This window comes from Streptomyces amakusaensis (assembly GCF_039532665.1).
GTDB lineage: Bacteria > Actinomycetota > Actinomycetes > Streptomycetales > Streptomycetaceae > Streptomyces > Streptomyces amakusaensis.
Genome location: NZ_BAAASB010000002.1, coordinates 397,742 through 581,532, shown reverse-complemented (window position 1 = coordinate 581,532; position 183,791 = coordinate 397,742). Strand labels below are relative to the sequence as shown.

At 71.7% G+C, this 183,791-nt stretch carries 159 protein-coding genes, 5 tRNA genes and 2 pseudogenes (1 of these 166 cut by a window edge); 51 read left to right on the top strand and 115 right to left on the bottom strand.

Features of this window, described 5'->3' with window-relative positions; all coding sequences use genetic code 11:
- The coding region (locus tag ABD371_RS05130) for a hypothetical protein (protein ID WP_344473164.1) at window positions 1–183 on the top strand (183 nt) is incomplete at its 5' end.
- Between the two features lie 119 nt (window positions 184–302).
- Here the strand turns inward: ABD371_RS05130 and ABD371_RS05125 are convergent.
- From ABD371_RS05125 to thyX, 3 genes are all read right to left on the bottom strand, one after another.
- Window positions 303–1,988 (bottom strand): ribonuclease J, encoded by a 1,686-nt coding sequence (locus tag ABD371_RS05125; RefSeq protein WP_344473162.1) that lies wholly within the window; start codon window positions 1,986–1,988, stop codon window positions 303–305.
- Between the two features lie 150 nt (window positions 1,989–2,138).
- Window positions 2,139–3,038, bottom strand: a complete 900-nt coding sequence (gene dapA, locus ABD371_RS05120; protein WP_344473160.1) for a 4-hydroxy-tetrahydrodipicolinate synthase — start codon at window positions 3,036–3,038, stop codon at window positions 2,139–2,141.
- Between the two features lie 244 nt (window positions 3,039–3,282).
- A complete protein-coding gene (gene thyX / locus ABD371_RS05115) occupies window positions 3,283–4,023 on the bottom strand; it encodes an FAD-dependent thymidylate synthase (protein WP_344473158.1) in 741 nt (246 codons plus the stop codon).
- A gap of 206 nt (window positions 4,024–4,229) precedes the next feature.
- On the opposite strand from thyX, the gene ABD371_RS05110 reads away from it, so the two are divergent.
- Window positions 4,230–4,475, top strand: coding sequence for a hypothetical protein (locus tag ABD371_RS05110; RefSeq protein WP_344473156.1), 246 nt, complete (start codon window positions 4,230–4,232; stop codon window positions 4,473–4,475).
- Window positions 4,476–4,572: 97 nt separating this feature from the next.
- Window positions 4,573–5,121: a hypothetical protein gene (locus ABD371_RS05105; protein WP_344473154.1), complete on the top strand. Its 549-nt coding sequence runs from the start codon at window positions 4,573–4,575 to the stop codon at window positions 5,119–5,121.
- 56 nt (window positions 5,122–5,177) lie between these two features.
- Here the strand turns inward: ABD371_RS05105 and ABD371_RS05100 are convergent, their stop codons facing one another.
- The 6 genes from ABD371_RS05100 to eccD all read right to left on the bottom strand — a co-directional run bounded on the left by ABD371_RS05100 (window position 5,178) and on the right by eccD (window position 12,417).
- Window positions 5,178–5,627: a tetratricopeptide repeat protein gene (locus ABD371_RS05100; protein WP_344473152.1), complete on the bottom strand. Its 450-nt coding sequence runs from the start codon at window positions 5,625–5,627 to the stop codon at window positions 5,178–5,180.
- Window positions 5,628–5,631: 4 nt separating this feature from the next.
- Complete coding sequence (gene dapB / locus ABD371_RS05095; protein WP_344473149.1) at window positions 5,632–6,384, bottom strand: 4-hydroxy-tetrahydrodipicolinate reductase; 753 nt, start codon at window positions 6,382–6,384, stop codon at window positions 5,632–5,634.
- A 32-nt stretch (window positions 6,385–6,416) separates the two neighbouring features.
- Window positions 6,417–7,796, bottom strand: a complete 1,380-nt coding sequence (locus ABD371_RS05090; protein ID WP_344473146.1) for a M16 family metallopeptidase — start codon at window positions 7,794–7,796, stop codon at window positions 6,417–6,419.
- Window positions 7,793–10,012 (bottom strand): polyribonucleotide nucleotidyltransferase, encoded by a 2,220-nt coding sequence (locus tag ABD371_RS05085; RefSeq protein ID WP_344473143.1) that lies wholly within the window; start codon window positions 10,010–10,012, stop codon window positions 7,793–7,795. Before ABD371_RS05085 ends, ABD371_RS05090 begins: the two co-directional genes overlap by 4 nt.
- Before the next feature lie 397 nt (window positions 10,013–10,409).
- Window positions 10,410–10,700 carry a 30S ribosomal protein S15 gene (gene rpsO / locus ABD371_RS05080; protein WP_093600212.1) on the bottom strand — a complete coding sequence of 97 codons (291 nt, stop codon included), beginning with the start codon at window positions 10,698–10,700 and terminating at the stop codon, window positions 10,410–10,412.
- Window positions 10,701–10,917: 217 nt separating this feature from the next.
- Window positions 10,918–12,417 (bottom strand): type VII secretion integral membrane protein EccD, encoded by a 1,500-nt coding sequence (gene eccD, locus ABD371_RS05075; RefSeq protein ID WP_344473215.1) that lies wholly within the window; start codon window positions 12,415–12,417, stop codon window positions 10,918–10,920.
- Window positions 12,418–12,789: 372 nt separating this feature from the next.
- Here eccD and eccCa point away from each other — a divergent pair, with 372 nt between their 5' ends.
- The 4 genes from eccCa (at window position 12,790) to ABD371_RS05055 (ending at window position 20,337) form a co-directional block, all read left to right on the top strand.
- Window positions 12,790–16,758 carry a type VII secretion protein EccCa gene (eccCa, locus tag ABD371_RS05070; protein ID WP_344473134.1) on the top strand — a complete coding sequence of 1,323 codons (3,969 nt, stop codon included), beginning with the start codon at window positions 12,790–12,792 and terminating at the stop codon, window positions 16,756–16,758.
- Window positions 16,759–16,935: 177 nt separating this feature from the next.
- Window positions 16,936–17,439 (top strand): hypothetical protein, encoded by a 504-nt coding sequence (locus ABD371_RS05065; RefSeq protein ID WP_344473131.1) that lies wholly within the window; start codon window positions 16,936–16,938, stop codon window positions 17,437–17,439.
- Entirely contained in the window at window positions 17,439–19,730 is a 2,292-nt protein-coding gene (locus tag ABD371_RS05060) for a hypothetical protein (RefSeq protein ID WP_344473129.1), read from the top strand. The genes ABD371_RS05065 and ABD371_RS05060 overlap by 1 nt, the downstream gene beginning before the upstream one ends.
- Window positions 19,731–19,752: 22 nt before the next feature.
- A complete protein-coding gene (locus ABD371_RS05055) occupies window positions 19,753–20,337 on the top strand; it encodes a hypothetical protein (RefSeq protein ID WP_344473126.1) in 585 nt (194 codons plus the stop codon).
- Window positions 20,338–20,443: 106 nt separating this feature from the next.
- On the opposite strand, the gene ABD371_RS05050 is transcribed toward ABD371_RS05055, so the two are convergent.
- The 7 genes from ABD371_RS05050 to eccB all read right to left on the bottom strand — a co-directional run bounded on the left by ABD371_RS05050 (window position 20,444) and on the right by eccB (window position 27,878).
- Entirely contained in the window at window positions 20,444–20,743 is a 300-nt protein-coding gene (locus ABD371_RS05050; RefSeq protein WP_190125260.1) for a WXG100 family type VII secretion target, read from the bottom strand.
- A 75-nt stretch (window positions 20,744–20,818) separates the two neighbouring features.
- Window positions 20,819–21,181: a WXG100 family type VII secretion target gene (locus ABD371_RS05045; protein ID WP_190125259.1), complete on the bottom strand. Its 363-nt coding sequence runs from the start codon at window positions 21,179–21,181 to the stop codon at window positions 20,819–20,821.
- 77 nt (window positions 21,182–21,258) lie between these two features.
- Window positions 21,259–22,512 (bottom strand): S8 family serine peptidase, encoded by a 1,254-nt coding sequence (locus ABD371_RS05040; RefSeq protein ID WP_344473120.1) that lies wholly within the window; start codon window positions 22,510–22,512, stop codon window positions 21,259–21,261.
- Window positions 22,513–22,550: 38 nt separating this feature from the next.
- The gene (locus ABD371_RS05035; protein WP_344473117.1) at window positions 22,551–24,383 is read right to left on the bottom strand and encodes a hypothetical protein; all 1,833 of its coding nucleotides are present in this window, start codon (window positions 24,381–24,383) and stop codon (window positions 22,551–22,553) included.
- Window positions 24,384–24,388: 5 nt separating this feature from the next.
- Window positions 24,389–24,880, bottom strand: a complete 492-nt coding sequence (locus ABD371_RS05030; protein ID WP_344473114.1) for a hypothetical protein — start codon at window positions 24,878–24,880, stop codon at window positions 24,389–24,391.
- 209 nt (window positions 24,881–25,089) lie between these two features.
- A complete protein-coding gene (gene mycP, locus ABD371_RS05025) occupies window positions 25,090–26,352 on the bottom strand; it encodes a type VII secretion-associated serine protease mycosin (RefSeq protein ID WP_344473111.1) in 1,263 nt (420 codons plus the stop codon).
- A complete protein-coding gene (eccB, locus tag ABD371_RS05020; protein WP_344473108.1) occupies window positions 26,349–27,878 on the bottom strand; it encodes a type VII secretion protein EccB in 1,530 nt (509 codons plus the stop codon). The genes mycP and eccB overlap by 4 nt, the downstream gene beginning before the upstream one ends.
- 180 nt (window positions 27,879–28,058) lie before the next feature.
- Between eccB and eccE the strand changes: the two genes are divergently transcribed.
- The 9 genes from eccE to ABD371_RS04975 all read left to right on the top strand — a co-directional run bounded on the left by eccE (window position 28,059) and on the right by ABD371_RS04975 (window position 39,802).
- Window positions 28,059–29,414 carry a type VII secretion protein EccE gene (gene eccE / locus ABD371_RS05015; RefSeq protein WP_344473105.1) on the top strand — a complete coding sequence of 452 codons (1,356 nt, stop codon included), beginning with the start codon at window positions 28,059–28,061 and terminating at the stop codon, window positions 29,412–29,414.
- Window positions 29,411–30,118 carry a hypothetical protein gene (locus tag ABD371_RS05010; RefSeq protein WP_344473102.1) on the top strand — a complete coding sequence of 236 codons (708 nt, stop codon included), beginning with the start codon at window positions 29,411–29,413 and terminating at the stop codon, window positions 30,116–30,118. Before eccE ends, ABD371_RS05010 begins: the two co-directional genes overlap by 4 nt.
- Window positions 30,119–30,342: 224 nt before the next feature.
- Window positions 30,343–30,576, top strand: coding sequence for a DUF397 domain-containing protein (locus ABD371_RS05005; protein ID WP_190125251.1), 234 nt, complete (start codon window positions 30,343–30,345; stop codon window positions 30,574–30,576).
- Window positions 30,577–30,900: 324 nt separating this feature from the next.
- The gene (locus tag ABD371_RS05000) at window positions 30,901–33,969 is read left to right on the top strand and encodes an SCO5717 family growth-regulating ATPase (protein WP_344473099.1); all 3,069 of its coding nucleotides are present in this window, start codon (window positions 30,901–30,903) and stop codon (window positions 33,967–33,969) included.
- Window positions 33,970–34,135: 166 nt separating this feature from the next.
- Window positions 34,136–35,962: an ABC transporter substrate-binding protein gene (locus tag ABD371_RS04995; RefSeq protein WP_344473096.1), complete on the top strand. Its 1,827-nt coding sequence runs from the start codon at window positions 34,136–34,138 to the stop codon at window positions 35,960–35,962.
- 3 nt (window positions 35,963–35,965) lie between these two features.
- On the top strand, window positions 35,966–36,952 hold the full coding sequence (locus ABD371_RS04990) for an ABC transporter permease (RefSeq protein WP_344473093.1): 987 nt from the start codon (window positions 35,966–35,968) through the stop codon (window positions 36,950–36,952).
- Window positions 36,949–37,851, top strand: a complete 903-nt coding sequence (locus ABD371_RS04985) for an ABC transporter permease (protein ID WP_344473090.1) — start codon at window positions 36,949–36,951, stop codon at window positions 37,849–37,851. Before ABD371_RS04990 ends, ABD371_RS04985 begins: the two co-directional genes overlap by 4 nt.
- Window positions 37,848–38,840: an ABC transporter ATP-binding protein gene (locus tag ABD371_RS04980; protein ID WP_344473088.1), complete on the top strand. Its 993-nt coding sequence runs from the start codon at window positions 37,848–37,850 to the stop codon at window positions 38,838–38,840. Before ABD371_RS04985 ends, ABD371_RS04980 begins: the two co-directional genes overlap by 4 nt.
- Window positions 38,837–39,802: an oligopeptide/dipeptide ABC transporter ATP-binding protein gene (locus ABD371_RS04975; protein WP_344473086.1), complete on the top strand. Its 966-nt coding sequence runs from the start codon at window positions 38,837–38,839 to the stop codon at window positions 39,800–39,802. Before ABD371_RS04980 ends, ABD371_RS04975 begins: the two co-directional genes overlap by 4 nt.
- Before the next feature lie 51 nt (window positions 39,803–39,853).
- Here the strand turns inward: ABD371_RS04975 and ABD371_RS04970 are convergent, their stop codons facing one another.
- From ABD371_RS04970 to rimP, 9 genes are all read right to left on the bottom strand, one after another.
- The gene (locus ABD371_RS04970) at window positions 39,854–40,798 is read right to left on the bottom strand and encodes a bifunctional riboflavin kinase/FAD synthetase (protein ID WP_344473084.1); all 945 of its coding nucleotides are present in this window, start codon (window positions 40,796–40,798) and stop codon (window positions 39,854–39,856) included.
- 56 nt (window positions 40,799–40,854) lie between these two features.
- Entirely contained in the window at window positions 40,855–44,643 is a 3,789-nt protein-coding gene (locus tag ABD371_RS04965; RefSeq protein WP_344473082.1) for a serine protease, read from the bottom strand.
- 199 nt (window positions 44,644–44,842) lie between these two features.
- A complete protein-coding gene (gene truB, locus ABD371_RS04960) occupies window positions 44,843–45,742 on the bottom strand; it encodes a tRNA pseudouridine(55) synthase TruB (RefSeq protein WP_344473080.1) in 900 nt (299 codons plus the stop codon).
- Window positions 45,739–46,182: a 30S ribosome-binding factor RbfA gene (gene rbfA, locus ABD371_RS04955; protein ID WP_190125241.1), complete on the bottom strand. Its 444-nt coding sequence runs from the start codon at window positions 46,180–46,182 to the stop codon at window positions 45,739–45,741. Before rbfA ends, truB begins: the two co-directional genes overlap by 4 nt.
- A 34-nt stretch (window positions 46,183–46,216) precedes the next feature.
- The gene (locus ABD371_RS04950) at window positions 46,217–46,510 is read right to left on the bottom strand and encodes a DUF503 domain-containing protein (protein WP_190125240.1); all 294 of its coding nucleotides are present in this window, start codon (window positions 46,508–46,510) and stop codon (window positions 46,217–46,219) included.
- A 151-nt stretch (window positions 46,511–46,661) separates the two neighbouring features.
- Complete coding sequence (infB, locus tag ABD371_RS04945; RefSeq protein WP_344473076.1) at window positions 46,662–49,796, bottom strand: translation initiation factor IF-2; 3,135 nt, start codon at window positions 49,794–49,796, stop codon at window positions 46,662–46,664.
- Between the two features lie 148 nt (window positions 49,797–49,944).
- A complete protein-coding gene (locus ABD371_RS04940; RefSeq protein WP_344473074.1) occupies window positions 49,945–50,247 on the bottom strand; it encodes a YlxR family protein in 303 nt (100 codons plus the stop codon).
- Window positions 50,248–50,425: 178 nt separating this feature from the next.
- A complete protein-coding gene (gene nusA, locus ABD371_RS04935) occupies window positions 50,426–51,427 on the bottom strand; it encodes a transcription termination factor NusA (protein ID WP_344473072.1) in 1,002 nt (333 codons plus the stop codon).
- A gap of 2 nt (window positions 51,428–51,429) precedes the next feature.
- On the bottom strand, window positions 51,430–51,927 hold the full coding sequence (gene rimP / locus ABD371_RS04930) for a ribosome maturation factor RimP (protein WP_344473070.1): 498 nt from the start codon (window positions 51,925–51,927) through the stop codon (window positions 51,430–51,432).
- 175 nt (window positions 51,928–52,102) lie between these two features.
- Between rimP and ABD371_RS04925 the strand changes: the two genes are divergently transcribed.
- From ABD371_RS04925 to ABD371_RS04915, 3 genes are read left to right on the top strand one after another with little or no spacing between them, the layout of a single operon-like run.
- Window positions 52,103–52,591, top strand: a complete 489-nt coding sequence (locus tag ABD371_RS04925) for a hypothetical protein (RefSeq protein ID WP_344473068.1) — start codon at window positions 52,103–52,105, stop codon at window positions 52,589–52,591.
- A complete protein-coding gene (locus ABD371_RS04920) occupies window positions 52,588–53,028 on the top strand; it encodes a ferritin-like domain-containing protein (protein ID WP_344473067.1) in 441 nt (146 codons plus the stop codon). Before ABD371_RS04925 ends, ABD371_RS04920 begins: the two co-directional genes overlap by 4 nt.
- Before the next feature lie 48 nt (window positions 53,029–53,076).
- On the top strand, window positions 53,077–53,946 hold the full coding sequence (locus ABD371_RS04915; RefSeq protein ID WP_344473065.1) for an aminoglycoside phosphotransferase family protein: 870 nt from the start codon (window positions 53,077–53,079) through the stop codon (window positions 53,944–53,946).
- 102 nt (window positions 53,947–54,048) lie between these two features.
- Here the strand turns inward: ABD371_RS04915 and ABD371_RS04910 are convergent, their stop codons facing one another.
- From ABD371_RS04910 to ABD371_RS04865, 10 genes are all read right to left on the bottom strand, one after another.
- A complete protein-coding gene (locus tag ABD371_RS04910; RefSeq protein WP_344473063.1) occupies window positions 54,049–55,746 on the bottom strand; it encodes a proline--tRNA ligase in 1,698 nt (565 codons plus the stop codon).
- Window positions 55,747–55,815: 69 nt separating this feature from the next.
- A complete protein-coding gene (locus tag ABD371_RS04905; protein ID WP_344473061.1) occupies window positions 55,816–56,364 on the bottom strand; it encodes a GNAT family N-acetyltransferase in 549 nt (182 codons plus the stop codon).
- 54 nt (window positions 56,365–56,418) lie between these two features.
- Window positions 56,419–57,261 carry a GNAT family N-acetyltransferase gene (locus tag ABD371_RS04900; protein ID WP_344473212.1) on the bottom strand — a complete coding sequence of 281 codons (843 nt, stop codon included), beginning with the start codon at window positions 57,259–57,261 and terminating at the stop codon, window positions 56,419–56,421.
- Between the two features lie 124 nt (window positions 57,262–57,385).
- On the bottom strand, window positions 57,386–58,540 hold the full coding sequence (ispG, locus tag ABD371_RS04895) for a flavodoxin-dependent (E)-4-hydroxy-3-methylbut-2-enyl-diphosphate synthase (protein WP_344473058.1): 1,155 nt from the start codon (window positions 58,538–58,540) through the stop codon (window positions 57,386–57,388).
- Window positions 58,541–58,714: 174 nt separating this feature from the next.
- The gene (locus tag ABD371_RS04890) at window positions 58,715–60,016 is read right to left on the bottom strand and encodes a M50 family metallopeptidase (RefSeq protein ID WP_344473056.1); all 1,302 of its coding nucleotides are present in this window, start codon (window positions 60,014–60,016) and stop codon (window positions 58,715–58,717) included.
- The gene (gene dxr / locus ABD371_RS04885) at window positions 60,013–61,263 is read right to left on the bottom strand and encodes a 1-deoxy-D-xylulose-5-phosphate reductoisomerase (RefSeq protein ID WP_344473054.1); all 1,251 of its coding nucleotides are present in this window, start codon (window positions 61,261–61,263) and stop codon (window positions 60,013–60,015) included. Before dxr ends, ABD371_RS04890 begins: the two co-directional genes overlap by 4 nt.
- 119 nt (window positions 61,264–61,382) lie before the next feature.
- Window positions 61,383–63,329 (bottom strand): acyl-CoA dehydrogenase family protein, encoded by a 1,947-nt coding sequence (locus ABD371_RS04880; RefSeq protein WP_344473052.1) that lies wholly within the window; start codon window positions 63,327–63,329, stop codon window positions 61,383–61,385.
- Window positions 63,330–63,567: 238 nt separating this feature from the next.
- The gene (locus tag ABD371_RS04875) at window positions 63,568–65,013 is read right to left on the bottom strand and encodes an aldehyde dehydrogenase family protein (RefSeq protein WP_344473050.1); all 1,446 of its coding nucleotides are present in this window, start codon (window positions 65,011–65,013) and stop codon (window positions 63,568–63,570) included.
- A gap of 166 nt (window positions 65,014–65,179) precedes the next feature.
- A complete protein-coding gene (locus ABD371_RS04870; RefSeq protein ID WP_344473048.1) occupies window positions 65,180–66,748 on the bottom strand; it encodes a PucR family transcriptional regulator in 1,569 nt (522 codons plus the stop codon).
- Window positions 66,749–66,853: 105 nt separating this feature from the next.
- A complete protein-coding gene (locus ABD371_RS04865; RefSeq protein WP_344473046.1) occupies window positions 66,854–69,154 on the bottom strand; it encodes an ATP/GTP-binding protein in 2,301 nt (766 codons plus the stop codon).
- 252 nt (window positions 69,155–69,406) lie between these two features.
- Here ABD371_RS04865 and gabT point away from each other — a divergent pair, with 252 nt between their 5' ends.
- Window positions 69,407–70,741 (top strand): 4-aminobutyrate--2-oxoglutarate transaminase, encoded by a 1,335-nt coding sequence (gene gabT / locus ABD371_RS04860; RefSeq protein ID WP_344473044.1) that lies wholly within the window; start codon window positions 69,407–69,409, stop codon window positions 70,739–70,741.
- Window positions 70,742–70,923: 182 nt separating this feature from the next.
- Window positions 70,924–71,766 carry a phosphatase PAP2 family protein gene (locus ABD371_RS04855; protein WP_344473042.1) on the top strand — a complete coding sequence of 281 codons (843 nt, stop codon included), beginning with the start codon at window positions 70,924–70,926 and terminating at the stop codon, window positions 71,764–71,766.
- Here the strand turns inward: ABD371_RS04855 and ABD371_RS04850 are convergent.
- From ABD371_RS04850 to ABD371_RS04820, 7 genes are all read right to left on the bottom strand, one after another.
- Window positions 71,702–73,462 (bottom strand): chitinase, encoded by a 1,761-nt coding sequence (locus ABD371_RS04850; protein WP_344473210.1) that lies wholly within the window; start codon window positions 73,460–73,462, stop codon window positions 71,702–71,704. The two genes, ABD371_RS04855 and ABD371_RS04850, sit on opposite strands and share 65 nt — an antisense overlap.
- Before the next feature lie 212 nt (window positions 73,463–73,674).
- The gene (locus ABD371_RS04845) at window positions 73,675–74,142 is read right to left on the bottom strand and encodes a bifunctional DNA primase/polymerase (protein WP_344473040.1); all 468 of its coding nucleotides are present in this window, start codon (window positions 74,140–74,142) and stop codon (window positions 73,675–73,677) included.
- 142 nt (window positions 74,143–74,284) lie between these two features.
- Window positions 74,285–75,697 carry an NAD(P)/FAD-dependent oxidoreductase gene (locus tag ABD371_RS04840; protein ID WP_344473038.1) on the bottom strand — a complete coding sequence of 471 codons (1,413 nt, stop codon included), beginning with the start codon at window positions 75,695–75,697 and terminating at the stop codon, window positions 74,285–74,287.
- Between the two features lie 44 nt (window positions 75,698–75,741).
- The gene (locus ABD371_RS04835; protein WP_344473036.1) at window positions 75,742–76,545 is read right to left on the bottom strand and encodes an ABC transporter permease; all 804 of its coding nucleotides are present in this window, start codon (window positions 76,543–76,545) and stop codon (window positions 75,742–75,744) included.
- Window positions 76,545–77,492, bottom strand: a complete 948-nt coding sequence (locus ABD371_RS04830; protein WP_344473034.1) for an ABC transporter permease — start codon at window positions 77,490–77,492, stop codon at window positions 76,545–76,547. Before ABD371_RS04830 ends, ABD371_RS04835 begins: the two co-directional genes overlap by 1 nt.
- Window positions 77,489–78,643: an ABC transporter ATP-binding protein gene (locus ABD371_RS04825; RefSeq protein WP_344473032.1), complete on the bottom strand. Its 1,155-nt coding sequence runs from the start codon at window positions 78,641–78,643 to the stop codon at window positions 77,489–77,491. The genes ABD371_RS04830 and ABD371_RS04825 overlap by 4 nt, the downstream gene beginning before the upstream one ends.
- Window positions 78,644–78,700: 57 nt before the next feature.
- Window positions 78,701–79,948 (bottom strand): polyamine ABC transporter substrate-binding protein, encoded by a 1,248-nt coding sequence (locus ABD371_RS04820; RefSeq protein ID WP_344473030.1) that lies wholly within the window; start codon window positions 79,946–79,948, stop codon window positions 78,701–78,703.
- 298 nt (window positions 79,949–80,246) lie between these two features.
- On the opposite strand from ABD371_RS04820, the gene ybiA reads away from it, so the two are divergent.
- The gene (ybiA, locus tag ABD371_RS04815) at window positions 80,247–80,822 is read left to right on the top strand and encodes a riboflavin biosynthesis intermediates N-glycosidase (protein ID WP_344473208.1); all 576 of its coding nucleotides are present in this window, start codon (window positions 80,247–80,249) and stop codon (window positions 80,820–80,822) included.
- 15 nt (window positions 80,823–80,837) lie between these two features.
- On the opposite strand, the gene ABD371_RS04810 is transcribed toward ybiA, so the two are convergent.
- Window positions 80,838–81,578 carry a DUF4190 domain-containing protein gene (locus tag ABD371_RS04810; protein ID WP_344473028.1) on the bottom strand — a complete coding sequence of 247 codons (741 nt, stop codon included), beginning with the start codon at window positions 81,576–81,578 and terminating at the stop codon, window positions 80,838–80,840.
- A 114-nt stretch (window positions 81,579–81,692) separates the two neighbouring features.
- Here ABD371_RS04810 and ABD371_RS04805 point away from each other — a divergent pair, with 114 nt between their 5' ends.
- The 3 genes from ABD371_RS04805 to ABD371_RS04795 are packed head-to-tail and all read left to right on the top strand — an operon-like array spanning window position 81,693 to window position 84,262.
- Window positions 81,693–82,721: an adenosine deaminase gene (locus ABD371_RS04805; RefSeq protein WP_344473026.1), complete on the top strand. Its 1,029-nt coding sequence runs from the start codon at window positions 81,693–81,695 to the stop codon at window positions 82,719–82,721.
- A gap of 48 nt (window positions 82,722–82,769) precedes the next feature.
- A complete protein-coding gene (locus ABD371_RS04800; protein ID WP_344473024.1) occupies window positions 82,770–83,480 on the top strand; it encodes a glycerophosphodiester phosphodiesterase in 711 nt (236 codons plus the stop codon).
- Window positions 83,477–84,262: an SAM-dependent methyltransferase gene (locus ABD371_RS04795; protein ID WP_344473022.1), complete on the top strand. Its 786-nt coding sequence runs from the start codon at window positions 83,477–83,479 to the stop codon at window positions 84,260–84,262. Before ABD371_RS04800 ends, ABD371_RS04795 begins: the two co-directional genes overlap by 4 nt.
- A 76-nt stretch (window positions 84,263–84,338) precedes the next feature.
- Here ABD371_RS04795 and ABD371_RS04790 read toward each other — a convergent pair whose 3' ends face one another.
- The gene (locus ABD371_RS04790) at window positions 84,339–85,778 is read right to left on the bottom strand and encodes a gamma-aminobutyraldehyde dehydrogenase (protein ID WP_344473020.1); all 1,440 of its coding nucleotides are present in this window, start codon (window positions 85,776–85,778) and stop codon (window positions 84,339–84,341) included.
- A gap of 208 nt (window positions 85,779–85,986) precedes the next feature.
- Between ABD371_RS04790 and ABD371_RS04785 the strand changes: the two genes are divergently transcribed.
- The 5 genes from ABD371_RS04785 (at window position 85,987) to ABD371_RS04765 (ending at window position 90,487) form a co-directional block, all read left to right on the top strand.
- Entirely contained in the window at window positions 85,987–86,478 is a 492-nt protein-coding gene (locus tag ABD371_RS04785) for an Lrp/AsnC family transcriptional regulator (RefSeq protein ID WP_190125208.1), read from the top strand.
- Window positions 86,463–87,842, top strand: a complete 1,380-nt coding sequence (locus ABD371_RS04780) for an aspartate aminotransferase family protein (protein WP_344473017.1) — start codon at window positions 86,463–86,465, stop codon at window positions 87,840–87,842. The genes ABD371_RS04785 and ABD371_RS04780 overlap by 16 nt, the downstream gene beginning before the upstream one ends.
- Window positions 87,843–88,047: 205 nt before the next feature.
- A complete protein-coding gene (locus tag ABD371_RS04775) occupies window positions 88,048–88,776 on the top strand; it encodes an ABC transporter ATP-binding protein (RefSeq protein WP_344473015.1) in 729 nt (242 codons plus the stop codon).
- A complete protein-coding gene (locus tag ABD371_RS04770; RefSeq protein WP_344473013.1) occupies window positions 88,758–89,915 on the top strand; it encodes a hypothetical protein in 1,158 nt (385 codons plus the stop codon). The genes ABD371_RS04775 and ABD371_RS04770 overlap by 19 nt, the downstream gene beginning before the upstream one ends.
- A 113-nt stretch (window positions 89,916–90,028) precedes the next feature.
- Entirely contained in the window at window positions 90,029–90,487 is a 459-nt protein-coding gene (locus ABD371_RS04765) for a nuclear transport factor 2 family protein (RefSeq protein ID WP_344473011.1), read from the top strand.
- Between the two features lie 24 nt (window positions 90,488–90,511).
- Here the strand turns inward: ABD371_RS04765 and ABD371_RS04760 are convergent, their stop codons facing one another.
- The 9 genes from ABD371_RS04760 to rpsB all read right to left on the bottom strand — a co-directional run bounded on the left by ABD371_RS04760 (window position 90,512) and on the right by rpsB (window position 100,681).
- Entirely contained in the window at window positions 90,512–91,537 is a 1,026-nt protein-coding gene (locus tag ABD371_RS04760) for an ABC transporter ATP-binding protein (protein WP_344473008.1), read from the bottom strand.
- Window positions 91,537–93,234: an ABC transporter permease gene (locus ABD371_RS04755; RefSeq protein ID WP_381734772.1), complete on the bottom strand. Its 1,698-nt coding sequence runs from the start codon at window positions 93,232–93,234 to the stop codon at window positions 91,537–91,539. The genes ABD371_RS04760 and ABD371_RS04755 overlap by 1 nt, the downstream gene beginning before the upstream one ends.
- Window positions 93,210–94,310: a thiamine ABC transporter substrate-binding protein gene (locus ABD371_RS04750; RefSeq protein ID WP_344473006.1), complete on the bottom strand. Its 1,101-nt coding sequence runs from the start codon at window positions 94,308–94,310 to the stop codon at window positions 93,210–93,212. The genes ABD371_RS04755 and ABD371_RS04750 overlap by 25 nt, the downstream gene beginning before the upstream one ends.
- 331 nt (window positions 94,311–94,641) lie before the next feature.
- Window positions 94,642–95,748, bottom strand: a complete 1,107-nt coding sequence (gene rlmN / locus ABD371_RS04745) for a dual-specificity RNA methyltransferase RlmN (protein WP_344473004.1) — start codon at window positions 95,746–95,748, stop codon at window positions 94,642–94,644.
- Window positions 95,749–95,839: 91 nt separating this feature from the next.
- Window positions 95,840–97,048 (bottom strand): phosphatidate cytidylyltransferase, encoded by a 1,209-nt coding sequence (locus tag ABD371_RS04740; RefSeq protein WP_344473001.1) that lies wholly within the window; start codon window positions 97,046–97,048, stop codon window positions 95,840–95,842.
- Window positions 97,048–97,605, bottom strand: a complete 558-nt coding sequence (gene frr / locus ABD371_RS04735) for a ribosome recycling factor (RefSeq protein WP_190125199.1) — start codon at window positions 97,603–97,605, stop codon at window positions 97,048–97,050. Before frr ends, ABD371_RS04740 begins: the two co-directional genes overlap by 1 nt.
- A gap of 172 nt (window positions 97,606–97,777) precedes the next feature.
- Window positions 97,778–98,578 carry a UMP kinase gene (pyrH, locus tag ABD371_RS04730; protein WP_190125198.1) on the bottom strand — a complete coding sequence of 267 codons (801 nt, stop codon included), beginning with the start codon at window positions 98,576–98,578 and terminating at the stop codon, window positions 97,778–97,780.
- Between the two features lie 197 nt (window positions 98,579–98,775).
- Entirely contained in the window at window positions 98,776–99,612 is an 837-nt protein-coding gene (gene tsf, locus ABD371_RS04725; RefSeq protein WP_190125197.1) for a translation elongation factor Ts, read from the bottom strand.
- Window positions 99,613–99,757: 145 nt separating this feature from the next.
- Complete coding sequence (rpsB, locus tag ABD371_RS04720) at window positions 99,758–100,681, bottom strand: 30S ribosomal protein S2 (RefSeq protein ID WP_344472996.1); 924 nt, start codon at window positions 100,679–100,681, stop codon at window positions 99,758–99,760.
- Between the two features lie 259 nt (window positions 100,682–100,940).
- On the opposite strand from rpsB, the pseudogene ABD371_RS04715 reads away from it, so the two are divergent.
- A pseudogene (locus ABD371_RS04715) lies at window positions 100,941–101,426 on the top strand (M23 family metallopeptidase); the annotation flags it as partial.
- A gap of 144 nt (window positions 101,427–101,570) precedes the next feature.
- On the opposite strand, the gene ABD371_RS04710 reads toward ABD371_RS04715, so the two are convergent.
- The 23 genes and pseudogenes from ABD371_RS04710 to nsdA all read right to left on the bottom strand — a co-directional run bounded on the left by ABD371_RS04710 (window position 101,571) and on the right by nsdA (window position 124,552).
- Window positions 101,571–102,128, bottom strand: coding sequence for a TetR/AcrR family transcriptional regulator (locus ABD371_RS04710; protein ID WP_190125277.1), 558 nt, complete (start codon window positions 102,126–102,128; stop codon window positions 101,571–101,573).
- A gap of 70 nt (window positions 102,129–102,198) precedes the next feature.
- On the bottom strand, window positions 102,199–103,035 hold the full coding sequence (gene whiG, locus ABD371_RS04705; protein WP_190125195.1) for an RNA polymerase sigma factor WhiG: 837 nt from the start codon (window positions 103,033–103,035) through the stop codon (window positions 102,199–102,201).
- Window positions 103,036–103,299: 264 nt separating this feature from the next.
- Entirely contained in the window at window positions 103,300–104,460 is a 1,161-nt protein-coding gene (gene dprA / locus ABD371_RS04700) for a DNA-processing protein DprA (RefSeq protein WP_344472993.1), read from the bottom strand.
- On the bottom strand, window positions 104,457–106,073 hold the full coding sequence (locus tag ABD371_RS04695) for a YifB family Mg chelatase-like AAA ATPase (protein WP_344472991.1): 1,617 nt from the start codon (window positions 106,071–106,073) through the stop codon (window positions 104,457–104,459). The genes dprA and ABD371_RS04695 overlap by 4 nt, the downstream gene beginning before the upstream one ends.
- The gene (locus tag ABD371_RS04690) at window positions 106,073–106,435 is read right to left on the bottom strand and encodes a YraN family protein (protein WP_190125192.1); all 363 of its coding nucleotides are present in this window, start codon (window positions 106,433–106,435) and stop codon (window positions 106,073–106,075) included. Before ABD371_RS04690 ends, ABD371_RS04695 begins: the two co-directional genes overlap by 1 nt.
- 84 nt (window positions 106,436–106,519) lie before the next feature.
- A complete protein-coding gene (locus tag ABD371_RS04685; protein ID WP_003965949.1) occupies window positions 106,520–106,828 on the bottom strand; it encodes a DUF2469 domain-containing protein in 309 nt (102 codons plus the stop codon).
- Between the two features lie 55 nt (window positions 106,829–106,883).
- A complete protein-coding gene (locus ABD371_RS04680; RefSeq protein WP_344472987.1) occupies window positions 106,884–107,390 on the bottom strand; it encodes an NUDIX hydrolase in 507 nt (168 codons plus the stop codon).
- Window positions 107,383–108,174, bottom strand: a complete 792-nt coding sequence (lepB, locus tag ABD371_RS04675; RefSeq protein WP_344472985.1) for a signal peptidase I — start codon at window positions 108,172–108,174, stop codon at window positions 107,383–107,385. Before lepB (ABD371_RS04675) ends, ABD371_RS04680 begins: the two co-directional genes overlap by 8 nt.
- Before the next feature lie 74 nt (window positions 108,175–108,248).
- On the bottom strand, window positions 108,249–109,178 hold the full coding sequence (gene lepB, locus ABD371_RS04670) for a signal peptidase I (protein WP_381734774.1): 930 nt from the start codon (window positions 109,176–109,178) through the stop codon (window positions 108,249–108,251).
- Window positions 109,096–110,198: pseudogene (gene lepB, locus ABD371_RS04665) on the bottom strand (signal peptidase I); the annotation flags it as partial. The gene lepB (ABD371_RS04670) and the pseudogene lepB (ABD371_RS04665), both read right to left, overlap by 83 nt.
- A complete protein-coding gene (gene lepB / locus ABD371_RS04660) occupies window positions 110,191–110,985 on the bottom strand; it encodes a signal peptidase I (RefSeq protein WP_344472981.1) in 795 nt (264 codons plus the stop codon). The gene lepB (ABD371_RS04660) and the pseudogene lepB (ABD371_RS04665), both read right to left, overlap by 8 nt.
- A gap of 88 nt (window positions 110,986–111,073) precedes the next feature.
- Window positions 111,074–111,424 carry a 50S ribosomal protein L19 gene (gene rplS / locus ABD371_RS04655; RefSeq protein ID WP_190125187.1) on the bottom strand — a complete coding sequence of 117 codons (351 nt, stop codon included), beginning with the start codon at window positions 111,422–111,424 and terminating at the stop codon, window positions 111,074–111,076.
- A gap of 129 nt (window positions 111,425–111,553) precedes the next feature.
- On the bottom strand, window positions 111,554–112,375 hold the full coding sequence (trmD, locus tag ABD371_RS04650; protein WP_344472977.1) for a tRNA (guanosine(37)-N1)-methyltransferase TrmD: 822 nt from the start codon (window positions 112,373–112,375) through the stop codon (window positions 111,554–111,556).
- Window positions 112,375–112,980: a ribosome maturation factor RimM gene (gene rimM, locus ABD371_RS04645; RefSeq protein WP_344472975.1), complete on the bottom strand. Its 606-nt coding sequence runs from the start codon at window positions 112,978–112,980 to the stop codon at window positions 112,375–112,377. The genes trmD and rimM overlap by 1 nt, the downstream gene beginning before the upstream one ends.
- Before the next feature lie 140 nt (window positions 112,981–113,120).
- Window positions 113,121–113,360, bottom strand: a complete 240-nt coding sequence (locus ABD371_RS04640) for an RNA-binding protein (protein WP_031130168.1) — start codon at window positions 113,358–113,360, stop codon at window positions 113,121–113,123.
- Between the two features lie 2 nt (window positions 113,361–113,362).
- Entirely contained in the window at window positions 113,363–113,809 is a 447-nt protein-coding gene (gene rpsP / locus ABD371_RS04635) for a 30S ribosomal protein S16 (protein ID WP_190125184.1), read from the bottom strand.
- Window positions 113,810–114,014: 205 nt separating this feature from the next.
- Window positions 114,015–114,608: a hypothetical protein gene (locus ABD371_RS04630; RefSeq protein ID WP_190125183.1), complete on the bottom strand. Its 594-nt coding sequence runs from the start codon at window positions 114,606–114,608 to the stop codon at window positions 114,015–114,017.
- A 366-nt stretch (window positions 114,609–114,974) separates the two neighbouring features.
- Window positions 114,975–116,897 (bottom strand): ATP-dependent zinc metalloprotease FtsH, encoded by a 1,923-nt coding sequence (gene ftsH / locus ABD371_RS04625; RefSeq protein ID WP_344472970.1) that lies wholly within the window; start codon window positions 116,895–116,897, stop codon window positions 114,975–114,977.
- Between the two features lie 123 nt (window positions 116,898–117,020).
- Window positions 117,021–118,568: a signal recognition particle protein gene (gene ffh / locus ABD371_RS04620; protein ID WP_344472968.1), complete on the bottom strand. Its 1,548-nt coding sequence runs from the start codon at window positions 118,566–118,568 to the stop codon at window positions 117,021–117,023.
- Window positions 118,569–118,656: 88 nt separating this feature from the next.
- Complete coding sequence (locus tag ABD371_RS04615; RefSeq protein ID WP_344472966.1) at window positions 118,657–121,146, bottom strand: [protein-PII] uridylyltransferase; 2,490 nt, start codon at window positions 121,144–121,146, stop codon at window positions 118,657–118,659.
- A gap of 45 nt (window positions 121,147–121,191) precedes the next feature.
- The gene (locus ABD371_RS04610) at window positions 121,192–121,530 is read right to left on the bottom strand and encodes a P-II family nitrogen regulator (RefSeq protein WP_006127894.1); all 339 of its coding nucleotides are present in this window, start codon (window positions 121,528–121,530) and stop codon (window positions 121,192–121,194) included.
- Complete coding sequence (locus tag ABD371_RS04605; RefSeq protein WP_344472963.1) at window positions 121,527–122,885, bottom strand: ammonium transporter; 1,359 nt, start codon at window positions 122,883–122,885, stop codon at window positions 121,527–121,529. The genes ABD371_RS04610 and ABD371_RS04605 overlap by 4 nt, the downstream gene beginning before the upstream one ends.
- A 185-nt stretch (window positions 122,886–123,070) precedes the next feature.
- Window positions 123,071–124,552, bottom strand: coding sequence for a transcriptional repressor NsdA (nsdA, locus tag ABD371_RS04600; protein ID WP_344472961.1), 1,482 nt, complete (start codon window positions 124,550–124,552; stop codon window positions 123,071–123,073).
- A gap of 469 nt (window positions 124,553–125,021) precedes the next feature.
- On the opposite strand from nsdA, the gene ABD371_RS04595 reads away from it, so the two are divergent.
- Complete coding sequence (locus ABD371_RS04595; protein WP_344472958.1) at window positions 125,022–125,684, top strand: bifunctional DNA primase/polymerase; 663 nt, start codon at window positions 125,022–125,024, stop codon at window positions 125,682–125,684.
- Between the two features lie 300 nt (window positions 125,685–125,984).
- Here ABD371_RS04595 and ftsY read toward each other — a convergent pair whose 3' ends face one another.
- On the bottom strand, window positions 125,985–127,211 hold the full coding sequence (gene ftsY / locus ABD371_RS04590) for a signal recognition particle-docking protein FtsY (protein ID WP_344472956.1): 1,227 nt from the start codon (window positions 127,209–127,211) through the stop codon (window positions 125,985–125,987).
- A gap of 119 nt (window positions 127,212–127,330) precedes the next feature.
- On the opposite strand from ftsY, the gene ABD371_RS04585 reads away from it, so the two are divergent.
- On the top strand, window positions 127,331–128,569 hold the full coding sequence (locus ABD371_RS04585) for a GNAT family N-acetyltransferase (protein WP_344472954.1): 1,239 nt from the start codon (window positions 127,331–127,333) through the stop codon (window positions 128,567–128,569).
- A gap of 55 nt (window positions 128,570–128,624) precedes the next feature.
- Here ABD371_RS04585 and ABD371_RS04580 read toward each other — a convergent pair whose 3' ends face one another.
- The 4 genes from ABD371_RS04580 to ABD371_RS04565 all read right to left on the bottom strand — a co-directional run bounded on the left by ABD371_RS04580 (window position 128,625) and on the right by ABD371_RS04565 (window position 134,807).
- The gene (locus ABD371_RS04580) at window positions 128,625–130,046 is read right to left on the bottom strand and encodes a sugar porter family MFS transporter (protein ID WP_344472952.1); all 1,422 of its coding nucleotides are present in this window, start codon (window positions 130,044–130,046) and stop codon (window positions 128,625–128,627) included.
- Between the two features lie 148 nt (window positions 130,047–130,194).
- A complete protein-coding gene (smc, locus tag ABD371_RS04575) occupies window positions 130,195–133,752 on the bottom strand; it encodes a chromosome segregation protein SMC (RefSeq protein ID WP_344472950.1) in 3,558 nt (1,185 codons plus the stop codon).
- Between the two features lie 160 nt (window positions 133,753–133,912).
- On the bottom strand, window positions 133,913–134,131 hold the full coding sequence (locus tag ABD371_RS04570) for a hypothetical protein (protein WP_153486296.1): 219 nt from the start codon (window positions 134,129–134,131) through the stop codon (window positions 133,913–133,915).
- Window positions 134,132–134,525: 394 nt separating this feature from the next.
- Window positions 134,526–134,807 carry an acylphosphatase gene (locus tag ABD371_RS04565; RefSeq protein ID WP_190125171.1) on the bottom strand — a complete coding sequence of 94 codons (282 nt, stop codon included), beginning with the start codon at window positions 134,805–134,807 and terminating at the stop codon, window positions 134,526–134,528.
- Window positions 134,808–135,007: 200 nt separating this feature from the next.
- Between ABD371_RS04565 and ABD371_RS04560 the strand changes: the two genes are divergently transcribed.
- Window positions 135,008–135,889: a CAP domain-containing protein gene (locus ABD371_RS04560; RefSeq protein WP_344472946.1), complete on the top strand. Its 882-nt coding sequence runs from the start codon at window positions 135,008–135,010 to the stop codon at window positions 135,887–135,889.
- 22 nt (window positions 135,890–135,911) lie between these two features.
- Here the strand turns inward: ABD371_RS04560 and mutM are convergent, their stop codons facing one another.
- The 9 genes from mutM to ABD371_RS04515 form a co-directional block, all read right to left on the bottom strand.
- Window positions 135,912–136,781: a bifunctional DNA-formamidopyrimidine glycosylase/DNA-(apurinic or apyrimidinic site) lyase gene (gene mutM / locus ABD371_RS04555; protein ID WP_344472944.1), complete on the bottom strand. Its 870-nt coding sequence runs from the start codon at window positions 136,779–136,781 to the stop codon at window positions 135,912–135,914.
- 178 nt (window positions 136,782–136,959) lie between these two features.
- Window positions 136,960–137,871, bottom strand: a complete 912-nt coding sequence (rnc, locus tag ABD371_RS04550) for a ribonuclease III (protein WP_344472942.1) — start codon at window positions 137,869–137,871, stop codon at window positions 136,960–136,962.
- Window positions 137,872–137,890: 19 nt separating this feature from the next.
- A complete protein-coding gene (gene rpmF / locus ABD371_RS04545; RefSeq protein WP_043229344.1) occupies window positions 137,891–138,064 on the bottom strand; it encodes a 50S ribosomal protein L32 in 174 nt (57 codons plus the stop codon).
- Window positions 138,065–138,066: 2 nt separating this feature from the next.
- A complete protein-coding gene (locus ABD371_RS04540) occupies window positions 138,067–138,738 on the bottom strand; it encodes a YceD family protein (protein WP_190125168.1) in 672 nt (223 codons plus the stop codon).
- A gap of 162 nt (window positions 138,739–138,900) precedes the next feature.
- Complete coding sequence (locus ABD371_RS04535) at window positions 138,901–140,139, bottom strand: F0F1 ATP synthase subunit B (protein WP_344472937.1); 1,239 nt, start codon at window positions 140,137–140,139, stop codon at window positions 138,901–138,903.
- Between the two features lie 142 nt (window positions 140,140–140,281).
- Window positions 140,282–140,761 (bottom strand): pantetheine-phosphate adenylyltransferase, encoded by a 480-nt coding sequence (gene coaD / locus ABD371_RS04530; RefSeq protein ID WP_344472933.1) that lies wholly within the window; start codon window positions 140,759–140,761, stop codon window positions 140,282–140,284.
- 26 nt (window positions 140,762–140,787) lie between these two features.
- Entirely contained in the window at window positions 140,788–141,390 is a 603-nt protein-coding gene (gene rsmD, locus ABD371_RS04525; protein WP_344472931.1) for a 16S rRNA (guanine(966)-N(2))-methyltransferase RsmD, read from the bottom strand.
- 86 nt (window positions 141,391–141,476) lie between these two features.
- Entirely contained in the window at window positions 141,477–143,675 is a 2,199-nt protein-coding gene (gene recG / locus ABD371_RS04520; protein WP_344472929.1) for an ATP-dependent DNA helicase RecG, read from the bottom strand.
- A 41-nt stretch (window positions 143,676–143,716) separates the two neighbouring features.
- On the bottom strand, window positions 143,717–145,312 hold the full coding sequence (locus ABD371_RS04515; RefSeq protein WP_344472926.1) for a DAK2 domain-containing protein: 1,596 nt from the start codon (window positions 145,310–145,312) through the stop codon (window positions 143,717–143,719).
- Window positions 145,313–145,590: 278 nt separating this feature from the next.
- On the opposite strand from ABD371_RS04515, the gene rpmB reads away from it, so the two are divergent.
- On the top strand, window positions 145,591–145,776 hold the full coding sequence (rpmB, locus tag ABD371_RS04510) for a 50S ribosomal protein L28 (RefSeq protein ID WP_003957616.1): 186 nt from the start codon (window positions 145,591–145,593) through the stop codon (window positions 145,774–145,776).
- Between the two features lie 185 nt (window positions 145,777–145,961).
- Here the strand turns inward: rpmB and thiD are convergent, their stop codons facing one another.
- Window positions 145,962–146,759: a bifunctional hydroxymethylpyrimidine kinase/phosphomethylpyrimidine kinase gene (thiD, locus tag ABD371_RS04505; protein ID WP_344472924.1), complete on the bottom strand. Its 798-nt coding sequence runs from the start codon at window positions 146,757–146,759 to the stop codon at window positions 145,962–145,964.
- Entirely contained in the window at window positions 146,756–147,724 is a 969-nt protein-coding gene (locus tag ABD371_RS04500) for a thiamine-phosphate kinase (protein WP_190125161.1), read from the bottom strand. Before ABD371_RS04500 ends, thiD begins: the two co-directional genes overlap by 4 nt.
- 276 nt (window positions 147,725–148,000) lie before the next feature.
- Here ABD371_RS04500 and ABD371_RS04495 point away from each other — a divergent pair, with 276 nt between their 5' ends.
- Window positions 148,001–148,234, top strand: coding sequence for an Lrp/AsnC family transcriptional regulator (locus ABD371_RS04495; protein ID WP_344472921.1), 234 nt, complete (start codon window positions 148,001–148,003; stop codon window positions 148,232–148,234).
- A gap of 216 nt (window positions 148,235–148,450) precedes the next feature.
- Here ABD371_RS04495 and ABD371_RS04490 read toward each other — a convergent pair whose 3' ends face one another.
- From ABD371_RS04490 to ABD371_RS04480, 3 genes are all read right to left on the bottom strand, one after another.
- Complete coding sequence (locus tag ABD371_RS04490; protein WP_344472919.1) at window positions 148,451–149,626, bottom strand: D-alanine--D-alanine ligase family protein; 1,176 nt, start codon at window positions 149,624–149,626, stop codon at window positions 148,451–148,453.
- 82 nt (window positions 149,627–149,708) lie between these two features.
- Window positions 149,709–150,719 (bottom strand): NAD(P)H-dependent glycerol-3-phosphate dehydrogenase, encoded by a 1,011-nt coding sequence (locus tag ABD371_RS04485; protein WP_190125158.1) that lies wholly within the window; start codon window positions 150,717–150,719, stop codon window positions 149,709–149,711.
- Complete coding sequence (locus tag ABD371_RS04480) at window positions 150,716–151,468, bottom strand: lysophospholipid acyltransferase family protein (protein WP_344472916.1); 753 nt, start codon at window positions 151,466–151,468, stop codon at window positions 150,716–150,718. Before ABD371_RS04480 ends, ABD371_RS04485 begins: the two co-directional genes overlap by 4 nt.
- Window positions 151,469–151,585: 117 nt before the next feature.
- Between ABD371_RS04480 and cofC the strand changes: the two genes are divergently transcribed.
- Both cofC and ABD371_RS04470 read left to right on the top strand, forming a co-directional pair.
- On the top strand, window positions 151,586–152,299 hold the full coding sequence (gene cofC, locus ABD371_RS04475; RefSeq protein WP_344472914.1) for a 2-phospho-L-lactate guanylyltransferase: 714 nt from the start codon (window positions 151,586–151,588) through the stop codon (window positions 152,297–152,299).
- Window positions 152,300–152,410: 111 nt separating this feature from the next.
- On the top strand, window positions 152,411–152,614 hold the full coding sequence (locus tag ABD371_RS04470; protein ID WP_344472912.1) for a hypothetical protein: 204 nt from the start codon (window positions 152,411–152,413) through the stop codon (window positions 152,612–152,614).
- 114 nt (window positions 152,615–152,728) lie between these two features.
- Here the strand turns inward: ABD371_RS04470 and ABD371_RS04465 are convergent, their stop codons facing one another.
- The 4 genes from ABD371_RS04465 to leuC all read right to left on the bottom strand — a co-directional run bounded on the left by ABD371_RS04465 (window position 152,729) and on the right by leuC (window position 155,920).
- The gene (locus ABD371_RS04465) at window positions 152,729–153,403 is read right to left on the bottom strand and encodes an HU family DNA-binding protein (RefSeq protein WP_344472909.1); all 675 of its coding nucleotides are present in this window, start codon (window positions 153,401–153,403) and stop codon (window positions 152,729–152,731) included.
- A gap of 154 nt (window positions 153,404–153,557) precedes the next feature.
- Window positions 153,558–153,785, bottom strand: a complete 228-nt coding sequence (locus ABD371_RS04460) for an SCO5555 family protein (RefSeq protein ID WP_190125154.1) — start codon at window positions 153,783–153,785, stop codon at window positions 153,558–153,560.
- 104 nt (window positions 153,786–153,889) lie between these two features.
- Entirely contained in the window at window positions 153,890–154,483 is a 594-nt protein-coding gene (gene leuD, locus ABD371_RS04455; RefSeq protein WP_190125153.1) for a 3-isopropylmalate dehydratase small subunit, read from the bottom strand.
- Between the two features lie 6 nt (window positions 154,484–154,489).
- Window positions 154,490–155,920: a 3-isopropylmalate dehydratase large subunit gene (gene leuC, locus ABD371_RS04450; protein ID WP_344472906.1), complete on the bottom strand. Its 1,431-nt coding sequence runs from the start codon at window positions 155,918–155,920 to the stop codon at window positions 154,490–154,492.
- 141 nt (window positions 155,921–156,061) lie between these two features.
- Here leuC and ndgR point away from each other — a divergent pair, with 141 nt between their 5' ends.
- On the top strand, window positions 156,062–156,778 hold the full coding sequence (ndgR, locus tag ABD371_RS04445; protein WP_190125151.1) for an IclR family transcriptional regulator NdgR: 717 nt from the start codon (window positions 156,062–156,064) through the stop codon (window positions 156,776–156,778).
- 145 nt (window positions 156,779–156,923) lie between these two features.
- On the opposite strand, the gene ABD371_RS04440 is transcribed toward ndgR, so the two are convergent.
- The 9 genes from ABD371_RS04440 to ABD371_RS04400 all read right to left on the bottom strand — a co-directional run bounded on the left by ABD371_RS04440 (window position 156,924) and on the right by ABD371_RS04400 (window position 160,809).
- Window positions 156,924–156,996 (bottom strand) — tRNA-Glu (locus ABD371_RS04440).
- Between the two features lie 23 nt (window positions 156,997–157,019).
- Window positions 157,020–157,091 (bottom strand) — tRNA-Gln (locus ABD371_RS04435).
- Between the two features lie 16 nt (window positions 157,092–157,107).
- A tRNA-Glu gene (locus ABD371_RS04430) sits at window positions 157,108–157,180 on the bottom strand.
- 84 nt (window positions 157,181–157,264) lie between these two features.
- Window positions 157,265–157,337: transfer RNA gene (locus ABD371_RS04425), tRNA-Glu, on the bottom strand.
- 22 nt (window positions 157,338–157,359) lie between these two features.
- Window positions 157,360–157,431: transfer RNA gene (locus tag ABD371_RS04420), tRNA-Gln, on the bottom strand.
- An 87-nt stretch (window positions 157,432–157,518) separates the two neighbouring features.
- A complete protein-coding gene (locus ABD371_RS04415; RefSeq protein WP_344472903.1) occupies window positions 157,519–158,238 on the bottom strand; it encodes an HAD family hydrolase in 720 nt (239 codons plus the stop codon).
- Window positions 158,239–158,285: 47 nt separating this feature from the next.
- Window positions 158,286–159,761 (bottom strand): glutamate--tRNA ligase, encoded by a 1,476-nt coding sequence (gene gltX, locus ABD371_RS04410; protein WP_344472901.1) that lies wholly within the window; start codon window positions 159,759–159,761, stop codon window positions 158,286–158,288.
- Window positions 159,754–160,530 carry a fumarylacetoacetate hydrolase family protein gene (locus ABD371_RS04405; protein ID WP_344472898.1) on the bottom strand — a complete coding sequence of 259 codons (777 nt, stop codon included), beginning with the start codon at window positions 160,528–160,530 and terminating at the stop codon, window positions 159,754–159,756. Before ABD371_RS04405 ends, gltX begins: the two co-directional genes overlap by 8 nt.
- Window positions 160,531–160,638: 108 nt before the next feature.
- Window positions 160,639–160,809, bottom strand: coding sequence for a hypothetical protein (locus ABD371_RS04400; RefSeq protein ID WP_190125147.1), 171 nt, complete (start codon window positions 160,807–160,809; stop codon window positions 160,639–160,641).
- A 572-nt stretch (window positions 160,810–161,381) separates the two neighbouring features.
- Between ABD371_RS04400 and ABD371_RS04395 the strand changes: the two genes are divergently transcribed.
- From ABD371_RS04395 to ABD371_RS04355, 9 genes are all read left to right on the top strand, one after another.
- Window positions 161,382–165,605 carry a sensor histidine kinase gene (locus ABD371_RS04395; protein WP_381734768.1) on the top strand — a complete coding sequence of 1,408 codons (4,224 nt, stop codon included), beginning with the start codon at window positions 161,382–161,384 and terminating at the stop codon, window positions 165,603–165,605.
- 9 nt (window positions 165,606–165,614) lie between these two features.
- Window positions 165,615–166,028, top strand: a complete 414-nt coding sequence (locus tag ABD371_RS04390; RefSeq protein ID WP_190125275.1) for a roadblock/LC7 domain-containing protein — start codon at window positions 165,615–165,617, stop codon at window positions 166,026–166,028.
- A gap of 136 nt (window positions 166,029–166,164) precedes the next feature.
- Window positions 166,165–166,569, top strand: a complete 405-nt coding sequence (locus ABD371_RS04385) for a DUF742 domain-containing protein (RefSeq protein WP_190125145.1) — start codon at window positions 166,165–166,167, stop codon at window positions 166,567–166,569.
- Window positions 166,550–167,134, top strand: coding sequence for a GTP-binding protein (locus ABD371_RS04380; RefSeq protein WP_344472893.1), 585 nt, complete (start codon window positions 166,550–166,552; stop codon window positions 167,132–167,134). Before ABD371_RS04385 ends, ABD371_RS04380 begins: the two co-directional genes overlap by 20 nt.
- A 337-nt stretch (window positions 167,135–167,471) precedes the next feature.
- On the top strand, window positions 167,472–170,672 hold the full coding sequence (locus tag ABD371_RS04375) for a sensor histidine kinase (protein WP_344472891.1): 3,201 nt from the start codon (window positions 167,472–167,474) through the stop codon (window positions 170,670–170,672).
- 10 nt (window positions 170,673–170,682) lie between these two features.
- On the top strand, window positions 170,683–171,096 hold the full coding sequence (locus ABD371_RS04370) for a roadblock/LC7 domain-containing protein (RefSeq protein WP_009997645.1): 414 nt from the start codon (window positions 170,683–170,685) through the stop codon (window positions 171,094–171,096).
- Window positions 171,097–171,193: 97 nt separating this feature from the next.
- Entirely contained in the window at window positions 171,194–171,760 is a 567-nt protein-coding gene (locus ABD371_RS04365) for a DUF742 domain-containing protein (protein WP_190127193.1), read from the top strand.
- On the top strand, window positions 171,741–172,322 hold the full coding sequence (locus ABD371_RS04360) for a GTP-binding protein (protein WP_050791473.1): 582 nt from the start codon (window positions 171,741–171,743) through the stop codon (window positions 172,320–172,322). Before ABD371_RS04365 ends, ABD371_RS04360 begins: the two co-directional genes overlap by 20 nt.
- 173 nt (window positions 172,323–172,495) lie before the next feature.
- The gene (locus ABD371_RS04355) at window positions 172,496–173,317 is read left to right on the top strand and encodes a nucleotidyltransferase domain-containing protein (RefSeq protein ID WP_344472884.1); all 822 of its coding nucleotides are present in this window, start codon (window positions 172,496–172,498) and stop codon (window positions 173,315–173,317) included.
- 162 nt (window positions 173,318–173,479) lie between these two features.
- Here ABD371_RS04355 and ABD371_RS04350 read toward each other — a convergent pair whose 3' ends face one another.
- The 3 genes from ABD371_RS04350 to ABD371_RS04340 all read right to left on the bottom strand — a co-directional run bounded on the left by ABD371_RS04350 (window position 173,480) and on the right by ABD371_RS04340 (window position 177,790).
- On the bottom strand, window positions 173,480–173,683 hold the full coding sequence (locus ABD371_RS04350) for an acyl-CoA carboxylase subunit epsilon (protein WP_344472882.1): 204 nt from the start codon (window positions 173,681–173,683) through the stop codon (window positions 173,480–173,482).
- 32 nt (window positions 173,684–173,715) lie between these two features.
- Entirely contained in the window at window positions 173,716–175,299 is a 1,584-nt protein-coding gene (locus ABD371_RS04345) for an acyl-CoA carboxylase subunit beta (RefSeq protein WP_344472880.1), read from the bottom strand.
- Between the two features lie 154 nt (window positions 175,300–175,453).
- Window positions 175,454–177,790, bottom strand: coding sequence for a polysaccharide lyase 8 family protein (locus ABD371_RS04340; RefSeq protein WP_344472878.1), 2,337 nt, complete (start codon window positions 177,788–177,790; stop codon window positions 175,454–175,456).
- Window positions 177,791–178,022: 232 nt separating this feature from the next.
- On the opposite strand from ABD371_RS04340, the gene ABD371_RS04335 reads away from it, so the two are divergent.
- Together ABD371_RS04335 and ABD371_RS04330 are read left to right on the top strand one after the other, a co-directional pair.
- The gene (locus ABD371_RS04335; RefSeq protein ID WP_344472876.1) at window positions 178,023–179,387 is read left to right on the top strand and encodes a cytochrome P450; all 1,365 of its coding nucleotides are present in this window, start codon (window positions 178,023–178,025) and stop codon (window positions 179,385–179,387) included.
- The gene (locus ABD371_RS04330; RefSeq protein ID WP_344472874.1) at window positions 179,384–180,373 is read left to right on the top strand and encodes a terpene synthase family protein; all 990 of its coding nucleotides are present in this window, start codon (window positions 179,384–179,386) and stop codon (window positions 180,371–180,373) included. The genes ABD371_RS04335 and ABD371_RS04330 overlap by 4 nt, the downstream gene beginning before the upstream one ends.
- Here the strand turns inward: ABD371_RS04330 and ABD371_RS04325 are convergent.
- From ABD371_RS04325 to ABD371_RS04315, 3 genes are all read right to left on the bottom strand, one after another.
- On the bottom strand, window positions 180,319–180,885 hold the full coding sequence (locus tag ABD371_RS04325; RefSeq protein WP_344472872.1) for an EF-hand domain-containing protein: 567 nt from the start codon (window positions 180,883–180,885) through the stop codon (window positions 180,319–180,321). The two genes, ABD371_RS04330 and ABD371_RS04325, sit on opposite strands and share 55 nt — an antisense overlap.
- 64 nt (window positions 180,886–180,949) lie before the next feature.
- A complete protein-coding gene (locus ABD371_RS04320) occupies window positions 180,950–181,633 on the bottom strand; it encodes a helix-turn-helix transcriptional regulator (protein ID WP_344472870.1) in 684 nt (227 codons plus the stop codon).
- Window positions 181,630–182,772, bottom strand: a complete 1,143-nt coding sequence (locus ABD371_RS04315; protein ID WP_344472868.1) for a threonine synthase — start codon at window positions 182,770–182,772, stop codon at window positions 181,630–181,632. Before ABD371_RS04315 ends, ABD371_RS04320 begins: the two co-directional genes overlap by 4 nt.
- Before the next feature lie 189 nt (window positions 182,773–182,961).
- Between ABD371_RS04315 and ABD371_RS04310 the strand changes: the two genes are divergently transcribed.
- Complete coding sequence (locus ABD371_RS04310; protein ID WP_344472866.1) at window positions 182,962–183,567, top strand: YceI family protein; 606 nt, start codon at window positions 182,962–182,964, stop codon at window positions 183,565–183,567.
- A 154-nt stretch (window positions 183,568–183,721) separates the two neighbouring features.
- Here ABD371_RS04310 and ABD371_RS04305 read toward each other — a convergent pair whose 3' ends face one another.
- Window positions 183,722–183,791: the final stretch of a hypothetical protein gene (locus tag ABD371_RS04305; RefSeq protein ID WP_344472864.1), read on the bottom strand. Its footprint extends 1,352 nt past the window's final position; the window shows 70 of its 1,422 coding nt (coding positions 1,353–1,422); the start codon falls outside the window, past its right edge; it ends in the stop codon at window positions 183,722–183,724.

Here is a 183,791-nt window from a genome sequence, read left to right as displayed (position 1 = left end):
TTCCCTTCGGTCTTGCGTTTCCAACTCTACCAGATCCTTTTCCCATTCCGTTTCCGGTTTGGATTTTCAGATCCAGCGGCCAGTTGGACCGGCCTTTTGCCTTTCGGCTGCTCCGACTTTATCAGAAGTTCTGAGTCGGAATTTCCCGCCCGTTTGATTCGGATGAACCGTTGGAGAACGTGATCCGATCGCACGAATGCTTCGGGTTCCCCGTGGGCGGAGCCGTAAACCTACTGGAGCGGAGCGCCTCGATGCAAATCGAGGCGCTCCGCTCCGGGAAGGGGAAGTGCGACGTCAGACCGTCAGACCTCGACGACGACCGGCAGGATCATGGGCCGGCGACGGTAGGTGTCGGAGACCCACTTGCCCACCGTGCGGCGGACGAGCTGCTGGAGCTGGTGGGGTTCGGCGACCCCGTCCGCGCCCGCCTTGGCGATGGCCTCCTCGACCCGGGGGAGCACCCCGTCGAAGGCCGAGTCGTCGATGCCGGAGCCGCGGGCCTGGATGTGCGGCCCGCCGACGACCTTGCCGGTGGTGGAGTCGACCACCACGAAGACGGAGATGATGCCCTCGTCTCCGAGGATGCGGCGGTCCTTGAGGGAGGACTCGGTGACATCGCCGACCGAGAGGCCGTCGACGTACACATATCCGGCCTGGACCTTGCCGACGATCCGGGCCTTGCCGTCGATCAGGTCCACCACCACGCCGTCCTCGGCAATGACGATGTGGTCCTTGGGGACGCCCGTCAGCGCTCCGAGCTCGGCGTTGGCGCGCAGATGACGCCATTCGCCGTGCACCGGCATGAGGTTCTTCGGCTTGCAGATGTTGTAGAAGTACAGCAGCTCGCCGGCCGAGGCGTGGCCCGAGACATGGACCTTGGCGTTGCCCTTGTGGACGACGTTGGCGCCCCAGCGGGTCAGGCCGTTGATCACGCGGTAGACCGCGTTCTCGTTCCCCGGGATCAGGGAGGAGGCCAGGATGACGGTGTCGCCCTGGACGATCCGGATCTGGTGGTCGCGGTTGGCCATCCGGGACAGGGCCGCCATGGGCTCGCCCTGGGAACCCGTGCAGACGAGGACGACCTCGTGGTCGGGCAGGTCGTCAAGGCTTCTGACGTCCACCACCAGACCGGCCGGAACCCTGAGGTAGCCCAGGTCGCGGGCGATGCCCATGTTCCGGACCATGGAGCGGCCGACGAAGGCCACGCGCCGCCCGTACTCATGGGCGGCGTCCAGGATCTGCTGGATGCGGTGCACATGGCTGGCGAAGCTCGCCACGATGATGCGCTTCTGGGCGCTGGCGAAGACCTGCCGCAGGACATTGGAGATGTCCCGCTCGGGCGGGACGAACCCGGGGACCTCGGCATTGGTCGAGTCGGACAGCAGGAGGTCGATGCCCTCCTCGCTGAGCCGGGCGAAGGCGTGCAGGTCGGTGAGCCTGCCGTCCAGCGGAAGCTGGTCCATCTTGAAGTCGCCGGTGTGCACCACCATGCCGGCGGGGGTGCGGATGGCGACGGCCAGCGCGTCCGGGATGGAGTGGTTGACCGCGATGAACTCGCAGTCGAAGGGACCGATGCGCTCCCGGTTCCCCTCCACGACCTCCAGGGTGTACGGACGGATCCGGTGCTCCTGGAGCTTCGCCTCGATCAGCGCGAGGGTCAGCTTGGAGCCGATCAGCGGGATGTCCTGCTTCAGCCGGAGCAGATAGGGGACACCGCCGATGTGGTCCTCGTGACCATGGGTGAGGACGATGCCCTCGATGTCGTCGAGACGGTCCCGAAGCGTGGTGAAGTCGGGCAGGATGAGATCGACTCCGGGCTGTTCGTCCTCGGGGAAGAGGACGCCGCAGTCGACGATGAGCAGGCGGCCCCCGTATTCGAAGACCGTCATGTTCCGGCCGATCTCACCGAGGCCGCCGAGCGGGGTGACCCGCAGGCCGCCCTTGGCGAGCTTCGGCGGGGCGCCGAGTTCTGGATGCGGATGACTCAAAAGACTCTCCTCACCACGTACGCCACGTACCTCGAAGGCACGTGGCGTACGTGACTGTCGTGCACTTGCTGTTGTCAGTGCGCCGACCGCGGAACGGCCGGTTGTCGTATTTCCTTCAGTTGTTCCTGTATTCAGTTGTGAAGTCTGTGGTCACAGCTGTACCCCGCCCGCGGCGAGGTCGATCTTCAGCTGGGCGGTTTCCTCCGGGGAGAGCTCCACGAGGGGGAGCCGGAGGGGGCCGGCGGGCAGGCCCTGGAGGGCCAGGGCGGCCTTGGTGGTGATGACGCCCTGGGTGCGGAACATGCCGGTGAAGACCGGCAGCAGCCGCTGGTGGATCTCGGTGGCCTTCTGGACGTCGCCGTTCAGATGGGCGTCGAGGAGGGCGCGCAGCTCGGGGGTGACGACATGGCCGACGACGGAGACGAAGCCGACCGCGCCGACCGAGAGCAGCGGGAGGTTGAGCATGTCGTCGCCCGAGTACCAGGCGAGGCCGCTGCGGGCGATGGCCCAGCTGGCGCGGCCGAGGTCGCCCTTGGCGTCCTTGTTGGCGACGATCCGGGGGTGCTCTGCGAGGCGGACGATCGTCTCGGTGTCGATCGGGACGCCGCTGCGGCCGGGGATGTCGTAGAGCATCACGGGCAGCTCGGTGGCGTCGGCGATGGCCGAGAAGTGACGGCGCAGGCCCTCTTGCGGGGGCTTGTTGTAGTACGGCGTGACCGCGAGCAGGCCGTGCGCTCCGGCGCGCTCGGCGGCGTGGGCGAGTTCGACGCTGTGGCGGGTGTCGTTGGTGCCGACGCCGGCCACGATGGTGGCCCGGTCTCCGACCGCCTCCAGAACAGCTCGTACGAGCCGGTCTTTCTCCGCGTCGCTGGTGGTCGGGGACTCACCGGTGGTGCCGTTGATGATCAGGCCGTCGTTGCCCGCGTCCACCAGGTGGGTCGCGAGGCGCTGCGCGCCGTCGATGTCGAGTGCGCCGTCCGCCGTGAAGGGCGTGACCATGGCGGTGAGGACCCGCCCGAAAGGGGTCTGCGGAGTGGAGATCGGAGCCATGGGTAACACGCTACTCGTTGCTCAGCACACTGTGTCCCCTGGAGGGCGTGACGTACGTCGGGGCTGAAGGAGCCCGGCACTGCCTGCTCGGGGGGTCAAGCAGTGCCGGGTCCGTTTGATCAGCCTAGATGAACTTCATGAAACACCGCAATGCGGACACTTCGCCGAGGGAATCCGTACATCTGTGCCGTCGTACCGTCTCCTGAAAGGAAGCTTCACAGGTCAGACGGGGTGAGGCACGGTCTCACGGAGCGATACGGCCGTTGGCGTTGAAGGCGGCGTGGGTGAGCGGCATGAGCCGCGCCCACTCCTCCTCCATCTGCTCGCCGACCATCTCGATCTCCCGCTGCGGGAAGGACGGCACCTTCGCCAGCTCGTGCTGGGTGCGCAGCCCGAGGAAGTGCATCAGCGAGCGGGCGTTGCAGGTGGCGTACATCGAGGAGAAGAGTCCGACGGGGAGGACCGAGCGGGCGATCTCGCGGGCGATGCCAGCCGCCAGCATCTCCTGGTAGGTCTCGTAGGAGCGCCGGTAGGAGTCCTCCATGGCGTCGCTGACGACCTTGTGCTGCGCCGGGCTGCCGTCGACGAAGACGTACTTGCCGGGGCGACCCTCCTGGACCAGCTTGCGGTCCTGGCCGGGGACGTAGAAGACGGGCTGAAGCTCCCGGTAGCGGCCCGACTCCTCGTTGTAGGACCAGCCCGCCCGGTGCCGCATGAACTCGCGGAAGACGAAGATCGGGGCGCTGATGAAGAAGGTCATCGAGTTGTGCTCGAAGGGGCTGCCGTGGCGGTCCCGCATCAGGAAGTTGATGAGCCCCCTGGAGCGCTCGGGGTCCTTCTGGAGCTCCTCCAGCGACTGCTCACCGGCCGTGGAGACACGGGCGGCCCACAGCACATCGGTGTCGGAAGCGCTGTGCTTCACCAGGTCCACGGTGACATCACCGCGGAAGCTGGGGGTCGCGGTCTCGGCGGGGGTGTCGGTCACCGGGTGGGTCCTTCCAGGGGCGTGAGCTGGGCGGCGACCACTCTAGTCCACCGGGTCGCCGTCGCCGCCGACCCTCCTTCCTCGGTCGATTCGGTGAAATCGGGCACCGAATCGGCGTTTCGTGCGTCTGTACGAGTAGTGGACCGCTTCTGTGGCGGTCGCACCGTTCGTGCCGTCATCGTTCCCTGATCGAGGAGAGTGCCCTGATGTTCCGCCGGCGGGAGACCGTTCCGTTCTCATTCGTCGCCGCACCCGAGGCCGAGAGCTTCAGCAGCAATGTCGCTCCCCCGCCGCGCGAGCGTCCCAGCGCCTCCCAGCTCGCGGGGCGTGCGCTGATCGGGCTGACCCTCGCCGCCGGGCTGGCCGGTGCGCTGCTCTTCGGGCTCCCGGCAATGGAGTCAGGGCAGACCCCGGGGAACACCCAGCAGTCCGAGGCGACCGAGCGCCGTTGACACATACGGCCCCCCTGGGGTGGTCGACCGGTGAACGCCTCGGTAGCCTCACCCGTCACAGCCCCCGATCGAGTGTGCTGGTGAGTGAGGATCAGTCGTGCCCCTGCCCTTTCTGACGGCCGACCGTGCGTTCGACGCTTCGGATGATGTCGCGCTGCCGTTCGACGACCATGATCAGTGGCGGCGTCCCTACCGTCCGGGGCCCTGGCGGGTCGGGACGGCGGCCGTGCTGCTGCTGCTCGCCTCGTTCGTCCTGCTCGCCGCGATGATCATCGTCTTCGCGGGGGCGTTCTCCGGCGCGCTGCTCTGTCTGAGCGTCGGCGCGGTTCTCGTCGCGGTGGCCCTGCGGATGCTCCGGATGGGCGTGTGGGTGAGCCGGAACGGTCTGCGGAAGGTCGGTCTGCTGACCACGGCCACCGTGCCGTGGGCCAAGGCGTCCGCCGTCCGCACGGTGCAGCAGCCGGTGCGCTGGCTGGGGCTCCCGAGGACGGTGCAGGGGCAGGCGCTGGTGCTGACGCGTACCGGCCCCGGCGACTCGATGGCGCTGCTCACCGACCACAACGCCGACTTCCTGTCGCGGGTGGAGGCGTTCGAGCGGGCCGCGGACACCGTGGAAGCCTGGTGGTCGGAGTACCGCCAGGGCTGACGGACTTCCCCCGCGCGCTCCGGCCCGTCCGCCGGCACCGTCCCCGAAGGGGCGGGTCAGTGGACGGGCCGGCCCGCGTGGAGGGCGATCGCCCGCTGCATGGCCTTGCGGGCCCGGGGGGTGTCCCGGGCGTCGTGGTACGCCACCGCCAGCCGGAACCAGCAGCGCCAGTCGTCCGGTGAGTCCTCGGTCTCGGCGCGGCGCAGCGCGAAGGCCGCGTCCGCCGCGTCGCGGTCGATGCGTCCGCCGGGGGTGCGGGCGAGATCGTCCACCGGCAGTCCGCCCTCGGCGTCCAGTTCGGCCGCGAGCCGGTTGGCCCTGGTGACGAACTGGGTGTTCTTCCAGAGGAACCAGACGCCGATCCCCGGCAGGATCAGCACCGTGAGACCGAAGGTGACGGTGATCGGGGTGCCCTGCTGGATGAGCATCAGACCACGGCTGCCGACCAGGACGAAGTAGACGACGAGGACGGCTGCCGTGATCAGGTAGGTGATTTTCGCGCGCATGGGATCAGCCCAGGTCGAGGAAGTGTTCGAGGCCGAAGGTGAGACCGGGCGCGGTCACGACACGGCGGACTCCGAGCAGGACGCCCGGCATGAAGCTGCTGTGGTGCAGGGAGTCGTGCCGGATGGTGAGGGTCTCGCCCTCGTCGCCGAGCAGGACTTCCTGGTGGGCGAGGAGACCCCGGAGCCGTACGGAGTGCACCGGGACGCCGTCCACGTCGGCCCCGCGCGCGCCGTCCAGGGCGGTGACCGTGGCATCGGGCTGGGAGCCCAGGCCCGCCTCGGCGCGGGCGGCGGCGATGAGCTGGGCGGTGCGGGTGGCGGTGCCGCTGGGGGCATCGGCCTTGTTCGGGTGGTGCAGCTCGATGACCTCGGCGGATTCGAAGTAGCGGGCCGCCTGCCGGGCGAAGGCCATGGTGAGGACCGCGCCGATGGAGAAGTTCGGGGCGATGAGCACCCCGGTCTCCGGGGAGGCGTCGAGCGAGGCTCCCAGCTGCGCGAGGCGGTCCTCGGTCCAGCCGGTGGTGCCGACGACCGCGTGGATGCCGTGGCGTACGCAGAAGTCGAGGTTGCCCATCACCGAGGCGGGGGTGGTCAGCTCGACGGCCACCTGCGCCCCGGCCTCGACCAGGGTCTCCAGCCGGTCGCCCCGGCCGAGGGCGGCGACCAGCTCCATGTCCTCGGCGGCTTCCACGGCTCGTACCGCTTCCGAGCCGATCCGGCCCTTGGCTCCGACGACCGCCACGCGCAACTTGCTCATCAGTGTCTTTCCTTCGGGAGTCTCGGGATTGTTCAGGAGACCGTCTCGTGGAGGCGGTCGGCCTGGCGGTCCTTGAGCGGGCCGATGACCGCGAGCGAGGGGCGGTGGCCGAGGATGCCGGCGGCGACCTCGCGTACCTCGTCGGGGGTGACGGCCGCGATCCTGGCGAGCATGGAGTCCACCGACATCTGGGTTCCCCAGCACAGTTCGCTCTTGCCGATACGGTTCATCAGCGCGCCGGTGTCCTCCAGGCCGAGCACGGTGGAGCCGGAGAGCTGGCCGATGGCCCGGCGGATCTCGTCGTCCGTGAGGCCGTCGGAGGCGACCTTGTCCAGTTCGTCCCGGCAGATCTTGAGGACGTCGTGGACCTGGCTGGGCCGGCAGCCCGCGTAGACGCCGAAGAGTCCGCAGTCGGCGAAGCCCGAGGTGTACGAGTACACGCTGTAGGCGAGGCCGCGCTTCTCCCGTACCTCCTGGAAGAGACGGGAGGACATGCCGCCGCCGAGGGCGGTGTTGAGCACGCCGAGCGCCCAGCGGCGCTCGTCGGTGCGGGCGAGGCCGGGCATGCCGAGGACGACATGGGCCTGCTCGGTCTTGCGGTTCTGGAGTTCGACCCGGCCGGCGGTGCGCACCGAGCGGCGGCCGTCGCGGGGTTCGAGCGGGACGGCGTCCGTGCGGGTCAGCGCGCCGGCCTTCTCGAAGGCGCGGCGGACCTGGCGTACGACGGTGGCGTGGTCGACATTGCCCGCGGCGGCGACGACCAGATGGGTCGGGTCGTAGTGCTTCTGGTAGAAGCGGCGGACGCGTTCGGCCGTCAGGGCGTTGACGGTGTCGACGGTGCCGAGGACCGGGCGGCCGAGGGGGGTGTCGCCGAACATGGTGTGCGCGAAGAGGTCGTGCACACAGTCGCCCGGGTCGTCCTCGGTCATGGCGATCTCTTCGAGGATCACCCCGCGCTCGGCGTCCACGTCCTCCTGGAGGATCAGCGAACCGGTGAGCATGTCGCAGACGACGTCGATGGCGAGCGGCAGATCGGTGTCGAGCACCCGGGCGTAGTAGCAGGTGTACTCCTTCGCCGTGAAGGCGTTCATCTCGCCGCCGACCGCGTCGATCGCGGAGGAGATGTCGAGGGCGGAGCGGCGCTCGGTGCCCTTGAAGAGGAGGTGCTCCAGATAGTGCGTGGCGCCGTTGAGGGACGGCGTCTCGTCACGGGAGCCGACGTGGGCCCAGATGCCGAAGGTGGCGGAGCGTACGGACGGCAGGGTCTCGGTGACGATGCGCAGGCCACCGGGGAGGGTGGTGCGACGGACCGTGCCGATGCCGTTCTCGCCCTGGAGAAGTGTTTGGGTACGGGCGACGGCCCGCGCCTTCGAAGAGGCGCGGGCCGTCGCTCGGGGACTGCGCGACGTCACTTGGCAGCGTCGTCCTTCGTGTCGTCGCCGGCGGCCTCGCCGTCGATCACGGGGATCAGGGAGAGCTTGCCGCGGGAGTCGATCTCCGCGATCTCCACCTGGACCTTGGAGCCGACCGCGAGCACGTCCTCGACGTTCTCCACGCGCTTGCCACCGGCGAGCTTGCGGATCTGCGAGATGTGCAGCAGGCCGTCCTTGCCCGGGAGCAGGGAGACGAAGGCGCCGAAGGTGGTGGTCTTGACGACCGTACCCAGGTAGCGCTCGCCGACCTCCGGCATCGTCGGGTTGGCGATGCTGTTGATCGTGGCGCGGGCGGCCTCGGCGGCCGGGCCGTCGGCGGCACCGATGTAGATGGTGCCGTCGTCCTCGATCGTGATCTCGGCGCCGGTGTCCTCCTGGATCTGGTTGATCATCTTGCCCTTGGGGCCGATGACCTCGCCGATCTTGTCCACGGGGATCTTGACGGTGATGATCCGCGGGGCGTTGGGGGACATCTCGTCCGGCGTGTCGATCGCTTCCATCATCACGTCGAGGATGTGGAGGCGGGCGTCACGGGCCTGCTTGAGGGCGGCGGCGAGGACGGAGGCCGGGATGCCGTCGAGCTTGGTGTCCAGCTGGAGGGCGGTGACGAACTCCTTGGTGCCGGCGACCTTGAAGTCCATGTCGCCGAAGGCGTCCTCCGCACCGAGGATGTCGGTGAGGGCGACGTAGTGCGTCTTGCCGTCGATCTCCTGGGAGATCAGACCCATGGCGATGCCGGCGACGGGGGCCTTCAGCGGCACACCGGCGTTCAGCAGCGACATCGTGGAGGCGCAGACCGAGCCCATGGAGGTGGAGCCGTTGGAGCCGAGGGCCTCGGAGACCTGACGGATCGCGTACGGGAACTCCTCGCGCGTCGGCAGCACCGGCACGATGGCGCGCTCGGCGAGCGCGCCGTGGCCGATCTCGCGGCGCTTCGGCGAACCGACGCGGCCGGTCTCGCCGACGGAGTAGGGCGGGAAGTTGTAGTTGTGCATGTAGCGCTTGCGGGTCACCGGGGAGAGGGTGTCCAGCTGCTGCTCCATGCGGAGCATGTTCAGGGTGGTGACGCCCAGGATCTGGGTCTCGCCACGCTCGAACAGCGCGGAGCCGTGCACCCGCGGGATCGCCTCGACCTCGGCGGCGAGCGTACGGATGTCCGTGACGCCGCGGCCGTCGATGCGGACCTTGTCCTTGATGACGCGCTCGCGCACCAGGTTCTTGGTCAGCGAGCGGTAGGCGGCGGAGATCTCCTTCTCGCGGCCCTCGAAGGCCGGGAGGAGCTTCTCGGCGGCGAGCTCCTTGACGCGGTCCAGCTCGGCCTCGCGGTCCTGCTTGCCCGCGATGGTGAGCGCCTGGGCCAGCTCGCCCTTGACGGCCGAGGACAGCGCGTCGTAGACGTCGTCCTGGTAGTCCAGGAAGACCGGGAACTCGCCCTCGGGCTTGGCGGCCTTGGCGGCGAGGTCGGACTGGGCCTTGCAGAGCGCCTTGATGAAGGGCTTCGCGGCCTCGAGACCGGCGGCGACGACCTCCTCGGTGGGGGCGTCGGCGCCGTCCTTGACGAGCTGGATGGTCTTCGTGGTGGCCTCGGCCTCGACCATCATGATCGCGACATCGCCGTCCTCGAGGACCCGGCCGGCGACGACCATGTCGAAGACGGCGTCCTCCAGCTCGGTGTGGGTCGGGAAGCCGACCCACTGGCCCTTGATCAGCGCGACACGGGTGCCGCCGATCGGGCCCGAGAAGGGCAGGCCGGCCAGCTGTGTGGAGCAGGAGGCGGCGTTGATCGCGACCACGTCGTACAGGTGGTCGGGGTTGAGCGCCATGATCGTCTCAACGATCTGGATCTCGTTGCGCAGGCCCTTCTTGAAGGAGGGGCGCAGCGGGCGGTCGATCAGGCGGCAGGTGAGGATCGCGTCCTCGGAGGGCCGGCCCTCGCGGCGGAAGAAGGAGCCGGGGATCTTGCCGGCCGCGTACTGCCGCTCCTCGACGTCCACCGTGAGGGGGAAGAAGTCGAGCTGGTCCTTGGGCTTCTTGGAGGCGGTGGTGGCCGACAGCACCATGGTGTCGTCGTCCAGGTACGCCACGGCGGAGCCGGCGGCCTGCTTGGCCAGGCGGCCCGTCTCGAAGCGGATGGTGCGGGTGCCGAAGGTGCCGTTGTCAATGACGGCCTCGGCGTAGTGGGTCTCGTTCTCCACTAGCGTTTTCTCCGTTACTTTGCGTCTTTCGTCCCCTCGCCCGTGTGGCGGGAGGACCTGCGGAGAAGCTCTCGTACTGGGCCGGTCTTCGATCGAAGCACCCGGGGTTGTCCGCTCCGGGAGCCACTACCGAGGACCGGCGGCGGCGAGTCGGCTTCTCACTCGTTCAGTGGTGCATTGTGTCGTTCGGTACTGCTCTGTGTGCGACCAGACTAATTGCCGTCCGGTGTGTCGCGCACGTACAGCGGGTCACGCGGTCGCACGGGGTGCGGCCGGGCCGTGACGCTCTGTACAGCGTGTACGCGGCTGTACATTCCGTACGCCATGTACAGCAAAGCTGTGTACAGCAAAAGGGAGCGGCCCCCTGTTCAGTGGGAACCGCTCCCTCCACGGCGTTTTACTTGGCGCCGCCGGCCGCACCGCGGCGGATGCCGAGGCGGTCGACGAGCGCACGGAAGCGCTGGATGTCCTTCTTGGCCAGGTACTGGAGAAGGCGGCGGCGCTGGCCGACGAGGATCAGCAGACCACGGCGGGAGTGGTGGTCGTGCTTGTGGGTCTTGAGGTGCTCGGTCAGGTCCGAGATGCGGCGCGAGAGCATGGCGACCTGGACCTCGGGGGAGCCGGTGTCGCCCTCCTTGGTGCCGAACTCGGTCATGATCTGCTTCTTGGTAGCGGCGTCGAGAGACACTCGGTACTCCTCTTGTGGTGTTCTATGCGCCCACGAGTGCCCCTGGTCTGGTACTCAGGGGAGCTTCCGTGACTCGGAGGCGAAGGTCCGATGGGCGCAGCTCCCAGGGCATCCCGGGAACGCGTACACAAACGGCCGTCACCCAGCGTACCAGTCCCTCCGGCGGGCTCCCCCGGCGGCCGTCGCGCGCTCAGGAGCACACGACGGGAGCGCGCGCTCAGGAGGTGGTGGCGCGGATCGCGTGGTAGACGCCGAAGACCGCGAGGGTCAGCGGGATGAGGGTGAGCAGTACGCAGGTCTCGGCGATCTCCAGGAAGCGGCCCCAGAAGGGGGTGACCCCGGTGCGCGGGACGATCAGTCCGACTGCGGTGACGAGGGCGGCGACGAGCGCGACGGCGGCGGCGAGCCAGACCGTGCGGATGTCGAGGCCGGAGCTGTCGCCGCGGAGGGCGGCGCGCATCAGGGCCTCCGGCGGGTTGAGGCAGAGGCCGAGGCCGAGCAGGAGCAGCGAGCCGAGGCCGGCGGCGAGCGAGCAGCCGACCTGGGCGGTGTAGCGGAAGAGGTGGGCCCGCATCAGCATGGACACGCCGGTGGCGAGGGCGAGGAGCTGTCCCCAGACGCTGTCGGAGAAGCCGAGCACCGCGGCGGATCCCACGGCGACCAGCGCGCAGCCGCCGACGAGTCCGACGAGCAGTTCGTGGCCGCGCCGGGCCTGGGCGGCGATGCGGCGGGCGTCGACGGGGCCCTGGGGCTCGGGCTCGGATCCGTAGTCGCCGATGGTGGTGCGGGGCGGGTCGAAGCCGATGGGCAGCCGGGCGAAGCGGGTGGAGAGGCCGGGCAGGAAGGCGAGGGCTCCGACGGCGAGCGGGGCGCAGAGCGCGGCGGTCTCGGCGGGGCTCAGCCGGTAGGCGATCGCGAGGAAGGCCGCGAGGACTCCGACGGCGGCGGCGAGGACGAAGGCGACGAAGGGGCCGTCGCCGCCGGGGGCGACGATGGTGAGGATCACGGCGACCACCAGCACGGCGGCGCAGGCGAGCAGGAAGTGGAGCCGGCCGACGCCCTGTCCGTCGGCGGGGGGCAGCAGTCCGGATCCGGCGACGGCCGCGCCGGCCATCGCGCCGATGCCCAGGGCGACGGCCGACGCGCGGTCGTCGTACACCCGGGCGCGGACGCAGGCGAGGGCGAGGAGCAGCACTCCGGCGACGGCGGCCAGGATGCCCTGGAGGCCGTGGGTGTCGTGGCCGGGGGCCGAGGACCACAGGACGAAGGCGAGCAGCAGGAGCAGTGTCGCGCCGCCGAAGAGGCCGGCCCCGCGCATCAGCGCGTCGCTCCACAGGGTGCGGTCGCGGGCGACGGCGGTGGCGACGGCGTCGGTGACGTCGTCGAAGACGGCGGGGGGCAGGGATTCGGCGAAGGGGCGCAGGGAGAGCAGCTCGCCGTCGAGGATGCGCTGCGCGCCGAGCGTGCGCGCGCCGTCGAGGACGGTGCCGTCGCGGCGGACCAGGTGGTAGCCGACAGGGGCGCCGGGGGCGGGGCTCTGGCCGGAGAGCCGGAGGATCTCCGGGTAGAGGTCGGCGACGGCGATGTCCTCGGGGAGGGCGACGTCGACGCGGCTGTCGGGGGCGACGACGGTCACCCGGCAGAAGCCGGTTCCGCCGCCGGACGGGGTCGCCTGTCCGGTGTGGCCGGCTCCGGTGGCCGCCGCTCGGGCCGTCATAGTCACCTGCTGCATCCCCTCGTGATCTCTTGTCATCTCCCGCGGATTCCTCCGCGGTTCGCGACGCGGATCCCGCCGCGGTTCGGGCCGTGTCCCAACACCGCCGGCTGTCCCGCACCGCCGGTTCACGATCCGGTCCGCACCGCAGTGCGTGCCGCGGTCGGCACGGTGCTCAACGCTGTGCCGCACATCGATTCGCGTTTCTCGCCGGCGGGACCGCGCGGCGGTTCAGCGGGTTCGCGAACGCGTCGCGCCACCCTACCGCCCGCCCCGGCGCGCCGCCGCAAGTAGGATCCCTCCCCGCGGACGGAGCCCGTCGCCACGGGGGCGCCGATAGGAACATTTCCGTCCGGCAAGGGAATTGGTGAGCTTGTGAGTCAGATCGTCGTCAAACGGCCACCACGGGCTCTGCCTTCCGAGGTGCCCGGCGAGCACGTGCAGCTGCAACCCCCTCCCGAGCTGCCGCGAGGGCAGCAGGAGGGCGCGCTGATGCAGCTGTTGCCGATGCTGGGCATGGGCGGTTCGGTCGTCTTCTTCTTCATCACGCCGAATCCGATCATGCGGATCATGGGAATGATCATGATCGCGTCGACGATAGCCATGGCCATCGCGATGCTGGTCCGTCATCGGCGGGGCACCCAGGGCGAACTGGCCGATCTGCGCCGGGACTATCTGAAGTACCTGACGCAGACCCGGCGGGGCGTGCTGCGCACCGCGCGTCTTCAGCGCGATGCCCAGTTCTATCTGCACCCGTCGCCCGAGCAGCTGTGGGCGCTGGTGGCGGAGGGCAGCCGGCTGTGGGAACGGCGCATCGGCGACGCCGACTTCGGCCAGGTGCGCATCGGGCTCGGCAGCCAGCAGCTCGCCACTCCGCTGATCGCCCCCGAGACCGCGCCGGTGGACGAGCTGGAGCCGCTGACGGCGGGGGCGATGCGCCAGTTCCTGACGGCGCACGGCACGCTCGACGGGCTGCCGATGGCGGTGTCGCTGCGCGCTTTCTACCATCTGACGCTCAGTGGTGAGACGGAGTCGGTACGGGCCACCGCCCGGTCGTTGACGGGCTCGCTCGTCTCGCTGCACTCCCCCGAGGATCTGGTCGTCGCGGTCGCCGCCGGGCCGGACGCCGCGCCGCACTGGGAGTGGGCGAAGTGGCTTCCGCATGTGCAGGCTCCGGGTCCGGGCGACGGCGCGGGCAGCCGCCGTCTGATCACGACGGACGCGCGCGAGCTGGACGAGATGCTGGCGGCGCTACTGGAGGAGCGGCCCCGGTTCGGCGGGAATCCGCTGCTGGACCAGCCGCATGTGGTGGTGGTCCTCGACGGTCAGTCCGTTCCCGCCGGTTCCGCGCTGGCGGCGGCCGAGGGGCTTCAGGGGGTGACGGTCATCGAGGTCGTCCCGGGTGAGGCGACGGGACCGCGCGGCGGTCTGTCCATCACCGTCCAGCCCGACGCGCTGCGGCTGGAGTCGGGGCACGGGCTGGTCTACGACGGGGTGCCCGACCTGCTCAGCCCGCAGGCGGCCGAGGCGCTGGCCCGCCAGCTCGCTCCGCTGCGGGTGGGCACCGGCGGCGACGACGACCAGCCGCTGCTGGCCAATCTCGACTTCACCGATCTGCTGAATCTGGGGGACGCGGCCTCGGTCGACGTCAGCCGCACCTGGCGGCCCCGGTCCCAGTCGGAGCGGCTGCGCGTACCCATCGGCGTCGGCGAGGACGGCGCGCCGGTGATGCTGGACCTCAAGGAGGCCGCGCAGGAGGGTATGGGCCCGCACGGCCTGTGCGTGGGCGCGACCGGTTCCGGCAAGTCGGAGCTGCTGCGGACGCTGGTGCTCGGCCTCGCCGTCACCCACTCCTCGGAGACGCTCAACTTCGTCCTCGCGGACTTCAAGGGCGGCGCGACCTTCGCCGGCATGTCGCAGATGCCGCACGTGGCCGCGGTGATCACCAACCTGGCCGACGATCTGACGCTGGTGGACCGGATGGGCGACTCCATCCGCGGCGAGCTGAACCGCCGGCAGGAGATGCTCCGCGACGCGGGCAACTACGCCAACATCCACGACTACGAGAAGGCCCGGGCGGCGGGCGCACCCCTCCAGCCCATTCCCTCGCTGGTGCTGGTCATCGACGAGTTCAGCGAGCTGCTGACCGCCATGCCCGACTTCATCGAGATGTTCGTGCAGATCGGCCGGATCGGCCGGTCCCTCGGGGTCCATCTGCTGCTGGCCTCCCAGCGGCTGGAGGAGGGCCGGCTGCGCGGCCTGGAGACCTACCTCTCGTACCGGATCGGTCTGCGCACCTTCTCCGCCGCCGAGTCACGGGCGGCGCTGGGCGTGCCGGACGCCTATACGCTGCCGAACGTCCCCGGTTCGGGGTATCTGAAGTACGGCACGGACGAGATGGTGCGGTTCAAGGCCGCGTACGTCTCCGGGGTGTACCGCGCGGGCGCTCACCGGGCCGCCTCGGGCGGGCCGCTCCCGGTGGACCGCAGGCCGGTCCCGTTCACCGCCGCGCCGGTGCCGGTGCGGTACGCCGCGCCCGCGCCCGGTCCCTCCGTGCCGGACGCGCGCGCCGCCGAGGACGACGCCCTGGCCGACTCCGTACTCGACGTGGTCGTACGCCGGCTGGAGGGCCGGGGGGCCGAGGCGCACCAGGTGTGGCTGCCGCCGCTGGACAATCCCCCGCCGCTGGACGAGCTGCTGCCGGGGCTGGCGAACGTGCCCGGCCGGGGGCTCACCCAGCCCGGGTACGAGGGGGCCGGCCGGCTGGTCGTGCCGCTGGGCGTGGTGGACAAGCCGTTCGAGCAGCGGCGCGACACCCTGTACCGGGACTTCTCCGGCGCGGCCGGTCATATGCAGATCGTCGGCGGCCCGCAGTCGGGCAAGTCGACCCTGCTGCGCACGCTCGTCTCCGGGTTCGCGCTGACCCACACCCCGCAGGAGGTCCAGTTCTACGGGCTCGACTTCGGTGGCGGCGGGCTCTCCGCGACCGCCGGGCTCCCGCATGTCGGCGGGGTGGCCTCCCGGCTCGACCCCGAGCGGGTGCGGCGGACGGTCGCCGAGGTGTACGGCATCCTCTCGCGCCGCGAGGAGTACTTCCGCGGCGCGGGCATCGACTCCATCGCCACCTTCCGCAGGATGCGGGCGCGCGGCGAGATCTCGACGGCGGAGCAGCCGTGGGGAGACGTCTTCCTGCTCATCGACGGCTGGGGCAACTTCCGCTCCGACTACGAGGGCCTGGAGCCCGCCGTCCTGGAGATCGCGGCACGCGGGCTGGGCTACGGCATCCATCTGGTCCTGACGGCCTCCCGCTCCATGGAGGTGCGTGCCAACCTCAAGGACCATCTGATGAACCGGCTGGAGCTGCGGCTCGGCGACACCATGGACTCCGAACTGGACCGGAAGGCGGCCGTCAATGTGCCGACGGGAGTCCCGGGGCGCGGGCTGACGCCGGAGAAGCTGCACTTCATGGCGGCGGTCCCCAGGATCGACGGAATGAGTTCCGCCGGCGATCTCTCCGAGGCCACCACCGCGATGAACCAGGAGGTCGGCCGCCACTGGACCACCCCCGGCGCGCCCCAGGTGCGGCTGCTGCCGCGCGAACTGCCCGCCGGGCATCTGCCCCCGGGCTCGGCCGACCCGGGGCGCGGGGTCGCCTTCGCCATCGACGAGAACAATCTGGAGCCGGTCTTCGCCAACTTCGAGCGCGATCCCTTCTTCCTCGTCTTCGGCGAGAGCGAGTCGGGGAAGTCGAACCTCCTGCGTCTCCTCATCACCCAGCTGAGCCGCCGGTACGAGGGCGACGCCTGCAAGTTCTTCGTGATCGACAACCGTCGCGGGCTGCTGGACGTCACCCCGCCGACGCATCTCGCCGAGTACGTCCCCATGTCCAACAACATGGACCACCATGTGGACGCCCTCTTCGACCTGATGCAGCGGCGCACCCCGGCGGCCGATGTCACGGCCCAGCAGCTGAGGGACCGCAGCTGGTGGCGCGGCCCGTCCGTGTTCGTCGTCGTCGACGACTACGACCTGGTGTCCACCTCCAGCGGCAACCCGCTGAGCAAACTCACCGAGCTGCTGCCCTTCGCCCGTGACGTCGGCGTCCGCTTCATCATCGCCCGCAGCTCCGCGGGCGCCAGCCGCGCCGCGTACGAGCCCTTCATGCAGCGGATGACGGAGCTCGGCGCGCAGGGCGTGCTGCTCTCAGGCGACCCGCAGGAGGGCGACATCCTCGGCGGTGTGCGCATGCGGCCGATGCCCGCCGGCCGGGGCGTCTTCGTCTCCCGGCAGCGGGGGAATCCGCTGGTGCAGACGGGGCTGATGCCGCCGGACGAGCAGATCTGACAGATCCGCGGATCCGCCGGATCTGCCGGTACGGGGGGAGTCTCGCGGGTCATGTGGATCCTGTGAACTCCCCCTCGGCCTTCGCTTCACGTCAATAGGCTTGTCCGACGAGTCGGGCGACGGGGTGCCGGTGGGGTGCCGCCCTGCCCGTGGGTACGGCGAGGGGGTCTTCCGGGCATGGCATGGGACGAGTGGGAACGGCTCAAGGCCTCGGCGGCCGAGCGGAACGCCACGGGCACCCAGCTCAACGGGGTGCCGGTGGACCATGTCGAGGAGGGCGACCTCCGCGTCTCCCAAACGGACCTGGCCGCCGTCGGCAACGAGGCCCACACCCTCTACGAACGGCTCCGGAAAGAGGGCCGCGTCGCCGTTCCCGCCAGCGACAGAGCGGCGGGAGACCTCTCGGGCCAGGGGTTCGCGCTGGGCGGCGCGCTCAAGCACGTCTCGAACCGCTGGGAGAAGCAGCTCGGTTCGCTGCTGGACGCCTGCGCCCACATCTCCAACCACATGGACGTCAGCGGCAGGATCCACCAGGACGACGACCACTGGATCCGGCGGAGCATGAGCAGCATCAACACCCTCGACCAGGGGTTCGACGAGTCGTACGCCCCGGCGGGCGCGAAGAATCCGGCGTACGCCGAGAAGGACGCGAAGGACACGAAGGGCAAGGACGGGAACTGATGGACCTGGAGGCGCTGCGCTTCGCGAACTTCGCGCTGCTCGACGAGGCGATCACCGACTGGACGACGACGGTCACCCATCTGGAGGCTCTGGAGAGGGAAGCCCGGGAGGGGTTACGCGGCCGGGCCGAGAAAGCGAACTGGTCAGGGGTGAACGCCACCGTCTCCCGCGAGTTCATCGGCAGAACGGCAGCCGAGTTCGCCGACGCCCGGACTCAGGCCACATCCTTACGGAACATCCTCAAGGACACCCGCGACGAGCTGAAGAACTGGCACCGCAGGCTCGACGAGGCGATCGAACGGGGGACGGCGAAGAACCTGACGGTGGTCCCCGGCGGCGGGGGCGGCTTCACCGTCACCATGAACATCCATCCCGACCGGGCCGCCAAGGGAACCTCCTTGCCCGACCACTCCCCGGACGACGTCACCGCGCTGCGCGACGAGATCCAGAGCATCCTCGACAAGGCCACCGAGATCGACACCTCGGCCGCACAGGTCCTCAAGGCCCTGGCCGACCAGACCGACCACGGCTTCTCCGGCGCCCAGTACGCCGACCGCGACGCCGGGGCGAACGCCCTCAAGGAGGCGGAGAAGCTCTCCGCCCTCGCGAGGAGGAAACCCGACGACCTCAGCGCCGAGGACTTCGCCGCACTCAACGCCGGCCTGAAGAAGTACTCGGGCGACGAACTCTTCGCGGAGCACTTCGCCTCACAGCTGGGAGCCAAGGGAACCCTGGACTTCTGGGCCAACCTCACCGATCCCCGCTACGCCTACGAAGTCCGCGCCCATCGGGATCAGCTCGGCGAGCTCCAGAAGAACCTCAGCCTCACCCTCGCGAACGCGACCCAGAGCGACACCCGGTCGATGTCCGAGTGGAAACACGACATGACCCAGCTCGGCGGCCAGACCGTCTCCAGGACCAACTCCGCCCTCGGCTTCCAGGTCATGAGCAACCTGATGCGCTGGGGAAACTACGACGATCAGTTCCTCAAGAGCTACGGCAGAGAACTGATCAAAACCGACAAGGAGCTGACCCACAACGGCAAGCACAGCCCGCCCCTCTGGAACGACATCCCCCTCAACCCCCAGCTGAACCGCGACGGCACCGACCTCGGCTCGGACCCGTTCACGGGCTTTCTGGCCGCCCTGTCGAACAGCCCCGACGCCGCGACCGCCTTCTTCGGCGACACCTACGTCTCCAAGGACGAGGACCACGACTTCACGGAGAAGGACGGCGACAAAACAGTCAAGGCCGACCTCACCAACTTCGAGTACCTCTTCGAAGAGCGCGACTGGCCCCACGCCGAGGACCCCAAGGGCAAGGACAGCCACTCCGGCCGCGACAACCTCGCCCGCGCCCTGGAAGCCGCCACCACCGGCCATCCTGCGGGCGAACTGCCCACACGGGACACTCCACCGCACAACGCGGAGCAGGCACGGCTCATGGAACAGCTGGTGCAGTCCATCGCCGAGGACGGCGAGCGGCTGACCAAGCACAGCTACATGTCCGACAGCATCGGGCAGATCACCGCCGAATATCTGCCGGACATCAGCCGGGCCGCCGCGAACGACACCCATGGGAAGACCAATCAGCTCTTCCCCATCGCGGGAGTACCGGCAGACCTGTCTCACAACGAGGTCACGCGTCTGCTGATCACCTTGGGACAGAGCCCTGAGGGATACGCCGCAGTGGAGCTGGGCCAGATGTCCTACATGGCGAACTTGATGGACTACCACCTGAACCCCAACCTCCCGGAGAACCAGCGGTACTCGGACTCACCCGAGAACATCGTGGAAGCCATCGCACGAAACTCCGGCGAGATTGGAGGGACTCTGGCCATCGGTCGGCAAGAAGAAATTACGAGCCCGGCCGGACAAGCGGCGAAAGATTTCCAGGATTCAGTGGCGCAACAGAAGAACGCCTGGTCAGGTGCGATCGGCACGGGCGTGGGCGTCGGCGTGAGCTTCATCGCCTCCCCGATCGGCGGGGCTGTGGCCGGCGGTGTCGCGGCGACGGTCAGCAGCGTTGTTCTTGAAGGTCTGTTCCAGCAGTCCGAGACAGATGTCCTCAAGGACGCGGGCAAGGACGCGGGCAGGCTGTGGGAAGCGAGCGTAGACAGCGGCACTCGCTCGGCGCAGGAAGCCGCGATCAATGCGGCCAAGGCTCATAACGCAGATTACGCCGATGCCGTGGCGGACTGGGCCCTCAGCGCCTCAGAGGATGGCTTCTCGCATGCTTCAACCAACGCCCGGCAAATGTCGGATGATCTGACCACAGAAATTCAGCCTTGATTACAACGCCTACGGAGTCAAGATGAAGAGCTTCAAGAGGGCAGTTCAGCAAAGGATAAAACCTGCCTTCATGATGCCCGTGGCAGCACTGCTCGTTCTGCCCACCTCCGCATGCACCGCCCCCGAGCCGGAAGCCGCCAAGTCCTACACGGTGCCAAACACTCTCTGCGACAACCCCATCGAGCCGAATCTTCTGGAACCCGCACTACCGCCCGGCCGGAAAATCTCCACAAAGGAGACGAAGCTAATCGGGGCTGAAGGCTGTCACATCCTCGTGGACGGCGTGTCCGCGCTGTCGGTGCGCAAGGTCTGGCGGGAGAGCTCCACCACAGTTCTGGACGTTTCCTCTCTGTGGCATGGCGGGGGCATCAGACTCGACTCGAAGTTGACGAAAGACCGGCGCTACGCCTGGTCCGCCAAAGGAGGCGTCGCCAGAGTTCACTGCCCCGAGCCCAAGGAGCCCAAGCGCAAGCACGACTACACGCTCTTCGCAACCATCGTCATCTTCGGGGATCTGAAGGCGAAGGAGTCGGAGACGAAGAAACTCATCACCGCCTACGCCGCATCGGTGGGCAAATCTGCGGGCTGCAACGCCGCGAAGTCCTGATGGGCGCGTCGGTATCCCGCAAGGGCGGGGCGGGATACCAGGACGGGCTACAGGGTGGGCGTCTCCCGCGCACGCCCACCCTGTAGCTGATCTTGACGATCCCCGCTTAGAAGTAGCCCGCGGCCTTCCGGTCGCCGGCCTGGTAGGCGGGGGCCGCCTCGCGCACGGCGCGGGCGATGCCCTTGAGCGCGGTGTGGATCATCCGCGTCTCCTTGTCCCACTGCTTGTGGTAGTTGTCCGCGGCCGTCGCGGCCTCACCCTCGAAGGTGCTGGAGATGCTGCGGATCTTGGCCTGGATGGCGTCAAGGCTCTTGTCCAGGCGATCGGCCTGCTTGTCGATGGTCGCGGCCGCCTGGTCGAGCGAGGCGTAAGTGACGACCAGGTTGCCGCCGGCGTTGTCCGCCATGAGTCCTCCGAATGCCGTGTGTCTGTTGCTGAGTCTGTATCCGGAACCGGCCGAGCGCTTCAGCCGGCAGAGCGGTCAGTAACCGCTGATGTTCGAGGTCGCCGAACGGGTCGCACCGGCGTCGCCGGTGAAGCCGGGGGTGACGTCGACACCCTGAAGGGCCGCGCGGACGTCGTCGTCGGTGTTGGTGGCGGTGGTACGGGTGACCTGGATCGCCTCCTGGAAGTGGATCAGCATCTTGGCGATGCGCACCATGCCCTGGTTGATCTCGGCCTGCTTCGCGTCGAAGGCTCCGTGACCAATGCCCTTCCAGCTGCCTTCCAGGCTGTCGATCACACCGTGGAGCTGCTGGAGCTGGCCCTTGACGTCCTCGAAGTTCGCCGTGATCTCGTCTTGGAGACTCTTGAGGCCCTCATCGCCGACCTTCTGAACTGACATGTATCGGTCTTCCCTTCCCTGCGTTCATTCGTACTCGGTGCGGTGGATCGTGATGGTTCCTGAGCGCGCCGTCGCACTCAGGCGTTGCGACGGCGGCGGGCCAGGAGGAAGCCGCCTCCGGCGAGGACGACGACGACCGCGACCCCGCCGAGAATGAGTCCCGTTCCGTTTCCGTCCTCGGACTTCCCGCTGGAGCTTGCCACCGCAGGAGCCTCGCTGGACCCGCTCTTCGGAGCTTGTGACGTACCCGGTGCGGAAGCCGCCGGCGACGCGGGGGATCCGCTCGTCCTCTTGTTCGTCAACGGGCTGACATCCGGATCACCCGGCTTTCCGAGCCCTCTGTTGATGTGAGCCCCCGGCCGGACGACACCATGCCCGTAGAAGTTGCTGAGCCCCTTCTTCTTGCCGTCCTTGCCCTTGCCGGCGCTCTCGAACATCACCCGAAGAACCTGGTTGGCGGTCCAGTCGGGGTTGGCGGACCAGATGAGGGCGGCGGAGGCGGAGGCGATGGCGGTGGCGGCGCTGGTGCCGCCAGCATCGCAGTAGCCCTTGAAGGAGGCGTCACACCAATGGGGGATCTCGCTGCCTGGAGCCGCGAGATCGACGAACTCTCCGTGCTGAGAAAATCCGGCGGTTCGCCCCTCCGGGGCGGATGCTGCGACACCCACAACCTCTGGATACTGAGCCGGGTACTCCGCCTTGTTGTCCTCGTCACCGCTATTACCCGCAGCGGCGAAGAGCAACTTCCCCTTGCTTTCCGCGTACTCGACCGCCTTCTTTTCCTTGGCGTCCATAAATTCATTGCCGAATGACATGCTGATGATTCGGGCATCACTGTCGGCTGCGGCCCGGATGGCTACAGAGTTGTCCCACGGATCCGTCTTGTGCTTCTTCGAGAACTTCTCGTCAGCGATCCTGAACGGAATGATCTTGGCCTTGGGTGCCAATCCCTGCAAACCACCCCCTTGGCCGGTGCCCGCAATCAGTTCGGCCATGGTGGTGCCGTGCCCATCGAAATCCTCAGTCGCCTCACCGCCTACACCTGTGGCGTCCAAGCCCTTAAGGACCTGGCCTTTGAGAGACGGAGTCGATGGGTTCACACCGGAGTCGATCACAGCGACCTTGATGCCCTCGCCAGCAGTGGTCTTCCAGATCTCCTCGGCGTTCATCGCGTCCAAGTACCACTGCTTGGACCGCACATCCTCGGCCGCAACCGCCGTCGGCACAGCCCCAACGACGCCCACTGTCCAAGCCCCGAGCGCAGCCACAGCGCAGACCAGGCTCCGCCGCAGGGCATAAGACTCCCTGCGCTTCCGGACCTGGCTGGTCATTCCTGCCGTCATCCTGGCTTCCGAACCTTCCGCCGTGCCTAGTCGATCACTGGTGGGACGGCACGCCGCCGAACCGCCCATGTCTCTTCGTCTTCCGTCAGATAGTCCGGCCGGGCCGAGGCTGACCGCTCCTGCTCGTCCTCGGACTCCTGCCTGCTCCGACGGCCGACGAGACCGGCACCACCGGTGGTGAACCCGCCACCGGCGGCCGACCGGGGTGCGGGACCACCGCTACGGGGGGTGCCGACGATTCCATTGGTGCTCGGTGTACCGCGACCGCCGGGCTGGGCAGTACCGTTCACAGGTCCCGCGCCGATGACTCCCGACTGGCTCGGCCTCGCCGCAGAGGGACGGCCGACTGCCGCCGCCTCCCCGCCGATAACAGTCCCTCGGGGAATACGCGGACCGGCTGAACCGCCGACGGCGCGCTGAGGGGTGCCTCCGACGATGCCGTTCGCGCGTCCGGCTCCCATTCCGGCAGAGGGCCCCGCACCGGCGCGTCCCGCCATGCCGGCCTGGCCCGCAGCGCCTGCTGCTCCGCCGGCCATCGGGGGCTGTGCTGCCCCTCCTGCGGCTCCGGCGCGTCCAGCAGTCGGTGAACCGCCGGTGACGGGGCCTGCGGCCCCCGCTCGACCGGCTGCGGTACCTCCGCCGGCCGGTGTTGCCGTGCCTGCTCCGATCACCCCGGGGCGTGCGCCCTCGGCGTACTTGGCCGCAGGAGCGCCTCCGACCGCTCCCGGCCGCCCGCCGGCAGTGGCGCTCGGAGCGACACCTGGCTTGGGTGCTGCCGGAGCCCCCTTCGCCTGGGCGACCTTGCTCTGGACCGGGCTCGGCACACCCGCGATCACTGGCGGCGTCTGCGTGGCCGCAGGACCTCCAGGGGTTCCTGGAGAGGTCGTAGGGGCAGGGCCGGTCGGTGCAGGGGGTGCAGTGACACTGTCGATGTTCATCGAAGTATCCGGGAAGGCGTTTCCGGATTGCGCCACCGGCGCCCCAGGCGCGATCTGTGAAGGGGGCACCGGGCTTGCCGCTGGGGCATCCGCTTGAAATGCCCTGCCCACTCCAGTGGACTGAGCCTGCCCGGAAACCGCCTGTTGGCCGATCCCACCGGAAGCATCACCACCGCCTCCGCTGCCTGCCGAAGGGCTGTCCTTTCGCCAGTTGCCTTCAGGCCGTGGTACCGCCGCATCAAGCATCTTGGGCAGCCTCGGCGGCTCCTGCCCCGCCAGCGTCTGCTCCGAGACCGCGTAGAACGACGCCAGACGGTTCATCTGGTTGATCGCTTCCTGGCGGTCCCTCTCGGCCTTCACCGCAGCCTTGTACTCAGGGTTGTCGTCCTTGCGTTCGGACGGCGGGAAGGCGTCGGGCTTCTTCGGGTCGGCGCGGGCGTCGCGGGGGGGCTTGGAGTTGCGGACGGAGGTGAGGCCTTCGCTGGCGACCTTCATTTGGGTGCCGACGGTGTTGGCGAAGGTGCCGAGGTCGCCGGCGTAGCGGGCGAGTTCGCTGCCGAAGCGGCGGAATTCGTCGCCGGATTCGCCCTTCCAGTCGGTGGCTTTGACGAAGGAGTCGAGTTCCTTGGCGGCGCGGTTGAGGGCCTTGGTGGCGCTTTGGAGGGCGTGGCCGGCGTTTTCGAGGTCGGTGGGGTTGGCGGAGTCGAGGAGGTCGAGCATGGCGTTGAGGCGGGCGGACTCGAAGTCGGTCTTGCCGAAGAAGCCGCCGGGGCCGGAACCGTTGCCGATGCCGAACTTCTCGAGGATGGCGGCGGCGCGCTCGGCGGCGTTGGTCGTGCCGTATCGGGTGTGGATCAGGGCGCTGTCGGCGGCCTGCTGCCGCTCGTGGGCAGGGGGCTGGTTCGTGTTGGCGTCGCTCATCGGCGTTACCCCAAGTCCGTCGGAAGGGCGGTGTCGTTGTCGCGTGCCTGCTCGCGCTCCGCGCTCTTCTCCGCAGGCGCGGTGGGCCGCTGTGCCTCGCGGACCGCGCGTTCCTGTTCCACGCTGGACTGGATCGTGTGGAAGCGACTGCGCATGTCTTCCTCCACGTTGTCGAAGCCGACGTCGGCGGCGTGGACGCCGATGGTCAGCATCTCGATCTGGTCGCCGAGTGTTTTCGAAAGGGAGACCAGCTCCCGGTGGACGCGGTTGTACTGGGTGAAGAAGCCGTCCGCTTCGGCGAATGCCAATTGGGCGCCGCTGAAGGACCCCCGTGAGACCCGCTGTTCGGCGACCTTGGTGCTGCCGCCCTCGCCGCCCTCGAAATCCCTGAGAAGCGCGGTGACTTGACTGTGGAACTTCTTCAGCGCGTCAACACCGCGCTCCAGATCACTCCCACCGCCGGAGCCTCCGACCCCGCCGCTCTCTGCATCGAGCACGATGCCCGTCCCTCCCCGTTTGCCACTGCTGTCCCTCGTTCGATCGCGGCGGAATTCGACCACCTGCGATCAACCGGGCCCCACTCTAGTCACTGCCTATGACAGCCCCAAGCGTCTTATCCGATGGGCGGCTTCCTTATGTGAAGAACCATGGAGCATACGGGTCGTTGGCCGACCCGGTCGTGTGCGTTCCGTGTACGTCGGCGATGTCAGCGCCCTGTGGCGCGGCCCGGACGCCTTCGGGCGTCCCGCAGGGCCACCGCGCTGCCTCCGATGGCGGCGACCAGTACGCCGCCGCCGACCACCACATAGGTGGCGAGGCGGGTGTCGCGCTCCTCGGGGGTCTCGCCGAGGTGGATTTCGGGCGGGGTGGGGGGTTCCGCCCTGGTGAGGCCCTCGCGGGCGACGGGGCGCTCGATGGGCTTGTCGTCCTCCGTGAGGGCGCGTACGGGGTCGACCACTCCCCAGCCGACCAGGCGGTCGTGGTCCGAGGTGGACCGTTCGGCGGTCTGCTGGATCTGGGCGGTGATCTGCCGGGGGGTCCAGTTCTTGTGCTTGCTCTTGATGAGGGCGGCGACGGCGGCGACGTAGGGGGCGGAGAAGCTGGTGCCGTTGTCGGCGCAGTGGCCCCCGCCGGGGACCGTGGTGATGACGTCCACGCCCGGGGCGGCGACGTCGACGAAATCACCGGACTGGGAGAACGCGGCCCGCTCGTTGTTGCGGTCGGAGGAGGCGACCGCCAGGACGCCCTCGTACGAGGCCGGATAGGTCTTCTTGACGTTTCCGCCCTGGCCGTCGTTGCCTGCGGAGGCGACGACGACGACGCCCTCGGCCAGCGCCCGGTCGACGGCCTGCTTCAGCAGGGGGGTGGGCTCGACGGCCTTCGCGGTGTCCTGGGAGATGTTGATGACTCCGGCGTCCCGCTCCACTGCCTCGTCGATGGCCTTGGCGAGGGAGACGGCGGTGCCGTTGCCCTCGGCGTCGTTCTGCTGGATGGGGATGATCGTGGCCTTGGGGGCGAGGCCGGAGAAGCCCGTGCCGTCCATGGGGCGGGCGGCGATGATGCCGGCGACCTTGGTGCCGTGGCCCACGGTGTCCGTGGTGCCGTTCTCCGCGCCGCGCTCGACCTTGTTCCCGTTGGCGTCCTTGAGGTTCTCGGGCATCAGATTCAGCCCGCTCTTGGCGTCCACCGCGCCTTTGAGCTGGGGGTTCTTGATGTCGACGCCCGTGTCGATGACCGCGACCCGGACGCCTTCGCCGGTGGACTGCTTCCACAGCTCGTCCAGCAGCACGCGTTGCAGCGCCCAGGGCCGCCCCTGGTACATCTCGCCGGGATAACTGCACTGACCCGGTGTGTCGGCGACGGCGGACGGCACGGGAAGCCCGAGGCAGCCGACGGCGGTGGCGGCGGCCACCGCGAACAGCCGGCGGGAGGGCGGGGCCGGGCGCAGGGGTCCGCGCGGGGTCCTCATGAGCCCTGCGGCTGGCTCGCGGAGCCGGTCGAGAGCCGGGGGCCGGTCGGCAGGAACGCGGACCAGGCGGCGGGCACCGGCAGCGGGACGACGTCCTTGTAGCCGAGCTGGATCTGCGCCAGCTGGGCCTCCTGACGGCGGGCCTCCCGCTCCTCCTTCGTACCGGAGGAGCCAATTCCCGAGGAGTCAGCGGCGCTGTCGCCGTTGGACTGCATCGCGTAGCGCAGCCCGGTGTCGGTGACCAGGAAGAGGAATCCGGTGTCCGTCCGGGAGCCCGTGAACTGGCGGAACAGCTGGCCGGAGCCGGGAGTGACGTACGCGCTGCTCGACCCGACCGGCAGGGTGGCGGGGAAGTCCGCGCCCGCCCAGGTGCTGAGGGTCGTCGAGCCGCTGTCCGGGTCGACGCCGCGCAGGACGTTGCACACCGTGTTACGGCTGCCCTTGCCCTCGCTCGCGGAGTTGACGGGCTCGGGGAGCAGCTGCGGCCAGCGCTTCTCCTGGTTGAACGGCTCGCCCGGCCGGAAGGCGCCGCCGCTGAGGCGCTCGGCCTTGCCGTCCTGGCCGAGGGTGACCAGCTTCTCGCTGTTGAGGAGGAGCTTCGCGGTGAAGTCCGAGACGGGGGCCACCCGGCCGGGAAGGACCACGTACTTCTGGTCCTTGGTCCCGGCGCTCGCCTCCAGGACCATGCCCACCTTGTTCAGGGCGGGCTCCAGGTCGCCGCTGGGGATGCCCGCGTCCGAGCCCGGCACGGCGCCGATCTCGGGGAAGTCGATCGTGTCGCCCTCGCGCAGGGTGGCCAGCCAGGCGGCGGAGACCCGCTGCGGCACCCGGCCCTGGTCGGCGACCTGGCGCAGCAGCCGCTCCCCGGGGGCCAGGGGATACGCCCTGCCCGCCGCGTCCACGACGTGACGGACCTTGTCGGGGCCCTCCACGAAGAGCAGTTCTCCGCCGCTCAGCCGGCCCGCGCCGTCGGTCTTGTCCCGCTCGCGCTCGGCGAGGACGAAGGCCGCCTTCTCGATGGACCGGCCGCCCGCTCCCGGGCGCTCGCACACGGCCCAGCGCTTGGCCGAGCCCGCCTCCTTGGCGGAGGGAAGGCGGTCGGGGGCGTAGGGAATTCCGAGGGTCGCGCCGTGCGGAATATCGCCCTTGTCGAGCACCGACTCATCTACATTGATGACTTTTCCCTTGTCGGCATTGAGGAGGAGTTTTGCCGACGACATATTCAGAACGGGATGCAGCTGCACCTTGCCGTCCGTCTTCAACACCACATATCGCGTGGTGGATTTACTGGCGATGATGACGTTCTCACCGGGGTCGTTCCAGCCCTTGGGAGCCACCGGCTTGAACATCCCCCAGGCCGCGAACCCCGCGAGAATGACCACGCCGACGATCGCGCCGGGGACCACGGCGCGCAGGGGACGCGGCGCGCCCTCCTCCGAGCCGGTGGTGCTGGGCTGCAAGAACTGCGCGATCAGCCTCCGTTTGGCGAAGGTGTACGCGTTGAGTTCGTCCCGACGTGATGCCATGTGTCCGCTGTCCCTCTCCCCGCTGGGCTGCCAGGCTCAACCTCACCGAGAGGGGCCGGCGCTCGTACCGCCCTCCTACTATGCCTGCTGGGGCCGGTGGCCCACTGCTCAGGTAGGGTGATCGCCCGGTCAACGCCCATAGGAATGCGGCAGTTACCGACACAAGGGGGCAACGCGGGGATGGGTACGGCGACGCGCGCGCGAAATGGGCGGACTTCCGATCGACGTCGCGGCGCTCCCCGGAGACAGCGCGCGAGAGGCGGTGCGCAGGCCCCGGCTGCCGAAGGGACCTCGTCGTCCGCGGGCGCGCCCGCGACCACCGCGCTGCGCCCCCTCTCACACGGCGGCCGCATCGGCCCGCTGAGGCTCCACCAACTGGCGCTGGCCCAGATCGCGCTGGCGCTCGCCCTGGTCGGGCTGGTGCTGGAAGGCCTCTGGCTCATCCCCACGATGACGGCGGGCGGCGCGCTGCTGCTGCTCGCCTTCGTACGGCGGCGCGGGCAGGCGGCCCAGGACTGGATGTCGACCGCGCTGGCTCTGCGCTCCCGCAGGCGCGGCGCGCGGCCGTCCCCGGCGGACACCGACCCCTCACTGGCCCCGGTGGTGGAGGGCGTTCCCGGGTTCCGCCCGTTCGCCTACGTCGACCGCGACCGGCGGACCGTCGGCATGCTCGGCGACGGCGGCTTTCTGACGGCGGTGATACGGGTCGAGGCGAGCGGCGACGCGCTGCGCCCGGCCTTCGGCGCGCGGGCGCTCCCGCTCTCCGCGCTGGGCGGCGCGCTGACAGTGGACGACATAGTGCTGGAGTCGGTGCAGCTGGTGCAGCAGGTGCGCTCCGCGCCCGCTCCGCATCTGCCGCAGCAGTCGATGGCCCGGCTGTCGTACGCGCCGCTCCAGGAGCGGACGGGCGCGCCGGCGCTCAGGATGACCTGGGTGGCGGTGAAGCTGGATCCGGAGCTGTGCCGGGAGGCCGTGGAGGCGCGCGGCGGCGGGCTCGAGGGCGCGCAGCGCTGTCTGGTGCGGGTGGCGGACCATGTGGCGAGCCGGGTCACGGGGGCCGGTTTCCAGGCCGTCGTGCTGGATCAGGAGGAGCTGAACTCCACGGTGGCGACGGCGGCGTGCGCGAGTCCGCGGCTGGCCGCGCGGGCGAGCAGGCCGGACGCCGCGCCGCAGCGCCGGACCTCCGAGACGGCGCGGGTGTGGCGCTGTGACGACCGCTGGCACACGACGTACGCGGTGGGCCGCTGGCCCGAGCTGGGGCGGGGGGCGGCTCCGCTGCCCAAGCTGGTGTCGCTGCTGACGGCGACGCCGGCGTACGCGACGACGTTCAGTCTGACCCTGCGGCGCGGGGCGCACCGGGGCGCGCTGGCGGTGTCGGGTCATGTGCGGGTCACCGGCGGCTCGGACACCGAGCTGATCGGGGTGCGCAGGACGCTGGAGCAGTCGGTGCGCGCGGCGCGGATAGGGCTCGTGCGGCTCGACCGGGAGCAGCTTCCCGGCGCGCTGGCGACGCTGCCGCTGGGCGGTGCCCGATGAGGGGGGCCGGGGTGGCGCGCGGGCTGCGTGGTCCGAGGCATCCGGGGCACACCATGCCGGTCGGCGATCTGGGCGCGCTGTCGCTGCCGGTCGGGGACGACGGTGTGGTGATCGGCGACGACGCGGAGGGGCGTCCGCTGATGGTGGGCTTCCACCGTTCCACGCCGTACGACGTGCTGTTGATCGGCGGTCTGTGGACGGCCCAGGTGGTCGCGCTCCGGGCGGCCGGGACGGGTGCGCGGGTGGCGGTGGAGACCGGGCGCGCCGGTGTGTGGTCCGGTCTGGCGCAGGCGGCGGGCGCGGGGCTCGACTGTGTGACGCTCCATGATGTGGGGCGGGTTCCGCCGATGGGCGCCACGGTGGGCAGCCCGGTCGTGGTGGTGCGCGACTGCGGCATGCGGCCGCCCCGGGGGCGGGTCGTGTCGTCGCCCTGGCAGTCGGTGCTGACGCTGCTGCCGTATCTGAGCCCGGTGGCCCCCCGGTTGCTGCGGGACTCCACGCTGGTGGGGGTGCAGCGGGTGTCGCCGCAGGAGGCGGAGCAGATCGGCCGGATCCTCGGGCTCTCGCGGGCGGAGAGCGACGCGCTGCCGACGCTGGCGGACGGGGTCACGCTGTGGTGCTCGGGGAGTGAGCGGAACTGGGTGATGACCAGTGGCACGGACGCGGAGACCGGGCTGCTGGGCCCTGCGCGGCGGATGGACTGACGGACGGCCGCGCCGCGCGACGGTGAGCGGCGGGTGACGGGTGACGGCGGGCGCGTTCGTACGCTCGTACGTTCATACGCCCGGGGCTGTGGATTGTCTCGGATCACAGGGCGTGGTCGGCCTAGACTCCTGAGTGATGTGGACCGGCCGTCGGCCGCCCGGTGACCGCCGGCGCGTGGGGCGGGGCCGGTAGCCGAACCGTTTACCGAAAAGGAGCTTGATCCATGGGGAGCGCGCAGGAGAAGGACGAGCTGTACGCACTCGACATCTCGGGTGTCGAGTGGCTCAGTGCCCCAGGCACGAGCGAGGAGGAGGAGCGGGTCGAGATCGCTCATCTGCCGGGCGGGGCGGTCGCGATGCGGTCCTCGCTGGACCCCGACACCGTGCTGCGGTACACGGAGGCCGAGTGGCGGGCGTTCGTGCTGGGGGCGCGGGACGGGGAGTTCGATCTGAACTGACCCGGTCCACGCCGGTGGGGCGGGTGAGGAGGCCGGTGCGTCTGTCGAACCGTACCGATTTGCCCGCTCGGCCCCTCACGCTCCGCCGTCCTCGGTTCACTTGGGGGCAGAGCGGGGGACGGGGCGTGACGCACGGGACAGCGGACGTCGGGCATCGGGCCTGCCGGGCCGCCCTTGTTGACGATTAGGCTGGGACGGACAGCGGCAGAAGAACCTGCGGGGACGCCCATCGTGTTCCCGGGCGGAGAGCCGGGTCGATCGGAAGACAGAGCGGTCGCCCCCACCCACGACGCACAAGGGTGCTCGACCACACCAGGAGGCACAGTGAACAGCGATCGGGACGAGATCCGCGGGGGATGGACCCCTCCCGCCGACGAGTCCGACGCGGATCCCGCCGAGATGACGGGTGAGTTCACCATCGACTACACCCCGCCGGCCTGGTACACGCAGAACGCGTCGGGCGACGCTTCGGGGGCGGGCCGGATTCCGCCTCCACCGCCGCCGCCCGTCGGGCCTCCGGTGGCGACGCCGGGGCTGCCGGCGGGAAGCGGATTCGAGCCTCAGTGGACGCCGCCGCCCGCCGCGCCGGGGCAGTTCCGGGGACAGGAGCGGGGACAGGGACACGGGTTCGGCGGCGGGGCCGCCGGTGCGACTCCTCCTCCGCCGGCTCCTTCGCTCCCGGCTCCTCATGCCCCGGTGCCGCAGGCTCAGGTGCCGCAGGCTCCGGTGCCGCAGGCTCAGGTGCCGCAGGCTCCGGCTCCGCGGCCGACTGCGTCCGCGGCCGCGGATTCCGGTGAGTCCGACTCCGCGCCCGCCGCGCAGGCCTACGGGGGCGGCAGTGTGGAGAGCGGGGCGACCATGCGTTTCTCTCCCGCCGCGCTGAAGCGGGAGTTCGCCGCGCTCGACGCCGCCAAGGCCGCGGAGGCGGAGGCGGAGGAACAGGCCAGGAAGGCGGCTTCGGGCGCACCGGCCGAGGGCGCCGGAGGGCCCGGCGCGAGCGAGGCCCCCGCCGAGGCCACCGGCTCCGACGGCCGGGCCGACGGCTTCGGGGGCCCGGTGCCGACCGGCCGCCGGGCGCGCTCGGCCACCGACGACTGGCCGGGCGCCGCCTCCGGCACCGAGGTTGAGGCCGCGCCCACGGGCGAACCGGCGGGCACCGCATCCGGCCCGGACGGGATTCCCGGCGCGGACGCGGACACGGGCGCGGCCCCCGGCGAGCGGTCCGGGGCGGACGACGCCGTGTCCGGCACGGACGGCCGGCAGGACGGCTCGGAGCCGGTCGCAGGCGCGGAGAACAACACCGGGACCGGTCCGGACGAGAGCGCTCCGGACGACAGCGGCACCACCGGGGCACCGGCCGGGACGGACAGCCGGCAGGCCCCGCCCGCTCCGGCGCCCGCCTGGTCGCCGGAGCAGTCCGCGCCGGAGGCGGGGCTGCCCCCGCTGCCGCCCGCCTTCCAGCCGGCCGCCCCCGCGTCCGCCCCGCAGTGGCCGGTCTCTCCGCAGGCCCCCGGGCCGGGACAGCCCACCGCTCCCCCGGCGCAGACCCCGCCGCAGGCCCCCGCGCACGGCGGGGCGCAGCCGATGCCCGCCGCCGCCCAGCCGGGGCCCTTCCCCCCGCACGGCGCGTATCCGCCCGCGCCCCCGGCCCCGCAGCCGGGTTATGGATTCCCGCACCCGAACGGGCCGCAGGCCCCGCCCCCGGGCTACGGCTACCCGCCGCCGCCACAGCAGCAGCAGCAGCCCGGCCCCCCGCCGGCAGCCGCGGCACCGCAGCCCGGTTATGGACACCCCCCGCAGGGGCAGCCCGGCGGGCCCGGGCCGGGGTCCGGGTCCGTGCCGCTGCCTCCGCAGCAGCAGCCTCCCGGGCAGCAGCCCGGCCCTCCCTCCGATCCTCGCGGTGGGGCCGCCTGGCCCACCCCGGTCACCCATGACCAGCGCGAGCGCTCGGTGCCGGGCGCGCCGCTGGGTTACACCGCGGCGGTGGAACTCTCCTCCGACCGGCTGTTGCGCAACAACAAGCAGAAGGCCAGGTCCAGCCGGGGGCCGAGCAGTGCCTCCCGGTTCAAGCTGGGCGGCCGCAAGGAGGAGGCCGAGCGGCAGCGGCGGCTGGAGCTGATCCGTACGCCGGTGCTCTCCTGCTACCGGATCGCCGTGATCAGCCTCAAGGGCGGTGTCGGCAAGACCACCACGACCACCGCGCTGGGCTCGACCCTGGCGACCGAGCGGCAGGACAAGATCCTGGCGATCGACGCCAACCCCGACGCGGGCACGCTCGGCCGTCGGGTGCGCCGGGAGACCGGGGCCACCATCCGGGACCTGGTGCAGGCGATCCCGTATCTCCACTCGTACATGGACATCCGCCGCTTCACCTCGCAGGCCCCGTCCGGTCTGGAGATCATCGCCAATGACGTGGACCCGGCCGTCTCCACGTCGTTCAACGACGAGGACTACCGGCGGGCGATCGATGTACTGGGCCGTCAGTACCCGATCATCCTCACCGACTCCGGCACGGGGCTGCTCTACAGCGCGATGCGCGGGGTGCTGGATCTGGCCGACCAGCTGATCATCGTCTCGACGCCGTCCGTGGACGGTGCGAGCAGTGCGTCGACAACGCTCGACTGGCTCTCCGCGCACGGGTACGCGGAGCTGGTGCAGCGTTCCGTCACGGTCATCTCCGGGGTGCGCGAGACCGGGAAGATGATCAAGGTGGATGACATCGTGGCGCACTTCCAGACGCGCTGCCGCGGTGTGATCGTGGTGCCGTTCGACGAGCATCTCGCGGCGGGCGCGGAGGTCGATCTCGACATGATGCGGCCCAAGACCCGGGAGGCGTACTTCAATCTGTCGGCGCTGATCGCCGAGGACTTCGTCCGGGCCCAGCAGCAGCAGGGGCTCTGGACCGCCGACGGCAATCCGCCGCCGACCATGCCGCCGCCGATGCCGGGGCATCAGCAGGCGCAGGCGCAGGCCCAGGCCCCGATGCCGGGCCAGGTCCCCGGGCCGGGTCAGCCGCCGGTGCCGGGGCCGCAGGGGTACCCGGGTCACCCGGGGCAGCAGGGACACCAGGGGCCGGCCTCGCCGTACGGCCGGCCGCAGGTGCCCGGTCAGCAGCAGCCGGGACAGCCTTCGCCGTACCCGCCGCAGCAGCAGTACCAGCAGCAGCCGGGGCAGGGCGGGCCGTTCCCGCCGCAGCAGCAGTACGGCGGCCCGTATCCGCCGCAGGGCCTTCCCCAGCAGCCGGGGCCGCCCGGGCCGCCGCCGCACCAGCAGCATCAGGGGCCTCCTCCGGCACAGGGCCGGCCGGGTGGTCCTGACCAGCCCGATCAGCAGGAGCAGCCGCCGCTCGCCGAGTGGCCGCCGAGGCAGCCGCCACAGCCGCCGAGGCAGTAGGAGGGCGGCGGGCGGGAGCCTCATGGGGTCCGTGTCGCGACAGCGGTGCGGACCCCGCCGTCGTCGTGACGGCCCACACGCCGGTCCCGCCGAGCGTTGACGCGGCCGGACCCCGCTGGTACACCTCGCATCACCGGCCCGTGAGTCACGAGGCGAGGTCGCCGTCATGGTCGCAGAACCCTCAGAGTCCCGTGCCCGGGCACGGCCCTGGATGTGCGCGGTCGCCGCGCTGCTGATCCTCGCGCCCGCCGCGCCGTCGGCGGCACCGTCCAGCGGCGAGCGCGGGGGCAGACAGGTGCTGACCGTCGCCGTCTCGCAGAGCGTGGACTCGCTCAGCCCCTTTCTGGCCAAGCGGCTGGTGTCGACCACCGTGCACCGGCTGGCCTACGAGTATCTGACGAACTACGACCCCCGGGACGGCCGGGTGATTCCGGGGCTGGCCACCGCGTGGAAGTCCTCGCCGTCCAAACTGATCTGGACCTACACCATCCGGGAGAACTCCCGGTGGTCCGACGGCCGGCGGGCGACGGCCGAGGACGCGGCCTGGACGTTCAACAGGATGATGTCCGACGAGAAGGCCGCCGCGGCGAACGGCAGCTTCACCGCGAACTTCCGTGAAGTCACCGCGCCCGACCCGCGAACGCTCGTCGTCGAACTGAAGAAGCCCCAGGCCAATATGGTCGCGCTCGACGTCCCGATCGTGCCCCGGCACAAGTGGGAGCGGATCCGCGACCTCTCCGCCTTCAACAATGACCGCCAGTTCCCCATCGTCGGCAACGGCCCCTTCGTCATCACTGGTTTCGAGGTCGACCAGTTCATCAGGCTGGAACCCAACAAGGATTTCTGGCGCGGCGCTCCCGCGTTCGACGAATTGCTGCTCAAGTTCTACAAGGACGGCGACGCCGCCGTCGCCGCGCTGCGCAAGGGCGAGGTCTCCTTCGTCCAGGGCCTGGTCCCCGCCCAGGCCGCCGCCCTGCGCCGGACCGCGGACATCAGGGTCAACGACGCGCCCGGCCGCCGGTTCCTCGCCCTCGCGGTCAACCCCGGCGCGCGGGCCCGGGACGGCAGGGCGTTCGGCACCGGCCACCGGGCGCTGCGCGACCCCGCCGTACGCCGGGCCCTCTTCCACGCCGTCGACCGCCGGGAGATCGTGGAAGGGCTCTTCCAGGGCCATGCGACCGAGGGCGCGGGATACATTCCGCCGCGCTTCGGCGCGTACTTCTGGCGGCCGGAGGCGCACCAGGAGATCGCCCACGACCCGGCGAGAGCGGCGGCGCTGCTGGACGGGGCGGGCTACCGGCGAAAGGGCGGCGGGGTCCGCACCGGGAAGAACGGCGAGCCCCTCGTGCTCCGGCTGCTGTGCCATGCCGCCGATCCGTACGACGCGCACATCGGCAGATATCTCTCCGAGGTGTGGCGCGAGCTGGGCGTCGAGACCCGGATGGAATGCCGTGACAATGTCTCCGACCCCTGGCTGAAGGGCGACTACGATCTCGCCTTCGACGGCTGGTCGGTCAATCCCGACCCCGACTTCGTCCTCTCGATCCACACCTGTGCCGCGCTTCCGGCCACGCCTTCGGGCAGTGGTTCCACCGACAATTTCATCTGCGACCGGCGATTCGACGAACTGTACGCACGGCAAATCGCCGAATACGACCCGGCCAAACGGGCTGAAGTGGTGAAACGCATGCAATCACGGCTGTACGACACGGGCTTGATGAATGTTCTCGCGTATCCGAACGCCGTGGAGGCGTACCGGACCGACCACATCGAGTCGATCACGACGATGCCCGAGGACGGCGGCAGCCTCTGGGGGCAGGACGGCTACTGGAGCTGGTGGTCGGCGAAGCCCGCGGACGGCCACGGCCGCTCCGGGGAGGCCGCCTCCGCGACCGAGGTGGTGGTCGGCATCGGCGCGCTGATCGCTGCGGCGGCGGTGCTCACCGGGCTGGTGGCCCTGCGCCGCCGGGCCACCGCCGACGACCGCGAGTAGCCGGTGGCCTCCCCGCGCGCCTATCTGCTCCACACGGCGGGCCGGCTGGGCGGCGCGGCGGTCTCCCTCCTCGCCGTGCTCGTCACCGGCTTCTTCCTCTTCCGGATCGTCCCCGGCGACCCGGTGCGGGCGCTGACCAGGGGCACCCCCACCACGGCGGGCCAGCTGGACGCGCTGCGCCGGCAGTTCGGCCTCGATCTGCCGCTGTGGCAGCAGTTCACCGACTACTGCGCGAAGGCGCTGACGGGCGACCTCGGCGTCTCATACCAGTTCCGGGCCCCGGTGGGCGAGCTGATCGCGCAGAAGGCCCCCGCGACCCTGCTGCTGACCGGGGTCGCCGTGGTGCTGTACTCGGCGATCGGGCTCTGGATCGGCGCGCGCGCCGCCTGGCGGCACGGCGGCCCGGGCGACCGGGTGCACACCGGGATCGCGCTGGCCCTCTGGTCGGTGCCGTCGTTCTGGCTCGGACTCCTGCTGATCACCGTCTTCGCGGTGGGCGCGGGGCCGGTGCCCGGGCTCTTCCCCACCGGGGGCATGTCCACGGGCACGGAGAGCGGCCTCGCGCACGCCGTCGATGTGACGCACCATCTGGTGCTCCCGGTCGTCACCCTGGTCGCGGTGGGATACGCGCAGACGCTGCTGGTGATGCGGTCCTCACTGCTGGACGAGATGGGCGGCGACTATCTGACGACCGCGCGGGCGAAGGGGCTGCGGGACTCGGCCGTACGACGCCGTCACGCCGTGCCCAACGCGCTGCTGCCGACGGTGACGATGGTCTTCATCAATCTCGGGCATGTGGCGGCCGGATCGATCCTGGTGGAGACGGTGTTCTCCTGGCCGGGCCTCGGCGGGCTGTTCTACCAGGCGCTCAGCGTGCCCGATCTGCCGCTGGTCCAGGGGCTGTTCCTGGTCTTCGCCGGAGCGATGATCGTGATGAATCTCCTCGCCGACCTGCTCCACCCCCTGCTCGACCCCCGGGTGGCCCGATGACGGAATCCGCGCTCCCCCGCCCCCCGGTCCCCGCCCGCCGCCCCGGCGCGGCCGTCCGGTTCTGGCACTCCTACCGCGCGCACCGGGCGGGCCTCCTCGGCCTCGGCGCGCTCACCCTGATCGCCGCCGTCGCGCTCCTCGCCCCGCTGCTGGCCGACGAGGACGTACGGAAAGTCACGAACGCGCCGGGGGATCCGCTGGAGCCGCCGAGCGCCGCGTTCTGGCTGGGCACGGACCAGTTCGGCCGGCCGCTGCTCGGGCTGCTGGTGTGGGGGGCGCGGATCTCGCTCACCGTGGGGCTGCTGGCGGCGGGGATCTCGGTGGCGATCGGCGCTCTCGTGGGCATCGCCGCCGGGCACTACGGCGGCTGGTTCGCCACCGTGCTGATGCGGGTCACCGACTGGTTCCTGGTGATGCCGACGCTGGTGCTCGCGATCGTGCTGGCGACCGTGATGTCCCGGAGCGTATGGACGGTGATCATCGCCATCGGGGTGACCAGCTGGCCGACGACCGCGCGGCTGGTGCGGGCGCAGACCGTCGCGGTCGAGTCCCGCCCGTACATCGAGCGCGCGAAGGCGCTCGGCGGCGGGCACCGGCACATCATGAGCCGTCATGTGCTGCCGAATGTGATGCCGCTGGTGCTGGCGCAGACCACGCTCGGGATCTCCGCCGCGATTCTGACCGAGGCGACGCTCGCCTTCCTCGGACTCGGCGATCCGATGGTCGTCTCCTGGGGCGGAATGCTCCAGGAGGCGCGCGAGGCGGGCGCCGTCTCCTCCGGCCACTGGTGGTGCCTCGCGCCGCCCGGGCTGGCGATCGCGGTGGTGGCGCTCGCGTTCACGCTCTGCGGGCGGACGATCGAGACGGTGCTCGACCCGAGGCTGGGGGTGGGCCGGTGAGCCTGCTGGAGATCCGGGATCTGCGCGTGACGTACGGTACGGGCGCGAACGCCGTGCCCGCCGTGCGGGGAGTCGATCTGAGCCTCGCCGCCGGGCGGACGCTGGGCATCGCCGGGGAATCGGGGTGCGGGAAGTCGACGCTCGCCCTCGCGCTGCTGCGGCTGCTGCCCGCCGGGACCCGGCTGAGCGGCGAGATCCTCCTCGACGGCGAGGACGTCCTCACCATGCGGTGGGGCAGGCTGCGGGCGGTGCGCTGGGCGGGCGCCTCGCTGGTCTTCCAGGGGGCCATGCACGCGCTGAACCCGGTGCGCCGGATCGGCGACCAGATCGCCGAGCCGATCCTGCTGCACCGGCGGGCGACGCCCCGGGCGGCCCGGCTGCGGGCGGCCGAGCTGCTCGCCCGGGTCGGTCTGCCCGAGCGGCACGCGGACGCCCGTCCGCACGAGCTGTCCGGCGGCCAGCGCCAGCGGGTGATGATCGCGATGGCGCTGGCCTGCGACCCCCGGCTGATCGTCGCCGACGAGCCGACGACCGCGCTGGATGTGATGATCCAGGCGCAGATCCTGGGGCTGATCGGACGGCTGGTGTCCGAGCAGGACATCGGACTGCTGATGATCAGCCACGATCTGGCGGTCCTGGCGGACGTCTGCGACCGGCTGGCCGTGATGTACGCGGGGCGGGTGGTGGAGGAGGGACCGGCGAACGCCGTCCGGACCGCCGCGCGCCACCCCTACGGCCAGGCCCTGGCGGCTGCCTTCCCCCGGGTGGGCGACCCCGCCTCGCGCCACGCCCCGCGCGGGCTGCCGGGCGATCCGCCGGATCCGTCCGCGCTGCCGCCCGGGTGCGCCTTCCATCCGCGCTGCGCGGTGGCGCTGGCGGTCTGCGCCGAGCAGGAGCAGTGGCTGACCGGGGACGGGGAACACCGGGCCGCCTGTGTGCGGGCGGCCACCGCCAAGGGGCCCCGCGGCCCGCTCGGGGAGCCGTCATGACCGCCGTACCGCTGCTGGCCGCCACCGGTCTCGAAGTCGTCTTCCCCGGGCGGCGCGGCGGGCCGGCCGCGCGGGCCGTGGACGGGGTGGACCTCGCGGTGGGCCGGGGCGAGATCGTGGCGCTGGTCGGCGAGTCCGGCTGCGGCAAGACCACGCTGGCGCGCGCCCTGCTGGGGCTGGTGCGGCCCACGGCCGGCCGGATCGACTTCGGCGGCCGGCCCCTCGTGCACACCGCGCGCGCCCTGCGGGCGCACCGGAGGCGGGTCCAGCTGGTGCTCCAGGATCCGAGCGGCGCGCTCAACCCGCGCCATTCGGTGTACGAGGCGGTCGCGGAGGGCCTGCGGATCCACGGGTGCGCGGGGGACGAGGGCGAGGCGGTCGCGGGGGCGCTGGCCAGGGCCGGTCTGCGGCCTCCCGGGCGGTTCGTCGCCCGGTATCCGCACGAGCTGTCGGGCGGTCAGCGGCAGCGGGTGGTGATCGCGGGCGCCCTGGTCCTGGAGCCGGAGCTGATCGTCGCGGACGAGCCGGTGGCCTCGCTGGACGCCTCCGTACGCGGGGAGATCCTCGCGCTGCTGCTGCGGCTGCGGGCCGAACTGGGGCTGTCCGCGCTGGTGGTGACGCACGATCTGGGACTGGCGTGGAACATCGCGGACCGGGTGGCGGTGATGTACCTGGGCCGGATCGTGGAGTGCGGTCCGGCCGAGGAGGTGCTGACGGCTCCCCGGCACCCCTACACCCGGGCGCTGCTGTCGGTACTGCCGGAGTCGGCGGTTCCGGCGGCCGTGCTGACCGGCGAGCCGCCCGACCCGTCGAAGATCCCCGGCGGCTGCCGCTTCCACGTCCGGTGCCCGGTGCTGGCCTCGGGCGAGGCGGAGCGGGCGGGGGTGGCGGGGCGGTGCCGCTCGGAGGAGGTGGGGGTGGTGCCGGGGGCGGGGGCGGGCGTGGCCTGCCACTGGGCCTGAGCGGGACCGGTCCGGTGGTCCGGGCCGGGGCGCGTACGGACAGCGGCGGGATCAGCCCCCGGCCGTCAGCTCACGGCACTTCTTGACGTCCTCGGCCATCGCCACCAGCAGGGCGTCGACGGACTCGAACTTCCGCTGGCCGCGTACGTACGCCAGGAAGTCGACGGCCGCGTGCAGCCCGTACAGATCGAGGCCGACGCGGTCGATCGCGTACGCCTCCACCGTCCGCTCGACGCCCTCGAACTGCGGGTTCGTGCCGACCGAGATCGCCGCCGGCATCCGTTCGCCGGACACCGTCAGCCAGCCCGCGTACACCCCGTCCGCCGGGATCGCGGTGTGCGGCAGGGTCTCCACGTTGGCGGTGGGGAAGCCGAGTTCACGGCCGCGCTGCGCGCCCCGGACGACGATCCCCTCGACGCGGTGCGGGCGGCCCAGGATCTCGCCCGCCCCCTCGACGTCGCCGTCGGCGACCAGCCGGCGGGTGAGGGTGGAGGAGAACGGCAGTCCGCCGCCCGCCTCGCCCGTCACGACGAGGTCGATGACCTCGACCTCGTAGTCGTAGGTCAGGCCCATCTCGGCGAGGAAGTCCACCTTGCCGGCCGCGCGGTGGCCGAAGCGGAAGTTCGGGCCCTCCACCACCAGCCGCGCGTGGAGCTTGTCCACCAGCACCTTGACGATGAAGTCCGCCGGGGAGAGCTGGGAGAACTCGGCGGTGAACGGCAGGATCAGCACCGCGTCGACGCCCAGTTCGGCCATCAGCTCGGCGCGCCGGTGGTGCGGCGCGAGCAGCGGCGGGTGGCTGCCGGGGCGCACCACCTCGCTGGGGTGCGGGTCGAAGGTCACGACGACCGACGGCACGGACAGCTCGCGGGCGCGCTCGACCGCGCGACCGATGATCAGCTGGTGTCCGCGGTGCACCCCGTCGTAGGAGCCGATGGTGACGACGCTGCGTCCCCAGTCCTGGGGAATGTCCTCCAAGCCACGCCAGCGCTGCACTGTGACCGCTCCTCGCCCGAACCTGTGTACTGGTATGCCGATATAACGACAGCTGACTACGCAGGTCTAAGACTGCCATGCCCGGGGCCGTCGCTTCGCATCGGTGTCGGGGAGCCCAGTGAGCCGATCGTCCGGCGGGCCTCCGGGCCCAGCGGCGCGGACCAGTCCTGAGGGGGTCCGGCCAGCCATCCGGCGAGGAGTTCCGCGAAGCCGGGGGCGGCGCGGGCCAGCCTCAGCAGCTGCCGTTCGAAGCGGGCAGCGCCCCCGGGGGCGGCGGTGAGCAGCAGCCCGGCGCGGCGCACCAGCTCGCGGGTGGCCGCCTCCGGCCGGGCCGCGCGGCCGAGCGCGGCGGCCTTCAGCAGGGCGGTCGCGGTCTCGTGCTCGTACGGCGGACAGGCTCCCAGCAGTACGTCGAGCAGCTCGGCCCGCAGCGGGCGCGACAGGGCGTTCCCGGGGGCGGCCAGTACGGGCGCGAGCGCCTGGCGCAGTCTGCCGGGGCCCTCCCGCAGCGCGGTGCTGACCAGCGGGAAGAGCAGGGAGCGGGCCGCCGGGCCGTGATCGAGCCGGCGGTCGACGAAGGCGGCGGCGTACGCCGCGCCGCCCGGGTGCAGTTCGAGGTACTCGGCCACCAGCGCGGCGGCGCGGCGGGCGAGCGCGGGCACGGTGACCCCGGCGAGGGCGCTCAGCACCTCGCCCGCCCGGTCGTCCGCCCGCAGCCGGGACCGGAAAGCGGCGAACACCGGTTCGGGGTGGGTGACGAGCGCGGTGGCGAGGGCGCTCGCCGAGAGCCCGGGGACCGCGGCGGCGTAGGACGCCAGCGCCCGCCGGAGCACCCGGGAGCGGGCGTGCGGATCCTGTACGAGCACGGCGAGGGCCGTTCCGTGCGACGCGGCGTCGTCGGGGCGGCCGAGGAGTTCGTGCGCGGCGTAGCGGAGCAGCCTCCGGTCCGCCTCGCTGGTGACGCGGGCGGCGACGGGCAGCGCGTACGCGGCGGCTGCGGCCCGCCGGCCGGGGCGCGGGTCGTGGGCCCAGCGGTCGACGGCCCGGCAGAGCGCGGAGGGCTCCTCCTCGGCGAGCGCGGCGAGCAGCTCGTCGGCGCGGGCGTGCCCGCTCTCGGCGAGCGCCTCCGCAAGGTCGTCGAGGGCGAGCGCCCGCCGCGCGTACAGCAGCGCCTGGGCGACGGCACCGGCGGTGGGGCGCATCCGGTCCCCGGGGCGGGTGGGGAGCGGGGTGTTGTCGGTGAACCAGCGGCAGAGCAGGGGCTGCACGGTCGCGGGGTCGGCCTCCAGCCGGGCGGCGACGGCGTCCAGATAGCGCGGGGAGGTCCCTGCCGGGAGCGGCTCGGGGTCAGAAGCGGAATCCTCAGGGGCGGTGGGCGCGCGGCCCTCGGGCCCGGGGACCGCCCCTGCGCCCGGCAGCCCGGCCCAAGGCCGTGCGGCCGTTGCGGCGCATCGGCCGAGAGCGTCGGGCGGGCCTCCTCGCGGGAGCGCGGACGGGCGCTGACCGGTGGCGGGCGGCGAACCGGCGGGGCAGGAAGCGGAGGGGTCCGAGGCGGTCGGGTCTGGGGGCACGGACACCGGCTCGGGCGTACGGGGCGGCACGGAGGCGGCCGGGGGCGGCGTCGGGGGGCCCAGGGGGCCGTCGGCGGGGAGGAGGCGGCGGAGGAGGTCGAGGCGGTCGGGTTCGGGGAGGCGGAGGCGGAGCCAGAAGTCCGGGCCGAACTCCGCGGGCGGGCGGACACCGCGCCGGGCGGAGCGGGCGAGGCGGTCGGCGAGGAGCCGCAGCATGGGCAGCTGGGACTCGGGGGCGGGGAGTCTCAGCAGGGTCCCCGCCAGCAGCCTCGCCGCCCACCAGTGCGCGTCGGCCCCGGCCTCGGGGCGGATCACCGCGTCGATGAGGTCCTTGAGCCTGCGGGTCAGCGCGGCCGGGCCGTGGACGCGGTCCAGCCGCAGCAGGGCGTGGACGACCGGGCCGATCCGATGGCGCGGCACGGGCAGCGGCGGCGGGGGCCGGTGCCGGGCCGAGCCCGGCGGCGGCGGCACATGCCCGGGGGTGAGCGTGCGGCCCGGCCGGGAGGGCAGCCGGGCCGGGGCGTGCGCCGGCGGCCGGTGGACGAGCGTGCGCAGGGCCGCGTCCGGGTCCAGACACGCGCCCTGGAGCCACTCCCCCACCTCCTCGTGGGCGAAGCGGTACCCCTCGCCCGCCGGTACGAGCAGCCCTTCCGTGAGGACCGCCGCCGCCCAGCCGGGCCGCCAGGGGAAGAGCTCCTCGAAGGACTCGCGGTCCAGCTCCCCGTGGCCCGGTCCCAGACAGCGCCGGGCGGCCTCGTGGACCCGCCCGGCGACCCGGGCGGCCAGCCGCCGCACGGCGGGCCCCGGGGGCTGCGGCCGGGTCGCGGCGGCGACACGCACCGCGATCCGCAGACAGACCAGGTCCAGATGCGCGCCGAAGACCTCCTCCCGCCCGGGCCGGCCGGTGACGTCGGACGGCAGTGCCCGCCGTACCTCCGCGAGGAGCCGCAGCGCCAGCGGATGGCCCTCGTCGGCGGGGGCGATCGCGCCGGCGGGCAGCCCGTGGCGCTCGCGGGCGGCCACTGCCTCGGCCGGCGACAGCCCGGCGAGGCGGACCGTACGGGGCGGGGGCGGCCCGGCCGGATGGAGCGGCAGGGCGTGCTCCCAGTGCTCGGGGCGGCAGCCGACGGCCAGCCGGGCCGAGCGGCCGGCCAGCCAGTGCGCGGTCCCCGCCGTCCAGGACGGCAGCCGGCGGGCGAGCCCGGGCGGCATCTCCTCGGGGCCGTCCAGCACCACCAGCAGGGGGCGGCCGGCCAGCCGGGCGAGGTGGGCGACGCGCTCGGGGGTGATCCCGGACAGCTCGCCGGGCCCGCCGGACGCGGCCAGGACCCGCCCGGCCCGCCGCAGGGCGCGGGCCACCGCGTCGGCGACGGAGGCGTCCTCGCTGTGCAGATCGGCCCCGCGCAGCCACACCGTGGGGGCGGGCTCGGGGCCGTGGGCGCGGTGGGCGGCGAGCGCGGCGAGGGCGGTCGTACGGCCCGTCCCCGGGTCGCCGACGAGCGCCAGCACCGGCGGTCCCGGGGCGGTGAGCCGCCGCAGGATCCCCGGTCCGGGGTGGGGGTGCCCGGGGCGGGCGGCGGGGCCGAGGGAGGTGGCGGTCAGCTCCAGCACGGTGGCGAGGTTGAGATCGTCGCCGTACCCGGGGACGGTGGCCGCGTTGTGCCGCAGCAGCGCGGCGAGCGGGCCTTCCGGCAGCCCGTGGACACGCAGCGGCAGGGCGAACACGGCGGCGCGGCCACGGCCTGCCTGGAGCGCGGTGCCGAGCACGGCGAGGACCGCGCCGGTGGCGGCGTCGATCACCGGTCCGCCGCTCGCCTCGCCGCCGAGCCGCAGGGCTGCGGCGGCCTGGGCCGGAACGGCGAGTTCCACGGCCTCGTCGATGAGGTGGAAGCGGTCGGTGGCGGTGTAGGTCACCTGGACCGCGCCGAGGGCCCGCGCGTGGTGCCAGCCGTCGGCCGGCAGCCGCAGATCGGTGCCGGGGACGATCCGGCCGCGCGCGGTCACGGGGACGGGCCGCAGACCGAGGCCCTCGGTGCGCACCAGGGCGAGTCCGGCCTCGGGCAGCGGGGTGACGGCCTCGGCCCCGGCGAGCCAGGTCCGCTCGCCGGGGGCGTGCAGGACCACCCGGGTGAGCCCGTCGACGCTCTCGTGGCTGGTGATGACCGTGCCCTGATGGTCGGCGGCGAATCCGACGCCGCGCGGGCGGCCCGCCAGATCGTGGATGCGCACCAGGTCGCAGCCGTGTGCGAGCGTCGCCGGGTCCGCGCGTCCCATGGTCTCGACGGTAGGCGGAGGCGGGGCGGCGGGTGAAGGACACCGGGCGAACGCGCCCCCGTACCGCCCCGGATTCGCTCCGAGCGCCGGGCCGTACGGGTGAACGGCACTGTCCGCGCCGCCCGGAAACGACAGCGCCGTGGAACCGGTGGCGGGGCCACCCGTTCCACGGCGTGCGCGTCGGCGCTCGAAGCGGATCTCAGCCGAAGACGGCGAGGCTCTTGGCCTTGCCGCGCTGCTCCTCGACCAGGGCCAGGAAGCGGTCCTCCGGTCCGAAGACCGCCACCGGCGACCGGTCGTGGGACGGTATGTCCAGCCGTACGCCGTTGAGCAGCAGCTTGGCGCGCCGGTCGTCCACGTCCCAGCGGGGGAACGCGGCCGCCGCGGCGTCCGCGATCGGCATGACGGTCAGCTCCTGCTGGAGCTGGTCGAGCGTCTTGGCCGCGTCCAGTCCGTAGGGGCCGACCCGGGTGCGGCGCAGGGCGGTGAGATGGCCGCCCACGCCGAGTCCGTCGCCGAGGTCACGGGCGAGGGCCCGGATGTAGGTGCCCGAGGAGCAGACGACCGAGACGACCAGGTCCATGACGGGTGTGCCGTCCTCCGCCCGGGCCTCGCGTACGTCGTAGACCACGAAGGAGGAGACGGTGACCGGGCGGGCCGGGATCTCGAACTCCTCGCCGCCCCGGACCCGGGCGTAGGAGCGCTTGCCGTCGATCTTGATGGCGCTGACCTTGGACGGCACCTGCATGATCGCGCCGCTCAGGGCGGCGACACCGGCGTCGATGCCCTCCCGGGTGACCCCGGAGGCGTCCGTGGACGAGGTGATCTCGCCCTCGGCGTCGTCGGTGACGGTGCTCTGACCGAGCCGGATCGTGCCCAGGTACTCCTTCTCGGTGAGCGCGAGGTGCCCGAGGAGTTTGGTCGCCCTCTCGACGCCCAGCACCAGCACTCCGGTGGCCATGGGGTCGAGCGTCCCCGCGTGTCCGACGCGCCGGGTCCTGGCGATCCCGCGCATCTTGGCGACGACGTCGTGCGAGGTGAAGCCCGACGGCTTGTCCACGATGACCAGGCCGTCGGGGGTGGTGGTCTGCTGTGTCATGCGGAGGCTTCGTCCTCGTCCTCCGGCTTGCGGTACGGGTCCGCCTCGCCGGCGTAGGTCGCGCCCGAGGACGCCTCCCGCACCCTGGCGTCCGAGCTCCGTGCCTTGTCCAGCAGGTTCTCGATCGACTTGGCGTTCTCGGGAAGCGCGTCCGCCACGAAGGTCAGCGTCGGCGTGAACTTGGTGCCCGCCGCCGAGCCGACCGCCGAGCGGAGCACGCCCTTGGCGCTCTGGAAGCCCGCCGCGGCGCTCGCCCGGTCCTCGTCGTCCCCGTAGACCGTGTAGAAGACCGTGGCCTCCCGCAGGTCGCCGGTGACACGGGTGTCCGTGATGGTCACATGAGTGCCGAGCCGCGGGTCCTTGATGCCACGCTGCAATTTCTCGGCGACCACTTCTCTGATGAGGTCCGCCAGTTTCTTCGCCCGCGCGTTGTCGGCCACTGGTCCTTCTCCTTCTTACCTGCTTGCCTTGCCATCAGTCTTCGTCGCTGTGGAGCCTGCGTCGAACCGAGAGCAGCTCCACCTCCGGCCGGCCGGCGACAAGGCGCTCACACCGGTCCAGCACTTCCGCGAGGTGCCCCGTGTCACCCGATACCACCGCCAGGCCGATCTCGGCCCTGCGGTGAAGATCCTGGTCTCCGGTCTCCGCCACGCTCACCGCGAATTTCCGCTGGAGCTCGGCGACGATCGGGCGGACCACGGAACGCTTCTCCTTCAGCGACCGTACGTCACCGAGAAGCAGATCAAAGGACAGTGTCCCCACATACATGGATGTATCCGGATGTCCCGCCGGTTCGGGGTCATGCCCCCGCCAACGCTTGGCAGGAACATTCAGAACCGTACACGGAGCGGCCGGGGCCGATCGACGGGATTTCTCCCGCCGACCGGCCCCGGCCGACTGTTCCGCGTCAGCCGTACGGTCAGCCGCGCGGCTTCTCGCGCATCTCGTACGTCGCGATGACGTCGTCGACCTTGATGTCGTTGAAGTTTCCGAGGTTGATACCGCCCTCGAAGCCCTCGCGAATCTCGGTGACATCGTCCTTGAACCGGCGCAGACCCTCGATGTTGAGGCTCTCCGCGATGACCTTGCCATCGCGCAGCAGTCGCGCCTTGGTGTTCCGCTTGACCTCGCCCGAGCGGATGAGGACACCGGCGATGTTGCCCAGCTTGGACGAGCGGAAGACCTCGCGGATCTCCGCCGTACCCAGCTCGACCTCTTCGTACTCCGGCTTGAGGAGACCCTTCAGGGCCGCCTCGATCTCCTCGATGGCCTGGTAGATCACCGAGTAGTACCGGACGTCGACGCCTTCGCGCTCCGCCATCTGGGCGGCACGGCCGGCCGCACGGACGTTGAAGCCGATGACGATGGCGTCGGAGCCCATCGCCAGGTCGATGTCGGACTCGGTGACCGCACCCACACCACGGTGGAGGACGCGGATGTCGACCTCTTCGCCGACGTCGAGCTGGAGCAGCGAGGACTCGAGAGCCTCCACCGAACCGGACGCGTCACCCTTGATGATGATGTTGAGGTCCTGCACGAGGCCGGCCTTGAGCACCTTGTCCAGGTCCTCCAGGGAGACCCTGCGGACGCGCTTGGCGAAGGCCGCGTTGCGCTCACGGGCGGCGCGCTTCTCGGCGATCTGACGGGCCGTACGGTCCTCGTCCACCACCAGGAAGTTGTCGCCCGCGCCCGGGACGTTGGTGAGACCCAGGACGAGGACCGGGGTCGACGGACCCGCCTCTTCCAGGTTCTCGCCCTTGTCGTCGAGCATGGCGCGCACTCGGCCGTAGGCGTCGCCCGCGACCATCGTGTCGCCGACGCGCAGCGTGCCTCGCTGGACCAGGACGGTCGCGACGGCGCCGCGGCCGCGGTCGAGGTGGGCCTCGATCGCGATGCCCTGTGCGTCCTGCTCCGGGTTGGCGCGCAGGTCGAGGGAGGCGTCCGCGGTGAGGACCACGGCCTCCAGCAGGGAGTCGATGTGCAGACCCTGCTTGGCGGAGATGTCGACGAACATCGTGTCGCCGCCGTACTCCTCGGCGACCAGACCGAACTCGGTGAGCTGACCGCGCACCTTGACCGGGTCGGCGCCCTCGACGTCGATCTTGTTGACCGCGACCACGATCGGCACACCGGCCGCCTTGGCGTGGTTCAGCGCCTCGATCGTCTGCGGCATCACACCGTCGTTCGCCGCGACCACGAGGATCGCGATGTCGGTGGACTTCGCACCACGGGCACGCATGGCGGTGAACGCCTCGTGACCGGGGGTGTCGATGAAGGTGATCTTGCGGTGCTCGCCGTTGACCTCGGTGCCGACCTGGTAGGCACCAATGTGCTGGGTGATGCCACCGGCCTCGCCCGCGACGACGTTCGTCTTGCGGATGGCGTCGAGCAGACGGGTCTTACCGTGGTCGACGTGACCCATGACGGTGACGACCGGGGGACGCGAGACGAGGAACTCCTCGCCGCCCTCGTCCTCGCCGAACTCGATGTCGAAGGACTCGAGAAGCTCGCGGTCCTCCTCCTCCGGGCTGACGATCTGAACCTGGTAGTTCATCTCCTGAGCCAGCATGACCAGCGTGTCGTCGGTCACGGACTGGGTCGCGGTGACCATCTCGCCGAGGTTCATCATCACCGCGACGAGCGACGCCGGGTTGGCGTTGATCTTCTCGGCGAAGTCGGTGAGGGACGCGCCGCGCGACAGGCGAATGGTCTCGCCGCCACCGCGGGGCAGCATCACGCCGCCGACCGACGGGGCCTGCATGGCCTCGTACTCCTGGCGCCTCTGACGCTTCGACTTGCGACCACGACGGGCGGGCCCGCCGGGACGGCCGAAGGCACCCTGTGTGCCGCCACGGCCACCGGGGCCGCCGGGACGACCGGCGAAGCCGGGACGACCGCCGCCGAAGCCGCCGCCGCCACCGGGGCCACCGCCACCGGGACGACCGGCGAAGCCACCGCCGCCGCCACCGGGACGACCGCCGCCGCCACCGCCGCCCGGACGGCCGGCGAAGCCGCCGCCGCCACCGGGACGACCGGCACCGGCACCGCCGCCGGGACGACCCGGACCGGCGCCGGGACCGCGACCGCCGCCACCGCCGGGACCCGGACGGGGACCGGCAGCGGGACGCTGCGGCATCATGCCCGGGTTCGGGCGGTTGCCGGCGGGGGCACCGCCGGGACGCGGGGCCTGCGGACGAGGCATGCCGCCGGGAGTCGGACGAGCGCCGCCCTGACCGCCCTGGGGGCGCGGAGCGCCGCCGGGGCCGCCCTGCGGACGCGGGGCGCCGGAGGCACCGCCGCCGCCGGGGCGCTGAGCGCCGCCGCCGGGACGGGGCGCCTGCGGGCGCGCCATTCCGGTGGAGCCACCGGAGGTGAAGGGGTTGTTGCCCGGACGGGGACCGGCCGGACGGTTGCCGCCGGGGCGGGGGCCGCCCTGGCCGGGCGCGGAACGCGCGGGGCGCTCGGGACGGTCGCCGCCGCGGCCGCCGTCACGCTGACCGCCGTCGCGCTGGCCGCCGTCGCGCTGACCGCCGGGAGCGGCCGGACGAGCCGGACGCGGGCCGGGGGTGGCGGCGGGACGGGAGGCCTGCGGGGCGGCGGGCTGGGCCGGGGCCGGGGCGGAGAACTCCGCCTGGGGCACCGGGGCCGCGGGGCGCGCGGGGGCGGGCTTGGGGCCCGGACGCGGGCCGGACGCCGCCGGAGTGCCGGCGGGCGCGCTGCTCACGGGAGCCTCGGCGACGGCCGGCTTGGGGGCCGGGGCGCCGGGCTTCGGGGCAGGCGGACGCGGCGCGGCCGGGGAGGGCGCGCCGGGGGTGGGACCGCCCGGACGGGGGGCGGGGGACGGCGCGGCCTTGCGGGGCGCGCCGGGCTTGGCAGCGGACTTGCCGGCGGAGCCGGGTCCCTGCAGTGCGTCAGTCAACTTGCGTACAACCGGCGCCTCGATCGTCGAGGACGCCGAACGGACGAATTCACCGAGTTCTTGGAGCTTGGCCATGACGACCTTGCTCTCTACGCCGAACTCCTTGGCGAGCTCGTATACCCGGACCTTAGCCACTTCGCTCCTTTTAGGTCCGGGTTACCGCCGGACCGTCGCTACTTCATGGGCGTACTCATCGCGTACTCATCGAGTGCTCATCGCAATCTCGACCTACTTCCAACTCGCGAGGTACCTGACCGCACGGGGCTCCGTGCCGCACTTCTTCTTACAAAACCTGCCGCTCTGCCTTCTCCATGTGCCCTCGCAGCGCGGCGGTGTCGAGCGGTCCTCCGCCCCGAAAGGCCCGGGGGAACGCGCGGCGCCGTACAGCAAGATCGAGACAGACCGTGGCGGGGTGGAGATACGCGCCCCGGCCGGGCAGCGTACCGCGATCGTCGGGGACGTATTCGTCTCCGACGGCCACGATGCGCAGCAGATCGGTCTTGGCCGCTCGCTCCCGGCACCCCACACATGTCCGTTCAGGACATGTACGTTCAGGGCGTGGGCGGGCATGCGTCCGGCCAGACACGATTAAGTCTACCTCCCCGTAGCGACCTCACCCGCGTCGGGCAAGAATCGAACGATCGTTGTCTCGATCTCGGCGGGGCGTCGCACTCAGTGTCACCGAATGCGACGAATCCCGCGCCGGATTTATTCCCCGGGCCCCGCCGGGGGTATTCCCCGGGCGGGCTCCGGGGCCGCCGCCGTCAGTCCCGGTCGTCCTGGTCGGCCTGCTCGGTGTCGGGGCGGATGTCGATGCGCCAGCCGGTGAGACGGGCGGCGAGACGGGCGTTCTGCCCCTCCTTGCCGATCGCCAGCGAGAGCTGGTAGTCGGGGACGGTCACCCGGGCGGAGCGGGCGGCGAGGTCCACGATCTCGACCTTGCTGACCCGGGCCGGGGAGAGCGCGTTGGCGACCATGTCGGCCGGGTCGTCGGACCAGTCGACGATGTCGATCTTCTCGCCGTGCAGCTCGGCCATGACATTGCGGACACGTCCGCCCATGGGGCCGATGCACGCGCCCTTGGCGTTGAGCCCGGAGCGCATGGCGCGGACCGCGATCTTGGAGCGGTGGCCGGCCTCGCGGGCGATCGCCGCGATCTCGACGCTGCCGTCCGCGATCTCGGGGACCTCCAGCGCGAAGAGCTTCTTCACCAGGTTGGGGTGGGTGCGCGAGAGCGTGACGGACGGACCGCGCACACCCCTGGCGACCCGGACCACGTAGGTGCGCAGCCGCAGACCGTGGGTGTACTCCTCGCCGGGGACCTGCTCCTGCACCGGCAGGATGGCCTCCAGCTTGTCGTCCAGCCGGACCAGGACGTTCTTCGGGTCCTTGCCCTGCTGCACCTGGCCGGAGACGACATCGCCCTCGCGGCGGGCGTACTCGCCGAAGGTGACGTCGTTCTCGGCGTCGCGCAGCCGCTGCTGGATGACCTGGCGGGCGGTGGTGGCGGCGATCCGGCCGAAGTCCGACGGGGTGTCGTCGAACTCCTTGGGCTCCTGGCCCTCCTCCAGATCGGCGGGGTCCTCCTTGGCCCACACGGTCACATGGCCGGTGTCGCGGCTGAGCACCACGCGGGCGTGGCGGCTGCTGCCGTCGGTGCGGTGGTACGCGATGAGGAGGGCCGACTCGATCGCCTCGACCAGCAGGTCGAAGGGGATCTCCTTCTCTTGTGCCAAGCCCTTCAGGAGCTTTACGTCGATGTCCACGGCTACGCCTCCTCTTCCTTCTTGTCCTTGCGGTTGAACTCGATCTCCACGCGCGCCCGGTCGATCTCCCCGAAGGCGATCCGGCGGGCGGTGGGCTTGCGCCCCTTCACTCCGGGCACCTCGGTGTCGAGTCCCTCCTCGTCCACGGTGAGGATGCGGGCGACGAGCTCCCCGCCCTCGTGGAGGTGGAACCTGGCCAGCCGCCCGACGGCACGCGCGTAGTGGCGGTGCTCGGTCAGGGGGCGCTCGGCGCCGGGGGAACTCACTTCGAGGACGTACTCGCCGTCGCCCATGACGTCGGTCTCGTCCAGCTTGTCGGAGATCGCGCGGCTCAGCTCGGCGCAGGCGTCCAGGGTGGCTCCGTCGTCGGAGTCCACGATGATCCTCAGCTGGCTGCGGCGCCCGGCGCGGGAGACCTCGATCTCTTCCAGATCCAGGTCGGCGGCGCTGACGAGCGGTTCCAGCAACCCGCGCAGCCTCTCGCTCTGGGTGGTGCTCATCCGGGTGACTCCTCGGCCGCGTGTGCTGTTGTGGGATCGTCGCGTTTCGTCGCGTGGTGAATCAAAGGGTATCCGGTCCCGGAGGGTGTTGCCGTCCACCCGAGGGGCCCCCGCGGGTACGCTCGCCTGCGGCGATGATCACCATGAGGTCGGCACGAGGTCGAGGGAGACACGCGTGGGGCGCACCGGGACGACACGCAGACGTCTGTTCGTGGTGACGGGCGCGGTCACCGCCGGGGCGCTGACCGGCTGTTCGACCGGCTCGTCCGGTGACGGGACCGCCGCCCTCACCGCCGAGGCGGCGGCCGAGGAGGCCGCCGAGCGGCGGCGGCTGGCCGGGGCGAGCGGGGCGCTGCGCGACCGTTACGACGCCACGATCGCCCGCCATCCCGGGCTCGGCGCCCGGCTGGGCGGGCTGCGGGCCTCCGTGTCCGAGCATGTCACCGCGCTGGGCGGGGCGACCCGGACGGCGGAGCCGGTCCGGGTGCCGTCCGACGAGCCGTCCGCGCTGGCCTCGCTGGCGGACGCGGAGCGCCGTACCTCCGACACCCACGGGGCGGCCCTCCAGAACACCGGCGACCCGGAGTTCGCCCGGCTGCTGGCCTCGGTGGCGGCGGCCGGCGCGGCCCACGCATTTCTTCTGACGAACGGGGATTCGCGATGAGCGGGGAGTCCGAGCGGGTTCTCACCGCGGTACGGGCGGCGCTCGCCGCCGAGCACGCCGCGGTGTACGGGTACGGGGTCGTCGGCGCGCGCGTCGGCGCGGCCCGCGGGGCCGAGGCGGACGCGGCGTACGGCGCGCACCGGGCCCGCCGGGACACGCTGGCGCGCACCGTGCGCGATCTGGGCGGCGAGCCGGAGCCCGCCGCCCCCGCCTACGCGCTGCCGTTCCCGGTGCCGGACGAGGAGGCCGCGGTGCGGCTCGCCGCCGTCCTGGAGGACCGGGTCGCGGGCGTCTACTCCGACCTCGTACGGGCCGGGGGCGGCGCGCTGCGGCAGGAGGCCGCGGTGGCGCTGCGGGAGGCGGCGGTGCGGTCGGCGCGGTGGCGGGGCAGCGGCGTAGCCTTTCCTGGGCTCGCGGAGCGGGCCCGGGAGCGGTGAGGACCGGCGGTGCGCCGGTCCGGATGAGGAAAAGGGAACTACGCGCGCATGGGTTTTGAAGCGCCCCAGCGTCTGGTGCGGGCGCTCGGAGAGAGCGACGCGTGGATCGGGCGGCTGCCCGGGATCGCCGAGGAGGCGGTGGAACGGCTCGGGCTCCGGGTCGAGCGGGTGCTCGCGCCCGGCGGCCGGAGCGGTCTGATCGTTCTCGTACGGCTCGCCGACTCCACGCCCGCGGCTCTGAAGCTCGCCCCGCCCTCGGCCTCCCCCGCGCTGGAGCGGGCGGCGCTGGAGCACTGGGACGGGTGGGGGGCGCTGCGGTCGCTCCCGGTCGCGGGGGCGGGTGACGCGCTGCTGCTGGAGCGGTTGCACCCGGAGGTCTCGCTGCGGTCGCTGCCGGAGGCGAAGGCGCTGCTGGAGGCGGCCGGGATCGTACGGCGGCTGTGGGTCGAGCCCCCGCCGGGGCACGGCTTCGAGACGGTGGCGGAGCGTACGGCCCGGCAGGCGTCGGCGCTGCGGGAGATGGACGACCCGCTGGCGGCGGCGGCCCTGGAGGCCCGGGACCGGCTGGTGTCGGACTCCGCCGAGAGCTTTCTGCTCCACGGCTCCTTCCGGCAGGGCAAGGTCCTCGCGGCGGACCGCACCCCCTGGCTCGCGGTGGGGCCCGAGCCGGTGGTGGGCGAGCGCGCCTACGACCTCGGGCGGCTGGTCAGGGACCGGGCCGAGGATCTGATCGCCTCGGCGGCGGGGGCCTCGGCGGCCCGCCGCCGGGTGACCCGGCTCGCGAACTCGCTGGAGGTGGATCCGGAGCGGCTGCGCGGGTGGGGGCTGTTCCGGGCGGTGGAGTCGGGGACGCGGGCGATGGCGGCGGGGAGGGTGCGGGAGGGGGAGGCGACGCTGGAGTTCGCCTCCTGGCTGTGAGCCGGGGATCGACGCCCGGTGCTGTGCGGGTCGCCGTACCTGAGGGTCCGGGTGGGAGGGAGACACTCGGTCTCCCTCCCACCCGGGGCGCTTTGGGGGATGTCAGGCGCTCAGGCGGGCGATGGCCTCGGCGGCGGGGAGTTCCTCGCGCTCGCCGGTGCGGCGGTCCTTGAGTTCGAGGACGCCTTCGGCGGAGCGGCGGCCGGCGACGAGGATCTTGGGGACGCCGATCAGTTCGGCGTCGGTGAACTTGACGCCGGGGGAGACGCCGGGGCGCTCGTCGACGAGGACGCGGAGTCCGGCGGCGGCGAGCCGCTCGGCGACGTCGAGGGCCAGTTCGATCTGGACGGCCTTGCCGGCGGCCACGACGTGGACGTCGGCGGGGGCGATCTCGGCGGGCCAGCAGAGGCCCTTCTCGTCGGCGGTCTGCTCGGCCAGGGCGGCCACGGCGCGCGAGACGCCGACGCCGTAGGAGCCCATGGTCACCCGGGTGGGCTTGCCGTTCTGGCCCAGGACGTCGAGCTGGAAGGCGTCCGCGTACTTGCGGCCCAGCTGGAAGATGTGGCCGATCTCGATCGCGCGGTCGAGCTTCAGGCCCGTGCCGCAGCGGGGGCACGGGTCGCCGTCCTCGACCACGACGACGTCGACGTACTCGTCGACGGTGAAGTCACGGCCGGCGACGACGTTCTTCGCGTGCACGCCGTCCTTGTTGGCTCCGGTGATCCATGCGGTGCCGGCGGCGACCCGGGGGTCGGCGAGGTAGCGGACCTTCTCCAGGCCCTGCGGGCCGACGTAGCCGCGCACCAGGTCGGGGCGGCCGGTGAAGTCCTCGGCGGTGACGAGTTCGACCTGGGCGGGCGCGAGGTGGTCGGAGAGCTTGCCGAGGTCGACCTCGCGGTGACCGGGGACGCCCACCGCGACGATCTCGCCGTCGACCTTGACCAGGAGGTTCTTCAGGGTGGCGGAGGCGGGCACGCCCAGGTGCCGGGCGAGGGTCTCGATGGTGGGCGTGTCGGGGGTGTCGATCTCCTCGGCCGCCGGGTGCTCGGCGGTCCCGGCCACGGCGGCGGTGAAGGTCACGGCCTCCGTGTTGGCCGCGTACTCGCAGGAGGGACAGTCGGCGAAGGTGTCCTCGCCGGCCGCCGCCGGGGCCAGGAACTCCTCCGAGGCGGAGCCGCCCATCGCGCCCGAGACGGCGGAGACGACACGGTGGTCGAGACCGAGCCGCTGGAAGATCTTGATGTACGCCCCGCGGTGGAGCGCGTACGACTCGGCCAGGCCCTCGTCCGTGGTGTCGAAGGAGTACGAGTCCTTCATCAGGAACTCGCGGCTGCGCAGGATGCCCGAACGCGGGCGGGCCTCGTCGCGGTACTTCGTCTGGATCTGGTACAGGGTGACCGGCAGGTCCTTGTAGGACGTGCACTGGTCCTTGACGAGGAGGGTGAAGATCTCTTCGTGGGTCGGGCCGAGCAGATACTCCGTGCCCTTGCGGTCCTTGAGCCGGAACAGCTCCGGGCCGTACTCCTCCCAGCGGCCGGACGCCTCGTAGGGCTCCTTCGGCAGCAGGGCGGGGAGCAGGACCTCCTGCCCGCCGATCGCGTCCATCTCCTCGCGCACCACGCGGGTGACGTTCTCCAGCACCTGCTTGCCGAGCGGCAGCCAGGACCAGATGCCGGCCGCGTTCCGCCGGACGTAGCCCGCGCGGACCAGCAGTTTGTGGCTGAGTGTCTCGGCGTCCGCGGGGTCGTCGCGCAGTGTCTTGACCATCAGACGGGACATGCGCTGGACCTGGGCTGCCATGGGGAACTCTCCTGCGTCAAGAAAGGGTGGTGTCCGAGAGGTTAGCCGGGCGGCGGGTGAGGGCGGAAATCAGTTGCCGCGCAGGAGGGGGAGCCGGGCCCCCATCACGGCGTACGGACTCGGCGCGCTGGGGAACAGGACACGGCGGGCGAGGTCCTCGTACCCCAGCCGGCGGTAGAGGCCGCGGGCCGGTGACTCGATGTCGATGGCGGAGAGGATCGAGCGGGGCTCGTCCGCCCCGTCGGTGATCGTGGTGATCAGCGTCCGGCCGATGCCGCGGGCCTGGAAGGCGGGGTGTACATGGAGTTCGGTGATCACGAAGGAGTCCGTGAGCCACTCCTCGTCGCCGGTGCGGCGCAGATAGGGCTCCACGATCGTGGACCACCAGTGGCGGCGGTCGTTCGGCATGCCGTAGACGAAGCCGACGAGCCGGCCGGTGCCGGTGAGCGCGCCGAGCGCGCGGGCCCCGGGCTGGAGGAGATGCCGGTGGACGATGTGGCGGCGCACCTCGATCTCGTCGGCGGTGAGCCCGAAGGCGAGGGCCTGCACCGCGAGGGCCTCGTCGATGCGGGCGCTGAGGTCGACCGGCTCGACCACGACATCGGGAAGGGCTGCCATGGGCGGAACCCTACTTGCCGCCGTCCCGGGCCGGGACGGCGCACTTCGGAACCGTCAGAACAGCACGCTCATGAAGGCGCCGGTCTCCTCGAAGCCGACGCGGCGGTACGCGGCCCGCGCGGCGGTGTTGTAGTCGTTCACGTACAGGCTGACAACGGGGGCGACATCGGCGAGGGCGTAGCGCAGTACGGCGGCCATACCGGTCTCGGAGAGTCCCCGGCCCCGGAACTCGGGGTCCACCCAGACGCCCTGGATCTGGCAGGCCTGGGTGGTCGCGGCCCCGATCTCGGCCTTGAAGACGACCCGGCCGTCCTCGATGCGGGCGAAGGAGCGGCCGGCGCCGACCAGCTCGGCGACCCGGGCCTGGTAGAGGAGTCCGCCGTCGCCGGCCATCGGCGAGACGCCGACCTCCTCGGTGAACATGGCCACGCAGGCGGGCATGATCACGTCCATCTCGTCCTTGCGGATCCGGCGGACGTAGGGGTCGGGCCGGACGTCGGCGGGGAGCCGGTCGGTGACCATCAGGGGCTGCCTCGGGCGTACGTCCCTGGCGGGGCCCCAGCTGGGTTCGAGGAGCCGCCACAGCAGGGCGGTGGGCTCGGCGGGGCCGACGATGGAGGAGCAGCGGCGGCCGGCCCTGCGGGCGCGGTCGGCGAAGGCGCGGACGGCCTCGGGGGTGGCGCAGATGGGGACGAGGTTCGCGCCGGAGTAGCACAGGGAGCGGAGCCGTCCGTCGGCGTACCAGCCCCACATCTCACCGCCGAGCCGCCAGGGGTCGAGTCCGGCGACCTGGACGCGCGAGGTCACAAAGGCGTTCGCGACGGGCTCGCTCTCCAGGACGGCGAGCGCTGCGCCGAGGTCGCTGGGTTCGAGGACCCGGGTGGTGGTCTGCGTCAACACGAGGGGGCCTCACCTGCTGTCTGCCGATCTCCGCACTGTACCCGCCAGGTGGGCCGGGTGCCGAGCGCACAGCGGGGCCCCGCTCGCGCGACGGCGCGGGCGGGGCCCCGGTGGAAGGGTGTCAGCTGATGGAGACGGTGGGCTCCCCGGAGGGGATGCCGTCCTTCTCCATCTGCTCGGCGAGCTTCATCGCCTCTTCGATCAGGGTTTCGACGATCTTGGCCTCGGGCACGGTCTTGATGACCTCGCCCTTGACGAAGATCTGGCCCTTGCCATTGCCGGAGGCGACTCCGAGGTCGGCCTCACGGGCCTCGCCGGGCCCATTGACGACACAGCCCATGACGGCGACGCGAAGCGGCACCTCCATGCCCTCCAGGCCTGCGGTGACCTCGTCGGCGAGCTTGTAGACGTCGACCTGGGCGCGGCCGCAGGACGGACAGGAGACGATCTCCAGCCGGCGCTGGCGGAGGTTGAGCGACTCCAGGATCTGGATGCCGACCTTGACCTCTTCGGCCGGGGGCGCGGAGAGGGAGACGCGGATGGTGTCGCCGATGCCCTCGCTGAGCAGCGCGCCGAAGGCGACGGCGGACTTGATGGTGCCCTGGAAGGCGGGGCCGGCCTCGGTGACGCCGAGGTGGAGCGGGTAGTCGCACTGGGCGGCGAGCTGGCGGTAGGCGTTGACCATCACGACCGGGTCGTTGTGCTTGACCGAGATCTTGATGTCCTGGAAGCCGTGCTCCTCGAAGAGGGAGGCCTCCCAGAGGGCGGACTCGACGAGCGCCTCGGGGGTGGCCTTGCCGTACTTGGCCAGCAGCCGCGCGTCGAGCGAGCCAGCGTTGACGCCGATGCGGATCGGGGTGCGGGAGGCGGAGGCCGCCGCGGCGATCTCCTTGACCTTGTCGTCGAACTGCTTGATGTTGCCGGGGTTCACCCGGACCGCGGCGCAGCCGGCGTCGATGGCGGCGAAGACGTACTTCGGCTGGAAATGGATGTCGGCGATGACCGGGATCTGCGACTTGCGGGCGATCACGGAGAGCGCGTCGGCGTCGTCCTGGGTGGGGCAGGCGACCCGGACGATCTGGCAGCCGGAGGCGGTCAGCTCGGCGATCTGCTGGAGGGTGGCGCCGATGTCGGAGGTCCGTGTGGTGGTCATCGACTGCACGGAGACGGGGGCGTCGCCGCCGACGGCGACCGAGCCGACCTGAATCTTCCGGGTGACCCGCCGGTCGGCGAGTTTGGTCGGAACGGAAGGCATACCGAGAGAAATCGCGGTCATGTGCTGTGCAACCCCAAGGTGTGGATCGAGGTCCCGAATCGGCGGGCTCCAGGGTCCGAGATTACGGCACCTCGGTTACGACAAGCACATCGCGCGCGGAGAAACCGCCGGATTGATGAGCGGCCGGGCACCGGGGGTCCCGTGTGCCCGGCCGGGTCGGGACCCGTCGGCGGATCAGCTGATCTTGACCGGATTGACGATGTCCGCGACCAGTACCAGCAGCGTGAAGCAGATGAAGATCCCCGCCACCACGTAGGCGACCGGCATCAGCTTGGCGACGTCGAAGGGGCCGGGGTCGGGCCGCTTGAAGAGCCGGGCGACCTTGCGGCGCGCGGACTCCCAGAGCGCTCCCGCGATGTGTCCGCCGTCCAGCGGCAGCAGCGGCAGCATGTTGAAGAGGAAGAGCGAGAGGTTGAAGCCCGCGAGCAGCAGCATGAAGCTGGCCACGATGTTCTGGGTGGGGACGTCGAGGTTCATCACCTCGCCGCTGATGCGGGCCGCGCCGACGACGCCGACCGGGGAGTCGTCCTTGCGTTCGCCGTCGCCGAAGGCCGCGTTCCACAGGTCGGGGACCTTGGCGGGGAGCGCGATGATCGACTCCACCCCGTTCTCCAGCATGCCGCCCATGCGGTCCACGGAGTCGGGGAAGGAGAGCGGCATGATCTCGGTCCTGGCCGCGAAGCCGAGGTAGCCGGCCTCCACGAACTTCCCGGGGACGACCTCGCCGTCGGAGTCCTTCGCGACCACCTTGTTGGTGATCAGATCGGCGCGCAGGGTCTGCCGCTCGCCGTCGCGCTCGATGGTGACCTCGGCGCTGCCGGTGGTGTCGCGGATCAGGCCGGAGAGGCCGGCCCAGTCGTTCACCGGCTTGCCGTCGAAGGCGACGATCTTGTCGCCGACCTTGAGTCCGGCCGCCTTGGCGGGGGACGCGGGGTCGCCGGGGACGCACTTCGTACGGTCCTCGCTCTGCGCGATGACGCACTGGGGGACGCCCGCGACCTCGGTGGTCTGGGTGGCGAAGCCGAAGCCCATGGCGACGCCGAGGAAGATCGCGACGGCGAGGACCAGATTCATGAACGGCCCGGCGAACATGACGATCACGCGCTTCCACGGCTTGCGCGTGTAGAAGAGCCGCTTCTCGTCGCCCGGCTGGAGTTCCTCGTACGCGGCGGTCCTGGCGTCCTCGATCATGCCGCGCCAGGGCGAGGTGGAGCGGGCCTCGACCCGGCCGTCGGCGCCGGGCGGGAACATCCCGATCATGCGGATGTAGCCGCCCATGGGGATGGCCTTGACGCCGTACTCCGTCTCGCCCTTGGTGCGGGACCACAGGGTCGGGCCGAAGCCGACCATGTACTGGGGGACCCGGATGCCGAAGAGCTTGGCCGTCGAGAGATGGCCCAGCTCGTGGAAGGCGATGGAGAACAGCAGTCCCACGGCGAACAGCGCTATGCCGAGGACCGTCAACAGCAACGTCATGCGCGCGCCTCCGCTGTGGCTTTGCCTGCCAGTTCCCGGGCCCTGGCCCGGGCCCAGCTCTCCGCTTCCAGGACGTCCGACACCGTCAGCGGAGTTCCCCGGTCGGGGGCTCCGTGTTCGGCGACGACTTCGGTGACCGTATCCATGATTCCGTTGAACGGCAGCCGTCCGGCGAGAAACGCGTCCACGCACTCCTCGTTCGCGGCATTGAACACCGCCGGGGCGGTGCCGCCCAGCTCCCCCACCCGGCGGGCGAGCCCCACGGAGGGGAAGGCCTCGGTGTCGAGGGGGAGGAATTCCCAGGAGGAGGCCTTGGTCCAGTCGAAGGACGGGGCCGCGTCGGGGACCCGCTCGGGCCAGCCGATGCCGACGGCGATCGAGCCGGTCATGTCGGGCGGGGTGGCCTGGGCGATGGTGGAGCCGTCGGTGAACTCCACCATCGAGTGGACGTACGACTGGGGGTGGACGACGACCTCGATGCGGTCGAAGGGCACGTCGTAGAGGAGGTGCGCCTCGATGACCTCCAGGCCCTTGTTGACCAGGGTCGCGCTGTTGACCGTGATCACTGGGCCCATGGCCCAGGTGGGGTGGGCGAGGGCGGCGGCGGGGGTGACGTCGGCCAGCTCGGCCCGGGTGCGGCCGCGGAAGGGGCCGCCGGAGGCGGTGACGATCAGCTTGCGGACGTCGGCGCGGGTGCCGGCGGCCAGCGACTGGAAGATGGCGGTGTGCTCGGAGTCCACCGGGATGATCTGGCCGGGTGCCGCGACGGCCTTCACCAGCGGCCCGCCGACGATGAGCGACTCCTTGTTGGCGAGGGCCAGGGTGCGGCCCGCCGTGAGCGCGGCGAGGGTGGGGGCGAGGCCGATGGAGCCGGTGATGCCGTTGAGCACGGTGTGGCACTCGGAGGCCGCGAGTTCCGCGGCAGCCGCCGGCCCGGCGAGGATCTCGGGCAGCGGCTCGGAGCCGTACTCGGCCGCCAGCGCCTCGCGCAGCGCGGGGACGGCCTCCTCCCGGGCGACCGCGACCGTCTCGACCCGCAGCCGCCTGGCCTGCTCCGCGAGCAGCCCGACCCGTCCGCCGGCGGCGGAGAGCGCGGTGACGCGGAAGCGGTCGGGGTTGCGCAGGACGAGGTCGATGGCCTGGGTTCCGATGGAGCCGGTGGAGCCGAGGACGACGATGTCCCGGCGTCCGTCGGTCGGATCGAAGGCGATGTGCGGGTCGGCGAGGGGAGATGGGCTGTCGCTCATCCCCCCATTGTGGCCGTAAAGACACCGCTTCAGGACAGCGGTGCCGGTACGGAGTTCCCTCGGAGGCCGGGAACGGTCCGGGGACGGCCCGGAGACGGCCCCGAACGGTCCTGGGACGGTCAGGGGATCGGGCGGTGGACGTTCTCCTCGACCGAGGGGCCCGGGGTCGCGTCCGCGATCCAGGGGCCCTCGCCGCTGGGGTCGACGATGCCCTCCTCCAGCCAGGTGTACCGGCCCGAGAGCACCCCTTCCACGACCCGGTGGTCGATGTCGTCGGTGTTCGACCACAGCCGGGTGAACAGCTCCTCCACCCTGATACGGGCCTGCCGGCAGAACACGTCGGCCAGCTGGTAGGCCTCCCGGCCCGGCCCCTCCCCGCTCCGCAGCAGCTCCGCCCGCACACAGGCGGCGCTCATCGCGAAGAGTTCCGCCCCGATGTCGACGATCCGGCCGAGGAAGCCCTGTTTGGTCTCCATCCGGCCCTGCCAGCGGGACATCCCGTAGAACGTGGAGCGCGCGAGCTTGCGGGCCGAGCGTTCGACGTACCGCAGATGGACGGCGAGGTCCGGGTGGCCCTTGGGGTGGAATTCGCGGTACGAGCCGGGCAGCCCGCCGGGGCCCGCGACCAGCTGGGGGAGCCAGCGGGCGTAGAAGGCGGTGGCCCGGCCGCCCGCTCTGGCCCTGTCGCCGAGCGAGACCTCGGGGTCGATGAGCTCGCCGGCCACCGAGAGATGGGCGTCGACCGCCTCACGGGCGATCAGCAGATGCATGATCTCGGTGGAGCCCTCGAAGATCCGGTTGATGCGCAGATCGCGGAGCAGCTGTTCGGCCGGGACCGGGCGCTCGCCGCGGGCCGCGAGCGAGTCGGCGGTCTCGAAGCCCCGGCCACCGCGGATCTGGACCAGTTCGTCGGCCATCAGCCAGGCCATCTCGGAGCCGTACAGCTTGGCGAGGGCCGCCTCGATCCGGATGTCGTTGCGGTCCTCGTCGGCCAGCTGGGAGGAGAGGTCGAGTACGGCTTCGAGCGCGAAGGTGGTGGCGGCGATGAAGGAGATCTTCGCGCCGACGGCCTCGTGCCGGGCGACCGGTCTCCCCCACTGCTCACGCTCCGCCGACCATTCACGGGCGATTTTCAGACACCACTTCCCCGCGCCCACACACATCGCGGGGAGGGAGAGACGCCCGGTGTTGAGGGTGGTGAGGGCGATCTTGAGACCCGCTCCCTCGGGGCCGATGCGGTTGACCGCCGGGACCCGGACCCGGTGGAAGCGGGTGACGCCGTTCTCCAGACCGCGCAGCCCCATGAAGGCGTTGCGGTGCTCGACGGTGATGCCCTCGGACGCGGCCTCGACGACGAAGGCGGTGATGCCGCCCCGGTGTCCCTCGGACTCCGGGACCCGGGCCATCACCACCAGGAGATCGGCGACGACCCCGTTGGTGGTCCACAGCTTCACGCCGTCCAGGACGTAGTCCTCGCCGTCGGGCACGGCCGTGGTGGCCAGCCGGGCGGGGTCGGAGCCCACGTCGGGCTCGGTGAGGAGGAAGGCCGAGATGTCGTGACGGGCGAGGCGGGGCAGGAAGGCGGCCTTCTGCTCCTCGGTGCCGAAGGTCTTCAGCGGCTGCGGCACGCCGATCGACTGATGGGCGGAGAGCAGCGCGCCGACGGCCGGGCTGGCCGAGCCGATCAGGGCGAGGGCCTTGTTGTAGTACACCTGGGTGAGGCCGAGACCGCCGTACTTGATGTCGATCTTCATGCCGAGCGCGCCCAGCTCCCTGAGGCCGTTGATCACCTCGTCGGGGACGCGGGCCTCGCGCTCGATGAGCGCGCCGTCGATCCGGGTCTCGCAGAACTCCCGCAGCCGGGCGAGGAACTCCTCGCCGCGCCGGACGTCCTCGGCGGCCGGCAGGGGGTGCGGATGGATCAGATCGAGCCGGAAGCGGCCGAGGAACAGCTCCTTGGCGAAGCTGGGTCTGCGCCAGTCCCGCTCCCGGGCGGCCTCGGCGACCTGCCGCGCCTCCTGTTCGGTGACCTTGGGGGGCCGGTTCTTCTCCAGTGGGGCGGTCATGAGGTTCACCTCGCCGCGAGTCGGGATTCCGGGCGTCGGCGGGCGGGGCCGGGGGGCCTCCATCGGCCGGGTGCTACCCGTCCGTACTATCCGATTCCGGGCGGGTCCACCAGCCCCCGGGCGCAGTCGGGCGAACGTGCGGGCCGTTCGGGGCCGGGAGCCCCGGGTGCGCGAGAAGGCCGGAGCCCCCGCACAGCGGGCTCCGGCCTTCTCCGTACCTCTCGTACCTCGCGTACCTCTACAGCGCGAGGCCGGTGAGGACGAGCACCCGCTCGTAGGTGTAGTCGGCCATCGCGGAGGCGACGCCCTCCCGGCCGGTGCCGGACTGCTTGACCCCGCCGTAGGGCATCTGGTCGGCGCGGTAGGAGGGAACGTCGCCGATGATCACGCCGCCGACCTCCAGCGCCCGGTGGGCGCGGAACGCGGTCTGGAGGTCATGGGTGAAGACGCCCGCCTGGAGGCCGTACGGGGAGTCGTTGACCGCGGCGAAGGCCTCGGCCTCGCCGTCCACCCGGGTGACCGTGAGGACCGGGCCGAAGACCTCCTCGTCGGCGATGGTGACCCCGGCCGGGACCTCGGCGAGGACGGTGGGCGCGTAGCTCGCCCGGTCGCGGACGCCGCCGGTGAGCAGCTTCGCGCCGGCCGAGACCGCCTCGTCCACCCAGGACTCGACGCGCTTGGCGGCGTCCTCGCCGACCAGCGGGCCGACATCGGTGGCCGGGTCGGACGGGTCGCCGGTGACCTGGGCCTCGACGGCCGCGACGATCTTCGGCAGCAGCCGGTCGTGGACGGAGGTGTCGACGATCACCCGCTGGACCGAGACACAGGACTGGCCGCCCTGGTAGTTGGAGAAGGTGGCGATGCGGCCGGCCGCCCAGTCGAGGTCCGCCTCGGAGGCCCAGTCGCCGAGGACGACGGCCGCGCCGTTGCCGCCCAGCTCCAGGGTGCAGTGCTTGCGGGGCACCGAGTCCATGATCGAGTAGCCGACCGGTCCCGAGCCGGTGAAGGAGATCACCGGCAGGCGCTCGTCCTGGACCAGCGCGGGCATCCGGTCGTTGGGGACCGGCAGCACGGACCAGGAGCCCGCCGGCAGCTCGGTCTCGGCCAGCAGCTCGCCCAGGAGCAGCCCGGAGAGCGGGGTGGCCGGGGCGGGCTTCAGGATGATCGGCGCGCCCGCCGCGATGGCCGGGGCGACCTTGTGGGCGCTCAGGTTCAGCGGGAAGTTGAAGGGCGAGATGCCGAGGACGACGCCCCGGGGGATACGGCGGGTGAGGGCGAGCCTGCCGACGCCGCCCGCGTCGGTGTCCAGGCGCTGGGCCTCGCCGCCGTTGAAGCGGCGGGCCTCCTCGGCGGCGAACCGGAACACGGAGACGGCGCGGCCGACCTCGCCCCGGGCCCACTTGACGGGCTTGCCGTTCTCGGCGGAGATCAGCAGGGCGATCTCCTCGGTGCGCTCCGCGAGCCGCCGGGAGACATGGTCGAGCGCGGCGGCGCGGACATGGGCCGGGGTGGCGGCGAACTCGTCGCGGACGGCGTACGCGGCGGCGACGGCCTCCTCGACCTGTGCCTCGGTCGGGATGGAGACCTTGCCGACGAGACGTCCGTCCCACGAGTTGGTGACGTCGAAGGAGGTCTCGCCGGTGGCCTGGCGGCCTGCGAGCCAGAAGGCGTGGGTGGAGGTCATGTCCCGGCCCTTCCGAAGTAGATGGGGTGAGCGGATGGGGGTGCGTCCGACCACGGTAGGACCGGAAGGGCGTTCCCGCGTTTGTCCGGGGTGGAGTGGTCGGCGGACGCTTCCCTACGCTTTGGCGCGGACCGGGTGCGGGTCCCGCCCCGGGACGCCCGGCCGGTCACTCGCCCGGTCGCTCCTCGGCCGGTCGCTCGGCGGCGGGGGCCGCCGCCGCGGTCTTCAGCGCCAGCCACAGTTCCATCCGTACGTCCGGGTCGTCCAGTGAGCGGCCGAGGATCTCCTCGACCCGGCGCATCCGGTGGCGCAGCGTGTGGCGGTGGACCCCCAGGTCGGCGGCGGCGGCGTCCCACTGCCCGTGGCGGGAGAGCCAGGCCCGCAGCGAGGCCGTCAGATCGCCCCGGCCCTTGGCGTCGTGGGCGCGCAGCGCGCTCAGCGTCCCGTCCGCGAAGGCGCGCACCGCGTCGTCGGCGAGGAGGGGCAGGAGCGAGCCCGCCGCCAGCTCCTCGTGGCCGACCAGCGCCCGGCCGCGCCGGCGGGCGACCGCGAGGGCCGCTTCGGCCTGCCGGTACGCGGCGGCCGCCCCCTCCGGTCCGGCGGGGGCCGAGAGCCCGAGGACGGCCGCCGGACCGCCCGGCTCCGCCGCCCCGTACGCGGCGAGGCAGGCGGCGAGCACCGCGCCGCCGTCGGCGGCGAGCACCACGAGGCGCTTCTCGCCCTCGGGGACGGTGAGGACGGTCTCGCCCGCTCGGGAGGCCGCCGAGTCGAGGAACTCGGCGAGCGCGGGCACGGGCGCGCCTTCGGCGATCAGCAGCCGGAAGGGGTGGTCCAGGAGGGTGCCGTACAGGTCCCCGGCGACGGCTCGGGCGTGCTCCGGGCCGTCCGAGAGCAGCATGCGCAGCACCGCCGCGCCGAGGCGCTGCTCGGCCCGCTGGAGGGAGCGGGAGCGTTCGGTGGCGAGGGTGAGCAGGGCGACGGCGGAGTGCACCGCGTACCGCTCGGCGGTGCCCAGCGGCGCTCCGGTGCCGACCGCGAGGGCCCCGCGCACCCGCCGGCCGGTGCCCAGGGACTGGAGTTCCACCCGGTCGTCTCCGGTGTCGGCGACGACGGCGCTGGCGGGCGCGGGGCGCTCGCGCAGCCGTGCCACGTCGTCGGTGAGCCGGGCGGCGCGGCGGCCGGCCCAGTCGGGGGAGGCGGCGAGGACGGCTCCGGAGGCGTCGTAGAGCGCGGCCCAGCCGTCGACATGGGCGGCGAGCCGGGCGACGACCGCGCCGGGGCCGTCGGCGAGGGCCGCCCGGGTCAGCTCGCGCTGGGCCTCGAATCCGGCGGTCACCGCGCGGTAGGTGTCGGCCGCGATCGCCGCGGAGACGGCTTTGCTGATGGCGAGGAAGGGGGTGCGGCGGGGGACGGCGAGGAGCGGGAAGTCCTCCTCCCGGGCGGCGGTCAGGAGCGCGTCCGGGATGTCCTCGTAGAAGACGCCGACGGCGAAGCCGAGCCCGACGACGCCCGCGCGGTCCAGTCTGCGGACGTAGCGGCGCATGGCGTCGGCGTCCTCGGCGTCCAGGGTCATCGCGGTGACGAGGAGGAGTTCGCCGCCCTCCAGATACGGGACGGGGTCGGCCAGCTCGCTGACGTGCGCCCAGCGCACCGGGGTCGCCAGCCGGCCCTCCCCGGCGCGCACGGTGAGCTTCAGCGCCGAGTGCTGGAGCAGGGAGGCGAGGGTGGGCGGCATGGGACCTTCAGTGACCTGGGGGTTTCCGGCGGGGGTTTCCGGCGGGGGCCGCCGTCCCGTATGAACGGCTTGCTTCGATTCTGCCAGCTCATGGGCGTCCGCCGGTTATGTCCTCAGGTCCACCAGCAGGGGCGGTGTGTGCTCTCCCCGTACGGTCGTCAGGGAGAGCACCGCGTGCCCCGCGGGCACCTGATGGGCGAGGTCCGAGGCGGACCAGCGGGCGCGCTCGACCTCGCGGACGGTGACCGCCTCGGCGGTGACCGCCCGGCCGGTGACCAGGCGGCGCATCAGGTGCATCGCCTTGGTGAGGGGCTCGTCGGAGACGATCTGCCGGTTGGTGACGTCGCGGGTCTGCACCCACTCGGTGCCCCAGGCCTCGGCGAAGCGATTGCCGTCCCAGGGGGCGAGTCCGGCGAACGCCATCCGGCAGCCGACCGCGCCGAGCAGCGGGCCGCGCAGCTGCTCGGGCACGTCCTCCAGGGTGCGCAGCGCGAGGAGGACCCCGGCGTTGGCGGAGCGGAGCCGCTGGATGGCGCGGACGGAGTCGGCGGTGACGGTGTGCGTGGCGTCGTCCAGGATCAGCGCGGCGAACAGCGAGCGGTCGGCGCGGCCCAGCACGGCCTCGGTGAACTGGGCCAGCACCAGCCGGGCGACGATCCGGGAGGCCTCGGCGTGGCCGCGCTCGGGGAGGTCGATCCGGACCCGCAGGGGGTGCTCGATGGCGCGCAGCGAGAACTGACGGCCGCTGCCGTCGGTGCGGAAGGAGTCCGCGAAGGCCGGGCGGTCGAGGAAGGCGATCCGCTCGGCGAGCAGCACCCCGACGTCGTCGGCGCGGGCCGACTGGCGCTCCCTGGCGTCCAGCTCCCTCAGCTGCGCGGCGGCCGACGGGCCGCCCTTCCCCTCCAGCGCGGCCCTGAGCCCCGCCGTCGCGGCGGGCGCGCCGCCGAGGAGTTCCCGCAGCTCGGGTACGGCGGGAAAGCGTCCGTGGACATGTCGGTACGGCCCGATCAGCTGCGCCAGCGCGGTGGCGGCCCGTCCGCTGTCCCCTCCGGGCAGCGTGGCCGCGAGATCGCCGACCAGCGCCTCCGCGATCATCCGGGCCGCCTCGTCCGGGTCGTCGGCCCCCCCGTAGAGATCGAGGTCGTGCGTCGCCCCCGGCCGCCCCACCGGGATCACCAAATCGAATGCCCCGTCCCCCGTCGGCCCTCCGCCCCCCTGCCCGGCCACCATCACCACCGCCGCCCGGTTCGCCAGCGCCAGCAGACACATCGACTCCACCACCGGCCTCACCAACCTCACACTCTTCCCCGCCCCCGACGGCCCGACGGCCACCAGCGAGGTACCGAGCAACGAGGGGTCGAGGGCGAGGCCGGTGGTGCGGCGGGGGTAGGGGTTGCGGGGGTCGTCGGCGGCGGTGCCGATGCGCACCTGTCCGGAGGCGAGGTCGTGGACGGCGGTGCGGACCGGCAGATCGCGCAGGCCCGAGGGGTGGGCGCAGGCGGCCGCCCCGTGCCGGCGCACCGTCTCGGCGAAGGAGGCGAGAAGGTCCGGCCGTGCCTGGACGCCCTGCCAGGCTCGCCGGATCCGCGCGTAGTCGACATCTCCGAGTGCTCCGCCGCGGGTGGCTTCGGTGAGCTGGTGCGCGGTGTCGGAGAGTCCGGCGGAGCGCAGCTCGGGCCACTCCCCGGGGTCCGTCTCCGGGGGCGGCGGAGCCTGCTCGGGCCCGCCGCGCCGACGCTGGAGGACGGGCCAGGTGCCGACACGCGCGACGACAGCGACAATGGCGAGGGCGAACAGGACGTAGTAGACGCCGGAGGCCCACTGGAGCAACTCGGTGGTTTTCGGCTTGTCCCGCCAGTCGCTCTGCACCAGAACGAAGAGGGGCCACAGCGGTACGCCGTAGCGTTTCCAGACCTCGGACCAGTTCCCGACCCGTCCCATGCCGACCGAGATGAGGCTTAGCAGAAGCCCGATGTAGAGATAGGCGAACGCGGCGAAGAGTTCGACCCCCTCGGGGTTGTCCCGGTTCCTCCAGGAGTCGGGAAGCACCCATTGGAGGGGCAGCATCCACCAGTTGTCGATGAAGATCCACCACCCCTCAAGGTAGTCGTGGGTGAGCAGCGACCAGAGCAGCCAGCCCGCGAGGAAGGCGATGAGCGCGCCGCTGAGCAGTTGGCGTCCGGGTACCTGGTCCGGCTCTTCCTCGGGGCGGTCCCGGTGGCCCAGTCGCCAGATGCCGGGGGCGGCGGCGGGCCGGGGCATGCGGAGCCAGTCGGCGACGGACGGCCGGGCGGTGGGCGCGTGGCCGGGGACGGGCGGCGCTCCCGGCAGGTTCGGCGGCCCGGCGGGCCGTGGCACCGAACCGGGATGTGTGCCGCGTACGTCGAATGCGCCTTCGGATTCCATCTACTGCTGCCCCCTGACCAGCCAGGCCCGCTCTGTGCACCGTCAATCTAGTGCCCTGACACGGGCGGTTCACCGATTCTCCCGGTGCGGGAGGGCCCGGGGTCCGGCACAGGGGCCCGCCGGAGCCCTGTCCGGTGCGGACAAGGGCCCGGGTGGAACACTCCCGAACGGCGCGTGCCGGGGGCCGGGTCGCGGACCTAGCCTGCGGGGGAAGAGTCACAGTCGCGTCCCGAAGACACTCAGGAGCCCGTTATGACCGCGATCCCGCAGGAGCGCCGTGTGGTCACCGCCATTCCCGGACCGAAGTCGGTCGAGCTGCAGGCTCGGCGGGCCTCGGTGGTCGCGGCGGGGGTGGGGTCGGTGCTGCCCGTGTTCACGGCGCGGGCGGGGGGCGGGATCATTGAGGACGTGGATGGGAACCGGCTGATCGACTTCGGTTCCGGTATCGCGGTGACGAGTGTCGGCGCAAGTGCGGAGGCGGTGGTGCGCCGGGCGTCGGCGCAGCTGGCGGAGTTCACCCACACCTGTTTCATGGTGACGCCGTACGAGGGGTATGTGGAGGTCGCGGAGGCGCTGGCCGAGCTGACCCCGGGTGATCACGCGAAGAAGTCGGCGCTGTTCAACTCGGGCGCCGAGGCGGTCGAGAACGCGGTGAAGATCGCTCGCGCGTACACGAAGCGGCAGGCGGTCGTGGTCTTCGACCACGGCTACCACGGGCGTACCAATCTGACGATGGCGCTGACCTCCAAGAACATGCCGTACAAGCAGGGCTTCGGGCCGTTCGCGCCGGAGGTCTACCGGGTGCCGGTGGCGTACGGCTACCGCTGGCCGACGGGTGCCGAGAACGCCGGGGCGGAGGCGTCGGCGCAGGCCATCGATCAGATCAGCAAGCAGATCGGGGCGGAGAACGTCGCCGCGATCATCATTGAGCCGCTGCTCGGCGAGGGCGGCTTCATCGAGCCGGCGAAGGGCTTCCTGCCGGCGATCGCGCGGTTCGCCAAGGACAACGGGATCGTGTTCGTGGCGGACGAGATCCAGTCGGGCTTCTGCCGCACGGGCCAGTGGTTCGCCTGTGAGGACGAGGGCGTCGTCCCGGATCTGATCACCACCGCGAAGGGCATCGCGGGCGGTCTGCCGCTCGCCGCCGTCACCGGCCGCGCCGAGATCATGGACGCCCCGCACGCGGGCGGTCTGGGCGGTACGTACGGCGGCAACCCGGTGGCCTGCGCGGGTGCGCTGGGCGCGATCGAGACGATGCGGGAGCTGGACCTCAACGCGCGGGCCAGGCGTATCGAGGAGGTCATGAAGGGCCGGCTGACCGCCATGGCGGAGAAGTTCGACCTCATCGGCGACATCCGCGGCCGGGGTGCGATGATCGCGATCGAGCTGGTGGAGGACCGGGAGACGAAGAAGCCGGCGGCGGCGGCGACCGCCGCGCTGGCCAAGGCGTGCCACGCGGAGGGGCTGCTGGTCCTGACCTGTGGCACCTACGGCAATGTGCTGCGTTTCCTGCCGCCGCTGGTGATCGGCGAGGATCTTCTCAATGAGGGCCTGGACATCATCGAGCGGGCGTTCGAAGGCCTCTGACCGGCGACGGAGCGGGTGACGGAACCAGCCCGGCCGGTTTCCGTACCCATATCCGAAAGGTCCGAACGTATGAACCGTGAACAGGCGGAACGGTCGCGACCTGTGAAGAAGGTGTGGGGGGCCGATGGCGGGATGGGAATCCGCCTGTCGGTCCTCCCACCCCTGCCGTACGGTTTCTGCAGATGAGAGAAACACCCCGCCCGCAGGGAGCTGCGGGCGATTCCGGGTCGGGGCTTCCCCAGCACCGCCCCGGTCGTGCCTTCGCGCACACCACCGGAGCCTCAGGTTCCGGAACTCCTCACCGATCGGACGGCCGCTCGTCCCAAACCCCCCGGGGCGTGCGGCAGCCCGATCAGGCCGGCCGTCTCGGAACCACCCCCCCTGTTCCGAGGCCGCCGGCCTTCTTCACGGCCCTGTTCGGCCTGCTGCCGATCGTGCTGTGCGCGGCGCTCTTCGCCCTGGTCAGCCAGCAGGTCGCGACCGGCGGACCGCTCCGCTCCCTCGACGAGCGAGCCGGCCGGACCCTCTTCGGCCGCGGCCCCGAGCCGCTCACCGAACTCCTCGCCGACCTCGGCTCCCTCCCGGTCGCGCTGCCGGTGCTCGCCGCGGCCGTCGCGTACACCCTGTGGCGGGACGGCGCGCGCAGACGGTACGAGGCACTGGCCGCCGTGCTGGCCATGGCCGCCGTCCCCGCGCTCGTCGTACCGCTGAAGGCGCTGATCGCCCGCCCGGGCCCGCTGACCGACGCGACCGGTTACTACCCCTCCGGCCACACCGCGACCGCGATGGTGGCCTACGGCGGTGCGGCCCTGCTGCTCCTCGCGTACCCCCGGCTGGGATGGACGGCGCCCGCCGCCGGGGTGCTGACCCTGGCGACGGGCGCCGGACTGGTGCTGCGCGGCTATCACTGGCCGCTGGACGTGCTCGGCAGCTGGCTGCTGGGCGCGGTGATCCTGCTGGTCAGCTCCAGGTGTACGCGTCGAAGTTCCGCGAGAACTGCCACTGGTTGTAACGGTCCCAGTTGATCGACCAGGTCATCAGCCCGCGCAGCGCGGGCCAGGTGCCATGGGTCTGGTAGGAGCCGCAGTTGGTCTTCTTCGTCAGACAGTCGAGCGCCTTGTTGACCTCGGCCGGCGAGGTGTGACCGCCCGCCGCCTGGGTGGAGGCCGGCAGACCGATGGCCACCTGGTCGGCGCGGAGCGGCGGGAAGATCCGTGACTGGTTGCCCGCGACGGGGAAGCCGGTGAGCATCATGTCGGCCATCGCGATGTGGAAGTCCGCGCTGCCCATGGTGTGGTACTGGTTGTCCAGGCCCATGATCGGGCCGGAGTTGTAGTGCTGGACGTGGAGCATGGTCAGGTCGTCCCGCAGGGCGTGGATGACCGGGAGATACGATCCGGCGCGCGGGTCCTGGCCGCCCCAGGGGCCGGAGCCGTAGAACTGGTAGCCCAGCTGGACGAAGAAGGTCTCCGGGGCCATGGTGAGGATGAAGTCCTTGCCGTACTTCGCCTTGAGGGACTTGACCGCCGAGATCAGATTGACGACGACCGGGGTGGTCGGCGAGCGGAAGTCCGTGTCACCGGTGTTCAGCGACAGGGAGTGGCCCTCGAAGTCGATGTCCAGCCCGTCGAGCCCGTACTCGTCGATGATCTTCGAGACGGAGGAGACGAAGAGGTCGCGCGCGCCCGTGGAGGCGAGCTGGACCTGGCCGTTCTGGCCGCCGATGGAGATCAGCACCTTCTTGCCCGCCGCCTGCTTGGCCTTGACGGCGGCCTTGAACTCGGCGGCGGACTCGACGTTCGGGCACTCGGCGACCGGGCAGAGGCCGAAGCGGATGTCCCCGGAGGTGACCGAGGTCGGTTCACCGAAGGCCAGATTGATGACGTCCCAGGACTCGGGGACGTCGGCGAGCCGGGTGTAGCCGGAGCCGTTGGCGAAGCTGGTGTGAAGATAGCCGACGAGGGCGTGGGCCGGGAGCCCGCCGCCCGGGGTGCCGCCGGAGGTGGTGGTGGCGCTCACCGCGGCCGATTTGGCCGACTCGCCGGCGCTGTTGGACGCGGTGACCTGGAAGCTGTACGAGGTCAGCGGGGTGAGCCCGGTGACCGTGGCCGAGGCCCCGGTGACCGAGGCGACCTTGGCCGTGCCCTGGTAGACGTGGTAGTCGGTGGCCCCCGCGACCGGGGTCCAGCTGAGCGGTACGGAGGTGGAGCCGGGCGATCCGGCGGTCAGGCCGGTGGGGGCGGCCGGGACCCGGACCGGTTCGCCGCCGGGTCCGAAGAGGGAGATGTCGTCGGCGTGGTAGGCGGCGGTGCCGTACCAGCCGTGGGTGTAGAGGGTCACGGAGGTGGTCGTCGCGCCCGTGCGGAAGGTGGTGGAGAGCTTCTGCCAGCTGGGCGCGGAGGGCGTCCAGGCGTAGACATCACCGGTGCCGGTGCCGGTGACGCCGAGGTAGGCGTAGCCGCCCTGGACCCAGCCGCTCAGGCTGTAGGACGAGTTGGGCTGGACATTGACCGTCTGGGAGCACTTGGCGTTGTCGCCGCCGGCGGGCGTGGCCTTCAGGGCCGAGACGCCGCCGTGGACGGGTGAGGTGACGGCCGCGCCGCTGCCCGCCGAGCAGCTCCAGCCGGTGAGCCCGGCCTCGAAGCCTCCGTTGACGGCGAGTTCGCTGTCGGCGGCCCGCGCGGTGCTCGCCGTGGCGACGATCCCGCCGAGTGTGAGCAGGACGGCCGAGAGAACGGCCGTCCACCGGCTGGGGCGGCCCGGGGAGCGGCGGCCCCGGGCGCTTCCTCTGAGCCGGTCTGTCCTGCGGTCTCTGGTGCGTTCCACAACTGCCTCCGTGCATGGGGGGTGGGAAGTGGGAGCGCGGACAATTTGGTCCAGACCAATGGGCTTGTCAAGGCTTTGGACAGACTCGGCGGACAAACATCGCGCGTTCACTCGCCTTCGCCCTCGCCCCGGGCCAGGTCCGCCGCGGCCTCGTGCATCGCCAGCTCCAGCAGCGCCGGATCGGTGAGGGCGCCGGAGCCGTCCGGCGCGATCAGCCAGTGGATCCCGCCGCCGGCCGGACGGCCCGGATACGGGACCACGATCCAGGTGCCCTCGCCCGCGCCGCGCACACCGGTCCCGATCCAGCGGTCGGCGGTGCCCGGCGGTACGAAGAAGCCCAGCCGGGCGTCCTTGACGTCGGCGAGCACCGGCCCCGGCCGGTGGACCAGCCTGTTCAGCACCTCCAGCGCGGGATGCCCGAGCCGGCCGGGCAGAATCAGCACGTCCCAGCGCCGGCCGGCGGGCAGCAGGGCGATCCCCAGCGGGTCGCGCTCCCACCGCCACCGGCAGGCACCGGGGTCCGGCGCCGCCGATACCAGCCACTCCACCGCTGCCTTGGCCCCCGAACCGGTCATCTCCCGGCCTCCGTCCCTGATTCCGTGTGGTGTCCGCCGGCGCTGTGCGCGCCGTCGCACTCAGAGAGCGGGCCGGGCCCGGGGTATGACGCGGGTTTCTCCTACTCGTTGGTAGAAAACTTGGCGGGGAGCGGGCAGCCGGTCAGCTGTCGAAGCCCAGCCCCAGCCGGTCCATGGTCCGCAGCCAGGCGTTGCGCCGCCCGCCGTTGGCGTCCGCCCTGGCCAGCGACCACTGGGTGATCCCGATCCCGGCCCAGGCGAGGGGCTCGGGCGGGAACGGCAGCGGCTTGGTGCGCACCATCTCCAGCCCGGTGCGCTCGGTGCGCTCCCCGGCCAGCAGATCGAGCATCACCTCCGCGCCGAAGCGGGAGGCCCCGACGCCCAGTCCCGTATACCCGGCGGCGTAGGAGACCCGGCCCCGGTGGGCGGTGCCGAAGAAGGCGGAGAACCGGGAGCAGGTGTCGATCGCGCCGCCCCAGGCATGGCTGAAGCGGACCCCCTCCAGCTGGGGGAAGCAGCGGAAGAAGTGGCGGGCGAGCCGGAGATGGGTCTCGGGCCGGTGGTCGAGGCCGGGGCGGAGCCGGCCGCCGTAGGGGTAGACCGCGTCGTAACCGCCCCACAGGACGCGCCGGTCGGCGGTGAGCCGGAAGTAGTGGAACCGGTTGGCCGCGTCGGCCAGCCCCTGGCGGCCGTGCCAGCCGATCTCCGCGAGCTGCCCGGCGGTCAGCGGCTCGGTCGCCAGGGCGTAGTCGTAGACCGGGACGGTGTAGGGGCGCACCCGTCTGACCAGCGAGGGGAAGATATTGGTGCCCAGCGCGACCCGGCGGGCGAAGACCCGGCCGGAAGGGGTGCGGACGGCCATCCCGGCACCGGACGCGGCGAGGTCCAGGGCCCGGGTGTTCTCGTGGATCCGTACGCCGAGACCGAGGCAGGCGGATGTGAGGCCCCAGACGAGCCGCGCCGGGTTCAGCATCGCGGTGCCGCGCCGGTCCCAGAGCCCGCCGAGGAAGGTCGGGGAGTTCACCTCGGCGCGGACGGCGTCCTGGTCGAGCGGCCGGAGCCCGTCGAGTCCGAGCGAGCGGGACGTCTCGTACAGCTCGGCCAGCTCCGCCAGCTGGTGCGGCTCGGTCGCGATGTCGATCGCGCCGGTGCGCTCGAAGTCGCAGTCGATGGAGTACGCGGCGACCGCCGCCTCGATGGCGTCGAGGTTCCGCTCGCCCAGCCGTTCCAGGGTGCCGATCTCCCGGGGCCAGCGGGCGAGACCGTTGCCGAGCCCATGGGTGAGGGAGGCGGAGCAGAAGCCTCCGTTGCGGCCGGAGGCCGCCCAGCCCGTCTCCCGGCCCTCGATCAGCACGACCTCCCGGGCCGGGTCGCGCTCCTTGGCGAGCAGCGCGGTCCACAGTCCGCTGTAGCCGCCGCCGACGACCAGGAGATCGCAGTGCGCGTCGCCGGTGAGCGCGGGCTCGGCCCCGGGTCTCGCGGGGTCGTCCAGCCAGAGGGCGAGGGGCCGGGCGTCGGAGAGGGACGAGGCGACGGGCATGGCGGCTGGGGCCATGGTTTCCACTCCTTGGCGTACGGGGTGCACGGGGTGCGCGGGTGTCAGGACGGGGTGTGGTTCCTCCGCCGGCCCGCGACGAACTGTCCGAGGACCACGGTCAGCACGGCGAGGACGAACATGGCCGTGCCGATGACATTGATCTGTACGGGGGTTCCGCGCTGGGCCGAGCCCCAGACGAACATGGGGAAGGTGACGGCGGTTCCCGAGGTGAAATTGGTGATGATGAAATCGTCGAAGGAGAGCGAGAAGGCGAGCAGCGCGCCCGCCGCGATGCCGGGTGCGGCGATCGGCAGTGTGACCCGCAGAAAGGTCTGTACGGGACCGGCGTAGAGATCCCGGGCGGCCTCCTCCAGACGGGGGTCCATCGACAGCACCCGGGCCTTGACCGCCACCACCACGAAACTGAGGCAGAACATGGTGTGGGCGATGAGAACGGTGGGGAATCCCAGTTCCGCGCCGAGGTTGAGGAAGAGGGTGAGCAGCGAGGCGGCCATCACGACCTCGGGCATCGCCATCGGCAGGAAGATGAGCGAGTTGACCGCGCCGCGCCCCCGGAAGCGGTATCTGACCAGCGCGAAGGCGATCATCACCCCGAGTGCGGTGGCCCCGGCCGTCGCCCAGAAGGCGATCTGGAGGGAGAGCGCGAGCGAGCCGCAGAGGTCGGGCACTCCGCAGGGGTCCCGCCAGGCGGCGGTGGAGAACTCGCGCCAGGAGTAGTTGAATTTCCCGGCCGGCGCGTTGAAGGAGAACACCAGCACGACGAGGTTGGGCAGCAGCAGATAGGCGAGGGTGAGCAGCCCGGCGACGATCACCATATTGCGGCGCAGCCACACGATCGGAGCCATCAGAGAAGATCCTCCGTTCCGGCCCGCCGGATGTAGACGGTGACCATGATGAGCACAATCGCCATGAGAAAGAACGACAGCGCGGCGGCGGTCGGATAATCAAGCACCCGCAGGAATTGCGACTGAATGACATTGCCGACCATTTTGGTGTCGGTGGAGCCGAGGAGTTCGGCGTTGACGTAGTCGCCGCTGGCCGGGATGAAGGTCAGCAGGGTGCCGGAGACGACCCCGGGCAGGGAGAGCGGGAGGGTCACCCGGCGAAAGGCGGTGAACGGTCTGGCGTAGAGGTCCCCGGCCGCCTCGTGGAGCCGGGGGTCGATGCGCTCCAGCGAGGTGTAGAGCGGCAGGATCATGAAGGGCAGGAAGTTGTACGTCAGTCCTGTCACCACCGCCAGCGGGGTCGCGAGCACCCGGTCGCCCTCGGTCATGCCGAGCAGGCCGGTGACCTCCAGGAACCCGACCGCCCCGAGGAACTCCACCAGCGGGCCGCTGTCCGCGAGGATCGTCTTCCAGGCGAGGGTGCGGATCAGGAAGCTGGTGAAGAACGGGGCGATCACCAGGACCAGCAGCAGCGCGCGCCACCGGCCGGCCCGGAAGGCGATCAGATACGCGAGCGGATAGCCCAGCAGCAGACAGAGCGCGGTCGCGGTGCCCGCGTAGAGCACCGAGCGGACGAAGTGCGGCCAGTACTCGGCGAGGGCGTCCCCGTAGGCGGCGAAGTGCCAGGTGACCGTGTAGCCCTCTTCCAGCGATCCGGTCTGCACCGAGGTCGAGGCCTGGTAGACCATCGGCAGCGCGAAGAAGACCAGCAGCCAGAGCACACCGGGCAGCAGCAGCCAGTACGGCGTGAGCCGGCGGCGGGCGGGCGCGGTGCGGACCGGGGGGACGGCCGGGGCGGAGGGGGCGGGCGGGGGAGCAGCGGCCGGCGGGGCCTTCGCGGCGGTCATGAGGGGTCTCCCGCCGTCTCCACCCCGGAGTTGATGTCCTGGGCCGCGTCGAGCCCGAAGCTGTGCTCCGGGTTCCAGTGGACGACGACCTCCGCGCCGGGCGTCAGCCGGGGGTCGCGCTCGATGTTCTGGACGTACACCTCCACCCCGGGGCCGAGGGGGCTGTCGATGAGGTACTGGGTGGAGACGCCGATGAACCCGGCGGCGGCGATCGTCCCGGTGAAACGATTCCGCCCGGCCGGGACGGAGTCCGCCTCGTCCCGGTGGACCAGCGACATCTTCTCCGGCCGTATCCCCACCAGCAGCCTTCCGCCGGCCGCCGGCGTGGTGGCGCACCGCCCGGCGGGCAGTCGCAGCCGGACGCCGGACGCCGTCACGACGACCTCGCCGCCGCCGGCGGAGACCACATCGGCCCCGATGAGGTTGGAGGTGCCGAGGAAGTTGGCGACGAACGTCGTCCGGGGGTTCTCGTACAGCTCGGCGGGCGCGCCCTGCTGCTCCACCCGTCCGCCGTTCATCACCGCGACGGTGTCGGCCAGGGACATGGCCTCCTCCTGGTCGTGGGTGACATGGACGAAGGTGATGCCGACCTCGGTCTGGATGCGCTTGAGCTCCAGCTGCATCTGACGGCGCAGCTTGAGATCGAGCGCGCCGAGCGGCTCGTCGAGCAGCAGCACCCGAGGGTGGTTGACGATCGCGCGGGCGACGGCGACGCGCTGTTGCTGGCCGCCGGAGAGCTGGTGCGGCCTGCGGGCCGCGAGGTCGCCGAGCTGGACGAGGTCGAGCATGTCGCCGACCCGCTCGCGCACCCGGGCGGCCCTTCGCCGGCGCAGGCCGAAGGCGACGTTCTCGTACACGCTGAGATGGGGGAAGAGCGCGTAGCTCTGGAAGACCGTGTTGACGGGGCGTTTGTACGGCGGCAGCCGGGTGACGTCGCGGTCGCCGAGGAGGACGGAGCCGGTGGTGGGGTCCTCCAGGCCGGCGATCATCCGCAGGGTGGTGGTCTTGCCGCAGCCCGACGCGCCGAGCAGGGCGAAGAACGTGCCGTCCGGCACGGTCAGATCCAGTGGGTGGACGGCGGTGAAGGAGCCGCCGTAGGTCTTGCTGATCCCGGTGAGGCGGAGATCGCCGCCCTCGGTGCTGTCGGTCATGGGTCGCGGTCCCGGTGGTAGCGGTGGTGAACGGGGATGGGCCGGGCGGGGGCGGGGTCAGGCGCCGATGAGTTTGGCGAACTTCTCCTCGTACGCCTTCTCCTCCTCGCCGCTCAGCGAGCGGAAGGCATGGGACTTGGCGGCCGTCGCCCGGTCCGGGATGATCAGGGTGTTGGCGGCCAGATCCGGATCGATCTTCGCGAGTTCCGCGCCGACTCCGCCGACCGGGCAGACGTAGTTGATGTACGCGGCGAGCCGGGCGGCGACGGGCGGCTCGTAGTAGTGGTCGATGAGCCGGGTGGCGTTCCGCTGCCGCCGGGCCCCGGCGGGGATCAGCAGATTGTCGCTGGAGGTGATGTATCCGGCGGCCGGGATCGCGAATCGGACGTCCGGGTTGTCGGACTGGAGCTGGACGACGTCACCGGCCCAGGCGATACAGGCCGCCAGATCCCCCTTGGCGAGGTCCGCGGTGTAGTCGTTGCCGGTGAAGCGCCGGATCTGCTTCTTGTCGACGCCCTCCTGGAGCCGGGCGAGCGCCTCGTCGTAGTCGGCGTCGGTGAAGGCCGCGGGGTCCTTGCCCAGGTCGAGCAGGGTCATTCCGACGGTGTCGCGCATCTCGGTGAGAAAGCCGACGCGGCCCTTGAGCGCCGGATCGTCGAGCAGCTGGGAGACGGAGTCGACCTTTCTGCCGCCGGTCGCCCTGATGTTGTAGGCGATGACGGCGGGTATCCCGGTCCAGGGGTAGGAGTGGGCGCGGCCCGGGTCCCAGTCGGGGTCGCGGAACTGTTCGGTGAGATTGGTGTACGCGTGGGGCAGCAGCGAGACGTCGAGCTTCTGGGCCCAGCCGAGGCGGATCATCCGGGCGGCGAGCCAGTCGGTGACGCAGATGAGATCGCGGCCGGTCTCCTGCCCGGCCGCGAGCTGCGGCTTGATCTTGCCGAAGAACTCGACGTTGTCGTTGATGTCCTCGGTGTACTTGACCCGGATACCGGTGCGCCGGGTGAAAGCGGTCAGGGTGGGGCGGCTCTTCTGGTCCTTTCCGACGTCCATGTACTCGGTCCAGTTGGAGAAGTTGACCGTCTTCTCCCGGTCCGAGTGGTCGTCGAAGGCCTCGGCCCCGCCCTCGCGCCGTGCGGGCGGGATGCCGCAGGCGCTCAGGGCGGCCGTGCCGGCCAGCGCGAGCGCGCCACCGCCGCCGGCGCGCAGCAGCGAGCGGCGGGTGAGCGCGCCCCGGCCGCCGGTCAGGCTTCGCCGTGCCGCCGCGAGAAGGGCGGCGCCGGGGGCGTCGGGCTCGTACGGATCCATGAGCTGTGCCCTTTCGGGGAAGCGCCCTCGCGGGACGGGCCGGGACGCAACCGCCGGGGATGCGACCGTCTGGTGGTACGGGTGGGGCCGGGCGGGCTGAAGGGCCGGACGGGCCGGTCTGTGGCACCTGTCCGAATTGAGTGCCGATCCTGGCAGAGCGGCTCTTCGCCAACAAGAGATCCCGCCATTGCCTTTTGGTCTCGCGACGGAATCGGCGGACCGCCGGCCGGGCGGTCGGGCGGTCGGGCCGGGCCGGGTGTCAGTGGCGGGTGCGAGACTTCGGGACATGGCGAACGACATGGCGAACGGCACCGGGACGACGCGGACGGACGAGCTGATCCGCCGGGCCGGCTCGGGTGAGCGGATCAAATACCTGCACTTCTGGGGACACAGACCCAGGAGGGACGGGCGAATCGGCACCGGCTGTCTGAGTCAGTGGTGGCCTTCGCCCTTCACGGTGGACGGCGTCCGGTACGCCACGGCCGAGCACTGGATGATGGCGGCCAAGGCACGGCTGTTCGGCGACCTCGACGCGGAGCGGCTGGCGCTCGGCGCCCGCACTCCCGCCGAGGCGAAGAAGGCCGGGCGGCTGGTGCGCGATTTCGACGAGACGGTCTGGAGGCGCGAGCGGTTCGGCGTCGTGCGCTCGGGCTCCGTCCACAAATTCGCGGCCCGTCCGGAGCTGGCGCACTTCCTGCTCGCCACCGGTGACCGGGTGCTCGTCGAGGCCAGCCCGATGGACCGGGTGTGGGGCATCGGACTGGCCGCGGACGACGAGCGGGCGCTGGACCCCGCGCGCTGGCGCGGGCTGAATCTGCTCGGGTTCGCGCTGATGGAGGCCAGGGCGGAGCTGAAGACGCTCTCCGGGGACTAGGCCGTTTCTTACGGCCTAGCGGGGCCCGGGGAGTGCCGGGGCGGCGGCCCGCTCGACCTCGAGCACCGTCGCGTTGGAGTAGTCGTACTCGTTGACCTGGTCGCTCTCGTCCCACTCCGAGGCCACGGCCCAGACCATCAGCGCGACGACGACGGCTCCGAGGACGATGCCGATCGTGCCGAGGATGATGCCGGTGAGCGCCATGCCGTCGTTGTTGGCCTCGCCCCGGCGGGCGCGCTTCCGGCCGAGGACGCCGAAGACCACGGCGGGGATGCCGAGGACGATCCCGGGGATCCCCCAGACGCAGAGCAGACAGATGGCGAGGATGCCGAGCACCATCGCCGCGATGCCCATGCCGTTCGACGGGGCGGCGGGCGGCTGCCAGCCGGTGGGCGGGTAGCCCTGGTAGCCGGGGTACGGGGGATGTCCGCCGCCGTACGGGTCGGGGCCCCCGGGGTAGGGGGCCGGGGAGTGGCCGAAGGGCTGCGCGGCGGCGGGGTGGGGGCCGCCGGGAGCGGGCGGCGGGGGCGGCACCTCGCCCGTGCCCGCGGCCGGGAAGGAGGTGACGGTGGGCTGTTCGTGCACCTGCGGGGAGGCGTCGGGGACGGACGGGTCTCCGGCGGGCGCGGGCGACGGCGTCCCCGGCAGGGTGGTGCCGCTCGGGCCCGGTCCGGTCGCGCTCCGCCGCGGCGGGGCCCAGGGGTCCTGGTCCTGCGGCTCGGGGGTGCCCGGGGTCTGGGGTGGGTGCTCTGACATGGTTCTCCCCCGTATTTCGTGGTCCAGCCATGCTAAAGCCTGTGGTTCCCCGGGAACCGTCGGCCTACGATGATCCCCGACTCCATCGACCCATCCGCACCCGGAGGCCCCGAGATGACCGACCTGCACCCCTTCATCGCGGGCCTGCCCAAGGCCGAGCTGCATGTGCACCATGTCGGGTCCGCCTCCCCGCGCATCGTCGCCGAGCTGGCCGCCCACCACCCCGACTCCAAGGTGCCCACCGACCCCGAGGCCCTCGCGGACTACTTCAGCTTCACCGACTTCGCCCACTTCATCGACGTGTATCTGTCGGTGGTGGATCTGATCCGCACCCCGGAGGACGTCCGGCTGCTCACCTTCGAGGTGGCGCGGGACATGGCCCGGCAGAACGTCCGCTACGCCGAGCTGACCATCACCCCCTTCAGCTCGACCCGCCGGGGCATCGACGAGAAGGCCTTCATGGCGGCGATCGAGGACGCCCGCAAGGCGGCCGAGGCGGAGTTCGGGACCGTGCTGCGCTGGTGCTTCGACATCCCCGGCGAGGCCGGGCTCGAAGCCGCCGAGGAGACCACCCGGCTCGCGCTGGACCTGCGGCCCGAGGGGCTGGTCTCCTTCGGTCTGGGCGGCCCGGAGATCGGGGTGCCCCGGCCGCAGTTCAAGCCGTACTTCGACCGGGCGATCGCGGCCGGGCTGCACTCCGTGCCGCACGCCGGCGAGACCACCGGACCGCAGACCGTCTGGGACGCGCTGAACGAGCTGGGGGCCGAGCGCATCGGCCACGGCACCAGCGCCGCGCAGGACCCCGCGCTGCTGGCCCATCTCGCCGAGCGGCGCATCCCGCTGGAGGTCTGCCCCACCTCCAATCTGGCCACCCGCGCCGTCGCCGACATCGATCAGCACCCGGTCCGGGAGATGGTGGCCGCCGGTGTGCTGGTGACCATCAACAGCGACGACCCGCCCATGTTCGGCACCGACCTCAACAACGAGTACGGGGTCGCGGCCCGGCTGCTCGGCCTCGACGAGCGCGGAGTGGCGGACCTCGCCAAGAACGCGGTGGAGGCCTCCTTCCTGGACCCGGCGGGCAAGGCGAGGATCGCCGGGGAGATCGACGCGTACACCGACGCCTGGGTGGCGAACCACTGACCGGCCGCCGCCCCCGCCCGCCTCGGCCTCACGGTGAACAATGGGCCCATGCGTACCGTCACCGCCGTAGGCCACCGAGGCGATCCGTACCTCGTCCGTGAGAACACCCTCCCCTCGCTGCGTTCCGCCGTCGCGAACGGCGCGGACGCGGTGGAGATCGACGTACGGATCACCAAGGACGAAGTGCCCGTCCTGCTGCACGACTCCACGCTGAAACGGCTCTGGGGACAGGACCGCCCGCTGGCGGGGCTGACCCGGGCCGAGACGGCGGAGCTGACCCGGGGCGGAGTGCCGACGCTGGGCGAGGCGCTGGAGACGCTGAAGGCACTCGGCGGCGAGCACCGGGTGATGATCGATCTGCCCGGTGCGAGCCGCGCGACCGTGCGGGCCGTGGTCGGCGCGGTCCATGAGCACGGCGCGAACGAGCGGGTGTACTACTGCGCGGGCCCGTCCACCATGCTCACCGTGCGCGCCGCCGACCCCGCCGCGGAGACCGCCCTGACCTGGACCTCGCTCGCCCCGCCCCGCCCGGTGCTGCTGGAGGCGCTCCGGCCGCGTACCCTCAACTACCGCTTCGGCCTGGTCAGTCGGCCCCTCGCGGACCGGATCCACCGGGACGGCATGCTGGTCTCCGCGTGGACCGCCGACACCCGGCGCACCATGCGCGCACTGATCGGGGCGGGCGTCGACTCGATCACCACCAACCGCGTCGGCACGCTGCGCACCGTGCTCGGCACCCCGCCCCAGGAGCAGCGATGACCGACAGAATCCGTACCGATGTGGCCCACAACGCGCGGGTCTGGAACCACTGGCTGCACGGCAAGGACAACTATCCGGTCGACCGCGCGGTCGGCGACCACATCACCGGTCTGTATCCGAGCATCGGCGAGGTCGCCCGCGCCGACCGGGCCTTTCTGGGCCGGGCGGTGACCCGTCTGACCGCCGGGCTCGGGATGCGGCAGTTCCTGGACATCGGCACCGGGCTGCCGACCGCCGAGAACACCCATGAGGTCGCGCAGCGGCTCGCGCCCGACTCGCGGATCGTCTACGTCGACAACGATCCGATCGTGCTGGCGCACGCGCGCGCCCTGCTCACCAGCGCCCCCGAGGGGCTGACGGAGTATCTGGACGCGGACGCCCACGATCCGGAGGGGATTCTGCGGGCCGTCACCCCGACGCTCGACCTGGACCGGCCGGTGGCCGTCATCATGCTCGGCATCCTCAACTTCATCATGGACACCGGCGAGGCCCGCTCGATCGTGCGCACCCTGATGGACGCGGTCCCCTCCGGCAGCGCTCTCGTACTGACCCACCCCACGCTGGAGCTGGGCGGCGAGGGCAACAAGGAGGCGATGAGGTTCTGGAACGAAAACGCGACTCCGCCGATCACCGCCCGTACCGGCGCGGAGATCACCTCGTTCCTGGACGGTCTGGAGATCCTCTCCCCCGGTGTCGTCTCCTGCTCCCAGTGGCGTCCCGACCCCTCGGACGACGCGCCCGCCCGGGTGGCGCAGTACGGCGCGGTGGGTGTGAAGCCCTGAGGCCATGAACCGACAGCGCCGCGTGCCCCGGCCGTGACGGCCGGGGCACGCGGCGCTTCGTGCCTCGTACCTCGGATCAGCCTTCGAGCGAGGTCATCACGTGCTTGATGCGCGTGTAGTCGTCGAAGCCGTAGGCCGACAGGTCCTTGCCGTAGCCGGACTTCTTGAAGCCGCCGTGGGGCATCTCGGCCACCAGCGGGATGTGGGTGTTGATCCAGACGCAGCCGAAGTCCAGCGCCTTCGACATCCGCATGGCCCGGGCGTGGTCCTTCGTCCAGACCGAGGAGGCGAGGGCGAACTCCACGCCGTTCGCCCACTTCAGCGCCTGCGCCTCGTCGGTGAAGGACTGGACGGTGATGACGGGGCCGAAGACCTCGTTCTGGATGATCTCGTCGTCCTGCTGGAGGCCGGAGACGACGGTCGGGGCGTAGAAGTACCCCTTGTCGCCGACCCGGTGGCCGCCCGCCTCCACCTTGGCGTGGGCCGGGAGCCGGTCGACGAAGCCGGCGACCTGGGCGAGCTGGTTCGCGTTGTTGAGCGGGCCGTAGAGGACGTCCTCGTCGTCGGGGGCGCCGGTGCGGGTCTCGGCGGCGGCCTTGGCCAGCGCCTCGACGAAGGCGTCGTGGATCGACTCGTGGACCAGCACCCGGGTCGCGGCCGTACAGTCCTGGCCCGCGTTGAAGTACCCGGCGGTGGCGATCTCGCCGGCGGCCTTCTCGATGTCGGTGTCCTCGAAGACGACGACCGGGGCCTTGCCGCCCAGCTCCAGGTGGACACGCTTGACGTCCTTGGCCGCTGAGGCGGCGACCTGCATGCCGGCGCGTACGGAACCGGTGATGGAGGCCATCGCCGGGGTCGGGTGCTCGACCATCGCGCGGCCCGTCTCGCGGTCGCCGCAGACGACGTTGAAGACGCCCTTGGGGACGATCGAGCCGATGATCTCGGCGATCAGCACGGTGGACGCCGGGGTGGTGTCGGACGGCTTCAGCACCACGGTGTTGCCCGCGGCGAGCGCCGGGGCGAACTTCCACACGGCCATCATCATCGGGTAGTTCCACGGCGCGACCTGGGCGCAGACGCCGACCGGCTCCCGGCGGATCATGGAGGTGAAGCCCTCCATGTACTCACCGGCGGAGCGGCCCTCCAGCATCCGGGCCGCACCCGCGAAGAAGCGGATCTGGTCCACCATCGGCGGGACCTCTTCGGTGCGGACCAGCTCCAGCGGCTTGCCGGTGTTCTCCGACTCGGTGGCGACCAGGTCCTCGGCGCGCTCCTCGAAGGCGTCCGCGATCTTCAGCAGCACCCGCTGGCGCTCGGCCGGGGTGGTGTCCCGCCAGGCGGGGAAGGCGGCCTCGGCGGCGTCCATGGCCGCGTCCACATCGGCCTGGCCGGAGAGCGGGGAAGCCGCGTACGCCTCGCCGGTGGCCGGGTTGACGATGTCGATCGTCCGTCCGTCGGCGGAGTCCCGGAACTCCCCGTTGATGTAGTTGCGCAGACGACGCAGCTCGGTGGTCACTGTGGCCACCCTCCTGTTCTGTTTCTCCGACGGTCGGTCCAATGGGTGAGACAACCCGCCCCAGAAAGCCCACCCTAGCCGCAGAAGCGACGCTTTCGACAGGCCCGCCCCACGCCATCTGCGGATTCAGCGGTATCAGTACCCCCAGACAACGAATTTCATCACTCTGGGCTTGCGAGACAGACGAGTCCCGGTGCATGGTGGCTCTGTGGCCAGTCGAAGCGCAGACACCAGGAGCGGAAGCGGATCGTCCCCGACGATCGACGCCGTCTCCCTCGCGATCATCGAGCAGCTCCAGGAGGACGGTCGCCGTCCCTACGCGGCGATCGGCAAGGCCGTGGGCCTGTCCGAGGCCGCCGTACGGCAGCGCGTCCAGAAACTGCTCGACCAGGGCGTGATGCAGATCGTCGCCGTCACGGACCCGCTCACCGTGGGCTTCCGCCGGCAGGCGATGGTCGGCGTCCGGGTCGAGGGCGACCTCGACCCGGTGGCGGACGCGCTGACGGCCATGGCCGAATGCGAGTACGTGGTGATGACCGCGGGCTCCTTCGACCTGATGGTGGAGGTCGTCTGCGAGGACGACGACCACCTGCTCGAAGTGATCAACAAACGGATTCGCGCGCTCCCCGGTGTGCGGTCCACCGAGAGCTTCGTCTACCTCAAGCTCAAGAAGCAGACCTACATGTGGGGAACCCGATAGCCGTGAGCAAGGACCTCTCCAAGACCGCCTACGACCACCTGTGGATGCACTTCACCCGCATGTCGTCGTACGAGAACTCGCCCGTGCCGACCATCGTCCGCGGCGAGGGCACCTACATCTTCGACGACAAGGGCAAGCGCTACATCGACGGCCTGGCCGGCCTCTTCGTGGTCAACGCGGGCCACGGCCGCACCGAGCTGGCCGAGACCGCCTTCAAGCAGGCCCAGGAGCTGGCCTTCTTCCCGGTGTGGTCCTACGCCCACCCCAAGGCCGTCGAGCTGGCCGAGCGGCTGGCGCACGAGGCCCCCGGCGACCTCAACAAGGTCTTCTTCACCACCGGCGGCGGCGAGGCGGTGGAGACCGCCTGGAAGCTCGCCAAGCAGTACTGGAAGCTGAAGGGCCACCACACCAAGTACAAGGTCATCTCGCGCGCGGTCGCCTACCACGGCACCCCGCAGGGCGCCCTGTCCATCACCGGCCTGCCCGCCCTCAAGGCCCCCTTCGAGCCGCTGGTCCCCGGCGCGCACAAGGTGCCCAACACCAACATCTACCGCGCCCCGATCCACGGCGACGACCCCGAGGCCTTCGGCCGCTGGGCCGCCGACCAGATCGAGCAGGAGATCCTCTTCGAGGGCGCGGACACCGTCGCGGCCGTCTTCCTGGAGCCCGTGCAGAACGCCGGCGGCTGCTTCCCGCCGCCGCCCGGCTACTTCCAGCGCGTCCGCGAGATCTGCGACCAGTACGACGTACTGCTCGTCTCCGACGAGGTCATCTGCGCCTTCGGCCGGCTGGGCACCACCTTCGCCTGTGACAAGTTCGGCTACATACCGGACATGATCACCTGCGCCAAGGGCATGACCTCGGGCTACTCCCCCATCGGCGCGTGCATCATCTCCGACAAGCTCGCCGAGCCGTTCTACCGGGGCGACAACACCTTCCTCCACGGCTACACCTTCGGCGGCCACCCGGTCTCCGCCGCCGTCGGCCTCGCCAACCTCGACATCTTCGACCGCGAGGGCCTCAACCAGCACGTCCTGGACAACGAGGGCGCGTTCAAGGCCACCCTGGAGAAGCTCCACGACCTGCCGATCGTCGGCGACGTCCGGGGCAACGGCTTCTTCTACGGCATCGAGCTGGTGAAGGACAAGACCACCAAGGAGAGCTTCACCGACGAGGAGACGGAGCGCGTGCTCTACGGCTTCCTCTCCAAGGCGCTCTACGACAACGGCCTGTACTGCCGGGCCGACGACCGCGGCGACCCGGTGATCCAGCTCGCGCCGCCGCTGATCGCCGACCAGACCACCTTCGACGAGATCGAGCAGGTGCTGCGGACCGTCCTCACGGAGGCCTGGACCAAGCTCTGATCCCGGCCCCGATCCGTGGCACACCCGGCCCGGGTACACCCATCCGAGTGGATGGCGCGTACCCGGGCCGTGTGTATGCCCGGAGCGGGCCTCCGGCGAGCCTTACGGTTCCTCGGACAGGTCCCAGCGTGCGAGTGACCGATCGGCCCTGACGTCGTTCCCCCGTACGGGGAAGCCGAATCCGATCAGAACCGAGGTGTACGCCATGGTGGCCCCGCCGGACGACGACGCGCTCCGGGCGCTCTCGCTCCATCACTCCCACACCGGATCACCCGCGCTCGCGGGCGTCTCGCTCGGGATCGGGGAGGGCGAGATCCTCGCCGTGTGCGGACCGCGCGGCAGCGGGAAGACCACCCTGCTGCGCTGCCTCTCCGGCCAGACCGTCCCGGACGAGGGCGAGGTGTGGTTCAACGGCTCCCCCGTGCACACCCTCACCGCGCTCCGGCGCGAGCGGCTGCGCCGGGAGCGCTTCGGCTGGATCGGCCCCGAGCCCTCGCTCGTGCCGGAGCTGACCGTGTGGGAGAACGCCGCCCTGCCGCTGCTGCTGCGCGGCACCCCGCACCGGCAGGCCAGAGCCGCCGCGCTGGAGTGGCTGGAGCATCTGGACATCAGCGCGCACGCCAACCGCCGGCCGCACACCCTCACCCAGCCGCAGCGCCAGCGGACCGCCACCGCGCGGGCGCTGATCGCGGTGCCCTCGGTGCTCTTCGCCGACGAACCGACGGCGACGCTGCACCGCGCCGACCGGGCCCTGGTGCTGCGCACCCTGCTCGCCGCCGCCCGCTCGCACCGGATCACCGTCGTACTCGCCAGCCACGACCCGGAGGTCGCGGCGCTCGCCGACCGCACCGTCACACTCCTCGACGGCAGACGGACCGACGCTCCGGAAGCCGCCGACGCGGAAGGCCAGGCCGAGTGCTCGCTCTCCGTCTGACCCGAGGCTCCCACCCCCTGGTGCTGCTGCGCCGGCTGCTGGTCGCGGCGGCATCGGCCGGGGTCGGATTTCTGCTGCTCAGCTCGCTGACCCATGCGCTCGCCCACCCCGGCGACTCCGCCGCGTCCCTGCAACGGCTGCTCTGGTGCGCGCTGCCGCTGGCCGCCACGGTGCATCTGGCGGTGGTGGTGGCGCGTACGGATCCGGCCACCCGCCCCCGTACCGGGCTCTCCGCGGTGGGGCTCGGGCCCGGCCGGCTGGCCGTGCTCGCGGCGGTCTCCACCGCGGTGGCGGGCACCCTCGGCAGTGCGCTCGCCCTGCTGTTCTTCCTCCATCTGCGCGGGGATCTGACCGGGCTGCCGTTCGACGGCGCGGCGGCGGAACCGCTCGCCTCGGGACGGCCGCTGCCCACCGGCGCGGCCCTGATCCTGCTGGCGCTGGTGCCGTTCAGCACCACTCTCGCGGCGGCGCTGGCACTGCGCCCGCGCGGCCCCTCGGCACCGGCCGAAGCACCGGAGGCAGCCGCTCCGGCACGGCCGCCGGGCGGGCTGCCCTGGGGGTGCGCGCTGACCACGGCGGGTCTGGCGGTCGGCACCTACGCGGCCCGCTCCGACCGGGGCGTCTCGCTGCCGCTGCCCGGCCAGTTCGACGGCCATCCGGCCGGCTCACTGCTGGGCTGGGCCCTCACCGCCGTCGGGCTCGCGCTCGCGGGACCCGCCCTCACCCACTTCTGCGGCCGTCTCCTCCAGGCGCGCCGGCCGGGCGCGGCCCGGCTGCTGGCCGGCCGGATCCTGATGGAGGAGTCGCGCAGGATCGGCCGCCCGCTGGGGGTGGTGTGCGCGGTCGCGTCGGCGGTGATCACGGTATGGACGCTGTACGACACCGGCCCGCACCCCTTCGGTCCGCTGACCGGCCTGGGCGCGACCCTGGTGATCTCCTGCACGGCGGCCACCCTGATCACCTCGGCGGTCCAGGCCCGCCAGTCCCGCTCGGCCGCCACGGAGAATCTGCGCCGGCTGGGGGCCTCGGCGGGAACCCTGCGGCTGGCCGCGCTGCTGCGGGTGGTGGCGCTCCTGCTCGTCCTCACCCCCGTGACCTGGGCGGTGGCGACGCTGGCGGCGGTGCCGCTGGCCCGCTGAGCGCGCCCCCCTTACCTCCGGGGTCATCGACCGCTCCGGCGGCGCGCGGCAGGATCGGTACGAAGCCGGGCGGCGGAGCCCCGGCGGCCGACGGCCCGAGGGAGACAGCGCGCATGAGCACAGCCGTACGCACCACGACCGGCGACACGAACCGGGCGAGCGAGGCCGGGGAGCCGACCAGGACGACCGTGCTGGCGTTTCTGGCCCGGGTCCAGGAGGGCGACCCCGGCAGGATCGCGGAGCTGTTCGCGGAGCGGGTGGACTGGGTGATCGCCGAGAATCCGGCGGTGCCCTGGATCAGGCCGCGCCGCACCAGGGCCGATGTCGCCGACCACTTCCGTGAGCTGGCCGCGGGCCAGCGGGCCGACCCGGCCGGCACCTCCGTCGACACGATCGCCGTGGACGGCGAGGAGGCCCTGCTCGGCGGGCGGCTCGCGGGGACGGTCCGGGCCACGGGCAAGTCGTTCAGCTCACCGTTCACCATGCGGCTGACGGTCCGGGACGGTCTGATCGTCCGCTACCGGGTGGTCGAGGACGCCGCGGCGATCGCGGCGGCGTGCACCCACGGCTGAGCCGGCCCGGCCCGGCGTCCGGGGTCAGCCGAGCACGACCACCTCGTCGGCGGCGAAGGCCACCGTGACCTCGGCACCCGCCTCGGGCGCGTCCCGCAGCGGAACCTCCGCTTCCAGAAGCGGTCCGCCGGGCGGCCTCAGCCGTACCGCCACATGGTTGCCCCGGAAGGTGCAGGACTCCGCGACATACGCCGGTCCCTCGCCCCCGGCCGCCGTGATCCGTACGCCCGCCGGGCGCACCAGGAGGTCGCGCGCCCCCTCGGGGGAGCCGGCGGGCACCGGGATCCGCCCCCACACGGTGTCGGCGAAACCGTCGGCGATCCTCGCGGCGACCACATTGTCGAAGCCGAGGAAGCGGGCCACGAACTCGTCGGCGGGCCGCCGCCACACCTCCAGCGGGGTGCCCGCCTGGGCGATGCGGCCGTCGCGCATCACCACCACCCGGTCGGCGAGCGCGAAGGCCTCGCCCTGGTCGTGGGTGACCGCGAGGACGGTGGTGCCGAGCCGCCCGAAGAGTTCCCGCAGCTCGATCACGAGCCGCTCGCGCAGCCCCCGGTCGAGCTGGCCGAGCGGCTCGTCCAGCATCAGCAGCCGGGGTTCGGGGGCCAGCGCGCGGGCCAGCGCGACCCGCTGCTGCTCGCCGCCGGAGAGGGAGGCGACGGCCCGGCCCTGCGCGCCGGGGAGGCCGACCAGCTCCAGCAGCTCGGCGACCCTGCGGCGCTGTTCGGCGCGGTCCGCGCCGCGCATCCGCAGTCCGAAGGAGACATTCCCGCCGACGTCGCGCTGGGGGAAGAGCTGATGGTCCTGGAACATCAGCCCGACGCCGCGCCGGTGCACCGGCGTCCCCGACAGGTCGTCGCCCGCGAGCAGCACCCGGCCGGTGTCGGCGGGCTGGAGTCCGGCGACCACTCTCAGCAGGGTGGACTTGCCGCTGCCGCTCGGCCCGAGCACGCAGACGATCTCGTGCTCGGCGACCGCCAGGTCCACCGAGTCGAGGGCCGCGCGGGCCCCGAAGCGTACGGTCACACCGTCGAGCGCGAGCAGCGCCATCAGAACTCTCCAGCAGAGGAACCGCGGACCCTGGTCCGCTCCAGCAACAGCAGCGCCGCCGCGCAGACGGCCATCAGGATCGTGCTCAGGGCCATCGCCTGTCCGTAGTTGAGTTCGCCGGGGCGGCCGAGGAGGCGGGCCACCGCCACCGGAAGGGTCGGATTGTCGGGTCTGGCGATGAAGACGGTGGCCCCGAATTCGCCGAGGGAGACGGCGAAGGCGAATCCGGCGGCGATCAGCAGCGCCCTGCGGACCATCGGGAAGTCGACCTCCCGCCAGACCCGCGCGGGGGAGGCTCCGAGTACCGCCGCCGCCTCGCGCAGCCGTCCGTCCACCGCGCGCAGCACGGGCAGCATGGTCCGTACGACGAAGGGGACGCCGACCAGCGCCTGTGCGAGGGGCACCAGGATCCAGGAGGCCCGCAGGTCCAGCGGCGGCTTGTCCAGGGTGATCAGGAAGCCGAAGCCGACGGTGACGGCGGAGACGCCGAGCGGCAGCATCAGCAGCGCGTCGAAGCCGCGCACCAGCCGGCCGGCCCGCCGGGTGAGCGCGGCCGCGGCGAGCCCGCCGACGGTGACCGCGATCAGGGTGGCGGCCAGCGCGTACCGCAGGGAGTTCCAGACCGCTTCGATCGGCGGTACGAGGAAGGCCGCGCCGCGCTCGTCGAGGGTGCCGAGGGCCCGGTAGTAGTCGAGGCCGTAGCCGCCGGGGGTGTCGAAGGACCGCTCGACCAGCACGGCGAGCGGGGTCAGCAGGAGCAGCGCGATGGTGGCGATCACCGCGCCGAGCAGGGCGCGCCGGCCGAGGCCGCGCGGGGGCCGGGAGGTCTGCGCGGGGGAGACCAGTCTCAGCGCGGTCTCCCGGCGGCGCACGGCCTTGGCGTGGACGGCGAGCACGGCCCCGACCGCCGCGAACTGCACCAGGGTGAGCACGGCGGCGGTGCGCAGATCCAGCAGCTGGGCGGTCTGCCGGTAGATCTCCACCTCCAGGGTGGCGTAGGTCGGTCCGCCGAGGATCTGGACGACGCCGAAGGAGGTGAAGGTGAAGAGGAAGACCATCAGGGCGGCGGCGGCCACGGCGGGGGTGAGCGCGGGGAGCGTCACCCGCCGCCAGGCGGTGAACCGTCCCGCGCCCAGGACCCGGGCGGCCTCCTCCTGGCGCGGGTCGAGCTGGGACCAGAGTCCGCCCACGGTCCTGACGACGACCGCGTAGTTGAAGAAGACATGGGCGAGCAGGATGGCCCAGACGCTGGTGTCGAGCCGGATTCCCCAGAGCTCGTCCAGCACTCCGCCGCGGCCCAGCAGTGCCAGGAAGGCGCTGCCGACGACGACGGTCGGCAGGACGAAGGGCACGGTGACGGCGGCCCTCAGCAGTCTTTTGCCGGGGAAGTCGTAGCGGGCGAAGACATACGCTCCGGGCAGCGCGATCAGCAGGGTGAGCGCGGTGGAGGCGAGCGCCTGCCAGGTGGTGAACCAGAGCACCCGCTGGAGATCGGCGCGGCCGAGCACCTCGGCGGCCCCGGCGAACTGCCACACTCCGCCGTCCCTGAGGCCGCGTCCGACGATGGCGGCGACGGGATGGGCGAAGAAGACGGCGAAGAACGCGACGGGCACGGCCATCAGGCCGAGCCGCGCCGCGTTTCCCCGCACCCTGGCCCTGCGGGCGGCGCGGGTTACTTCAGTACGAGCGAGGACCACGACTGAACCCACTGCTCACGGTTCTTGGCGATCTTGTCGGGGGCCACGGTGTACGGCTTGTCGATCACCACGCCGAACTCGGTGAACAGCTCGGGCAGCTTCGCCCCCTTCACGACCGGGTTGACGAACATGTTGAGCGGCATGTCCTCCTGGAAGGTCTTGGAGACCAGGAAGTCCAGCAGCGCCTTGCCGCCCGCCTCGTTCTTCGCGCCGGTCAGCAGTCCGGCGAACTCGATCTGCCGGAAGCAGGTCCCGGTGGCGACCCCGGTGGGGGCCTTCTCGGGCCGGGGCTCCGCGTAGAGGACCTCCACGGGCGGGCTGGAGGCGTAGGAGACGACCAGCGGCCGGTCGCCCTTGGCCTTCTTGCCGCCGGCCGAGCCGGAGAACTCCTCGTTGTAGGCCTGGTCCCAGCCGTCGACGACGGCGACGCCGTTGTCCTTGAGCTTCTTCCAGTAGTCCTGCCAGCCCGAGTCCCCGTAGCGGGCGACGGTGCCGAGGACGAAGCCGAGGCCGGGCGAGGAGGTGGCGGCGTTCTCGACGACCAGGAGGTCCTTGTACTCGGGCTTGATCAGGTCGTCGAAGGTGCGCGGGGGAGCCAGCTTCTTGTCGGCGAAGTACTTCTTGTCGTAGTTGACGCAGACGTCGCCGGTGTCCACGGGGGTGACCCGGTGCTTCCCCGCGTCCAGCTGGACGCCCGCCTCGACCTGGTCCAGGCCCTTGGCCTCATACGGGGTGAAGAGTCCGTTGTCGAGGGCGCGGGAGAGCAGGGTGTTGTCGACGCCGAAGAAGACATCGCCCTGCGGGGAGCCCTTGGTGAGGATCTCCTTGTTGAGGGCGGCGCCGGCGTCGTCGCTCTTGAGCACCTTGACCTGGTAGCCGGTCTCCTTGGTGAACTGCTTGAGGACCGCCTCGGAGGCGGCGAAGGAGGAGTGGCTGACGAGGGTCACGGTCTTGGACTTGGTGCCGGTGGAGCCGGACGCGCCGTCCCCGGCGGGCTCGCCGCCGCCGCAGGCCGCGAGCGCGGTGACACCCAGCGCCGCGGCGATCGCGGTGACGGTGATCTTCTTGGTTCTCACTGAGATTCCTCCTGGAGGGACCAGGAAGAGACGCGGCCCCGGCCGGTTCTCCGAGAAGAATCCGGGCAGGGCGCAACAGCTTGAGTAACGACCGAACTTCCTACCCAGAATGACCTGGGCGAGGTTCAGAGGGTCTGCGGTCTGTCGGGTACCGCACTCTCAGCGCTGTGGCGCTCCCCTGTCGGAAAAATATGAAGATGTCATCCATGGGGATGTTCGAGCCCAGAGTACAAGGTCAGGGGCGTACGGCGGCAGGGCCGGGGGGCGGCCGTCGGAGCGGACCGGGGTCGGTGGACCGGTCCGACGGCCTTCACACGGATACGGGGACGGCTCAGCGCTCGGCGGCGGCGAGCTGTCCGCACGCGCCGTCGATCTCCTGGCCCCGGGTGTCACGCACGGTCACCGGCACTCCGTGGGCGGCGATCGCCTCGACGAACGCCTTCTCGTCCTCCGGGCGGGAGGCGGTCCACTTGGACCCCGGCGTCGGGTTGAGCGGGATCAGGTTGACATGGACCCGCTTGCCCTTGAGCAGCCGGCCGAGGAGGTCGCCGCGCCAGGCCTGGTCGTTGATGTCGCGGATCAGGGCGTACTCGATGGAGACACGGCGGCCGGACTTCTCCGCGTACTCCCAGGCGGCGTCCAGGACCTCGCGGACCTTCCAGCGGGTGTTGACCGGGACGAGGGTGTCGCGCAGCTCGTCGTCCGGGGCGTGCAGCGAGACGGCGAGACGGCACTTGAAGCCCTCGTCGGCGAAGCGCAGCATGGCGGGGACCAGGCCGACGGTCGAGACGGTGATCCCGCGCTGGGAGAGGCCGAGCCCGTCGGGCTCGGGGTCGGTGAGCCGGCGGATCGCGCCGACGACCCGCTTGTAGTTGGCCAGCGGCTCGCCCATCCCCATGAAGACGATGTTGGAGAGCCGGGCGGGTCCGCCGGGGACCTCGCCGTCGCGCAGGGCGCGCATGCCGTCGACGATCTGGTGGACGATCTCGGCGGTGGACAGATTGCGGTCGAGACCCGCCTGCCCGGTGGCGCAGAAGGGGCAGTTCATCCCGCAGCCGGCCTGCGAGGAGATGCACATCGTCACCCGGTCCGGGTAGCGCATCAGCACGGACTCCACGAGGGTCCCGTCGTGGAGTTTCCACAGCGTCTTGCGGGTGGTGTCGTCGTCGCACGAGACATGCCGCAGAACGGACATCAGATCGGGAAGCAGCTCGGAGGCGAGCTTCTCCCGCGCGGCGGCCGGGATGTCGGTCCACTGGGCCGGGTCGTGGGCGTACCGCGCGAAGTAGTGCTGCGAGAGCTGCTTGGCGCGGAACGGCTTCTCGCCGATCGCGGCGACGGCGTCCTTGCGCTCGGCGGGCGTGAGGTCGGCGAGGTGCCGCGGGGGCTTCTTGGCTCCGCGGGGCGCGACAAAGGTCAATTCTCCGGGCTTGGGCATGGTCTCTCCAGTGTCGCAGAAGTACGACAAGGGGCTCGCCACCCTGTGGATGACGAGCCCCTTGATACGGACGTTGATGCGAACAGGCAGGTCAGCCGCTGCCTACGAAGATCACCAGCAGCAGCCAGACCACCGGAGCGGTCGGCAGGAGCGAGTCCAGGCGGTCCATGATGCCCCCGTGGCCGGGGAGCAGGGTGCCCATGTCCTTGATCCCGAGATCACGCTTGATCATGGATTCGCCGAGATCGCCGAGGGTGGCGCTGACCGCGACCGCGAGGCCCAGCAGCAGCCCCTGCCACCAGGTGCCGCCGTCGACCAGGAACTCCATGCAGAGCACACCGGCCGCCATCGCGAAGGCCATGGCTCCGAACAGGCCCTCGCGGGTCTTGCCGGGGCTGATGCGCGGGGCGAGCTTGTGCTTGCCGAAGCGCCAGCCCACCGCGTACGCACCGGTGTCGCTGACCACGGTGAGCAGCAGGAAGGTGAGCACCCGCTCCGCGCCGTCGTCCGCCGCCAGCATCAGCGCCACGAACGTGGCCAGGAACGGCACGTAGAACGCGGCGAAGACACCGGCGGTGACATCCCTGAGGTATCCCTCGGGGGGCTCGGTCATCCGCCAGACAAGCACCGCGAGAGCGGTGAGCGCCATGACGATCCAGGCGCCCTCCGCGCCCCGCAGATATCCGGCGACGACCATCGCCGCGCCGCCGAGCGCCAGCGGCACCAGGGGCGCCTTGATCTGCTTGCGCTCCTGGAGGCGGGAGGTCAGCTCCCACAGCCCGACGACGACGGCGACCACGATCACACCGACGAACACCGCTCTGACGACGAAGAGCGAGGCCACGATCACCGCGCCGAGCCCGACGCCGACCCCTATGGCGGCCTTCAGATCACGCCCGGCGCGCTTCTTCTCGCGCCCGGCGTCCGCCGAGCCGTCGGACCTGGCGGATCCGCCCGGCTGTCCTCTGCCCCGCCTGCGGTTCGGCGGACCGGACGCCGGCGGGGGCGGCTCGTCCATGGGCTCCTGCCGGGACGGGGACTGGTCGTGGAACGGGGGGCCGCCGCGCGGAGCAGCCCCCCGGTCGCGACGGCCGTGGCCGTGGCCGTGGCCGTTGCGGTCGTCGCTGTCTTCGGCGCCTCTACCTGCGTCGGGAAAGTCCGGGACGATGGGCATGGGCCGAGTCTGCTGTGCGACATGCTCATCGTATGCGGGACCCGCCGAGACAGGACCCTGGTCGGACGGTCGCGGGCCCCCGACGAAGCCGGCCCTCGGCGGGGCCCCCCAGGAAGAGTCGTTCATCAGACTTCGAGCAGCTCGGCTTCCTTGTGCTTCAGCAGCTCGTCGACCTGCGCCACATACTTCGACGTGGTGTCGTCGAGCTCCTTCTCGGCACGGCGGCCGTCGTCCTCGCCGACCTCGCCGTCCTTGACGAGCTTGTCGATGCTCTCCTTGGCCTTGCGGCGCACGGAGCGGATCGAGATCTTCGAGTCCTCGGCCTTGGTCTTGGCGACCTTGATGTACTCGCGGCGGCGCTCTCCGGTCAGCTCCGGGAACGTCACTCGGATGATGTTGCCGTCGTTGCTCGGGTTGACGCCGAGGTCCGAGTCGCGGATCGCCTGCTCGATGTTGCGCAGCGCGGTCTTGTCGAACGGGGTCACCACGGCCATCCGGGGCTCCGGCACCGAGAACGAGGCGAGCTGGTTGATCGGGGTCAGCGCGCCGTAGTAGTCGGCCACGATCTTGTTGAACATCGCCGGGTGCGCACGGCCGGTGCGGATCGCGGCGAAGTCCTCCTTGGCGACCACGACGGCCTTCTCCATCTTCTCCTCGGCCTCGAGGAGGGTCTCTTCGATCACCACTTGCTCCTGCGTGTCTTGAGTAGGCTGCCGTTCCCCCGTGCCAGTGGCCACGGGAAAATTGCCTGGGCCGGGCGGAACTCTGTCGCGTCTTCCCCTGCACGGTGTCCGACCGGCAGGAGTTTGTCTATCCCCGGACGGCCGTACCCGGCCGTCACTGGAGTACCGGGAGTCAGGTCCGGGTGCCCTGGTCGCTCACGAGCGTGCCGATCTTCTCACCCTTGACGGCCCGCGCGATATTGCCCTCGGTGAGAAGCTCGAAGACGAGGATCGGCAGGGCGTTGTCACGGCAGAGGGTGATGGCGGTGGCGTCCGCGACCCGAAGGTCCCGGGCGATCACCTCGCCGTACTCCAGCGCGTCGAACTTGACCGCGTCCGGGTTGGCCTTGGGGTCGGAGTCGTAGACCCCGTCGACGCCGTTCTTGCCCATGAGCAGGGCCTCGGCGTCGATCTCCAGCGCGCGCTGGGCGGCCGTGGTGTCGGTGGAGAAGTAGGGCATGCCCATGCCGGCGCCGAAGATGACGACCCGGCCCTTCTCCAGATGGCGCACGGCGCGCAGCGGGATGTACGGCTCCGCGACCTGGCCCATGGTGATGGCGGTCTGGACCCGGGAGTCGATGCCCTCCTTCTCCAGGAAGTCCTGGAGGGCGAGGCAGTTCATCACGGTGCCGAGCATGCCCATGTAGTCGGAGCGGGCCCGGTCCATGCCCCGCACCTGAAGCTCCGCGCCCCGGAAGAAGTTGCCGCCGCCGATGACGATCGCGATCTGAGCGCCGTCGCGGACCACCGCGGCGATCTCGCGAGCGATGGCGTGCACCACATCGGGGTCGACGCCGAGTCCTCCGCCGCCGGAGAACGCCTCGCCGGAGAGCTTCAGCATGAAGCGTCCGGCGGCCGCCTTCTTCACGTCATGGTTCCCGTCGTGGTCGCTGTTGTCGCCGGCTGCCTGGTTGGCGTCCGAGCCGTTGTTCATGGGGATCTCCTCGTACACATACGAAGAAGGCCATCGCCGCCTGGGTGCTGGTGTCCCTGTCGGCAATGGCCTCCTCGTCAGAACTGCGCTCGTCCGGCATCGCGACGCCGCGCGCCCGCGGGGAACCCGCGGCCGTCGGCGGCGTGAGAAACCCTAGCGGGCTCCCGGACCGATCGCGTACTCGCCGTAATACTCGCTCAGGAGCCGACGCGGATGCGCGCGAAGCGCTTCAGCTCGACACCGGCCTCGTCAAGAATCTTCTTGACGGACTTCTTGTTGTCCTTCGCGAACGGCTGGTCGAGGAGGGTGACCTCCTTGAAGAAGCCGTTGACGCGACCCTCGACGATCTTCGGGAGGGCGGCCTCGGGCTTGCCCTCCTCACGCGAGGTGGCCTCGGCGACGCGGCGCTCGTTCTCGACGACGTCGGCGGGCACCTCGTCACGGGTGAGGTACTTCGGGGAGAACGCGGTGATGTGCTGCGCCACGTCCTTGGCGATCTCCGCGTTCTCCTTGGAGAGCTCGACCAGGACGCCGACCTGCGGCGGGAGGTCGGGCATGGTGCGGTGCAGGTAGACACCCACGTAAGCACCGGAGAACTGCGCGAAGCGGTCCAGGACGATCTTCTCGCCGAGGTTGGCGTTCGCCTCGTCCACGTAGGCCTGGACGGTCTTGCCGGGCTCGATCTCGGAGGCCAGCAGGGCCTCGAGGTCGGCCGGGGAGGTGGCCGCGACGTGCTGGGCGAGCGTGTTGGCGACGGCCTGGAACTTGTCGCCCTTGGCGACGAAGTCGGTCTCGCACTTCAGCTCAAGCAGAACGCCGGAGGTCTTGTCCTCGGAGATGAGGGAGACGACGGCGCCGTTCTCGGCACTGCGGCTCTCGCGCTTGGCCACGCCCTTCTGGCCCTTGACGCGGAGCACCTCAACGGCCTTGTCGACGTCGCCGTCGGCCTCGACCAGCGCCTTCTTGCAGTCCATCATGCCGGCGCCGGTCAGCTCGCGGAGCTTCTTGACGTCAGCGGCGGTGTAGTTCGCCATGTCCTTGAGTCTCTTCTCGAAAAAGTCGAAATTCGAAGATCAGTCGCAGTTCGGAGAGTCTGCCGACGATCTACGGGTGAGCGGCGGGGGCCGGTGCATACATCACCGCCCCCCGCCGTTCACCTACCGAAGCTGTGCGAGGCGGTCAGGCCTGCTCGGCGTCCGCGGCCGGCTCGACCTCGGCAGCGGCCTCGGCGGCGGGCGCCTCGGCAGCGGCGGGGGTCTCCTCGACGGCGGCGTCGGCGGCGGCCTCGGCCGGCTTCTCGTCAGCGGTCTCGGAGTCGGCCTTCTTCTCGCCCTCGAGCAGGTCGCGCTCCCACTCGGCGAGGGGCTCGCCGGCGGCCTTCTCGCCCGGCTTCGAGTCACCGGTGGCCACGCCGGAACGGGCGATGAGGCCCTCGGCGACGGCGTCGGCGATCACGCGGGTGAGCAGGGTGACGGAGCGGATCGCGTCGTCGTTGCCCGGGATCTTGTAGTCGACCTCGTCGGGGTCGCAGTTGGTGTCGAGGATCGCGACGACCGGGATGTGGAGCTTGCGCGCCTCACCGACGGCGATGTGCTCCTTCTTGGTGTCCACGATCCAGACGGCGCTGGGCACCTTCTGCATCTCGCGGATACCACCGAGGGTCTTCTCCAGCTTGGCCTTCTCGCGGGAGAGGACCAGCAGCTCCTTCTTGGTGAGGCCGGACGCGGCCACATCCTCGAAGTCGATCTGCTCAAGCTCCTTGAGGCGCTGCAGACGCTTGTAGACGGTGGAGAAGTTGGTCAGCATGCCACCCAGCCAGCGCTGGTTGACGTACGGCATGCCCACGCGGGTCGCCTGCTCGGCGATCGCCTCCTGGGCCTGCTTCTTGGTGCCGACGAACATGATGGAGCCGCCGTGGGCGACGGTCTCCTTGACGAACTCGTAGGCGCGGTCGATGTACGACAGCGACTGGAGCAGGTCGATGATGTAGATGCCGTTGCGCTCGGTGAAGATGAAGCGCTTCATCTTCGGGTTCCAGCGACGGGTCTGGTGACCGAAGTGGACGCCGCTTTCCAGCAGCTCCCGCATCGTGACGACGGCCATGGCCGTATCTCCTTGGATTCTCGGTTATGTCCTGACGCCCCGACGCGCCGTGCCACAGAGGACCGAGGAGCGCGGCCACCAACCGCGAGAAGCTGAGTGGTGGCGGGGCGTGCGAAGTCGACCCGGTGACCCGGATCGCCATGAGAAGTGTACGGGACCGGCGCGGCGCCGGGTGACGGCACTGTCCACAACCTGCCGGTAACCCACAGATCGGGAGCATGATCCACCCGATTGCGGCCGGGCGCGGGAAGGTCTGCGCATGTGTCGCGGACGAATTCTTCCTCTGTCGCAGCCGGTGCCGCTGATGTCTCTGCCGGCCCTGCTGGCCCTGCTGGCCCTGGTCGCGCTGGTGCCGCCGCGCGCCGCGGGCCTTTCCGGGGCCGGTACGGACGGCGGCGCGGCCACCGCCCCTGCCGCCGTCGCCCGGGGGGTCTGGCCGGTGGGCCCGCCGCGCCCGGCGGTCGTACGGGGCTGGGTCCCGCCCTCGTCGCCCTACGGCCCCGGGCATCGAGGGGTGGATCTGGCCGCCCCGCCGGGCACCGAGGTGCGCGCGGCGGCGGCCGGGCGGATCGCCTTCGCGGGCCGGGTCGCGGGTCGCGATGTGCTCACGATCACTCTCACCGCGTCACCCGGCGCCCGGGGCCGACCGCTGCGGATCACCTACGAACCGGTTCTGGCGCTGCTCCCGGTGGGGGCGGAGGCGGCGGCGGGCGAGCCGGTGGGGCGGATCGCGCCGGGCCCCTCGCACTGCGGGGCCGGCTGTCTGCACTGGGGGCTGCTGAGCGGGCGGGAGTATCTGAACCCGCTCTCGCTGCTCCCTCCGGAGCTGCTGCGCCGGGCTCCGTCCAGGCTGCTGCCGACGGCGGGCGGGACGGGGACGCCCCGGGCGTCAGGCCAGTACGCCGCGGAGAGCCATGGAGACCGCCGCGTCGGCGATGACTCCCGGCTCCTCGGCCACGCCCAGCTCGATACGGCGGACCGCCGCGTCGACCACGCCCTGGAGGAGCATCGCGGCGAGCCGGGGCTGTTCGTGTCCCAGCTCCCCGAGGGCCTCGCCGATCATCGCGATCAGTCCGCCGTGGGCGGCGCGGATCTTCTCCCGCGCCCCGGCGTCCAGCTCGCTCGCGGAGATGGCGACCACCGCGCGGTGCCGCCGGTCCCCCACGAGGTCCAGCTGCCGGCGCACATACGCCTCGATCTTGCCGGCGGCGGTGTCCGCCCCCCGCATCGCGGTCTCGACCTCGGCCGCCCAGACGGGGAAGTCGACGGCGCACAACTCCTCGACCACCGCCGCCCGTGACCGGAAGTACTCGTACACCGACGACCTGGCCAGACCGGTGCGCTCGGCGAGGGCGGGGAAGGTCAGCGCCTCCGTACCTCCCTCGGACAGCAGGGATCGCGCGGCGTCGAGCAGGGCGTCGCGCTGCATGGTCCGGTGCTCGGCCACGGAGGCCGCTCGAATCCTGGGCACGTCTCCACTTTACGGATCCCACGCAAGACCCGGCCACGGTTGGGCGTCAACGCCCCACGTCGGCGAGTTTCGCGCGCAGCTGGAGCACCGATTTTGTGTGGATCTGACTGACCCTGCTCTCGGTGACTCCGAGTACATTCCCGATCTCGGCGAGGGTGAGGCCCTCGTAGTAGTACAGGGTGACCACGGTCTTCTCGCGGTCGGGCAGCGTGTTGATGGCGCGGGCGAGCAGCCGCCGCAGCTCCCGGTCCTCGGCCACCTCGACCGGGTTGTCCGCGGCGGTGTCCTCCAGGGTGTCCATCAGACTGAGCCGGTCGCCGCCCTCGCCGCCGACATGCAGCAGCTCCTCCAGCGCGACAACGTTGGCCAGTGACAACTGGCTGAAGACCGCGTGGAGTTCCTCCACGGCGATGCCCATCTCCGAGGCCACCTCGCCCTCCGAGGGCGTCCGTCTGAGCTGGGCCTCCAGGGTGGCGTAGGCGCGCTCCACGGCGCGGGCCTTCTGGCGGACGGAGCGCGGGATCCAGTCGAGCGCGCGGAGTTCGTCGATCATCGCGCCGCGGATCCGGGTGATCGCGTAGGTCTCGAACTTGATGGACCGCTCGATGTCGAACTTCTCGATGGCGTCGATGAGTCCGAAGACCCCGGAGGAGACGAAGTCCGCCTGCTCCACATTGGGCGGCAGTCCGACGCTGACCCGGCCCGCGACATATTTCACCAGCGGTGAGTAGTGCAGGATCAACTGCTCGCGCAGCCGCTCGTCCCCGGTGGTCTTGTACGACCGCCACAACTCCTCGACCGAGGTGGGAGCGGGGAGACGCACGGCGCCGCGGGCGGCGGGGGGCACTGCCGCGCGGTCAGACCCGGAGGTGTGCTGGGGCATGCGTTGCCTTGAGCCGTTCTGCCGTGAGGGGACTCGGAAGGGGGAGCGGGCGAGCTTCTGGCCGGGAATGGTGAGCGTAGCGTGACTGTGCGGTCGCTGTGGGCGAAGGTCAGGGGAACACCCCTCCTCGGGGGTATCTCTCCGTGGTCGCGGAGCGGGGGCGGCGGTGCGCACCCCGCTCCGCTCCCGCGAGGACGCCCGAGGCTCTCCGGTGGCTCCGCCGCCCCCGTCATTTCACCCGAATGCCGCAGGTCAGCACCTGGATCACGGCGTATTCGGGCGATGGATCGCCCGTCGCGTCAACTGCCAGCCCTCGCCATGGCGTTCGACGAACCCGAGCGCGTGCAGCTCGTACAGCGCGGCGAGGGTCTCGTCGGGGGCCGTCCCGGCGGCGCGGGCGAGTTGCGCGCCGCCGGCCGCGCCCCGGGCCGGGAGCGCCTCGAGGATCCGCGCGCTCACGGGGTCGAGCAGATCCCGGGGGAGCACCGGGCCCCGGCGGCTCGGGGCCAGCTCCCCCATGTCCCCCACCTGTTCGACGATTTCGTCGGCGTCGGTGACCAGCACCGCCTCTCCCCGCAGCAGTTCGTGCACTCCGGCGGAGAGACCGCTGGTGGCGGCGCCGGGGACGCCCATGGTCTGGCGGGACAGCCGCTGTGCGCAGCGGGCGGTGACGAGCGAGCCGCTGCGGTGCTCGGCCTCCACCACCACCGTGCCCCGGGTGAGCGCGGCGATCACCCGGTTGCGGAGGATGAATCTGCTGGGCGTGGGGTGGTCGCCGGGCGGCAGTTCCCCGACGACCAGGCCCTGTTCGGCGATGCGCCGGATCAGCTCGGTGTGCCCCCGGGGGTAGGGCACGTCCACTCCGCAGGCGAGGACCGCGACGGTGGCTCCGCCGGCGGCCAGCGCGCCCCGGTGCGCAGCGCCGTCGATGCCGAAGGCGGCTCCCGAGACCACGACCCAGCCGCGCTCGGCGAGGCCCGCGCCGAGCGCGGTGGCCATGTGCGCGCCGTACGGTGTGCAGGCCCGGGCTCCGACGACGGCGACGGAGCGCACGGCCCAGGTGCGCAGATCGGGCCGGCCCCTGGTCCAGAGGCCGATGGGCCGGGCGTCGCCGAGGTCGTCGAGCTGGGTCGGCCACCGGGTGTCGCCGGGGTGGACGAACCGGCCGCCGGCGGCGGCGACGGCGGCCAGGTCGCGGTGGGGGTCGGCGGTGGCGGCCCTGGCCCGCCAGCTCGCGAGGCGGCGGGCGGTGGCCCCGGGCAGTGCGGCCGCCTCGCCCGGGGGCGCGGTGAGACGGGCCATCAGCTCCTGCGCTCCCAGCTCGCGCAGCCACTTGCCGCCGCGTTCGTCGCCGGGCTCGATCACCCGGGTCAGCGCGGCTCTGGCGAGCCGCTCGGGATCCTCCTGGCCCGGGTGTTCGCTCATGCTCCGCCCCCTTGGGCCGGGACGGGCGCGCCTCGGGCCACTCCCGTGCGCAGTTCGAGGGCGAGTCCGATGTCGGCGGCGTCGGGGCGGTCGCGGGCGGAGAGGTCCGCGAGGGTCCAGGCGATTCTGAGGACGCGGTCGAGGCCGCGCGCGGTGAGCAGTCCGCGCTCCATGTCCCGCTCGGCCGCGGCGAGCGCTCCGGGGGCGACGGTCCAGCGGGTGCGCAGCTCATGGCCGGGGACCTCGCTGTTGACGGTCCAGGCGGTGTCGCGCAGCCGGGCGGCGGCGCGGTCGCGGGCGGCGCTCACCCGGGCGGCGACGACCGCCGTGGGCTCGCCCCCGCCGCCGGGTCCCAGCAGGTCGGCGCGGTCGACGGGCTCGACCCGCACCCGGAGGTCGACCCGGTCGAGCAACGGCCCGGAGAGCCGGGCCTGATAGCGGCGGATGACGGCGGGCGGGCACTCGCAGCCGCCGCCGTGCAGGCCGTACCGGCCGCAGGGGCAGGGGTTGGCGGCGAGGACGAGCAGAAAGCGGGCGGGCAGCCGGACCACTCCCCCGCTGCGGGCCACCACCACATGTCCCGACTCCAGCGGCTGCCGCAGAGCGTCCAGTGCCTTTCCGGCGAATTCTGGACTCTCATCAAGAAAGAGCACTCCCCGGTGGGCCAGGGAGACCGCGCCCGGTCTGGGCAGTCCGTTTCCGCCGCCGACCAGCGCGGGCATGGTGGCGGAGTGGTGGGGCGCGCAGTACGGCGGCGTACGGACCAGGGGCTGGCCGGGCGGCAGGATCCCGGCCACCGAGTGCACGGCGGTGACCTCCAGGGACTCCTGCCGGGTCAGCGGGGGCAGCACCCCGGGAAGCCGCTCGGCGAGCATGGTCTTGCCCGCGCCCGGCGGCCCGTGGAGCATCAGGTGGTGGCCGCCCGCCGCCGCGACCTCCAGCGCCTTGCGGGCCAGGTGCTGGCCCGCGACATCGGCGAGATCGGGGCCGTCGGCGGGGGCCGGGGCCAGTCCGGTGCCGACCCCGGCGCCGGGGACCATCAGCCCGGCCAGCATCGGGTCGGGGCTGCCCTCGGGCACCGGTGTCTCCTCCGGTACGGGTTCGTCGTTGAGCACGGCGATGAGCTGGCGCAGACTCCGCACGCCCAGCACGGAGACGCCGGGCACCAGCGCGGCCTCCGCCGCGGTCTGCTCCGGGACGACGACATGCCGGTATCCGGCCTCGGCGGCGGCGAGCACGGCGGGCAGCACCCCGCGCACCGGCCGCACCCGGCCGTCGAGCCCCAGCTCGCCAATCAGGACCAGATCGGCGATGGCGGCGGCGTCGAGGCGCTCGGAAGCGGCGAGGACCGCGGCGGCCACGGCGAGGTCGAAGCCGCTGCCGCTCTTGGGCACGGACGCCGGGCTGAGCCCCACGGTGAGCTTCATCTGGGGCCACTCGGCACCCGAGTTGACCAGGGCGGCCCGCACCCGGTCGCGGCTCTCCACCAGGCTCTTGTCCGGCAGCCCGACCAGCGCGAACGCGGCGACCCCGCGCTCCAGATCGGCCTGGACCTCCACCACCACGCCCTCGACGCCCACCAGCGCCACCGAGCAGGTGCGGGCGAACCCCATCACGCCACCCCCCGGGCGTGCTCCAGCCGGGGCGCTCCGTGCCGGGGCAGCACGACGCCGACGAGGTCGATCCGCGCGCCGCCGGGCGGTGCTCCGCCGTGCCGGTGGAGCCAGCACTCGGCGAGCCGTCTCAGCCGCTCGGCCTTGGCCGGGGTGATCGCCGCCATCGGCTGTCCGAACGGGCCGGGTCTGCGGGTCTTGACCTCGCAGACGACCACCGCGTCGCCGTCGCGAGCCACGATGTCGATCTCACCGGCCCGTCCACAGCGCCAGTTCCTCGCCAGAACCGTCATACCGGCCTCGGTCAGCAGCCGCGCCGCCAACTCCTCGCCGTACCGCCCCAGTGCCCCCGTCGCGTTCATGTCGGCACCACCTCCGGCACCGACTGTGACGCCCGGAACTCTCAGTTGTGGATCTCGGTGGACAACTCTCCGTCTGTGGACAACTCAGCCACCCGGAAGTTCAAGATCGCTCTTGTTGAGCTCCTCAATGTTCACATCCTTGAAGGTGAGCACGCGTACCTGCTTGACGAATCTGGCCGGGCGATACATGTCCCAGACCCAGGCGTCCGCCATCGAGACCTCGAAGAAGACCTCACCCTGCACGGAGTGGACCTGCATCTCGTAGTCATTGGTGAGATAGAAGCGGCGCTCGGTCTCGATCACGTATTTGAACAGCCCGACGACGTCTCGGTACTCCCGGTAGAGCTTCAGCTCCATCTCGGTCTCGTACTTTTCGAGGTCCTCGGCGCTCATGGCATGTTCCCCTTCAGCCGTGCGTCCCTCGTCGCACGGCCCGGCACACCCGCCCCTATGCGACTTCCGGGGCGAGGACGACGGGTGTACTCGGAGGGCCCTCGTCGAGCAGCGTTCGCAGCAGCTCGGCGAGCTTGGTCGGGTACACCGTCTCACGCGTCGAGGAGAGTTCGGCGGAAGTCCACCACCTCAGCCCCGTGACACTGCGCCGCTCCAGCTCGGTCAGCCCGCGCGGGGCTGTGGCGGTCTGTACGGTACGCGCCAGGAAGTACCACTCGTCCTGTTCCCAGCGGCGTCCGTCGAAGGGGAAGGAGCAGCGCCGCCGCCACAGGACCGGCCCGAGTTCGACCTCGGTGATCCCGGTCTCCTCCGCCAGCTCGCGCAGCGCGGCCGCGGCCCGGGTCTCGTCCCCCTCCAGGCCGCCGCCGGGGGTGAACCACCAGCTGTTGTCCGGGTCGGCGGGCTCGAAGCCGTGCATCAGCAGCACGCGGTCCCGCGGGTCCAGCAGCACGACCCGGGCGACCCGGCGCGGCCGGTCCTCGGTGCCTCTCTGATCAGACATGCGAGGCCGGCCTTCCGGCGCTCTCACCGGCGGATCCCCGGGCCGCTCGGCCGGCGGCCCTCCGAGCGGCCCCGCGGGCGATCGGGCCGTACACGGCCCCGCCGACGATCAGGATCGCGCCGGCCGCCGCCGCGGCGGCGAGCGGCACCACCGGGCCGGGGGAGGAGATCCCTCCCGGCAGCCCGGCGAAGCCCTCCGGGCGTTCGACCACACCGCCGTCCAGCGGCCAGACCACGGCGTCCAGCCGGCCCGTCACCGCCGATCTCGACACCGATCCCCGCTGGGGGTCGCTCAGGTGCGAGCGGGAGTCCAGGGAGCCCAGCCTGTTGTCCCCGAGCAGAAAGAGCCGGCCATCGGGCACGGTGACCGTGAAGGTCCGCGAGCCGGATCCGGGCTCCGCCGGGGCCCCGGCGAGATACGGCTCGTCGAGCGGCCGGTCGTTGACGGTCGGCCGGCCGTCTCCGCCGCAGCAGGCGATCCGGTCGCCGCCGACGCCGATCACGCGCTTGACCATCGGGCCGCCGCCCCAGGAGGGGTCCCGGAAGACCACCACATCGCCCCGCCGGACCTGATCGCCTTCCACCCGCTGGGCCAGCACCCGGTCGCCCGCGCTCAGGGTCGGGTGCATCGACTCGGTCGGAATGGTGTACGGCTGGTAGATCACCGCGCCCCAGCCGAAGCCGCCGAGGAAGAGCAACGAACCGACGGCCACGGCCAGCCCCGACAGCGCGCCGCCGAGGCGGCCGGGGCCGCCGTCCTCATGTTCCGATCGTTCCGATCCCATCCCGCGCTCCCCCGATCAGGGCGATTCGGCGCCGGAGGGACTGCCTCCGGCCATCCGCGATCTGGGACGGCACCCTACCGGGCGGTGTCCCCGGCGGTCAGCCGCTTCCGCCGCCACAGCACGATGGGCAGCGCGCCCAGGGCCCCCATCGCCAGCGGCGCTCCCGCGACCGCTGCGGAGGCCGCGGTGTTGAGGCCGGGCTGGTCGAAGGTGGCGGGGACGGAGAGGACCGACCAGCGGTTGATCGGCCAGGCGACCACGATGGCGCGCCCGACGACCTTGTCGACCGGCACAAAGCCGTCGTTCACGTCTTCCATGTGGTACCGGGAGTCCCGGGAGTTCTGACGGTGGTCGCCCATCACCCAGATCCGGTCCTCGGGCACCTTGAAGGGGCCGAAGGGCTGGTCGTCGCAGGCGCTGTCGCCGGGGAAGACATACGTCTCGTCGAGCGGCTTGCCGTTGACCTTGACCGGGCCGCCCTTGCGGCACTCGATCGTGTCGCCGGCGACCCCGATCGTCCGCTTGATCAGGTCCTTCTCCTCGGCCGACGGCATCAGACCGATGAAGCTCAGGAACTTCTGGAGCGCGTTGGGGTCGGGGGTGGGCTCGCCGTCCAGCCAGCCGCCCGGGTCGTGGAAGACCACGACCTCGCCGCGCTCGGGCTCGGAGCCGAACCAGGGGGTGAGCTTGTCCACCAGGACCCGGTCACCGCGCTGGAGGGTGTTCTGCATCGAGTCCGAGGGAATCGAGAACGCCTGCACCAGAAATGTCTTGATCAGCAGTGCCAGAACGAGCGCGATGCCGATCAGCAGCGGCAGCTCCTTCCAGAACGACCGCTGGTTCTTCCCCCGGGAGCGACCGTCGTCGGCCCCGTCGTCACCCGCGCCCTCGTCTGCCGGGGTACGCCCCGACGGATCGTCGCCCGCCACGGGCCCGGTGGACCGGTCGGGCTCTCCCGGCCTGTCCTCCGGCTGATCGTGTCCGGACCGTGCGCCGACCGCCACGTCCCCCACATCCACTCCTCACTCCGTGCGAACTGCGAACCGCCTGCTCCGCAGAAGAAGCAGGCCCACTACTCCCATAACGAGCGGGAGTTCCGCAGGGGTCGGGAGCAGGACCATTCCGTTTCTGTCCTGGGAGGACACACTATTCGACACACGATCCGGTGTGTGCGCCCCAGAGGCCTGGTTCGAACGGGGATTCGGGACCGATGCGTAGGTCTCCGGCTCCTCCAGCCTGCGCCAGTGGCCCACCGGCCAGGCGATCACCACCGCGCGGCCCACGACCTCGTCCTCGGAGACGGTGCCCCGGTGCTCCCCGTCGAGGTGGAAGCGGGAGTCGGCGGAGTTGGAGCGGTGGTCGCCCATCACGAAGAGCCGGCCGGGCGGTACCTCGACGTCGAAGGTCACCGTCGACGGGGCGTTCCCGGGGTTGAGATAGGGCTCGGTCAGCGCCTCGCCGTTGACGGTGACCCGGCCGTCGGCGTCGCAGCAGGCGACGGTGTCCCCGCCGACCGCGATCACCCGTTTGATCAGATCCTGCTGGTCGGCGGAGGGCAGCAGTCCGATGTGGGTGAGTCCGCGCTTGATCTGTTCGACGACGAACGGTCCCCCGTCCCCGGACGCGCCGTCCCCCGGCTGGAGCCAGCCGCCGGGGTCCTTGAAGACCACCACGTCGCCGCGGTCCGGCCGGCTGCCGAACCAGGGGGTGAGCTTGTCCACCAGCACCCGGTCCTGGATGCGGATCGTCTGTTCCATGGAACCGGAGGGGATGACGAACGCCTGCACGAGGAAGGTCTTGAGCACCAGCGCGATGACCAGCGCCGAGAGGATCAGCAGGGGGATCTCCCTGACCAGGGATCCCCGGCGTCTGCGCCGTACCCGCGCCGCGAGTCTGCGGCGCTCGGCGCGGCCGGGCAGGGCCCTCGTGCCGTCCGGACCGGTCCCGGCCCCGACCGCCGCCCCGGTCCCGGCGGACCGCCGTGGGCCGGCCCGGTGGCCGCCGGGGCGTCCCCGGCTACCCATGGCCCCCGCCGTGGCCCCCCGGGGGCGCGTCCGGCACCCGGGAGAACGCCTCGGCGCGCTCCAGGGAGGCCCAGCGGCCCAGCGGCCAGCCGATCCAGTCCACCCGCCCGACGACCTTCTCCACCGGCACCATGCCCCCGCCGGGCGATCCGAGCCGGTCGCGGGAGTCGCTGGAGTCGCTGCGGTGGTCCCCGAGCACCCAGAGCCTGCCCGGCGGCACGACGATGTCGAAGTCGACCTCGGAGGGGGCGTCGCCGGGGTGCAGATACTCCTCGTCCAGCGGTACGCCGTTCACCTGGAGCCTGCCCCTGTCGTCGCAGCAGACGACCCGGTCGCCGCCCACGCCCACGACCCGCTTCACGAAGTCGGTCTCGTCGGGCTCGGCGAGACCGAGCGTGGCCAGGACTCCCCTGGCCGCCTCGACGGCCGGACTCTCCTCCGTGCCCGCCGCGACGAAGGAGCCCTCGCCGTCGAAGACGATCAGATCGCCGCGGCGGGGCGGCTCGTCGGAGCCGTACGCCAGCTTGTTGACGAGCACCCGGTCCCCCACCTGAAGGGTGGGTTCCATGGAGCCGCTGGGGATCTGGAAGGGCTGCACCACGAAGCGGCTGAACAGCAGCACGCCCGCCGTCACGGCCACGGCCTGGAGCAGCACCGTGCGCCAGGACCCCGGGCCGCCCAGGACGGCTCGCGGCCGAAAACGCGAGAAGCGCGACCGCTCGCTCCCGTCCCCGGCGTCGGGGAGGGAGGAGTGGTCGCGCTCCGTGTTCTTCGCTGCGGTGTCCATACAGGGACGAAGCCTATCCGGCCGCGCCCTGGACTCCCGCGCGGTGCGGGCCGGGGCCCGGCACCGTGCGCCCGGTGTGAACCGAGGTTCAGCGGTCGCGCTTCTCCTTGATCTTCGCGGCCTTGCCGCGCAGCTCACGGAGGTAGTACAGCTTGGCGCGACGGACGTCACCGCGGCTGACCAGCTCGATCTTCTCGAAGATCGGGCTGTGCACCGGGAAGGTGCGCTCGACGCCGACGGAGAACGAGACCTTGCGGACCGTAAAGGTCTCGCTGACGCCCGAACCCTGGCGGCGGATGACGACACCCTTGAACTGCTGGATACGCGAGCGGTTGCCCTCGATGACGCGAACGTGGACGTTCACGGTGTCACCGGGACGGAACGCGGGGAGGTCGGACCGCAGCGAGGCGGTGTTGACAGCGTCGAGCACGTGCGACATGTTCGTCTGCTTTCTTCGCGATGCCACAGGTCATCGCGGGAGAGAGGGGTGAGATTCAGGGGCCGTCACGTCGGAGCGGGCGTCGTGTCCCCCTGCGGCAGGGGCGCACGCCGGACGTACGGCAGCGGCCTATTCTTCCACGGCGGGGGGCCTGCGCCAAAATCGGCCACCCGGTTCCGGGGCCCAGCCGAGGATGGAGAGGGTCTCCCGGTCCTTCTTGTCGAAGGCGGCGGGATCGCAGCGCTCGATCAGGTCCGGCCGGTTCTCGGCCGTGCGCCGGAACGCCTCGTCGCGCCGCCAGCGCGCGATCCTGCCGTGGTGCCCGCTGGTGAGCACGTCGGGGATGCCGCGCCCCCGCCAGGCGGGGGGCTTGGTGTAGACGGGCCCCTCCAGCAGATTGGCCATCGCGCCGGGGGCGAAGGAGTCGTCCCGGTGGGATTCGGCGTTGCCGAGCACCCCGGGGAGCAGCCGGGCCACGGCCTCGGTGATCACCAGGACCGCGGCCTCGCCGCCGGCCAGCACATAGTCCCCGATGGAGACCTCGTACACCGGCATCCGGGTGGCGTACTCGTCCATCACCCGGCGGTCGATGCCCTCGTAACGGGCGGGGGTGAAGATCAGCCAGGGCCGCTCGGCGAGTTCCACCGCGAGTTCCTGGGTGAAGGGACGGCCGCTGGGGGTGGGGACGACCAGGACCGGGCCGTGGGCCCCGGTCTCGTACCCGTCGGCCAGGGCTTCGTCGAGCGCCTCGCCCCAGGGCTCCGTCTTCATGACCATGCCGGGGCCGCCGCCGTACGGGGTGTCGTCCACGGTGTTGTGACGGTCGTGGGTCCAGTGGCGCAGATCGCTCACCCGTACGTCCAGCTGTCCGCGGGCGCGGGCCTTGCCGACGAGGGAGACGTTCAGCGGTTCCAGATACTCGGGGAAGATCGTGACGACGTCGATGCGCATCAGGAGTCGCCCTTGGTGCCGGCGTCCGTGTCCGTGTCCGCACCCGTCTCCGTGTCCGTGTCCGTCTCCGCGTCCCGGGCGGACGCGATCTCGGCACGGTCGTCGATCAGCCCCGGCGGCGGGTCGATCACGGCCCGCTGCTCCTCCAGGTCGATCCCGGTGACGATCTCCTCCACGAACGGGATCATCACCTCGCTCCCGTCCGGGCGCTCCACGATGAAGAGATCCTGCGAGGGCAGATGGCTGATCTCGGTGATCCGGCCCACCTCGGTCCCGTCCACGGTCACCACATCGAGGTCGATGAGCTGGTGGTCGTAGAACTCCTCGGGGTCCTCGGGCACCTCTTCCGGGTCCACGTCGGCGATCAGCAGGGTGTTGCGCAGGGCCTCGGCCCCATTGCGCTCCCGCACTCCCGCGAAGCGCAGCAGCAGCCTGCCGCTGTGCACCCGGCCGGTCTCGATCGTCAGCGGGCCCACCGAGGCCGGCTCGGTGGCCAGCACGGCCCCGGGCGCGAGCCTCAGCTCGGGCTCGTCCGTACGGACCTCGACGGTGACCTCGCCCTTGATGCCGTGGGCACGGCCGATCCGGGCCACTACCAACTGCACTTCGCACTCTCTTCTGTCATACGGCTCTACGACTGACGCGGCTGTGCCGTTCGGGTGACGGCGGCCCGCGATCCGCTCATACGACTACGGGCCGGGGACGGCCGACTGGCCCTCCCCGGCCCGAGCCGGTGTTCAACTGTTCAGCGGACCTGGTCCACGTCGACGAGGTCGACACGGATGCCACGGCCGCCGATGGCGCCCACAACGGTGCGCAGAGCGCGTGCGGTGCGGCCATTGCGGCCGATCACCTTACCGAGGTCGTCGGGGTGGACCCGAACCTCCAGCACACGCCCGCGACGCAGATCGCGCGAGGCGACCCGCACATCGTCGGGGTTGTCGACGATGCCCTTCACGAGGTGCTCGAGAGCCTCCTCGAGCATGCTCAGGCCTCGGTCGACTCGGTGGACTCGGCGGCGTCAGCCGCGTCGTCCGCCTTCTTGTCGGCCTTCTTCGCCTTGGGGGTGATGGCCTCACCCTTCGACTCGCCGCCCTCGAGGGCCTTGGCGAACTCGTCGAACGCGGCGCGCTTGTCGGCCTTGGGCTCGGCCACCAGCAGCGGCGCCGGGGCCGGGAGGCCCTTGTGCTTCTGCCAGTCGCCGGTGAGCTTCAGGATCGCGAGAACCGGCTCGGTCGGCTGGGCGCCGACGGACAGCCAGTACTGCGCCCGCTCCGAGTCGACCTCGATGCGGGACGGGTTCTGCACCGGGTGGTACAGGCCGATCTCCTCGATGGCCCGGCCGTCACGGCGGGTACGGGAGTCGGCGATGACGATGCGGTAGTGAGGCGAACGGATCTTGCCCAGACGCTTCAGCTTGATCTTGACTGCCACGGAAGTGGTGTCTCCTGGTCTTGACGTGGTTGGGCACAACAAGATGCCACGTGGGGTTGCGGTACTCGGGGTGCCCGATGGACGCGTCAGCCGGAGGAGAGAGGGGTCCTATGCGGCCGTCGAGTACAGCTGTCCATTGTGCCACACGCCGACGGCGCGCTTCCCCCCGGTCCGGAGCCGCCCCCGTCGGACGGCCGGCCGGGGGTCAGCTCGCCGCGGCGGCCGGCTCGGGGATGCGGAAGGGCTTGCCGCAGCCGCCGCACACGATCGGGGCCTGGGCGAGGACCGAGGGAACCACCCGGACGTTGCGACCGCAGTCGCAGACGGCCTTGACCCGCACACCGCCGCCCGAGGAGCCGTGCCGGGCGGCAGGTCCGCGGAAGGAGCGCTTGGTGTCGGAGGCGGTGGCGACCGTGTGCGCCTTGAGGGCGCGCTGGAGTCTCTCGATGGTGGGACGGTAGCGGCGCTTGGCCTCGGGGCTGAGGACGACCAGGGAGAAACCGCTGCTGGGATGCGGCTCCTCGGCGTGGTCGAGACCCATCTCCTCGGCGATCGCCAGGAATCTGCGGTTGTGGTAGCGGCCGGCGCGGGAGGTGTCGCGGACACCTCGCGCGGCGGCGATGCCGTGGACTGCTTCGTGGAGCAGTCGCTCGAAGGAGAGCTCGGCGCCGCAGGCGGACGACGATTCTCCGATCAGGGACTCGGGGGCGGCAAGGTCTGGCAGCTCGGCGTGGTGCCGCTGAATGTCGGCCCACGCCTGTGCCAGCTCTGCGGCGAGAACAGGTGGTGTCGTGCTCACGTCGTGATAACGAGCCGGACCTTCCCCGGGTTCCATTCCGGGGCATCCCAAATAATTTGCACGTACCCGTCAGTTGGCATTGATGCGTGCCGAGGTGGGCGGGGGGAAGGATCTGCGGAGAAGGCTCACAGCTCACACCAAGGTGGTACGTAACACCGCCCCGCGCTCCGGGCGCACGCCCCGCGCGTCCCGGGGGTCTCACCCGGCCCGCCGGACCGCCCGGCGCACCCGCCGCGGTCCTCGTTCCGCGACCCTACCCCCAGCGCGTGGTCCCGGGTCCGCCGTTCGGATCAGGAGGCCTGATCCTGATCCGAACGGCGGACCCGGGCGCGGACCCGGGCGCGGGTGCGGGCGCGAGTGCGGGCGCTACGGAGTGTCCTTCGAGAGCCGGGGGATCCCGGCCGCGCGGTAGGCCGCGTCCTCCTCCAGGGTCTCGCTCTCCAGCAGCGCGGCGGCGAGCGCGTCCAGGCGGGCGTGGTTCTCCCTCAGCAGCCGGCAGGCGGTGTCGTAGCACTCGTCGACGATCCGCCGCATCTCGTGGTCGACCACGTCCAGGGTCGCGGGCGCGGCGGAGAGCCCGTACGCCACCTGGGCGTCGGCGGGGATCGCGGTCAGCCGGCCGACGCGCACGCTCATCCCCCAGCGGGCGACCATGCCCCGGGCCAGGGCGGTCACCTGTTCGAGATCGCTCTCCGCGCCCGTGGTGATCACGCCGAAGACGACCTGCTCGGCCGCCATGCCGCCGAGCGCCCCGATGATCCGGCCGCGCAGATACTCCTCGGTGTACGCGTATTTGTCCGCGTCCGGGGTGGAGAGCGTGACGCCGAGGGCGCGCCCCCGGGGCACGATGGTGATCTTGCGTACCGGGTCGGCCCCGGGCTGGACCATGCCGAGCAGGGCGTGGCCGCTCTCGTGGTACGCGGTGCGCCGCCGGTCCTCCTCCGTCATGACCAGCGGGCGCTCCGCCCCGAGCTGGATCTTCTCCAGCGCGGTGGACAGATCGGCCCGGGTCACCGAGGACTGCTGCCGGCGCACGGCGACGAGCGCGGCCTCGTTGGCGAGGTTGGCGAGGTCCGCGCCGGTCATTCCCGGGGTCGTACGGGCGATCCGGGCCAGGTCCACGTCCCCGGCGAGCGGGATCTCCCGGGTGTGGATCCGCAGGATGGCCTCCCGGCCGCTCCGGTCGGGCGGGGAGACCTGGACGATCCGGTCGAAGCGGCCGGGGCGGGTCAGGGCGGGGTCGAGGACGTCGGCACGGTTGGTGGCGGCGAGCACGATGACGCCCTCGGATCCACTGAAACCATCCATTTCGGTCAGAATCTGGTTGAGGGTCTGTTCCCGCTCGTCATGGCCGCCGAGGCCGCCCCCGCCGCCCCTCGCCCGGCCGATGGTGTCGATCTCGTCGATGAAGACGATGGCCGGGGCGACCTTGCGGGCCTCGGCGAACAGCTCCCGGACCCGGCCCGCGCCGACGCCGACGATCATCTCGATGAACTCGGAGGCCGAGGCCGAGAAGAACGGCACCCCCGCCTCCCCGGCCACCGCGCGGGCCAGCAGGGTCTTCCCGGTGCCGGGCGGCCCCGCGAGCAGTACGCCGCCGGGCATCCTGGCGCCCATCCTCCGATAGGGCCGCGGGTTCTTCAGGAAGTCGACGACATCGTCGAGTTCGCCCTCGACCTCGTCGATCCCGGCGACATCGGCGAAGGTGGTCCGTCTGCCGTCGGCGACCTCGACGGGTTTGGGCGGGGGCTTGCGGCCGAACGCCCCGCCGCCGCCTCCCATCGCCGCGCCCATCCGGCGGGCGACGAGCACCCACAGCAGGACGAGCAGGAGCATCGGCGCGAGGGCGATCAGCAGATTGGCGAGGAAGCCGCGCTGCCGGACGACGGGCTCGGCCGTGACGGTGACCTTCTTGGCGGTCAGCTCGCGCCAGAGGTCGTCGTCGGCGAAGGCGGGCCGCTGGGTGGTGAACCTGGTGTAGTCGCCCTTGCCGCCGGGGAGCGGGGCCTTCTTGGTGAGCTGGCCCTGGATGGCGTCGCCCTTGGAGTAGATCTTCGAGACATTGCCGGCGTCGACCTGCGCGCTGAACTCGGTGTACGAGACCGTGGGCTCGTCGCCCCCGCCGAACAGCGAGAGCACCAGATTGGCGATCAGATAGACGGTGAGCGCGGTGAGGATCAGCCCGCCCCAGCCGCCGGGCATCTTTCTGCGGGACGGTGCCGGGGGCGGCGCGCCCTCGGAGCGCCAGGGCTGATCGGGGGTGCGGCGCGGGGGCGCGGCATTGCTCATATCCGGACGTTAAGCCAGAAAAACGGTGTCGGCACCCGCGTGTGCGGGTGCCGACACCGTCGTACGGCGGCCGTGCTCGGCCGGGCGGGCATGCCGTCGGGCCGGTATGCCGCCGGGGCGGTCTCAGCCCATGAACTTCTTGAACTCGTCCGGCAGCTCGAAGTCCTTGTCCTGCCCGCCGGCCGGCAGACCGAAGGCGCTGCCCGCCGACTGCTCGCGCTTGGCGGCGGCGGCCTGCTCCTCGGCCTTGCGCTTCATCGGGTTGCCGCTCTTGCGCTTGCCCTTGGCCTGCTTGATCTGCTTCTTCTGACGACCGGGGCCGCCACCCATGCCGGGCATCCCCGGCATCCCGGGCATGCCGCCGCCCTGGGCCATCCGCGACATCATCTTGCGGGCCTCGAAGAACCGCTCCACCAGGCTCTTGACCGCGCTGACCTCGACGCCCGAGCCCTTGGCGATCCGGGCCCGGCGCGAGCCGTTGATGATCGTCGGCTCATGGCGCTCGGCCGGGGTCATCGACTTGATGATCGCGGCGGTGCGGTCCACATCGCGCTCGTCGATGCTGTTGATCTGGTCCTTCATCTGGGCCATGCCGGGCAGCATGCCGAGGAGCTTGGAGATGGAGCCCATCTTCCGGACCTGCTCCATCTGGGCCAGGAAGTCGTCGAGAGTGAAGTCCTTGCCCTTGCTGCTCGCCAGCTTGGAGGCCATTTTGGCGGCCTCTTCCTGGCTGAAGGTCTGCTCGGCCTTCTCGATCAGCGAGAGCACATCGCCCATGCCGAGGATGCGGGACGCCATGCGGTCCGGGTGGAACGCGTCGAAGTCGTCCAGCTTCTCGCCGTTGGAGGCGAACATGATCTGACGGCCGGTGACATGCGCGATGGAGAGCGCGGCACCGCCCCGGGCGTCGCCGTCGAGCTTGGAGAGGACCACGCCGTCGAAGCCGACGCCGTCGCGGAAGGCCTCGGCGGTGTTGACCGCGTCCTGGCCGATCATGGCGTCCACGACGAAGAGGATCTCGTCGGGGCTCACCGCGTCGCGGATGTCCGCGGCCTGCCGCATCAGCTCCTGGTCGATGCCCAGGCGGCCGGCGGTGTCCACGATGACCACGTCGTGGACCTTGGTCTTCGCGTACTCGATGGAGTCCTTGGCCACCTGGACCGGGTCGCCGACGCCATTGCCGGGCTGCGGCGCGTACACCGCGACCTCGGCGCGCTCGGCGACGACGGAGAGCTGGTTGACGGCGTTGGGGCGCTGGAGGTCGCAGGCGACGAGCAGCGGGGAGTGGCCCTGGTTCTTGAGCCAGCGGCCCAGCTTTCCGGCCAGGGTGGTCTTACCGGCGCCCTGGAGACCGGCGAGCATGATCACGGTCGGGGGCTGCTTGGCGAGGCGCAGCCGGCGGGTCTCGCCGCCGAGGATGCCCACCAGCTCCTCGTTGACGATCTTGATGACCTGCTGGGAGGGGTTGAGGGCCTTGGAGACCTCGGCCCCCCGGGCGCGCTCCTTGACGTTCGCGATGAAGGAGCGGACGACGGGGAGGGCGACATCCGCTTCGAGCAGGGCGATACGGATCTCGCGAGCCGCGCCGTCGATGTCCGCCTCGCTGAGGCGACCCTTGCCCCGCAAGGTCTTGAAGGTATTCGCCAAGCGGTCGGAGAGAGTGTCGAACACGGCGCTCGTCGGTCCTCAGAGTCGGGGGCAGGGGGAATCGCCCTCCAGGGTATCCGGCCGCGCGCGGTACGTGTCCTCGCCGGGGGGATCAGCCGGGGGGAGCGCCCAGGGCGGCCTCCAGCGAGCGGGCCAGGCCGGCGGCGGCCGGGTCGGCCAGGGGGCGGCCGTCGGGGGCGGTCACGTAGAAGGCGTCGACCGCGTCGCCCCCGAGGGTGGAGACATGGGCGCTGCGCACGCGTACGCCCGCGCCCTCCAGCGCGTGGCCGATGCGGTGCAGCAGTCCGGGGGCGTCCTGGGCGCGGATCTCGATCACGGTGGCCTGGCGGGAGGCGGCGGGGGCGACGGTGACCCGGGGCGGCGGGGGCGGGGTGCCGCGCCGGGGCGGGCGGGCCGCGTCGCGCTCGGCGAGCCGGGCGGCGATGTCCAGGGAGCCGTCCAGGGCGCGCAGCAGATCGGTGCGGAGCGTGGCCGCCTGGGGCGGGGTGCCGTAGGCGGCCGTCACGCGCCAGTTCAGTACGAGGACGGCTCCGGGGGCGGCGGTCCCCGGCGGTTCCACGGTCCGCAGTTCGGCGGCGCGGACGGTGAGCCGGTGCAGGGCGAGGACCCCGGCGGCGGCGGGCAGTACACCGGGCCGGTCGGGCAGGGCGATGAGCAGCTCCGCGCCGGTCTGTTCGGGCCGGTCGCCCCCGGCCTCCCCGGGCTCCCCCGCCTCGGGCCGGGTGCGCAGGGAGAGCACCGGGCCGCCGGTGCGCAGCGCCTCGGCCGCGAGGCGTTCCTGTTCGGCGCTGGGCCCGGCGGGCCCGGGGTCCTCGGGGGCCCGGCCGCCCGCCAGTTCGGCGGCGGTCCTGCGGACGAGTTCCGCGACGAGCGAGCCGCGCCAGGCGGACCGGGCGGCGGGGCCGGTGGCGAGGGCGTCGGCCTCGGTGAGGGCGTGCAGGAGTTCCAGGGTCGCGGTGGAGCCGACGGCGGCGGCGACCGCGCGGACGGTGGCGGGGTCGTCGAGGTCGCGCCGGGTCGCGGTGTCGGCGAGCAGCAGATGGTGGCGTACGAGGGTGGCGACGACGGCCGTGTCGGCGGGGCCGAAGCCGATCCGGGCGGCGGTGTCCCGGGCGATGACCTCGCCGGTGACGGAGTGGTCGCCGGGCCACCCCTTGCCCAGGTCGTGCAGGAGGGCGGCGGTCAGCAGCAGGTCGGGGCGGCCGACCCGGCGGGTCAGGGCGGCGGCCCGGACGGCGGTCTCGACGAGGTGGCGGTCGACGGTCCAGGTGTGGACCGCGTTGCGCTGGGGCCGGCAGCGGACCCGTTCCCAGTCCGGGAGGAGGCGGGTGATCAGCCCTTCGGCCTCCAGCGCCTCCCAGACGGCGACGGCCGGCTCGCCCGCGCCGAGCAGGGTGACGAACTCCTCGCGCGCCTCGGCGGGCCAGGGGACCGGCAGCGGTGCCGCGGCCCGGGCCAGCCGCCGTACCGCGTGCGGGGAGAGCGGCAGCCCGGCCCTGGCGGCGGCCGCGGCGGCGCGCAGCGGGAGGACGGGGTCGCGTTCGGGCCTGGCGGTACGGGCGAGCACGGCCTCGCCGTCCTGTTCGACGACTCCTTCGGCGAGCGGGGTGCGCTCGGGTTCGCCGCGGCGGCCGGCACGGGCGCCGCCGCCGAGCGCGGTACGGAGCCGGTGGCGGGCGGAGCGGGCGCGCAGCACCCGGTTGACCTCGCGCCAGGTGAGGTCGGTGGCGTACGCGACGGTCCGGGCGGCCTCGTACACCTGGCGCAGCAGGGCGTCCGCGTCGGGCAGGCCGAGATCGGCGGCGATCTGGTCCTGTTCCTGGAGGGCGAGCCGGTCGGTGGCCCGGCCGGTGGCCAGATGGAGGGCGTCGCGGGTGTCGAGGAGGGTGCGGCGGGCGGCGTCGAGGCCGGCGCGGGGGGCGTCGGCGAGCCAGGAGGCGGCGACCGCGCGGAGGGCGGTGACGTCCCGGAGTCCGCCGCGCGCCTCCTTGAGGTCGGGTTCCAGGAGGAAGCGGAGTTCGCCGTGGCGTTCGGCGCGTTCGCGGCAGAGCGCGTCGAGTTCGGGGAGCCGTCCGGCCGCCTGGCCGCGCCAGTCGGCGAGTACGGCGGTGCGCAGCGCGGCGACGAGGCCGAGGTCGCCGGCGACGGGGCGGGCGTCGAGCAGTCCGAGCTGGACCCTGAGGTCCTCGGCGGCGGCGCGGCGGGCCTCGGCGGGGGTGCGCACGGAGTGGTCGAGGGCGAGGCCGAGGTCCCAGACGGGGTACCAGAGGCGGTCGGCGAGGGCGGCGATCTCGCGGGGGCCGGCGGTTCCGTCGTGGAGGAGGACCAGATCGAGATCGCTGCGCGGGGAGAGTTCGCCGCGCCCGTAGCCGCCGACGGCGACCAGGGCCGCGCCGCGGATCCCGGCCGCCGCGCGGGCGGTGTCGAAGAGCGCGGCGAGCCACTGGTCGGTGAGGCGGGCCAGGGCGGCCCGGCGGGGCGGCCCCGGCCGCTCCTTCTCGTTGAGGAGGAGCAGCCGGGCCGCCGCGTATCCGCCGGGGCCCGGGTCCTCGTCCCCGGTCTTCTGCTGGGTCCTGAGCACCGGGCGGCCTCTCTCACTGCTGTGCGGGTGGAGCGCTCGGAGCGCTCAGAGCGCGTCGGGACCGCGTTCGCCGGTGCGGACGCGCACGGCGGTGTCGACGGGGACGCTCCACACCTTTCCGTCGCCGATCTTCCCGGTGCGGGCGGCCTTGACGACCACTTCGATGAGCTGTTCGGCGTCCTCGTCCTCGACCAGCACCTCGATACGGATCTTGGGCACCAGGTCGACGGTGTACTCCGCGCCCCGGTAGACCTCGGTGTGGCCGCGCTGACGGCCGTATCCGCTGGCCTCGGTGACGGTCAGGCCCTGGACCCCGAAGGCCTGGAGGGCTTCCTTGATCTCGTCCAGCCGGTGGGGCTTGACGACGGCGGTGATGAGTTTCATGCGTCCACCTTCTTGTTCTTCGGCGCGGCGGAGCCGGCCAGGAGCTCGCTCGCCGCCGGCAGGGGCTTGCGGGAGCCGCCGCCCGCGCCGCTGAAGTCGTAGGCGGTCTCGGCGTGCTCGTGCTGGTCGATGCCGGAGACCTCGGCGTCCTCGTCCACCCGCATGCCCATCGTCCGGTCGAGGACGAGGGCGAGGAGGGCCGAGACCACCAGAGAGTAGGCCAGTACCGCGAAGACTCCGACGGCCTGCTTGCCGAGCTGTTCGAGGCCGCCGCCGTAGAGGAGGCCGCGGGCCTCGGACTGGACGCCGCCGGTGGCGAAGAGGCCGACCAGCAGGGAGCCGGCGATGCCGCCGACGAGGTGGACGCCGACGACGTCGAGGGAGTCGTCGAAGCCGAGGCGGAACTTGAGTCCGACGGCCATGGCGCAGAGCACTCCGGAGATCGCGCCGATGGCGATCGCGCCGAGCGGGGAGCAGGAGCCGCCGGCCGGGGTGATGGCGACGAGGCCCGCGACGGCGCCGGAGGCCGCGCCGAGGGTGGTGCAGGCTCCGTGGCGGATCTTCTCGTACGCCAGCCAGGCGAGCATCGCGGCGGCGGCGGCGACCTGGGTGTTGACGAACATCACCGCGCCGACGCCGTCGTCGTTGCCGAGCCAGGATCCGGCGTTGAAACCGAACCAGCCGAACCAGAGCAGGGCCGCGCCGAGCATGACGAGGGGGAGGCTGTGGGGGCGCATCGGGTCCTTGGCGAAGCCGACGCGCTTCCCGATGACGAGGATGACGCCCAGGGCCGCCGCACCGGCGTTGATGTGGACGGCGGTGCCGCCCGCGAAGTCGATGACGCCCATCTCGAAGAGCCAGCCGCCCTCGCCCCAGACCCAGTGGGCGACCGGGAAGTAGACGACGGTGGCCCACAGGGTGATGAACAGCGCCCAGGCCGAGAACTTGACCCGGTCCGCGAGCGCGCCGCTGATCAGGGCGGGGGTGATGACCGCGAACATCAGCTGGAAGACGGCGAAGACATGGACGGGGACGGTGTAGCCGTCCCACAGCTCGGCGAGTCCGATGCCGCTGAGTCCCAGATAGTCGGCGTTCCATCCGATGACGGAGCCGAAGTCGTCTCCGAAGGAGAGGCTGAAGCCGAACAGCACCCACAGGACGGTGACGATCCCGAGGCTGATGAAGCTCATCATGAGCATGTTGAGGGTGGACTTGACGCGGACCATGCCCCCGTAGAAGAAGGCGAGGCCGGGGGTCATCAGCATGACCAGTGCGGAGCAGATGAGCATGAAGCCGGTGTTGGCGGCGGAGAGTGCGGGGGTCTCTGCGGCCAGGGTCGAGATGCCTGGGGGCATCGGCGTCTCCTCGTCGTCGTGCGGCCTCGTGCGGGGGGAGCCTGAGCGGGATTCGGGCGGCGGGCCGACTGTGCGCCATGAGGTTGGCGGAGCGCGGTTTCGGACAGTGCCGCACGGTGTTTCACGACGATGACGAAGACGTGTCGGGTGTTACACGGCCATGAACGGCAGGTGAGGAGGGGGGCTCAGACGGCCTCGGCGGCTTCGGCGGCCCCGGGGAGCTGGGTGGTGAGGAGGTCGGTGAAGCGCACCACCTCGGCCACGTCCCGGTACTCCCGGGCGGCGGTGTCGACGGTCTTGCGGAGCCGGGTGTTGACCCGCTCGGAGCGGACCCGCTTGGCCACGGTGAGCGCCTGCGAGGCCAGCTCGGTGGCGTGCTCGGGCTCGCGCTTGAGGAGGTGGACCGTGGCCATGCCGATCAGATTGAGCGCGTAGGACCGCTGGTGCACCTCGTCCCGCTCGAACAGCTCTACGGCGCGCGCCATGACCGGCTCGGCGAGGGAGGCGTAGGTGGGGCTGCGCCCGGCGACATAGGCGAGATCGCGGTAGGAGTGGGCGTTCTCCCCGTTCAGCTCGGCCTCGGAGAAGAAACGGATCCAGTCGGGCTCCGACTCTCCGTCGGCCCCGGCGTCGGAGAAGGAGTCCTCGGCCATCCGGACGGCCCTCTTGCACTTGCTGGGGTGGCCCATATTGGCGTAGGCGCGGGCCTCCATCGCGTACAGCATCGCCTGGGTGCGGGCGGTGGCGCAGTCCCGGCTGCCGTACTGGGCGAGATGGATCAGCTCCAGGGCGTCCTCGGGGCGGCCCAGATGGATCATCTGGCGGCTCATCGCGGAGAGGATGTACGAGCCGAGGGGCTTGTCGCCGGCTTCCTTCGCCGCGTGGAGCGCGAGGACGAAGTACTTCTGCGCGGTCGGCTGGAGTCCGACGTCGTAGCTCATCCAGCCGGCGAGCTGGGCCAGCTCGGCGGCGCAGACGAAGAGACGGCGGCGGGTGGCTTCGGGGTGCGACTCCTGGAGCAGATCGGTCACCTCGTGGAGCTGGCCGACGACCGCCTTGCGCCGCAGACCGCCGCCGCACTGGGCGTCCCACTCCCGGAACATCACGGTGGTGGACTCCAGCAGTTGCAGCTCGATCCCGGAGAGCCGGGAGGTGAGGGGCACGACCGGGGCGGCCGGCGCGGCGGCCGGGACCCCGCCGGGGGTGGGCACCAGCCAGCGCTGCATGGGCTCGACCAGGGCCGGGCCCGCGGCGAGCGCCAGCGACGCGCCGAGGAAGCCGCGCCGGGCCAGCATCAGATCGCTGCGGGAGAATTCGCTGAGCAGGGCGACGGTCTGGGGGCCCGCCCAGGGGAGGTCGACCCCGGAGACCGAGGGCGACTGATGGGCGGTGCGCAGCCCCAGCTCCTCGATGGCGACGACGGTGCCGAAGCGCTCCGAGAACAGCTCGGAGAGGATCCTCGGGATCGGCTCGCGCGGCTGCTCCCCGTCCAGCCAGCGCCTGACCCGTGAGGTGTCGGTGCTGATGTGGTGCGCGCCCAGCTCGCGGGCCCGGCGGTTCACCTGGCGCGCCAGCTCGCCCTTGGACCAACCGCTGCGCACGAACCACGAGCCCAGCTGCTCGTTCGGGCGCTTGCCGGTATTCGCACCGGCGCCGCTGCCGTCCACTGAGAAGCCCCCATCCGTCAGACCCTGAATGCTCGAACCCTTGTCAGAATGCCGTGCGCTCGGGCTGTCTGTCCGCAGGCCGCACTCTCCCTGCCAGAAGCCTGCACATACCGTCTGCAAAGCCCGCGCGGGACCAGGAGTCGCCTCGGGGTCATACCCAGGTGCGCGCGCGTACTCACCGGGCTCGCACACCGAAAGTAATCCTACGATCACCCGGCTGCGAGAGGGTTCCGCCAAACGCCACCATTCGCCACCCCTTCGAATGAACTCCCCTGCCGCCAGGCACGATTCACTTGACACACGACGACCGGAAGCCGGCGGACCAGTGCGTCCACCGGAGCGCGGCACCTCCCGCACTCCCCCTCGCGCCACTGTGCGCCGCCCCAGCTACACCTGTCGCGACACTGTGTTACGGGGAGACTTCGGGTCGTAACCACCGGCGACACGACCCGTTGGAGGGGGCATGGGCATGGGCTTCACGATCGGCAGCAGCCGGGGCATCAGGGACATCCGGTCCGGCTCGCGACGCCGTGGCCGCACGGCGGAGTGCACCGTGGTGGCCGAGTACACAGGGCTCTGGGGGTGGTCGGTCGTCCCCGGAGCGCGCGCGGTGTCCGGCGGATGCTCCTGCGACAGCCCGGACTGTGCCTCCCCGGGGGCGCATCCGCTGCCGTACGCGGCCGAGATCCCGGCGGGCGCGACGCTGGACGAGGTCGCCGCCGCCTGGGCGGGGTTCCCCGGGGCGACCCTGCTCCTTCCCGTGGGCCGCTCCTTCGACATCCTGGACGTCGCCGCGCCGGCCGGCCGGCGGGCGCTGGTGCGGCTGGAGCGGATGGGGCTGCCGCCCGGCCCGGTGTCCCAGACGCCGGACGGCCGCTGCCAGTTCTTCGTCGCACCGGGCGCGGCGGCCGACCTCCCGGCGCTGCTGTACCGGATGGGCTGGGACGACGCGGATCTCGATCTGCACTGCCTGGGCCCCGGCGACCACATCACCGCCCCGCCCTCGGACCACGCGGGCCTGGGCCCGGTCGACTGGCTCAGGCCGCCGTCCCTGGACACGGCGGCGGCCCCGCCCGCGGCCAGGCTGCTGCTCGGGACCCTGGCGTACATCTGCCACCGCTCGGCGGCCTAGGTCGTTTCTTACGGATCTGGCTGGATCAGGGAGCGGGGCCTGGTGCGTGCGATCGCAAGGCGGAGGATGGGGGCACCTCCCGGGCGAAGCCCAGGGGGAGAGCCCACGCGGTGGGGGTACCTCCCGGGCGAAGCCCAGGGGGCCGTAGGCGACTGACGACAACGCGGCGAGAGTGCGTGCCAGGCCCCGCGAGCCCAGCAAGATCCGTAAGAGACGACCTAGGGCCGGGGTACGGGAAGCGCCCGCCGGGCCGGGGATCCGGTCCGACGGGCGCTTCGGGGCAGGGCGCTTCCCGCCCGGTCAGTCGCCGATCAGGGCGTCGACGAACGCCTCCGGCTCGAAGGGCGCGAGGTCGTCCGGGCCCTCGCCCAGGCCGACCAGCTTCACCGGCACGCCCAGCTCGCGCTGGACCGCGACGACGATGCCGCCCTTGGCGGTGCCGTCGAGCTTGGTCAGGACGATGCCGGTGATGTTCACGACCTCGGCGAAGACCCGCGCCTGCACCAGGCCGTTCTGGCCGGTGGTGGCGTCGAGGACGAGGAGGATCTCGTCCAGCGGGCCGTGCTTCTCCACGACGCGCTTGACCTTGCCCAGCTCGTCCATCAGACCGGTCTTGGTGTGCAGCCGGCCCGCCGTGTCGATCAGCACCACATCGGCGGCCTCGGCGATGCCCTCCTTGACCGCGTCGAAGGCGATCGACGCCGGGTCGCCGCCCTCCGGCCCGCGCACGGTGCGCGCGCCGACCCGGTCGCCCCAGGTCTGGAGCTGGTCGGCGGCGGCGGCGCGGAAGGTGTCGGCGGCCCCGAGGACGACCGAGCGGCCGTCCGCGACCAGGACCCGGGCGAGCTTGCCGGTGGTGGTGGTCTTGCCGGTGCCGTTGACGCCGACGACCATGACGACGGCCGGGGTCTCCAGGCCGCTCTCGGTCCTCACCGCGCGGTCGGCCTCGGTGCCGACGAGGGTCAGCAGCTCCTCGCGGAGCAGGGTGCGCAGCTCGTCGGGGGTACGGGTGCCGAGCACCCGGACCCGCTCGCGCAGCCGCTCGACCAGTTCCTGGGTGGGCGCGACGCCGACGTCCGCGATGAGGAGCGTCTCCTCGATCTCCTCCCAGGTGTCCTCGTCGAGGTGCTCGCGGGAGAGCAGGGTGAGGAGTCCCTTGCCGAGCGAGTTCTGCGAGCGGGCGAGCCGGGCGCGCAGCCGGACCAGCCGGCCGGCGGTCGGCTCGGGGACCTCGATCTCGGGGGCCGGGGGCGCGGCGACGACCGGGTCCTCGACCGCCGCGGGGGCTCCGGCGGCCTCGTCGGCCGGCGGGAGCTCGACCTCTTCGACGGTGCGGCGTGGCTCTTCCCGCGGTGTCTCCGCCTCGTCGCCGACATGCGGCTCGGCGGGTGGAGCGGTGATGGTCGGCGCGGACGAGGGGGCCGATGGCGGCAGCTGCTTCTTCTTGCGGCTGCTGATCACGAGCCCGCTGATCGTGACGCCGACGGCGACCAGGGCGATGACTACGGCAAGGATGACGAATTCCATAACCCACCCAGTATCGGTCACACCCCGCCGGGGCAAGTCGGCCACACCCCGGGCGGCGCGCCCGGCCTGGCGGAAAACCCGGATGACTCGCGCGAGCCGGTCGGGCTAGCGTCCTGTGCATGACCGCCCTGGAATACCGGACCATCCCGGAGGCGCACCTCGAACGCGCCCTGGACCTGCACTATCTCGTCTTCCTTCAGAAGGATGTGGAGGACGAGCCCCGCAAACTCCACCACGAGATCCTGGCGCACTGCGAGCGGATCGGGGCCTATGACGGGGACGAGCTGGTCGGGCTGCTCGCCGCCCATCCGCTGAAGCTCTCGGTGCCCGGCTCGGAGCTGCCCTGCGCGGGGGTGACCTTCGTCTCGGTGGCTCCCACCCACCGCCGCCGGGGTGTCCTGAGCGGAATGGTCGACGAGCTGTGGCGGCGCTGCGCGGCGGCCGGGCAGCCGCTGGCCGCGCTGTGGGTGTCGGAGACGGGGATCTACGGCCGGTTCGGCTTCGAGCCGGCGACCCGCTCGTACACGGTGGAGATCGACACGGACCGTCCGCTGGAGCTGCGGATCGAGCCCGACGCCCGTCCGCTGCGGCTGGTGGCGGCCGAGGACGCCCCCACCGTGATCGGCCCCCTGCACTCCGCCGCGCGCTCCGAGCGCGCGGGCCGGGTGGCGCGGGACGACTTCTGGTGGCGTACGCACGTCTTCCGGAAGGACGACGAGGAGAACGACGAGCTGAGCCCCCCTCGGGTGGTGACCGTCGGGGAGAAGGGCGCGGAGCCGGCGGGCTATGTCTACTACCGCACCATGAGCGACAGCGAGGGCCGGGGCACCGTCCATCTCCAGGAGCTGGAGGCCGACTCCCCCGCCGCGGCGGCCGCGCTGTGGCGGTACGTGACCTCGATCGACCTGGTCGACAAGGTGCGCGCGTGGGGCCGGCCGCTGGACGATCCGCTGCTGCGGCTCTCCGCCGACCGCGACCAGGTGCGGATCACCCAGGAGTTCCCGGCGCTGTGGCTGCGGGTGGTCGACGTGCCCGCCGCGCTGGCGGGGCGGGCCTGGTCGGCCCCGGCGGAGCTGGTGCTGGAGGTGACCGACGCGGGGCTGCCCGCCAACGCCGGGCGGTACCGGGTCTCCGTCGAGCGCGCCGGGGACGGTTTCGCCGCCCGGGTCTCCCGTACCGGGGACGCGGCGGATCTCACCCTCGACGTACGGGAACTCGCCGCCGTCTACCTCGGTGACATCGAACCGGCGGAGCTGGTCCGGGCCGGGCTGGTCGCCGAGCACACCCCGGGGGCGGCGGAGCTGCTGGGCCGGGCCTCGCGCACCGGGCTGCTGCCGCACACCACGGACGAGTTCTAGAAGAGCCGCCCTCCCCGCCGCCGGCACTCCCGGGGGCAGGGAGGGCTTTCTTCGCTCAGCCCATCTCCTCCAGCGCCTTGCCCTTGGTCTCCCTGACGAAGAGGAGGACGAAGGGGATGGAGAGCACCGCGAAGGAGGCGTAGATGATGTACGTCGCCGAGAGATTCCACTCGGACAGGCTCGGGAAGCTCACGGTGATGGCCCAGTTGGCGATCCACTGCGCGGACGCGGCGACGCCGAGCGCGGCGGCGCGGATGCGGTTGGGGAACATCTCGCCGAGGAGGACCCAGACCACCACGCCCCAGGAGAGCGCGAAGAACAGCACGAAGACATGGGCGGCGACCAGGGCCACGGTGCCCTGGAGGCTGGGCAGTTTGCCGTCCACCAGGTCGGCGGAGAAGGCCCAGGCCTCGAAGGCCAGGGCGATCGCCATGCCGGTCGAGCCGATGAGGGCGAGCGGTTTGCGGCCGATCCGGTCGACCAGGACCATCGCGATCACGGTGCCGATGATGTTCACGATCGATGTGGTGAACGAGTAGAAGAAGGAGCTCGTCGGGTCGATGCCCACGGACTGCCAGAGCGTGGACGAGTAGTAGAACGCCACATTGATGCCCACGAGCTGCTGGAAGACCGAGAGCCCGATGCCCACCCAGACGATGGGCAGGAAGCCGAGGCGCGAGCCGAGGAGATCCTTGAAGGTCGACTTGTGCTCGCTGCGCATCGCGTGGTCGATCTCCGCGACCCGGGCGTCCAGGTCGGCGTGTTCGCCCTCGACCTCCGCGAGGACCTTCTTGGCCCGGTGGACCTTGCCGACGGAGATCAGATAGCGGGGCGACTCGGGGATCGCGAAGGAGAGCAGCCCGTACAGCAGGGCCGGCACCACCATGACGCCGAGCATCCACTGCCAGGCCTCCAGGCCGAGGAGTTCGCCGCGCTGGTCCCCGTCGGCGAGCTGGAGGATGCCGAAGTTCACCAGTTGGGAGACGGCGATGCCGATGACGATCGCGGCCTGCTGGAAGGAGGCGAGCCGGCCCCGGTAGGCGGGCGGGGAGACCTCGGCGATGTAGGCGGGGCCGATGACCGAGGCCATGCCGATGGCGAAGCCGCCGACGACGCGCCACATCGCCAGGTCCCACAGGGCGAACGGCAGTGCCGAGCCGACCGCGCTGACGGTGAAGAGCAGGGCCGCGATCCGCATGCAGGCGATGCGCCCGATCCGGTCCGCGATCCGGCCGGCGGTGGCCGCGCCGATCGCGCAGCCGATCAGCGCGATGGCGATGACCTGCGCGAGTTCCCCGGAACCGATGGCGTAGCGGTCGCGGATGGCCTCCACCGCGCCGTTGATGACCGAGCTGTCGTATCCGAAGAGGAAGCCGCCCATCGCGGCGGACGCCGTGATGAAGATGACATGCCCGAGATGTTCGGGGTGGGCCTCGCGGGCCCCCGGGGCCGGGGGCGGCTGCGCACTGCTGGTCACATGTACTCCTGGGGCCGGTTGCTCGTGGACCGCCGACGGCGCGGCCGGGGAGGGGGCGCGGCCGGAGAGGGCGAGCCCTTCCAGTGGCGCACGGCCCGGGTCGCGTCACCACCGGGGTGGGCTGTCGGCGTGAGAGCGGCCGGGGAGATCAGCGCAGGCGCTGGCCGATGACCTTGGAGACGCCGTCGCCCTGCATGGAGACGCCGTACAGCGCGTCCGCGACCTCCATCGTCCGCTTCTGGTGGGTGATCACGATCAGCTGGGAGGACTCCTGGAGCTCCCGCATGATCCCGATGAGCCGCTGAAGGTTGGTGTCGTCGAGTGCCGCCTCGACCTCGTCCATGACATAGAACGGGCTCGGCCGGGCCTTGAAGATCGCCACCAGGATCGCGACGGCGGTCAGGGAGCGCTCGCCCCCGGAGAGCAGGGAGAGCCGCTTGACCTTCTTGCCGGGCGGCCGGGCCTCGACCTCCACGCCCGTGGTGAGCATGTCGGAGGGGTCGGTCAGCACGAGTCGGCCCTCGCCGCCGGGGAAGAGCCGCGCGAAGACTCCTTCGAACTCGCGGGCCGTGTCCCGGTACGCCTCGGTGAAGACCTGTTCGACGCGCTCGTCCACCTCCTTCACCACCTGAAGAAGATCGGTTCGGGTCTTCTTCAGATCCTCCAGCTGCTCGGAGAGGAACCGATGGCGCGCCTCCAGCGCCGCGAACTCCTCCAGGGCCAGCGGATTCACCTTTCCCAGCTGCTGATGGGCCCGTTCGGCCGACCTCAGCCGTCTTTCCTGATCGCCGCGTTCAAAACGCCCGGGCCGGTTGCGGGGGTGGTCCGGGTCCTTCGGAAGCTCCTCCCCCTCGGCCGGCGGGGCGGGCGGTACGGGCTGGTCGGGGCCGTACTCGGCGATCAGCGCGGCCGGTTCCACGCCCAGTTCCTCCAGGGCCCGGCTCTCCAGCTGTTCGATCCGCAGCCGCTTCTCCGCGCCGAGGACTTCGCCCCGGTGCACGGAGTCGGTGAGCTTGTCCAGCTCGCCCTTGAGTTCGCGGCCCCGGGCGCGGGCCGCCGTCAGCTCGCCCTCCCGCGCGGCCTTCGCCGTCTCGGCGGCGGTGCGCTCGGTCCCGGCGCGTACGAGGGAGACCTCGGCGTGCGCGAGCAGCAGCCGGGCTCCGGCGGCCACGGCGGTGGCGACGGCGGCCTCGTGGCGGAGCCGGGCGCGCCGCAGCCCGGCGCGGTGCCGGGCGTCGCGTTCGGCGCGGGCCGCGCGGTCGAGCGCGTCGGCCCGGCCCGTCAGGGCCTTCACCCGCTCCTCGTGGGTGCGGACCTGGAGCCGGGCCTCCATCTCGGTCTGGCGGGCGTTGGCTCCGTCGGCGGCGAGCCGGTCGCGCGCCTGGGTGTCGGGCTCCGCCTCGGCGGGGGCCTCCTCGGCGACGAGGAGGCGTTCGGCCAGTTCGTCCGCCTCCCGGCGGGCCTCCTCCAGCGCCCGTCCCGCCCTGGCGACGGCGGCCCGGGTGCGCTCGGACTCCTCCTCGGCCGCGCGCGCCTGCCCGGCGAGCCGGCCCAGCCGTCCGGAGACGGCGGACTTCTCCCGGTCGGCGGTACGCCGCAGCCCGTCCAGCTCCTCGACGAGCGCGGCGCACCCGGCGCGGCGTGTTCTCGCCCGCTCCTCGGCCAGGGCGGACTCCTCGCACCGCGCGGCCAGTTCCGCCAGTTCGGCGGCGGCCTCGTCGACGGCCGCCCGCACCTCGAGGAGGCTGGGCGCACCCGCCGAGCCGCCCCGTGCGAAGTGCGCGCCGAGCACATCGCCCTCGGCGGTCACGGCGGTGAGCCGGGGCCGCGCGTAGACAAGTTCCTCGGCGTCCTCCAGGGTGGGCACGACGACGAATCCGGCGAGCAGCCTTCGTACGGAGGCCATCAGCTCCTCGGGTCCGCGCACCAGCTCCGCGGCGTACGGCCGGCCGATCCCCGGGGCGGGCCCGTCCTCGGCGGCCCCGGGCGCGCCCGCGAGGAGTATCGAGGCGCGGCCCGCGTCGGACTTGCGGAGCAGGCGCAGCGCCTCGGCGGCCGTCGCCGGGTTGGCGACGGCGACCGCGTCGGCCGCCGCGCCCAGGGCGGCGGCGACCGGGATCTCCTGTCCGGGGGTGACCGTCAGCAGTTCGGAGGCCGGTCCGAGCAGTCCGCCGATACGATCCTTCGCGGCCAGCAGCGCGCCGGTGCCGTCCTTGCGGCGCAGGCCCAGGGCGAGGGCGTCGCGGCGGGCGGCGACGGCGGCGTGCTCGCGCTCGGCGGCGGTGCGGGCCTCGCGCGCCGCGTTCAGTCCGCTCTCCGCCGCGGCGGACTCCCGGCGGGCGGTGTCATGGCGTTCGCCCAGCTCGGTGTCCTCGGCGTCCAAGCCGTCCACCTCGGCGCGGAGCCGCTCGTGCTCCTCCCGGGCGGCGGACGCCCGCTCCCCGGCCTCCTGGTGGGCGGCGGAGAGCCGGTCGATCTCGGCCTGGGCGGAGGCGGTCCGGCCCCGGGCGGCGGCGACCCGGCCGCCGAGCCGGGCGAGGCCCTCGCGCCGGTCGGCGATGGCCCGGGCGGCGTCCCTCAGCCGGCGCTCCTCGTCGGCGAGGTTCCGCTCCAGGTCCGCGCGGTGGGCGACGGTGTCCTCCAGCGCGCCCCGGGCGGCCTCCAGCGCGGCGAGCAGTTCGGCCTCCCGCTCCCGGATCCGGGCGGCCTCCTGCTCCATGTCCTGCGGATCCCGGCCGGGGCGTTCCTCCGCCGGGGGCGCGGTGGCGCTGCGGACCCGGGCGTCGGCGAGGGAGATCGTGCCGCGCACCCGCTCGGTCAGCCGGGAGAGTTCGTGCCAGTCGCGCTCGGCGTCGCGCAGCCGGGGCGCGAGCCGCCGTACGGTCTCCTCCAGCTCGCTCTCGCGGGCGCCCGCCCGGCTCAGCTCGGCCTCCGCGCTCTCCTTCCGCGCCTTGAGGGCCGCCTCGTCGGCGATCTCGGCGGCGAGGGCGGTGCGCAGCCGCAGCAGGTCGTCGGCGAGCAGCCGGAGCCGGGCGTCGCGCAGCTCCGCCTGGACGACGGCGGCCCGGCGGGCGACGGCGGCCTGCCGTCCGAGCGGTTTGAGCTGCCGGCGCAGTTCGTCGGTGAGGTCCTGCACCCGTGCGAGGTTGGCCCGCATCGCGTCCATCTTCCGCAGCGCCTTCTCCTTGCGCTTGCGGTGCTTGAGCACTCCGGCGGCCTCCTCGATGAAGGCGCGCCGTCCCATGGGGTCGGCGTGGAGCACGGAGTCCAGGCGGCCCTGTCCGACGATGACATGCATTTCCCGGCCGATGCCGGAGTCGGAAAGGAGTTCCTGGATATCGAGGAGGCGGCAGGTGTCGCCGTTGATCTGGTATTCGCTGCCGCCATTGCGGAACATGATCCGCGTGATGGTGACCTCGGTGTAGTCGATGGGGAGCGCGCCGTCGGAGTTGTCGATCGTGAGGGATACCTCGGCCCTGCCGAGCGGCGGCCGGCCGGTCGTCCCGGCGAAGATGACGTCTTCCATCTTTCCGCCGCGCAAAGATTTCGCACCCTGCTCTCCCATGACCCAGGAGAGGGCGTCCACGACATTCGACTTGCCGGAGCCATTGGGGCCCACGACACAGGTGATGCCCGGTTCGAACCGAAGTGTCGTGGCGGACGCGAAGGATTTGAAACCGCGCAGGGTCATGGCCTTGAGGTGCACGCAGCCGGACTCTACCTTCAGCGGGCGGTTTCACCCGTGAAGGCGTGGGGCACATCAGACGTAGGCGTGGGGTGACGATGGCACAGGGGGAAAAGAAAGAAGGGACGCCGAGGCGTCCCTTGCATATCTCGCGCGATGGATCTCAAGCGGACCGCCGTGCTCAGGTGAGCGCGGGCTCCGCCTGCGGTACGTCGATGTCGATGCCGTCAAGCAGCGACTCTCCGGGGTGCTGAGCGACGGCAGCGCTCAGCGCGTCATTCTCGGACTGGATCCGTACGAGTTCGGATTCGAGGTCCTGGACGCGCTGCTGGAGCCGTCGCATCTCGGCGAGGAGTCGCGGGTCAGAACCGCCGACGTAACCGAGAAGCGCCTTTGCCATGATGGATGGTCCTCCACACTGAGTGACCGACCGATGCGGTGTGGGTCGTGAGGGATTCGCACCCGCGGTGCTCGACAGTGCTCTGGTACTGCTCTATCGCTGCGGTTCTTACTGCCAAACAGCTAAGGTGCGCGGGGATTCCAGAGTCTCACCAAAAAGTTTGACGGTCAACACGATCACGCCCCGTACGGGTGGGTCGACCGGGTGGCTCTCATCCGCCGTACCTATGGCGGAGGGCTCTGCTCCGGGGCCCTGGGGGCGTGCGGATCTTCCTTACCGCCGCATCCTGGCACGGTTGGCCTTTAACGGCAACCACCTGCTTGTTTCCGCGTTCGGCGGGGGCTCGCGGACCGTGCCCCGGCGGCCTCGGGGACGCCGGGGGCAGGGGGGTCCGTCAGCGGATCGCGAAGCCTTCGTAACCGCCGCGGGGCGTGTCCCATATCTCAGTCACACCGTCGACACGGCCGGGTGTGTCGTCGGAGCGCAACCACTCCAGCAGACGGTGGCAATTCTCACGTGGCCCCTCCGCGACAATCTGCACCCTGCCGTCGTCGAGATTGAGGGCGAATCCGGTGAGCCCCCCGATCTCCAGAGCGTTTGCCCTGGTAAACCATCGAAAGCCCACTCCCTGTACTCGACCGCGTACCCAAGCGGTGAGCCGTGCCGCATCGTTCATGAGTGCACGTTAGCCGCTCGGCCGCCCATTCGATTTCCTCATGCTCCCCTTCCGCCTCACGCGTCATGGCGTACAGTCCGGTCGCAATGAACCTCACCCGTTCGGGTGATCCGGTCTTCTCGTTCAACCGATGCGGGGCCGGAGTGCGACCGGCATACGACGGAGCGGTGCGCCCGTCGAGTACGAGGAAGGCACAGCAGATGGGACGCCATCGTCGTCGCTCCACCAAGCGTGCGGTCAGGCCCGTTCGCACAGGACTGCTCGGCGCGTCCGCCGCCATGGCGGTGGGGGCGGTGGCCGTGGCCTCCGGCCTGCTGCCGGGCGGCGACACCTATACGACGGGCGGCGACAGCGTCCCCGGCACCCAGGTCCGCAGCGGCGGTTCCGCGACGCTCCAGACCCAGGGCGACGCCTCCGGCGAACCTTCCCGCGCCGGCACCGGCGCCATCCCGGCCCCCGCGCACGCGCCCTCCAGGACCCCCTCCCCCAAGACCTCGGCACCGCCGTCGGCGAAGCCCTCGGAGCGGAGCGGCGCCCCCGAGCGGAAGACGGCCGTCCCGAAGCAGAGAACCGCGAGCCCGAAGGAGAAGGTGCCGGACCGCACCGAGGAGCGCGCCTCCGACCGCTCGGCCGAGCGCAGCGCTCCGCCCCGGCAGTCGTCCGCGCCCGCGAAGCCCTCCTCGCCCGCGCCCTCGGCGCCCTCCGGCACGGCGGCCGAGGCCGAGGTGCTCGCGCTGGTGAACGAGGAGCGCGCCAAGGTGGGGTGCTCCCCGGTCGGCTTCGACTCCTCGCTGGCACGGCTCGCGGGCGACTTCAGCTCCGACATGGCCGCCCGGGGCTTCTTCTCGCACACCGACCCCGACGGCGACACCCCCTGGGACCGGGCCGAGCGCGCGGGCGTGACCAATCTCGGCGGCGAGAACATAGCCCGGGGGCAGGCGGACGCCGGCGCGGTGATGAACTCGTGGATGAACAGCGAGGGACACCGCGCGAACATCCTCAACTGCGACTACAAGACGCTGGGCGTCGGTGTCCACCTGGGCGACGGCGGCCCGTGGTGGACCCAGAACTTCGGCTTCTGAGCCCTTCCGGGCCGAGCGCCGGCTACGCCGAGGAGCGCGCGGGCCTCGGCGGGCGCTGACAGCGCGGGCAGAAATAGCTGGACCGGTTCATCCAGGGCCGCCGCCGGATCGGAGTGCCGCAGCGGTGGCAGGGCTCCTCCTCGCGCCCGTAGGCGTCCAGCGAGCGGTCGAAGTATCCGGACTCGCCGTTCACATTCACGTACAGACTGTCGAAGCTGGTGCCGCCGGCCGCCAGAGCCGCGTTCATCACGTCCCGTACATGACAGAGCAGCTCGGTGGAGCGGGCCCGGCCGATGCCCGCCGTCGGGCGCTCGTAGTGGAGCCTGGCGCGCCAGAGCGCCTCGTCCGCGTAGATATTGCCCACACCGCTGATCAGCGACTGGTCGAGCAGGGCGCGTTTCACGGTGGTGCGCCGCAGCCGCAGCGCGGTGTGGAAGGCGTCGTCGTCGAAAGCGGGGTCGAGCGGGTCGCGGGCGATGTGCGCGATGACGTCGGGCAGCCCGTCGGGGGTGTTGTCGTGGAGCGAGAGCCCGCCGAAGGTGCGCTGGTCGACGAAGCGCAGCTCGGTGCCGAGCGAGTCGTCGAAGCTGACCCTGACCCGCAGATGCTTCTCGTCGGCGGCGTCCTCCGGCTGGACCAGGAGCTGACCGCTCATGCCCAGATGGCCGAGGATGGAGGAGTCGGTGTCGGCGAGCGGCAGCCAGAGGTACTTGCCCCGGCGGCGGGCGATGCCGACGCTGTGGCCCTTGAGCCGGGCGGCGAAGTCCTCGGCTCCGGCCGGATGACGGCGGACGGCTCGCGGGTGCAGCACACGCACCTCCGCGATGGTCCGGCCGCTGACCCAGCGCTGGAGTCCTCGGCGTACGACCTCGACCTCGGGCAGCTCGGGCACGGGGCTCCTTGGGGAAACGCTCACGGTGACGCCCGCAGCGTACCGCCCTGTGGGCGGACACCGGTCATCGGGGACCGGACAGCAGGGGCGGACACCGGGGGGAAACGGCCGGGGCCCCCGCGCTCCCGGAGAGATCTCCGGGGGCGCGGGGGCCCCGGTGCGACGGGACGGACGGAGCTCAGGCCGTGGCCCGGTCCGTCCGTTCCCGCTCTTCCTGCTCTTCCCGCTGTTCCTGGGAGCCGCTGTCCCCGGCGGCGTCCGGGGACACCTCGGGGACGGCCTCGGCATCGGTCGTCACCGCTGTCGCGGGTCCGGCCTCGGCCTCGGCCTTCGCCGTCTCGGCCCGCAGGTCCGCAGCGGCACGGATCTCCCGCCAGGCGGATTCGGCGGCCTGCTGCTCCGCTTCCTTCTTGCTGCGGCCGGTGCCGGTGCCGTACGAGACACCACCGACGCGGGCGGCAGCTGTGAAGGTCTTCTCGTGGTCCGGACCCGTCTCGGTGACGAGATACTCCGGGACCCCGAGTCCCTCGGCGGCGGTCAGCTCCTGGAGACTGGTCTTCCAGTCCAGGCCCGCACCGAGGTTCGACGACTTCTCGATCAGCGGATCGAAGAGCCTGTGCACCAGTTCGGACGCCGCTTCGAGCCCCTGGTCGAGGTAGACCGCGCCGATCACCGCTTCCAGGGTGTCGGCGAGGATGGACGCCTTGTCCCTGCCGCCCGTGCCCTCTTCACCCCGGCCGAGCCGGATGAAGAGTCCGAGTTCCAGCCCACGGCCGACCTGTGCCAGCGCACGCGAGTTGACCACCGCGGCCCGCAGTTTGGCCAGCTGGCCCTCCGGCAGATCGGGGTGGGTCCGGTAGAGGGTGTCGGTGACCACCAGTCCGAGCACGGAGTCCCCGAGGAACTCCAGCCGCTCATTGGTGGGCAGGCCGCCATTCTCGTACGCGTACGACCGATGGGTCAGCGCACGCACCAGAAGGGCGGACTCGAGTTGATACCCGAGCCGCCCTTCCAGAAGCGTGTGGGACGAGGCTGCGTTGACTGTTTTGCTGGCGTCTTCCTGCTTCTTGGCATTGGACAGCTCAGACATCGGGCCTCTCACCAGCCACTCAGACCGCGAGGACCTGGCGCTTGTTGTAGGTGCCACAGCTAGGGCACGCGATGTGCTGCAGCTTCGGCTCCTGGCAACGCTCGCACGAAACCAGGGTGGGGACCGCAGCCTTCCACTGCGACCGGCGGTGGCGCGTGTTGCTGCGCGACATCTTCCGCTTCGGAACAGCCACGGCTACTTCTCCTGCTTCTCGTCGACGCCCGGTTCGGCGCCGCTCATGTTGTCCTTCTCGCCGTCCTTGACGGTTTCGGCGAGTCCTTGCAGTGCCGCCCAACGGATGTCGAGGGCATCGTGGTGGTGGTCCGGGTCGTCGTCCAGCCTGATTCCGCACTGGGCGCAGAGACCGGCACAGTCCTCCCGGCACACCGGCTGCATCGGCAGTGCGAGCACCACCGCATCACGCAGCACGGGCTCGAGGTCGAACAAGCCGTCCTCAAGAGGGAAGATGTCTTCGTCCTCGGCGTCGTCGCCGGGCTCCGCAGCGCGGCTGCGGCCCCGGTCGTCGGCGTCGGGGTACGTGTACATCTCCTGGAAGTCCGCCGCGACATCGAGGCGCAGCGGCTCCAGACACCTTACGCACTCCCCCTCGGCCGACGCACGGGCGGTGCCTGTGACAAGCACCCCTTCCATGACCGACTCCAGGCGGAGGTCCAGCTCGACGCTCTCGCCCTCAGGCACGGCGACGACCCCTTCGATCCCGAAGACGGCCGGTGAGCCGGGTGCCGGGACCGTGCGGGACAGCCGCTGGAGCGCGCCGGGACGCCGGCCCAGCTCGTGCGTGTCGAACACGAGGGGGTTTCGGTGGTCGAGGCGGGCGTTCAGGGCTTTTCCTGCTTTCGGGATCATGCTGCTGGGGGGAGAGGCCACCACCCCCGAAAAGCGTCGGGGGAGAGGTGGGCAGCCGGAATCGCGTGACTACGCGCGACCGAAGAGCCAGGATACTGGACAGCTCGCCATAGACCCAATCCGGCCTCGGACGATGCCCCGCCGCCCACCCCGCTCCCGGTGTCAGTGCCCCTGTTCGTAGCGGCGCAGCTCATCGAGGTCGATCATGCTGGTGTCGAAGAAACTGGTCTCGTCGAGGGCCGCGCCCGGCTGCTGGGGCGGCTGCGGGGCGTGCTCGGGCGGCAGCGGTACGTGCCGCTGCTGCTGCGGCACCTCCTGGTACGCGTAGGGGTCCGGCTGTCCGTACCGCTGCTCGTACCCCTGCTGCTCATATCCCTGCGCCGGGTATCCCCGCTGCTCGTAGCCCTGGCCCTGGCCCTGCCGCTGGTCCTGGTAGGCCGCGTAGGGATCGGGCTGGTCCTGGCGGTACTCGCCGTAGGCGGGCTGCGACGGGAAGCCGGCGAAGGGGTCCGGCTGGGGCGCGGCCGAGGGCTCCGGCAGGTGCAGCGGCGGGGCCGGCGGGGGCTCCGGGGCGTGCGGCACGGCGGTCGCGGGCTCGGGGAGGTGGAGGGGCGGGGCGGGGCGGGGCGGGGCCGGCGGGCGGGAGTCCCGACTCCGCCGGGGTTCCGGATCGGCCAGTTCCGCGAGGCCGGCCAGATACTCCGCGTCACTGGAGTGGAGGTGGGAGGCGCCCGCCGCGTCCTGGGCCGCCATGTGCTCGCCCAGGGCGTCGCCGGTGGTGCGCCCGTGCAGCTTCTGCCGGCCGCGCCCGACCGCCTCCAGGGTCTTGGAGAGCACCGCCTCGAACGCGCCGAGCTTGGCGTCCACGTACTCGTCGGCGCGGTGGACCAGGGTCTGGGGGTCGGCGCTGTACTCGGGGGCCTCGGCGTCGGGGAAGCCGTCCTGGTCGAGGCCGGGGCCCCGGCCCAACAGCTTCTCGCGGCCCCGGTCGACGGAGCCGATGGTCTTGGTGAGGACGACCTCGAAGTTGGCGAGCTTGGAGTCGACGTAGTCGTCGGCCTCGGCCCTGATCTCCTCCGCCTCGCGGCGGGCGTCGGCGAGGATGCGGTCCGCCTCGTCCTGGGACTGCCGGGCGACCTGGGTGTCGGAGACCAGCGAGCCGCGCTCGGCGCGCGCGCCCTCCAGGATCCGCTCGGCCTCGTGACGGGCCTCGGCGACCAGCTGCTCCCGGCCGCCGATCAGCTCCCGCGCCTGCGCCAGCGAGCCGGGCAGCGCCTCCCGCACCTCTTCGAGCAGGGCGAGCAGCTCGGCGCGGTTGACCACACAGGACGCCGACATGGGCATGGAGCGGGCGCTCCCGACCGTCCGGACGATCTCATCGAGCTTCTTCTGCACGTCCACCGTGGTCCGCCACTCTCTGCCTGATACGTCTGAGCCGCGTCCGCCGCTCGGGGGCGGACGGGAAGACTGTACGGCGAGCGGGAGCCCCTGTGACACCGGTCGCCCCGCCGTCAGTTGGGGCGCTCCCGTCCCTGTCCGGGGGTCAGTTGCCGGCGAGGCGGTCGACGAGGGCCTCGTGGACGGCGCGCGGCAGCAGGTGGGAGACGTCGCCGCCCCAGGCGGCGACCTCCTTGACCAGGCTGGAGGAGAGGAAGCTGTAGGTGGGGTTGGTGGGGACGAAGAGGGTCTCCACCCCCGAGAGGCCGTTGTTCATCTGGGCCATCTGGAGTTCGTAGTCGAAGTCGCTGACCGCCCGCAGGCCCTTGACGATGGCCGGGATGTCGCGGTCCTTGCAGAAGTCGACCAGGAGTCCGTGGTGGGACTCGACGGAGACGTTCCCGTACTCCGAGGTCACCTGGCGGATCAGGTCCATCCGCTCGTCGACGGTGAACAGGCCCTTCTTGGACTGGTTGATCATCACCGCGACATGCACGACGTCGTACAGCTTGGAGGCGCGGGCGATGATGTCGAGGTGTCCGTTGGTGATGGGGTCGAACGACCCCGGACAGACTGCGCGGCGCACTGGGAATTCCTCGCTCTCCGGCCCGCTCATGGGGCGTCTTCGCACGTAGAAGCCTCGTCGCAGACAGAGGCGGCGCGACCGTACCAAAGCGTCGCCTCGCCGTAGCGACGGGCCCGCAGTGGTTCGAATCCCCGCGGCCAGCCGAAGGTTCCGCCCCTGGTGCTGCGTTCCACCGTGACGAGCGTGTCACCCGTGAGCCAGCCCTGAGTGCGGAGTGTGAGGAGGATCTCCCGAAGATCGTCGTCGGTGACGGCGTACGGCGGGTCGAGGAAGACCACGTCGTAGGGCTCCTCGGGGGCCGGTCCCGTCACGATCTGTTCCGCTTTGCCGGTGCGGACCTCCGCGCCGGGCAGGGCGACGGCGCGGGCGTTCTCCCGGACGACGCGGGCCGCCCGGGCGTCCGCCTCGACCAGCAGGGCGTGGGAGGCCCCCCGGGAGAGCGCCTCCAGGCCGACCGCGCCGGATCCCGCGTAGAGATCGGCGACCCGCAGTCCTTCGAGCGTGCCGAGGAACGCCTCCCAGCTGGAGAAGAGGCCCTCGCGAGCGCGGTCGGACGTGGGGCGGGTGCCGGTGCCGGGCGGTACGGCGAGGCGGCGTCCGCCGGCCGTACCGGCGATCACGCGGGTCATCTCGGTCCTTACGCAGTCGAGGTCTGATCGGGGGCCCGTCGGGCCCCTCGTTCGATCAGTCTCTCAGCTCGCCGCCGGGACGGCTCTCAGCCCTTGTCGAGATAGCTCTCGCGCTCCTTGTCCAGCAGTGCGTCCAGCGCCAGCCGCAGCGGCCCGGAGCGCTCCAGCTCCGGGTCCTCGCGCACCACCTTGACGGCCTCCTCGCGGGCGGCGGCGATGATCTCCTCGTCCTCGATGACGGCGAGCATCCGCAGCGAGGAGCGGGCCCCGGACTGGGCCTGGCCGAGGACATCGCCCTCGCGCCGCTGCTCCAGGTCGATCCGGGAGAGCTCGAAGCCGTCGAGGGTGGCGGCGACCGCGCCGAGCCGGGCCCGGGCGGGGGAGGCCTCGGGCATCTCGGTGACCAGCAGACACAGGCCGGGGGCGGAGCCCCGGCCGACCCGGCCGCGGAGCTGGTGCAGCTGGGAGACGCCGAAGCGGTCGGCGTCCATGATCACCATCGCGGTGGCGTTGGGCACGTTCACCCCGACCTCGATGACGGTGGTGGCGACGAGGACGTCGACTTCCGCGGCGGCGAACCGGCGCATCACGTCGTCCTTGTCGTCGGGGTGCATCCTGCCGTGGAGCACTTCGACGCGCAGCCCGGCGAGCGGTCCCCGGGAGAGCTCCTCGGCCAGGTCGAGCACGGCGATCGGGGGGCGTTTGCCGTCCTCCTCGGGGGCCGCCTTCTTCTTCGGCTTCTCGTCCTCGCCGTCGCCGATGCGGGGGCAGACCACATACGCCTGGTGGCCCTTGCCGACCTCCTCGCGGACCCGCTCCCAGGCGCGCGCCAGGAAGTGGGGCTTGTCCTGGGCGGGGACCACATGGCTGGCGATCGGGGAGCGGCCGGCCGGGAGCTGGTCCAGCACCGAGGTCTCCAGATCGCCGAAGACGGTCATGGCGACGGTGCGCGGGATGGGGGTGGCCGTCATCACCAGCAGATGCGGGGGCTGCTTCCCCTTGGAGCGCAGGGCGTCGCGCTGCTCCACGCCGAAGCGGTGCTGCTCGTCCACCACGACCAGGCCCAGATCGTGGAACTGGACCTTGTCCTCGATCAGGGCGTGGGTGCCGATGACGATGCCCGCCTCGCCGGTGACCAGGTCGAGCAGGGCGGTACGGCGTCCGGCGGCGCCCATCGAGCCGGTCAGCAGCACCACCTTGGTGGCGTGCTCGACGCTGCCGAGCGTCCCGCCCTCGGCCAGCTCGCCCATCATCTCGACGATGGAGCGGTGGTGCTGCTGGGCGAGGACCTCGGTGGGCGCGAGCATCGCGGCCTGGCCGCCCGCGTCCACCACGGCGAGCATCGCGCGGAGGGCGACCAGGGTCTTGCCGGAGCCGACCTCGCCCTGGAGCAGCCGGTGCATCGGGTGCTCGGTCGCCAGGTCGTCGAAGATCTCGCCGGTGACCTTCCGCTGTCCGTCGGTGAGGGTGAAGGGGAGCTTGGCGTCGAAGGCGTCCAGGATGCCGCCGGCGGACGCGCGCCGGGCGACGGCGGGCAGCTGGGTCTCGGCGAAGCGGCGGCGGGCGAGCGCCACCTGGAGGACGAAGGCCTCGTCCCACTTCAGCCGTGCCCTGGCGTCCTCGATGTCGGCCCTGGTGTGCGGGCGGTGCACCTTGAGCAGCGCCTCGGGCAGGGAGACGAAGCCCCGGCCCTCGCGCAGCGCTTCGGGCAGCGGGTCGGCGGCCTCGCCGGCGCGCGGGAGCACCGCGTCGACCGCCTTGGCGATCTTCCAGGACTCCATGCCCTTGCAGGCGGGGTAGATGGGGATGAGCGCGCCCGCCCAGGATTCGACGTCCACCGCGTCGTCCTCGCCGCCGAGCTTGGCGTAGGACGGGTGGGCGAGCTGGAGCCGGCGGTTGAAGACCGAGACCCGGCCGGCGAACATCGCCCGGCTGCCCGGCAGCAGATCCTGGTGCGGCTTGTGGACGCCCCGGCCGAAGAAGACCAGCTGGAGCCTGCCGCTGCCGTCGGTGATGGTGACCTCCAGCCGCTTCCCCCGGCCGCCGTTGAAGGTGTGCACCCTGGCGTCGGCGACCTGGGCCACCACGGTGACGTCCTCGTCGAGCGGCAGTTCGGCGAGGCGGGTGAGCTGGCCCCGCTCCTCGTACCGCCGGGGGTAGTGGTGGAGCAGGTCCCCCACGGTGTGCAGGCCGAGCTGCTCGGCGAGCACCTTGGCGGTGGCGGGTCCGAGTGTCCTCTTCAGAGGCTCGTTCAGGGGTTCGTCAGGCACGGGCACGCGGTCCATTGCACACCACGGCACTGACAGCCGCCATCACCGGCGGCCGGTCACTCGACGCCGATCAGCAGCAGGGCGGAGCCCCGGCCGCCCTCGTACACGACCGTGTCCACGGCCAGATAGGTGTCGCGGACATGGCGTTCGAGACGGGCCGGGAAGGCCGCCGGTTCGGGGAGCGCCTCGCCGAGCACCAGGGTGACCAGCTCGCCGCCGGCGGCGAGCATCCGGTCCAGGACGGCGGTCGCGGTCGCGGTCAGATCGGTGCCGATGACCGCGACATCGCCGTCTATCAGGCCGAGCACGTCCCCGGCCTGGCAGATCCCGGCCGAGGTCCAGGACTGCCGCTCGGCCACCGTCAGCTCCGCGTAGCGGGTGGCCCCGGCCGCCGCCGTCATCGCGACCACGTCCTCGTCGAAGCGGCGGCCGGGCTCGTGGACGGCGAGCGCGGCGATGCCCTGGACGGCCGCGCGGGTGGGGACGAGGGCGACCCTGATCCCCTCGGTGCGGGCCTGTTCCGCGGCGGCCGCGGCGGGGTGGCGCAGTTCGGCCGCGTTGGGGAGCAGGACCACCTCCCGGGCGTGCGCGCGGCGGATCGCGTCGACCAGTTCGCCGCTGGCGGGCGGCTCCCCGGGCCGGGCCAGGACCGTCGTCGCGCCCGCGCGTCCGCAGACCTCCGCGAGCCCCTCCCCCGGCACCACCACGACGACGGCCCGCTGAACGGGTTCCGGGAGGTGGGCGGCCGGCTGCGCGCCGTCGAAGTGGGTGATCCGGATCCGGTACGGGCGTCCCGCCTCCACCCCGGCCTCCACGGCCGCGCCGGCGTCGTCGACGTGCACATGGACGTTCCACAGGCCGTCGCCGCCGACCACGACGAGCGAGTCCCCGAGGGCGTCGAGCCGGCTCCGCAGCCCGGCGACGGCTTCGTCGGCCGCCTCCAGGAGGTAGATCACCTCGAAGGCGGGCCCGTCGGCGGCGCAGGGTCCGGTGGTGACGGCGGTGCCTCTGGCCGGGGCCGGGAGGGGGGCGGGGGCCTGGCCCGAGACGGCCTCGACCAGCGCTCCGAGGACCGCGAGCAGCCCCCGGCCGCCCGCGTCCACGACTCCCGCGCGGCCGAGGACGGCGAGCTGGCCCGGGGTGGCCTCAAGGGCGGCGGCGGCCCCGTCGTAGGCGGCGCGGGCGGCCCGGCCGTCGTCGCCCGCCGCCCGGGCGGCGGCGTCGGCGGCGGCCGAGGCCACGGTCAGGATGGTGCCCTCGACGGGGTGGGCGACCGCCTCGCGGGCGAGGTCGGCGGCCCGGCGCAGCGCTCCGGCGAGCCGGTCGCCCTCGCCGATGCGCTCCGCGACGCCCCGCAGCAGCTGGGCGAGGATCGTGCCGGAGTTGCCCCGCGCGCCGATCAGGGCTCCGTGCGCCATGGCGCGGGCCACGTCGGCGACGCCGGGCGAGGAGGCGCCGGTCTCATGGGCGGCGAAGACGGCCTCCACGGCCTGGGCGGCCGATTCGAGGGTCAGATAGAGATTGGTGCCGGTGTCGCCGTCCGCGACGGGATAGACGTTGATCGCGTCGATCCCGTCGCGCTCCCGGCCGAGCGCGTCCAGGGACCGGGCGCACCAGACGCGTACCGCCGGGGCGTCGAGATTCTGCGGCACCTGGTGGTCCTCCTTGAGCGGCCGGGCGGGCGGGAACGGCCCGGGCAGGGCCCTGAGCGGCGGGGTCGCACCGCAGGGTAGACCCCGGCCGGGGGCGGTGGGCGGAGTGGGGGCGGCGGGAGTCGTGGTAGTTTCGTAGGGCGGATGCAGTCGTTGTATGCTGCTCCGGTTGCCCGATGAAAGTCGGGACATTCCCCCGGCAGGCCACCGAATCAGATCACTGATTTCCGGCACGCCGGATTTCACTGTAAGTGCATCTGAAGTCTTTGGAGTGACCCGTGGCTGCCAACTGCGACGTCTGCGGCAAGGGGCCGGGCTTCGGCAACAACATTTCGCACTCGCACCGCCGTACGTCTCGTCGCTGGAACCCGAACATCCAGCGTGTGCGTGCCGTGGTCGGTCGGACGCCGAAGCGGCTCAATGTCTGCACCTCGTGCATCAAGGCCGGCAAGGTCTCGCGCTAAAGGTGAAGCTCTCCACGCGAGTGGGGATGATCCTGTCGTAGCGCAGCCCCTGCGGTTGCCTTGAGAAGCCGGTCCACCTCGGTGGGCCGGCTTCTTGCCGTGCTCGAACAGCATGAGAAATCCGCGCGGTGCGGTCCTTCCCTTGTACGGGGAGGACCGCACCGCGCTTTTCTGTGGGCCGTCCGTCAGGTGAGGGGCTGGCGGAAGCGCCAGCCGTGGTCCACCGGCCCGATGCCCTCGCCCAGGGCGAATCCGGCGGCTATCGCACCGGTGACGTACTCCTTCGCCGCGCGCACCGCCTCGGGGACGGTGAGCCCCTTGGCCAGTCCGGCGGCGATCGCCGAGGCGAGGGTGCAGCCGGTGCCGTGGGTGTGGCGGTTGTCGAGCCGGGTGGCGCGCAGCCAGAGTTCCTCGGTCCCGTCGCTGAGCAGGTCCACCGCGTCGCCGGGGAGATGTCCGCCCTTGATCAGCACCCAGCGCGGGCCGAGGCCGAGCATGGCGTCGGCGGCCCGGCGCAGCCCGCTCTCGTCGGTGACCTGTACGCCTGTGAGTTGGGCCACTTCGTCCAGGTTCGGGGTGGCCAGGGTGGCGGTGGGGAGCAGCTCGCGGCGGACGGATTCCAGGGCGGAGGCGGCGAGCAGCGAGTCGCCGTGCTTGGAGACGCCGACCGGGTCGACGACCACCGGGGCGTCGGTGCCCGCGAGGAGTTCGGCGACGGCCTCCACCAGGGGGGCCGAGGCGAGCATCCCGGTCTTGACGGCCTGGACGCCGATGTCGTCCACGACGCTGCGGTACTGGGCGCGTACCGCTTCGACGGGCAGTTCCCAGTAGCCCTGGACGCCGAGCGAGTTCTGCGCGGTGACGGCGGCGAGCACGCTCATGCCGTGGGTGCCGAGCGCGAGCATGGTCTTCAGGTCGGCCTGGATGCCCGCGCCGCCGCCCGAGTCGGAGCCGGCGACGGTGAGGACGAGAGGCAGTTTCACGCTTCCTCCGATGAGCCGAAGTGGTCCCAGCCGCCCTTGCTGTGCCAGGGCGCGCCGTCGACGGTGACCTGGGGCAGGGCGGAGGGGTTGAGGACTTCCCCGATGACCTTCCAGCGCGCGGGGAGTTTCACGTCCCTGGGGAAGGTGGCGACGATGGCGTGGTCCTCTCCCCCGGTCAGCACCCACTGGAGCGGGTCGACGCCGACGGCCTGGCCGATGTCGTACATCTGGCTGGGTACGTCGACGGCGCCGGAGCGCAGGTCGATGCGGACCTTGCTGGCCTCGGCGATGTGGCCGAGGTCGGCGACGAGTCCGTCGCTGATGTCGCACATGGCGGTCGCGCCGAGTCCGGCCGCCGCCGGGCCCGCGTGGTAGGGCGGTTCGGGGCGGCGGTGGGCCTCGACGAAGGCGCGCGGGGAGCGGAAGCCCCGGGAGAGCACCGCGTGCCCGGCGGCGGACCAGCCCAGCCAGCCGGTGTAGGCGACGACGTCGCCGGGGCGCGCGCCGGATCTGGTGACGGGTTCGTGGTTGCGCAGATCGCCGAGGGCGGTGATGGCGAGGGTGATCAGTTCGCCGCGTACGACGTCTCCGCCGACCACGGCCGCTCCGGCGACCTGGCATTCGTCACGGATGCCGTCCATCAGCTCGGTGGCCCAGGTGACGGGGAGCTCGGCCGGGACGACCAGGCCGAGGAGGAGTGCGGTGGGGACCGCGCCCATCGCCGCGATGTCGGCGAGGTTCTGCGCGGCGGCCTTGCGGCCGACGTCGTACGCGGTCGACCAGTCGCGCCGGAAGTGCCGGCCCTCCAGCAGGACGTCCGTGCTCGCCACGACCCTGCGGTCGGGCGCGGCCACGACCGCGGCGTCGTCGCCGGGTCCGATCCGGACCGCCGGGGTGGAGGTGAGGCGGGAGGTCAGCTCCTTGATGAGCCCGAACTCCCCCAACTCGCCCACAGTGCCCTTCACCCGAGTCTCACCTCTCCGTCGTCCCGCCGGACCGCCGCCCGGCGGGAGCCCGCCCGCCGGAGCCCCCTCCGGCGGAACCCGCCCGCCGGAGTGCCCGGCGGTAAACCGTTCCGCCGGGTCACCCGGCGGAAAGCCTCTTCACACCGCGTACCCCGTCCGGCGCGGGGGTCTCCCCGCCGCGCGTGACGACGCGATACCGTGGCGTCCCTTTCTCTCCCCCGGGCCCTCCCCCACCGTCGGTGGGGGAGACGATCCTCGGGGCGCCCTGGAGGTCCCGTGGTACAGGCGTACATCCTGATTCAGACCGAGGTGGGCAAGGCGTCGAGTGTCGCCGAGACCATCGGAAAGATTCCGGGAGTGATTCAGGCCGAGGACGTGACCGGCCCCTATGACGTCATCGTGCGCGCCCAGGCCGACACGGTCGACGCGCTGGGCAGGCTCGTGGTCGCCAAGGTGCAGCAGGTCGAGGGCATCACTCGTACCCTCACCTGCCCGGTCGTGCACCTGTAGCCCCCGTCCGCGCCGGGCGGGTGCTCCCCGCCGGCCGCTCCCCGCCCCGCTCCGTACCGGCCACCGTGCCCGCCTTCGCCCCGGGCTGTGATCGTACTGCGCCGCGGCCCGTCGGGACCGGGGAAGGGACCGGCCCGGTGCCGCCGTCCGCGGCGGGGGCGGACGGCGGGGTGCGCCGGGCCCCGGCCGCCGGGCGGCGGTGCCCGGGGGTCCGGTTCAGCGCAGTCCGGTCGAACGGCGGAGCGCGGCCCGGATCAGCAGGTCCACCAGCTCCGGGTAGCCGACGCCGGTCTCCTGCCACATCCGGGGGTACATGGAGATGGGGGTGAAGCCGGGCATGGTGTTGATCTCGTTGATGACGAACTCGCCGTCCTCGGTGAGGAAGAAGTCGGCGCGGACGAGACCCTCGCAGGACGCGGCCTCGAAGGCGTCGACGGCGAGCCGGCGCACCTCGGCGGTCTGCTCCTCGGTGAGCGGGGCGGGCACCAGACCGGACGCCGAGTCGATGTACTTGGCCTCGAAGTCGTAGAAGTCGTGGGCCTGGACCGGCGGGATCTCGGCCGGGACGCTGGCGCGCGGCCCGTCCTCGAACTCCAGCACTCCGCACTCGATCTCACGGCCGCGCAGCAGCGCCTCGACCAGGATCTTGGGGTCGTGCCGCTGGGCCTCCTCGATCGCTGCGTCGAGCCCGGAGAGGTCGTCGACCTTGGTGATGCCGATGGAGGAGCCGGCCCGCGCGGGCTTCACGAAGAGCGGCCAGCCGTGGTCGCCGGCGAAGTCGATGATCTTCTTGCGGGCGGCGGAGGGGTCGAGTTCCCACTCGCGCGGGCGGATCACCTCGTACGGGCCGACGGGCAGTCCGAAGGAGATGAAGACGCGCTTCATGTACTCCTTGTCCTGGCCGACGGCGGAGGCCAGGACCCCGGAGCCGACATAGGGGATTCCGGCCAGCTCAAGGAGTCCCTGGATGGTGCCGTCCTCGCCGTACGGACCGTGCAGCACCGGGAAGACGACGTCGACCTCGCCGAGCGCCTTGGGCACCGCGCCGGGCTCGGTGTGGACGACCTCGCGGCTGCCGGGGTCGACCGAGAGCACGACGCCGCCCTCGGCGGACTCGGCGAGCTGCTCGACGCTGGGCGTGCGGCGGTCGGCGATCGCCATCCGGTCCGGCTCGTCGGCGGTGAGCGCCCAGCGGCCGTCCGTCGTGATGCCGATGGGCAGGACGTCGTACTGGGAACGGTCGATCGCCCGCAGCACGGCGCCCGCGGTGACCACGGAGATGCCGTGTTCGGAGCTGCGACCGCCGAAGACGACGGCCACGCGCGGCTTGCGGAGCGGCGGCTGCCCGGGGCTCTGCCGCCCGGGGTTCTGGGGGAGGTTCTCGGTGCTCATATCGCCATGAGACTACCGTGCGAGTCGCGCGCTCAGGAGGGCTGGCACGGCGTCGGCCGACGCCGGTCCGGACGGGCCCCGGTCAGCGGCGCTCGGGCTTGGCGGTGCGCGACATCAGCTCCTTGAGCGCGACCACCGGCGGCTTGCCCTCGTGGACGATCCCCACCACGGTCTCGGCGATGGGCATGTCGACGCCGTGCCTGCGGGCCAGATCGAGCACCGACTCGCAGGACTTGACGCCCTCGGCGGTCTGCCGGGTGACGGCGATGGTCTCCTGGAGCGTCATGCCCCTGCCGAGGTTCACACCGAAGGTGTGGTTGCGCGAGAGCGGCGAGGAACAGGTCGCCACCAGGTCGCCCAGGCCCGCGAGTCCGGCGAACGTCAGCGGGTCCGCGCCCATCGCGAGGCCCAGCCGGGTGGTCTCGGCCAGTCCCCGGGTGATCAGCGAGCCCTTGGCGTTGTCGCCGAGTCCCATGCCGTCCGCGATGCCGACGGCGAGGCCGATGACGTTCTTCACCGCGCCGCCGAGTTCGCAGCCGATGACATCGGTGTTGGTGTACGGGCGGAAGTAGGGGGTGTGGCAGAAGGACTGGAGCCGCTGGGCGACGGCCTCGTCGCGGCAGGCGACGACGGCGGCGGCCGGCCGGCGCTGGGCGATCTCCTTGGCCAGATTGGGCCCGGTGACCACGGCGACCCGCTCGGCGGGGACGCCCGCGACCTCCTGGACGACCTCGCTCATCCGCTTGGCGCTGCCGAGTTCGATGCCCTTCATCAGGGAGACGAGCACGGTGTCGGCGGGCAGGCTCGGGGCCCAGGCGGCGAGATTGCCGCGCAGGGTCTGGGAGGGGACGGCGAGCACGGTGAAGTCCGCGCCGTCCAGCGCCTCGGCGGGGTCGGTGGTCGCCCGCAGATTGGCCGGGAGTTCGATCCCCGGGAGATAGTCGGGGTTGGCGCGCGTGGTGTTGACGGCTTCGGCGAGTTCGGCGCGGCGGCCCCAGAGGGTCACGTCGCAGCCCGCGTCGGCGAGCACCATGCCGAAGGCCGTCCCCCATGAGCCGGTTCCGAAGACGGCCGCCTTGGCGCGGTGAGTCACAGTGTTCCTTCCCCTGCGGCCTTGCGCCGCTGTTCTGCCCGAGCGGTGCGGTGGTCGTACGGCTGGGCCGGGGCCTTCTCGTGACGTACGTCCTCCAGCAGCGCGGTGATCTCGGCCATGATGACCTCGGTCGCCTCGCGCAGCACCTCGGGGGTTGCCTCCTGATCGTAGAACCGGCTCAGATCGACGGGCGGTCCGGCCTGCACGATCAGGGTCTTCCGGGGGAAGAGCCGGAACTTGCGCTCCTTGGCGTAGGGCGGCACCGCCAGGTTCGCGCCCCACTGGGCGACCGGAATGACGGGGGCCCTGGTCCGAAGGGCTATCCGGGCGGCACCGGTCTTGCCGGCCATGGGCCACATGTCGGGGTCGCGGGTGATGGTGCCCTCCGGATAGAAGGCCACGCATTCACCCTTGTCGAGGGCGGCGGCGGCGGCCCGGTAGGCGTCCAGGGCTTCGGTCGACTCCCGGTAGACGGGGATCTGCCGAGTGCCCCTGAGCATCATCCCGACGAAAGGAGTCCGGAAAAGTGCGGCCTTTGCCAGAAAGCGCGGCACCCGTCCGGTGTTGTACTGGAAGTGGGCATACGAAAGAGGGTCCAGATACGAGTTGTGATTGACCGCGGTGATGAATCCGCCCTCGGCCGGAATGTGTTCCATTCCCCGCCAGTCCCGCTTGAACAGAACCAGCAGCGGCGGTTTAACGATGACCGCCGCCAGGCGGTACCAGAAGCCGATTCTACGGCGGGACACTCGGACACCCTTCCTCGCTGACCGGGCCTTTGCCCGGATGCCGGGGGACAAGTGTCGCCCCCGGCCCCTGGTCTGTCGAGCACACCGTACGCTCCGGTCACCGGACCGGACCTCCTGATGACACGGGCTCCGGGCCACAATGGGGCCCCGACGCGCACGGACGGAGAGCCAGCCACGAACACCGACCCGAAGGCCCACTGGTCCCTGGTGGTCCCGCTGAAGCCCCTCGCACTGGCCAAGAGCCGACTCGCCCCGGCGGCGGACGGCATTCTGCGGCCCCGGCTCGCTCTCGCCTTCGCCCTGGACACGGTCGCGGCGGTGCTGGCCAGCCCCGCCGTACGGGATGTGGCAGTTGTCACGGACGATCACGTGGCGGGCGCCGAGCTGGCCGCGCTCGGGGCGCGGATCGTGCCGGACACCCCGGCCGCCGGGCTCAACGCGGCACTGGCCCACGGGGCCCGCGCGGTACGCCGCGAGCGGCCCGGCGCGCCGGTGGCCGCGCTCAACGCCGATCTGCCCGCGCTGCGCCCGCTGGAATTGGCCCGGGTGCTGGCGTATGCCGCCGGATATCCCCGGGCTTTTCTGGCGGATGCGGCCGGTGTCGGCACGACGCTCCTCTCCGCGCGGGACGGCGTCGAATTGCGTCCGGGATTCGGCGGGCGCTCCCGTCGCCGTCATTCGGCGTCGGGCGCGGTGGAAATCCTGCTCGACGGCGTCGATTCGGTGCGCCAGGACGTGGACACCGCGGCGGATCTCGCGGCGGCCCGGTCACTGGGAGTGGGGCCGCGCACCGCCGAACGCCTTGCGCCGGCCGCTCCGGGGAGCGTCTGACCAATGGCCCCGTCCGCTCGCGGGGCCGGGCGGGGTGTCCCGGAAACAGCTGACTCCGGGAGAGCGCGAGCGGAACCCGAAGTGCGCCGGCCGGGCATTAGGGTGGCGCTCATGCATGCGACCTCGTACACCTATGACTCGGAAACCCGCAGCGGCAGCGTGCTGCTCGACGACGGCACTCCCGTGGAATTCGACGCGGCCGCCTTTGACGCGGGCGGGCTGCGGCTGCTGCGGCCGGGCCAGCGGGTCCGGCTGGAGACGGAGGGCGCGGGCGAGGGCCTGCGGATCACCCTGGTGACCCTCCAGACGCTCTGAGGGCCCCTGTCTCCCGGGCGGCGGCCCGGGAGAGGCCTTCTCGCACGCCGCGGGCCGGGCTCCCCGAGGGGAGCCCGGCCCGGCGCGTCAGTGGCACGGTGCTGCCGGTGCCGATTACCTCTTCCTGGCGGTCGCGCTCTTCTTGGCGGCGGTCTTGCGCGCCGTGGCCTTCTTGGCCGGCGCCTTCTTCGCGGTGGCCTTCTTCGCCGGCGCGGTCTTCTTGGCGACGGCGGCCTTCTTCGCCGGAGCCGCCTTCTTGGCCGGAGCGGCCTTCTTCGCGACGGCGGCCTTCTTGGCCGGGGCCGCCTTCTTGGCGACGGCGGCCTTCTTCGCCGGAGCCGCCTTCTTCGCGGCCACCGTCTTCTTCGCCGCGGTGGCCTTCTTGGCGGTGGTCGCCTTCTTGGCGGTGGCCTTCTTCGCCGCGGCCTTGGTGGTCGTACGGGTGGAAGCACCGCCCGAGAGGCTGCCCTTGGGAGCCTTCTTGACCGAGACCTCGCCGCCGCGCGGGAGCTTCTTCGAGCCGCTCACCAGGTCCTTGAAGCCCTGGCCCGCGCGGAAGCGCGGCACGGAGGTCTTCTTGACCCGGACCCGCTCACCCGTCTGCGGGTTGCGGGCGTAGCGGGCGGGACGGTCGACCTTCTCGAACGAGCCGAAGCCGGTGACCGAAACCCGGTCTCCGGCGACGACCGCGCGGACGATCGCGTCAAGCACCGCGTCGACGGCGTCTGCGGCCTGCTGACGGCCGCCGAGCTTGTCGGCAATCGCTTCTACGAGCTGCGCCTTGTTCACGTCTTCCCCTTCGGAGACATTGCCTGGACGAATGCGCCCAGGCTTTTTCGCACGTTAGGCAGATATATACCGCAAATCAAACACGAAACGGTCTAATCACCCTAGTGCCGCAACGAAGTCGACTGCGGAAGTCGTCGTTCGCGGAGTTCGGGTGTCAGTCGCCTTCAGGGAATCGGCCCTCGTCGAGGTCCTTCATCAAGCGGTCCAGACGCCGTGCGGCATCCGGGAGATCGTGCTTCGCCGCGGCCGTGATGACCAGCAGCTTCCGGGTCAGCGCCATGCGTACGCCCTCCGGGACTTGCAGTGCGCGCACAGCGGTGTGCGCTTCCTTCAATCGGGCCGCGACAGCCGCATAGAGCTTGAGTTGGCTGTCGCGTTCCATGCACCGATTGTGCCATCTGGGGCGAGTTGTCGCCCGACAGGGGCTCAACAGACGGCTGCGCCCCCCACCGGACGGTGGAGGGCGCAGTCGGGTAAAAGCGCTGATCAGACCTGAATCGTGCTCGGCTTGTGGGCCGGCCGGGAGGCCTCGTAGGTAGAAATGTCCGCTTCGTTCTGAAGGGTGAGGCTGATGTCGTCCAGCCCGTTCAGCAGTCGCCAGCGGGCGTTCTCGTCCAGCTCGAAGGCGGCCGTGAAGGCCCCCGCGCGGACCTCGCGGGCCACCAGGTCGACCGTGACCTCGGTGGCCGGGTCGGCCTCGGTCAGCTCCCAGATCCGGTCGACGTCCTCCTGCGGCAGAACGACGGTCAGCAGGCCGTTCTTGAGCGAGTTGCCCCGGAAGATGTCCGCGAAGCGGGAGGAGATGACGGTCTTGAAGCCGTAGTTCTGGAGGGCCCAGACGGCGTGCTCACGGGAGGATCCGGTGCCGAAGTCGGGACCGGCGACCAGCACCGTGGCCCCCTGCCGCTCGGGCCGGTTGAGGATGAACTCCGGGTCCTTGCGCCAGGCCTCGAAGAGCCCGTCCTCGAAGCCGTCCCTGGTGACCTTCTTCAGCCAGTGGGCGGGGATGATCTGGTCGGTGTCGGCATTGCTGCGGCGCAGCGGAACGGCCCGGCCGGTGTGTGTGGTGAATGCTTCCATGGCTGATCAGACTCCAGCGGGCGTACGGGCGGCGTCGTCGGACAGATCGGCCGGGCAGGCCAGGTGTCCCAGGACGGCGGTGGCGGCGGCGACCTGGGGCGAGACCAGGTGGGTGCGTCCGCCCTTGCCCTGCCGGCCCTCGAAGTTGCGGTTGGAGGTGGACGCGGAACGCTCGCCGGGCGCGAGTTGGTCGGGGTTCATGCCCAGACACATCGAACAGCCGGCGTGCCGCCACTCCGCGCCCGAGGCGGTGAAGACCTTGTCCAGACCCTCGGCGACGGCCTGGAGGGCGACCCGCACGGACCCGGGGACGACCAGCATCCGTACCCCGTCGGCGACTTTGCGGCCGTCCATGATCGAGGCCGCCGAGCGCAGGTCTTCGATACGGCCGTTGGTGCAGGAGCCTACGAAGACGGTGTCCACCTTGATGTCCCGCAGCTGCTGCCCGGCGGTCAAGCCCATGTACTCCAGGGCCTTTTCGGCGGCGAGCCGCTCCGAAGCGTCCTCGTACGAAGCGGGGTCGGGGACGCTGGCGGAGAGCGGCGCGCCCTGCCCCGGATTGGTGCCCCAGGTGACGAACGGGGCCAGCGAGACGGCGTCGATGACGACCTCGGCGTCGAAGACGGCGTCGTCGTCGGTCCTCAGCGTCCTCCAGTACTCGACCGCGGCGTCCCACTCCTCGCCCTGCGGGGCGTGGTCGCGGCCTCGGAGGTACTCGAAGGTGGTCTCGTCGGGCGCGATCATGCCCGCGCGGGCGCCGGCCTCGATGGACATGTTGCAGATGGTCATCCGCGCCTCCATCGAGAGCTTCTCGATGGCCGGGCCCCGGTACTCCAGGACATAGCCCTGGCCGCCGCCGGTGCCGATCTTCGCGATGATCGCCAGGATGAGGTCCTTGGCGGTGACGCCCTCGGGCAGCTCGCCGTCGACGGTGATCGCCATGGTCTTCGGCGGGGCCATCGGGAGCGTCTGGGTGGCGAGCACATGCTCGACCTGCGAGGTGCCGATGCCGAAGGCCAGCGCGCCGAAGGCGCCGTGGGTGGAGGTGTGCGAGTCGCCGCAGACCACCGTGGTGCCGGGCTGGGTCAGCCCCAGCTGGGGGCCGACGACATGGACGACGCCCTGCTCGACGTCGCCCAGCGAGTGCAGCCGTACGCCGAACTCGGCGCAGTTCGCCCGCAGGGTCTCCAACTGGACCCGGGAGACCGGGTCCGCGATGGGCTTGTCGATGTCCAGGGTGGGGGTGTTGTGGTCCTCGGTGGCGATGGTGAGATCCAGGCGGCGTACTCCGCGGCCGTTCTTCCGGAGGCCGTCGAAGGCCTGCGGGCTCGTCACCTCGTGCAGCAGGTGCAGATCGATGAAGAGAAGGTCGGGCTCGCCCTCCGCGCGCCGGACGACATGATCGTCCCAGACCTTCTCCGCGAGTGTCCTACCCATCGCTTTCCCTCCGGCCGGCCGCACTGCCGGCGCTACTAGACACCTGTCGCGAGCCCATGTACCGGGGCCGCCTCTACAGACTGGCGGGTTCTTGGGAAATGTGAACTTGCGTTTCACAGTGTGAGACGCAAGTATCGTTGCATGGACAACTCTAGCGGCGTCGGCGTTCTCGACAAGGCGGCTCTGGTATTGAGCGCACTGGAGTCCGGACCGGCGACCCTGGCCGGCCTGGTCGCGGCTACCGGGCTGGCAAGGCCCACGGCCCACCGGCTGGCGGTGGCACTGGAACACCACCGGATGGTGGCGAGGGACATGCAGGGCCGCTTCATTCTGGGCCCCCGGCTCTCGGAGCTGGCCGCGGCGGCGGGCGAGGACCGGCTGCTGGCCACGGCGGGCCCGGTGCTGACCCATCTGCGCGACATGACCGGCGAGAGCGCGCAGCTCTACCGCCGGCAGGGAGACATGCGGATCTGTGTGGCGGCGGCGGAGCGGCTCTCCGGGCTGCGGGACACCGTGCCGGTCGGCTCCACGCTCACCATGAAGGCCGGATCCTCCGCGCAGATCCTGATGGCCTGGGAGGAGCCCGAGCGGCTGCACCGGGGCCTTCAGGGCGCGCGCTTCACGGCGACGGCGCTGTCGGGCGTACGGCGGCGGGGGTGGGCGCAGTCGATCGGCGAGCGCGAGCCCGGCGTCGCCTCGGTCTCCGCGCCGGTGCGCGGCCCCTCCAACCGCGTGGTGGCCGCCGTGTCGGTCTCCGGGCCGATCGAGCGGCTGACCCGCCACCCGGGCCGGATGCACGCCCAGGCGGTCATCGACTCGGCCGCCCGGCTGAGCGAGGCGCTGCGCCGCAGCGGCTGACGACGGCGATCGGACCGCCGCCGGGTTGAGCGCGTCCCAACTCGGCGGCGGGCACGGAAGGTTCCGTCCCGCCCACCGGCCGGCGCGCACCGGTGCGGACACACGAAGAAGCCCCTCGCGTCACCGCGAGGGGCTTCCTCTTACGTACCCCCGACCGGATTCGAACCGGCGCTACCGCCTTGAGAGGGCGGCGTGCTAGGCCGCTACACAACGGGGGCAAGACTGAGATCTCAATGATCTGCTGGGCTACCAGGACTCGAACCTAGACTAAATGAACCAGAATCACTCGTGCTGCCAATTACACCATAGCCCATGGTGGTTTAGACCAGTACCCCCGACCGGATTCGAACCGGCGCTACCGCCTTGAGAGGGCGGCGTGCTAGGCCGCTACACAACGGGGGCCCTAGCGATCCCACCCGGCCGGAGCCGGGTTTTGTCACTGCGCGATCACCGGGAGCGACCCTGGTGATCAGCAGGATGGATCTGTACCCCCGACCGGATTCGAACCGGCGCTACTGCCTTGAGAGGGCAGCGTGCTAGGCCGCTACACAACGGGGGCTTTGCAGATAAAGCTCTGCGAGCTGGCCTACCAGGACTCGAACCTAGACTAACTGAACCAGAATCAGTCGTGCTGCCAATTACACCATAGGCCACCAAGACGCAACCCCCGACGGGGGCTTTGTTTGGCTTGCGCTTTCCGTTCCGGCCTCTTGGCCTTTCCGGGCGGCGCAGGAAGAACATTACCCGAAGGTGGACGACGCTCCAAAACGGGTATCCCCCCGCAACAGAGCGGGAAGCCCGTCGAGGCCGGTGATCCGGATCAGCTCGGGTCTGCCGCCGACTCCGGCGCGGTCCAGCCAGATCCCGAACAGCCCCGCCTCGGCCGCTCCCCGGGCGTCGATGTCCGGCTCGTCGCCGACGTACGCGACCTCCTCCGGCGGCAGCCCCAGCGCCTCGCAGGCGGCGTGGAACGCCTCGGCGGCGGGCTTGGCGACGCCCAGCTCGGCCGCGCAGAGAAGGGCCTCGAACCGGTCGCGCACGCCCAGGACCCGGAGCTTGCGGTCCTGGACCGGGAAGGAGGAGTTGGACAGGACGGCGTGGCGGTACTCCCCCGCCAGCAGGTCCAGGGCGGGCACGGCGTCCGGGAAGAGGCTCCAGGCGGCCTCGTAGTGGACCATGTACCGCTCGAACCAGGCGTCGGCCTCCGCGTCCCCCAGCTCCAGCCCGGTGAAGTCCCGCACCCGGTCGCGCCGCTGCCCGGGCCAGTCGGTCTCCCCGGCGGAGTATCTGACCCAGTGGACGGCCGTGATCTCCCGCCAACGGTCGAGGGCCTGGCCGGCGGAGGTGAATCCGCCGACCAGGCCCTCGGTACGGAGATGCTGGAACAGCCCCGCGCTGTCGGCCCCGACATAGTCGAAGAGCGTGTCGTCGACGTCCCAGAGGATCGCGCGTAAAGGCATGATCCAAAGATACCCGGACGGAGGATCCGGCGCCGGGGGTTCCGCGGCTACGCGGCCAGCTTCGCCAGGGCGGCGTCGATGCGGGCCAGGGTCTTCTCCTCGCCCAGGATCTGGAGCGACTCGAAGAGCGGCAGTCCCACCGTGCGGCCGGTGACGGCGACGCGGACCGGGGCCTGGGCCTTGCCCAGCTTGAGGCCGTGGGCCTCGCCGGCGGCCAGGACGGCCTCCTTGAGGGACTCGGCGCTCGTCCAGTCGGCAGCGGCGAGCTTCTCGCGGGCCGTGACCAGCAGCGCGTCCGAACCCTCCTTCATCGCCTTCGTCCAGGAGGCCTCGTCCTCGACGGGGGCGTCCAGGAAGAGGAAGTCGACGTTGGCGGTGATGTCGGAGAGCACCGTCAGCCGGGTCTGGGCGTAGGGCGCGATCGCCTCCCAGGCGGCCGGGTCGAACCGCTCCGGGGCCCAGTTCGCGTACGGGGCGGTCAGCCACGGGGCGCAGGCCTCGGCGAAGGCCGTCACATCGAGGCGGCGGATGTGGTCGGCGTTGATCGCCTCGGCCTTCTTGAGGTCGAAGCGGGCCGGGTTGGCGTTGACGTCCGCGACGTCGAACTTCTCGATCAGCTCGGCGACCGAGAACACGTCCTGGTCGGCGGAGAAGGACCAGCCGAGCAGCGAGAGGTAGTTCAGCAGGCCCTCGGGGAGGAAGCCGCGCTCGCGGTAGAGGTTCAGCGAGGCCTGGGGGTCGCGCTTGGAGAGCTTCTTGTTGCCCTCGCCCATGACGTACGGGAGGTGGCCGAAGGCGGGGATCTCCTTGGCGACGCCCAGCTCGATCAGCGCCTTGTACAGCGCGACCTGGCGCGGGGTGGAGGAGAGGAGGTCCTCGCCGCGCAGTACGTGGGTGATCTCCATCAGGGCGTCGTCCACCGGGTTGACCAGGGTGTACAGCGGAGCGCCATTGGCCCGGACGATGCCGTAGTCCGGCACGTTCTCCGGGGTGAAGGTCAGCTCGCCGCGGACCAGGTCGGTGAAGGTGATCGTCTCGTCGGGCATCCGGAAGCGGACGATGGCCGGGCGGCCCTCCGCCCGGTACGCCTCGACCTGCTCCTCGGTCAGCTCACGGCAGTGGCCGTCGTAGCCGGAGGGACGGCCGGCCGCGCGGGCGGCGTCCCGGCGGGCCTCCAGCTCCTCGGCGGAGCAGTAGCAGTGGTACGCGTACCCGCCGTCGAGCAGCCGCTGGGCGACGTCCCGGTAGATGTCCATGCGCTCCGACTGGCGGTAGGGCGCGTGCGGACCGCCGACCTCGGGGCCCTCGTCCCAGTCCAGGCCGAGCCAGCGCATCGAGTCGAGCAGCTGCTGGTACGACTCCTCGGAGTCGCGGGCCGCGTCGGTGTCCTCGATACGGAAGACCATGGTGCCGCCGTTGTGCCGGGCGAAGGCCCAGTTGAAGAGGGCGGTGCGGACCAGACCCACGTGGGGGTTGCCGGTCGGCGAGGGACAGAAACGTACGCGGGTGTTCGCGTTAGCCACGCTTGATCACCTTGTTGGTGAGAGTGCCGATGCCTTGGACGGTGACGGCGACCTCGTCGCCGACGTTGAGGGGGCCGACTCCGGCGGGGGTGCCCGTGAGGATCACGTCTCCCGGGAGCAGCGTCATCGCCTCGGAGATGTTGACGATGAGGTCCTCGATGGAGTGGATCATCTGGCTCGTACGGCCGAGCTGGCGCTGTTCGCCGTTGACCGTGCACTGGATGGCGAGGTCGCTCGGGTCGAGGTCCGTCTCGACCCAGGGGCCGAGGGGGCAGGCGGTGTCGAAGCCCTTGGCCCTGGCCCACTGCTTCTCTCGGCGCTGCACGTCGCGGGCGGTGACGTCGTTGGCACAGGTGTAGCCGAGGATGACGTCCTTCACGCGCTCGCGCGGGACCTCCCGGCACATCCGGCCGATGACCACGGCCAGTTCGGCCTCGTGGTGGAGCTCCTGGGAGAAGGAGGGGTAGGCGATGGCGTCACCGGGTCCGACGACCGAGGTGGACGGCTTGAAGAAGGCGAACGGCTCGTCGGGGACCTCGTGGCCCAGCTCCGCCGCGTGCTCCGCGTAGTTGCGGCCGAAGGCCACGACCTTGTTGGGGAGCACGGGCGGCAGCAGCCGGACCTTGCTCAGCGGGACCTTCGTACCGGAGAGTTCGAAGTCCGCGAACGGGATGCCCTTGATGATGTCGAGAACGAGGCCGTCGGGGCCTTCGCCCTCGACCGCGCCGAAGGCGACATTGCCGTCGATGGAGAACCTGGCGATGCGCACGGGATGCGGCTGCCCCTCTACTACTGCTGACGCTGCTGGAGTCTGACGCTCCAGGCTAACGCGGCCGGGGCGGCGGCCGGGCGCGGCGGCGCGGGGGCGGGCCAGACTCTAGGAGGCGGGGGCTTCCATGAGGATCGTGCGGCGGGGGTTGGCCGTCTGGGTGGGAAGATCGACCGAGTGCTCCGGCAGCTCGGGGGCCCGCAGCTGTTCGGCGTCCTCGAGGTGCGCGAGCGTGGTGCGACGGGGGTTGGCTATGTTGCGGAGCAGCATCGTCTTCATCGGGGGCGTCCGGCCTTCGCTGTGAGGGCCGCTCGGGGAGCGGCGGTTGACAGATTCACCTGCCTGTAAAGCGTCAGGCTAAACATCCGATTCCCCGTTAAAGCCCGGCGAGACCGCCGGTCCGATGTGAGTTTGCTCACGACTTGCATCATATTTCGGTCATTTCGGATGGGTCTTTGACCACCATGAAACGGACAGTAATGATCGAAGCCGTCATTTCGCTCCCGATCATGGCGACTGGGGCACCCTTCACCCCTCACGAAATCGATGGGAAATGTCCCATTGATCCCTGAACTCTTTCTACAACTGGTGACCCGCCGCTCACGCCGTGTCACCCAGGTCACAGCAAGGTACGCCGCCCTTGTTGGAGATCCGGCACTGTGCTGGAATTCCACGCACCGCCGCGGTTTCAGGCCGGCGCGCAAGGGCGCAACGCAGCGCCGAGCGGCGGCGGGAAAGGGGGAGCAGCGCCGGTCACTCACGACCACCATCGGGGCGCAACCGCGCCTCACCGACGCCGACACCGTCCCGCCGTGCCACGGGGGACGCCTGGTCAAGAGGTTGCGACGCTAGTGCAGGGACGTTTCAAGAGGGATGGTACGGGTTCTCCCCAGGCCCGCCAGGGCCGAGGGGAAGCTGCGGCCGAACAGGAGCCGCGCGGCGGGACCGACCGCGGATCCTCGCCCCAGCACACCCAGAACCAGGTGCCCGCGGCACCCGGCGACAGCGGCGACCGGGCCTCACGGTCCGGTCCGGCTCCGCTTCCCGGCGCGCCCCGCCCCGGTGCGACTCCCCCCGGGGGACCCGGCGGCCCGGGCGGCCCCGGCCTGCCCGTCGGCGGCGGGTCGGGCGGATCCGGTGGGACCGGCGGCGCGAACGGCCCGGCCGGGGCGAACGCCCCCGGCGGCGACAGCGCCAAACCCTCGCCGAAGGCCAAGGGCCCCGCGGACACCGGTTCGCGCATCGCCCTTCGCAACTGGCGCATCAGCACCCGGCTCATCTCCCTGCTGACCCTCCCCGTCGTCGCGGCGACCACCCTGGGCGGCCTGCGGATCAACGAGTCGATGGAGCGGATGCAGCAGCTGGACCACATGCAGCTGCTCACCGACATGACCGAGGAGGCGACCAAGCTCGCCGTCGCCCTCCAGGCCGAGCGGGACCTGACCGCCGGTCCGCTGGCGAACAAGGTCAAGAAGACCGACTACCGGATCACCGTGCCGCGCCAGGCGACGGACCGGGCCAGCAAGAGCTTCCTCGAGACCACGCGCGACATCGACAACACGGACGACGACGATTCGCTGCAGAGCATCCGTGCCAACGCGAATCAGATCGCGACCGAGGTCAGCAAGCTGAACCAGATCCGCAAGACCGCGTACGCGGCGGATCTGCCGAACATGCTGACGGTGGAGAGCTACCACCAGCTGATCGAGTCCCTGCTGAGCCTCTCCCAGGACATGGCGCAGGCCACCAGCAACCCGGAGATGATCAAGCGCACCCGTGCGCTGGCGGCGTTCTCGTCCGCCAAGGAGTACGCCTCCATGCAGCGCGCGATCATCGCGGGCGCGCTGCCCGGCGGTGCCGGCGTCAAGAACCCCGGCCTCGACGAGAACGACCGGCAGTACGGCCGGGCCGCGCTCAAGAACGGCGAGGCCGAGCTCCGGCGCTTCTCCCGTATCTACGAGTCCTCCGGCGGCGACGCCCAGGCGCTGACCGATCCGCTGGACAAGGGCAATTCGACGGTCGCCGCGGCCGAGGACTACGCCGAGCGGGTCTTCGAGCGCGCCGACGGTCTGAGCAGCCGCAAGAAGCGCTCGCACCTGGACTGGACGGACGACTACGGCGTCCGGATCAACCTGATGAAGCAGATCGAGTCCACGCTGCTCGGCGAGATGGAGGCGAAGGCCCGGGAACTGCGCGAGGAGTCCCGGCAGGAAGCCATCATCAACGGTGCGCTGATCCTCGTCGTCCTCGGCGTCTCGCTGGTCGGCGCGTTCGTCGTGGCCCGATCCATGATCCGCTCGCTGCGCCGGCTCCAGGACACCGCCACCAAGGTCGCCCAGGACCGGCTGCCCGAGCTGGTCAAGCAGCTCTCCGAGTCGGACCCGCAGGACGTCGACACCTCCGTCGAGTCGGTCGGCGTGCACTCCCGCGACGAGATCGGCAAGGTGGCCGCGGCCTTCGACGACGTGCACCGCGAGGCGGTCCGCCTCGCCGCCGAGCAGGCGCTGCTGCGAGGCAACGTCAACGCGATGTTCACCAACCTCTCCCGGCGTTCGCAGGGCCTCATCCAGCGTCAGCTCTCGCTCATCTCCGAACTGGAGTCCCGCGAGGCCGACCCGGACCAGCTGTCCTCGCTCTTCAAGCTGGACCACCTCGCGACCCGTATGCGCCGGAACGGCGAGAACCTCCTCGTCCTCGCCGGTGAGGAGCCGGGACGGCGCTGGACGCGTCCCGTGCCGCTGGTCGACGTGCTCCGCGCCGCCGCCTCCGAGGTGGAGCAGTACGAGCGCATCGAGCTGGCCGCCGTCCCCGCGACCGAGGTCGCCGGACGCGTGGTCAACGACCTCGTGCACCTCCTCGCCGAGCTGCTGGAGAACGCGACCTCGTTCTCCTCCCCGCAGACCAAGGTCCGGGTCACCGGTCACGCCCTGCCCGACGGGCGGGTCCTGGTCGAGATCCACGACACCGGCATCGGCCTCTCCCCCGAGGACCTGGCCGCGATCAACGAGCGGCTCGCGTCGCCGCCCACCGTGGACGTCTCGGTCTCGCGCCGCATGGGTCTGTTCGTGGTCGGCCGGCTGTCGCTGCGCCACGGCATCCGTATCCAGCTGCGCCCCTCGGACTCCGGCGGCACGACCGCGCTGGTCATGCTGCCCGTCGACGTCGCCCACGGCGGCAAGAAGGCGCCCGGGGCCGGTGTCGGCATGCAGGGCATGCCGCCCGGGGCTCCGGGCGGCCAGGGCGGCCGTCCCGGCGTCGGCCCCGGCGGCCAGGGCGGTCCCGGTGGACCCTCCAACCGTTCCCAGGGCCCCGGCGGTCCGGGTGCGGGCGCTTCCTCCGGCGGTCTGCTCGGCGCGGGCCAGCCCCCGCGCGGCCAGGTCGGCGCGGGCGCGGGCCAGCGTGCCGCGCTCCCCAGCCGCGACGGCGGGCCCGGTCAGGGTCCGGCGCAGGGCCAGGGGCGCCAGGGCGGCGGCCTCGCCGGAGCCTTCGGCAACCGGGGCGCGCAGAGCGCCCAGGGTCCGAACGCCTCCGGTCCGGGTGCTCCCCGTCGCGGCGAGCCCCCGGTCGGCAGCGGCCCGCAGGGGCCGGGTGGCCGCGGTCGCCAGCTGCCTCCTTCGGCGTCCGCCCCCGGCGGTCCCCGTCCCGAGCTGCCCGGCGCCGGCGGACCGCAGCGTCCGCAGACCACCAGCTGGGGCAGTGAGCAGCAGCCCGTGCGGCGCGGCGGCTCCGAGGACGCGCCGCGCGGCCACGAGGAGAACGAGAACGCGCGCGGCGGCGTCGGCGGTACGGCCGAGTTCGCCCGGCCCGAGGCCGGCGCGGTCCAGCAGCAGGGCGGCCCCGCGACGGAGCCGTTCCCCCGGCCCGACTTCAACGCGCCGCCGTCGCAGCAGCAGCCCGGCCCGTTCGTCCGGCCGGACGTCTTCGGCCCGCCGTCCACCACCGCTCCGGGCACACCCGGCGGTCCCGGACAGCAGCGCGGCGACGCGCAGGGCCAGGGCCAGGACTCCTCGGCGACCGGTCAGTTCCGCCGGCCCGAGCTGGGCGGCGCTCCGCAGCAGCGGCCCGGGGCCGAGCAGGACCCGGCCGCCACCGGTCAGATGCCCCAGGTGGACTTCGGCGGCCCGAGGCCGGCCGACGGCCAGTACGCCGACTTCCCGCCCGCCTCCACCAGCGGTCAGTACCCGCGGCCGGAGCTCCAGGACCCGTCGAGCACCGGCGAGTACCGCCGTCCCGACCTCCAGTCCCCGTCCACCGGCGGCGAGTACCGGCGGCCGGACGTCCAGGACCCGTCGACGAGCGGCCAGTACCCGCGCCCCGACCTCCAGGACTCCTCGACGAGCGGCCAGTACGCCCGTCCCGAGGCCCAGGACCCGTTCGCCACCGGGCAGTATCCGCGCGCGGACTTCCCGCCCGCCCCGGCCGGCGGCCAGTACCCGCGCCCCGACCTGGGCGCGCCGCAGCCGCCCGCCCCCGGCCAGGCTCCCGCCCCGCGCGGGTTCGAGGGCCAGCAGGCCCTGCCGGCGCAGCCTCAGCACGAGGCGCTGCCGCCGGCCGGTCCGGGAGACGGCCGTACGCCGCTGTTCGACACCCTGGAGACGGACTGGTTCCACACCCAGGAGCGGGGCAGGCCCGAGGAGCCCGAGCACCAGCAGGGGCACCAGGGCCGTCCGGAAGCGCCCGCCGGGACCGGGGCCCCCGAGCCGGGTGCCGACGGCCAGGCGCCCGCGCTGCCTCAGCGCGGCTCCGCCGAGCAGGGCGGCCAGGACGGCCAGGGCAACAGCGGCTGGCGCGCCTCCCCCAACGATGAACTGGTGCGTCAGGCCGAGCGGATCCGGAAGCCCGCGGCCGGCGGCGTCACCACCTCAGGACTCCCTCGCCGGGTCCCGCGCGCCAATCTGGTCGCGGGCACCGCGCAGGAGCAGAGCACCCAAACCGGTCCGCAGGTCTCGCGAGCGCCCGACGATGTGCGTGGCCGGCTGACCAACCTTCGCCGGGGCATTCAGCAGGGTCGTCAGCAGAACACGTCGACGACCGGCGGTTTCGACCTCGGCCCCTCTCACCCGCAGGAGCGTTAGTTGAGCCCGATGAGCCAGGCGGCGCAGAATCTGAACTGGTTGATCACCAACTTTGTGGACAACACCCCAGGGGTGTCCCACACGGTGGTGGTCTCCGCCGACGGACTCCTGCTGGCCATGTCCGAAGGATTCCCGCGCGACCGCGCCGATCAGCTGGCGGCCGTGGCCTCCGGTCTGACCTCGCTGACCGCCGGAGCCTCCAGGATCTTCGAAGGCGGTCCGGTGAGCCAGACCGTCGTGGAGATGGAGAGGGGCTTCCTCTTCCTGATGTCCGTCTCCGACGGTTCCTCACTGGCCGTCCTGGCCCACCCCGAGTGCGACATCGGCCTGGTGGGCTACGAGATGGCCCTGCTGGTCGACCGCGCGGGCGGGGTTCTCACCCCCGACCTGCGGGCCGAGCTCCAGGGAAGTCTGCTCCATTGACCCGGCCACCTTGTCCTCGTCCGAATCCATCCCGATAGCGCGCCCTCGCGCCGTCAACCGTCAGGTCGCCCAACCGGACCCCCACCGGCCCGCTCAGACGGCACGCCAACCACTTGCTGTCCCGCCCGGAGGACTCATGACCCCGCCAACCGCTTCTCACGATCCGTACGGCGTTCAATCGGACGCCTATGGCTATGAGGGTGACCAGCCGCTGGTGCGTCCGTACGCGATGACCGGCGGCCGGACCCGGCCGCGCTACCAGCTCGCCATCGAGGCGCTGGTCAGCACCACGGCCGACCCCGCCCTGCTCGCCGGGCTGCTCCCCGAGCACCAGCGGATCTGCCACCTGTGCCGTGAGGTCAAGTCGGTGGCCGAGGTCTCGGCCCTGCTGTCCATGCCGCTCGGCGTGGCCCGGATCCTCGTGGCCGACCTGGCCGAGGCGGGCATGGTGGCGATCCACCAGCCGGGCAACGGAGATGCCGGCGGCACGCCGGATGTGACACTGCTCGAAAGGGTGCTCAGTGGACTTCGCAAGCTCTAGCGGCGGTACCGCTCCAAGATCGACCACCAGCGCGAAGATCGTGGTGGCGGGCGGCTTCGGCGTGGGCAAGACCACGTTCGTCGGCGCCGTCTCGGAGATCAACCCGCTGCGTACCGAGGCCGTCATGACCTCCGCCTCGGCGGGAATCGACGACCTGACCCACACCGGGGACAAGACGACCACCACCGTCGCCATGGACTTCGGCCGCATCACCCTGGACCAGGACCTCATCCTCTACCTGTTCGGCACCCCCGGACAGGACCGCTTCTGGTTCATGTGGGACGACCTCGTACGCGGAGCCATCGGCGCCGTCGTCCTCGTCGACACCCGCCGACTCGCCGACTGCTTCCCCGCCGTCGACTACTTCGAGAACAGCGGACTCCCCTTCGTCGTCGCGCTCAACGGCTTCGACGGCCACCAGCCCTACAACCCCGAGGAAGTCCGCGAGGCCCTCCAGATCGGCCCGGACACCCCCATCATCACCACCGACGCCCGGCATCGGGGTGACGCGAAGAGCGCTCTGATCACCCTGGTCGAGCACGCGCTGATGGCCCGGCTTAAGTAGACAGAGACGTACGGCACTTGTCGTAGTTATGCGGGGGCGGGCTGTGTCCTTTGACACGGTCCGCCTCCGTGTTCATAACGTTTCGACAGACAATTACCGTGGCTCGGACACCCGATGCATACGCCCGGTATCGCTGCGCTCACATTTCTCTCGCATTTTGAAAGGGCTCGCTCTTTATGCCCGTTTTATCTGTGGGTAGGATCCTCAGGAATGGCTGATTCCAACTGTTTGGAACGGACCCACTCCACATGCTGAAATTCGACGGACTTCTGAGTAGTACGGCTCCGAACGAAACACGGCACAGCGTAGGTGCCGACGCCGAGAGGTTGTTGGTCGAGTGAGGCGAAGCACGAACGGCTCCGCGGAGCAGCAGGCACGGGGCAACTTCACCCCGCCGCCGCGCGCAGCGGCACCGCCCGCGGAAGAGCCGCCGCCACCGCCACCGGCCCCCGGCGGCTCCAGCAGCAGGCTCTCCCCGCGCAACTGGCGGGTGCCGGCCAGGCTCAACGCGATCCTGCTCCTACCGGTCGCGGTCGGCCTGGTCATGGGTGGTTTCCAGGTCAAGGGCTCGATCGACACCTGGGGCGGGGCCCAGGACGCCGAGAAGACCGCGCTGATCGTGCGCGCGGCCTCGGAGTACGGCGAAGCCCTGCTCAATGAACGCGATCTCACCGCACAGCCCCTGCTCACCGCCACCACCCCGGCCGATCGCCGGTCCGAGGAGGTGCGGAAGGCGTACGCCGCCACGGACGAGGCGAAGAGGAGCTTCGACGAGGCGGTGCGGGCCCTCCCCTCGGGGCAGGGCCTGGAGCGCCGGCTTCAGCTGTTCCGCGAGGAGGAGCCGGGGCTGAAGAAGCTCCGCGAGGCCGCCTACACCACCAGCCTGGACCCGGTCGCCACCGAAGAGGGCTATGTCCAGGTCCAGCACACGCTGATGGAGTTCTCCAACGAGCTGGGTCTCGGCACCGGAAATGTCACCAGTTTCGGGCGCATGGTCTACGCCATTCAACTCGCCAAGGCAGCCGAATCCCTTCAGCGCTCCATTGGTACGCACCTTCTGGTGCGGCCGAGCACGAAGAAGGATGTCTTCGCCAAGCAGACCATCGCCTTCAATTCGTACAACTACCTCGAGCAGATCGCCACGGCCGAGTTCGCCTCCGGCGGCACCCAGAGCGACACCGACAAGCTCCGTTCGGTCACCGTGAAGCGGGCGGCGGACGCCGACAAGAAGCTCGTGGCGGCCGGTGTCACCCCGCCCAAGGAGGGCGACTCCGCCTTCGCCGGCATGGCCCGCCGGATCGGCGCCGGCTCCACTCCCTCGGAGCTGGCGAAGGAGGACATCACCCCCGAGACGTGGATGACCGTCGCCACCGCCAGATTCGACGCCTACAGCGAGGTCGAGGGCGATCTGGTCGACCGGGCGGTCGCCGAGGCCGTGTCCATCGCGGACGACGCCAAGCAGGACGCGATCGTCAACGGTCTGATCACCCTTCTCTCCCTGCTCGCCGCCTTCGTCCTGGCCGGCGCCGTGGCCCGGCAGATGAGCCGCTCGATGCAGGAGCTGCGCACCGCCGCCTTCGCCATCGCCGAGCAGCGGCTGCCGATGCTGGTCGACCAGCTCTCGCGCGCCGAGCCCGGCCGGGTGGACACCCGGGTGCGGCCGATCCCGATCGACACCCAGGACGAGATCGGCGAGGTCGCCCGCGCCTTCGACCAGGTCCACCGCGAGGCCGTGCGGCTCGCCTCCGAGCAGGCCATGCTCCGGGGCAATGTCAACGCGATCTTCACCAACCTCTCGCGGCGCAACCAGTCGCTGATCGAGGGCCAGCTGACCCTGATCTCCGACCTGGAGAACAACGAGGCCGACCCGGACCAGCTGGCCTCCCTCTTCCGGCTCGACCATCTCGCGACCCGGATGCGCCGCAACGGCGAGAACCTCCTCGTCCTCGCGGGCGAGGAGCCCGGACGGCGCTGGAACCAGCCCGTGCCGCTGGTCGACGTGCTCCGCGCCGCCACCTCCGAGGTGGAGTCGTACGAGCGCATCGAGCTGACCGGCGTCCCGGAGTCGGAGATCCACGGCCAGGCCGTGACCGACCTCGTGCATCTCCTCGCCGAGCTGCTGGAGAACGCCACCACGTTCTCCTCCCCGCAGACCAAGGTCCGGGTGACGGCCACCAGGCTGCCGGACGGCCGGGTCATGATCGAGATCCATGACAAGGGCATCGGTCTGACCGCCGAGGACTTCGCCGACATCAACCACAAGCTGGCCAACCCGCCGACGGTGGACGCCGCCGTCTCGCAGCGGATGGGCCTCTTCGTGGTCGGCCGGCTCTCCGACCGGCACGGCATCCGCGTACAGCTGCGGCCCTCCGGGGAGCAGGCGGGCACCACCTCGCTGGTGATGCTGCCGGACGCGATCACCCACGGCGGCGGCGGCGAGCCGCTCCCCCAGGACGACTTCACCGTCTCGCAGATCATCCCGGAGCAGCCGTCCTTCACCGAGGCTCCGATGCTCACCGCGGCGGAGCTGGGCTTCGACGACTCCCGCTACGAGGACCCGTCGGCCGGCCCCCGGCCCGCCACCCCTGTCAACCGCTCACTGAAGCGCGGGGAGCGGCGTGCGGCACTTCAGGCGCAGCCGCCGGAGGCCGCGCGCCCCATGCCGCAGCCCTCGCCGCAGCCCGGGGAACAGCCGTACGAGCGTCAGGGGTACGTCCCCGAGCAGCGCGGCCACCTCTCGGGATTCGGCGAGCAGGGCTACCAGGAGCAGGGTTTCCCCGCCCAGGGGCAGCCCCAGCAGCCCTTCGACGGCTATCAGCGGGCCGGCGCGGACGCCGCCTACCCGGAGGCGGGCCGGCAGGCTCCGCCGCTCGCCCAGCCGCAGTACGAGGACCCGTTCGCCACCCAGCCCCACCAGGGCGACTGGACGGATCAGACCTCGTACCCCACCACGTTTGAGCCGAATTTCCAGCCAGAAGCAGAGCTTGATTCCGCCGCTTCCGGCACCCCCACGGGCGGCTCCGAGAGCGTAGGCTTCGACCGTCCGGGTCACTCTTCGGGCAGCCATCAGCTGACCGAGGCGGGTCTGCCTCGGCGCGGTTCGCAGCAGAAGCCGCAGCCCGCGCAGCAGCCTCAGCAGCAGTGGCAGCAGCCCGTGGAGCAGGGTCCGGGGATGCCGTCGGCCGGTCGGTCCGAGGCGGTCGGCGGCGAGAGCGAACCCGCCGGTGCCAAGGACTGGCAGTCGGCCAACGACGAGCGCTGGCAGCGGGCGGAGAAGCTGCGGGAGCCGAAGGCGGGCGGGGTGACCTCGTCCGGGCTGCCGCGCCGGGTGCCCAAGGCCAACCTCATCGAGGGCGCCGCGGAGCAGACCGCCCAGCGGGGCCCCCAGGTCTCCCGCGCCCCGGAGGACGTGCGGGGCAGGTTGAGCAACCTGCGCCGCGGAGTCCAGCGGGGACGCAGCGCGGGAACGGACACGAACGGACCGGCCACTTACGATCACAACGGTGGTCCGGGCAGTACCTACAACCAGGAGCGTTAGTGTGAGCCCGATGAGCCAGGCGGCGCAGAATCTGAACTGGTTGATCACCAACTTCGTGGACAACACCCCAGGGGTGTCCCACACGGTGGTGGTCTCCGCCGACGGACTCCTGCTGGCCATGTCCGAAGGATTCCCGCGCGACCGCGCCGATCAGCTGGCGGCCGTGGCCTCCGGTCTGACCTCGCTGACCGCCGGAGCCTCCAGGATCTTCGAAGGCGGGGCCGTCAACCAGACGGTCGTGGAGATGGAGAGGGGCTTCCTCTTCATCATGTCCATCTCCGACGGTTCCTCACTGGCCGTTCTCGCCCACCCGGAGGCCGACATCGGCCTGGTCGGGTACGAGATGGCACTGCTGGTGGACCGGGCCGGAAATGTACTGACTCCGGACCTCCGCGCGGAACTTCAGGGCAGCCTTCTCAACTAACAGGCAGACAGTGCGTTTCACGCCACCGCACCATAGGGTGCGGTGGCGCGGCTCCACAGGAACGGGAACCGGCGACTCGCGGTCGGAGGAGGAAACTGTGGCAACACCCCCAGGCGGACGCCCCTATGACGGCGGTGGTCACCCGTCGCCTCATGAGCACTCCCGCAATCGCTACAACTCTCCCTCGACCCCGGGCAGACACGGCGCCCAGCCCTACCAGCAGCCGTACGCACCCTCGTACGACCAACGGCAGTACGATCAGCGGCAGTACGACCAGCAGCGGCGGGCGGCGTCCCACGAGCCGCCGCACCACCAGAACGCGCACAACCCGCTGGTACGTCCGTACGCCATGACCGGCGGCCGGACCCGGCCGCGCTACCAGCTCGCCATCGAGGCACTGGTCAGTACCACGGCCGATCCGATGAATCTGCAAGGGCAGCTGCCCGAGCATCAGCGGATCTGCCGGCTGTGTTTCGAGATCAAGTCCGTGGCGGAAATCTCGGCACTCCTGCATATCCCCCTCGGCGTCGCCCGGATCCTCGTCGCCGACCTGGCGGAGGCCGGACTTGTCGCCATCCACCAGCCCGGCGGCGACGAGGCCGCCGGCGGCCAGCCAGATGTGACACTGCTCGAAAGGGTGCTCAGTGGACTTCGCAAGCTCTAGCGGCGGTGCAGCCCGCTCAACCACCAGCGCGAAGATCGTGGTGGCGGGCGGCTTCGGCGTGGGCAAGACCACGTTCGTCGGCGCCGTCTCGGAGATCAACCCGCTGCGTACCGAGGCCGTCATGACCTCCGCCTCGGCGGGAATCGACGACCTGACCCACACCGGGGACAAGACGACCACCACCGTCGCCATGGACTTCGGCCGCATCACCCTGGACCAGGACCTCATCCTCTACCTGTTCGGCACCCCCGGACAGGACCGCTTCTGGTTCATGTGGGACGACCTCGTACGCGGAGCCATCGGCGCCGTCGTCCTCGTCGACACCCGCCGACTCGCCGACTGCTTCCCCGCCGTCGACTACTTCGAGAACAGCGGACTCCCCTTCGTGATCGCGCTCAACGGCTTCGACGGCCACCAGCCCTACAACCCCGAGGAAGTCCGCGAGGCCCTCCAGATCGGCCCGGACACCCCCATCATCACCACCGACGCCCGCCACCGCGCGGACGCCAAGAGCGCTCTGATCACCCTGGTCGAGCACGCGCTGATGGCCCGGCTTCGCTGACCGGCCCCCCTTCGTACGGCCCGGAGCCCTCGCACGCCTTTGACCGGCGGCGCGAGGGCTCTAGTCTGTGGGCATGTCGGGTATCTGAGGGACGCGGAGTCCAAGCGAGTCAACAGCCCGGCGCGGGACGCCGGGTGTACTTCGTCTGCCCCGCGCTCACTCAGGAGACCGCCGTGTTCCCTCCCCTTCCCGCTTCCTCCGCCTCCCCCGCCCTCGACCGCCGGGTCGACCGGCTCCGCCGGATCGCCGGGGCCGAGCCGCTGCTGGAGGGCGTCCTGCTGTACGGGTCGTGGACCCTCGGCGAGGCGGACGCCCACTCCGACATCGAGGCGTATCTGTTCGTCCGTGACGAGGCCGTCGAGGAGTTCGACGGGCGGGCCTTCGCCGAGCGGCTCGCGCCGCTGAAGCTGGCGTACACGAACATGTACGGGATCCTCGCGGTCGTCTTCGACGATCTGATGCGGGGCGAGTTCCATGTGGAGGCCGCCGGACCGGGCATCGCCTCGGTGACCGGCTGGCGCGGGGCGGTGCATCTGCCGCACCCGGAGCGGGCCGTGCTGCTGGACCGGAGCGGGCGGCTGACCGCGGCGGCGCGGGAACTCTCGGAGTTCGAGCCGCCCGAGCCCGTGGCGACGGCACGCCGGCTGACGGACGAGCTGGCCAACTGGACGCTGATGCTGGCACAGGTGCTGGCCCGGGGGGAGATCGCCCGGGGGCACGCGCTGCTCCAGACCGCGATCGCGCCGCAGCAGCTCAAGCTCTGCCGGCTGCTGCGCTCCAGCACCGCGCACTGGCTGACGCCGAGCCGGGCGCTGGAGGCGGATCTGCCGGCGCGGGATGTGCGCCGCTATGTGGCGACCACGTCGTCGGCGCGGGAGGACGAGGTGCGCAGGGCCGCGCGGGCGAGCTGGGAGTGGAGTGGGGAGCTGGTGCGGGAGGCGGGGGGCTCCTGGCCGGAGGGGCTGTACGGGGAGATCGCGGGGTTGCTGCGGTAGCTGTCCGGCCCGGGGCTCGGGGCCTGGGTATGCCGAAGCCCGTCCGGCTGAGGGTTGGTCCTCAATCGCCGGACGGGCTCAATTGGCCAAGCTGGTACCGCTCGGGTGCCCCGGGCTCAGGTCCGTCCTGAAACGCCGGACGGGCTTAAAAACTCCGGGTGCTCAGCCCTGCCAGCTGTGGGAGGGCTGGAAGCCGCGCTGGCGTTCGAGGCGGCGCCAGGCGGCGGGGGTGCGGGAGTGGGTGGAGGGGGCGGGGCCGGGCTGGGCGGCGGCGCGGGCCAGGAGGACGGCGGTGATCGCCGCCAGCTCCTCCGGGGCGCAGTCGCCCTTCTCCACCCTCAGCAGCGAGGACTCGGGCTTGCTCATGTCTGATCCTGCTCCGTTTCTCCCCGCGGACATCACTGCGGGGGGTTGCCGTGCTTGCGCGACGGCAGGTCGGCATGTTTCGTGCGGAGCATCGCGAGCGAGGCGATCAGCACCTCACGCGTCTCGGTGGGGTCGATGACATCGTCGACCAGACCCCGCTCCGCCGCGTAGTAGGGATGCATCAGCTCGGACTTGTACTCCTTGACCATCCGGGTCCGCATGGCCTCGGGGTCCTCGGCGTCGGCGATCTGCCGGCGGAAGATGACATTGGCCGCGCCCTCCGCGCCCATGACCGCGATCTCGTTGGTCGGCCAGGCGTACGTCAGATCCGCGCCGATGGACTGGGAGTCCATCACGATGTACGCCCCGCCGTACGCCTTGCGCAGGATCAGCGAGATCCTCGGCACCGTCGCGTTGCAGTACGCGTAGAGCAGCTTCGCGCCGTGCCGGATGATCCCGCCGTGCTCCTGATCGACACCGGGAAGGAACCCGGGTACATCCAGAAGGGTGATGATCGGAATATTGAAAGCGTCGCACATCTGGACAAAGCGCGCAGCCTTTTCCGAGGCCTCGATGTCCAGCACACCCGCCAGCGACTGCGGCTGATTGGCGACGATGCCGACGACCTGGCCGTCCAGCCGGGCCAGCGCGCAGATGATGTTGCGGGCCCAGCGCTCGTGGATCTCCAGATAGTCGCCCTCGTCGACCAGTTCCTCGATCACCTGGTGCATGTCGTACGGGCGGTTGCCGTCCGCCGGCACCAGGTCGAGCAGAACGTCCGAGCGGCGGTCCGCCGGGTCGTCGGAGGCGACGGTCGGCGGGTTCTCGCGGTTGTTCTGCGGGAGCATCGACAGGAGGTAGCGGACCTCCGCGATGCAGGTCTCCTCGTCGTCGTACGCGAAGTGCGCGACGCCGCTGGTCTCGGCGTGGACGTCCGCGCCGCCCAGCCCGTTCTGGGTGATCTCCTCACCGGTGACGGCCTTGACCACGTCGGGGCCGGTGATGAACATCTGGGAGGTCTCGCGGACCATGAAGACGAAGTCGGTGAGGGCGGGCGAGTAGGCCGCGCCGCCCGCGCACGGGCCGAGCATCACGCTGATCTGGGGGATCACACCGGAGGCCCGGGTGTTCCGCTGGAAGATGCCGCCGTATCCGGCGAGCGCCGAGACACCCTCCTGGATGCGCGCGCCGGCCCCGTCGTTCAGCGACACCAGCGGTGCGCCCGCCGAGATGGCCATGTCCATGATCTTGTGGATCTTGGTGGCGTGGGCCTCGCCCAGCGCGCCGCCGAAGATCCGGAAGTCATGGGCGTAGACGAAGACCGTGCGGCCCTCGACGGTGCCCCAGCCGGTGATCACACCGTCCGTGTAGGGCTTCTTGGCCTCCAGGCCGAACCCGATCGCCCGGTGCCGCCGCAACTGCTCCACCTCGTGGAACGAGCCCGCGTCCACCAGCAGCTCAATGCGCTCGCGCGCGGTCAGCTTGCCCTTGGCGTGCTGCGCCTCGGTCGCACGGTCGCTCGGTCCGCGCAGCGCCTGCGCGCGCAGCTCGTGCAGCTCGGCGACGCGCCCGCGCGCGTCCGTCGGCTCGCTCGGGGTCTCGTCCACAACGGTCATGTACTGACCCTACGGAGCCGACCAAGAAAACGCTTCCGTTGACTCTGTACAGTCTCGCGACCGTTCTCCTGTGAGTCTCTGACAGAAACACCCGACTCAGCAGCCCATCCACCAGCACCAGGGCAGTGATGTTTGTTCGAGTCCCACAAGCACTTCAGCTGAGAGTCACTTCGCACCGGTGGGTCGCCCCCGCCGCCGACCCGGTCAGCCTCAGCCGCAGGGCGGGTCCGGTGCCGAGCACCTCGATGCCGGGGTCGTGGGCGGTGACCCGGCGGACGGGACGCCGCCAGACGATCTCCACGGGCCCGGCGGACCGGGTGGGATCGCTCAGATGGAGGGTCGCGGTCCGGCTGTCCGGCCGGGAGCGGCGTACGAGCACGCTGGCGGGCGCGCCCGAGGTGAGCGCGCCCACCGTACCCGGCTGCCAGAAGTTCACGGCGGTCAGCCCGAGCCGGGGCACATGGACGGCCTGGCGGGCGGCGCTGTTGGCGAGGACGGCGGGTCCGCTGCGGCCGGCGGCGCGGGCCGCGACGGCCCGGGGGCTCGCGCCCGGCATCAGGAGGTAGGCGTACGAGGCGTTCACCGGGTCGGTGCCGTGGTCGAGCCAGAGGGTCTGGTAGCGGCGGGTGGCGCGCTCGGTCGAGCCGCCGGCGTTGATGTCGCTCCAGGCCCCGGTGCGGTCCTCGCGCAGGGTGCGCGGCCGGACTCCGTGCGGGAAGACCCAGCCGCCGTGTCCTTCGAGGTGGGCCCAGCCGGGGCCGGTGGTGAGGGCGGCGGTGCCGGCCTCACCGAGGTTGCGGTTGTCGACGACGGTCTCGACGGGTACGCCGTCCCGGCAGCTGATGCCCGCGCCGAGGCAGACGATCGCGTCGTCGGCGCAGAACCAGGAGAGCCGGGCGTCGAGGGTGGAGCCGAGTCCGAGCAGATGCTGTCCGACGGCCGCGTACTCGCCGTCGCAGGCCCCGCCGACCCAGCGGGCGGCGGGTTTGGGCAGGCCCCACTCGCCGCCCTCGCGGTCGGCGGGGCGGCGGGTGGAGACGGTGGTGCCGGGCAGCCGGCAGGGGTCGACGGTGGGCCAGAACCAGTCGGTGTACTGGCCGCCCTGGGCCTGGGCGGGCCACCAGAGGAGCATGCCGGAGCCGGTGTGCCAGCCGCGCGGGTGCTCGCCGTTGCCGCACTCGTAGTGGGCGATCCGCTCCGAGGCCATCGAGATGCTCGCGGCCCAGCCGGGGCGGCGGTGCACGGCCCGGTCCATGGCGGCGAAGAGGGTGTGCCCGACCGGTTCGGGGGCCGGGACGGCCGGGGAGGCGGCGATCGCGTGCAGCCGGGAGAGGTCGGCCACGCCGAACTGCCGTGAGCGCAGGACGGGGGTGGTGGTGTCGCGCTCGATCCAGCCCTTGATCCGGGAGTGCCAGCGCTCGCGCTCGGCCGCGCCCGCGCCGCCCGCGAGCAGCGCGATGGCGGCGATCATCGCGTGGCCGTGGAAGTGGTCGCCGCGCAGAATCCGCCGGTCGTCGCTCCTCTGTAGGCCCCGGCTGACGGCCCGGCCGCTGACGCAGTCCATCATCAGACCGTTGTGGATCAGTGGGGCGAAGGCCCGCTCCACGCTGTCCAGGATGTTCTGGCGGCCGGGGTCGGTGACGGCCCAGGGGGAGCCCGCGAGCAGGGCGAGGAGCCGGCCGACGCCGTCGAGGAGGACCTGTCCGTAGGTGCCGGAGTAGGCGACCCAGGTGTGCTGGACGAAGGATCCGTCGGCGTAGAGGCCGTCCCCGGAGGTGACGTGGGGGAAGACGGGCGACAGCGCGTCCCTGGCCAGCGCGATCCTGCCGGGGGCGCGGCCGAGCACCCCGCGCAGGGCGACCGAGCGGCACAGATCGACCCGGTTGGCCCCGGTGGAGACGCCGGTGTAGGCGTCGAGGAGGGAGTCGGGGACGAAGTGGTCGACGGCGGCGAAGGCGGCGTCGCGGCGGTCCGGGGTGAGCCGTTCGTACAGCACGGCGACGATGTCCATCAGCAGCCGGGGGCTGCCGATCCGCCACTCCCACCAGTTGCCGTAGGGGGTGGTGCCGGGGTGGTAGACGGTGGCGGCCAGATGGTCGAGTCCCCGGACGGTGTCGGCGAGGAGTCCGGGATCCGGGTCGGGGGCGTGGGCGTACGCCTGGGTCATGGTCCACAGCCGTCCGTAGGCGCGGGTGATCCCGTCGGGCGGGTCGTGGGCGAGGTCGGGCCAGAGCCGGCCGGGGCCCGGGGCCATGGCGGCGCGGTGGGCGGCGGCGCGGGCGGCGGTCTCGGCCAGGCGCGTGGCGTAGGGCTCGGCGGCCGGGTCGTAGCCGCCGCCGAGGCTGATCTCCAGCCAGCGGAGCCGCAGGGCCCGGTACGGGTCGCCGTCCGCCTCGGCCGCCGTCGCGGGGGCGGGCACCGAGCCCAGGGCGGCCAGTGAGGCGAGTGCGGTCAGCGCGGTACGGCGGGACCAGTCGGACGGCTGGGACACGGGAGCCTCCGGGCGGACGACGCTGTGACCACACCCTTAGCACTCCGCGCGCCCTTCTATAAGAGGGCGGGCGCAGAGCGGCCGGGAACCGCCCGAAGTCACCCGGATGCCACAAGTCCACTCGATCGAGTGAGGGCGGTTTGCGGGGACGTGAGCGCCGACCGGAGAGTGAACGCATCACGGCCCGGGACCGTGCTCCGGCGGGACCGGCGAGACCCGAGCGAGGTGCCCCGTGACGACGGTGAACCCACGGCCCATTCCCGCCGCGCCCGGGCGCGTCCCGGTCCTCGGCCATCTCCCCGCGCTGCTCCGGGACCCGCTCGGGTTCCTCGGCTCCCTCGCCCGGGTCGGCGAGGTGGCGGGGGTGTCGCTGGGGCCGCGCGAGGTCGCCGTGGTCACCAGCCCGGCGCTGGTCCACACGCTGCTGGCGGCGCTCTCCCGGGACTGTCCGCGCGGCTCTGTGCAGGGCACGCTCCGGGAGGCGTTCGGCGACGGGCTGCTGATGTCCGAGGGCGCTCTGCACCGGGAGCGCCGGCGCGCGGTCACGCCCGCGTTCACCGCCGAGCGGGTGGGGAGCGGGATCCGCGCGGTCCAGGAGGCGACCCGGGAGCGGATCGGCCGGTGGCGGCCGGGTGTCCCGGTCGATGTCGCGGCGGAGATGACCGGGCTCGCCCTGGAGGTCGTCGCCCGGGCCCTGTTCGGCGTCCGGCTGCCGGAAGGCGACGCGGTCGCCTTTCAGCGGGCGCTGCCGGACCTGGTGAAGGGGCAGATCGCCCGCTCCCTCTGTCCCCATCCGCTCTTCGCCCGGCTGCCGCTGCCGCTCAACCGGCGCTTCGAAGCGGCCGTGGCGGTGCTCGACCGGGTGGTCGACCGCGCGGTGAGCGGCGCGGGCGGTTCCCCGGCGGCCCTGCTGAGCGCGGCGGGCGGGCTGGACGCCCCGGCCGTGCGCGCCGAGGCGATCAGCCTGTTCGGCGCGGGCACCGAGACCGTCGCCTCCACCCTGACCTGGCTCTTCCATGAACTGCTGGGCGCTCCCGAGGTGCACGGGCGGCTGCTGGCCGAGCTGGCGGGCGAACTCGGCGACGCCGGGACCGAACTGACGCCCGAGGCGCTGGCGAGGCTGCCGTATCTGCGCCGGGTGCTGCGCGAGGTGCTGCGGCTGCACGCCCCCAACGCCTTTCTGACCCGGACGGCCGCCGTCGGCGTACAGCTGGGGCCGTACGCCGTCCCCGCCGGGACCGAGCTGCTGTACAGCCTGAGCGCGCTGCACCGGGATCCGGCGCGCTACGCCGATCCGCTCCGCTTCGACCCGGACCGCTGGGCGGACGGGGAGCGCGTCGCCGATCCCCGGCTGTTCCTGCCGTTCGGGGCGGGCCGGCACAAGTGCGTGGGCGAGTCCTTCGCCTGGATGGAGCTGGCCGTGGTCGCCGCGACGGTGCTGCTGACCTGGCGGCCGGAGCCGGTGGCCGGGACCCGGGCGCGGGAGGTGGTGTGGACCACCGTCCAGGCGCGCGGTGTGGTCATGACGGTCTCCCCGCGCGTGGTGCGGACCGCCGCCGCCGAGCGGCCCGCCGGGGCGGCGGGGGGCACCCCGTGAGCCGCGCGCCGGCCCTCGTACGGCGGACGCTCCCCGGAGGGCCGGGCGCGGCGCACGGACCCCGGGTGCCGCCCCCGGGCCGGGCGGCGGACGGGGACCGGCACACCGGGTGGCTGGCGCGCCACCGGCTGCTCGCCGAGGGCGAGTCGGCGCTCTATCGCTCCTACGCGCTGCCGGAGCTGATACGCCTCGCCTATCCGGGGGCTCCCGGGGCCGAGCGGGAGCTGCTGACCGATCTGCTGGGCTGGTACACGGTCCTCGACGACCGCTTCGACGGCCCGCTGGGCCGCGATCCGGCGCTGGCGGGGGCGCTGGTGCGGCGGCTGACGGACGTCATGGACGCACCCGCCCGCAGCGGGCCCGCGCGGGGTGTGGTCACGGCGTGGAGCGAGCTGTGGCAGCGGCAGTGCCGGGGCAGGACGACGGTGTGGCGGCGGCAGTCGGCCCGGGACTGGGCGGACTGTCTGGGCACCTTCGTCACCGAGACCGCGCACCGCAGCCGGGGCACTCTGCCGTCCGTCGCGGAGGCGACCCTGCTGCGCAGGCACGCCAGCTGTCTCTATCCGTTCATGAACATGCTGGAGCGGGTCGAGGGGGCCGAGGTCCCCGGCCGGCTGCGGGCCAGGCCCGCCTGGCACCGGCTGCGGTCCCACACCGCCGATGCGGCGACGCTCGTCAACGACCTCTGTTCGCTGGCCCGCGAGGAGGAGCGGAACAGCGGCTTCAATATGGTGCTGGTCCTCTGCCACCAGCACGGTCTCAGCCGGGACCAGGCGCTGAGCGCCGTACGGAACCGGGTGCGGGTGCTGCGGCGGGAGAGCGAGGTGCTGCGGGGGCGGCTGGCCCGGGAGCACCCGGGCAGCCGCCGTTATCTGGAGGGGACGCGGGAGCTGGTGGACGGGGTCTGCGCGTGGAGCGGCTCCACCGCCCGCTACAGGGGGCCGAAGAGCCAGTTGCCCGGGGTGTCGGTCGCCTCGCTGGTGTAGAACTCCTCGACGGCGGCGCGCAGTTCGTCCCCGCCGAGATGTCCGTCGCCGTCGATGTCGAGGGTGGTGAAGGCCTCGTTGAGCGGTCCGGGCGGCAGGCCGAGGGTCTCGCCGTACATGGTGGTGTACTCGGTGCGGGTGATGCGGCCGTCGGCGTCGGTGTCGCACAGCTCCAGCCACACCTGGAGCATCGCGCCCATCCGGTCGAGGAAGCCGTCGCGGTCGTCGGCGACGGCCCGGCGGACCCCGGCGCGCCACTCGGCGCGGTCGATCGCGCCCTTGCCCTCGGCGTCCATGTGCTGGAGGTCGGTCTCCCACAGCAGCGTGAAGGATTCCTGGAGCCGGACCACGGTGCCGGGGGCCCGGGTCCCGAAGGCCGCGCCGAGCCGGGCCGCGAGGGAGACCAGGTCCCCTTCGTGGATCCGGCCGTCGCCGTCCGTGTCGAGCATGTCGAAGGAGCGGTCCAGCTTGACGTCGAGCACGGTGCGTTCGCTCCTGGCGGGTTCGTTCATGGCGGGACGCTACCCGGGGGGCCCTCGGCGAAGACGCCTCCCCCGGGTGGTTTGGCGGGCGCGGTCATGACGTGCGGCCGTCCTCCCGCTCCCCCTCTCCCGCGCCCGGGGTACGGGGAGTCTCGTCGCGCAGATGGTTGTAGAGGGTGGCGCGGGAGACGCCCAGTATCCCGGCGAGGGTCCGTACGGCGTGTTTGACCTGGAGCCAGCCCTGCGCCCGGAGTTCGCGGACCAGTTCCCTGCGGTCGGCGGTGCCCAGTTCGCGGGCGGTACGGCCGCGGCGGGCCGCGAAGTCGTCCACGGCGCTCCGCAGCCCGTCGGCGGTTCGGGCCCGGAGGGTCTCGGCGAGCGGCAGCTCCTGCTCCTCGGTCCGGACGAGACGGTCGATCCCGGCGGCGACGCCCGTCAGCAGGGACACGTCGAGATTGAGGCAGAGGGCCGCCACATAGACGCCGTCGGCGTTCTTGATGCCGATGGAGGTGCTCTTGGCCCGGCGGCCGTCCGGGAAGCGGTTGGGGTAGTTCTGCAGGACGCCGGGGAAGTCGGGGTCGTGGATCCTGGCGAGGCCCAGTTCGGTGGCGCCTTCGCCGACCGAGCGGCCGGAGAGGTTGTTCTCGATGGCCCGGACGGAGTTCGCGGGGTCGCGCAGATCGTGCAGGACGACCTCGCAGAGCCCCGGGAGCATCCGTCCGACGGCGAGGGCGATCTTCTCGGCCTCGCGCAGCAGGACTTCGTCGCCGGTGCTCATCGGGTGCCGCCCGGGCCGCAGATCCGCTCCATCGCGCCGGCGGCCTTGAGGCCGGAGCCGGTGAGGACGACGACGGTCCGGTCGCCGGGCCGGATGGCCCCCCGTTCGGCGAAGGCTCCGACGGCCGCGGCGGCGGTGGCGCTGGTGGGCTCCGCGTACAGGCCCTTGGCGGCGAGCCTCCGTACGGCGTCCTCGATGCCGGTCTCGTCGATGGCCGCCATGTCGCCGTCCGAAGCGCGGATCGCGCGGAGCACCTCGGGCAGCCGGACGGGCCGCCGGATGGCGGTGCCCTCGGCGACGGTCGGGGCGAACGAGCAGGGCACGGGGGTGTCCGCGCCGGCGTGGAAGCTCGCGTGGAGGGGGGCGCAGTTGGCGGGCTGGGCGACCAGCAGCCTGGGCAGCCGGTCGATCTGCCCGGCGGCGAGCAGTTCGGAGAAGCCGAGGTGGCAGCCGAGGACGGTGCTGCCCGCGCCGGCGACGGTGACGATCTGGTCGGGGGCGCGGAAGCCGAGGTCCTCCCAGATCTCGTAGGCGAGGGTCTTGGTGCCCTGGAGGAAGAAGGGGTGCCAGTTGTGGCTGGCGTAGTAGGTGTGCGCGGACTGGCGCAGGGCCTCGGCCGCGGTGGCCTCCCGGTCGCCGGGGACGAGCTGGACCTCGGCCCCGTACATCCTGCTCTGGAGGATCTTGGCGGGGGAGGTGGACTCGGGGGCGAGGATCCGGGCGCGGATCCCGGCGGCGGCGCAGTAGGCGGAGACGGAGGAGCCGCCGTTGCCGGAGCTGTCCTCGACGACCTCGCGGACGCCCTGCTGGGCGAGGAAGGAGATCATCACGCTGGTGCCGCGGTCCTTGAAGCTGCCCGTCGGGCCGAACCACTCCAGCTTGAAGGAGACCGGGACGCCGTCCCACTCCCCCGGCACCAGCGGGGTGCAGCCCTCGCCCAGGGAGACGGGCTCGCGGATGTCGCCGGGCAGGGCCGCGCGGTAGCGCCAGATCGAGCGGCGGGAGGTGTCCACATCGGCGCGGGTGATGCCGAGGAGGGGGCTCACCGAGAGGGGCGCGCCGCTGTCCGCGCGCCAGCGGAGGGGGTCGGTGAGCGGATAGCTGGTGCCCGAGCGTTCATCGAGATAGCGAGCGGTCATGGTCGACAAGATGGCCAGAACTGAACTCCTTGTCAAGATCACAAAGAGTCTCCGCCGGGACTTCGGCAGCAGAAGTTGAATATTGAACGGAATAGGTCTAGAGTCCTTCTCGTTGAAGCTTCAACAACAAGGTTCGCCAGCCAGGCCGCATCCGCGTGCCGAACCCTTCCCCCACAGGAGTGCGTCATCATGGGTATCTTCAGCCGTAAGTCCGACACCGCCGTCGCCACTGCCACCGCCCCCGTCGACCCGGCTCTCGCGGCCCTGAGCGGCGACTACACCATCGACCCGGCGCACAGCAGCATCGGCTTCACCGTCCGCCACGCCATGGTCACCAACGTCCGCGGCAGCTTCGGCGAGCACGAGGGCACCCTGAAGCTCAACGGGTCGAACCCCGCCGCCTCCGCCGCCGCCATCGATGTGAAGATCGAGTCGATCGACACCGGCATCGCGGACCGGGACGGACATCTGCGCGCGAGCGACTTCTTCGACGTCGAGCGCTTCCCCCTGATGACCTTCCGCTCCACCGCGGCCGAGCAGCTCGGCGGCGACAAGTACCGGGTGACCGGCGACCTCACGATCAAGGACGTCACGCGTCCGCTCGCGATCGACCTGGAGTTCAACGGCGCGGCCACGGACGTCTACGGCAACGAGCGCGTCGGCTTCGAGGGCAGCGCCGAGATCCTGCGCTCCGCGTGGGGCCTGACCTGGAACGCCGCGCTGGAGACCGGCGGCGTGATGGTCAGCGACAAGGTCAAGCTGAACTTCGACATCTCCGCGATCAAGTCCGCCTGACGCCGATCACGCGGATCACCCCGGCCGTACCGGCCACCGCGCCCGCCGGCGACCGACCGTCCGGCGGCGCCCCCAGAGCGCGCCCGTCCCGCCGTCCCCCCACGGCGTGGGCGGGCGCTCTGCCGTTTCCGGGCCGCCTCCGGGGCGGGTGCCCTCAGAAGCCCCCGCCGCCGTCGAAACCGCCCCCGCCGCCGAAGTCGCCGCCGCCGTCCGGGCCGCCGCCC

Bases quoted from the DNA above. Each gene is read 5' to 3' on its own strand.
- dapA (WP_344473160.1), bottom strand. From the start codon at position 3,038: ATGGCTCCGATCTCCACTCCGCAGACCCCTTTCGGGCGGGTCCTCACC.
- ABD371_RS05110 (WP_344473156.1), top strand. From the start codon at position 4,230: ATGTTCCGCCGGCGGGAGACCGTTCCGTTCTCATTCGTCGCCGCACCC.
- ABD371_RS05100 (WP_344473152.1), bottom strand. From the start codon at position 5,627: ATGCGCGCGAAAATCACCTACCTGATCACGGCAGCCGTCCTCGTCGTC.
- dapB (WP_344473149.1), bottom strand. From the start codon at position 6,384: ATGAGCAAGTTGCGCGTGGCGGTCGTCGGAGCCAAGGGCCGGATCGGC.
- eccD (WP_344473215.1), bottom strand. From the start codon at position 12,417: ATGACGGCCCGAGCGGCGGCCACCGGAGCCGGCCACACCGGACAGGCG.
- ABD371_RS05065 (WP_344473131.1), top strand. From the start codon at position 16,936: ATGGCATGGGACGAGTGGGAACGGCTCAAGGCCTCGGCGGCCGAGCGG.
- ABD371_RS05060 (WP_344473129.1), top strand. From the start codon at position 17,439: ATGGACCTGGAGGCGCTGCGCTTCGCGAACTTCGCGCTGCTCGACGAG.
- ABD371_RS05055 (WP_344473126.1), top strand. From the start codon at position 19,753: ATGAAGAGCTTCAAGAGGGCAGTTCAGCAAAGGATAAAACCTGCCTTC.
- ABD371_RS05050 (WP_190125260.1), bottom strand. From the start codon at position 20,743: ATGGCGGACAACGCCGGCGGCAACCTGGTCGTCACTTACGCCTCGCTC.
- ABD371_RS05045 (WP_190125259.1), bottom strand. From the start codon at position 21,181: ATGTCAGTTCAGAAGGTCGGCGATGAGGGCCTCAAGAGTCTCCAAGAC.
- ABD371_RS05040 (WP_344473120.1), bottom strand. From the start codon at position 22,512: ATGACCAGCCAGGTCCGGAAGCGCAGGGAGTCTTATGCCCTGCGGCGG.
- ABD371_RS05035 (WP_344473117.1), bottom strand. From the start codon at position 24,383: ATGAGCGACGCCAACACGAACCAGCCCCCTGCCCACGAGCGGCAGCAG.
- mycP (WP_344473111.1), bottom strand. From the start codon at position 26,352: ATGAGGACCCCGCGCGGACCCCTGCGCCCGGCCCCGCCCTCCCGCCGG.
- eccB (WP_344473108.1), bottom strand. From the start codon at position 27,878: ATGGCATCACGTCGGGACGAACTCAACGCGTACACCTTCGCCAAACGG.
- eccE (WP_344473105.1), top strand. From the start codon at position 28,059: ATGGGTACGGCGACGCGCGCGCGAAATGGGCGGACTTCCGATCGACGT.
- ABD371_RS05010 (WP_344473102.1), top strand. From the start codon at position 29,411: ATGAGGGGGGCCGGGGTGGCGCGCGGGCTGCGTGGTCCGAGGCATCCG.
- ABD371_RS05005 (WP_190125251.1), top strand. From the start codon at position 30,343: ATGGGGAGCGCGCAGGAGAAGGACGAGCTGTACGCACTCGACATCTCG.
- ABD371_RS04995 (WP_344473096.1), top strand. From the start codon at position 34,136: ATGGTCGCAGAACCCTCAGAGTCCCGTGCCCGGGCACGGCCCTGGATG.
- ABD371_RS04985 (WP_344473090.1), top strand. From the start codon at position 36,949: ATGACGGAATCCGCGCTCCCCCGCCCCCCGGTCCCCGCCCGCCGCCCC.
- ABD371_RS04975 (WP_344473086.1), top strand. From the start codon at position 38,837: ATGACCGCCGTACCGCTGCTGGCCGCCACCGGTCTCGAAGTCGTCTTC.
- ABD371_RS04965 (WP_344473082.1), bottom strand. From the start codon at position 44,643: ATGGGACGCGCGGACCCGGCGACGCTCGCACACGGCTGCGACCTGGTG.
- truB (WP_344473080.1), bottom strand. From the start codon at position 45,742: ATGACACAGCAGACCACCACCCCCGACGGCCTGGTCATCGTGGACAAG.
- ABD371_RS04950 (WP_190125240.1), bottom strand. From the start codon at position 46,510: ATGTATGTGGGGACACTGTCCTTTGATCTGCTTCTCGGTGACGTACGG.
- rimP (WP_344473070.1), bottom strand. From the start codon at position 51,927: ATGAGCACCACCCAGAGCGAGAGGCTGCGCGGGTTGCTGGAACCGCTC.
- ABD371_RS04920 (WP_344473067.1), top strand. From the start codon at position 52,588: ATGAGCGGGGAGTCCGAGCGGGTTCTCACCGCGGTACGGGCGGCGCTC.
- ABD371_RS04915 (WP_344473065.1), top strand. From the start codon at position 53,077: ATGGGTTTTGAAGCGCCCCAGCGTCTGGTGCGGGCGCTCGGAGAGAGC.
- ABD371_RS04910 (WP_344473063.1), bottom strand. From the start codon at position 55,746: ATGGCAGCCCAGGTCCAGCGCATGTCCCGTCTGATGGTCAAGACACTG.
- ABD371_RS04905 (WP_344473061.1), bottom strand. From the start codon at position 56,364: ATGGCAGCCCTTCCCGATGTCGTGGTCGAGCCGGTCGACCTCAGCGCC.
- ispG (WP_344473058.1), bottom strand. From the start codon at position 58,540: ATGACCGCGATTTCTCTCGGTATGCCTTCCGTTCCGACCAAACTCGCC.
- ABD371_RS04890 (WP_344473056.1), bottom strand. From the start codon at position 60,016: ATGACGTTGCTGTTGACGGTCCTCGGCATAGCGCTGTTCGCCGTGGGA.
- dxr (WP_344473054.1), bottom strand. From the start codon at position 61,263: ATGAGCGACAGCCCATCTCCCCTCGCCGACCCGCACATCGCCTTCGAT.
- ABD371_RS04880 (WP_344473052.1), bottom strand. From the start codon at position 63,329: ATGACCGCCCCACTGGAGAAGAACCGGCCCCCCAAGGTCACCGAACAG.
- ABD371_RS04875 (WP_344473050.1), bottom strand. From the start codon at position 65,013: ATGACCTCCACCCACGCCTTCTGGCTCGCAGGCCGCCAGGCCACCGGC.
- ABD371_RS04870 (WP_344473048.1), bottom strand. From the start codon at position 66,748: ATGCCGCCCACCCTCGCCTCCCTGCTCCAGCACTCGGCGCTGAAGCTC.
- ABD371_RS04865 (WP_344473046.1), bottom strand. From the start codon at position 69,154: ATGGAATCCGAAGGCGCATTCGACGTACGCGGCACACATCCCGGTTCG.
- gabT (WP_344473044.1), top strand. From the start codon at position 69,407: ATGACCGCGATCCCGCAGGAGCGCCGTGTGGTCACCGCCATTCCCGGA.
- ABD371_RS04855 (WP_344473042.1), top strand. From the start codon at position 70,924: ATGAGAGAAACACCCCGCCCGCAGGGAGCTGCGGGCGATTCCGGGTCG.
- ABD371_RS04845 (WP_344473040.1), bottom strand. From the start codon at position 74,142: ATGACCGGTTCGGGGGCCAAGGCAGCGGTGGAGTGGCTGGTATCGGCG.
- ABD371_RS04840 (WP_344473038.1), bottom strand. From the start codon at position 75,697: ATGGCCCCAGCCGCCATGCCCGTCGCCTCGTCCCTCTCCGACGCCCGG.
- ABD371_RS04835 (WP_344473036.1), bottom strand. From the start codon at position 76,545: ATGGCTCCGATCGTGTGGCTGCGCCGCAATATGGTGATCGTCGCCGGG.
- ABD371_RS04830 (WP_344473034.1), bottom strand. From the start codon at position 77,492: ATGACCGCCGCGAAGGCCCCGCCGGCCGCTGCTCCCCCGCCCGCCCCC.
- ABD371_RS04825 (WP_344473032.1), bottom strand. From the start codon at position 78,643: ATGACCGACAGCACCGAGGGCGGCGATCTCCGCCTCACCGGGATCAGC.
- ABD371_RS04820 (WP_344473030.1), bottom strand. From the start codon at position 79,948: ATGGATCCGTACGAGCCCGACGCCCCCGGCGCCGCCCTTCTCGCGGCG.
- ybiA (WP_344473208.1), top strand. From the start codon at position 80,247: ATGGCGAACGGCACCGGGACGACGCGGACGGACGAGCTGATCCGCCGG.
- ABD371_RS04810 (WP_344473028.1), bottom strand. From the start codon at position 81,578: ATGTCAGAGCACCCACCCCAGACCCCGGGCACCCCCGAGCCGCAGGAC.
- ABD371_RS04805 (WP_344473026.1), top strand. From the start codon at position 81,693: ATGACCGACCTGCACCCCTTCATCGCGGGCCTGCCCAAGGCCGAGCTG.
- ABD371_RS04800 (WP_344473024.1), top strand. From the start codon at position 82,770: ATGCGTACCGTCACCGCCGTAGGCCACCGAGGCGATCCGTACCTCGTC.
- ABD371_RS04795 (WP_344473022.1), top strand. From the start codon at position 83,477: ATGACCGACAGAATCCGTACCGATGTGGCCCACAACGCGCGGGTCTGG.
- ABD371_RS04775 (WP_344473015.1), top strand. From the start codon at position 88,048: ATGGTGGCCCCGCCGGACGACGACGCGCTCCGGGCGCTCTCGCTCCAT.
- ABD371_RS04765 (WP_344473011.1), top strand. From the start codon at position 90,029: ATGAGCACAGCCGTACGCACCACGACCGGCGACACGAACCGGGCGAGC.
- ABD371_RS04760 (WP_344473008.1), bottom strand. From the start codon at position 91,537: ATGGCGCTGCTCGCGCTCGACGGTGTGACCGTACGCTTCGGGGCCCGC.
- rlmN (WP_344473004.1), bottom strand. From the start codon at position 95,748: ATGCCCAAGCCCGGAGAATTGACCTTTGTCGCGCCCCGCGGAGCCAAG.
- ABD371_RS04740 (WP_344473001.1), bottom strand. From the start codon at position 97,048: ATGAACGACTCTTCCTGGGGGGCCCCGCCGAGGGCCGGCTTCGTCGGG.
- pyrH (WP_190125198.1), bottom strand. From the start codon at position 98,578: ATGAACAACGGCTCGGACGCCAACCAGGCAGCCGGCGACAACAGCGAC.
- tsf (WP_190125197.1), bottom strand. From the start codon at position 99,612: ATGGCGAACTACACCGCCGCTGACGTCAAGAAGCTCCGCGAGCTGACC.
- rpsB (WP_344472996.1), bottom strand. From the start codon at position 100,681: ATGGCCGTCGTCACGATGCGGGAGCTGCTGGAAAGCGGCGTCCACTTC.
- whiG (WP_190125195.1), bottom strand. From the start codon at position 103,035: ATGCCCCAGCACACCTCCGGGTCTGACCGCGCGGCAGTGCCCCCCGCC.
- dprA (WP_344472993.1), bottom strand. From the start codon at position 104,460: ATGAGCGAACACCCGGGCCAGGAGGATCCCGAGCGGCTCGCCAGAGCC.
- ABD371_RS04695 (WP_344472991.1), bottom strand. From the start codon at position 106,073: ATGGGGTTCGCCCGCACCTGCTCGGTGGCGCTGGTGGGCGTCGAGGGC.
- ABD371_RS04690 (WP_190125192.1), bottom strand. From the start codon at position 106,435: ATGAACGCGACGGGGGCACTGGGGCGGTACGGCGAGGAGTTGGCGGCG.
- ABD371_RS04685 (WP_003965949.1), bottom strand. From the start codon at position 106,828: ATGAGCGCCGAGGACCTCGAAAAGTACGAGACCGAGATGGAGCTGAAG.
- ABD371_RS04680 (WP_344472987.1), bottom strand. From the start codon at position 107,390: ATGTCTGATCAGAGAGGCACCGAGGACCGGCCGCGCCGGGTCGCCCGG.
- lepB (WP_344472985.1), bottom strand. From the start codon at position 108,174: ATGGGATCGGAACGATCGGAACATGAGGACGGCGGCCCCGGCCGCCTC.
- lepB (WP_344472981.1), bottom strand. From the start codon at position 110,985: ATGGACACCGCAGCGAAGAACACGGAGCGCGACCACTCCTCCCTCCCC.
- rplS (WP_190125187.1), bottom strand. From the start codon at position 111,424: ATGTCGCACGTGCTCGACGCTGTCAACACCGCCTCGCTGCGGTCCGAC.
- trmD (WP_344472977.1), bottom strand. From the start codon at position 112,375: ATGCGCATCGACGTCGTCACGATCTTCCCCGAGTATCTGGAACCGCTG.
- ABD371_RS04640 (WP_031130168.1), bottom strand. From the start codon at position 113,360: ATGCTCGAGGAGGCTCTCGAGCACCTCGTGAAGGGCATCGTCGACAAC.
- ftsH (WP_344472970.1), bottom strand. From the start codon at position 116,897: ATGAGCAATGCCGCGCCCCCGCGCCGCACCCCCGATCAGCCCTGGCGC.
- ABD371_RS04610 (WP_006127894.1), bottom strand. From the start codon at position 121,530: ATGAAACTCATCACCGCCGTCGTCAAGCCCCACCGGCTGGACGAGATC.
- ABD371_RS04605 (WP_344472963.1), bottom strand. From the start codon at position 122,885: ATGCCCCCAGGCATCTCGACCCTGGCCGCAGAGACCCCCGCACTCTCC.
- ABD371_RS04595 (WP_344472958.1), top strand. From the start codon at position 125,022: ATGGGCTTCACGATCGGCAGCAGCCGGGGCATCAGGGACATCCGGTCC.
- ftsY (WP_344472956.1), bottom strand. From the start codon at position 127,211: ATGGAATTCGTCATCCTTGCCGTAGTCATCGCCCTGGTCGCCGTCGGC.
- ABD371_RS04585 (WP_344472954.1), top strand. From the start codon at position 127,331: ATGACCGCCCTGGAATACCGGACCATCCCGGAGGCGCACCTCGAACGC.
- ABD371_RS04570 (WP_153486296.1), bottom strand. From the start codon at position 134,131: ATGGCAAAGGCGCTTCTCGGTTACGTCGGCGGTTCTGACCCGCGACTC.
- ABD371_RS04565 (WP_190125171.1), bottom strand. From the start codon at position 134,807: ATGAACGATGCGGCACGGCTCACCGCTTGGGTACGCGGTCGAGTACAG.
- ABD371_RS04560 (WP_344472946.1), top strand. From the start codon at position 135,008: ATGGGACGCCATCGTCGTCGCTCCACCAAGCGTGCGGTCAGGCCCGTT.
- rnc (WP_344472942.1), bottom strand. From the start codon at position 137,871: ATGTCTGAGCTGTCCAATGCCAAGAAGCAGGAAGACGCCAGCAAAACA.
- ABD371_RS04540 (WP_190125168.1), bottom strand. From the start codon at position 138,738: ATGATCCCGAAAGCAGGAAAAGCCCTGAACGCCCGCCTCGACCACCGA.
- rsmD (WP_344472931.1), bottom strand. From the start codon at position 141,390: ATGACCCGCGTGATCGCCGGTACGGCCGGCGGACGCCGCCTCGCCGTA.
- recG (WP_344472929.1), bottom strand. From the start codon at position 143,675: ATGGACCGCGTGCCCGTGCCTGACGAACCCCTGAACGAGCCTCTGAAG.
- ABD371_RS04490 (WP_344472919.1), bottom strand. From the start codon at position 149,626: ATGAGCACCGAGAACCTCCCCCAGAACCCCGGGCGGCAGAGCCCCGGG.
- cofC (WP_344472914.1), top strand. From the start codon at position 151,586: ATGACACGGGCTCCGGGCCACAATGGGGCCCCGACGCGCACGGACGGA.
- ABD371_RS04470 (WP_344472912.1), top strand. From the start codon at position 152,411: ATGCATGCGACCTCGTACACCTATGACTCGGAAACCCGCAGCGGCAGC.
- ABD371_RS04460 (WP_190125154.1), bottom strand. From the start codon at position 153,785: ATGGAACGCGACAGCCAACTCAAGCTCTATGCGGCTGTCGCGGCCCGA.
- leuD (WP_190125153.1), bottom strand. From the start codon at position 154,483: ATGGAAGCATTCACCACACACACCGGCCGGGCCGTTCCGCTGCGCCGC.
- leuC (WP_344472906.1), bottom strand. From the start codon at position 155,920: ATGGGTAGGACACTCGCGGAGAAGGTCTGGGACGATCATGTCGTCCGG.
- ndgR (WP_190125151.1), top strand. From the start codon at position 156,062: ATGGACAACTCTAGCGGCGTCGGCGTTCTCGACAAGGCGGCTCTGGTA.
- ABD371_RS04415 (WP_344472903.1), bottom strand. From the start codon at position 158,238: ATGCCTTTACGCGCGATCCTCTGGGACGTCGACGACACGCTCTTCGAC.
- ABD371_RS04400 (WP_190125147.1), bottom strand. From the start codon at position 160,809: ATGAAGACGATGCTGCTCCGCAACATAGCCAACCCCCGTCGCACCACG.
- ABD371_RS04390 (WP_190125275.1), top strand. From the start codon at position 165,615: ATGAGCCAGGCGGCGCAGAATCTGAACTGGTTGATCACCAACTTTGTG.
- ABD371_RS04385 (WP_190125145.1), top strand. From the start codon at position 166,165: ATGACCCCGCCAACCGCTTCTCACGATCCGTACGGCGTTCAATCGGAC.
- ABD371_RS04370 (WP_009997645.1), top strand. From the start codon at position 170,683: ATGAGCCAGGCGGCGCAGAATCTGAACTGGTTGATCACCAACTTCGTG.
- ABD371_RS04350 (WP_344472882.1), bottom strand. From the start codon at position 173,683: ATGAGCAAGCCCGAGTCCTCGCTGCTGAGGGTGGAGAAGGGCGACTGC.
- ABD371_RS04345 (WP_344472880.1), bottom strand. From the start codon at position 175,299: ATGACCGTTGTGGACGAGACCCCGAGCGAGCCGACGGACGCGCGCGGG.
- ABD371_RS04325 (WP_344472872.1), bottom strand. From the start codon at position 180,885: ATGAACGAACCCGCCAGGAGCGAACGCACCGTGCTCGACGTCAAGCTG.
- ABD371_RS04320 (WP_344472870.1), bottom strand. From the start codon at position 181,633: ATGAGCACCGGCGACGAAGTCCTGCTGCGCGAGGCCGAGAAGATCGCC.
- ABD371_RS04315 (WP_344472868.1), bottom strand. From the start codon at position 182,772: ATGACCGCTCGCTATCTCGATGAACGCTCGGGCACCAGCTATCCGCTC.
- ABD371_RS04310 (WP_344472866.1), top strand. From the start codon at position 182,962: ATGGGTATCTTCAGCCGTAAGTCCGACACCGCCGTCGCCACTGCCACC.